The organism is Chitinimonas lacunae, from assembly GCF_042650885.1.
Classification (GTDB): domain Bacteria; phylum Pseudomonadota; class Gammaproteobacteria; order Burkholderiales; family Chitinimonadaceae; genus Chitinimonas_A; species Chitinimonas_A lacunae.
Window position 1 is genome coordinate 4,161,316 of record NZ_JBHSBU010000001.1, and the last position, 230,686, is coordinate 4,392,001.

Genomic DNA, 230,686 nt, shown 5'->3' on the forward strand with positions numbered 1-230,686 from the left:
CAGTATCGGTGAAAGCTATGGGATATGTCGTACAAGCGACATGATTTTATGACAACGGGAAACGGTTCGTCAGCCCGGCCTGCGAGCTTTGGGCTAGAATGCACCACTTTCGTGCCTCCTGCGGCGGCCGCTGGCCGTCGCCTCAAGGATTTCCTGTAATGCCATTGTTCCGAATTCCCGCCGTGTCGATGCGTGGCGGCACCAGCAAAGGGGTGTTTTTCCGTGGCGACGATCTGCCGCAGGATCCAGCCCTGGTCAACCGCCTGCTGGCCCGCGTCGTCGGCAGCCCCGATCCCTATGGCCGCCAGATCGATGGTCTGGGGACTGGCGTCTCGAGCACCAGCAAGGTGGTCATCGTTTCGCGCTCCGAGCAGCCCGATTGTGATGTCGATTACCTGTTTGGTCATGTCGATATCGCCAGCGGCACCATCGACTGGTCGGGCAACTGCGGCAATCTCTCGGCTGCGGTCGCGCCGTTTGCCGTGCTGTCGGGTCTGGTGCCCGCGCCTGAGGACGGCCCGCTGACACTGCGAATCTGGCAAGCCAATACCGAGAAGGCCATCGTAGCCCAGCTAGAGATCGAAGATGGCCTGCCGCGCCAGGATGGTGATTTCCGGCTCGATGGCGTGCCGTTCTCGGGTAGTCCGGTGCAACTGGATTTCCTCGATCCGGCAGGTGGGGTGGCCGGTAAACTGTTTCCCACGGGTCAGCCTGTCGACCGGCTCGAAGTGCCTGGTATCGGCGCACTCGAAGTCACCCTGATCGACGCGGGTAATCCGCTGGTGCTGGCCCGCGCCGCCGATCTGGGCCTCACTGGCCTGGAGACCCCCAACGAACTCAACCGCAACCCGACCTTGCTGGCCGGGCTCGAAGCGGTGCGCAGCTATGCCGCCGTGGCGATGGGACTGGCAGAAAGCCCGCTCGAAGCCAGCCTTGAGCGTCCCAGCGTGCCCAAGCTCGCCTGGGTCGCTCCGCCGCAGGACTACCGCGCCAGCGACGGCGAGATCGTCCCGGCCGCCGCGATCGACTGCGTGGCGCGTATCGTGTCGATGGGTAAGCTCCACCATGCCTTCACCGGTACCGGCACCATCGGCCTGGCCGCCGCCGCCGCCCTGCCGGGCACGATCGCCAGCGAAGTGCTGGGCGAGCCGATCACCGACCGGCCGCTGCGTTTCGGCCATCCGTCCGGGATCAACGATATCGAAGTCAGCATTCGGAAACGCGGCCGCCAGGTCAGCCTGCAAAGCGCCCGACTGGTGCGCAGCGCCCGGGTGCTGATGAATGGCGAGGTATGGGTGTCGCTTGATTGAAGCCGAAGCGGTGCTTCAGTGAGTAGAGTGGATTTTTAAAAAATCTGCATAATACTTGCAATTCAATGTGAGCGTTTTTCAAGGTTTATAAATTTTTCGGCAATTTCTGGACTTTATTCGGCTCCTGAGGCCGACGCTGAATAGGGCGCGATTTCTCCCTGCGGGTCGAGAATCGCGCCAAATTTTTGGCCAAATCGCGCCACAATCGCGCCATTCATCCGAAAAATCGCGCCATATTCAGGCTATCGGCTCTCGAAAATTGGTGTTGAGTCTCTATGTCCTCCCCTGAAGATCTGTTACATAGCCTTCGTCAGTTCCCCGCTGGTTTAAGCATCACCGAGCTACTGTCCATCCATCCCACCGTGGCGCGCAGAACGGCCCAGCGCTGGCTCAGCGGTTTGGTCGCGGAAGGACGAGCGAGCAAGGAGAGGGACGGGCGCGGCGCTATAGGGCTTTGGGGGTTCTTGAGGGAGCCAAGCCGCGCCAATGGGAAAGCTTCCCACGCTATATCCCCTTGTCTGCCGATAGCCGCGATATCCTGAGATATATCGATCAGCCGCTGTCGGCGCGCAAACCGGTGGGGTATCAACAGGAATTCCTGACGGCTTACCATCCCAACCAGACCTGGTATCTACCGGAACCGCTACGGCGCCAGCTTCACAAGATGGGCGACACCGGGCAGACCAGGTTGCCTGCCGGTACCTACGGCCGGACGATCTTTGATCGCTTGTTGATCGATTTATCGTGGGCACCGAGCCATCTGGAAGGCTTGCTGGACATTCAGCGCATGTTGTGGGGCTGATCCGACGGCCCAGTGTGCGCCACTAAGGTTGCTTTCCAGGCCGATTGGCCGGTTCGGCGCTGGCGTTTGCTGCTGACCTGGCCAGCTCCGGATATTTCCCCTGCAATTCCTCCCTGATTGCCGCGATCCGTCGCATCTTCTCCTCGGCCTGGGCGATTTCCCTGGGGTCGATGCCTTGTTGGCGGCCGCGCTCGATATCGCTTTGCAGCACGGGCAGGGCGCTGTCGGTGGCTTTGAGATAGGAAGCGGCCAGTCGCTGGTTCTGGCGGATTTCGTATTGCTGATAGGCCTTGGGGTCGGACAGCTCCCAAGGTGTCGGTGTCTCGCGCCAAGGCTGGCTGCGGACGACGCGCGGTGCCCGCTCGTCGCCGTCAAAGCCGGCAGCGGCGAGGCTGTCGCTGGCAGAGCGGCTCTGATCGATCGGCAACAGCGGGCTGTCGCGTACCGGGGCTTCGGCCGGCTCGGTTTGCGGAATCGCCCACTCGACCCCGTTGCTCTTGGCGTCCACGGTGGCGGGCTTGGGCGGGACGGCGCCGGACGCTGTCGGCGCCGGTGCCGTATGACTCCACCAGGCCAGCGCGGCGATGGTGGCACCCAGCGCCGAGCCGAGGACGAGCGGGCGCTTCATCGGCTTTTCTCCTGTTCCAGTTCCCGCCGGCCAAAGCCCAGCGTGGCGCGGTTGAGGGCAATATCGGCTTCACGGTACAGCTTTTCGCGCAGCCGCTTGAATTCGGCCAGTGCCTGCCGGCGGGCGATGGCCTGGCTTGCCTGATAGCGCACCGTCTCGCTGTCGAGCGGATGAAAACCCTCGACCTTCTCTTCGACCAGCACGATCTCCCAACGCGCCGCGCCGTCGGTCTGCGGCGTGCGTACTGGCCGCGACGGCTTGCCGGCCGGCAGGGCAAAGGCCAGCTGTTCGAGCCAGCCGTCGCTGCCGGTGGCGATCCAGCCCAGATTGCCGCCACGTTCGCGATCGGGGGCTTCCGACAGTGCTGCCGCCACTTTGGCAAACGGTTCGCCGGCCGCCAGCCTGGCGCTGGCAGTCTTGGCGCAGGCTTCGTCGGGACAGCGGATATGGCGGGCCCGCACCTTGTCGATGCGTTTGAACTCTTCGCGTTCGCGCTGGTAGTAGTCGCGGATTTCGGCGGGCGTCACCCGCTCGGCCAGCGCTTTGAGATAGGCGCTGTCGTAATGCATGTCGGCTTCGAGTCCCATCCATTGCAGCAGGGCGCCCCGGCGGCTGCGGTCGTCGATGGCCCGGCTAAGCTGGGTCAGATCGCTGTCGTCGAGGCCACCGTCGCGGCGTGCCCAGTCGAGTACGAAACGGTTGGCCAGGGTCTGCATCGCTTGCTGCATCGCATAAGCCGCATCGGCTTCAAACAGTTGGGCGCGGCCCTGCACATTCTGGCGCTGCCATACCTCGAACAGCGTCACGCGACCGTCGCCGCTGCCCGGCAGGCGATAGTCGAGCAGCGTGACCTGGCGTAGCGCCGCGAGCCGGTCGGGCGGAAGTTGGTAGTCAAGCGCCAGCGCGTCGCCGCGTCCCAGATGAGTCTTCAGCGCAGCCGCATCGAGCGGATGGCGACGGCGTACCAGTTGTTCCAGCCCGCCCAGCGCTTCGAGCCGACGGTTGAGCTGGCTTTCGAACGCACGGCGCAGGGTGGCGACCAGTTGATCTTCGGTCGCCACCTCGCGCCGGAAACCGACCCGGCTATTGGGAAACAGCTTGGCTTCGCCATATTGGGCCAGCGCATAGTCGCCCAGCAGCCGGTTATCGATGACCGAGGCGAGCACTCGGTCGAGCGCGATGTCGGCATCCTGGCGGGCAGCGACGCGGTGCAGCACCTGGAGCGCTTTGAGGCCGAAGGGATCGCCGTTGACCACGGCGGCGAGGCGGGCATCGTCGAGCGTGTCGCGCGTGGCGGCTGCCGTCCCGCAGGACAGCAGCACGGCCAGGCATAACGCCGATACCCGCCCGATACAAGTCGGGCGCAGCATCATGGTTTCCTTACAGCCGCTCGGCGGCGCGGTTGAGCAGATGGACCACCATGGCAATCGCGTGCGGTACCACCACCTTGGCCACACCAAGTCGGGTGGCATGGTCGGTCGAGGACAGCACGGCCCCGCCACGCGAATAGGAAATCGCCCCACCCTGGGTCAGCAGCGGACGAATATCGGTATCGGTCGGTTTGAGCGGGGTGTAGCTCTTGAGCGCGGCGGTGACGAGCGAGGACTCGTTGAGCTTTTCGCGGTCGTAATAGTCGTTGACCCAGCCTTCCCAGCCCGAATGGTTGAGGGCCGAGGTGGTCCAGGTATGGTGCGGTTGCAGCAGGTCGGTGGTGTGCATGACAAAGCCGAGCGATTGCAGCGTCGGCTTGGTCAGGAATTGCTGGAACCAGTACTGGCCGAGGTTATCGAGCGGCTGGAACGGCATCTTCTCGAAGTCGGCGTACATCTCGGGGCTTGAGTTGCCGCCAAGTCGATAGTTTTTCTCGGTCAGGCTGTAGGAGTTGTATTTGGAGCCATCGCCGAACCAGCCCTTCAATCCACCCGGGCCGTCGTCGAGGTAGTCACCGTAGAGCCAGCTTGCCGCCATATTGTCGATATCGCCCCAGACGGTCAGCTTGTTGTAGTTGTAGCCGCCGAAGTCGTTGCCGTGCTGGTCATGACCGGCACCATGGTTCTGGAAGTGCCAGTACGAGGTGTACTTGACGATGGCGGCACCCAGACCCCATACCGGCGCCATCTGGCAGTTGCCGGTGGTGGCGCCGCACAGATAGGTGTCTTCGAAATCGTCCACATCGTAGGCGCCCTGACCGAGCGCCTGGGCCAGCTGGTCGATGGTGAAGCCGGCCCGCTGGGCGCCGCTTTGCAGCTTCTTGAAATTGGTGGTGTCGGGGTTGGCCTTCATGTACTCGACGGCGTCGAGCACGATGCGGCGGTGGGTTTCCTGGGTGAAGGCGTGAGCGCTGGCGCCGAACAAAACGAGGCCCGCCGCACACAAAGTACGGATTTTCATTGTGTTTCTCCTCTGTGATCCGTCTAGGGACTGCGGATTCTGGTGTGCCGAGATGGCGTTTTCGTGACGCGCAGTATGAATAGAGCAAATACGTCAATCAAGCATTTGCTCTAGATTTGGCCGGTGCTGTGGCGCCGCTTACCCAGCCCTGGCAGGGCTGCAGGGTTTTATAAAAATTTCGGGAAACAATTGTGCAAGGTGGGATGCCTTATAAGAACAAAAATAAATATATAAGGCTGGCAACTGTCCAAATCCGCCCCAACTGCCTTCGTGTTCCCCCGTCCACCCCTCAACGCTCTCCACCCGCACAACGCGGCGCTTAAGCAACAGTCGTGGTTGCGTTTTGGCTGCGTCGATAGGCTGATCCTAAAAAATGGTGGAACTGCTGTTGACGGCTTGCAGCCTGATTTCCAGGCGGTCCGCTCTGACGCGGGGCGTTCTGTCAGGCCCGCTGGCAGACTCGTCTGGGTCTGTCACTTGCCTAGATAGGACAGGCCATGTCTTGGTCTGCCACAGACGGTCTTGGCCGTTCTGCTGCGCTTGTGCCGTTGGAAATGTAGTGAAACTACTGTGGCTGATAGCGGTGGAGAGGTCTGACGAAAGGCCGGAGATAGCAATAATCCTGATCTTGCTCACTATGTTGAACCAAGCATCTGTTGGATTAATACAGCTAATGGTCTGAAGCAGGCACGACTTGTCCGGGCGGACTGTAAATAATGGCCGCAGACGCTGGCCGCCTCGCATGGCAAGCTGGCTGCCATCTTTATGGCGATAAGCAGGAGCGGGAATCGATGCGTTATCTGATGGCTTTGTGTCTGGCCGGCCTGACTCAGGCGGCGCCGCCGACGATAGGCGGTTGTCCGGTATTGCCGGCCGATCATGTCTTCAATAGCCGAATCGATGACCTGCCGGTTCATCCGCGTTCGGCTGATTTTCTGACCCGCATCAACAGTGGCACCCGCCGCCTCCATCTCGACCTCGGCCGCAGCGAGGATATGCAGAGCAGCGAATACTGGGGCATTCCTTACAACGTGGTGTCGGGCGACAGCATCACCTGGCAGCGGGTCCATTACGACCAGGGCTGGCCTGGCGAGAGCGATTGTGCCGATGCCTCGCGCCAGGCGTTCTCGCCGTGTTCGGTGTCGGCGCCGGTGCTGCCGATTCCGCCGTCGCCCAAGGTGGAAGGTGGTATCGAGACCGATCCGAGCCGCGAGGGCGACCACCATATCCTGATGGTCGATCGCGACCGCTGCGTCTTATGGGAGAGCTACCACAGCTACCCGCGCCCTGGTGGCGGCTGGGATGTGCTGTCCACGGCCCGTTTCGATCTGCACAGCAACCGGCTGCGCCCGGCCGGCTGGACCTCGGCCGATGCGGCCGGTTTTCCGATCCTGCCGCTATTGCTGCGGGCCGATGAGGCCAGTCTTGGGGAAATCCGCCATGCGCTGCGTTTCACCATCCAGTCTTCCAAGATCCGCAACAGCTATGTCTGGCCGGCACGCCATCTGACCCGCAATGGCGACCTGAGCGAGACGCGGCCGCCGATGGGGCAGTTGTTCCGGCTCAAGGCCGACTATCCGATTCCGGCCAATTACACGGTGCAGGCCCGCGCCATTCTGACGGCACTCAAGCGCTACGGCATGTATCTGGCTGATGGCGGGTCGGATATGTATATCCAGGGCGAACCCAGCGCACGCTGGGAAGCGGCCACGATTTCCCAGGTCCAGTCGGTGCCGCATACGGCGTTTGAAGCGGTCGATCTGAGCTCGGTTGCCAGCCGACCGGGCTTTGACCCCGATTCGGCCGCGCTGCCACCGCCGGCTCAACACGAGCTGCTGGCCCGGGTGGTCAGCGCAGGCTCGGCCACACGGCTCGATCTCGGTCTGGTGCTCGACGCCGCCAGCCGCGATCAGGGCCGCAGTGGCCGTCTGTATATCGCCGCGCTGCTGCCGCGCAATGGCACCTTGCTCGCGCTGACCGCCAGCCAGGGCTGGCAACTGGTGCAGGGACTGGCCTTGCCGGCCTATGCCGACGTGACGCTGGGCCGGCATCAGGTGGAATTGATCCGAGGCGCCGATCTGAGCGCCTTCGGGCCGGTACAGGTCTATGCCGGTTACGGCGACTCGGCCGAGGAGATGCTCGCCCAGGGGCGTTACCGGCTGGTCTATGCCAGCGAATAAGGCATCTTCGGAAAGACTACAGGCTTCACTAAAGGATTCAGGCTTAAAGGAAATAATCAAGACAATGCCGTGCTAGGTACGGCGCAGCATAGATAAATTTTGGAAAGATATTGACGAACCGGCCTCACAAGGGCCGGTACGCCGGCCCGGGTCCGATGCTGCAATAGGGCGGCAGAAGCAGGGACGGCGTGCCATGTTGTAACGACGGGAAAGTCCAATATATCCAGGAGGTATCACACATGAAGCTACGCCCCTACGCCGGCTTGGCCGGCACCGCCCTGCTGCTGGCCGCCCTGAGCGCCCCAGCCATTGCGGCAGATCCGCCGCCTATCATGCGCGACGAGATTCGGCTCGACTCCCCCGAGGGTTTCAACTTCGGTCGGGTCGGAGTGGGCCAGGAATCGCGGCGCAGCGTACTGGTCACCTACGATCCGTTCGACAAGTCCGCTGCCAAAGTCACCCTCAATACGCCCGAGATTTCGGATGATGTGGTGGTCTGTACCGCGCTCAACTGTCCACAGCCCAACAGCAAGAGTTTCAAGGTGGTTGAGGATGGCTGTACCGGCAAGCAGCTTGGCACCGGTGAGTCATGCAAACTGACCCTGGCCTTTGCTCCGGTCGCACCGACCACCGCTACCGGCAACGATGTGACCTACACCGCCCGCTTGCGCGTCAGCGGCAGCCGGCCGTATCTCAACGATGTCAGCCACGTCGAAGCGCGTGCCGTGCTTACCGGGACCGTGGCCGGCAGTACCAATCCCGGCCATGACCATACCAATACCGACAAGGCTTACGACTATATCGAGAAGCTGATGCCGGGCATGTTCAAGCCGATTGCCACCGGTTCGTTCTATAGCCGCTGCTATGCCCGCAGCCTCTGTCTGGCCGAACAAAACGGCATGATCTACCTCTACCAAGGCGAGAGCATGACCCCGGTCATCAAGGTCGAGGATGTGCTGAAGCTGATCGGCTCGCAGCCGTAAGCTCGCTCACTCGCCTGTGACCGTCGCAGGCCGGCGGGGCCTTGGCTCCGCCGGCCTGTTGCACATGGCAAGGCCGCTCGACCTTGCTGTCCTCTCTGCCCACCCATCGACAGAATTGATGCCTCGACGGATTCTGTTTCAATATGGCGTCCAGCCATCGAGACTCACTCCCGAGTCAGAACCAAGGCCAAGCAACCATCACAGTGCTCATGCCTATTTTTCATGCGGGAAACAGCCACAATGTGTTGCATTGCTTTGGCGCCAGCGTGCTCTACGTTTTGGCAGATATTGACGCTGCTTTAAACGAGAAAATGACTTGGCTCCGTGCTTTGCGATGCGGGGAGAGGGAGGCAGGACAACAGGATGAGGCGAACCGTTTAGTGGGGGGAGGGAAGTTCGGGAGAGGCTGGCATTGCGGTGCTCTCCAGCGGCAGCCATAGCGTTGCAGCGAGCCCGCCTGTTGCCGGACGACTGAGTTGCAGATTGCCGCCATGCGAGCGGGCGATGCGCTCGACGATGGCCAGGCCCAGACCGGCTCCGCCATCGGCGCGGCGGGCGCTGTCGAGTCGGGTGAAAGGGCTGAGTGCCTCGGCCAGATGTTGGTCGGCGATGCCCAGGCCGTGGTCGCGGATTTCGATGGCAAGCTGGGTGCCTCGCTGCTCGGCCGTGAGCACAATGGGCGGGCGGCCATAGCGGCGCGCGTTGTCGATCAGATTGCTCAGTGCCCGGGTCAGCGCGAGCGGCCGGGCCAGCAGCGTCGGCAGGCCGGCGGCAAGTTGCAGTTGCAGCGTGCAGCCATCGCGCTGGTAGCGCTGTTCCAGCGCATGGGCGATGTCCTCGACCCGGCAGGGGCGGGCTTCCTCGCCGGCGTCGCCCCGGGCGAAGGCGATGAATTGGCTGAGGATGCGTTCGATATCCTCGACGTCTTCGATCATGCCGTCGCGCAGACTGTCGTCGCGCATCATTTCCACCCCGAGCCGCAGTCGTGCCAGGGGCGTGCGCAGATCGTGCGAGATGCCGGCCAGCATCACGCTGCGCTCGCGCTCGTTGGCGTCGAGATCGGCCAGCATCCGGTTGAAGCTGGCCGACAGCTCACGGACTTCGAGCGGGCCGGTTTCCGGCAACGGTGTCGGCCGCTCGCCCCGGCCCAGCCGGGCGGCGGCGAGCCGCAGTTCCCGCAGCGGCCGGTTGATGCGGCGGGCGAACAGGGCAGCGCCGCCCAGGGCCAGCGCGGCAAAGACCAGGGCGATGGCGGCAAGCGGCCAGGTCGGGTCGCTGCGCAGCCGTCCCATCGGGATCACCAACCAGTAAGGCTGGCCCAGCATATCGACCCGGGCCCACAGCTGGAGCTTGTCGCCGCGCCGCTCGCGCACTTCCCCCACATCAGCGTGACGGTGCAGTGCCGCAGCGATCAGCCGGCCCATATTGCCGCGCGGCTGGCTGCCGGCCGGTGGGGCGAACGGACTGTCGAGCGGGACCAGATGCGGCGCATAAGGCTGACGGTTGAGGGCAAGCCAGGACTGCTGCGCTTCGGGGCCCATGCCATCGAGCGCACTTTCGATATCGGCCAGGGCCTGGCCGGCATGTTCGGCGATCTGGTCGGCCACCAGCCGCTGGCGGTGGTAGCCGAACAAGGTGACGGTAAAGGCGACGCTGAGCAGCATCGCCAGCGCGGTCAGACCGGCGAGCCGCCAGAAGATGGTGCCAGGCAGCAGCCGCAGCCGCGCCGCCCAGCGTTTCACGAAGCGGTATCCGTAGCGCCAAGCTCGCGCCAGCGGCCGTCGATCAGCCCTTCGATCGGGCGGAAGAAGGTCTTGTACGACATCTTGCGGCATTCGGCGATCCAGTAGCCGAGATAGACGTAGGGCAGCTCCAGCCGGCGTGCCAGCTCGATCTGCCACAGGATGTTGTAGGTGCCGTAGCTGGCCCGCTCGTCGTCGGGCTCGAAGAAGGTATAGACCGAGGACAGGCCATCGCCGAGCCGGTCGATCAGGCTCACCATCTTGAGTTGGCCATCGAGACGGAATTCGGCCAGAAAGCTGTCCACATTGCTTTTGAGGATGAAGTTTTCGTACTGCTCGCGGTTGTCCTCGTCCATGCCACCGCCGCTATGACGCGACTCCTGATAGCGGCGGTAGAGCAGGTAATGCTCGTCGGCATAATCGAGCGGCAGCAGACGCACCACCAATCCACCATGGGCGCGACTGACCCGCCGCTGGGTGCGATTGGGGCTGAACGACGTGACCGGCAGCCGGACCGGCACGCAGGCGCGGCAGTGATCGCACCAGGGCCGGTAGGTGAACAGCCCGCTGCGGCGAAAGCCGTTGCGCACCAGTTGGGTGTAGACCTGACTGTCGATCAGCTCGGCCGGAATCGCCACCTGTGAGCGCGCCTGGCGGCCGTCGAGATAGCTGCACGGATAGGGTGCGGTGGCATAGAACTGGAGACGGATCACGCGGTGGTCGGTCGGATGGCTCATGATGGGATCGCGAGAGTGGCGGCAGCGCCGTGGTAGCGCCAGGGGCCCGGCTCGCCGGGCTGTTCGACCAGTTGTGTCAGGGTATGCAGGAAATCCGACCGCGCGATCTCGCGGCCGCCGAAACGGGTCAGATGCTCGGTGCGCATCTGGCAGTCGATCAGGCCAAAACCGTGGGCGTCGAGCCAGCGCACCAGATGGACAAAGGCGATCTTCGAGGCATCGGGTCGATGGGCAAACATCGATTCGCCATAGAACATCCGGCCGATGGCGATGCCGTAGACACCACCGGCCAGTTCGCCGTCGATCCAGCATTCGGCGCTGTGGGCATAACCTTGCTGATGCAGCTGCTCATAGGCAGCGATGATTTCCGGGCCGATCCAGGTGCCGTTCTGACCTGGCCGCGGGGTATTGGCGCAGGCGCGGATGACCCCACCGAAGGCGCTGTCGAAGCGGACCTCATAAGACTTGTGACGCAGGGTCTTGACCAGCGAACGGGCCACCTTGAGTTCGCTGGGGTAGAGCACCATGCGCGGGTTGGGACTCCACCACAGGATGGGTTCCCCGCGCGAATACCAGGGGAAGATGCCCTGGCGATAGGCAAGCAGCAAGCGCTCGGCTGAAAGGTCGCCGCCCACGGCCAGCAGGCCGTTGGGGTCGGCCAGGGCCTTTTCCACCGGCGGAAAGACCAGATCGCGGGTCAGCCAGGACAGCATGGCCACGTTATCTCGAACCGATGCGCGATTGCTGGCAGTCGTGACATAAGCCGTACAGATACATGGCGTGGTCCTGAATCTGGAACTGATGCTTTTTGGCGATCGCGTCCTGGCGCAGTTCAATTTCCGGGTCGAAGAATTCTTCGACCTTGCCGCATTTGACGCAGACCAGATGGTCATGATGACCACCCTGATTCAACTCGAATACCGCCTTGCCCGATTCGAAATGGTGCCGCACCAGCAGGCCCGCCTGTTCGAACTGGGTCAATACCCGGTAGACCGTCGCCAGCCCGATATCGGTATGTTCCTCGACCAGGATGCGGTAGACCTCTTCGGCGGTCAGGTGGCGTTGTTCGCTGGTCTCGAACAGATTGAGGATTTTGAGACGAGGGCCGGTGGCCTTGAGTCCCATTTCCTTAAGGTCGCTGGCTTTGCTCATTTTGGCTGTTCTCGCGAAGGATTCCGATTTGCGGCTATGATACGACCTTTCCCCGACCGGCGAAAAACCCGCGAACCCGGCCGCGTTTGGGCGGTCACAGCGGACGCCTACCACCCGACGATTTGCGATGCGGATACTCAAGCCTGCCCTGCTTCTCTGCGCCCTGCCGCTGCTTGGCGCCTGTAGCTATCTCACCCCCTACAAGCTCGACGTGCCGCAGGGCACGCCAATTACCGCCGACCAGGTGGCAAAACTCAAGGTCGGCATGACCCGGGCCCAGGTACGTTTTGTCCTGGGCTCACCGTTGCTGGCCGATACCTTCCACCGTAACCGCTGGGACTATATCTACTATGACAGTCGCGCGGGCGAAGTGAAGGATATCAAGCGCTACCATGTGCTGTTTGAAGAAGACCGCCTGATTTCCATGGGCGGCGACACCCTGCCCGAGCGGGCGCAGGTGTCGCGTCCCGATCCGCGTGCCGGCAAGGAGTCGCCATGAACCCCCAAGCGCTGCGCATTGCCATCGCCGGTAGCGGCGGTCGGATGGGCCAGGTACTGGTCGAGACGGTACTGGGCCTGCCCGACTGTCGCCTGACCGTGGCGCTCGACCGTCCGGGCAGCCCCAGCCTTGGTGCCGACCCGGGCCGGCCGTTCGGTCGCGAGACCGGTGTTGCCGTGCGGGCCGACTTCGCCGAGGCGCTCAAAGACGCCGATGTGCTGATCGATTTCACCCGGCCCGAAGGCACCCTGGCGCATCTGCAAGTCTGCCGGGAGCTGGGCGTTGCCATGGTGGTCGGCACCACCGGCTTCGATCCGACCGGCCGTGCCGCGCTCAAGGCTGCCGCTGCCGATATCGGCATCGTGTTTGCCGCCAATATGAGCGTCGGCGTCAACCTGACTTTCAAGTTGCTCGATATCGCCGCCAAGGTGCTGAGCCAAGGCTACGATATCGAGATCGTCGAAGCCCATCACCGCCATAAGGTCGATGCCCCGTCGGGTACGGCGCTGCGGATGGGTGAAGTGATCGCCGAAGCACTCGGCCGCGACCTCGCCAGTTGCGCCGTTTACGGTCGCGAAGGCGTCACGGGCGAGCGCGATCCGGCGACCATCGGCTTTGCCACCGTGCGCGGTGGCGATGTGGTGGGCGACCATACCGTGATGTTCCTGGGCGATGGCGAACGGGTCGAGATCAGCCATAAGGCTTCCTCGCGCGCCACCTTTGCCCGGGGCGCACTGCGGGCCGCCCGCTGGCTCGCCGGTCGCCCGGCCGGTCTGTACGATATGCAGGACGTGCTGGGTCTGCGCTAAGCACCCCCGACCCCGCTGCGGCGGGGTCGATGCTTTTTGGCGGCCAAAAATCTTTCCGGCTCTCCCGGCACCGCCCATGGCTGGTGCCCTTCGCGCCAATTGGGCGTCAGTGTGTCCGGCCCTCAAAGTGCAGGCATACAGCCCTCCATCAGGCTGGGCGGCGATGCTGATTTAGATGGAAATGCGCTGTCCACCCTGGCCGCCAGCCACCTCGCGTCCCGCCAGTCCTTCCCAACCCGTCTTCTTACGGAGAAGCCGCCATGCCGCGTTACCTGGTCATGACCTTGCGCACGCCGCAGTTCCAGACATCGGTGATCGAGCCGCACTACGTGTTTCTCGAGCATCTGCGCCAGCAAGGTCAGCTTGAGATGGCCGGGCCATTCAGCGACAGATCGGGCGGCGCCTATCTGCTGCGTGCCGACAGCCTGGTGCAGGCGCGCGACCTGGCGTTCAGCGATCCGCTTCATACCAGCGGTGCTTCGCTGGTGACGGTGTATGAGTGGAATGCCACATAGCAAGACGAGTGGAAGGTATTTATTGATTTTTTAATAAACTGATGAAAACAACTAACAGTCTTGCAAATACTTTGCAGATTATTTTATTTTCTGACTGTGACCGGCTGCCCCAGTCCTTTTGCCTGCGCCTGGATCGAATAGGGTTTGCAGCGCGGTGTTCGGGTACTCAAGCCGACCAGGCCGACCATACCGGCGACGATCAATAAGCCGCCCAGCAGTTCGAGCGTGCTGGGCGATTGCAGGGTCCAGTGCGCCATCGCCACCAGCAGGGTGCTCAGATAGCTGTAGGACAGCACGGTCGCCGGCGGAATGGTGCCGATGGCGAAATGGAGCAGGGCAAAGGTCACCAGGGTGGCGAACAGGGCCAGGTAGAGAATCCAGCACCAATCGAGCAGCCGCAGCCGCAGCAGGTCGCCGGCGCGGCCTTTGCTGAAGCAGAACAGGAACAGCAGGGCGGCGCCGGCGAGCATGTTCCACGCCGCCACCTCGGCCGGTTGCCGACCTTGCAGAGCGCCCTCGGCCAGCCGTTTGCTGAGCGGCGAATACAGCGCCATCGCCACACAACCCAGCAGGAAGACGCCGTGCGGGTAATCGAACAGTGCAGCGCCTGCCGTACCGCCCTGGCTGATGATCAGCATGGCGCCGAAGGCCGCGGGCAGCATGGCGATGAACCGCAGCAGACTCGACGGTGCGGGCAGCAGCAGCCTTTCCGCCCCCAGGGTAAACAGCGGCACCAGTGCGTAGAGCAGCGCGGTGTCGGTCGCGCTGGTGTATTTGAGCGCTTCGAACAGACAAGCGAAATAGATCGCCAACAGGCTGCCCAGCAGCAGATGGGCACCGGCTGCACGCGGACTGGGCAGGCCGCGCCGCAGCAGGAAGGGCAGGAACAACAGCGCAGACAGCAGCAGACGCAGCGCGGTGAGCACCACCGCATCGAGCGAGCGATCGACCTGGGCGGCGGCCGGGAAGGAGACGGCGATCAGCACGGCCCACAGCAGCATCGCCAGGTGGGCCGGAAAGAGGGGGTTCATGGGGCGGACCGATCAGTATGAAAAGTCGATGCCACAGTCTAGGGACCGGTCCTTGGACCCATGTCGCAAGTTGTCGATGGATGACGCTAAATTTTAAACCTCAGCCTGCCGCCGTCGCGCGCCGGGCGATTTCATGCAGACGGGCCACTTCGGCCTCGCTCAGCTCGATGGCAAAGCGCTCGCGCAGCAGCTGGCCGAGTCGGGCCGGACTGTCGATCCGCTCGATCAGGCGGCCGTCCATCAGACGGTTGTTGAACAGCACCAGCCGGCGGCCGTCGCGGTAATGGGTCAGCACCAGATTGGCACTGAACAGCGAAGTCGGCGCGCTGGCGCTGTAGTGGTTGGCCACCGCGACATCGGCAGGCCAGATTTCGGTGGCGTCGAAGCGGTAGAGCGACTGCCACTGGCCGCCTTCTTGCAGGGTCAGCAGCCAGTCTTGCGGCCCTTCCTGGCGGAGCTGGAACGCCAGCGTCTCCTGCTGCTGGACCGTATCGGCCACCAGCGCCAACGGCGCGATCGGGCCGGTGCCGAAACCGGCATCGCACAGCCATTCCCCCTCCTCGGTACGAAGCCGCAGGGCGGTATGGGTACGCGGCGGCTGCGGCTCAGGGTTGCGGTACAGCACCCGTGCCTGCACCAGCCGGGGCATAAGGCCGCGCTCGCGCAGCCGATGGGCCAGATGGAGGTTCAGCTCATGGCAGTAGCCGCCGCCATAGCGCTGCAGATTGGCGGCGATGGCGTCGGCATCGAGCGCCGGCGTGCCATTGAGCAGGTTGTTGAGATTGTTGAAGCTGTAGCGGCGACGCAGCGCCTGGTGTTCCTCGAACAGCAGGGCGGCGTCGGCAGAGCGGACCGGCGTGACCATGAGGCCCCCGCTAGATCAGCTTGGCATCGCGACAGGCCACCATCACCTGCTCGCGCAGCCAGCTATTGGCGATATCGTCGGCGACCTGACGGTGCCAGATCATATCGAGGGTGAAAGTGGGGAAACCGTTGGGCGGCTGCTGCGCCCGGGTGCGGGCGGCCGGGCCGAAGACATCGTAGATTCGGCGTGGCAGGGTCAGTAACAGCTCGGTGCCCGGGATCAATTGCAGCGCTGCAAAATAGCTGTTGGCCCGGGCGGCGATCACCCGGCTGCGGCCGTGCTTGTGCAGCCAGCCATCGACCATATTGCTGTCCGAGACCCAGGGGGTCGGATAGACATGCATGGCCTGGGCAAAGGCATCGATATCAATAGGCCCCGCTTCGACGGGCGGGCGCTCGTCGCGTACCACCACCAATTCATCGTGGAACAGCGGTTGCACGCTCAATCCGGGCCGGCGCCGGTAATAGCTCGGCCCGAAACACAGCGCCAGATCGATTTCACCGCGACTGATCTCATCGAACGGCACATCGCGTTCGAGTTTCCTGACCGTGATCGACGCCGCACTGCCGGCATCGAGCAAGGTCTTCATCAGGACCGGAAGAATCAGTACCTCGAAATATTCGGGAGCGCAGATGGTGAAACTGCGGCTGTCGCGCCGATGATCGAAGGTCTGTTCGCCCAGATAACACTTGTTGATATTGTCGATCATCGAATCGACATGACTACGGATATGCAGCGCCTTGGGCGTGGCCTGCATGCCGCCACGGCTGTTGATGAACAGCTCGTCGTTGAATCCTTCGCGCAGGCGTTTCAGACAGTAACTGACGGTGGATTGACTGACGCTGAGCCGATCGGCGACATCGGTGACGCTTTTGAGTTCGTAGATCAGTTTAAAAACCAGCAAATCCTGGATGTCGATTTTTCTTAATCTATTGCTGATCAGCATGCCGGTTTGCCATTTCTTCGCGTGATGAGCGTATCGGCCATTTTACCGTGAGGCGTCGGCGCGCGTCTTCCGTAGTGCGTCAAGCACCCCGATGTTGCCATCGGGGTGTCCTCCTCGACTTCCAGCTATTTCGGTTTTTACTTAAGTCTCCCGTTGTTTTTTGTACGGGTGTGACTGGAACAGAGGATAAGCGGAAATAGCCTGGGGTTGGCATGCGGAATTTAAATTATAGAATCTAAAATTTAAATTGCACGGCTGCAATGTTTTAAATGACATTATTCGATTATCTGCGGCGTAATCCAAGAGCAGAGAGGTTAATTTCAATGCAGATCAGTGTGATTCACGACGGCGAACTGTGGGATCGGGCCGTCACCCTGGTCAAGCAGAGATATCTGGATCGCCACGCCGCTGCCGTTGAACCGACGCCGCAATATTTTGTGGTGGTGCAAGACAAAGTCGGTCGTCTGCTTGCCTGCGCCGGTCTGACCTTTGCCGATACCGGCCCGCTGTTTTCCGAATGTTATCTCGACCTGCCGGTCGAGCAGGTGGCCCGTGCCCGGCTGGGAGTCGGCTATCGGCGCGAGCAGATCGTCGAAGTCGGCAACCTGGTGGCGTGCGACCCGATCGCCGCGCGGCTGGTGGTGCGGATGGTGCCGATCCTGGCCGGCAGCCTGGGCGCCCGCCTGTTGTTCTGTACCGTGACCGACCGGGTGCGCGGCCTGCTCAATGCGTGCCGGCTGCCCTTTGTTCCGGTCTGCGCCGCCGCGGCCGAGCGGGTCGGCGATCCGGCCCGCTGGGGCCGCTATTACGAGCGGGCGCCGCAGACCGGTTTTATCGATCTCGACGGCGTGGTCCCCGATCGCCGTGATTCCCCTCGTCGTGAAAGGCAGGCTGTATGAGTCTTACCCAACGTTTGTTCCAAGCCCTGGCCCACCAGCCCGAGCGCATCGTGGTGGTCGACCACCGCGACGATGGAACGACCGGAACCTGGCGTGCCGGCGATATCCGCCGCGCCGCCGTCGCCCTGGCCCGCCGATTGATGGCGCGGCGCGATCCGACCAGTCTGACCGTGGTGGGCATCGTGGCCGGCAATGGTGCTGCCACCTTGATTGCCGATCTGGCCTGCCTGCTGGCCGGGGTCGCCAGTCTGCCGCTGCCCCTGGCCTTCAGCCGCGCCCAGGCCGAGCATCTGGCCCAGCGCTGCCAACTGTTTCTGCTCGACGGCCGGGGCGCCTTGGTACTGGCCGAACGTTGGGGAATCGAGGTCGGGCAGGCAATCCGGCTCGACCATCCCGACTACGAAGGCGCCGATTTCCCGTTCGATGCCCCGCCGCCGCCCGAGCAGCGGGTGTGCAAGATCATCCATACCTCGGGCACCACCAGCCGCCCCAAAGGCGTGATGCTGTCCGAGCGCGGCATCGGGGCGGTGGTCGAGGCACTGGAGGCCCGGCTCAGCGCGCAGCTCCATACCCGCTATCTGTCGCTGGTGCCGTTCAGCCTGCTGCTGGAGCAGATCACGGGACTTTATCTGCCGCTGCTCAATGGCGGCACCCTGCACTGCCTGCCAGCGTCGGTGCCCTTGCTGGGCGAGTCCGGGGCCGAGCCCGATCGGCTGCTGCGCTGGCTGGTCCAGGTCGAACCGACCTTTGTGGCCGTGCCGCCCGTGATGATCACCCGATTGCAACACCATCTACAGCGCGGCGGCGAGCTGGCGATGGCGCTGTGGCGCTGGCTGCGCGGCGAATCGGCGCCTTATATCGCCTGCGGCGGTGCAGCGCTGGCGACCGATACGCTCGAATGGCTCGATCGCCATGGCATCTCGGTCTATCAGGGCTATGGCCTGAGCGAGAACGGTTCGGTGGTGAGCGTCAACGCGCCGGGCCGCAACCGGATCGGCAGTGTCGGCCAACCGCTTGACCACGCCCAGGTCAGGATCGGCGAGGGCGGAACGATCGAGGTATGGAGCGAATCGCTGTTTCTGGGCTATTCGGGCGAAGACCCGAGTGCTTGCGCCATGACGCCCGATGGTTGGCTCGATACAGGTGACCTGGGCGAGCTTGACCGCGATGGCTTTCTCTACGTCTATGGCCGCCGCAAGCATGTGATCTGTCTGGCCAATGGCCGCAATGTCTGCCCGGAGCGGGTTGAGCTGACGCTGCGCAGTTTTCCGGGCGTACACGACGCGGTGGTGTTCGACGACCCTGACCATGGCCTGGTTGCCCTGCTGGTCTACGAGCCCGCGCTCGATCGCGCTGCGCTGGCGGCCTGGTCGGCCGGGCAGTTCTCCGATATCGAACGGCCCAGCCGCTTCTGGCTGGTCGAAGCCGGGGCCGCCAGCCTGGCCGACTGCTACACCGTCACCGGCCGGCCGCGCCGGGCCGAGATTCGTACCGCCTACCGTCAACATATCGAGAACCGATCCCATGTCCACGACCTTATCGTCGCCGTCTGAGCTGCCCGTGATCACTTCGGTCGAGGGCTGGAGCCGCACCGATCTGCTCGGTGCCCTGGCCGAGCATGGCGTGCTGCTGCTGCGCGACTGCCTGCCTGACGCCGCTGCCTTCGCCGCCTTTGTGCGGCGCCATAGCTCGCGGCTCAGTCTCGACCCGGCCCGTAGCCTCGAAGGCGGGGTGGCGCAACTGGTGGATGCCGGCACCGCTGCCGTCGGTCTGCATTGCGAAAACGGCAATTCGCCGTTCTGGCCCGATCTGACCTGGTTCTTTTGCGAAATCCCGGCAAGCCAGGGTTCGCAGACCACGGTGTGCGACGGCGAACAGGTGCTGGCGCATCTGTCGGACGGCTGCCGCCGCTTTTTCGAGGAACAGCCGATCCGCTACGCCCGCCGCGTCCCGGCCGACAAATGGAAGCGGCTGGTCTGCCATTACCAGCCCGATCTGAGCGATCTGAGCCGGGTCCGTTTCGAACATCTGCAAGCCCTGGTCAATGACGATCCGCATACCGCGCTGAGTTTTGATCCGACCGATGAATCGATCGGCTATGCCTTTACCGTGTCAGCGATCCAGGTATCGAAGATCAGCCGCCGGCCGGCTTTCGCCAACAGCATGCTCGGGCCGTCCTACAACTACGAGGCGCCGCGCATCACCCGGGCCGATGGCAGCCCGATCCCGGCCGAGTTGCTGGCAGAGTTCGAGCGGATCAGCGCTGCCCTCACACACGAGATTCCCTGGCAGGCGCGCGATATGGTGATGCTGGACAATCGCCGCGTGATGCATGGCCGTCGTGCCATCCTCGATACCCGCCGTCGTATCTACAACGCCCTGAGCTATCTCTAGGAGACTCCATGTCGGCGCCTGACCGCCTGCCGCCGCCACCGCCTTTGCTGGTGCGCGGCGAGCATGAAACCCTGTACGACATCAGCGGCCACGCCTTGATCGATCTGGCCGGTGGCGGCCTTGGCTGCCGTCCTCCGTCGGTGGCGGCGGCTGTGCGCGCCCAGTCGGCGCGGATGGGCCTGTCGAACCGGGTATTGATCAGCGAACCGCTGATCGAGCTGTGCCATCGGCTGGCCACTTTGCTGCCGGCGCCCTTGACGACCAGCTATGTCTGCAATAGCGGCGACGAGGCGTTTGAAGGCGCGCTCAAGCAATGCAAGGGACTCGCCCCGCAACGCCGCCGCATCGCCTGTCTGACCGGCTGCGACTACGGCAGTCTGAGCTACGGCCGTCTGCTGACCTGGCCTGAGGAATACCGGGCGCTGGCGGATTTTCTCGGCATCGAGGTGCTGCGGCTCGATCAGTCGATTCCCGACCCGGCGATGCTGGCCGACTGTTATGCACTGTGTTACGCCCCGCTGCGCCGCGAGGCCGACGGTAGCTGGCGCCGTACTTCGCGCGAGCTGGTGGCCGCGCTGCAAGTCGTGGCGCGCCAGGCCGGCGTGCCGCTGATCTGCCATGCCAGCGACCATTGCCTGGGCCAGCTTGGCTCGCTGTTCGGCCTGGACAGCGACGATCCGATTCCCGACCTGCTGGTGCTGGGCGGCGCGCTCGGCGGCGGCATGGTGCCGATCGGCTGCTTTGTCGGCAGCGCCGAAGCGGCCTACCGCGTCTACGGGCGCAGCTCGCCCGCCAAGCATGGCAGCACCACGGCCGGCAATCCGCTGGCCTGCGTCGCCGCGCTGGCCGCGCTCGATCTGGCGGTCGGGCTCGACGCCCCGGCGCGCTGCCGCGAAGCCGGCCGCCTTCTGGCCGATGCGCTGAGCCCGCTGGTGGTCGCCGTCGAAGGCGCTGTGGTCGGCTTGCGTTGCCCGGACGGGGTGGACGCGGCGCTATGGGCCGACCGTCTGCGCGAAGAAGGCGTGCTGGTGCGGCGCGAGGCCGGGTCGGTGCTGACCCTGCGTGCGCCGGCGCTGGCACGACCCGAGGTATTGCGGCGTGCCGCCCTGGCCATCGAAAGGAGCCTGATCCATGTCGGCCAGCACTGAACGCGCCGTATTGCTCGACCGCTGCGAGCGCCACTGGAGCGCTGCGGCCGCCAAGTTGTACCGGATCGCCCACAGCGATGTGGAAACGGCAGCCGAAGGCGGAGTGGTGCATGGCCGCGATGGCCGTCGCTATATCGATTTCGCCTGTAGCTACGGCGTATTCATCGTCGGCCATCGCCATCCGCTGGTGGCCGAACGTATCCAGCAGGCGCTCGAACAACTGGCCTGGCTGCCGCCGGGCACCAGCCATCCGAGCCGCGCCGCACTGTCGGCCCGGCTGGCGGCGCTGGCGCCGGGCGACTGGGGCGAAGTCCACTATATGAACTCGGGCGCCGAGGCGATCGAGCAGACGCTGCGCTATGTGCTGGCCGTGCAGGCCCCGCGCCGGCGCATCCTGGCCATGGCCGACAGCTACCATGGCAAGACCTTGGCGGCGATGAGCGTCCTGGGGCAGAACCGTACCGATACGAGCTTCGGCCCTGTCACCAATGCGGTGGAATTCCTGCCCTATGGCGATATCGCGGCGCTGCGGGCCGCGATCGACGACACGGTGGCCGCGGTCTATATCGAGCCGATTCTGGGCGGTATGCATCTGACCGTCCCGCCGCCTGGCTATCTGGCCGAGCTGCGCCGTCTCTGCGACGCCGCGGGCGTCTTGCTGGTGGCCGATGAAATCCAGACCGCCTTTGGCCGCTGCGGCCGGATGTTCGCCTGCGAATACGACGCGGTGGTGCCCGATATGCTGGTGCTGTCAAAGGGCCTGACCGGCGGCTACGCCTCGATTGCCTGCGTGATGTATGGCGCGGCGCTGTCGGCACGCTGTCCGGTCGAGCAGGTCGATCGCTGGGGGAGCAGCCAGGGCGGCCATCCGTTTGCCTGCGAGGCGGCGCTGGCGGCGCTCGATGTGATCGAGTCCGAACAGCTGGTCGAGCGTGCCGCCCGGCAAGGCGAGCGGCTGTGTACGGGGCTGCGTGAACTGGCGCGGTGTTTCCCGCGCACGGTGATCGACGCGCCCGGCATCGGCCTGATGGCCGGTCTGCGGCTGCGCGGCGCGGCGTGCGAGTCGCTGCTCAGTATGGAATTGACCAAGCGCGGCGTGCATGTCGGCCACTCGATGAACGAGCGCGCCAAGGCGCCGGTGCTGCGTTTCTATCCGCCGCTGGCAGTCGAGCCCGAGACCATCGATCAGGTGCTGGCGCTGACCGCCGAGTCGCTGGCGCTGATCGAGCGCAAGCCCCGTCTGGCGCTGGCGCTGATGGAGCGTTTCGTGAACCGGATGTATGCCCTGCCCAATCGATTGCTACGCCGCTTGGGCTAGCGCATTGCCCTGTAGATCGACGTCGCGGCTAAGCCTGATGGCGCGCTGTAGGCCTGCGCTTTGAGGTCGGGACACGCTGATGCCCGATGATCTGGAAAGGCACTGAAGCCAGGGTGGCGCTTGCTGTAATGAGGTATGCGTTAATATCATATCGGAAAAAACATAATTCAAGATTGGAAGTGGCATTCAGGCAATAAGGCATGCGAAAAATGCATGGCTGCCACTTCTCCTGCGCCGTTTTCGCCTGGGCGAAGCGGCTTTTCTAGTCGATGCGCCCTGCCAGGGGCGCAAGAGGACGATGCCTTTTCCCATGTTCTGTATTGACGAACTCACGCTTCGCGAACTGGGCGCGCTGTTGCAGCGCGGCCGGCTGACCAGTGTCGAACTGGTAACCCACTACCTACAGCGACTCGACGCCCTCAACCCGACCTTGAATGCGGTGATCCAGCGACCCTCGACCGAATCGCTGCTGGAACAGGCCCGCCAGGCCGATGCCGAGCTGCGCAGCGAGCGGGTGCGCGGCCCTCTGCATGGGATTCCGCTGACCATCAAGGACGCCTGCCATGTCCGTGGCTTTCGCATGTCGCGCGGGGTGGCCGAGCTGCGCGGCGAACCGAGCGAGCACGACGCCACTGCCGTTGCCCGTCTGCGGGCGGCAGGGGCCATTGTGCTGGGGATCAGCAATGTCCCCGAATTCTGCATGGCGTTTGAAACCGACAATCTGCTCTATGGCGCCACCCGCAACCCGCACGATCTGCAACGTTCGCCCGGTGGCAGCAGCGGTGGCGAGGCCGCAGCGATTGCCGCAGGCTGCTCACCAGCTGGACTGGCGTCCGATGCCTGCGGCAGCATCCGTATTCCGGCGCATTTCTGCGGGGTGTGCGGACTCAAGCCCACCCAATGGCGCGTACCACTGACCGGTCAGTACCCCAATGAGCGTTCCGGGGTATTCCATATGATCTCGACCTTTGGCGCCCTGGGCCGCTATATCGACGATGTGGCGCTGCTGGGCCGTTTGATGGCCGGCGGCGATGGCATCGATCCCGATACGGTCGATGTGCCGTGGCCCGACTACCGTGAGCGCTCGATTGCCGGCATGCGGGTGGCGATCTGTCCGACCACGCCGCAGAGCATCCCGACGCCACCGGTGCGGCGGGCGCTGGAGAGCGTGGCGGCGCAATTGGTCGATCAGGTGGCCCTGGTCGATATGGCGATGCCGCCTTTGCTCGACCAGGCATTCCATACCCTGTGGCGTGCCTTTGTGATGGGCGGCGACGGCGGGCGTGGCTGGCGGCGGCTGTTCGACGCCATCGGCAAGCGTGATTTCTCGGCGCCGCTTGAAGAGTTGTTGGCGCACAGCGAAGGACTGGAGAGCAGCGTCGATATGCTGCGGGCCGATCTGAACCTGATGGATGACTTCCGCTACCAGCTGGCGGCGTTCTTCCGCGACTACGATGCGCTGATCTGTCCGGTCTACCCCGATGTGGCGTTTGCGCCGGGCGAGTCGCTCAATGACACCTCGGCCTATTCCTATGTGTTTCCGTTCAGTCTGTCCGGTTCGCCCGTGGTGGCGTTGCCGGTGGCGCGTCATGGCAATCTGCCGATCGCGCTACAGATCGTCGGCCGCCATTGGGACGAGGCGGGCATCCTGGCGCTGGCCGCCCATCTCGAACGCAGCCTGCCGCGTTGGGAGCCGGCTTCCTCGACGGTTTATCTGTATTGAGGCGATAAAAAGAAAAAGCGAGATGGGAGGCATCTCGCTGAACAGGAAGGTAAACCATCAGAATCGATATAACTACGCGGTATCCTAATCTATAAGAATAAAATTTCCTCACTCCTCAAATGCTATCGCCAAGACAGATCCTACAGCCAGTAGACGGGAGTGCTGCCAGGAAGGTGCTGGCTTTTCTCGGCCCTGTCTTCGTGTTTTCCTTGGAAAACAGTGAGGCCAGTGTATCGCCGACGCCGGTAGAAATAACTACTGCAATTGCAGGTATTCGACAGATTTTTTCGGGCTGCCTGAGCCGTATTTATCTGTTGTTGGCGATATTCGGATTTGCTTCTCTGTAAGCGCTGGCAATGAAAACAGCGTGTTTGATTGTCGGGCGGAAGCGGTAGAAGACGGGCAAAAAAAGAAAAAAGCGAGATGGAGTCATCTCGCCGGAAATAAAAAGGGGGAGGGTTCTGCGGTAGAGTATCGACAATTATCCAAAGTGATTTGCAGTGATTCGCGTCTATTTCAGTTTATTTCCCGGACATTCTCGCCAATAAACATCTCGCCCTGTTCAACGATGCGATGAAGGGCAGTGTAGCCAAGTCGGATCAGCAAATAACTACTGCAATTGCAGGTTTTGATCGGCGGGATTTTGTGTTATGGCGGCAATTATTGGATATATGTGCCGCAATCAATAATCCATTTCCACCTGCGGCTTATAGCGGACAGTACGACTGGCTTGAATGGCGCAAAAGTGCAACATCAGGCAGCCAAGGTTTCAGCGCGATGAAAAACATTTCCTCATCGGTGGTGATCAGGCTGTCATCGGCGATCAGATAATGGTCGTAATGCCATTGATCCACTTCCCAGCCGGCCTGCAATACGATGCGGCGGATGCGGTAATGCCAGTATTCCCACATCGAATGGCGCGAGTTGAGATAGCGCCGTTCTTCGCGGGCAATACCGGGGGCGGGAAGCGGCTCGATAGGGACGAAACAGCGCTGCCGTGGGGCCTGGACGGTTGCGCCGCCACCGGGCTGCCCTGGTTCAGATAGTCGCGGATACGGCGTTCGAGTTGGTTTTCCATCGGTTTCTCCGTGGGGGCGGCATGCTGGCGCCACTTGGCTTTACCTTGAGGCGGATCCTCGACTAGGCTGGGCCGGTTCCATCACTCACCCAGAGGAAACCTTTATGAATTTCCAGACCGCCGATATCAGCGACCATCATGGCGAACGGGTCCAGGTGGCCGAGCCGATCTTCCGCGCTTTTGGCCTGCGTGCCCAGTTTGCCGGTCCTATCCATACGCTCAAGGTCTTTGAAGACAACACCCTGGTGCGCGCCACCCTCGAAACCCCCGGCCATGGCCGGGTGCTGGTGATCGACGGCGGCGGCAGCCTGCGCTGTGCCCTGGTCGGCGGCCAACTGGGCCAGCTGGCGGTGAGCAACGGCTGGGCCGGCATCGTGGTATGGGGCTGTATCCGCGATAGCGTGGAAATCGACGGTCTGGACTTCGGCGTGCGCGCCCTGGCCACCCATCCGCGCAAAAGCCTGAAGAAAGGGGAGGGCAGCAGCGGCCAGATCGTGCGTTTCGCCGGCGTGAGCTTTACCCCGGGCCACTGGCTCTATGCCGATGAGGACGGTCTGGTGGTTGCACCCGAACCGGTACACTAGGCCGAAAAACGGGGGGACACTGGCTATCATGTAGAAAAACATCCGTCCACTCGTCCCCCACCATGTCCCTATCCGCCCTGATCGCCGATCCGTCCTCCTCCGTGCGCATGTCGCTGCGCACGATCCTTCAGGGGCTGGAAATCAACAAGGTCGATACCGCTTCGACGATCTCGGAAGCGCGCCGCAAGCTGCTTGAGCATCGCTTCGATATCGTGCTGTGCGAATTCGATTTCGGCGGCAACGAGGAAACCGGCCAGGATCTGCTCGAAGAGCTGCGCGCCAAGAAGGCGCTGCCGATGTCGACGATCTTTATCGTGGTGACGGCCGAGTCGAGCTATCCCAAGGTGGTCGGCGTCGCCGAGGAGACTCCTGACGAATATATGCTCAAGCCGGTGCAGGCCGGTGCCCTGAGCGAGCGGATCGAGCGCGCCTTTCTGCGCCGCGAGACCCTGATCGACATCTACGAGGCGCTGCACGCCAAGGACTACCACCAGGCCCTGCGGGTGGCGCAGCAGATGATGTCTTCCAAGACCCCGTATCTCAACGATGTGGTCAGGCTGGCGGCCCAGATCCTGTATCGGCTGGAGCGCTATGACGAGGCCGCCACGCTGTATCGCAAGATCTTGAGCGGCGGCCGCAATCTGGCCTGGGCCAAGTTCGGTCTGGCCCGGGTGGCGCTCAAGCAGGGCGACGGCGAAACGGCCGAGCAGGCGATGCGCGATATTCTGGCCGAGCATACCCGCTATCTGCCGGTCTACAACCAGTTGGGCGACCTGTTCCTGAGCCAGGAACGCTTTGCCGATCTGCTCGATGTGACCGAACAGGCGATCCGCATCTCCCCGCACAGTCTCAAGCGGCTGCAACAGGCCGGTCAGCTGGCGTATAGCCTGGGCGACCTCGATAAGGCGTCCGACTATCTGGGCCGTGCGGTACGCATCAATGGCAAGGCGATCGGACTCGATTTCCGTGCCGTCTTCAAGCTCGTCCTAATGCAGCTCAGCAAGGGGGTGACGCCCGACGGGCTGAGCCTGGTCAAGCAGATGCAGACCAAGCGCAAGCAGGAGCGTGGCGAGCAGGCCGGGATGCTGGGTGAGTGGTATTGCGAGCTGGCCCAGGCGGTCGAGTCGATCGCCCGACGCGAGCCGCTGTCGGCAATCGACCGGATGCGCAAACTGGCCGCCAACTGGGATTCGCCCGAAGTCGATCTCGAATTCACGCTCGACTATCTGTCGGTGGTCGAACGACTCTACGCCGACGATATCGTGCCGACCCTGGCCGAATGGATGCGGCCGCTGGTGCTGCGTTTTGCCGCGAGCCGGCAGATCGAGGAGCTGTTGGCCTATCGGGTGCTGAGCCGGGAGAAGCTGGCCCAGGTGGTCGAAGAGGGCTCGCTCTATATCACCCAGACCGCCAATGAAGCCGCCCAGGCAGTGGTGGACGGTGATCTGGTCAGCGCTGCCGATCAGCTGATCCAGGCCGGTCGCGAGACCCGCAATAACCGGCTGCTGTCGCTGGCCGCCAATACCGCTGCCAAATGCTTTCGCGCCACCGGCAACGACAGCTACCGCCTCGGCGCCGAGGAAAGCCTCAGTTTGATGCACCCGCCCGCCGATGCCGTCTTGCAGAAACGGGTGCGCGAGCTGCTGTCGCCTAGCAGCTCATCTGTGCCTGACAGGATGGCGGATGAATAGTGGGCTGAGGAGAATGGAAAATTTCAGGAAATATGAGTGCTAGATCAATGGTTGAATAGAAAAGAAAATTAATAGATAGATCCGGACTGTCCAAGATAACGGCTGTCATCGCCAAGCGCCGGTTTCCTCCATCAGCCGGCTCCCCTCTATTTCCCTCTCTTCCCTGTCCATCCCCTGTCTAATTCACCCGCCTCCCAGTACGCCCTTGGGTGCTGTCGGGGCGGCCCCGATGGTTGTTGTGGGCTTGGAGGCGGCAAGTGGTCCGGTGCTTCAGGCGTTCTGTCCTGCCACCCAACCCGACGACCAGGCCCATTGGAAGTTGTAGCCGCCGAGCCAGCCGGTGACATCGACCACTTCGCCGACAAAGAACAGCCCGGGCACCGATTTGGCGGCCATGGTCTTGGACGACAGCGCCGCCGTATCGACGCCACCGCGTGTCACCTCGGCTTTTTTGTAGCCGACCGTGCCGCTTGGGATCACCCGCCAGTCGTGCAGCCGGCTGGCGACCAGTTCGAGCTCGCGTGGCAGATACTGTTTCATCGGTCGGATATCGAGCTGCGCGGCACAGAATGCCTGGGCAAAGCGCTTGGGCAGCCATTCGGCCAGCAGATTGGGCAGCAGCACCTCGGAGCGGGCCGCTTCGGCAAACAGGGCGCGGGCGTCGCGGCCGGGCAGCAGGTCGAGCGAGAGGGCCTGGCCGGGCGACCAGTAGGACGAGATTTGCAGAATGGCCGGGCCGGACACGCCTTTATGGGTGAACAGCACGTTTTCGCGGAAGCTCGCATGGCCAAGGCTGACCTCGCAGTCGATCGAGACGCCGGAGAGGTCGGCGTACAGGTCCTTGGGCTCGAAGGTCAGCGGCACCAGGGCCGGGGCGGTCGGGACGATGGGAAGGCCGAATTGGCGCGCCAGGTCGTAGCCAAAGCCGGTGGCGCCGATCGGGGGGATCGACAGGCCGCCCGTGGCAATGATCAGGCTGCGGCAGTCCCAGACTTCATTGCCGGCAGCCAGCCGGAAGCCGTGTTCGACCTGTTCGATGGCGCCGACGGGGGTGGCCATCCGCCATACAACACCTGCCTTGTCGCATTCGGACTTGAGCAGATCGATGATCTGTTGCGAGCCCTCGTCGCAGAACAGCTGGCCGAGTTTTTTCTCGTGGTAGCCAATGCGATAGCTTTCGACCAGATCGAGGAAATCGCGCACCGTGTATTGGGCCAGTGCCGACTTGCAGAAATGCGGGTTGCGCGACAGATAGCACTCGGCGCGCGCTTGCAGATTGGTGAAATTGCAGCGGCCACCGCCTGAAATGCGGATTTTCTCGGCCAGCCGTTCGGCGTGGTCGATCAGCACCACACCACATCCGCGCTGGGCGGCCGAGGCGGCGGCCATCATGCCGGCCGCGCCGGCGCCGATCACCGCGACGTCGATGCTTCGGACCATGCGATTCTCCTGTTGTGCAAACCATACAAAAGCGCCCGCGTCCGGCAGCGGGCGAGCCGGACAGCGAGCGCTTGCTTGAGCGAGCGATGGCAGGGTGGGCGCGGTCCCGGGGCCAGTCATGCCGGCCAGCTGGGGGAGTCGCCGCTAGTGCAATCGCTCGGTAGTGTTTTATAGTGAAGCCGATTTTTCCCGCCCCAAGGCTGGATGCGGCTTGCAAGCTCATCTGACTGGGGCGGGCGCGCATTCTAACACCATTGATTCAGAACGACTTCCTCCTTCCTGATCCACCCGGAGACCTTCAATAATGATTACCCGCCGCCTCCGCATCACCGCGCTCGCCGCCGCCATTGCCGCCACCGCCGCCCCGGTGGCCCTGGCCGCGCCGTTCAGCAATGTGTATTTCTTCGGCGACAGCCTGACCGACTCCGGCGCGTTCGGCGGTCTGCCGACTTCTTACGGTGTCCTGCCGGCCGGCGCCCGTAACACCACCGACGACGCCAAGCTGTACGCCCACTATGTGGCTGGCCGCTATGGCTTTGCCGTCACCCCGGTCAACCCGATCAACCCGACCCTGGGCAAGGGCAACAACTACGCCCAGGGCGGCGCCCGCGCCAATGGCAACGCCAATACCACGGCCCTGAGCATCGGCAGTCAGGTCGGCAACTATGTGCGCGACCATGGCGGTCAGGTCGATGTCAACGCCCTTCATGTGGTGTGGGTCGGCGGCAACGATGTCGCCGATGCGCTCCGCGTCGGTGCCACCGGCACCGCTGCCGACGCCCAGCGCGTGGTCAGCGGCGCTGCACAGAGCACCCTGCAGCAGGTCGGTCAGCTCAAGGCGCTCGGCGCCAAATATGTGGTGGTGGTCAATGTGCCCGATCTGGCCCGCGTGCCGCGTCTGATGTTCGATACCTCGCGCGCCGCCGCCAGCACGGTGGTCAACGGTACCGCCACCGAAACCACCGCCCGCCAGCTGCTGGGTGGCATCAACCCGGCGCTGGCCGCCAATGCCCAGTTGGTGACGGCGACCCAATCGATTCTGCGCAACGCCGGCGCCACCCTCGGCGACGCCGCCGTCGCCGCTGCCCGCGCCAAGCTCAACGCCGGCGGTGCCACGCCCGCTGAACAGCAGGAAGCCATCAAGGCCGCTGGCACGGCGGCTGAACAGGCCATCGTCACCACCTATTCCAAGGCTGTCGGTCAACAGATCGCCGGTCTGCTGGTCCAGGCAGGCGTACTGCCGGCTGCCATGGCCGAGACCGCCGCAGCCGGCATCAGCGGCAATCTGGGCGCGGTGCTCAACCAGAACCTGACTGGCCAGATCAGCAAGAACTACGCAGTCGCCAGCGCCAGCGCCGGCCAGCTGGTCGACAGCCTGCTCCATCCGCTGCTCAACGCCGGCCTGACCGGCATGGGCAATGTGCTGCAACTGGACGTCAACCGGCTGATGAAGGAAGTGGTGGCCAACCCGACCGCCTACGGCTTCAACAACGCCACCGGCACCGCCTGCGGCCGCGAAGCCATCGTCTGTACCAGCAAGGACGCCAACTTCGACGCCAGCAAGTCGTTCTTCTTCTCCGACGAATTCCACCCGACCCCGCTGGCCCACGCCCTGATGGGCGACTATATGGTGTCGGTGCTCGACGCCCCGATGTTCGCCTCGCAACTGGTCAACAGCCAGAACGCCAGTGTGTCGATGGCCCGCCAGTCGCTCGAAGGCCGCCCGACCGGCGCACGGTCGGTCGGTCAGGTCGATGCCTTTGCCTCGGCCTCGCGCGAGACCCGTGATTTCGACGGTACCGCCGACAGCCTTGCCAACGACGGCACCAATCGCGCTGCCACCGTCGGCCTCGACTATCAAGCCACCAGCAACGCCTCGGTCGGGGTGGCGCTGACCGTGATGGACCACAAGACCCGCTTCGGCAACGACCGCGGCGGCTTCAATGCCGTGGATCGCCTGATGACCGCTTTCGGCCGCTACGATATGGGCGCCATCCGCCTGGGCGGTGAAGTGTTCTTCGGCCAGACCCGCTTCAACAAGATCGACCGCACTATCCGCCTGGGTCAGGCCGTGCGTGTCGAGCGCGGGGATGCCAGCGGTAATCAGAGCGGTATGCGTATCCATGCCGGCTATGAGCTGGCAATGGGCCAGTTCTCGGTCACGCCGCTTGCTTCGCTTGCCTACCGTTCGGCCAAGGTGTCGACCTACAACGAACAGGGCAACAGCAGCACGGCCATGCGCTTTGAACAGCAGCGTGTCGAGGAGCTGATCTTCGGCCTGGGCGCCCGCGCCGAAGCCAAGATGGGCGGCTTTGTGCCGTTCGGCTCGCTGATGTTCTACCACGACAGCAAGGACAACGACCGCACCGTGCGCGCCGGTCTGGTCAACCTCGGCTCCACCATGGAAATGCCGGTGTTCACCCCCGACCGCAGCTTCGGCACCGTCAACCTGGGCGCCCGCTTTGAAATGGCCAAGAACGTCGACGGCTACCTGAGCTACCAGCGCGACGTCGCCACCGACGACGAAAAGCGCGGCAACTGGACCTTCGGTCTCCAGGTCGGCTTCTAAACCTGACCGCCCGACAAGAAACCCGGCATCTGCCGGGTTTTTTGTCGGGGCTGGATTGCTCGAAGCGTGCCGCTTCCACTTCCGACGCTGAGCACTCCCGCCGACTTCCTCCCTTTGCCACCTGTCTCGGCGTGGCGCGGGTCGGAGAACACCATCGAGCGATAGACGAGGTGTCCGTCGCGGAGTCCAGAGTATGGCCAGCTATGTCAGATTGGAATATCAGATTTATTCAGTTTCTAGATATGGAGCGGCATTGGAGGAAAAAATCATGCGTATGACGCATAGCTACCTCCTAGAGCCTTCTCACCTTTTTTCTACCGTTCACTCTCCACTGTCCTGATATTTGCGCATCAGCCGGATGTAGTGCTGGGCCGAATAGGCAAAGTGGGCCAGTTCAGCTTCGGTCAGCGGGCGGACTTCCTTGACCGGGCGACCTAGATAGAGCCAGCCCGATTTGAGCACCTTGCCCGGCGGCACCAGGCTGCCTGCACCGATCATCACACGCGGTTCGAGCACGGCGCGGTCGAGCACGATGGTACCGATGCCGATCAGGCATTCGTCGTGGATGGTGCAGCCATGCAGCACCACCGAATGGCCGATGGTGACCCGCTCACCGATGATCAGCGGCGCACCCTCGGGGTCGCTGTCGCGCTTATGGGTGACGTGGAGGCAGGCCAGATCCTGGATATTGGTATCGCGGCCGATGCGGATGGCGTTGACGTCGCCGCGCACCACGGCGCCGGGCCAGATCGACACGTTCTCGGCCAGGGTCACGTCGCCGATGACCTGGGCCGACGGATCGACATAGGCATCGGGCGCAACGCTGGGGCGGATGCCGGCGAAGGGACGGATGGCCATGGAAAGCTCCAGAGAAGGGAAGGGCGGCAGTATACCGCTTCAGGCCCGATCAACCGGGCCGGCCACCGCCACCCGGGTGCCGCCGACCTGACGCGCACCGTGCAGCGCCTGTTCGGCCCGTTGCAGCAGCAGCGCCAGTTCGTCGCCGTGCTGGCCATAGGCCGCAACGCCGAGCGAGACATTGATTTCAGGCAGCAGGGCGCCATTGTGCTGCAAGCGATTACGTAAGATGGCCCGCCTCAGGGTTTCGGCGCGGCAGACCGTGTCGTCGAGCGGGGAGTCGGGCAGAAGGATGGCAAAGGCTTCATCGATGAAACGGCTGACGAGATCGCTTTGCCGCAACTGCTCGCGGATCAGCCGGGCGGTCTCGCGCAGCACCAGATCGCCTGCATCGTGGCCATAGCGGTCATTGAGCCGCTTGAACTGGTCGATATCGAGCCGCACCAGGGTCAGATGGGTATCGAGACCGTCCCGTCGTCGGCGCGCGGCACGCAGCAGCTCGTGTTCGGCCGCTTCCTCGAAATAGCGCCGGTTGTACAGATTGGTCAGCGGATCGCGGATCGCCTGCTCGCGCAGCCGGTTTTGCAGGCGCTGGGTCAGGATCGACAGTGCCACCAGCTCGGCCGCCAGCTCGGCGAGCCGTTGCTCGAAACGCTGGTCGTCGCCCTGCGGCGGGCCGATCAGATGGAGCAGGCCCAGGACTTCGCCGCGGCCGAGCAAAGGCAGACACAGATAATCACCCTCGTCAGCATGGCCACAGACCAGCCGGTCGGAGCCGTCGCCCGGTCGGTAAGGCTGAGCACGCCGCAGCGCCCAGCACTGATCGACTTCGACCAGAAGCGCCTGCTCGCCCTCGCCCCACTGCACCCGCCGCTCCAGCTGATCGTGCGAGCGGCCCGGCAGATAGAGGGCGCCGGCATCGAGCCGGAACAGTCGCGGCAGGAAATGACGCAGCAATTGGGCGGTTTCGTCGTGGCTGACGCAGGACTGGAGAAAGCGCGCCAATTCGGCCAGCGCGCCCAGGCTGCGGTTATGGCGGCCGACTTCGGCCAGCAACTGGCTCAGATCCTCGTTATGACGCTCGATCGTCTGGCGGTGGCGCAACTGCTGGCGTCGGGCTTCTGCCAGATGAAAGTGCAGCAGCAGCAATAACAGCAGCGCCAGCCCCAGCGCCACAGCGCCCGCCAGTGCCAGTTGGCGGCCGGCGGCGGCGAGCCGCAGTTCCTCCTGCTGGCGGCTGCGGGCCTGTTCGATCCGCAGCACTTCAAGTTGGGCCTGATGGGTAGCGTTGAGCGGCGTGGAGGGCGCCTGCATCAGTGGGCGCAGTCGCGCTTGCTGGGCCGGGGAGTCGGCCAGCAGCGCATCGAGCCGATGCAGCCGGGCGGCCAGGTCGGGGGCGGCCAGACGCCAGGCCTGGGGCAGCTCGTCGAGCTGCTGCGCCGCCAGTTGCGCCGTGCTGGTTCTGGCCTGCTGTGCGCCCAGTTGCGACCAGTCCCGCCATAGCCATAGCGCGACCAGTACCATCAGTAGTCCGGCACAGATGAACAGCGCCCGCAGACGTGCGGAACCGGTAACAGCCAGCATGGTCGATCCCCGAACGAGACCCCTTCTCAAGATAGCAGCGACAACCCGCGCCAGCCTGCTAAACTGCGCGCCAGCCCATCAGCCCAGGACGATACGCATGGCCACGCCTGATAATCCTTTGCTCGATTTTTCGACCCTTCCCCGTTTCGACCTGATCCGCCCCGAACATATCGGGCCGGCAATCGACACCCTGCTTGACGAGGCACGCGCGGCCGTTGCGCGGGCCGAAACCCTGACCGACCCCGACTGGGACAGCTTTGTCGCGCCGCTGGACGACGCCACCGAGCGACTCGGCCGCGCCTGGAACCAGGTCAACCATCTACAGGCCGTGGTCAATACCCCGGCACTGCGCGAAGCCTATAACCAGAATCTGCCCAAACTGAGCCAGTTCTCGACCGAAGTCGGCCAAAACCTGGCGCTGTTTGCCCAATACAAGAAGATCGCTGCCAGCCCGCAATACCAGGACCTGAGCCGGGCGCAGAAGAAGATCATCGAAAATGCCCTGCGCGACTTCCGCCTGAGCGGCGCCGAACTCGATGAAGCCGGCAAGCGCCGCTTTGCCGCGATCAGCGAAGAGCTGGCCAGCCTGAGCGCCAAATACGAACAGAATGTGCTCGATGCGACCGACGCCTTTGTCCACTACGTCGAGGATGAGGCCGAACTGGCCGGCGTGCCCGACGATGTCAAAGCCGCCTGCCGCGCGGCAGCGGAAGCCGAAGGTCGCAGCGGCTTCAAGCTGACGCTGCATATGCCGTGCTATCTGCCGCTGCTTCAGTACGGCGAGAACCGTGCCCTGCGCGAGCGGCTGTATCACGCCTATGTCACCCGGGCCTCCGAATTCGGCCCGGCCGAGCGCGATAACAGCAGCCTGATCGAACGGATACTGACGCTGCGCACCGAACTGGCCGGCCTGCTGGGCTATCCGGGCTATGGCGATTATTCGCTCGCCACCAAGATGGCCGAGAGCCCGGCCCAGGTGCTCGAGTTCCTGCGCGATCTGGGTCGCCGCGCCAAGCCGTTTGCGGCGCGCGACCGGGCCGAACTGGAAGCGTTCGCCCGCGAACAGCTCGGGCTGCACGATCTGTCGTCGTGGGATGTGCCGTTTGTGTCGGAAAAGCTCAAGGAAGCGCGTTACAGCTTCTCCGAGCAGGAAGTCAAAGCCCATTTCACTGAACCGGTGGTGCTGGCCGGTCTGTTTGGCGTGATCGAAAAGCTGTTCGGCGTGCGTGCCGAAGCCGACGAAGCGCCGTTGTGGCATCCCGATGCCCGTTTCTACCGGTTGACCGACCGTGAAGGCCGGCTGGTCGGCCAGTTCTATCTGGACCTCTACGCCCGCCCCAACAAGCGCGGCGGTGCCTGGATGGACGACTGCCGTAACCGGCGCCGCCGTGGCTCGGGCCAGCAGACCCCGCTGGTCTATCTGACCTGCAACTTCGGCCGCGGCAGCGAAAGCCGCCCGGCCACCTTCAGCCACGACGAGGTCATCACCCTGTTCCATGAGTTCGGCCATGGTTTGCATCAACTGCTGACCGAAGTCGATGAGCTGGGCGTGGCCGGCATCAACGGCGTCGAATGGGACGCGGTCGAGCTGCCGAGCCAGTTCATGGAGAACTTCTGCTGGGAGTGGGAAGTGGTGTCGGGCATGAGCGCCCATATCGACACCGGTGAGCCGCTGCCGCGTGAGCTGTTCGACCGGATGCTGGCGGCCAAGAACTTCCTGAGCGGTATGCAGACCGTGCGTCAGCTCGAATTCGGCCTGTTCGACATGGAGCTGCACAGCCGCTTCCTGCCCGGCCGCGACCGCGTGCTCGATCTGTTGCAGCGCGTGCGCGACGAGGTGGCGGTCAACCGGCCGCCTGCCTACGACCGCTTGCCTTGCGCCTTTACCCATATCTTCTCGGGTGGCTATGCCGCGGGCTATTTCAGCTACAAATGGGCCGAAGTGCTGTCGGCCGATGCCTATGGCGCGTTTGAAGAGCGTGGTGGCATCGACAGCGAGACGGGTGAGCGTTTCCGCCGAGAAATCCTGGCCGTCGGCGGCAGCCGGCCGGCGCTCGAATCGTTCCGGGCCTTCCGTGGGCGCGAACCGAGCCTGGAAGCCCTGCTGCGTCATAACGGCATGGTGGCCGAGCCGGCTTGATGGTGGCGCCTGGGCCGGTCGGTTTGATGCTCCCGGCATGAACCGACCGGCCTAAGCAGTTGTTTTCCCGCAGCAAAGCCGCAGGCGTTACAATCGGCGCGGTCTTTTTCGCCAAACCGTTTCCCGCCATGATGAAGTTTCTACCGGCGCCGCTGCGCGGCGTGATCGCTTCTTTGCTGCTGGGCGCCAATACCCTGCTGTGCGCGGCGGCTATCCTGCCCTCAGCCTTGCTTAAGCTGTTGATTCCCTTCAAGCCGGTACGCAAGCAGGTCGACCGCTGGCTCAACTGGCTGGCCGAGAGCTGGATCGTGCTCAACGGCGTCTGGATTCGCCTGATGCAGCAAGGCCAGCAGTGGCAGATCGACGGGCTGGAGCGGCTGCGCTATCAGGGCTGGTATCTGGTCAACAGCAATCACCAAAGTTGGGTCGATATCTTTGTGTTGCAAAAGGTCCTCAACCGGCGCATTCCGTTTCTGAAATTCTTCCTGAAGCGCGAGCTGATCTTCGTGCCGGTGATCGGGCTGGCCTGGTGGGCGCTCGATTTCCCGTTTATGCGGCGCTATTCCGAGTCCTATCTGAAAAAACACCCCGAGCGGCGCGGCCAGGATCAACGCACTACCCGGGCTGCCTGCGAGAAGTTCAAGCTGGTGCCGACTTCGGTGATCAACTTCCTCGAAGGCACCCGCTTCACTCCGATCAAGCATCGCGCCCAGCAGTCACCCTACCGTCATCTGCTGCGGCCCAAGGCCGGCGGCATTGCGCTCGCGCTCAATGCGATGGGCGAGCGGTTCCAGTCGCTGCTCGACGTCACCATCTTCTATCCCGACGGGGTGCCCAGCTTCTGGGAATTCCTCTGCGGCAAGGTGCGCCGGGTGGTGGTGCATATCCATGAGGCGCCGATTCCGCGCCATCTGATCAACGGCGATTACGGTGGCGACCCGGCATTCCGTGCCCAGGTGCAGAACTGGGTCCACGAGCTGTGGCTGGCCAAGGATCAGCGTCTTGAAGGCCTGCGCCGTCAGTTCGGTCTGCCTGCGGTCACGCAACCCGAGGCAGCCATGGCCTAAATTACTGTGCGCACGGCCGGCGCTGTCCGGCCGACGCCCTGTCAACACGTCAGGAGGAACAAGAAGATGAGTCTTACCAGTCTGCTCTGCGGTTGTTTCGGTCGGGGCAGTAATCAGAACCATGACGCCACCCTGGTGGCCGGAGTACAGGTGCCCGGTGCCAGCCTGGGCGCCCGCGAAATCTGCCACGATTTCGCCTATCGCTATATCGCCACCCGAAATGGTCTGCCGCTGGGCAATGAGGGTTTGGGTCAGCGGGCCTTGGCGGTGTTGTGGAACAACCAGCCGCGCGGCGGCCAGCCGGCCCGGGTAAATGGCGAGATCAGAACCCGCTCAGGCGATCTGATCTCATTCTGGGATGAGCGTGGTCAGCTGCAACACTCGCTGATTGCCGAAGGTCCGGATACCTGGTTCGGCGCCAACAATACCGGCTGCTTTGCTGTTCAGGGCGGTCGTACCCGGATCGACCGGGTCAGTGCCCGTATTCATGGGGAAGCTGGCCATGAGGACAACAATGTCTGCGGCTGGGTCGGCACCGGTAATCAGTGGCGGCATGCCATGTCGGGTGCAATCATGACCGTGACCTTCCGCTCCAGCGCCGAGGGCCTTTTCCTGTAAGCCTGGCTTGCAGAAAAAATTAAGCCCTTCTTCTGCTAGGTATAGTGCGCATATAGACGATTTATGCAATATATGCGCCTACTTCTCTTCCCAGGGCCGGACTGCTTCCGGCCCATCTCCATCTCCATCCGCTTTATCCCACCAGCCCGTGTGCAGTTTCCCTTGGTCTGTCCAAGCGATGATGACCGTTCAATGGCGCTTATTTAAGGTCGTGGACGGGCGGGAAGCCGTGCTTCGTCACGGTGTCCGCGATCGTTTCGAGTTCGACCTGGACATCGACTGAACCTTCAAGCGGACTCCCTGCAGGGCGAGCTACATCTGGCGAAACAGATGGGAAAAGGCCCGGCTGACCATCAACAGTTCCGGCCGCGCCTTGAGCTTGAGGCTGACCTTGCCGGAGAAGTCGCGCCGGGCCTCTTCGATGGCACTCACATTGACCACGGTGGCGCGGTGGACTTGCCAGAAACGTTGTGGATCGAGCTGTTCCAACAATTCCTTGAGCGGGGTGCGGATTAGGTATTCGCCGGTGCCGGTAACGACCGAAGTGTATTTGTCGGACGCCTGGAAATAGCACACATCGTCCACGGCGATCAGTTTGACGTCGTGGCCGTTGCCGGCGCGTATCCAGCTGAGCCGGGCCGGGGTGCCGGGGCGGTTGGGCGACAGGGCCTGGCGTAGCTGTTCGAGCAGATCGCCCGCCAAGGCCGGCTGGCCGCTGCCCAGCCGGTCCTTGAGCTTCTGGATCGTGCGGCTTAGCCGCTCATCGCTATAGGGCTTGAGCAGATAGTCGACCGCATCGCGCTCGAAGGCTGCCACGGCGTATTGATCGTAGGCGGTGACAAAGACGCAGTGGCAGTTCTGGGCGGCGCCGGCGACTTCGAGACCCGACAGGCCAGGCATCTTGATATCGAGAAAGGCGACGGTCGGCTCGTGTTCATGGAGCGCCGCCACGGCTTCGAGGCCGTTGCGGGCGACGGCGACGATCTGTAGCTCCGGCCATAGCGCTTGCAGACGTTGGCGCAGATATTCGGCCAGATGGGGTTCGTCGTCGGCGATCAGGGCGGTGAGAGCGGTCATGGGCGGAGCGGAATCTCAAGGGTAACGGTGACGCCGTCGCACGCTTCGAGGGTGAAGCGGGCGTCGTCGCCATAGAGGGTGAGCAGGCGGGCGCGCACATTGGCCAGCCCCACGCCGTCGCCGCTGCTGGCGCCCAGGCCCAGGCCATCGTCGCTGACCCGGATCGACAGCCGCTCGCCAGCGCGGCGGAACGCCACGCTTACCGTGCCGCCTTCGACTTTGGGCTCGAGGCCATGACGCACGGCGTTTTCGACCAGCGGCTGTAGCAGCATCGGGGCAAGTTCCAGTGTCTCCAGCTCGGGCGGACAGTCGATCGCAAAGCGCAGCCGTTCGCCCATGCGGATTTGCAGAATCGACAGATAGGCCGACAACAACTGCACTTCCTGCGCCACCGTGCCGTGGGCGTCGCGGCTGCGGGTCAGGGAGGCGCGCAGATAGTCGTTGAAATGGCCCAGCATCCGTTTGGCTTCGGGCGGCGACAGGTCGATCAGGCTTTGCACATTGGCCAGCGTATTGAACAGGAAATGCGGCTCGATCTGCGCTTGCAGCATCTTGAGCTGGGTTTCGACCAGCATCTTCTCCTGCTCGGCGTTTTTGGCCCGTTCGGCGTGATAGGCCATTTCCATCCGGCGGTTGCGGTCGCGGGCCAGAAACAGGGCGCTGACCACCCCAGCAATGATGACCAGCACGCCAAAGGTGCGCGCCACGATATCGGGATAGCGCCGCAACAGCGTGGCCAGTTCGCCTTCATGGGCTCGCAGCAGCAGATTGACCGCCACCCCGAGCACCGCTCCGATCAGGGCCGACAGGAAATACAGATAAGGCAGCAGCCGCGGCGAAGGATGGAGCCAGGCGGTGGCGGCACGGGTGACGGCCAATACCGATAGACCAGTGGTGGCAGTGGTCAGCAAGGTGCGGACAAACGAGGAGCCCGGCACCAGCAGGGTCAGAAACAGCGCCACCAGGCCGCAGACCGCCAGCACCAGCGCAGGCTGGTGCCACCAGTTGTGATCGGCAGCAGGAAGAGGACGCGGGGTCATGGCCTTAGGCTAGGCGAATTCGGGCCGCTCGGCATCGGGTCTTGGCGCCGGAGCGGGCGGCGGCGTGGGGGCCGGTTCGCTCTGGTTGACGGGTACGAGACGGGGGCCGGTCGGTCGTTGGCCCAGCAACATGGGAGTGAACATGGCGAAGGCTCCGTAAACGGCCGGCGGCGCCGGCTCGACGGGGGCCACGATAAAGAAGCCCGTCTGCGCCCGTCAGTCCGATGCGACGAAGCGTCAAGCACAATGAATAAAGCGTGCCGGATCGCGATGAACGGCAGACGCTCACATCCGCTTGGGGCGGAACTGGCCGGTATCGGCATAGAAGTCGGCATCCTGTTGGGGCCACCAGCCCGGGATGCCCAATAAGGGCAATGGTGGCAAGGCACCGGGCTGGGTCAGGGAATCATCGTCACAGCGCGCCGCCAGCGCTTGATCGACCCAGTCGAGCCGCTCGACGGTCGGGCGGCCGAAGTGGGTGGGTGAGACTTCCAGCAAGGCACATTTGCCGACAATGCCGCGAAACGGCGCCAGGGCCTTTTCGCTCAGGGCATGACCCAATACCCATACCTCGATCTGCCGGCCCCAATCGGCCCGCCGGCGCTGGAACAGCGTGGCCCACTGATGGTCGCGCAAGGCCGCCAGCAGCGTCGGGTCGCTTGCCACGACCGCCACGCCCGACTCATCGAACAGGGTCGCCGCATCGCGGGCCCGACTGCGCCGTCCTGGCGGGTCGTGCGCCAGATGACGCCAATGCAGCGCATTGAGCGCGGCCTTGCTGCGGGGAAATGCCAGCCAGGCCAGCGCATTGAAGGCGTCATGCCAATTGTCTGGCCGGGTCGCCACCCGGCCCGTGCGCCAGATCCGCTCCTCATACGCAAGGCCATCGTCGGGAGCCGGCGCAAAACACAGCGGCTGCGCGCTGACCGTGCAGTGTCCTGCACTGGCCGCCGCCCAGTCGGCGGCAGCCGGAAAACGCGACCAGCCCAGCCTGTCCAGTGTCGGTCGCAAGGCGGCAAACCACGGAGATTCGGCAAACAAGGACGAGGGCCAATCAGGCGGCACGGCAAGGCTCCGGGAAAAAGTGCGGCAATTTAGAACAAATGCACGTTTTTGAACAGGGTGGAGGGAATAAATAAGGCCCCAATATGTAGTCGAAAAAAGATTGGGTACAAATAACCGCCGCTATAGAATCGCTCCGCTCGGTGTCGATCTGCGACGCCGATAATATAAAACCAGCGAAAGGGGAAATTCGATGGCCAAGCGGTTCCATTATTTATTGCTGAGTGCTGTACTGGGGTTTGCCGCAGTCGCTCAAGCCGCCGATGAAGTCAAATTGCTGCGCGCCCGCAGCGTTATCAGCAGCAAATACGGCTTTGTTCACCAGAACGCCACTTTCGATGTGAAAGTGCGCAATCTCGGTTACGACAAGCAAGTGGTGCTGCATTATCGCGAACCCGATGGCGCCTGGCAGCAGACCAAGCTGCGCTATTCCCATCCGACCGGCCCCGATAGCGAGGTATGGCTGGGTCATGTGGCCCGGCTCGACCAGCGCAACGGCCAGCCGATGTCACCCGCTTCGCTGGAATTCTCGATTTCCTACCAGGTCAATGGCGTCGAATTCCGCGACGACAACCATAGTCGCAATTACCGGATCGACAGTAATGAAGGCGAATTATTGTTCGATCGGGTGGTTTATAACAGCGGCTATGGTCCGGTATTGACCAATTTCTACGGCAATACGCTTTACGGCAATGTGGTGCTGAAGAATATCGCGCCGGAAAAATCGGTTCAGGTGGTTTATTCGGTCGATAATTGGCAAACCGTCAAGCTGGCCAATGCCAATTATTCGCCGTATTTCTGGACCGGCTGGTATAGCTGGCTGCCCAATCCCTCTCCGGCCGGTTTTGAGGTGTGGAATTATGAACTCGATATCGGCGATGCCAATCGGGTCGATTATGCGATCCGCTATGGGGTGGCGGGGCAGGAGTATTGGGACAACAACGGCGGACGGAATTATCGGGTTGAGATCATGCGCTGAAATCAAGGTGGAGGCGGATAATTTACTTTTTTGTTTGTATCCGACTCTGTATCTGGCAGACGGTTTGCCTGATATTTGATTTTCCAATGAAAACGCCGCGCTACGGTTTACCGGGCGCGGCGTTTTTCTGGGTGGCCGTCGGGACGGCCAGCCACTTACTTCAGGGCAGCGAGGGCAGCCTCGTAATCGGGCTCTTCCTTGATTTCACTGACCAGCTGGCTGTGGATCACCTGGTTGTCGGCATCGAGCACCACCACGGCACGGGCGGCGACACCGGCGAGCGGGCCGCTCTTGATGGCCACGCCGTAGTCCTTGAGGAATTCACGGCCACGCATGGTGGACAGCATCGTCACCTTGTCGAGCCCTTCGGCGCCGCAGAAGCGTTTCTGGGCAAACGGCAGGTCGGCCGAGATGCACAGCACGGCGGTGTTGTCGAGCTTGCTGGCCTCGCTATTGAAACGGCGGGTCGAGGTGGCGCAGACCGGGGTGTCGACCGAGGGGAAGATATTGAGGATCTTGCGCTGGCCGGCAAAGCTGTCGAGCTTCACATCGGCGAGGTCGATACCGACCAGGGTAAACGCGGGGGCTTTGCTGCCGGCCTTGAGGAAATCGCCATCGATATCGACGGGGTTGCCGCCCAGGGTCACGGTGGTTGCCATCTGGTTGTTCTCTCTTTGGGATGTTGGAAAAATCCGCCGCCCATCAAGTCGGCGGCGGAAGCAGGACTTCGGCCATTCTGTCGTAGGCGGGCTCGCCGTTGACGTCCTGGACCAGCTCGGCGTAGAGCACCACATCGTTGGTGTCGAGGGCGATCAACGCGGTGGCCATCATGCCTGACAGCGGCACATCGGTGATCATTACGCCATAGTCTTTATGGAAATCGCGCCCGCGTAAGGTGGAGAGCATCCGCACATGGCGAAAGCCTTCCAACGTCATCACCCGGCCCAGCGCATAGGGGGTGTCAACGGAAATCACGAAGCACAGGGTATTGTCGAAGCTGCCGGCGATGCTTTCGAGGCGACGGGCGATTTTAAGACCGATTTCGGCGTCGACGCTCGGTACCACGGCCAGAATCTTGCGGCGGCCGACAAACTTGGACAGCGGCACGTCGGCGAGATGGGTATCGACCAGCATAAAACTATGAGCAATATCGCCGACGCGCGGGAAATGGCCGCCCACGCCGATCGGCTCGCCGTTCAGGAGCACGGTGGCCATGGCTGTTCATCCTCTGCTGTAAAAGACCGTTCCAGTATCGATGCCGACCCTGGTGAAAGCAAGCAAGCCTGCCGGACCCTCAGCGTGATTGCGGATAGAACCAGGTCAGCAGATAACCACTCGATTTCTGTTCGCCCACATCGAGCCGCAGAAACACCCGCAGTTCGCCATTGGCCGCCACGCCCGGCGGCAGCGGAGCGGGCGAGCCGTCGGCCAGCGGCGCCAGATAGTCGCGCGGGCTGAAGACTTTTCTCGACACGATCCGTTCCTGCTCATCGGTCAGGGTCAGCTCAAGCAGCGGCAGCGCCTGCTCGAACGGTGCCTGGTTGCGCAAGGTGGCGTTGAGTTGGATCAGTTCGGGGTGTTCGGGCAGGAAATTGAGTTCCGACCACTCGGTGCGCAGATACTGCGCCCGCGCCGGCTGCTCGACCACACAGTCGAGCTTGGCACAGAACTGCTCCAGCTGCGGCCGCAGGCCAGGCAGTTGCACCGCCAGTTCGACCCGGTAGTGATAGATAAGCTGTCCGGCCAGCCCCAGGCCCGCCAGGGCAATCGGGATCGACCACAGCCAGCGCCACGGCGAGCGCTGGACCGGACCACGGATCAGCACCTCGTCTTCCGCCGTCAGGATCGGGTGATAACCCTCATGCTCGGCCGTTTCACTCGCCGGAGCCGGCGGCCACGGATCATCGGAGGCCGGAGCGGCCTCGTCGGTCGGCTGATCCGGCTCCTTGGGCACATCGATCACGATCTCTTCGACCGCTTGCTCGTCGAGATCGAACGATGGCGGTGGCGGTGGTGGGGGTTCCGGCGGCGGCGATACCACATGGCCGGTGTCGATATTGAGTTCCAGCAGCGGCTCGCGCTTGATCTGGCGGCCTTCGCGCTTGGCGAGGGTCTCGGCCAGCTTTTGCAGGCTCTGCTGGGCCGGGGTGGGGTTGGTCGGGACGGTTTCGCTGGCAGCCGGGGCAGCAGCAACGGTCTCGGGTGCCGTTTCGGGTGCGGCTTCCGGGCGCGGCTTGCTACGGCGCTGGCTGGGTTCGGCCGCGATCACGGTCATCGGGCCATTGTCCAGGGTCTCGCCGACGAAGTGGTCGCGCGCATCGAACACAAAGGCGCAACGACCGCACCGTACCTTGCCGCCAAAGGCGCTCAGGTGCGAGTCGGTCAGACGGAAACTGGTGCGGCAGTTGGGACAGCGCGTCACATGGTACATAGGCCGCGATTGTAGAGCCTGTTCGGCCCGATTTCAGCAGTTTTCACCGGATTTGCACGAGTTATCAAGGACGCGGCGGCCAAGCGGCGTGTTGCAGCACGATGCGATAGCCGTCCGGGTCGAGATAGGTCAGCCCTTGTTGCGCCCAATACGGATTGTGCGGCGCCACCGGCTCACGCCCCGCTGCGGTCAATCGCGCCACAGCCTGTTGCCAGATGGCTTCTTCGGGCAGATAGAACACCAGCAGATGCTCAGGACTCGGCGCGCCACCGGCCGCAACACCATGCTGGCGGGTGAATTCGAAATGGTAGGGCAGGTCGGGGTGCCCCAGCATCACGCCATCAAAACCGGCATGGTCGAAGAATTCACCGATCAGTGCAAAGCCAAGCAGATCACGGTAAAAGGCCACCATCTGGTCGAGCCGGTCGGTGGGGCGGGCGATGCGGAGATGTGCGTACATGGGCAGGACTCCGGATAGCGGTTTGAAGTGGGAAACCAGGCTGCAACAAGCGAGCTTGGTCGAGAGGATAGCGACGCTCAGGTGAATCCTTGGTTAGGAGCTGACAGTGAGATCCCGCGGTCGTTCTCAAGGGACATCACAATAAAAAAACGGTCCAGCTTGAGGATTGGACCGTTTTTCACTGGCGAAGCAGTCAGCCTAGCGCCGCACACCTGCCAGACGCACCCACCCTTCACGGCTGCCCGAGACGGTCAGTTCGAACCATTGGGCATAGATGGCGATCACTTCATGGGCTTGTTCGGCCAGGATGCCCGACAGCACCAGCCGGCCGCCGCTGCGGCAGCGCGAGGCCAATAGCGGGGCCAGCATCTTGAGCGGATTGGTCAGGATATTGGCCACCACCACGTCGTACACCGCCTCAGGCGCGGCATCGGGCAGATAGAAGGCGGCTTCGACATGGTTCTGTTCAGCGTTCTGCGGACTGGCGATCATGGCCTGCGGATCGACATCGACGCCATCGACCCGACCGGCCCCCAGCAGTTTGGCAGCAATGGCCAGAATGCCCGAGCCACAGCCATAGTCGAGCACGCTTTCGCCGCCCTTGAGTTGTTCATCGAGCCATTGCAGGCACAGCCAGGTGGTCGGATGGCTGCCGGTGCCAAAGGCAAGCCCCGGGTCCAGGGCGATATTGATGGCGTCGGGCGTGGCTTCGTGCCAGGTCGGGGTGATCCACAGGCGTTCGGATACCTGGATCGGGTCGAATTGCGACTGGGTGGCACGTACCCAATCCTGCTCGGCCACGGTGTTGATGCGGTAGGACGGGGTGGCGATCTGCAAACGGCCGGCGGCGGCCGCGGCCATCAGGTCGGCATCGTGATCGGCTTCAAGCAGGGCCAGCACGACGCTGCGTTCCCATAGTTGTTCGACCGGCTCGCCCGGTTCGCCGAAGATGGGCCGTTCTTCCTCTGTACCGGCGGCGGCGTCTTCAATGCTGACGCTAAGCGCACCCAGCTCGAATAGCGCGTCGGACAGCGCTTCGGCATGGCGGGAATCGGTTTCGATGCGGAGTTCTTGCCAGGGCATGGTGAGACGGCTTCTGTGCGAAAACCGCCATTGTAAGCGACGGGAGGGAGAGGCTGGATATATAAATCCATTTGTAAAGAAATATGAATTTTAATTGCAAGATTGATGGCGAAAAATCTGAGTTTCTTATAAAAACAAGAAATAATTTCTAGCCGGGCGCAGCTGGTGTTCCCTCGACGCCACCGCCAATCTTCCGCTCCATCCTCCCCCCAGCAGACCAACCGTCCAACCGCTTGCCCGACCGGGCTGCCACATCGGTTTCCAGCCAGACGAGGCAGGCTATAAAGAGGGGTGACAAGTCAGCCGAGCTGGCAGCTTCGGCTGGTCCCGATCCACGATCCTTGCAGGAGCCACCAATGCGTAAAGCACTGTTTGCCTCGGTATTGCTAGCCATGACGGCGGCGCAGGCTACGGAAAATCTGCCGGCTTACAACGTCTATCAAGCCCCGCCGTTTGTGGTCGGTTCGGGGGGGCTGGTGGCAGATGTGGTGACTTACTTCAACGACAAGCTCAAGGGGCAGTATCAGTTCAAGCTGGAGACGATGCCGCGAGAGCGGCTGAATCAGACCGTGATCAACAATCCAGGCTTCAAGGGCGTGGTATTGCTGCTGAGCCCGCCGTTTGTGGGCGATCAGGAACGCAAGAAATACCTGTGGTCGGCCAGCGTTCTGGATGATGCCAATGCGGTGATTTCCAGCCCGGCCAAACCGATTGAATACACCGGGCCCGATTCGCTGAAAGGGCTATCGTTCGGCGGGGTGCTGGGCAATCGCTACATGGGGCTGGAGGAGCGCTTCGGCAAGGATATTCAGCGCTCGGATGTATCGAGCGAACTGGCCAATCTGGAGAAGGTGGCCAACGGGCGGATCGATGTCACATTGATGGCGCATTCAATCTATCGCTATCTGTCGCGCCAGCATAACCTGACCAGCAAATTGCATCTGTCATCCAAGCCCCATGCCAATTTCAGCCGCCATATATTCGCGGCCAAAGGTGAGGAAAAACTAATCGCTGTCTTGGACCAGGTGATTGCAGCCAGCAAGCAAGACCCGGCTTGGACGGCTTTGCTGGCTAAATATAATCTGGGGAATTGATGGGTGAGATATAAAGATTTGTGCAAACAATCTGCTAATTGTGGAGCACTCATAATTTAAAAATGCATGAAAAGCGTCTCCAAGACAGAAAAACGCAAAATGCCTTGGCCATCAAGCGGTGTGACACACCGTTTGCGGCCGGTCTCACTGCGGTTTCCAACGGACACACTGATGGATGACGAACGGCGGCCTTGAGTTGGCTGCTTGGTGATAGGGGCCATTTGGACGCAGGCTTGGACGTGAATGGCTCGATGGTAAATACCGTCAAAACAAAACGGCGCCCTGGGGCGCCGTTGCTGTTTGAGCTGAGCGGATCGTTCAGCCGTTTTTGCGCTGAGCCAGTCGTTTTTCCAGATAGTGGATCGACGTTCCACCCTTCACGAAAGCCGGGTCGGCAAATAGCTCCTGATGAAGCGGGATATTGGTCGAGATGCCTTCGATCACCATTTCGGACAGTGCCACCCGCATTCGCGCCAGGGCCTGGTCGCGCGTATCGCCATAAGCGATGACCTTGCCGATCATCGAGTCGTAATTGGGCGGCACGAAATAGCCCTGGTAGATATGCGAATCGACCCGGATGCCGGGGCCGCCGGGTGGATGGTAAGTGGCGATCCGGCCGGGGCTGGGGACGAATTTGAAGGGGTCTTCGGCATTGATCCGGCACTCGATGGCGTGCCCCTTGAGATGGATGTCCTTCTGACTGAAGCGCAGTTTTTCGCCCGAAGCGACGCGGATCTGTTCCTGCACGATATCGATGCCGGTGATCTGCTCGGTCACCGGGTGTTCGACCTGAACCCGGGTATTCATCTCGATAAAGTAGAACTCACCGTTTTCAAACAGGAATTCGAATGTCCCGGCGCCGCGATAGCCGATCTGGCGGCAGGCTTCGGCGCACGATTCGCCGACTTTCTTGCGCTGTTTTTCGGTAATGCCGGGAGCGGGGGCTTCTTCGATCACTTTCTGGTGGCGGCGCTGCATCGAGCAGTCGCGCTCGCCCAGATAGACCGCGTTGCCGTATTCGTCGGCCATGACCTGGATTTCGATATGGCGCGGGTTTTCGAGGAATTTCTCCATATAGACGGTCGGGTTGCCGAACGCCGTGCCGGCCTCGGCCCGGGTCATTTCGACCGATTTGAGCAGTTCCTCTTCCGAGCGCACTACCCGCATACCGCGACCGCCGCCGCCGCCGGCGGCCTTGATGATGACCGGATAGCCGACCTTGCGGCCGATCTTGAGGATTTCCTCGGGGTCTTCGGGCAGGGCGCCGTCGGAACCGGGCACGCAGGGCACGCCGGCGGCCTTCATGGCGTCCTTGGCGCTGACCTTGTCGCCCATCAGGCGGATCGAGGCCGGGCGCGGGCCGATAAAGACAAAGCCCGACTGCTCGACCCGTTCGGCGAAATCGGCGTTTTCGCTCAGAAAGCCATAGCCCGGATGGATCGCCTGGGCGTCGGTGACTTCAGCGGCCGAGATAATGGCCGGGATATTCAGATAAGACAGCGCCGACGGCGCCGGGCCGATACAGACCGACTCGTCGGCCAGCTTGACGTATTTGGCTTCGCGATCGACCTCGGAATGGACCACCACGGTCTTGATGCCCATCTCGCGGCAGGCGCGCTGGATGCGCAGAGCGATTTCGCCACGGTTGGCGATGAGGATTTTTTCAAACATACGCGGAACATCCCCTTAAGAGATAAAGGGGGAAGAGGGACGGGCGGGGCGCGGCGGGGCGGCGCGCCCCGGCTTCCCCCTGTGCCGCTTCCCGGTCGTCGTTCGGTCAAGCGATGACGAACAGCGGCTCGCCGTATTCGACCGGCGAGCCGTTGTCGACCAGGATGGCCTTGATCACGCCGGATTTCTCGGCTTCGATCTCGTTGAGCAGCTTCATCGCTTCGATGATGCACAGACGGTCGCCCACATTGACGCTCTGGCCGACTTCGACGAAGGGTTTGGCGCCCGGGCTCGGTGCGCGGTAGAAGGTGCCGACCATCGGCGATTTGATCACCTCGCCCTCGGGCAGACCGCTCGGCGCGCTGGCCGTGGCCGGTGCGGCGGCAGCCGGGGCCGCCTGGGGCAGCGAGACCTGCTGGAGCGGCGCCTGCGGCGCGTACATGATCGGCGCGTTCTGCGAGACCCGGGTGATGCGCACCCGTTCTTCGCCCTCGGTCACTTCGATCTCGGCAATGCCAGATTCCTCGACCAGGTCGATCAATTTCTTCAGCTTGCGCAAATCCATGCGTGTTCCCTTTGAGCGCCGCCACGCTGGGCGCGGCGGCTGGTAATCAGGTTATCCCGGATGGGATGCCTACCCCTGTGTGGCCAGATGTCGCAGCGCGTGTTCCAGCGCAAATTCATAGCCGCGCGCGCCCAGTCCGCAGATCACGCCGACGGCGAGATCGGAAAAGTAGGAGTGGTGGCGGAACGGTTCGCGGGCATGGACATTGGACAAGTGCACCTCGATAAAGGGCAGCTTGACCGCAGCCAGGGCGTCGCGCAGGGCGACGCTGGTATGGGTGAAGGCGGCCGGGTTGATGACGATGAAGCCGGTGCCGTCATCGAAGCTGGCGTGTATCCGCTCGATCAGTTCGGCTTCACTATTGCTTTGGAAGGTGGCGCAGCGGTAGCCGGCGGCGGCCGCCCGCTCGATCAGACGGTTGTCGATGGCGGCCAGGGTGTCTGCACCGTAGTATTGCGGTTCGCGCCGGCCCAGCATATTCAGGTTGGGACCGTGCAATACCAGAATACTGCGATGCTGTCCTGTTTGAGTTGGCGTGTCGGGCTGCGTCATAGGCGGCGAGTTTGCCGCAGATGGCGACAAATTGTCTAGAATTCAACGCAAATTCGGTCAAACGGCCGTTTGAAAGCGCTGGTGCCTCGGCAAGGAAGAACTAAGCCCTGCGGTGCGATCAGCCACTCCGCCGTTCGTCGCCGCAGCCGGGGAAGTCGATATAATCGGCGCCATTTTCCCCTTGTGCCTTGCCATGCGTCTGTCCGACTTCGACTATCACCTGCCTGAACACCTGATCGCCCAGTTTCCCCCCGCTGAGCGTGGTGGCAGCCGACTGCTCCATCTTCCTGCCGAGGGCGAACCGCTCGACCGGCACTTTGTCGATCTGCCGCAATTGCTGCGTCAGGGCGATCTGCTGGTTCTCAACGATACCCTGGTGCTCAAGGCGCGGCTGTTTGGCAGCAAGGCCAGCGGCGGCCAGGTCGAAGCGCTGATCGAGCGGGTGCTGTCGCAGCATGAGGCGCTGGCGATGCTGCGGACCAGTAAATCGCCCAAACCAGGGGGGCAGCTATGCTTTGGTGGGCGCTGGCAGGCCGAAGTGCTGGGGCGCGAAGGGGAATTTTTCCTGTTGCGCTTTGCCGATCCGGTGCTGGACGTGCTCGACGCCGCCGGCGAATTGCCCCTGCCGCCTTATATCACCCATCGGCCCGACGGTGAGGACGCCCGCCGCTACCAGACCGTCTATGCCCGTGAGGCCGGGGCGGTGGCGGCGCCGACTGCCGGGCTGCATTTCACCGAAGGGCTGTTGGCCCAGTTGGCCGCGCAGGGCGTGAATACTGCCCGGTTGACGCTCCATGTCGGGGCCGGCACTTTCCAGCCGGTACGGGTCGAAGCCTTAAGCGAGCATCGAATGCATCGCGAACGCTATCTGATTCCGCCCGAAACCATCGAAGCGATCCGCGCCACCCGCGCCGCTGGCGGTCGGGTAGTGGCGGTCGGGACGACCTCGATGCGGGCACTGGAGTCGGCTTGCCGGCATGGTGACTTTGCCGAGCCAAGCGGGGACACCGATATTTTCATTACGCCCGGTTTCACCTTCCGTGCGGTCGATGCCCTGATCACCAACTTCCATCTGCCGAAATCGACGTTATTGATGCTGGTATCCGCTTTTGCCGGCTACGAGCGCATCATGGCGGCCTATCAACATGCCATTGCGCACCAATACCGCTTCTTCAGCTATGGCGACGCGATGCTGTTGGAGCGTCCTGGCGCCTGACTCATCAGGCGCCGGCGGGTATAGCGTGGGACTTGCAATCACTGTAGAGGGGTAGATAATTCTTTCATGTCTTTGTCATCGTCTTCCTCTCTCCCCCGGGTCGCGTTCGTGCCGCACAACGAGCGCGGCCGCGACTTTATCGTCGGCGACCTCCATGGTTGCCGGCGCGATCTTGAAGTGTTGTTGCTGGCGGCAGGTTTCAATCCCACCAAGGGCGACCGCCTGTTTTCGACCGGCGACCTGATCGACCGCGGCCCCGATTCGCTGGGCTGTCTCAAGTTGCTCAAGCAGTCGTGGTTCTATGCCGTACTGGGCAATCACGAGCAGATGCTGATCAATGCCGTGGAAAGCGGCGACGACGAGGCCGTTGCGCTGTCGGTTGCCAACGGCGGTGGTTGGGCGCTTGGCATGCTGCTCAAGCAAGACCCGGAATTGCAGACCTACGCCCGGGTGCTCAAGCAACTCCCCCATGTGCTCGCGGTCGGGCCGGGTACGCCGCAGCGCTACAACATCGTCCACGCCGCCCTGTTGCGCTCGCCGGTGGGGCTGTCGCTCTATACCGATGCCGAGATCGACGCCAAACTGGTCGAAGCCGACGCCTATGCCGTCGAGCGCCTGATCTGGAGCCGCACCCTGGCCGAACAGGCCGGCCAGGCCGCTTTGCAGCGGCAGGGCCCGACCTGGCGGGCCGGCTTGTCGCTGACCTACTGCGGCCATAATCCCGTGCCGCATCCGGTGGTGTACGAATCGCACTGCCATATCGATACGGGTGCGGGCTACGAAGGCAATGTCGACGTCGGCCGCGAAGACAGCGGCGTGGCGATGCGACTGACCGTGGCAGAACACAATGGCGGCAATCCGGTGTTCTATACCCGTTGATTGCAAGCGGCAGCCAAGCAAGAAGCCATGCTTAAAACGCATGGCTTTTTTATTTGAAATCCAATCTGTATCTGGTATAGCTATCGAGTGCTATACGATCTGCGCATAGCTTTCTCCGCCACTTCCGCGGCTGTCTCACTGCGTTGTCCTGTTTCCCCCTCTTTCCTTTGTCCCCGCAACCAGACAACTGCTCGGTTAGTCCTTGTTCTGTAAGGAAAGACCGGCTCATTAGGTTTTTTGCTCGAAAAAATTGTCTGGTTTTTCCTAAACAATCGTACGACCAGTGCAGACCTATTCCTCGGTAAGGGGAGGCGTCCCATGTCGGGACGACCCCAGGGCGAAGTAGCGCCCTGATGAGACATACAATTTTTCGCGCAGAAAGTGGAATCCACATGGTTGCTGTCGTAACGGGTGAAGGTCTGGGATTGCTGGGAAGTTCCTTGAACACGCTGGGTTCGCGCGGTGTGGTCGGTTCGGCTAAGACAGGAACGAGCAGCAGCGGTCTGTATATCAACGGTGCGACCGGCAACCTGGTACTACAGCGGCAGGACGAATTTCTGGTTGGGCGGGGGCCTGATCTTGGTCTGTTGCGGACCTATAACAGCCAGGGCCGTTTCGATGGAGATAATAACGATGGCTGGCGGCTGGGCTTTTACCGGACCATCAAGCTCGAAGGCAGCAAGTTGGGTGAGTCGGGCAGCCTGTTGCGCCGCACGGCCGCCGACGGTGCCGAGCTGGTCTATCGCCTGCGCTCCGCGCAACCACCGTCTTATGTGCGGATCGATGACGGCGGCGACGATGTGCTGACGCTGGAGGCGGGTACAGGTCACCTGATCTGGACCGATGGCGCCACCCAACTGCGTGAAATTTACGAAGCCAATGGTGAGAATGGCTGGCGTATTCGCGAACTGCATGATCTGGACGGCAATGTCGTCCACTACGACTACGCCGATGGCCTGCTGAGTCAGGTCAAGAGCGCCAATGGCGAGGCGATCCGCTTTGCCTACAAGACCACCGATGGCAGCAAGTGCTTGCAATCGATCAGCCTGTCGCGCCATGGCAAGGACTACGAGACCACCCGATACGGCTATGACGAGAAGAATCGGCTGATCAAGGTATCGGTCGATCTGACGCCGGAAAACGCCAGCGACAACGACGACCGCAGCAAGCGCTATGAAATCGGGTACAGCTACGATGCCGAGGGTCGGCTCAAGACGGTGACGGAGCAGGACGGCACCGATCTGGTGTTTTCCTATGCTGCACGTTCGGCCGACGACGCCACCGTGGTGGTGGCGGCGGTCGAGGACCGGGTCAGCGGTCGCCGCACCGTGTTCGACTATGCCCAGGACGGCCGCAGCACCCGGGTGCGCGAGCTGGCAGGCAAGGTCGTGCTGTCCGATTCGGTCCTGCGCTACGGCAAGGGCCGGCTTGATTCGGTCGAGATGTTGGGCGGTATGGGCGGGCCGGTGCTGACCCAATATCAATACGACAGCAACGGCCGGGTCAGTGCGGTGATCGACGCCAGCGGCAACCAGGTCGATTACCAGTACGACGCTAGCGGTCATCTGATCCAGGAAAAGGACGGCTCGGGTGCCCGGGTCGAGCGCAGCTACGACCGGGGCCGGCTGCTGAACGAGACCCGCTATGCCGGCGACAACGGCAGCAATGCACTGCGCAGTCACTTTGTCTATGACGGCCACCGGCTGCGCTTTAGCGTCAGTGCCGAAGGCCGGGTGGTCGAGTACCGCTATAACAGCCAGGGACAGCGCGAGACCGAGCTGAGCTATAGCGGCGCGTCCTTCGATGGCAGCGAGATCAATCTCGACACGCTGAAAGCCTGGGCCAGCAAGCAGGAACGCGGGCAGCGGATCGACCATCAGTACGATCTGCTGGGCCAACTCAAGCAGAGCACCACCTACGACCAGACCCGGCGCGACGGCAACAGGGGGCTGGTGGGCGTGGCAGACAGTGCTGCCGTCACCAGCTTTGTCTACGACCATCAAGGTCGGCTGATCAGCAGCATCGATGCCCGCGAAAACGCCGCCGGCAAGGCGCAGAGCCGGATGGTCTACGATGGGCTGGGCCGGTTGATCGCCAGTATCGACAGCGAGGGCCTGCCGACTTATTACCTCTATTCGATCGACAAGAGCGGCAGCTCGGGCGTGGAGACCGTACTGACTGTCCAGGCGCCCGGCGGTCGTACCACCATCAAGCGCTTCGATGCCTTGGGCAATCTGATCAGCGCCCAGCAGGCAGCGGGCGCGCCCGCCAGCCGTTTCCACTACGACGCCCTGGGTCGGCTGCGCTATGCCGTCGATGCCGCTGGCGTGGGCACGGCCTATCTGTACGATGCGCTGGGCCGCAAGGTCGGCGAGCTCGACGGTTCGGGTGCCCTGACCGAATACAGCTATAACCGCTCCGGCCAACTGGCCATGACCCGCCGCTATGTCGAGCGGGTGTCGGCCGAGGTATTGAGCCGCTTTATGCGTGCGCCACAGGCGGCCGAGCTGGTGGTCGATGTGCGCAGCATTCGTCCGGCTGCCAACCTTGCCGACCGCTTCGAATATCGGCTGTACGATAAGGCTGGCCGGCTGGCCAAGCAGATCGATGCCGACGGCTATATGACGGTCTACCGCTACGATGCCGCCAGCCGGCTGCTTGGCACGGTGCGCTATGCCCAGGTCCAGTCCACGGCCTTCGATCTGCTCTCGCCCGATATGCCGCAGGACAAGGTCAAGCCGCCGCCCGCCAGCGAACAGGACCGGTACAGCCACCGTATTTACGACCGCGACGGCAAGCTGATCGCCGAACTCGACGGCGAGCGCTATCTGACCGAATACCACTACGACGGCGTCGGCCAATTGCTTGAGACCACGCGCTACGCCAAGCAGGTCGACGCGGCCCGGCTGGCCCAGGCGGGTGCCCAGGCGCTGGCCAGCTGGCGGCCGCTGACATCGGCCGACGACCAGATCAGCCAGCGCCGCTACAACGCCAGCGGCGAGCTGGTGCTGGAACGTGATGCCGAAGGCTATATCACCGAATACGAATACGACCGCAACGGCAACAAGACCCTGGCCCGAAGCTGGGGACAGCGCGGCAAGACGCTGCCGTTCGACGTGTCGGCCGAAGCGCTGAGCAAATGGCGCGGCGAGCATAAGCGCGAGGACAAGATCGAGGATCAGCTGGTCCGCTTCCAATACGACCGGCAGAACCGCCTGTGGTCGGAGACGATGGTGCTGGATCTGGACGGGGTCGAGACGGCCTATTTCGCCAAGCACTACAGCTACGACGAAGCCGGCCGGGTCAAGGAAGTGTGGCAGGGCGACCCGCGCACCACCCTGGAACAGCGCCGCTATGGCTACAACGACTACGACAGCCAAGGCCGGGTTGTGCGCGAATTGAACGGCGAGGGCGCCCGGCTATTGCGGCTGGCGCTCAGCAAGCCCAGCACCAGCAAGGCCGATATCGATGCCCTGTGGCAGCGTTATGCCGTCCGCTACAGCTATGACGGCGCGGGCCGCCGTACCGCCATGACCGATGCGCTGGGCCAGCGCACGGTGTTCTATCACGACGAGGCCGGGCGGCTTCAATACACCATCAATGCGCTCGGCGAAGTCAGCGAGCAGCGCTACAGCAGCACCGGCGAGATGGAGGCTACCCTTCATTACGGCGCCCGTCTGGCCGACCCGGGCAATGGTGGTGCAGCGGCATCGGTGCGTTCGGCCATCGAGGGGCTGCTGAAGCAGGACCCGCTGCCTTCGCTGGTCGAGCGGCGCTATGACCGGCGCGGTCTGCTGGAGAGCGAAACCATCTGGCAGAGCGAGACCGAGTTCCGCCGCCAGCGCTATGTCTATAACGCCTTCGGCGAACTGGAGCAGCGTTTCGAGCGCGTCGGCCCGCAGGGTCAGGAGGTGCTGAGCGAGCAGGTGTTCAAGCGCGATCATCGCGGTGCGGTGCTGGAAAAGCTCAGTGGCGGTATCTATAGCGAAGCCCGTTACGACGCCTTCGGGCGCGTGGTGCGCCAGGGAAGCGGTGCCAAGACCAGCGTGAACAACCAGCCGCGTCTGCTGCAGGAAGTGGAGCAGACCTACGACCATTTGGGACGGGTGATCGAAGTCCGCACGGGTGGCATCGAAGGTCTGTCGTCGCGTCAGACCACGTCGTTCGATGCCTTCGACCGCGTGTTGACCCAGACCCATCATCTGGCCAGCGGTCCGCTGACCACCCAATACCGCTACGACCTGAGCACCGGCACCAGCAGCGTGGTCTCGGCCGAAGGCGTGGTGACCTCGGTAACGCGCAATGCCTTTGGCGATACCGTGGTCAGCGTCGATGCGCTGGGCAACCGGACCGAATACCGCTACGACGGTGCCGGCCGTGTGATCGGGCTGACCCGGGCCGATGGCCTGACGGCGGAGAATCAGTACGACGCGGCCGGCAACCTCAAGGTCAGCGTCGATGAAGCCGGCCTCAAGACCGAATACCTATACGATGCGGCCAACCGACAGTTCCAGCGTATCGTCCACAACGGCAGCCAGGCACTCAAGACCACCTTCCATTTCGACGGCCAGGGCCGCAAGACGCTGGAAATCAGCCCCGACGGCCTGCATACCCTGACCCGCTACAGCCGCGACGGCCAGACCACCCGAGTGGTGGTCGACCCGAGCCATGCCGAGCTGGCCAAGTATTTCCCGCAGGTCAAACCGACCATTACCGACCAGCAGCCGGTCCATCTGGAAACCGTCTACCGCTACGACACGCGCGGCCAGCAGGTGGAAGTCGAGCGCCGCAACGAAGCACAGCATGTGCTGAGCCGGGTCGCCTATTTCTATGACGATGCCGGCCGCCGTTATCGCGAAGTGGTCGATCCGACCGGGCTGGCACTGGAGACGCTGTATTTCTTCGACAGCCTGGGCAAAGTGGCGGCGAGCCGCGATCCCAATGGCCATGTCACCACCTATTACCGCGATGCGCTGGGCCGGGTCGGGGTAACGGTCGATGGAATGGGCTCGGTCGAGGAGAGCCTGTTCGACGAAGCCGGTCGGGTCATCGAGAAGCGCCGTTATCAGGATGCCCGGCCTGAGCTGCGCTTTGATCCCACCAAGGCCCTGCTGAGCGAGCAGGTACCGACTGCCGAGGCGATCAGACGTGGGCTGACCGGCAGTGTATTGCGTACCCGGCTGGCCTATGACCGCGATGGCCGCCTGACCTGGCAGATGGATGGCTATGGCGCGCTGACGCAATCGATCTACGACGATCGTGGCAATCTGCTGCGCCAGATCCACTACGCCACTGCCGGCGATGCCTTGACGCCGTGGCCACCGACCGACGATCTGCCGGCCAGGCTCGCCTCGGTCAAGGATCGGGTGAGCGACTATGTCTACGATATGCTCAACCGGCCGGTCAGCCAGATCGAACTGGTGCGCGGCAGCAACGGCTTGCAGCCGCAGCGCGAGACACGCAGCCGCTACGATGCGGCCGGCCGGGTGGTGCAGACGCTGACGGTGTCGCTGACCGATCCGGCTGCCCAGCCGCTGGAGACTCGCTATCGCTACGACGCGGTAGGCCGGCGTACCCATGAAATCAATCAGGACGGCCGGGTGGTGTTCACCGACTATGACGCGGCCGGCCGGGTGCTCAGCGTTACCGAACGTGAAGGACGGCAAGCGCCGGCCGTGGCCTTTGGCGATAGCGGCTGGAAGCTGCAACGCACCGACAATGACGTGCTGGTGGCGATCGATCCGCAGGGACAACGTCGGCTGCTTGGCAGCGAGATGGATTTCAACGCCATCATCGAGGCCGCACCGGGACTGGCCGACTGGCTGGCCCGCCAGTATTCGCTGAATCGGGTACCGATCAGCGAGGCGGCTGCGCTGGAAGGGCTGGTCCAGGCCGGTCACGGTCCGGCCCTGGCCGGGCTGCGCCAGGCGATCAGCGCCTTCTGGGCGGCCGAGCCGCAGCAGGGCGGCCGCTATCAACCGATCAACGCCATGGGTGGCGTGTGGCAGCGGCTCGGGCTGGCGCAGGCCAGCTTTACCGCTGACGGCGTGACGGTGGAATTCAGCCGCGAGCAGACCGGCAATCTGTTCCAGCTGGCCGTGAGTCATCCGGCGCTCAAGCGCTGGCTGCTTGCGCAACTGCCGTTGCCTCCGGCGCTGGCGACCCGTTTTGTCAAGGATGCCCATTACCAGAAGGGCATGGCCGAGCTGCCCCTGCTGTGGCAGGACAAGACCACTTCGCCCAAAGACCGTACCACCCACTACCACTACGACCGTGCCGGACGACTCGACGTCCAGACCGATGCGGCGGGCTATACCGAGCGCTACAGCTACAACTCCCTGAGTCAGAAGGACAGCTACACCAATAAGCTCGGCGGCATCACCCACTACGAGTACGACAAGGCTGGCCGGCTGATCGAGGAGATCAGCCCGCCTACCGACAGCCTGACCGACCAGACCAGCAGCGACCCGCAGAACCTGCGCGTCGTCACCAAGATGGTGTACGACCCCAATGGCAATCTGATCGAGCGCTGGGAGGGGGGTTATCGCCTGGGCCATGATTCCACCACCCAGTGGCGCAATCCCCGCATCACCCGCTTCCGCTACGACGCGGCCGGCCGCCAGAGTGTGTTGGAACAGGCCAGCGGCAATGGCAGCGGGACAGAACCAGCATTCCGTAGTCAATGGGACAGCTTCTGGAACGGCATCGCCAAGGGCGAAACCTACACGTGGCCGATCGGCAGATTGTTGAGCAAGGACCCAGCCAAGGCAGACTTGGGGTTTGAGCTGACCTATCTGAGTGAGCACGAAGCCCAGTACGGCAGCGAGGCCCAGGGCAGCAAGGTGGTATTCCGGCGTGGCATGTCGACCGATGAACTGTTTGCCGCCTTGCAGGAAGTGGCCAGGAAAGAGCAATGGCTCGGTGAATTGCTGAAGCCCACGCTGGGTTACGAGACCACCTCGTCTATCGAAGGCCCGGGCGTCACGACACTCAAACGCAAATGGGCCGAGTTCTGGAGCCGCTCCCAGGCTGGCCAGACCCTCGACTGGGCGGGCGGCCAACTGATCCGTCAGGCCGACGGTACGGCACACTATCTGCCTTCGGGTCAGAAGCTGCCCGAAGGCAGGCAGGTGGTGCTGACCCCGACCATGTCGCTGGCCGAGGTGGCGCTCAGCCATCCCAATATCCTCGATGCACTGCGTAAGCTCGGGTACGACTTCAAGGAAACCCTGGTATTCGCCAGCCAAGACGACCAGGACAAGCTGGTCAAGGAATGGACCCGTTACTGGACCCATAGCGTCAAGGACGAATGGCTGAAGCTCGGCGAAGGCCGGCTGGTGCGTCAGGCCGATGGCAGCTCGATCTATGTCGACAAGTACAAGACCGAAGTCATCCTCAAGCAGGAAATGCTCGACCCGAGCAAAGGCTCGATCAACGAGCAGATCAGCGAACTGGGCCGCAAGCGGCCTGAGCTGCTCGACCTGTTCCGGCTGTTCAAATACGAGTTCGAACTGGCGCGCAACGACAAAGACCCGCGCCAACAGCAGCTAGATGCCTTGTGGCAGGCCTATTGGAATGGCCCGCTCTATGGCGAGACGGCCGCGCTTGGCAATCAGCGCACCCTGCGCCGTTATGGTCCTGATCTGGCTGCGCTGGAAATGGCCGATGGTCGGGTCTATACGCTGCGGCGCGATATGTCGCTCGAAACACTGGCCAGCCTTGGCCCCGATGTGCGGCAGTGGATGAGCGAGCTGGTGCCGGGGCTGAGCTTTGGCCAGGTCACGGTCGAGGTTACCCCGGGCAATAGCCTGAGCTTTGAGCCGTTCCGCCGTGATTTCTGGGAACGGGGACTGATCGGTGAAACTCTGGCCTGGGCCGGCGGTACGCTGCGGCGTGAAGGGCCGGGTCTGGCCAGCTATAGCGCACCTGACCCCAGCAAACCGGGTAGCCCGCTCAAAACGGTACGGATCAGCCAAGGCGACAGCATCGGTGTGCTGGTCAATCTGCACCCGGCGCTGCATCAATTCTTCCGGCAGCAAGGCGTCGAAATCGGCTCGGCCACGCTGGACATGAAACGCGGCGAGGCCGCCCTGGTCTGGCAGGAATTGTGGAGCCGGACCCTGCCCGGCACCGAGGTGCCGTTCCTCAACGGCATCCTGCGCCGACTGCCGGCACGCAAGGATGCCACGGGCAAGGAGATCGGTTACGCCGTCTATCTCCCCAACAGCGACCCGAGCAAGGAAGTCTTGCTGTACCAGGGGATGCGCATCGACGAGGTGGCGACCCGCTCGCCCGAGCTCAAGGATTTCTTCAGCAAGATGGGGGTGGTGTTCGACGGCGCCACCATCGTGGCGCCCGACGGCAATGTAGGCACCATGGCCACGCTGTGGCAGGGTTATTTCAGCGGCCTGGTGATCGGCGAGTCGCTGGACTGGGCCGGCGGTCGGCTCGAACGGACCGGTCCGGACAGCGCCAAGTATGTGGGCAAACATCCGCAGACCGGGCAGCCGATCGAGATCAGGCTGTCGCGCGATATGGAACCCGCCGACGCAGCCAAGCTCCACCCGGCCATTGCAACTGAGCTGGCCAAGGTCGAAGGCGTCAAGCTGGAGACCCTGGTGCCGGCCGCGGGCGATACCCGGGCCCGCGATGCCTGGCAGGCACTGTTCGACCGGCCACAGGTCGGTGCCACCTGGAAATGGGCCAAGGGCGTGCTGCGTCGCGAGGCCGACGGCCGAGTCACCTATGTGCGCGATGGCAAGGACGTATTCAGCTTCGACCGTTCCATGAGCCTGCAGGCTCTGGCCGAGCGTCATGCGGACTTTACCGAAGCCTTTGCCGAACTGGGCTTCCGGCTGGGCGAACGGGCCACCGAAAGCGGGCAGCTCGACGAGCTGCACAAGCATTGGCAGGTTTTTTTTAGTGAATCCATTCCCGGCGAAAGGCTTTCCTGGGCCGGTGGCGTACTGGCGCGTGGGGACCAGGGTAAAGCCGAATTCATCAGCGCCAATGGCGTAAAAGTTTCTATCTCCAAGGGTATGACGCTGGCTGAACTGGCTGCCAGCCACCCCGATCTGAAGGCCGAGTTCCTTAAGTACGGTTTCCGTACCGACGGCACTTCCGGGCCGCAACCCGGCGCCGGCAGCATCGATCAACTGCGCAATGACTGGCTGGCCCGTCTGGAGCAGATCACGCCGGGCGAAAAGCTCGCCTGGGGCAAGGGTTATCTGGTGCGCCAGGCTGACGGCTCGGCGCAGTATCTGGCCAGCGACGGCACCGGTGTCACGCTGCGTGCAGCAATGTCCTATGAGGCGATGGCGCGGCTCCATCCCGAGATCGCCCAGGCGCTCGAAGCCTTCGGTTTGGTGATGGGCAGCGAGTCGGCCATGCTGGCCGACTGGCGCAGTTATTTCGACCAGACGCAGCAAGGCGAGAGCCGCAGCTTCGGCAAGGGCCGGCTGGTGCGTAACCAGGATGGCAGCGTCAACTACCAAGGCAGCAACGGCGTCACGGTCACGCTGCCACGCAATGTGAGTCTGGACCAGGCGGCGCTGCTTCACCCTGAAATCGCCGAGGTGTTCGCCGGCCATGGCTTCCTGCTGGGCGAGCGCCCGACGCTGAAAGCGGGCGATCTGCAGGCGCTGACCTTGCAGTGGCAGTCCTATTTCGACCGCGCCCAGACGGGCGAAACCACTGAGTGGAGCGAAGGCACGCTGACCCGGCAGGCCGACGGGACGGTGCTGTACCGCAGTCATGTGTTCGGCGGCACGGCCGTCCTGCGCCGCAATATGAGCATCGAGGAAGTGGCGCGCGCCCATACCGGACTTGCGGTGGTGTTCTCGCGTCTGTATGGCTTCCGGCTGGAGAGCCGGGCCACCGTGCTGGTGGCTGGTGATCAGACGCGGATGGATGCCGAATGGAACGCCTATTTCGCCGGTCGCTTTGCCGGGGAAAGCCTTGACTGGGCCGGCGGCAAGCTGGTTCGACTCGGCAATGGCCGTTCGCTCTATCAAGCGCCCGGCGGCGGCTCGGTCGAGCTGTCGGCCGGTATGTCGCTGGCCGAGATCGCCCGCGCCCATCCTTCGCTCAACGCCTATTTCGAAAGCCAGGGCTTCAAGCTGGTCGGTGCGGTCGGGCAGCCCAAGGTGGTGGTGGGACGCGAAGCCGAGCTGATCCAGAACTGGAATAACTACTTCCACACCCCGGTCCTGAAAAAGACCGAGCCGATGTGGGGGGGCACCGTTACCCGGATCGACTACGCGACGGCCGAGTTCGTCTTTAACGGCAATCGCTACACCCTGACTCGTGGCATGACGCTACCGGCGCTGAGCGCCATGGCCCCCGAGATTTCCCGGCAGTATCTGCGTACCGAGCAGATCACGGTGAACGAGGTCAACCATCAGGCGCTGCAAGCTGACTGGGATATCTTCTGGGCACAGGGACAGGTTGGCTGGTCGGGTAGCTGGGGTGGCGGCCAGGTGACCCGTACCGGCACCGACACTGCCGTCTACCGTGGCAGCGATGGCACCAGCATGACCGTCCACCGCAATGCCAGCATCAATACCCTGCTGAACAATAGCTCGATCAGGGCGGCATTTACCCGCCAGCGCACCGAGACGCTGTCACGACTCGATGAGGCGGCCTTCCTGCGTGACTGGAACCATTATTGGGTCAGCACGGTGGCCGGCGAAGGGGTCGAGGTGTTCGGCGGCACGCTGACCCGGCAGGCCGATGGCAGCGCCCTGTTCAAGACCTCGCACGGCCAGGTGCATATCCCGCGCAATGGCGACTTCAAGACGCTCTATCTGGCCAATCCGCAGATCTTTGCGCAGTGGGCAGCCCACTTCGGCTATCGGATCGAAGTGGAGCAGCGCACGCAGGACAACGGTGGCGGGGCAAGCCTGCGCAGCATGCTCGACCGCTATTTCAGTGGACCGATGACCGGCGAAACCATTGCGATGTGGGGCGGCACCCTGACCCGTCAGGCCGACGGCAGCAGCCGCTATACCCATCCGGCCGGTTCGATCGATATGTGGGCGTCGCACCAAAAGGCGGGCTTGGCGGTGCAATCGGGCACGCTGGCCCGCGCCTGGGCCGAGCGCTTCGGCTTCAAGGCCGATATGGTGCTGCAGGTGATCGAACGCGGTCGTGAGGCCGAGTTGCGCAGCGCGCTCGACAACTACTGGAATGGCCGCATCCCGGGCGAGACGCTGGCGATCTACGGCGGCACGCTGTCGCGTCAGAACGATGGCACGGTGCGCTTCCAGAACGGTTCGGCTTCGATCGAGGTTCGGCGCGACAGCGATCTGCTTAAGCTGGCGGCGGAGAATCCGGGGCTGGCCCAGGCCTGGCGGCAGTCCTTCGGCATCGAGGTGGTCAAGAGCCGTGGGGTGGTGGCGCGAGGCAATGAAGCTGCGCTCAAGACCCTGCTCGACAACTATCTGGGCGGCCGTTTCGAAGGTGACAGCCTGAGCCACTGGGGCGGCACCCTGACCCGCAATGCCGACGGCAGCGCACTCTTCAAGAGCGCCAGCGGCAGCCTGCGCGTCACGCGTGATGCCGATCTGAGCACGCTGGCGCGCGCCAACCGTGAATTGGCCCAGGCGCTACAGAGCCAGTACGGTTTTGTGGCAGGCAGTGGCGTCGGTGCGATCAAGCCGGGCGATCAGGCGGCACTGAAGACCTTCTGGGACGGCTACTGGAGCGGCCGCCGCGCCGGCGAAAGCCAGAGCTGGCTGGGCGGTACGCTGATCCGGCAAGCCGACGGCAGCATGCTGTACCGCAATGCCCACGGCGAGCTGACCTTGCAGCGCAATACTGACTGGAGCCTGCTGGCACGCGGCAATCCGGCCTTTGCCGAGGCGGCGCAGGCGCAATACGGCTATCTGGGCCTGCCTGGCCAGACACCCCGTACAGTCGCCACCTTGCAGAAATTCTGGGATGACTACTGGAAAGGCCAGGTGGCCGGCGAGAGCTTCAAGGTGCTCGACGGTACCCTGGTGCGGACAGGCGATGGCACGGCCGAATACCGTGGCGCCCGGGGCGAAACGGTCCAGGTCGGCCGCAAGCCGGACTTTGCCAAATGGTCGCGCGAGAGCGAGACGCTCAAGGCGGCACTGGCACGCAACTATGGCTATCAGACCGTCTGGCGGCGCGATTGGGTCGGTGTCAGCGAACAGCAGATCGCCCAGCTCAATGTGCTGTGGCAGCGCTACTGGAACAGCCCGGTCGGCGAGGAATCGGTCGCAGCGTTCGGCGGCGTATTGACCAGCAACCACGACGGCTCGGCCCAGTTCCGCCTGGGCGGGCGCGAGTGGCGGGTGACGCGGCAGGAAGACCTGTCGCAACTGGCGGCCAAAGACACCTCGGGGGTGCTGCGCCGGCAGCTGCTCGAACAGTACGGTTATCTGGCACAGACCATCAGCTACGGCAGCCAGGAGGACAAGGCACGGCTGACGGCGTTATGGCGCGCCTATTTCGCCGCCCCGCTGGCCGGCGAGAAACTCAAGCTCGAATGGCAGGGAGAATGGTTCGGCTCGCTGGTCCGTCTGGCCGACGGCGGAGTGCGTTTCGAGCCCAACGGCAGCGGCGACAAGGTCGAGGTGAAACGCGGCGAGGGCTTCCATGTGCTGGCGCTTGCGAGCCCGCGCTTTGCTGCCTTCCTCAAGGCGGCTTTCCAGTCGTCCATCGTGCGCGGCAAGCTCGACGAGGTGCAGAAGCAGTTCAACGACTACTGGACCCACCCGGTCGAGGGCGAAACGCTGCCCATCACCGATCCGGTCAGCGGTCGCGCCATGTCGATCCGCTATCTGAGCGCCGATCTGGCCGAATTCATCGATCTTGACGGCAAGCCGACCCAACTGCGCCGGCAATTGCCCAAGCAGCCACCGCGTGCCGACGGTCAGGCCCATGAATACAGCGATCTGGACCTGTACCTGATCGATCTGGCCAGCCGCAACCGTGATTTCGCGCGCTGGTGGCAGTCGGTATCGGGCTTCTCGGCCGAGACCCGCAGTGCGGTCGATCCGAAACGGACCGATCCTTTGCTGACCCAGTATTGGCAAGGTCCGGTCGAGGGCGAGAGCGTCAAGCTGTTCGACGGGGTGGTCACTCGCCACCGTACGGGTGAGCGGTGGAGCGCCGTCTATAGCGGTCCCGATGGCCGCCAGGTGGTGTTCAACCAGCACAGCAGTCTGGCTGATCTGGCCCTGCAGCATTCGACCCTGGCGCAGGCGCTGCAGCGCGACCTCGGGCTGGTGGTCAAGCCGACGGTGCAGCTGAACGGCAACAGCGCCGAACAACGGACCACGGTAGCGACGGCCTTGCAGCAGTATCTCAGCCGCTCCCTGGTCGGTGAGACCTATGGCCATTCGGGCGGTACCTTCACCCGGGGCCTTGGCAACGAAGTGACCTTTACCGACTCAAGCGGCCGTACCATCAAGCTCAAGCATCGCCTCGGCGCCTCGCTTGACGAGATGCGCTGGGAAATGGCGCAGGCGGCAGCCGACAGCCCGGCGCTGGCCAGGTCGTGGAAGGAGCAGTTCGGCTTCGAAGGCTGGTACAAGGTGCGCGCCGGTAGCGACGGCCAGCGCGAGGCGATGCTGAAGAACTGGAATCAGTACTGGAATGGCCCGGTCCCGGGCGAGCGGCTCGACCTCGCGGGAATCGGCAGCTTCGAGCGTATCGGTCCTGACAAGTCGGTCTTTATCACCGAAGGTGAGCCGGCCCGTACGGTCGAGGTCAAACGGCCGGGCAAGCCCGGTGCAAGCGGGCTGCCTCAGGATTGGGTCGTCACGCCGGCCGAGGTGATCGCCGGGGCGGCCAAGCTGGCAGCCTTGGAACTGGCCGTCCGTCCGCTATGGCAGAACCTCTATAAGGCACGCCTGGAGCTGTCCCAGACCCTGGCACCTGCGGACGATCTGGCGCGACTGGTGCTCGACGCCTATTGGCATGCACCGGTGCCGGGTGAAGCCCTGCGCCTTCAGAGCGGCCTGCTGTGGCATGCCGACGGCGGCAAGCTGGTCTATCAGCGCGACGGTAGTCAGGAGACCCTGACCTTCGAGCGCGATACGCCGATGCACGAACTGGCAAAAAAGGCGCCGCAACTGGCAGCCGAGCTGGCAACGGCCCCCTACCAGACCAGAGAAGTGAAATCGTTGCAGGAGAAGACCGCTGCGACGCAAAACCCGCGTGCTGCGCTGCAGGCCAGCTTTGATGGGCTGTGGAGTGGCGACCGGGTCGGTGCCGCCTACAACTGGGCCGGTCACAATCGAAAAGTGGTGCGCAGTGCCGACGGCCAGATCCGGGTCTATGACCTGAGCAACAACGCACTCAAGGGCACGCTGGACCGCTACGCCACCTTGCAGCAGATCAACAGTGCCTTTGAGGCCAATCTGACGACGGCGTCGTGGATCAGCCTGAGTGCCAATGACTATGGCTTCACCCATGGCGTGTCGCAGGGCGAGGGTCGCACCACGCTGGTGGTGGGTAGCCAGACCTATCACGATGCGCTGGGCAATGCGGTGGCCTATCGCGATGTGGCCGGTAACTGGAGCTACAAGGCTTACCAAGGTACCCGCTTGCGCTTTGAAGTGGACGCCGAGGGCTATGTCAGCGAGCACGTCTATGACACCTTTGGCAATCGGACCCAACTGATCCGCTATGCCAACAGATTCTCGCCCAGCACGGCAGCCGAGAAAAAAGGGATAGCACTCGACACGCTGGAGACGCATTTCCGCAATCCGGCCAACCGCTTGAATAGCCGGGAGATTTCCTACGAATACGACAGCCATGGCCGGCTGATCAAGACCATCGAGCCGATGGCCGAGCACTTCGAGGTGCTGGGTGCCTCGGGTAGCACCCGACTGGTCAAGGCCGGCAAGGAAACCCATCAGGCTTACGACAGCTTCGGGCGGATAGTGAAGCAATGGGTCGACTATGCCGGCCGCCCGGCCGGTGAAGCGGTGCCCACCACCTATTTCTATTACGACTCGATGGGCCGCAAGATCGGCCAGCTCGATGCCGAGCGCTATCTGACCGAATGGATCTACGACCGCTTCGGCCAGGTGACGGAAGAGCGACAGTACGCCCGGCCGCTGCCGCCCTATCTTGACGAGCGTACCTCGTTCCAGACGGTACGCGAGCTGGCGGTGGACAATCTGTATCGCACGGAAGAGGATATCCGCCGCTATGTGGATGCCGACCTGGACACCCGGGTTAAGCGCTACAGCTACGATGCACGCGGCAATGTGCAGACCGAGTCGGACAAGGTCAAGGTCCTCCAGGGCATCACCTCGACCCAGTTCAACACCACCACCTACAGCTATGACGCTGCGGGCAACCGCGTCATGGTCGAGGATGTACGCGGCAACCGCTCGTATGAATTCTTCGATGCGATGGGCCGCAAGGTTGGGGTGGCCGAGGCCTCCGGACAAGATGGCTACCGCTTCAGCAAAACCACCTTCGATGTGCTGGGCAATGCGGTACGCACGCTGGCGATCAAGGGCATCGCCAGCGCTGGCTTGTCCCCCGAAGCGATCCGCGGCTCCTGGTCCTTGCAGACCGACGAGAAGCGGATGTGGCGGGTCGATATTGCCCAGCAGCAGGAAATCCGCCGCTTTGATATGGCCGGGCGCACCCTGTCGCTCAAAGTCAATGAGCTGACCCAGAAGAACGAACGCGAGCGCGAAAGCCGGCAACTGGCCCAGAGCGAGTGGCGCTATGACGTGTTCGGCCGGACCCTGCTCGAATGGCAGGCCAATCAGAAGCACTTCTTTGCCACCAGTGGAGGCATCGAGCTGAGCCAGTCGGCCAATAACGCCGTCAAGCTGTTCAGCTACGACAAAAACGGCAATCAGCTGTCGACCCGCGAGCGTATGGGCAAGGACCAGACCTCGGCTGCCATCGAAGTGAAGACTTCGGTCCGCTACAACGCGTTTGGCGAGATCGAGCAGCGCACGCTCAGCAGTTTTCGCGACAAGGACAACTCCACCCCCGAAACCGTCACGGCCCGTTATGGCTACGACGCAGCCGGCCGGGTGGTCTATCGCGAGGAAAATGGCGTGGCCTCGCGCCATGCCTACAACGTGATGGGTTGGGAAACCGCCCAGGTGACAAGTTCGACCCTCAAGCTGAGCGAGCATGCCACGCTGGCCGAATTGCTGGGCCAGGGGACGATCCCGCGAGCCTTCGACCCCAACTACCGCCGTCAATACGTGCTGCACGACAAGCTTGGTCGGGTGGTGAAGCAGTTCATGCCGCTGAGCGAGGGCCAGCAGGAAGTGTCCACCAAGGTGGAGTACGACCGCTGGGGCAACCGGCTCAAGCTGACCGATGCGCTGGACCACGTCTATTCGTGGGAATACGACTTCGGCAATCGTGTATTGCAGGAAAATCTGCCACAGACCACCGTCGTCACGGCTGCGGGCAAGGTGATGCTCAATACCCTGATCAATCGGCAGTACTGCTATAACCGCTTTGGCGATCTGGAATCGAAGACGGACGCCAACAAGAACACCCGCCAGTACGCGTATGACAAGTTCGGCCGCCAGCTGCGCGAGTGGATCGGCGCCGATACCGCAGTCAATCGCTTGAGTCAGACCGTCTACGACCAGTGGGGCCGGGTGCAATACCAGTACCAGGATGGGCGTGAGAACGATGCAACCAACGCGGGTGTCAGGGCACTCAGGCAAGCCCATTTTGCCTACGCCTACGACGGACTGGACCGGGTGGTCGAAGTGCGACGTGAAGGTCGCGAGCAGTTGGAAGAACTGATCGATGGGTGGATGAAGGTGCAAGAGCGCCAGGAAATCACCCGTTACACCTACGATTGGCTGGGCCGCAAGGTGGCTGAGGAACGTTCCACGGCCAATCGGCCCGAGTTGGGGAAGCAATGGATCACCAATGACGTGCGTCGTTTCGTCCAGGTGACCGAATACGACAGCATGGGTCGCGTCACTGGCTCGGAGTCGGGCGAAAGAACCGAAAACGGCACGGTCAGCAAGAGTCTGCGACGGGAAGACCAATACGACATCCGCGGCAATAAGACGGCCTCGCATACCTCGTGGATCACACGCAATGTCAGGGGCGAACTGGAGCGGGTGGGCGAGAGCCGTATGCCGACCTGGACCTACGATATCGCCACCAATCGTCTGTCCAGCCATATCGATCTGGGCGGTGGGCTCTACCGCTACGACTACAACGAGGCGGGCGAGCTGAAGCAGCAGACCTATAGCCGGGAAGGGATGGCGTATGCCAATGACCCGGCCCGTCTGGGTGGCGCTGCGGGGCCGATGATGGAGGCCGGTCTGCCGAGCCTGGTGCCGATGGAAGGCGGCGGCATGATCGAGCGCCAAGCTAATGGCACCTGGCGCGACGACCAGGGCAATGTCTGGACCATGGCTGCCGACGGCATGCTGGAGAATGGTCAGGGCCAACGTATCTCGCCGCGCCGGGAAACCGATCCGAAACCGGTCGATCCGCCGAAGGCCACCGAAAGCACGGTGTCGTCACGCAATGTGCTGCATGTCCGGACCTTCGAGTACGACGGTGCCGGTCGCCTGCAAACCCAGGTCGATACCGATCATTCACGCATTCTCGACGCCGATAAGAAGCCCCTGAGCGAAGAAGCCAGTCGCCAGGACGGCCGCTACGAAGGGATCACCACCCACCGCAAGGTCTACGACAAGCTGGGCAATCTGCTTGGCGAGACGGTGGAGCGCGATCTGTCGGCCGCCGGGCGCGGCAGGGAGTCGTGGCAGCAGACCAATACCTATGACGAGCTGGGGCGCTTGCAGTCGGCCAAGACACAAGGTCAGGGCCCGAGCACCAATCTGTCGCTCTATTACACCTACGACGCCAACGGCAACCGTCGGGCGGTGCTGGGGGCAGTGCAGAAGGGCGATGGCTGGGAAGGGTATATCAACTGGTACGACTACGATGCACTCGACCGGATGACGGTCAGCCGGGGCGTGCTCCAGGGTGGACAGATCACCATCGCCAATGACCACGAACTGGTGCAGCGCATGCAAGACACCAGCGTTCGGCTCAAACACCAGGAAGACTTGAATTTCTTCCATCGGATCGGGACAGGAGACAACCGCAACGTCGTCCGTAGTGCCGCCGATGGCGACGGCAAGCCGGTGATGGGTGGGGGTAGCCGGATCAGCTATGTAGGGAATACCCAGCTGCGTGCCACGGTGGAGACGAAGCGTCAGTTGTTCCAGCAGCCGCAGGAAGACTTTACCCAGTCCTTTGTCTACGACAGCTTTGGCCGGGTGGCCCGGATCTATCAGGCCGATTCGACCAAGAATCAGGATGACGGCATCGGTGAGAATGCCAAGGGCGTGATGTCGGTGATGCGTTCTTATGATTGGCTGGGCCGGGCGTCGAAGGAGGCGATCTGGACTGAAAGCTACGATAAGAACAAGCCGGCGGAAAAGGCTTCTGCCGTGCTGACTCAGGTTCGCCAAAATAGCTATGACATAGAGGGTCGTCTGCTGTTGCAGCAGACCTATAACTACGACCAGAAAAAGAAGGTGCTCGACGCTCAGGCCATCTCGGAGATGGTCTACCAGTACGACGGGGAAAAACTCGCTCGCAACAGTTTCAACTGGCTGGAGAAAGACAAGACATGGCGGGAGTCCTACGAGTACCAGTACACCGCCTTTGAAACCTGGAAGGAAACCTCGCAGCTGCGCGAAGTGACGGGCAGCCAGTCGCGCCGGGCCAAGAGCTATAGCGTGCTCGACGACTACGGCCAGGTGAAGGCGATCTGGCAGGCAATGCAGGAGAACGGCAAGCGCGGCAACGACACCTATGCGCCGGGCTATGAGCCGAGCCAGGTTCGTCGCTTCTTTACCGACAGCAATGGTCGGGTGCTGTGGCGCTCGAACGATGTCAAGCTGGACAAGTCGTCGCCCGGTCGAATCGAAGGGTCGGTCTGGCATGCACAGACCGACCATGGTGGTCGGGGCTATGTCTATGCGGGCAGCAGCGTGGTCGGCTCGTCGGGGATGAATCTCGAAGAGTCGGATTTCGACTTCAACTTCGTCGACCTCAGCGCCAACTCACTGCCGCAGACCAGCTACACCAGCTATACGACCAACGAAGGCGACACCCTCAAGCAGATCGCCCGCAATATGTGGGGCGATGCCAACCTGTGGTATCTGATCGCCCACGAAAACCAGGCGCTGAATCTGTCGAGCAACCGTGCCTCGGGTCCGGACGAGCCTTTGCGTGCCGGTCAGACGTTGAAGCTGCCGGCAGTCATTAGCGCTGCGAACAAGTCCGACACCTTCCGGCCGTATAACCCGACCAAGGTGCTGGGCAGCACGATGCCAGACCTGCCGGCCCCGCCGCCTCCGGCCAAGCCGGAAGGCTGTGGTGGCGTTGGCCAGATCATCATGATCGTGGTGATGGTGGTGGCGACGATCTTCACCGCCGGTGCGGCGGCGGCGGGCTTGGGGGCAGGCTTCCAGGCGATCATGGCGGCTGGTGCGCAGGCAATGGTCGGTTCGCTGGCGGCAGGGGCCAGCGTGATGGGGATGACGGGATTGGCGGGCGCGATGGCAGCCAGCACCATCGGCGCGGCCGTGGGCAGTATTGCCAGCCAGACCGTGGGTATTGCCATCGGTGCTCAGGAAGAGTTCAGCTGGAAGGCCGTAGGCCAGGCTGCACTGAGTGCCGGGGTCGGTTCGGCGCTCGGCGGCTCGGGCTTGGGCGATGCGATCAAAGGCTCCAAGCTGGTCAGCAGTTTCGGTTCTTATAGCAATGTCGCCGCGACTTCGTTGACGGCCATGGCCAGTTCGGCGATTCACCAGAGTGTGATGTCGTCTGCCGGCCTGGGTAGCTTCAGTTGGCGCAATGTGGCAGCGGCCGGGGTGGCTGCACCGATCTCTGCCGCGCTGAGCGTGGGAGGCAATAGCTTCGGCGTTAGACTCCTCAACAACTTGACCAGCGGTACGGTCAATCGGGTCGCACAGATTGCCATGCATGGCAAAGGCAAGCTGGATATGGGGCAGATCGCGACCAATGCCTTTGGGGACGCCCTGGGCAATACCATCGTCGATACCATCCGTTTTGCCCCCGATGCGCTGGATACGGCTCTGCGTGCCCGAAATCAGTCCAGCCGCGATCCTTCCAAAGGCTGGCGGAGCTTGTTTGCAAAAGAACAACAGACTGGAGCGGAGGAAGCTTATATCAATCGTTCTTATTTCCCTGTGTTCTCTGATCAACTTGACCAGTGGGCTGATGACTCTATCAAGTTGGCGCCTGACTATGAAGGGAGTGGATATGAAGATCGCTGGGAGGATGGACAAGCCAATGGGCGAGTCAGACATCGTCTAGTTACTCGCGAAGATGGAGTGGTTGAACCTGCCGGCGCGGCACAATCCCGACAGCGGGTCTTATCACCCCAAGATGCGATGCTGGCAGCAGATAAGCTCTCATTTGACCAAAGTATTACTCGCGAGAGAGCCGATACGGCAATAAGAACGCTCAGGGAGTCGAAGTCCTTTTATAAAGTCAAGGGTCACCAAGCTTTGCAAATGGATCTGTCGATAACTCGGGTATATGCCGCAGGGAATGTAGCAGGATTCTATAATCCTGATGGTATTCCTCGTGAAATGATCGATACGTCGATCACGCTACCTGATGAAGGATTGGCATATCTGAAGATGCCTACTTCTCTTGTGGCGAAGGCTAGTCCCAAAAAATATTACGGAGAAAAAATAGACCATTCATGGAATGTCGATTCGGAGATGGTCTTTAACCCAAGTGTCGGCAAACCACTGAGAAATTTCCCTGCTAGCTTGGTTAAGCAAATACAGCAGGAGAACAAGATTGACCCCAAAGATGCTCAGAGAATCTATGATGTGATGAGGAAGGCATCTCGTGGGGGCGAATTGGTCGAATATGTCAATGCCAGAATATTTAATGGGGTTGCGGGCTATAAAGATCTGCTCCTTCAAATAAAAAGGGAGAGTATGCATGATTCTGTTCTCCAAGCGATGGATACTGCTCAAAGTTTAAGGGAGAAAGGAGAGCGTAACTTGTTCTTTGAAAGAAAGTCAGCCAAGAACGAGCCTGAATATGATATTGATGTAGGTGCTTTGTCGAAGGATAATTCGATCAATATTGCCTACCAGTTAAAAACGGTGAAGGATAATACGAATATCCTGAGCAACGCACAAAGTGCGGCTCGCCAGCTTGTCGATGCCCCAGCTAAGCAAAAAATTGTCGAAATTAACGTCCAGAATGGCACGCTACGTGATTTTGCTTATTCTTCACGTGAGAAAACCTTGAGAAAGGCTTTTGCAGATAATTATCCGGGGATGCAAGTGAAGATTAATTTCTCTGAAGGGGGGAGTAAGACATGGCAGTTCTAAAGCCGGAAATTAATAGTTGGTGGTTCGAAGTCGATGAGTCGATTCCTTCTCTGTCAGAAGGCAATCCAGCTCAGGTGCTTGAGGGGTTTCTGATTTGCTTGTGGAATTGTTTGTCCATTTTTCGGGAGGGAAGAAGAGTCTTTTCGTCGGAACTGATATTCTCTCGCCGATGGATAAAGGTTTTTGGTGAAGACAGTAAGGGGTTTGATAAGGAGAGAGTCTGCGTTGAGCTGAGTGGACTCTTTCCGGCTGAGATTAAAGCAAGGATAATGGATATCCTCATATCTAACCAAGAGACTTCAGGGTACGTTATACCTGGTTCGATTGAGGTGAGAGGTCTTTTTAAACCTCTTGGAACGGATGTTCTGCCGGCAGAAATTGTTCTGGAATTCTGCTATGTGGGAATCCGAGTCATCAAGATTAGGGCTCATGGAGAGGAGTGGTTGCCATTTTCCCTTGATGGGAAAAAGGTAAACCAATTCCATAAGTTATATGCTGAATTTCTGAGTGATTGCTTGGAAGAGGTAGAACAAGAGTTAGGTGTTAAGCCCATTTATGATGATTACACCGACTTCTGCCAAGTGGTACATTATCGCCTAGAAAATCTGCGCGATGGTTGTGGTGATCTGCTTGGAGTGGATGAGAAAGGCAGGGCATTACCTGCTTCTGAATAATTGGCAAGCCCACTCTGGTCGTGTTAAAAGCTCGGTTCAAAGGGTAAGCCATGCAAAAATACAAGATACATGTTTTTAGGCCGACTAATCATCTAAAGAATTTGGTGCGGAAATTTAAGCATATTGAGGGGGTCGATGGTTTTGTCGAGGATTACGCCTTTACCGCCGAGTACAGTGATAGAGTATTGGCGACTGAGGTTACTGCCAGGGCTAAACAGGTCTTTCTTGCTGACATGGCAATCAATTATCCTGAGTTTTTCAGGGCGCTGGGCTTTCGTCGTCAATCTGCCACATCGATTGTCGATGAATTGTGGGAGTATCTGGAGTTCGAAAACTGCGGGGGCATGAGCGAGCTTTGGAAACTGAATGCTGAGAAGTTCAAAGAATCTGCGAGTGATTGGGATTTTATTGATCCGGATTCCTGGGAGATCGAGTCCGATGCCTGGAATCACTGAGCGGCCCGGGTCTTCCGCTTCAAAATAGACAGCCGCCGCCCCTACCTCAAAAAAATAGCCATGCAAAAATTGCATGGCTATTTTCCTTTTCTGTAAGCTGAGAAGCGGCATTGAAGCTGAAATCAATGAGAAAAACGCATCCCTCCTCTTCTCATCGCTCCAGCCGACTGCTTAGATCCCCTTGAGCAGCACGCCGCCGATGGCCAGCGGGGCGAACCAGCGGCAGCCCAGGCGGATTGCCGTCATGAACCAGGGCGATTCATGTGGCAGCTGGCGGGCCAGGATGGGCCAGGCGATCCAGCCCAGGCAGATGCTGACGGCGATACCGCCCAGCGGCAGCATCACGTTGGAGGTCAGATAATCGAGCAGGTCGAAAATGGTGCGGCCGAACGGCTTTACGTCCTGCCACAGGCCGAACGACAGCGACGGCGCGATGCCGGCGACGAACATCACCAGACACACCGCCAGCGTGATCTTGCGCCGCTCCATACCGTGCTCGTCGATAAAGTAGGAAGCCACTACCTCGATCAGACTGATCGACGAAGTCAGCGCCGCCACCAGCAGCAGGGCAAAGAACAAGGCGCCGAGCCATTGGCCGGCCGGCAGATGATCGAAGATTGCCGGCAGTGTGATAAAGCTGAGGCCGGGGCCGGCTGCCGGGTCGAAGCCGAAGGCGAATACCACCGGCAGGACCATCAGGCCAGCCAGCAGGGCACAGGCCACTTGCAGACCGATCACCCACAGCGCCGAACTCACCAGCTTGGCCTGGTCGTCGAGATAGGAGCCATAGGTGATCATCGCCCCCATCCCCAGCGACAGCGAGAAGAAGGCAAAACCGAGCGCTTCGACCACGGTGCTTATCGTCACCTTGCTGAAGTCGGGCAACAGGAAGAACGCCACCCCATCCATGGCGCCAGGCAACATCAGCGCCCGGATGATCAGGCCGATCATCAGGATGAATAGGCCCGGCATCAGGTATTTACAGATTGCCTCGATCCCGCTTTTCACCCCGCCCAGCACTACCGCCATATTGAGCAGCAGGAACAGGCCGTGATACCAGACCGGTTTCCAGGGGTCGGAAATAAAGCTCCCGAATACCTGATTGAGCCCTTCGCGCGATAATCCGGTCAGCTCACCCGATACCGCTTTGACCAGATAACCGAGCGTCCAGCCGCCGACCACGCTGTAGAACGTCATGATCAGAAAACCGGTCAACACGCCCATATAGCCAAACAGCGCCCACTTCGAGCCGACCAGTTTGCGGAAGGCGCCGACCGGGCCGAGCTTGGCGGCGCGGCCCAGGGCCAGTTCGGCCAGCATCACCGTCAGACCGATGGTCAAGGAAAAGAAAATATATAAAAGCAGAAAAGCCCCGCCACCGTTGTTGCCGGCGATATAGGGAAATTTCCAGATGGCGCCAAGTCCAATTGCCGATCCTGCTGCCGCGAGAATAAAACCAAGCCGCGAGCCCCATTGGGCGCGTGCTGCCGTCATGCCGATCCCTTCTATAAATTTGTTTTCGAGAACCTTACATGGTTAGCGATTTTTCGCTCCCCAGCCTATGGTGTTCATCCCCGATGGGATAAACCCTATGCTCTGCGCTAAAATGGCCGGTTTGCTTAAAAACAGTGCGCCGGGCTGTTTTCCCGGTAGCGAAAGGAAGCCCTATGCTGCAATTCACCCTGCGCGCCCAGGATGGCGCCGCCCGTCGTGCCTCGGTGACGCTCAACCACGGCGTGGTCGAAACCCCGGTATTCATGCCGGTTGGCACCTACGGCACCGTCAAGGCCATGTCGCCGCTCGAACTCGAAGAGATCGGTGCCAAGATCGTCCTGGGTAACACTTTCCACCTCTGGCTGCGTCCGGGGCTCGAAGTGATGGCCGCCCATGGCGGGCTGCATCGCTTTATGGGCTGGGACCGACCCATCCTGACCGACTCGGGTGGTTTTCAGGTATTCAGCCTGGGCGCGCTGCGCAAGATCAGTGAAGAAGGCGTCCGCTTCCAGTCGCCGCTCAATGGCGACCGGCTGTTCCTGACGCCGGAAGAGTCGATGAAAATCCAGGCGGTGCTGAATTCCGATATCGCGATGATCTTCGACGAATGCACCCCGTATCCCGCCGACGAGCGCGAGGCTGCCATCTCGATGCGGCTGAGCCTGCGCTGGGCCAAGCGCTCGCGTGACGAGTTCGACCGGCTGGAAAATCCCAATGCCCTGTTTGGCATCGTGCAGGGCGGTATGCATGAATTCCTGCGCGACGAGAGTCTCGATGGGCTTGAGCGGATCGGCTTTCATGGCTACGCCATCGGCGGCCTGTCGGTGGGCGAGCCCAAGGAGGATTTCGCCCGCATCCTCGCCCATACCGCGCCCAAGCTGCCGACCGACAAGCCACGCTACCTGATGGGCGTCGGAACGCCCGAGGACCTGGTCTACGGGGTGTCGCAAGGCATCGATATGTTCGACTGCGTGATGCCGACCCGCAATGCCCGCAACGGCTGGCTGTTCACCCGCTGGGGCGACGTCAAGGTCAAGAACGCCCGTTATCGCAACGATGTGCGGCCGCTCGATGAGCAGTGCGCCTGCTACACCTGCCGCAATTTCAGCCGCGCCTATCTGCACCATCTGTTCCGGGCCGGTGAAATCCTGGGCGCCCGGCTCAATACCATCCACAACCTCTACTACTACCAATGGCTGATGGCCGAAATGCGCACGGCCATCGAAGCCGGCAGCTTCGCGGCCTTCGTCTCGCGCTTCCATGCCGAGCGCGGCCAGGGCGTCGGCTGAGAACCGATTGCCCTCTGCCGGGTCCGAGCGCAAGCCGGACCTGGCGCCAGCGGGGCGCTTGTGGCGGCTGACCGGGAAACTGCTGTTTGGCCTGTCCACCCTTCCTGCCCATTCTTGCTTACTGTCTGCTCAAACTGGCCTGGCTCGCTGGGGTGCTGACGCTCGGCTTCTGGCTGACGGCGTCGAACTGGCTGTTCGACGTTCGCTATAGCCAGTTGCAGTCTGCCCAGGCGCAATTGCAGGGAGTGCGCGGCGAGATCGAGCAATTCCGGCGGGTCAAGCAGCGCTTGCCTGTCGATCTGGCAGAACTGCTCGCTTGGCGCTGCGGCCACCTCAGCAAAGCGCAGGCGCGGCACTGCGCACGTTTGCTACACCGCGATTCCTGGAATAAACCGGTCCATTACACCTTCCCGGGCAGGCACAGTCGGGAGGGCTTCGATCTATGGATCGTCGCGCCGGCCGAGCACAGCCATTCGTTGGAAATCGTCGGGAACTGGTGAGAGGAAGCAAGCGGAAGTGGCGGTGTACTCCAAGAAAAGGTATGCATTTATATCAATGCCAGAAAGGAGTACTTCAAGAATAATTGCCGCACCTGAGGAAGAATCTATGCAAGATAAGAATACCTATTGTCTTAACCATTCCATTTCATCTTCTGCTTTCCGTGTCTTGCAACTGTCCATCGCTCTGGCCCTGGCCATCACTGCCCAGGCCCAGGAGGCACCAGTACAATCCAGCGAAAAAGTACAGGTCGAAGGTAGCCCGGAGCAGGCCCGGCAAGCCTCGGTACAGTTGAAGCGGACTGTGCCGCGCAGCGAGCTGGAGCGTCATGGCGACACCAGCGTGCTCGATGTGCTGCGTCGCCAATCGGGTATCACGGTGACGGGCGCGTCCGGCTCGGGCAAGGGGGAAGTGCGGATGCGGGGGCTCGGCGGCAACTATGTGCAGATCCTGGTCAATGGCGAAGCGGCGCCGCCCGGTTTTGCGCTCGATACCCTGTCGCCTGCGCTGGTCGAGCGCATCGAGATCAGCCAGATGCCCAATGTGGCCCTGGGCACCCAGGCGGTCGCCGGGGTGATCAATATCATTCTGCGTCAGGCAGGCAGCCGGCCGCAGCGTCAGTTGACTCTTGGCCTCAACCATACCGACGGCTACCGCAATCCCACGGCATCTGCCAATTACAGCGACAAGCACGGCGCTCTGTCCTGGGTGGTGGCCGCGAACGCCCGCCATCTCAAGGGCGATGAACGTTATCTGTCCGAGATCGAAGGCGGCAAGGCGCCGCTGCAACGCACGCTTGAGCAGTTCAACCACGACCACGCCAAATCATGGAGTCTCGCGCCCCGGCTTCATTGGAAGCGGTCGGACGGCACCGCCCTCAACTGGCAGGTGTTTGCCAATGATCACCGCTACGACAGCGTGGGGCGCGACCAGACCGAATTTGTGGCCGGGCCGGTCACTGTCTGGGGCAACGATCTGTACGTCAGCCACGGCAGCAACCGTTCGCTTCGCAACCAGCTCAGCTGGAGCCAGCCGCTTGGCGAACACACCAAGCTGGAAATCAAAGTCGGTGCCAGCAACAGCCGGATCGGCCACGCCAGCGATATTCGCTATCTCGATGGCGCCGGACAGGTGGCGCATTTTCAGGCAACACGTAAGGACAGTGAGACCAGCGCGCTATCGTTGCTGAGCAGCCTGCGCTTTCACTATCTGGACGACCATGCCTTGCTGTTCGGCACCGAATTCAAGCGCGACCGGATGACGAGCCGGCAGAGCGATTGGCTCGATGGGGTATCGCAGCTCGCTGGCCTTGCCAGCCACACCGAGGTCGATATCGATCAACGCGCCGGTTTTATCCAGGATGAATGGGAGATCACACCGCGTCTGGCCGTCAATCTGGGGCTGCGGCACGATGTCCTGCGGCTGGTGAGCCGCGACGATCTGGGCCGCCGGACCACTTTCCGGCAGGGCGTGACCAGTCCGGTGGGGCAATTGGTCTGGAAGCTGCCCGGGTCGGAAAAGGATCAGCTCCGGCTCGGGCTGGCGCGGACCTGGCGGGTGCCCAGCCCCGACAGCTTCAGCGCCGGACGTCAGCTCTCCCAGGACAATACGGTGACCTCGCCCGACCGGGCCGGCAATCCGACACTCAAGCCGGAACTGGCCTGGGGTGTCGATCTTGCCTACGAACACTATCTGCCCGGCAACGGTGTCCTTAGCGCGACGGTGTTTAGCCGCCGTATCGAGGATGCCATGGTCACCGTGCGCCGATTGGAAGACGGCCGTTGGGTTTCCATGCTGGTCAATGCCGGACAGGCCAGCTCGCATGGGGTCGAACTGGAAGCCAAGGCCAAGCTGTCACAACTGATCGCCAACGCCCCGGCCATCAATCTGCGGGTCAATCTGTCCCGTTACTGGTCGTCGGTGGACGCCATTCCGGGGCCTGACAATCGCCTGAACAGCCAGACGCCGCTGTCCTTCCAGATCGGCGCCGATTACGCCTTCCCGGCCTTGCCGATTTCAGCCGGTGCGTCGTTTGGCTTTGTGAAGAACGGTACGGTCCGGCTGTCCGAGTACGAGAGCGAATTCAAGAGCAACCAGCGCACGCTCGATGCCTATGCGCTGTGGCGGATCGGACCGATGACCCAGCTGCGCCTGTCCGTCGCCAATCTGTTGCGCGACCCGGAACGCAAAAACAGCCGCTTTGTAACGGCCGATTCCTGGCAAACCAAGCACACCTCGCTCGATACCTTCCGCGTGTTCCGTCTGCTGTTGGAGGCGAAATTCTGAGAGGACGCCACAGCGTGTCCGGCGGTGTCAGCCCCGGACCGCTCAGGTGGACTGGACGCTTCGGTGTCCCAGGGCGCGGGACTGTCCGTCAGGCGGGACAGTGGACACAGCGGCCAAGGGCCGAGCTTGGGTAGGTATGCGTAGAGGTCATGCCTATTTAATCTAATTTCGAATGCTGGATTGGCATATATAAGATTATCTATGCATCTCATGCATACCTTAAGCCTCACACTTATTGCGTCCGACTGAACCGACTGCACAGGTCATGGCGGACGCAGTCGGTGCTTGCCTGAAGGCAGGCTCAGCCCCAGGCCTCTTGCCACAAATCCTTGCCGGCCAGCCAGTCCTTGAACCACTCATCCAGCGTCGCTTTATGGGCAATCAGATATTCGGCCACTTCCTCGTCCTCCCCGATCGCGGCGAGATCGATATAGGCGACCGGGTAGGGCGGTTCGCAATGAACCAGCGAATAGACCGTGCAGCCCCAGTAGCAGAACGGCAGCCAGCGTTCCGGCCAATGCCAGTCGGGTGCGTCGGGGTCTTTTTGGGCGAGGGTCTGGTAGAGCGAAACGGCGCTGCTGCCCTGATCGTCGGTAAAGCCGTCTTCAAGCCCCATCACGCCGTAACCCGGCCCGAAACCGCCATTGGCGACGTCGAGATAAAGCTGGCGCAATAAAGGCGGCAGCGCAAAGCCCAACTCGGCTTCGCTGCTGGCGACTTCGGCGGGTGAGGCGGGCGGGCAGGGTTCGAAGGGCTGGCCGGTGACGTCTTCGCTGACGGGGTTGGCGGCCAGACGGGCTTGCAGGGCGGTGACGATGGGGTGCATGGCGCGGACTCAGGGCAAAAGAGGACAGGCGTCGAGTGGCGGATCAGCTGGTATTGCGTCCACTCGACAGTGGCAGGGTGATCAGGAATTCCACCCCGCCCGGCATATTGCGGGCCTCGATCGAGCCGTCCATCTTGGCCATATAGCTGCGGGCAACGAAAAGTCCCTGGCCTTTGTTTTCCTCACCGGGCGGCTCAAGCGACACGCCGTACTCGAAAATGGTGTCGAGCTTGTCTTCGGGAATGGCCGGACCACGGTTGCGAATCGAAATCTCGGCGCCGCGCTCGGTGACTGCCAGCGCGATCGAGATTGGGCTGTCGGGCTCGCGGAAGCGGACGGCGTTATTGAGCACGTGCATGATCACATCCTCGATCCAGCCCTCGTCGGCCATGGCCCAGACGGCGCCTTTGGGGCCACGGTAATCGATATTGTCGATCCCGATCTCGGTGGCGTTTTGCAGAAACTCGACCAGATTGGTGCGGGTGAGCTGAGGCGAGGCGTTGACGAAGGCGGTTTCGGGCGAGGCGGCGCTATAGAGCAGTTCGACGGCGCGCAGCATCCGATCGACATAAGGCCGGCTGCGGTCTTCGCCGTCGCCGTGCAAGGCCACCAGATTCTGCAAGGGCGAACGGATTTCATGGCCGATCGCCTTGAGCATCTCCTTGCTTTGGGCGATCTGCCGCTGCTCGCGCACGATATCGGCCCGTACCCGCTCCAGCAGATCGCGCAGACCTGTGGCCAGCACGCCCAGCTCATCGCGCCCGACCAGCCCGGCGAAGCCGATATCGGGCAGGGGGCCGTTGACCTGGAGCTTCTTCGACAGTTCATGGGTGCGCCGGGTCAGCTTGGAAACCGGCCGCAGCACATAAATCTCGATCACTGCCCACGACACCAGCACCACAGCCAACAGCAGCAGCAGATAGGCCACGATGCGCTGCCCCAGCAGCACCCAGCCATCGCGGGCATTGGCCACATCGCCCAGCAGGGCGAGTTCGAAGCCATTGAGCCGACTCTGCGCCAGCGGCCGCACCGCAGCGGTGGTGCCATGGTCGGTAAAGGCGGTGACGATGATGCGGCGGGCGATATCTTCGAGCGCCGAGGCTTCCTTGGGTTGCGGGCGCGAGTTGATCACCAGCTCGCCGCGCTGGCCGGTCGGGGCCACGATACGCAATTCCTCGCCCGTGGCCAGTTCGTTGCGCAGGCTGTCGATCGAATAGAGCGGAATGGGCGCGGCCTGAGCCGTGCTGAACAGCACGGGCGAGCGGCCGTCGGCTTCCTTGGGACCGAGCAGTTCGAGCGAGACATCGAGCGCCTGCAAATCCTTGGGCGGCCATGGTTCGAAATGGTAGCGCCATGGATCGACCGGCAGGCGCAGCGCAAAGTGATAGACGCAGGGAAACGGCGCCTCGGGCGGCAGCGCTTCGCCGGCGCCCGGCAGGCAGCGGCCGGTCTTGAGCAGTCGGCCGCCGACTTCGCGGTCGTGGCGGCCGCCGACGACTTTCCAGTCGGTGCGGGCGCGGTAGCCGGTGATATTCCAGCGGGTGGCCGTGCGGGCCGACGCTGCGCTGCCGTCACGGGGCGGTGGCGGCGGCTGGAACGTGGCCAGCCAGCGGCCCTGATTGCCCTGGATCGCCACCTGTAGCTTGAGCCGATGCACCGCATCGAACGCCTTGGCACCCTGGGTATGGGTCTCGATGGCGTTATGGCGGAAGCTGCCTTGCAGAAACACAAAGGCGCCCTTGTCGCGGTCCTGGATCAGCCCGGCGCAGATGGCGCCGTCGTTGCCGACGGCGTAGGTGCAGGCCTTGGGCAGTTCCAGGTCGCGCTCGCTGCGCAGCCAGATATTGAGCGTATTGAGCGGCAGCGCAAACACCCGCACTGACGAGCCGCTGCGCTGCTGTGTCACCAGATTGGCCAGCAGGATCTGGCCGTCGAGCGAGGTCAGCTGGTTGCGGATGGCGCGCAGCCGGGTTTCCAGATTCTTGGTGTAGGTCTCGATCGCTTCCTGCCGGCCCCAGCGGATCGCGACGATGGCGCCGGCGATCAAGACACAGATCAGCAGCACAAAGGCGCCACGGATCAGAATCCGGGTACGCGAACCGAGCAGCCAGTTGCCGAGCCGGTCCAGGCTGCGTCTCAGTCTAGCCACTGAAAACCCTTCATCTTGACCGTGGCGATGCGGTCGAACGACGGGTCGATTTCCTCGAAGGCTTCGCGGATGGTGCGGATATGCTGGCGCAGATTGGTGGTATTGCGGCCCGAGGGCAGCAGGGCGAACAGTTCGTCGTAGGTGGCGACGCCACCTTTCTTGTCATGCAGCGCCTTGAGGATGCGCTGGGCGGTGATCGGCAGGTTGAGCCGCTTGCCGCGCCAGGTCGGCTGCGGCTGGCGCAGCGGGTCGATCACCAGATCGGCCGGATCGGCCGTGCCGCCATGGGCCGGGCGGGCGGTGCGCAGAATGCCGAACACGGCGCCGAGAAAATCCTGTTCGTTGACCGGCTTGCCCAGGTAATCCCAGATATCGAGTTCGCGCATGATCGAGCGGTAGATGCTGGCGTCGAGCCCGGACACCACCAGCACCGGGCTGCGATGGCTGGTATTGATCGCGTTGACGATGCCGATGCCGGCATTGCGGTCGGGCTTGAGTTCGATATCGAGCACCACCAGATCGTACGGGGCCGACGTCACCGCTTCGACGGCGCTGTCACGATCGTAGAAACGGTCGATCTGGATCGCCGGCTTGGCGTTGCCGATCCAGCGGTAAAGCTCGTCGCTGAACGGCACTTCGTCCTCAATAATGGCGATCCTGGTCATTGGTTAAGAGCGTGGAAAGGAAACAGGCTCGATTATCAGTGCCGCTTCGGTGAATGGTCCATCGATTGGCGTGAATGGATACTCACGTTAAGAGGCAGAAGCTCACGTTTGTGAGCAGATATACCAATTTCGTAGGTGAATGACGTCGGCTACAAGCGTTGAGACTTCACGGTTGCCGCTACTACGATAGCCCCATCGTCAAACCGCCAGACGGCGCGACGCTGGCGACCAAACGGTGAGATCACCGCAAGGCCGCAGCCGATGACAGTTCAGCAATTGGCAGTCAGAAGCGAGTAGTGTGTTTTCCACGGTAGAGGGTTTAAGTATCTAGCCGGCCACGGCCGCCATAGCGGCCGACACGGAACAACGATTTGGGGACGACCGACAACGTGTCGTGCCGGACGGGCAGGTCCAGCACATCACGCCGAAACCGAATCGCCGTTCCAGGTGCCTTCAGCGCTGCGTACCGGCTGCTGACGGCGCACCAGGGCAGGGTGCGCCGTTAGTTTTTTTCCGCCTTCCCACTGCTTCCCCTGATGGTCTGTCCCAGGCGACTTCACTCCCTGTCGCCCAGCTTCTCTTCCGCATCCCGTCCTTAATGTGTGCCTGGGTTTCGCTATGCTTAGTCTCAGCTGGGCAACGGAGCCCGACGTAGTGCGTCTGCGAACAAATAGAAAAATATAGGAAAACGACGTGCAAGACAAATTGCGATATATAAACAATTAAGAAATTTTCTTGCTATGGCACGTTCGTCGTGCCACACCCATCTTCCTTTTATAAGGTTGCGCTTGATGATCCATGGACTTCTCCGGCTGGCGCTGCTGTCGGCCTTGGGTTCCGCTGCGCTGGCCTCTGGGCCGGGATTTGCCCATCCACTCTTTGAATACAACTGGCCAAGCCAGACCGAATGGCCGCAGACCGCCGCCGGCGAATGGCAACTGCTGCCGGCCCAGGCCGAGCTGTCATTGCGCTTTGCCATTCACCGCCAACTGATCGGCCATCCCGAAACGGCACCGATGCTGCCCATCCCCGCAGAAGACCCGGCCATCAAGCGCTGGCTGACGCTGCGGGAGCGGCTGGGCGCCAGCGGTCCGGCCAGGCTCGGCAGTATCGAAGCGAGTGCTGCCAAGGCCGATCTGCTGTGGCAGGTCGATTGGAACCGCTACCGTTGCAGCAACCATGCTTTCCGGCTGGCCAGCGAAACGCTGGAGGCTCGGGCGGCCAGCCATCCTGAGCAGCGCTGGCTGCTTGAGTGGATTCGCGGCCAGGACACCGTGTTCGCCAGTTGCGAACGCGAGCGGCAGACCTTCCCGGCACTCCCCAAGGACGCCCCTGACTGGTTGCGCGATGACCGGGCTTATCAGGAGGCAGCGGCGTCTTTCTATAGCCAGCCCGACGAGGCGACCATCGCGGCCTTCACTGCCATTGCGGCCGATCGGGATTCGCCCTGGCGTGACTGGGCCGACTTTCTGATTGCCCGCACGCTGGCGCGCCAGATCGGTTTGCCGCGCGATCTGCGTGCCACGGTGGAACCTGCCGAGGATGCGGAGCACGAAGCGGCCATCCGGCAGAAGCTGGAAGCGCATCTGACCCGGCTGTTGGCCGATCCGGCGCGCAAATCGGTCCATGGCGCGGCGGACGAGCTGCTTGGCAATCTGCGCGGCAGGGCCGATCCGCTGGCCCGCGCCGAAGCCTTTGCCGCCTGGGCCGATCAGGCCGATCTGGGACCCAATCGGCGTCAGTGGCTGATCGATCTACAGATCCTGGCGTCACAGGTGGATCGGCCGCAGAGCCAGATGCCGTGGTGGCTCGGGGGATTACAGTCGGGCCGGCGCGATCCGCAGCATCCAGGCTGGCTGTTGCGTGATCTGAACGATGCGGTATATGGCTTCGAGCTGCGCGACAGGGTGGCGGAAATCAAGCGCTTGATGAATGAGGCCGAGTCTTCGCCGCCTTCCTACGATCCGTCGGCGAAGGACTATTCCGAATTGCTGCAAAGGGCCAGCAACGTTGCGGCCGATCATCCTCTGGCGCCGGCGATCACCTTTCAGCGCGCGCAACTGCTGCGCTTTCTGGACGACCGCAAAGGGGCCTGGGACGAGTCGGAGCAGCTATTGAAGCGTCAGGGTACGCGGCCCTGGTTCATTGCCAGCCGCAATCTGTTGGCACGGCTGCGCAGCGCCAGCTCGCCCGATCTGGTGTCCGCCTTGCCCGAGATGACGCGGCAGGCGGTGGGCGTGCGCTATGAAGACGACTCGGACAGATTGTTCTGGCACCGGCCCGAAGATCGTCCGGCCGAATATGCCCAGCAGCGTCTGTTGCCGCGCGATACGGTGCAGCTATTCAACTTCTATCTGCCACTCGACCAATGGCTTATGGCGTTGGAAAAAGGCCGCTGGGACGAGCTGGCGCGGCGCGAACTCACTGGTGTGCTGTGGCTGCGTGCCTGGCTGCTTGGGCGCGAGGATCTGGCTGGCAAGCTCGCGCCGGCCGTGCGGGCGGTCTACCCGGAAGCCGAGGCGCAGTGGAAGCGGGCTGAGGCGGCGAGCGAGCCCGCTGAGCGGCGACTGGCCGAGGCCGTGGCGATCCTGCGCTTGCCGGCGCTGTCGCCAGTTCTGCACGGCGGCTTTTTCCGCGACAGTCAGGCTGCTGACGAGATCGGCTCGATGTCGCGCTGGCGCTGGTGGTGGGCCAATGAGCCCGGCGGCTGGCGGCCAGACCTGGCTCCCACTGGCGAGCTGCCCTGCCCATCCGAGCCGCCAGGCGGATTGCCCATCTGGGTTGACAGCAGCCTGCGTGCAAGCGCCTGTGGCGAGCAACGCAAGCTGACCGCACTCGGCAATGGAACCGAGGTGCTGGGGCGGATAGTCATCGACTGGGTCCAAGCGCATCCGGATGACCCCGAAGCACCGCAGATGCTCCATCTGGTGGTGCGCGCCACGCGCTACGGCCCGAGTGCGCCCAAGGAATCGCAGCGCGCTTTCCGCCTGCTGCATAAGCGCTACCCCCAGAGCGAGTGGGCCAAGAAGACGCCGCATCATTATTGAGTAAGCGGCGATGGCCGGAGGCGAAAGCGAAGAGAGGGTGTTCGTCTCCAACAATTTTTCCTTTCTGTTTATATCCGCTAGTACATCTTGCATCAAATTTGCCGAAAACTTTCTATTTTGCCTCTCCCTTGTTTCCTCGCGCTTACGCTGCTGACCATGACGCTGACCGTATCGGCTGGCGGACCAGTTGCCGAGCCGACCCAGGTGGTGTGGGCCTGGAAGCGGGCAGAATCCTTGCCTTTTCTTCAAGCCGGTCGCCATGAGGTGGCCTGGTTTGCGGCGGAATTGCAGATCGACGGGACAAGTTTCCGGATGGGGCGACGGCGCAATCCGCTCCATGTGCCGGAAGGGGTGACGCGAACGCTGGTGGCCCATATCGATATTCTGCGGCGCCAGCCGCCGGTGCTGGACGAGCCGCTGCGCGAGGCGATGCTGGATGCCCTAGTGACGGTCGCAGCGCTCGATCCGGCGGCGACGCTGCAAATCGACTTCGAGCCGCGTCGCTCCGAGCGGGCTTTCTATGGCGAGCTGCTGCGTCAACTGCGGCTGCGGCTGCCGCAGCGGCGTTTATCGATCACTGCCTTGACTTCGTGGTGTTGGGGCGACCGCTGGCTTGCCGACTTGCCGGTCGATGAGGTGGTGCCGATGCTGTTCCGGATGGGGCGGGAAGGCTGGGCGATTCGCGAGCAACTGGCGGCCGGTCAATGGCCGCCCGAGCCTTTGTGCCGCCAGGCCGCCGGGGTGGCGCTCGATGAGTTGCCGCCGGGCTTGCCGCCCTTTGGCCGGCTCTATTGGTTTGCCCCACGTTCCTGGCGCGTGGCCGATTGGCAGACGGCCCAGCAAAGCCTGGAGCGCTGGCGCAGCGTCGATGCCTCTCAGAAACGGCAATAGCCGCCCAATTTTTCCATTGCAGGATCAAGCGAGCACGAACGCAGCGGAAATCGTGCGGCGTTGCTGCGGCCCAGGGCAGTCGTTCGGACACACAGTGTCTTGGGAATCCTCGGCGAGGACGCAAACGCCGATGCCTGACAGCCCCTTCCAGCGCGCGGAATTGGCCAGTATTTTCCAGGCGATGACAAGCAGATTAGTTGTTGATTGTTGAGGAATATTCTGGTCCGGCTAATGCCGTTTGTTTATAATCCGCGCCGCTTTCATGCCTGGCCGGTGAGGTCGGGTGAATACCCATTAGAGAGTCTCTGCCGGGACCCAGGTCCAGCCGGCAAGCTGGGTGGCCAAGGCTTGGGCGACCGGAGCGGCTGCGGCGATTTATAGACACATCAGAAAGAAATACTTAGTTATGAAGCTCAGTGCTGTTTCCATTGCCTTGTCTACCCTGATGCTGGGCGGTTTTTCGGCCTCTGTCCTGGCCGCCGATCTGCCGGTACTCAAACCCGTCAATACCTTTGCCGCACCGTTAAATATCAACCAGATGGTCTATGCCCCGGGCGCGCAACTGATGTTTGCCCGGCAGGGCGACAAGACCATCGTGGTGCTGGATACCTTTACCCAGGCCCAGATCAGCCAGAAAAAGATGGAGGAATCGGTGGTCGATCTGTCGCTGAGTCCGAGCGGGCGCTATCTGTTTGCTTCGGAATTCGGCGGGCAGAGCGTATATGGCAATCCGATCCGGCCGAGCCGTTTCCATCGCTTCGATGTCAGGAACCGTAGCTGGAGCACCAAGAATACGGCCCAGGTCGCCTACCGGGTCGAGGCGGTCGGAGATGACCGCTTCCTGGCGCTGGACCAGGACCAATGGGTGTCGCTGGCACTGATGCAGTGGAACGGCAACGAACCCACCGTCAAGTCAGTGAGCCGCACCGGCACCAGCCTCTATGCCGGCGATATCGGCTACAGCCACCAGACCGGCCTGATCGCCCACAGCAGCGCCGGCATGTCGCCGCCTGAACTCAATGTGTTCAAGCTCGAAGCCGACGGTGTGGTCAGTAAGGAAAAGAGTGAATTCCTCTACTACGTGTCGGGGACGCCCATCGTCTCGACCGATGGCAGTCAGGTCTATTTCTCGGGCACGCAGACCCATATCAACAATATCCGCACCAAGCTGCGCGAATTCCCCGAAGTCATCATCGCGGCCACCGCCAAGTATGCGATCAGCCGGCAGAAACTCTACAGCGCCGTCACCGGCGAGCCGGTTGCCACCTTGTCTGGCGCCGTGACTGCGCTGGCGATCAACCCGAACGGGTCGGATTTCTGGGTCTACAACGAAGGCGCTGCCACGCTGAGCCGTTATCTGCTGCCGTCGAGCGTGGCGTTCGATGTCTCGACCAATGAGCTGACCAAGGCTGGCGAAGTGGTGGTGAACTGGCTGGCCGAGGAAGGCGCCAGCTGCAGCGCCTCGGGCGCCAAGGATTGGGACGGCCCGGTCGGCCGGCTGGGGCGCAAGACCGTGTCGATTGCTGTCAGCTCTACCCTGAAGATCCAGTGCACGGTGGGTCAGCAGGTCCAGGAGAGCCAAGCCAGGATCGTGGTCCGCTCGCAGCCCGACTGTCTGCTTGACTGGGCGCAGACCACCTATCCGAAGCTGTTCCCCACGGCACCGGCCGGCACCGGCCACTACGCGCCGTACACCTTCCGCCACTACCCGGCCAACGACCAGTATCTGGGCGTCTCCTCGGCCGATAGTTCGGTCTACCTGGTGACGGCTGCGCCGGAGCGGCATTTCCTCAATGTCGGTCCGCTGCAAGACTGGCTCCGCACGGCAAGCTGCCCGCTGAACTGAGCGGTGTGCCGGTCCGCCGACCTGCGAGGCGGGCTGGCATGCCGCGTGGTGGATGACCGACTGGAGCTGCCGTCCGGCCGGTCTGCCGCCTGGAAAAAGCCCGCTCCCCCGAATCGGGGCGAGCGGGCTTTTTGTCGGGGGAAGGGTGGGACGCTGGTTGGGACATCATCAGCGTCCAATGTTAAGTTTTTATATAAAAATTAGGAGAGGCGCTATTTATATTGTGGTGCCTTGGCGGATAATTTTCTATTTGGCCTATCCCTTCCAAGTGAAGGGAAACATGAACTGCTTTTTGAAGCCATTGGGCACATAGTCGCCGAGTACGCCGTAATCGTTGGGCCATTCGCGGTCGGACTTCACCGCCGTGCCGAACAGATAGTCGAGAAAGGCAAAATGAGCCGCGTAGTTGCGGTCGAGCGCTTCCTGATCCTGTGAGTGGTGCCAGTGGTGAAAATTGGGCGTCACCAGCACATAGCGCAGCGGCCCGAGTCGCACGCTGACATTGCAGTGGTTGAATACCGCCTGGAAGCCGACGATCACGATATAGGCGTCGATCACTTCCTTGGAAAAACCCAGCACATAGATCGGTGCCAGCACCAGGGTGCGGGTCAGCAGCAGTTCGAGCAGATGCTGGCGCGAGCCGGCCAGCCAGTCCATATGCTTGACGCTGTGGTGCACCGCATGGAGCCGCCACAGCAGCGGCACCTCGTGGTAGGCGCGGTGGGTCCAGTACTGCACCAGATCGGCCACCAGAATGATCAGGAACAGCTCGACCACGAAGGGCAAATCCTTGACCCAGCTCTGCACCCCGTCCTTGACCGCCCAGCCGAACAGCTTGTGGACCAGCAGATTGGTGGCCAGCAGAATCAGCCCGACCACCAGATGGTTGACCGCGAAATGCTGTAGATCGGTCTGCCAGGCCGGGCGGAAGATCGGTTGATTGCGCCGCAGCGGAAACAGTTTTTCGATAAAGATAAACAGCAGGCTGGAGCCGAGCAGATCGAGGATCAGCCAATCGAGCCCAATATAGGGCGTATGGTCGGCGAAGTCGTTGACCGGCACCTTATGCCCGCCCAGCACGGCCGCGAGGGCGATCAGCAGAAACGCGATGCTCGACAGCCAGCGCACCCGGCCCAGCACGATATTGGCCAGCGAAATGCCGCCGGCCAATACCATCGACCAGAACAGCACCTGGCGCAGCGTGGCCACATCGTAGGAACGGCGCAGCTCAGGGGTGGTCAGGTAGGCCGGAAAGTGGAAGGCCAGCACGCCCAGCAGGCACAGTACCGCCAGGGTCAGGGCAAAAACGCCCGACACCAGGCCGACCCCACGGCGCATCTCGCCATGGGAAGACGACAGGCGCTTGAGGCGCTCGGTCAGATCGTCGTCGGGAGGAAGATCAACAGGGGAGGAGGACATGAGCAGGCTCGAGCACGCGATGACGGTTTCTAGCATAGCCGTACCGAATCGAGCCAGTTGCGCCTTGCGGCAATCTTGCCGAGGCAGCGGATAAACGGAAGGGAATGATGGTGGAAGGTGCGCTCGAACTGCTGTTCGACATGGACTGGATGTTTCTGGTGGGCACGGCGGCGTTCTCGCTGTCGGGCTATCTGCTCGGGGTGAAAAAGCAGTTCGATCTGCTGGGCATTCTGATCGTCTCGCTGCTGACGGCAATCGGCGGCGGGATTATCCGCGATGTGCTGCTCAACCGGATTCCCATCGTGTTCCACGACGCCAGCGCCTTATGGGTGATCGTGGCCACGCTGTTGATCGCCTGGGGCGCCAGTCTGCACAAGGTCTATAGCCCCGGCATGCACCGGCTGTTCATCGTGGCCGACTCGATCGGCCTGATCGCCTTCAGCCTTGCCGGCGCCCAGGTCGGCCTCCATTACGGATTGAATCTGTTCGGTGTGCTGTTTATCGGCTTTGTCAGCGCCGTGGGCGGCGGCATCGTGCGCGATATGATGGTCAATGATGTGCCGTTCATCCTGCATAAGGACTTCTACGGCACGGTTTCCATCCTGGTGGCCGCCCTGCTCTACGGCGCCACCGTCCTGCGCTGGGATGGGCCATGGCTGGTATGGGGCCTGTTCTGCCTCGGCCTCACCATCCGGCTGGTGGCGCATTACCGCGATTTCAAGCTGCCAAGGGTCTGAGGGGGCTGGAACACCCTGTTGAAGGCCGAGAAGCATGACGCCCTGGCGACCGGTAGGCCACCAGGGCGTCGATTCGTTGAAGCGTGTGCTCAAGGGAAGGTCAACACCACCCGTTCGGTGAACCCCAGCGTGCCGTTGCCCGACAGCACCACTTCGTTGATCAGATAAGTACCGTTGGCCGGGTCGCCGTTGGCGTCGAAGTCGAGCTGGCCGCCGACGCCGTGGTAGTCGATGTCCTCATTCCTGGCGATGGCTGCCAGCGCCTTGGCGAATTCGCCCACGCCGATTTCGGTCGGACGGGGGCTGTCGCCGCGGGAGATCGAGCGCAGGTTGGCCAGTACAGCCGCTCGGCTGTTGTGGCGAGCCTGGGCCAGCGCCAGCGCCAGCAGGTAGACGGCGTCGTAGCCGGTATGGGCGGTGGCTTCCGGTTCTTCACCGACTTCCCGCACGAAATTGGCGCGAAAGCGCTGATAGCCACCCGAGGCCCGTGGTGCCGTGGGCGACACGACCTGCACGCCCAGCCCGGCCGTGCCGACATTGTCGAGAAAGGCGGTGCCGAAATTACCGGCCCCGAACAGCCGGGGTATCCGGTCGCCCAGCCGCTCCCTGAGGGCGCGCACCAGATTGGCAGCATCGACGGCAAAGCCGACGATCAGGATGGCATCGGGCACGCCCGCCGCCGTCAGTTGCGCCGCTTCGCTTTCAAACCCCAGGGTCTTGCCCGACGGATAGGCCACCTGGGTCAGCAATTCGCCGCCGCGCGCCGTCAGCCGGTTACGCAGCGAATTAGCCAGACCTTGGCCAAACGCATCATCGACATTGGCCACCGCCACCCGACGCAAGCCCTCGGACAGCATGCGATCGGCCAGGGCCGCGCCTTGCAGCACATCGGACGCCACGGTACGCCAGACCGTGTCGCGGTCGTCGAGCGTGGTGATCAAGGGGGAGGAACCGCTGGTGATCAGCGCCATGCCGGCGTTGATGGTGACTTGCTGCGCGACCGGGATCGATACCCGGCTGGAGAAGCTGCCGATAATGCCGATCGCGTCGGTGGCCGCCAGCTCGCGCGCGCCCTGGACGCCGATATCGGCGTCGAGCTTGTCGTCGCGCACCAGCAATTCGACCTGCTGGCCGTTGACGCCGCCTGCGGCGTTGATTTCCTTGAGTGCCAGCCGGGCGGAGTATTCGACATGGCGGCCAAGCGAAGCGCCTGAGCCGGTCTTGCTGGTCAGCAGACCGATTTTCAGGGTGCTGGGAGCGGGCTGGACCGGGTTGTCATCGACCGAGCCGCCACCGTCGCAGGCGACCAGCGCCAGACACAGGGCAAGAGCAAGCGGCGGGAATACGCGCATCATGAATCCTCCTGGCCGCCTGGGCGGCACGACGATCAGTAAAAGCGGTAGCCGTAACTCAACATGGCACTGCGGCGCGGTGCCGGCAGATCGATGCCGCCGTAGCCCGGTTCGGCATAGCGGCGATCGGTCAGATTGGCCAGCCGCAGCGAGAGCGAGTGCGGCCCCTTCTCATGACGCCAGTTGGCGTCGAACACCGAGTAGGACGGCAATTGATAGGGCCGCAGCAGGTTTTCCTGGCTATTGACCTTGCTGGCCCGACGCGGCGAGACATGGCGGCCGGACAGGGCAAACGAGCCCCATTTCTGGTCGAAATAACGCCAGGCCAGGCCGACCGTCAGACGCGGATAGCTCGCCGTGGGCGCTTCCTGGCTGGCTTGCAGAATCGGTTGGGCAATATCGACGCTGCGCTGCCAGGCGAGTCGCAGATCGAAACGGTGCGCGCCCGGCGCCCAGGCCAGTTCGGTTTCCAGGCCACGTCCCTTTTGCTTGCCGCTGTTCTGCGGCCGCTGGTTCACCCCGCGCGGTAACAGCTCGACCTTGTCGTCCACCGTCATCACATAGGCATTGGCCGACCACCATAACTGCGACGAGATCCGGCCGCTCAGGGCCGCTTCGGTAATGCGGGCGTGTTCGGGTTCGAGCGCCGGATTGCCCAGCACTTCGCCGGCAAACAGCGGCTGGGCATAGAGCTGTAAGGCGGCCGGTGCCTTGTAGGAGCTGCCGTGCAGCAATTTGTAGGCGATATTGCCCACTTCGCCCACCATGGCCACCCGATGATTGACGGTGTCGCCGTAAACGTTATGGCGGTCCTTGCGCAGATTGACGGTCAAGCCCCACTCGGGCCAGGGACGCAGGCTGTATTGCAGATAGAGGCCGAGATTGCGCAGCCGCACCTCGCCGTCTTCACCTGAAATCAAGCTGCTCTGTCCGTTATTGCTGCGCACGCTGTAGACCCGCATCCGCTCTTCGTGGTCAACGCTGCGGTCTATTCCCATGGTCAGCACCTGGGTTTCACCGAGCGTGCGTTCGGCCTCGAATTGCAGGTCCAGTGCGCTGAAACCGAAGTCGCGCCTGGGATGGCTGGCCGTGCTGCCCAGATCGAGCCGTTCGCGGTTGTCGGGGCCGCCATGACTGAGCGCGGCGGCGCCACGCAGCGTCCAGCCGTGCCATTCGCGTCGTTCGTGGCGCAGCCGCAGCGTCTCCTGGCGCAGCGCCACGCGGTTACGCGGGCTCAGCACACCGAAATCGAGAAACTGGCCGTGGTTGTCGAGCCGGTAGACATGCAGCAGCACGCCGCTGTCGTGCCGGTCGCTGCGATGATCAACGCGCAGCAGCAGATTGCGCGGCCGCGACTGGTCGTCGGCTGAGCGTACATTGGCGCCGCCGAGCCGCGAATAGAACGGGGAGCTGGGCGGTAAAGGCTGGCCGCTGCGGTCGGTGTCGTCGAGTGACAGACCGGCTAGCCAGCTCCAATTGCCGTGGCGGCCTTCGCCATGGAGCGAGACGCCAAAGCCCTGTTCACCGCCGGCAAAACCGCGCACGGTGGCCTGCAGGCTGGAGGATTCCGGGCGGCGGGTGATGATATTGACCACGCCAAGAAAGGCATCGGCGCCATAGAGCGCCGAAGCCGGGCCGCGGACCACTTCGATGCGCTCGATCAGCGCCGGGTCGAGCAGTTCGGGGCCAAGGTAGTTGCTGGCATCGGCGCGAAACGCAATGGGCTGGCTGTCGATCATCACCTTGAGCAGCCGCGAATAGGCCCGCACGCCGGGATGAATGCCGCGCACCCCCACGTTGTGCGCCACCTGGTCGTAGACATCGTATAGCCCCGGTACCTGACTCAACGCTTCGGCGACCGAGCGATAGCCGAAATGGCGGATATCGTCGGCCGTCACCACCGAGATCACCGCCGGCGCCTCGCCCACGCGCTGCGGCCGTTTACTGGCGGTCAATACCTTGAGATCACGCAGTGCTTCGAGATTGAGATCGAACACCGTCAATTCGGTCTCGGCACCGACGACGGCTAAACAGGTAAAGCAGAGTGAGATATAGCGAAGGGCGCGGGCGGTGGGCATGGTGGTTTCCCTGACGCATTGGCTTGCCTCAGCGTAGTACAAACCCGGTCCGATGGAAGGGAGCGCCCCATCAGGTGGCGCTCCATTGGGCAGTTTGAGTGCCTTTCTGAAAAACTCGGCGTCAGTGGGGCCGGACCCGGCGCGTCAGGCCCAGGCCCGACCAGCACTGCTGGCGATGCCGCTCTGAAGGGAAACGCACTAATGCCGGGTCAGACTGCTGGCCTCGCCATAAAACTTCACGATCAACTGTTTCACCTGGGTCAGATCGAGCGCTTGGCCGTCCTGTCGAACGAAACGCAAGGTCCAGGTGGTAAACGGCGTCGGGGTGAAATAATCGTTCTCGTAGCGACGGGCGATATCGCCATCGAAGCGGATACGCCGCGTATCGGCCTGATAGACGAACTGCTTGCTGAGCGGCTCACCGACAAACTCCCGCAGTGTTCCGTCGAGTCGCCGATCGCGATAATGACCGGCGGTGCGGATCTGTACCGCTATCTCTCCCGGCTTGACCACTCCCTCAAGAAAAGCCCGTACCCGCTGTAGTCGCACCCGTCCGAAACCATGGAAGGCCGGATGATCACTCGGCAGCGTCCAGCTCACTTCTCCGCGTTCCTGTAGCGATGCCAGAAGCGCCGCATCATCGAGGACGATTTCCACCTCGTCCATCGTTTGTGGCGGCTTTGACAAGGTTTGGGCAAGCAGGAGCCGGCTCGACAAGCCGATGACTGCCGCTTCAAAGCGCTCCAAGGGGTCGGTGAGCCGTGGCAGTGGCGGCGTAGCCGACTCGTCGGCCAGGGTGAAGTACAGATAGGCGCGGCGATAGGCTTCCATGGCCAGATAGACCGCCCGTTTGGCATCGAGCACTTTGCTGAATGCCTGTTGCGCCAGCCGTTCCCGGCGAGCGCCGATTTGCTGATGACGGCTGACACTCTGCTGGGCGGCAGCCTGTGCCTGTTCGGCAGCCTGACGGCGCAGCTTCAGCTCGACCAGTTGCGCCGTGGCGCGGATCATCGCCAGACGCGCTTCGCTGAGCGATTTGCCGTAGGCAATCAGTTTGCGGAATTCCAGGCGATAGGCCGACCCGCCCGGCACACTCAACAGCACGCCGCCGCCCAGATTGTCGAAGGCGTCCTCGATGGTGTGCGACAGGATTTCCCAGGCTTGCGCACCCCCCGTCACCTGATCGAGTCCGCTCAGTTCGAAGTTCGACATCGATTGCTCGACCGAGCTATCGATATGACGGTAGAGCTGCTCGCTGGCGGCTTCCATCGCTTCGGCGTTGGCGATGATCCGGCTGATATTGAGGGCGGCATCGACGACCTTCTGGCCGCCCTCAAAGCCCGATTTCAGCCCTTCGATCAAGGCGTTCTGACGCTTCTCGCGCTCCTCCGGCGAGAGTCCGGTCGAGCCACCTGCGGGTGGGGTATTGATGACCAGACTGCCGGCAGCCGAGCCGGCGGCTTGGGCGGCTGAGAGAGCCGGCAGCAGCGGACCGGCTGACATCAGGGCGGGAATCTGGGCGAGCAGTTGGAAGGCGCCTGTGACCAGTCCAAAGATTTCCCGGCCGATCTGTTCTTCCTGCCAACGTTTGATGCCGAGCTGGAAGTCGATTTCGCGCAGCCGGATCTGCGCCTGCGTCTCGACCACCAACTGCGCAGCGAGCTGCCGTGCCGCCAGTGCCTGTTGTCGGGCTTCGCTGCTCTGTTTCTCCAGCTTTTTCGCCAGATCGAGCTGACTGTCCCGATCCCCCAGTGCTTCGAGCGCCGCCTGCGCCCAGCGTGCGTCATCGGTCTGCATGGCGCTGATCGCCTCCCAGTTGCGTTGACGCGAGCGCAGCAGATCGGTCAGCGTGCCGGCGGCCGAGCTGTAGAGCGCTTGGTCGAGCGGTGGCACCAGTACTGCCCCGTCCGGCACGGCACGGGCTGCCGATAGCTCGATGGCCATGGCGGCTGCCTGGGCAGCCAGCTCTCGGGTGTCAGGGCTGATCAGGCCAAGCGCGCTGATCCAGCGTAACTGGGCAAGGCTGAGTTCGGGCTGTTCGCTCGATAGCAGGGTGGCAATCTGGAATTGCGTGGTCAGCGCGCTGTAGAGCGGAGTATCCGGGCTCAGGTGGGCCGGGTCGATCGTGTTCAGCTCGATCCGCTCAAAAGCGCCTGCGGTCCATTTGCACCCTACGGCCGCAGCGGACGGCTCTGGCAGAAAGTCGCTGGTGCTCTCCACCGGCTCATCCGTCACCGTTTCGATCCGACATAGTCGCAAGGCGCGGGGCTGGCCATCCGCCCGGTTCACCACCTCCTGGGCAAACAGCGTCAGACCGCCTTCGGCTCCGCTGGTGCGGTCGAGTATCACCCGGGCGGCGTCGGACACCGTGATGCTGCGGGCAAACACCAGATAGGGCCGGTTCAGCACGATATCGGCGTCGAGGCTCAAGGCATCGCAGATCAGCACAAAAGGCGCATCGGGTTGCTGCTGATACTGCTGCGCTAGCTCATCCCAGGACAAGGCAAGCCGCCAATACTGGCTGCTGGTCGGATCCTCCGCAGCCGGCAGCGGCAGTTGCCAGGCTTGCAGGGTCGCCGGGCCATAGTGGTCCGCCAGGCGGACCGGTAATCGCTCAAGCCGGCTCATTTTACCTCCAGCGCCTGTTCGACCTGCTTGGCCAGGTCGGTCAGGGTGCTCTTCTGGTCGGAAATCTTGATATATGGCTCAGCCAGCAAGTCCTCGAGTGGCGGCACCAGACGGGTCCAGGCGGCTTCGGCGTTTCTGGCGTAGAGCTTGATCACGCTTTCTGCGGCCAGCACTTCTTCGCCGTCGCGCTGCTTGAGCATATAGCTGACCTTCTCGGCGATCAGGTCGATTTCCGATTCGATGCCGCGCCAACTGTTTTCCACCGTGACGGTATAGGCGATGGCCAGCTCGGTATTGGCCGCCACTTTGTCGAGGCTGTGCTTGGCGGTGTCCTGGACCTTGCGCACCTGAATCGCCAAGGACAACTCGGCATTGGCCTTGGCCAGCCGGGCTTCGTCCTCTTCGATCTTCCGCAACATCTTGGCGGCTTTGTCGCCGTAGATGCCGGCAATGATGATGGCCGACAATTGGCCCCATAGCGGAATCCAGGCATAGGTGACGGTGGTGCTGGCGATGATCACATCCTGTTTGTATTCCTCACGCTCGTTCTGTAGCTGCTTGCTCAATTGCTTGATCGAGCCGATGGCATCCTCGCCGCCGTTATATTTGTCGAGCACCGCCTGGTTGGTCTTGCTGTCCTTTTCCACTTGCTCATCGGCATTCTTGACCTTGCTGTTGGCTGCGGCGAGCTGGGTACGGAAAGAGGCGAGCCCGTTGCGGACAGCAGCGGCCTCGTCAGCGTTCTTGGTGGCGGTGCTGCGCAGATCGCGCAAGAGATCCAGCGCGCTGAAGCCGTCCTTTTTCTCGATCAGTTCGATCACTGCCGAGAACAGCCCGCCACCTTCCTTGCTGGCATCGTCGGCAAAGCGCTTAAGGCTGCTGCCAAGGTTGACGACCCGCGGAAACAGATCGCTCAGAAAGCTGAAACAGGCCTTATGCACCTGCGAATACCCCTCCAGCATGGTGCCGTAGAACAGATAGGACTCCGGTTGCTTGATATCGAGCGACATCTTCAGCTCGGCATCGCTGCTGGGCAGACGCACCCCCCAGTAGGCATAGAGTTGCAGGTAATGCCAGGCATACCACAGTGCGGATTTGCGGTTCTTCTCGGTGCTGGCGACAAGCTTTTCAAAGTTGGCAATCAACACTTCGGGCTGAATCGCTGCTTCAGCGACTGGGGCAATCAACTGATTCATCCTGTTTTCCTTTTGAGCAATAAAGAGAAGCCTGCTGCGCTGTCCTCTCGCAGGGCGCTAGCCAATATCAATATCTGTGCCAGGCAGAAAATCCCGAAAAATCGACTTATTTCTTCGTTTTTCAGGAAAAAGGGCGGTAAAAAGCCTCGATTTGACATGTAAAGCGACTGTCAAGGCTGTGGCATTCGAGAGAGTGCGGCGGGAGAAGATGGATGCTTGGGAGATGCCGAAAAAGCAGTTTTTCTTTTGCAGGCTATCCGGCGGCGGTGTGTGGAGGTTGAGTTGGAAAGGAGAGAAGCGTTGCGGAGGTGTCCGCTCGATAGGAGGGAGAGATGGAGGGAAGTTGAGAAGTAAAAAGTCAGAAAAGATTTTTTTATTTTTATGGATGTTTATATGCCTTGAACTATGTTTTCCTGAAATTTTCCTTTTTGCTGTGTCCGCGCCCTGGGACTAGCTCGATGTCTCCTCGAAATTCTCCAGGGTAAAAAAGAAGGTCGAGCCACAGCCAGGTTGGCTGTCGGCCCAGATACGACCGTTATGGCGCTGGATCACCCGCTGTACGGTTGCCAGCCCAATACCGGTACCGCTGAACTCCTCGGCCTTGTGCAGCCGCTGGAACGGCTGGAACAGCTTGTTGGAGTACGCCATATCGAAGCCTGCACCGTTGTCGCGGATAAAGTAGATCCGCTCGCCGTCATCGATCACGCCGAAGGTGATGCGGCTGGGTTCGCTGTAGGCGCTGTATTTCCAGGCGTTCTCCAGCAGATTGCGCAGCACGATCTGGATCAGCTGGCGGTCGGCCAGTGCTTTGACGTCGGGCGCGATCTCGAACTCAATGGGCCGCTGTGGTGATTCATTGCGCAGATCGTCACTGATCGAGCTGGCGATGGCGCTCAGATCGACCAGTTCGCGCTTCAGGCCGGCATTGGCCACCTTGGACAGCAGCAGCATGGCATCGATCAGATCGCTCATGCGCTGGGCGGCGCGACGCAGGCGGTTGATATAGTCGCGGCCCCGGTCGTCGAGCCGGTCGGCATAGTCCTCGGCCAGCATCAGGCTGAAGCCGTCGAGGGTTCGCAGCGGGGCACGCAGATCGTGCGAAACCGAATAGCTGAAGGCCTTGAGTTCGGTATTGGCGCTTTCCAGCTCGCGCGTGCGCGCCCGCACGGCCGCTTCGAGTTCATCACGGTAGCGGGCCTGCTTGGCTTCGTCGCGTTTGCGCTCGGTGATGTCGGTCGATACGCCGCAGATGCCCGAGACCTGGCCATCGGCCGTAGTCAGCGGGAATTTGACCGACAGATAGGTATGCTCGCCATCTTCCTGCAACGCGGTTTCTTCGAACTGCAAGGGTTCGCGGCTCTGCATGACTTCCTGGTCGTTGCGGCGGTATTCCTCGGCAAACTGTGCCGGAAACAGATCGCGGTCGGTTCGGCCGAGCACGCCTTGCCGGTTGGTATGGAACAGCGTCTCGAACTGGCGGTTGACCAGGATAAAGCGGCCATCGAGGTCTTTGACGTAGATGACGGCGGTGGTGTTGTCGATCACCGCCTGCAAGGTGGCATGGCTGGCGCGCAGTTCGGCGTCGCGCTGGCCGATCTTGTCGAGCATATGGTTGAGTGCCTCGGCCAGCCAGCCGATCTCGTCGCGCCGATCGACGGCAGCGCGGCGGCTGTAGTCATCGCTGGCCGAGACGGTGCGGGCCAAGGCGCCCAGTTCCATCAGCGGGTCGGAGATCAGCCGCCGCAACAAGCCTGCCAGCAATAGCGACAGCAAGCCCACCGCCAGCAGCACCAGCGCCAGCACCACGGCGTATTCGGCCAGCCGGCTGCCCAGCGACGGCAGGTCGTATTGGATTTGCAGATAACCCACCAACACCGGCCCGCTCAGAATCGGCCGGGTAAACCATAGCTGGTGTTCGGTGAAATGGAGTGGGGTGTGGGTCAACTCCGCATGCCAGTTGCAGGTGGCGTCGGGTCGGGGACTATAGCGGGCGAACAACTGGCCTTGCTTGGTGAAGACGCAGGCACCGCCGACTTCGGGCAGTGCTTGCAGGGTGGACAGTGTTTCGCGCGCCACTTCGGCATCGTTGAAGCTGAGGGCGGCATGCAGATTGAGACTGAGCAATTCGGCCTTGACCCCCAGCTCACGCGCCAGACGGGGCTGGAAGGTGGCCAGCTCATAAGCCAGGGTCAACAGACTCGCCAACAGCAGCGCAGCACTGCTGGCCAGCCACAGCGCGAGCAGCAGTTTGCGCCGCAGCGGCAGATCACGCAGAGGGCGCCTCATCTGGGCTCCTCGGCGCTACTGTTGTGTACGGCCTCGGCCAGGCTCAGCATCCGGGAACTGATTCGCAGCCCGGCACGCTGTGCGGCATCGAGATTGACTTCGAACCGGACGGTGCTCTTGACCAGCAACAGCCCGATCACGCCACCGTCGCGGATAAAGTGTTCCGACTCCCCGACAGTCAGAATCGGCTTGCCTTGCAGAGCCAGCAGCCACTGCGCCTGCCGTTTTTCCTCATCCTTGGCGATCAGCACGATATGGCAGTCAGCCGCCTCTTCGACCCGGCGCAGACGCCGCGCCGCCAGGGGCCGGCCCGGACTGGCGTTGACGGCCCGGTCAAGCGAGTCGCCAAACGGGTCTTCGCCGATGACGCATATCCGCATCGGTGCCCCGGGCGCCATACTGGCGGCGGGCCACTGCACATAGCGGGTGAAATTCAGCACATAGGCCATCTTGACGTCGTACTCGGCAGGGGCCGCCGCCTCAGGTTGCCCTGTCAGCACCCATGCCCCCAGCCAGACCAGCAAAGCCATGCGGCAGCGGGCCAGGGGGGAGCGGGGCAGGGTGGCTGGAGCGGGCAGTATCACCATCATCCGGGCGAGAAACGGAGCATGTTCCACTATAGGTTTCCGCGCGATGGACGGCCGGGTTTCCCGCGGTGCCGGAGCGGGACGAGGTCGGCAATTCAGCCGCTGAGCTGCCTTTAGCCACAATCGTCCACGCTATTTATCTTAGGACGCTGCCGCTTGCTGTCCGGTCCCATTCGCGTCCACCGGCCCTCATGGTCTGACCCGCAGCGAGTCGTCGCTGGGCGGGCAGGATAGACCGGTTGCGCCGGAGACTTTTTGCGTGCCGGGGAAGTGGCCGGGTTGGAGTGGGTCGTTGGTGACCGGGAAGGTGCCCGGGCTGGAGAAGGAGGAATTGGAAAATTTATTGCAAAACGATTGCTTTATCTAATATGACAAAAAGACAATAAAGAAAAACACCTGCCTAGGCAGGTGTTTCCCTTGTCAGCAAACCGACTGATTACTTCTTGAACTTGAGCGGATAAGCCTTGCCATCATTGCGATGGGTTTGCTTGATGTCCATGGCTTTGAGCACGGTCGGCAGAATATCGACGGTGCGGAAGGCGTAGGACGGGGTTTCCGAACGGATATTGGCAGCCCAGATATACATCGGCACGCGCTGTTCGTCTTCCTTGAAGCCGCCGTGGTCGCCGCTGACCGAGTAGTTGATGCCGCTGGCCAGCACGCCCACCACATCGGGGCTGGACGGGGCGGCCATGGTGTCGATCAGGCGCTGGGCATTGCGCTTCCACCAGCGATGTTCGCTCGCCGTCATCTTGGCGGCGGTATCGGTGGCGGTGTCGAGCTTGTAGCGCTTGCCGTCGAGGTAGTAGGTGGCGACCACACCCGGCAGCTTGCGCATGATCTTGGCCATTTCGCGCTTCTTGGCCAGCGAATCGTCCTTGAGCCAGGTATTGACGGTGGTGGATTGGTAGTTGAACTGGACGTTGCCGGTATCGATCAGCGGTTGGATGGCCGGCACCGGCTTGTCGAGACCGGTTGCGTTGACGGCTTCGCCCCAGTACCAGTTGTTGTCGCCACGATTGGCGGCATTGACGCCCTTGAAGTCGTGCCAGCCGTGCACCGCGCCATGGTCGGCCGTCACCACGATGAGGGTCTCGTCGAGCTGATTCAGGTCCTTGAGCTTTTGCAACACGCGGCCGAACTGCTCATCGGCGTATTTGGCGATAAACGGCAACTGGGTCTTGGCGGCCGGATCGTCGGCCGGTGCCTGGGCGGCGTCGTCCGGACCCCACATATGGCCGGCCTTGTCGATGCCACCGAAGGTCATCAGCATGCCGCTCCAGTTTTCCTTCTCCATCATGGCCATCGCCGCATCGGCCACCCAGGCGTCGCCGCCCAAATGTTCGGGGTCGTTGCCCGGCACGAAGCGGTTGCCGTCGAGCGGGTAGAGCCAGGTCGGCGGCGTTGCCAGCGTGCCGTAGTCGTTGCCCTTGTCGGAGTTGATGTAGAAGCGGCCGCACTTGGGCTCGGTCAGATAGCTCGGCACATTGACGCCATAGGGATAGCGCCACTGGCCTTGCAGATTGTCGCAACCGGTTTCCTTGCTGACGTCCTTCTGGCGGTCTGACATCCGCACGGCGATATCGCCCGTGGGCGCGGCGACCGATTCGACCGCATAGTCCTTTTCGCCCACCACGATGAATTTGCTGCCCGGTTGGGCGGTATGCAGGTAGTCGGCGAGTTTCGGATAGTTGGCGTCTTTGATCAGGGTGGCGAACTGCTCGCGGCTGAGCGAACCGGTGGTCCAGATCGCGTTCTTACCCTTGCCGAGCAGGTTGCGGCTGTCGCGGAAGGCTTCGTCGGTCCAGCCCATATTCTTGGGGAACTGGCCGCTGACCATCACGTTATGGCTGATCACCGTCTCGGAGGCCATATGGCCGAGGTGGCCGTCCTTGAAGTGCACACCTTCGTCGCGCAGCTTCTTCAGGTTGTCCATGCCAAAGCGCTCGATGTAGTCGGGCTTCATCTGGTCGAACACAGCGATCAGCACACGCTTTGGCTTGGCGGGTGCGGCAATCGCCTGACCGGTGACGCCGAGGGCGGTCAGCGCTGCAGCGCCGAGCAGGACGGAACGATAGGACATCGAATGACTCCTTCAATCTCTGTTGCGGTGGTCTTATTTGAGCGATACGAGGCGAACGGGTCGCCGTCCCGGTCGGCCACGCGGAAGGCCGACCCGGACCGAGCGCATACTTGCCCATTTTTGTTTCGGCGTAAATGCTGGAGTATCGATTTAAACGAGCGCTCGCTTGCTGGTATCGTACCGGCGGTGGCGTTACCATCGCGTTCTTTCGCCTGGGCCCAAGGCCGCCGATTCGCCGAGATTGCGCGATGATCACTGCAATTCGCCGCATATGGTTTTTCCCTGATGCGGATTGTCCTACTCATCGCGCCCCGCTTGTCCAGCTCGTCCGATAGGGGATTCCCATGTACAAACTGTATGGTTTCGCGCGCTCCAATTACTACAACAAGGTCAAGCTGGCCCTGCTGGAAAAGGCGCTGGCATTTGAAGAGATCGTGGCGATGCCGGGCAGTCCGGACTATCTGGCCCGCTGCCCGACCGGCAAGATTCCGTATTTCGAGACCGAAGAAGGCGGCTTTTGCGAGTCGCAGGCCATCGTCGAATATCTGGAGGAGTGCCACCCCGAACCGGCCTTGCTGCCCGCCTCGTTGCAGGAACGCGCCAAGGTGCGCGAGCTGTTGCTGGTGCTGGAGACCGGGATCGACCTGAGCGCGCGCCGGCTGTTGCCGCATCTGCTGCTGGGCCATCCACTGGCCGATGCGGTCAAGGAGGAAGCGCGCAGCCAGCTGAAGCGCGGGGTCGCCGCCTTTGCCCGCCTGGCGAAATTCTCCCCCTATGTGGCGGGCGCCGACTTCACGCTGGCCGATTGCGCGGCGGCGTTCCATCTGCCGCTGGCCAGCCGGATCAGCCGCCGGATCTACGACGAGGACCTGCTGGCTGAACTGCCGCTGGCGGCCTACCGCGAGACCTTGGCCGCGCGCCCGACCTATCAGCGTGCCATGGCCGACTTCGACGCCTCTCGGCCGCTATGGCGCTAGCCGTTTTCCGCCGCCTGCCGGGCGGCGTGCTTTTCAAGGAGTTCCGATGACATTCGCTATGGTATTTCCCGGCCAGGGTTCGCAATCGGTCGGCATGCTCGACGCCTTTGCCGATCTGGCCGTCGTGCGCGAGACGCTGACCGAGGCCAGCGAAGTGCTGGGGCAGGACGTGGTCCGCCTGATGGCCGAAGGGCCGGAAGAGGCACTCAACGCCACGGTCAATACCCAGCCGCTGATGCTGACGGCCGATGTGGCGATCTGGCGTGCCTGGCTGGCGGCCGGCGGCGCCCGGCCGACGCTGCTGGCCGGCCACAGCCTGGGCGAATACGCCGCCCTGGTGGCGGCAGGCGTGCTCGACTTCGCCCAGGCCCTGCCGCTGGTGCGGCTGCGCGCCGAGGCGATGCAGGAGGCCGTGCCGCTGGGCAGCGGCGCCATGGCCGCGGTGATCGGGGCCGAGGACGAACTGATCCGCAGCGCCTGTGCCGATGCCGCCCAGGGCGAAGTGGTCGAACCGGTCAATTTCAATGCGCCGGGCCAGGTGGTGATCGCCGGTGCCAAGGACGCCGTGGCGCGTGCCGTCGAGCTGCTCAAGGCGCGCGGGGTCAAGCGGGTGCTGCCGCTGCCGGTCTCGGTCCCGTCGCACTGCGCCCTGATGCGCCCGGCCGCCGAGCGGCTGGCTCAGGCGCTGGCCGAGCTGCCGCTGGCAGCGCCGGCGATTCCGGTGCTGCATAACGCCGATGTGGCAAGCCATGGCGACGCCGGAGCGATCCGCGCTGCGCTGGCCCGTCAGCTCTACCAGCCGGTGCGCTGGGTCGAGACGGTGCAGGCGCTGCGGGCTGCCGGCGTCGGGGTGATCGGCGAATGCGGCCCGGGCCGCGTGCTGGCCGGCCTCAACAAGCGGATCGACGCTGGCGCACAGACCGTTTCGCTGCTCGAACCGGCCCAGTTCGACGCGCTCAAGGCGCTGCTGGCCGCTTGATCGTTTCTGCCGTCCGGCGGGGGCCGGGCGGTCTACAGGAGTCACCATGTCCCTAGAAAACAAGGTTGCGCTGGTCACAGGCGCTTCGCGCGGCATCGGCCGCGCCATTGCCGAACTGCTGGCTGCCGAGGGTGCCCGGGTGGTCGGTACGGCCACTTCCGAATCGGGCGCCGCTGCCATCGCCGACTATCTACAGCCGCACGGCGGCCTGGGTCTGGCGCTCGATGTCAACGACCCGGCCGCGATCGATGTGGTGCTCGGCCGTATTGAGGCCGAGCTGGGTCCGGTGACGCTGCTGGTCAACAATGCCGGCATCACCCGCGACCAACTGCTGATGCGGATGAAGGAAGACGACTGGGAGGCCGTGCTCGATACCAATCTGCGCTCGGTATTCCGTCTGTCCAAGGCCGTGCTGCGTGGCATGATGAAGGCGCGCTGGGGGCGGATCATCAGCATCTCTTCGGTGGTCGGCAGCACCGGCACGCCGGGCCAGGCCAACTACGCGGCGGCCAAGGCCGGGATCGAGGGCTTTACCCGGGCACTGGCACGTGAAGTGGGCAGCCGACAGATCACCGTCAACAGCGTGGCGCCCGGCTTTATCGATACCGATATGACCGCCGCCCTCAGCGAGGACTATCGCGCCAAGCTGCTGGCCCAGATTCCGCTCGAGCGGCTCGGCAGTCCGCGCGATGTGGCCGAGGCCGTTGCCTTTCTCGCCAGCGAGCGCGCCGCCTATATCACCGGCACCACCTTGCATGTCAACGGTGGCATGTATATGAATTGAAAGCGTTTTTAGCTTGGGTTTACGCGCCTGCGCCATTTTTTGCTAGAATGCGGGCGCTTTTTGACTATCCATCCACCACGAAAGGCTTGGGTTCTAGAAATGGAAAATATCGAACAACGAGTGAAGAAAATCGTCGCCGAACAACTGGGCGTCAACGAAGCCGACATCAAGAACGAGTCGTCCTTCGTCGAAGACCTGGGCGCCGATTCGCTCGACACCGTTGAACTCGTGATGGCCCTCGAAGAAGAATTCGAGTGCGAAATTCCGGACGACGAAGCCGAAAAGATCACCACCGTGCAGCAGGCCATCGATTACGTTAACGGCCACCTGAACAAGTAAGCCTTTTCCGGCTTGCCAGATTTGAGACCTCTGCGGCAACGCGGCCCCCAAGCCGCCGCTGGCGCAGAGGTCTCGTCGTATCCAAGGTCCGATTCAATCGGTTGCTTGTTTGATCCCTAGCGTGGGCAACCGCGCCAAGATGGAGTAAGACTGTGTCCAAACGCAGAGTCGTCGTCACCGGCCTCGGGTTGATTTCCCCGATCGGCAACGATGTCGCCACCGGCTGGGCCAACCTGGTCGCCGGCACCTCGGGCGTGACCAAGATCACCCGTTTCGATACCTCCGACCTCGCCTGCCAGATCGCGGCCGAGGTCAAGGATTTCGACGTGACCCAATACATGACGCCGAAAGACGCCCGGCGCATGGATTACTTTATGCACTACGGCATCGCTGCCGCCTTCCAGGCAGCCGCCGACGCCGGCCTGGACGGCGCCGACATCGATCCGACCCGGATCGGCGTCAATATCGGCTCTGGCATCGGTGGTCTGCCGCTGATCGAGGAAACCGACGGCGTGCTGCGCGACGGCGGTCCGCGCAAGGTGACGCCGTTCTTCATTCCCGGCTCGATCATCAATATGGTGGCGGGCCAGGTGTCGATCATGAAGGGCTACAAGGGCCCGAGTTACGGCATCGTGTCGGCCTGCACCACCGGTGCCCACTGTATCGGTGACGCCGGCCGGATGATTGCCTATGGCGACGCCGATGTGATGCTGGCCGGTGGAGCCGAATGCGCGATTACCCGGCTCGGTATCGCCGGTTTTGCGGCGGCGCGGGCGCTGTCGACCCGCAACGACGATCCGGCCGGCGCCTCGCGGCCGTGGGACAGTGGCCGCGATGGCTTCGTGATGGGTGAGGGCGCCGGGGTACTGGTGCTCGAAGAATACGAACACGCCAAGCGGCGCGGCGCCACCATCTACGCCGAGCTGGTCGGCTTTGGCATGAGTTCGGACGCCTACCATATCACCGCCCCGGCCGAGGACGGCGACGGCCCGGCCCGTGGCATGGCCAATGCGCTGCGCGATGCCAGGCTCAATGCCGACGAGGTCCATTACATCAATGCCCATGGCACCTCGACTCCGCTCGGCGATCTGGCCGAAACCGTGGCGATCAAGCGCTGCTTTGGCGACCATGCCCGCAAGCTGGTGGTCAACTCGACCAAGTCGATGATCGGCCATCTGCTGGGTGGCGCCGGCGGTGTCGAAGCGGTCTATTCGGTGCTGGCCATCCATCACCAGCTCAGCCCGCCCACCATCAATCTGCATGACCCGGACCCGGCCTGCGATCTCGACTATGTGCCCAATGTGGCGCGTGAGATGAAGATCGATGTGGCCATCTCCAACTCGTTCGGCTTCGGCGGCACCAACGGGACCTTGGTGTTCAAACGACTGTCCTGACCCGGCAGGCCGCTCCTCGAGCGGCCTGTTTTCCTTGGGGCGGCGCGATTTTCCGGCCCGATGGACGCAGCGGCGCTGCGGCTTTTGAAATCATCCAATAATCAATTTTTATGCAAAATGTCTGCTATTATCTGTGCGGATTAGATAATAAAATGCATAAAAACAGTCTCCATCTAAGCCGGTCGCCACGTCCAGCCCGCAAGCCCCTCATCGTCCTGCCTGGCCGCCTATCCCGCAGCTAGATCGACTACTTCGACTTGTCCGCTTCACTTGCACCGACTTCAGGCGGCTTGAAATACGGCCGGCCGTTTTCCATCGGCAGTCGATAGCGCTGGGCCAGGGTTTCGTAGAAGTCACCGCGCAGAATCTGGCGCAGGGCGCGGTTGAAGCGGTCGCGCGCGGTCTGGTCGCGGAAGGCCAGCCGGTACAGCGTCGGGGGGAAGAGCGAGTGGAAGCAGAGCGGCTGGCGGGTATCGAGCCGGGGGTCGAGCTGGGCGGTGAAGTGCTGGAAGATATTGATGTCCGAGATCGCCACATCGACCCGGCCGCTGTAGAGCAGCCGGTTGAGAATGATCTGCGGCGAGCGCTCGATATAGTCGGGGTTGCGTGCCGCCATGGCGGCGAACTCGGGACCGAGGTAGCGCTGGGCGTTATGGAACGAGGCCACGCGGTAGCGGTCGAGTTCGGGCACCTTATGGATGCGCAGCTTGTTCCGACACAGACTGATGGCGGCGTTCTTGTAGGCGATATAGGGGTCGGACAGGAAGCCGCCGCTATTGCTGATCACTGCATCGGCCTGACCGGCGGCAAGCTGCAACTGGGCCTGCTTATTGGGCGCGAAACTGACCAGCGGCCGGTAGCCGGCGCTGTCGAGCGCGGCGGTCAGCAGGTCGTATTCGATGCCGCGCCGCTCGGCGGCGAGCACATAGGGCGGTTTGGTTTCGCCGATCACCAGCCGCAAGGGCGGCAACTCGGGCGTCGTGGCAGCACCGAGGACCGTGGTGGAGAGCAGCAGGGTCAGCAGGCCGTGTCGGTATCCCATGAGGTAATCTTAGTCTGGTCGAGTTGGCGCGCCGGGGTCGGTGGAAACCGTCAAGCGGCTGACTTGGCGGCTTGCCGCGCCACGCGTTGGAGCTGCTGCGCGAGCCGTTTGCTCGGGCTGTAGTCGAGCACGGTATAGCCATCATCGTCGGTCAGATCGAGCCGGGTGCCGCGCTCGACCAGCAGGGCGGCAGTGGCCTCCATGTCGAGCTTGGCGCGTTTGACTTCTTCGCGATCCCAATGATGTCTCTCGTAGCCGAGCAGATAGCTCAGCGCCAACAGACCGCGCCGGTTGGGCTGGTTGGGATCGACGCCACGGTCGAGCAGCAGCCGGACCAGCTCGAACAGACCTGCCTGGCAGGCTTGATGGAGCGCCGGGTTGCCGTGCTGATTGCAGCGGGTCGGATCGGCGCCGAGGATCAGCAGATGGCGGGCCGATTCGACCCAGCCGATATCGAAGGCGTGATGGAGCGGCGTATTGCCCCAGGCATCGACGGTATCGAGGTCGGCGCCGTAGCGGTACAGCGTGTCGAGCCGCTCGGCGGCATTTTCGTAGCGCACGGCATCGAACATGGCCTGATGGTGCCGTCCATGCCGACCGCCCCGGGCGCGCAGCAGTTCGATCATCGGGCCATGGCGGGCCATATCGAGGGCGGTGCTGCCTTTGCCGTTCTCCAGATTGGGGTCGGCACCCTGGTCGAGCAGCCACTGGGCCATCTGCACCAGCGTGGCCACGTCTTCTGGCTGGTCGTATTCGGTGCTGGCCACTAGCAGCAGCAGATGAAGCGGGGTGTCGGCCCTGTCGCGGGTCCGGGCATTGGGGTCGGCGCCCTTTTCCAGCAGCAACTTGACCAGCCTGGCGTACCGGCTCAACGGCGGACGCTCATCGTCCGAATACTTGCGCTGGGCCGAGTGGATCAGTTGATGCAGCACCGTGCGCCCCGGGTCGCCCGGCTCGTCGCTCAGTGAGCGCACCGCCTGTTCGCTCGCTTCCTCGATCTTCTGTCCCAGTTGGTAGAGCTGGGCCTCGCTGGTGCATTCGTCGGACAGCAGACGTAATTGCTGGCCTTCCAGATAGTCCGCCTGCTCATCTGGCGAGCCATCGCCGCCATGGCGGCGTCGGATGGTGGCGGCGATCAGCACCGAGGCCGCTTTGCATTTCGACCATTGCAACGGGGGATTGCCGCTCCAGTCTGTCGCCTCGGGGTCAATGCCGTGGCGTAGCAGCGCTTCGATGGCAGCCAGCCGGCGCTTGCCGGCTTCGGTGTCAAGCTCCTTGTCTTCCAGCCAGCGCACCTGGTGATGCAGGGCGTTCTGGTGGAGGCTGTCTGTCGCGTTGACATCGGCACCAGCCGCGACCAGCAGATCGACCATCTCACCGCTGGCGGCATTGTCGAGTGGCGAGACGCTGTAACGGTCTTTTCCCTTCGCGGCCACCCCATTGGGGCTGGCACCCTGCCTCAGCAGCTCGCGCGCCAGCGGCAGGGCATCGCGTCTGGCGGCTTCGCACAGCGCGGTCTGGTGCAGGCTGCCGTTGACGGCATCGAGGTCGGCGCCAGCCTGGATCAGGCTCAATGCCACCAGATCATGGCCCTTGCGGATGGCCTGATACAGCGGCGTCTCGGAGTGCTGGGTCTTGACGTTGACCTTGGCGCCCGCTGCCAGCAGCTTCTGGACAATCTCCAGATGGCCATAACCCGCTGCCCAGTGCAGCGGCCGATAGCCGTAATGGTTGCGGGCATTGGGGTCGGCGCCGCGCTCGAGCAGCAACGCTAAGGTGTCCGAATTGGCCGAGGTGACGGCATAGTGCAGCGGGCTATTGTCATTGAGGCCCGCTAGCTTGATCGAGGCGCCGTGGTCGAGCAGCCAGGCGACGACCTCGGTCACGCCGTACTGGCAGAAGACGTGCAGCGAATGGTTGCCATCGGCAAAGGTCGTTTGCAGCGCGTCGTCGCCCATCTTGGCGGCAAGATGGCGGAACATCGTCAGATCGCGACTGTATTCAAGTGGCCGCCAGCCTTTCTGGGTGGTCTCGAACGGTGTCAGCCGGCTCAGTGCCAGAACCCGCTCGACCATCTCAGTCCGGCCCGAGCTGGCCGCCCAATGGAGCGGCGTCAAACCGGCGCCGTTGCAGTAATCCAGTACCGGGTCATATTCAAGCAACAGATCGATCAGACTGTTCACGCCGCCGGCAAACGCCAGATCGACGGCGCGCGTGCCGCGCCGGCTGACGGCATAGGGATCGGCACCCTGTTCGAGCAGCAGGCGCGCCATCGCCTCATTGCCTTCGCGCAGTGCCCGATGCAGCCCGGTGACTTCCTGGGCATCCCGACTGTCGATCGGTATCCCCAGACTCAACAACCAGCTCACCAGCACGGTATCACCCTGTTCCACCGCCTCCAGAAATGGGACGGGCTGATCGTCCTCACACTGCGTCATCGCCTCCACAAATGCCCCGACCTGTCCGTCGGCCAACGCTTGCAAGGCAGACAGAGGGTCGTCATTGACCAGGGCATCAAGCAAAAGCTGGCGGGAGAGATGAGGCATAAGACACCTGTACAGATGGGAATTTGAAGTGATGGCGATCTGGCGCGGCACGCAGTGTATGCCTGAGCCGATGGCTCAACCATGGTCGGATTTACGCCGGAGCGGCCAAGCCCAGGGGGCTCGAGGCTGTGACTTCGGAAGTCCTCGTCCCCGACACGCCCATCACATCCAGTATCCGCTTTCAATATGGCGTCCAAACCTGCCGACGGCGTAGGGTGGAGCACGACACCGTCCAGTACCCACCATTGAGTCCATCACCAGCCAAACAGCAGGATCAGTGCAATGCAGCGTTGCTGTTGCCTGGTAGCTGACTTCCGTCTGTTGTCGCTGAGCTTGGACGCCGCTTGCAAAGAAAAATCAAAAGCGGGTCGGGAAACGCTTCAGCCGCCATTACGTGGATGCCGCGCTGCCCGGCTTTCATTGCCACGCCTGAAGTTGCCTGTGATCCGGGCCATCAGCAACTGGGTGTTTGCCTTGTCTTCATCAACCCGCTCAAGAAAACGCCGGGCCGCCTCGCCGCGCAAGATGGCGGCCGGACGGCCATGGTGGCTGATATGCACTTCGCCAGCGCGAGTGGTCCGGTAGCAATAGCCGAGATCGAGGAGGTCAGACATGACAGAAGCTCCAGGGCAGGTGCCAAGTGGCGCGCAGCGATTGTAGAAGATAAGGCGGCGTTGCTGGTGCGAGGATGGGGGCGCGTTCGGGAGAGAGAGCGGGAGGCTGGGGTGATTGCTGGGTCTTAGGGGCGCCGGTCACAGGAAGGATCATATAGATAAATTTCTGCAATTCTGGTCGCAAGTCTGTATGCGACTTTCAGAAAGAAATAAATCTATCCTTGATATGACCGGCGCAGCAGTAAATATCGAGGGATATTTTATTGCTGACTTGCGGAAACCTTGGCGTGTGGCGATTTGGCGTCGCGCAGTTTCAGTCGGTCGGTCAGCACGGTGAACTGGTCAGGGCAGGCGACATCGACCGTTTCCCCATCGAGCGTACCCAGCGTCACGCTGGCGCCTTGCTGCTGACAGGCAGCACGCAGCTTGGTGTAAGCGGTCAGCGGATCCTGCAACAGCTTGACGCCGGCCACCCGGTCGATTTTCAGACTGCGCTTGAGGGTGGTGCAGTGCGGCATGGCGTCGGTCCTGAAATGGTCGTGATGGGTCCAGAAAGCCACGCTGCCTCGGCAGTCCTTGCTCTGGAGTGCACCGATGAGCTGACCCGAGACAACAGGAAATTCGGGGGCTTCGACCGGCACGCTCTCGACTTCGACGCCGCGGGCACGCAACAGGGCAGGCAGGGCAGCGGCAAAAGGTGTTACCCCCTGGACCGTTTCCTTGAGATCGGCGCCGTTACCGCTGGCGAAATAGGCGATCCAGCGGGCGTCGTCATAGGCCGGGAAACGCCGGAAAAAGCCTGCGACGGCGGTAAGCGGGGTCAGATCGGGCTGTCGTTGCCGCAGCGACAGATAGCCGAGCCAGTACAAGCTGATGCCGCAATGGTAGGCCACCTTGCCATTGGCGCCATTGCCGTCGCCCTTGAACGGTTCATTGCCGATCTCGCTGCGGCAGCGATTGAGCTGGTCGGCCAACAGGCGCTGGTATTCCTCTTCGCTGATCCGGTTCGACTGGCGCAGCCAGGCGTAGGTGATCCAGTCGGCGCCGCCTTCATGGAGCCAGGGTTGGCTGCCGTTCTGGGTGGAATAGGCTTGGCCGCTGTTCCAGAGATGGGACAGTTCATGCGCGACCAGACTGTCGAGCTTGTTGAGGAAGGCCGCCGACGGTTCGGCCGGGACGGCAAGGGACAGCTGGATCATGCTGTTGCGCGTCACGTCGCCACGCTGGTAGTCCGCGTTGTTGCCAGTCGGCGGCAGATATTTGATAAACAGCGCACGCGGATGGGAATTGGGGCCGAAGGCGCGGGCGTAGTCGCGCATCGCCTCGTTATGGGTGGTGCTGAGCCGGGTTTCGATCGCGGGCGGCAGCGCCTTGCTCATGACGACCAGCGTACCGCCCCAGCGCTGCACACGGTCCGGTTTGCCGAAATAGACCAGGGCGTCGTTATAGCGGCGGCTTAGCCGCTCGCTGCGATCCTGTTCGGTGCTGGTGCTGCGTACCGTGACCGGACGCGCCAAGGCGCGGCCGTCGTTGATCACGATTTCACCCTTGGCCGGCCGAAAGCGCCACCGCACCTGCGGGGCGTCCACCGCGAAATGGTCGGTATGGGTCATCACATCGTGGTCGTCACTGATGCTTTCGGCCAGTTGATAGGTACGGCTCAGATGCAGCGTGCCCTTGATGATGTCGAAGCGGACCTTGCGGCAACGCTCGGACTGATGGCGGCGCAGGCCGCCGTCGATCAGTACGGCGCAATCGCTCAAGGCCTTCCAGCGTTCGCGGCGAATCGAGTCGAAGCGGTTGTTCTCGAATTTGATAAAGGTCCGGTCGGCCGGAAATTGGTATTCGACGTAGAGATCGCCGTCTTTGGCGCCGAGTTCGACGGTCACAGGCGCGGCGGCCGTCGCGCAGACGGGCAGCGCCAGCGCCAGCAGGGCGGTAAGTTTCATCGGGAGATTTTTCCTTAGTCGGATCAAAGCGAAATAAGCCTCAGGACAGCCGAGCCGGCTCGACACCGAGTTTTTGCGCCATCAGCTCGCGCGGATAGCCGTTGTCGATCAGGGTATCGGCGACATGGCGATAGAAAGATTTCAGACCGTCGCAATAAACACTGGGATTGTCGAAGCCGCTTTCGCGGCTGTAGCGGTTTTCCAGACTGCCGCCGTGACAGGGTTTCTTCCACACGCAATCGCTACAGCCCTGCGGCAGGGTATGGCGCGCCTGGGCGATCTCGGCAAAGCCCGGCAGCGAGAAGAAGTCGCGCATGCTGGTCTGCGAGATATGGGGCGAGGGAAATTTATGGCGCCATTCGAGCGTCGGAATCAGGGAGTCATCGACCGAAATCGTGCCGTCGCTCTGGATCACCAGGATCTGATTGCGCACCGAGTCCGGTTCGGGCGGGCGCGGCATATCCTCGTTGCGGCGCAGTTGCAGAAAATCGAGCAGATCATTGAGTTCGCGCACCCGTACGTCCTGGCGCAGCAGCCAGGCGTCGAACAGCTCCTTGAGAAATTCGCCGTAAGCGAGCGCGCTGTCGCCGTTGTCGAACGGGGTATCCCAGGAGCGGTCGGGCAGCAGGAAACCCAGCGCCGACAGGCCCATCTCGTCGGTCAGATAGTCAAAGATCCGCCGCGCGGAAAAAGCGCTGTTGACCACCGAAATACAGCCCACCGAAGGCAGCTCGCCCTGCTGGCGCGCGGCCTGAAGCCGCCGCAGATTGGCTTCGACCTGGGCATGTGAGCCGCGACCTTTGCGGTCGAGCCGGAAGCGGTCGTGGTACTCGGCCGGGCCATCGAGGCTGATGCCGACCCCCACGCCATAGCGGCGCAGGCAATCGAGCCACTCATCGGACAGATGCACGGCATTGGTCTGCATCCCGAGCGACACCGGGCAAACCGGGTCGATCCTTTCACGGATCAGGTCGCACAGATAGGCAAAATCGCGAGGCTTTTGCAGGGTGGGTTCGCCGCCGTGGAAGATGATGTCCATTTCTTCGAGCCCCAGGTCACGGGCGCCGGTGGCAATGAAATCGACAATGGCGGGAAACAGTTCGCGGCTGACTACGGCCGGGCGGCCATTGGCCGAGTCGTCGCCATGGAAGTAGTAATAACAGTAGGTACAGGCCAGATTGCAGCGTTCAACCGTCTTGAAGATCACCTGAACCTTGCGGATTTTCGGCGGCGTCGGCTTTTTCAGGGCCGACAGGGGAATCGTATGCATCATCAACTCGTGGACGTCACCCCAAGGCAAGCCGGGCCAACACCCGGGCCACCCACCTTCCGTCGGGAAGGCGGTGCGGTTCGGGGGGTGATGGCACCGGTAACGCCTGAGGGTGATTTACTGTTACGTAAAATTATAGGTAACTAGCTATCAAGCCAGAACTGTCAGATGTGTCAGGGACAGCGGAGATACCGGACTGCCCGGCGGGGCAGTCCGGCAGTCCTTAGGCGAAGCGGTTGCCGTCGCCCGGGTCGGTCTTGGGTTCGTCGGGTTGCTTGATCTGGCGGGTGTACTTGGTGCCAGGGCTTTGCTTGTGCTCGGCATAGCTGGCGCCACCACCGACCTGTTCAAGTTCCTCGGGGGTCAGCAGGCGATTGACCAGCCGGTGGATACCGGCTGTCAGCAGGTCTGAAGTCATGGAAGATTCCTTATTCAAGAGATGGCAAGCGATCGGTACTGGCCGAGCCTGTCGTCGGCTCCGGAGTGCAGATGTTCTGCGTGTAGTGATCGCTGACGCTCTGCTCGTACTGGCAATAGGTCGAGTTACCGCCACCGATGTGATCTAGCTCGGCAGAGGTCAACAGGCGGGCCACCAGTTGCTCGGTTCTGAGGCGGGAAAGGGAAGACATTTTCATCGATAAAAAAGTAATTGGCGCCTGCTATGGAATTAAGTATTCGTGCATCAATGCTGATGGCTATGGTGCAGCTTATCTCTGTCAATGCACAAAATACTTCTTCATAAGAAAGTCATTCTCATCGTCCCGAAAGATCGGGCCGGAAATGGTATTTCCTGAACATCAATAACAGGCACCAGGTCGATCAAAGTGCGATGGCAGGGTTATCCGCCACTCGCGAAACAGGCTGGCAATCCCTGTTTACTTGCCCTTGTCCTTGTCGCCGTCATCAAGGCAATTCTGTTTATAAGGCTCATTGGTCTGATGATATTGGCAGTGGTCGGGCGAAGTGTTGCCGCCGCCAATGGTTTCGGTTTCCGCTGGCGTAAGCAGGCGGCTGACCAGATGATCGATATTTTTCTGGACGAGTGAGTGAGTTTTCATTGAATCAAGATCCACATCAATTTGAATGAGTCTGCAAAGTCTATTTCGGGCAGACTTGCCGGAAGACTTCCTTGCTTTGGGTATGCTCGCAATATTTGTCGCCAGCACCGGATACCGACTCAAGTTCGGCTGGCGTCAGCAGCCGGCTGACCAGTTGCCCGGCCTGCGAGGTCTGAGTGGGGGGGGATGGGTATTTCATCAGGTTTTCCTCCAGAAACGATGTTTGATCTGCCGGTCAATATGGAACGACTGTTCCGATACATACTTAACCGACAAGCAAATTATATTTAATCGATAGTTAAGTTATCACTGTCAGCGCTATCAGGTCGGCGGGCTTGCCGCGATTTGCACAGGGTTTCCTTAATTGCCTGGCGGCGCTCGCGTTACACTGCCGATTTTTCTGGTGGGAGCTGCTATCGTGCGTTGGACCTTACGCGCCAAGCTCGCCGTGGCGCTGGGTGGATTCGGGCTGATCCTGGTCGGCGTGATGTATCTGCTGGCGACGCTGGGTTTTGAAGCAGGTCTGCGCGCCCATCTTGACGGTGTGCAGTCGCAGATGATCGAGACCCTGCGTAACCGTCTGGTACGTGACTACCCCGACCGCGAGGCTTGGCGCCATCTGGCCGACAATCCGCGCAGTTTCGAGCGGGCGCTGGAAGGGGTGTTCCCCCGCAGTGAACCGGCGCGCGGCGACGCTTCGCTGGAGCGTGATCAGGCTGCACGTCAATATCCCTTCCCGCCGCCCCGACCCTTCGAGGCCGAAGGCCCGCCTGCTGAACCACGCCCCGGACGTGGCCCTGGCATGCGGCGGCCGCCACCTTTCCCCATCGTTCTGCTCGACGCCGAGCGCCGTCTGCTGCGCGGTCCATCGCTGCCTTCCGAACAGCTCCATCTGACCGAGATCCGTGGCCGCGATGGCGAATTGCTCGGCTATCTGGGCCGGCCGCGACTGGCACAGAGACTTAGTAGCGAAAATGACCTGTTTTTTGCCAATCAGCAAAGAAGAATCATGTTGTGGGGCAGTCTTGCGGCAGCTTTGTTGGCATTAACGCTGTCCTGGCCGCTTGCCTCGCTGTTGCTGCGGCCGGTACGACGGATTGCGGCTGCGCTCGATCGCCTGGCGGCGCGTGACTACAGCGTGCGGCTCGGTGGACAAGGCAATGATGAGCTGGGCCAGCTTGCCGCCGATATCAACCGGCTGGCCGTGGCGCTTGACGAGCACGGCACCAGCCAGCGCCAGTGGATGGCCGATCTGGCCCATGAGCTGCGCACGCCGCTTTGCGTGCTGCAAGGCGAACTCGAAGCGCTACAGGATGGTGTACGCCACTACGACGAAGCCACGGCGCGCGAACTGATGCTCCAGGTGACACGGCTGAGCCGTCTGGTCGATGAAATCAAGGAACTGCAACTGACCGACCGCGCTGCCTTGCGCTACCGCTTCGAGCGGCTCGACCTGTCGGAGCTGGTGCAGGACGAACTCGATGCCCTGGCCGGTCGTTTCCGACGGGCCGATCTCGATCTCCTGCTGTTTCGTCGGCTCGACCATGCGCCTTGCGTGGGTGATGCCCAGCGCCTGGGCCAACTGCTGCTCAACCTGGCCGAGAACAGCCTGCGTTACACCGATCCGGGCGGGCAAGTGCGGGTGACCTTGAGTGGCGATGCCCAGCGCCTGACGCTGGTCTGGGAAGACAGTGCCCCGGGCGTGCCCGACAACGCCTTGCCGCATCTGTTCGAGCGGTTCTACCGGGTCGATGCCAGCCGCCAGCGCGCGACTGGCGGCTCGGGGCTCGGTCTGGCCATCGTGGCCAATATCGTCGCCGCCCACGATGGCACGGTACGGGCCGAACATAGTCTCTTGGGCGGTCTGGCCCTGGTATTTGAATTTCCGAGGGAGCGTGGTGGATGAACGGAGCAACCATATTGATCGTCGAGGACGAGGAGAAGCTGGCCAGCCTGTTGGCCGATTTCCTGCATCAGGCCGGTTTCCAGACCGCTTGGCTCGATGATGGGCGCAAGGTGACCGACTATGTGCGGGCCACGCCCCCGGCAGCCGTTCTGCTCGATCTGATGCTGCCGGGACTCGATGGGCTCGAAGTGTGCCGGGCGCTGCGGGCGTTCAGCGAGGTGCCGATCCTGATGACCACCGCCCGGGTCGATGAGATCGACCGTCTGCTCGGGCTGGAACTCGGCGCCGACGACTATATCTGCAAGCCCTACAGCCCGCGTGAAGTGGTGGCCCGCGTCCGCGCCGTCCTGCGCCGCCGCCTGCCGGACCGTCCCGAACTGCCGCTGCGTTTCGAGGACGATAAATTACGCGCCAGTCTCCATAGCGTCCCGCTCGAACTGACCGCCATCGAATATCAATTGCTGCGCCTGATGGCTGCCGAACCGGGCCGGATCTTTTCGCGCGATGCGCTGATGCAGCGTATCTATCCCGACCGACGGGTAGTGGCCGATCGCACCATCGACAGCCATGTAAAGAAGCTGCGGCGCAAACTGGAGATGGCGGAGCCGGAGCGTGAGTATGTGCATTCGGTCTATGGGGTGGGATATAAGTTCGAGACCTGAAGAATCGAATCTCGGCCATTTCTGCTTCGTCATCCCGATGATCGATCAGTCCATCGAAGCGAAGGGGGAGTTTGATCGGCGAGGTTTCAGGGCTTGACGGTTTTATTGCTGCAAGGCTCGATGGAAGTTGAAGTGTCATCCTCAGTGGAGTGCTCCCTCTCTCCCTGGGGAAAGTAAATAGCCAATATCTGCTTGCGGTGGCGTGAGCGTTATTTTTCTTCCCCCAAAAATCAAACCCCTTGTTGTGCAAAGGGGTTTCGTTTTTTGTGGCGTTGACATCTATTTCTTCTTGCTCGTATCTGTCTTCAACTGCTCGGGTTGTTAGCGCATTTCCACTCGAATCGGATTCGCAGCAAGTCTGGTTGAGTGCCGGACATCCTGACGCCGAATTGACTGGAACTGCGCCTATCTTTGTCTGGCAATCGTCGTATTTCCTCTGGCTTGGTTAATTCGATCGGAGGTTTTTTGGGGGGACAGATTGTTGATGGGATAAACAGCAGTCGAGGGCGGTGGATACATTAAAAATTCAGGAAAAATGTCTGCTAGAACCATCGGAGGTTACATACAAAAAACAAAAAAGCCAGCCTGGGGCTGGCTTTCTTGCTTAGGGCTAGGAGGTCACAGCGCCCGACCTTCGATCAACCGCAAGATACTGGAAAAATCGAGCCGCCCCGCGCCTTGCCGGCTATGGAGAGCGTAGAGGTTGCGGGCCACGCTGCCCATCGGGGTGCTGGCGCGGGTTTCCAGCGAGGCTTCCATCGCCAGACCCAGGTCTTTCAGCATCAGATCGACCCCGAAGCCGCCATCATAGTTGCGGCCCGCTGGCACATTTTCCATCACGCCAGGCCAGGGGTTATAGACCTCAAGGCTCCAGTTGCGGCCCGAGCTTTTGGCCATGATTTCCGACAGGACCTTGGGGTCGAGTCCATGAGCGGCGCCCAGGCTCAGTGCCTCGGCCGTGCCGATCATATGGATGGCCAGCAGCATGTTATTGCAGATCTTGGCGACCTGCCCCGCACCGCTGTCGCCGGCGTGGAAGATGTTCTTGCCCATCTTTTCCAGCAGTGGCCGCGCCCGTTCCAGATGCTCGGTACTGCCGCCCACGATAAAGGTCAGCGTGCCGGCTGCGGCGCCTGCGGTGCCGCCCGATACCGGGGCGTCGATCATCGCGATATCGCGTGCCCGGGCGGCACGGGCCACGCGGCGGGCGCTGTCGGGCGAGATGGTGGAGCAATCGATCACCAGACTGCCCGGCGCAATGCGCTCGAGCAGGGCGGTTTCTTCGAGATAGAGCGATTCGACATGGGCACTGGCGGGCAACATGCTGATGACCACCTGAGCGTCGATGACCGCGGCCGCTGCACTGTCGGCCGCTTTGGCACCCAGGGTGACGGCTGCCTCGACTGCGCTGCTGACCAGATCGAATACCGTCAGGGCATAACCGGCCCGCAGCAAATTGGCGGCCATCGGGCCGCCCATATGGCCAAGGCCGATAAAGGCGATGCGTGGTGCTTGGGACATGCTTGTCTACTCCAGATTGTTGTTGTCGGTTCCGACCGCCGGTCAGCACGCTGACCGGCGGCCGCAGGGGCCGGCGTGGGGCGCCGACCCGTGATCCAGCTTAGCGCAGACTGATTGTGGTGTTGACTTGACCGCTGGTCACGGCGTCGTCGAACCAGCGGGCCGTGACGGTCTTGGTATGGGTGTAGAAGCGCACCACTTCCTTGCCGTAGGGACCAAGATCGCCCAGGCGCGAACCACGCGAACCGGTGAAGCTGAAGAACGGTACCGGCACCGGAATCGGCACATTGATGCCGACCTGACCGACATCGACCTCATTCTGGAACTTGCGGGCGGCCGCGCCCGACTGGGTGAAGATGGCCGTGCCATTGCCGTAGGGATTGGCGTTGATAAAAGCAATCGCCTGATCGAGCGTATCGACTTCGACCAGACATAGCACCGGTCCGAAGATTTCCTCGCGGTAGATGTTCATTTCCGGTTTGACGCCCGAGAAGATGGTCGGGCCGACGAAATTGCCGCGCTCGTAGCCGGGCACCTGGTAATTGCGGCCGTCGAGTTCGAGCCGGGCACCTTCGGCCACCCCGCGCTCGATCAGTTGCTGTACCCGCTGCTTGGCATGCGGGGTGATCAGCGGGCCGATATCGGCTTCGGCCTCATGGCCAGCGTTGACGCGCAGCGTCTTGGCGCGGGCAACGATCTCGGGCACCCATTCGCGGGCCTGACCCACCAGCACCGCCACCGTCAGTGCCATGCAGCGCTGGCCGGCTGCGCCAAAGGCCGCGCCGACCAGGGCGTTGAGCGATTGTTCACGTTGGGCATCGGGCAGGAAGACGGCGTGGTTCTTGGCACCCAGCATCGCCTGGACCCGCTTGCCGTTCTGGGTGCCGCGCTGCCAGACATGGGTGCCGACATGGACCGAGCCGACAAACGAGATGGCCTTGATATCGGGATGGTCACAGATGGCGTTGACCGCCTCCGGTCCGCCGTGCACCACATTGAGCACCCCGGGCGGCAGGCCGGCGCGTTGCGCCAGTTCGGCCAGTTTCATCGGGGTCAGCGGGTCTTGTTCGGATGGTTTTAGGACAAATGTATTGCCGAGCACGCAGGCCATGGGGAACATCCATAACGGGATCATGGCCGGAAAATTGAAGGGAGTAATACCAGCGCATACGCCAAGTGGTTGACGGATTGCATAGGTATCGACCCCACCCGCCACGTTCTCGGCGAACTCGCCCATTTGCAGCGTACCGACCGCTGCGGCGTGTTCGACCACTTCCAGGCCCCGGAACACATCGCCCCGTGCATCGGCCAGGGTCTTGCCCTGTTCGCGCGTCAGGGTACTGGCCAGGTCTTCCATATGCTCGCGGATCAGCGCCTGTAGGCGCAGAAACACGCGGGCACGTTCACTGATCGCGGTATTGCGCCAGGCCGGGAAAGCGGCACGGGCGGCGGCCACGGCGCGGCCGACTTCCTCGGCGCTGCACATCGGTACCCGGGCCAGAACGGTCTGGGTGGCCGGGTCGATCACATCGCGCCATTCACTGGTGGTCGATTCGACGAATTCACCGTCAATCAGCAACTTAACGGTCGGGATCATTGTCATTGTCTGTCTCTCTCCATAGGGCTGCCGTCTGGTGGACGGCGGGGTGCGGCAGGGGTCGGCCGCGTCAGACGGCCGCGTCGGTTGACGTGAACGTCAATGCGTAATCGTGCCACATTGTCCGTGTGTTGGGGTATGGCCTGGTCGGACGGTCATTTCGGGACAAATTTGACGGAAATTGGTACTTAAATGCTGAAAAAGCAAAAAACCGGTACTTCTGTCTCGATTGCTCAACAGTGCAATTTTCACGCTGGGTTTCCCGTTGAGCCTGTTCCCTCAGAGGACTAGCAATGGAAGGCGTCGCACCGCCCTTGGTGGGACGTTTATTCCAAGTAGATATCCTGAGGAGAAACCCATGTTTGCAAAGCATTTGATCGCCGTTGCCATTTCCGCCTTCGCTGTTGCGCCGGCTTTTGCCGAGACGCTGAAGGCCGAAGTGACAAGCTCCCCCTACTACGGTCGCACCGACGGGGTACGGGTCACCTTGACCCTGACCAACACCGGTGAGCGGCCACTGGTGCTGCCGCGCTGGTTCGTGCCGGATGGAGTGGTGGAAGAGGACCTGTTCGAGGTACTGCGTGATGGCCAGCCGGTTGAGTATCTCGGCCCTGAATTCAAGCGTGCGCCCCTGAGCTTGAACGATCTGGTCTCGCTGGCGCCGGGAGCGTCCTTGTCGCGCACGGTCGATCTGACTGAGCTGTACGACCTGTCGGAGAGCGGTCAGTACAGCATTCGTTATCGAGTGAGCAACCGCCGGATGCTCAGCCTGTCTACTGTGGCGAGCAGCGCCGAGGCCGAGTCCAGGACCGAATCCAAGGTACTCTCGGCCTGGATCGAAGGCAGGATGACGCCCTCACTCATCCGCGCCCAGGATGCCCGCCGTCTGAGTGCGTGGCTGGCCAATATCATGGCGCCCAGTGTGAGCTTCGAGCAGTGCACCACGACCCAGCAAAATGCGATCCTGTCGGCGGTCAATGCCTCGGCCACCATGGCTGGCGTTTCCTACCGCTACCTCAGCATGACTACCCCTGGACCGACCACACGCTATGTCACCTGGTTCGGCAAATATTCGCTGACCAACTGGAATGTGGCACGCGAGCATTTCAAGAAGATCCAGGAAGCAGTCAACTACAAACCGCTGGTATTCAATTGCGGTTGCACGTCGAGCGCCTATGCGTATGTCTATCCCAATCAGCCTTACAAGATTTATCTGTGCAAGGCCTTCTGGTCGGCGCCTAACACCGGGACCGATTCCCGAGGCGGCACCATCATCCACGAGCTGTCGCATTTCACCGTGGTGGCGGATACCGACGATCATGCCTATGGTCAATCGGCTGCCAAGCAATTGGCCATCAGCAGCCCGACCAAGGCGCTCAACAATGCCGACAACCATGAATACTTTGCGGAGAACACTCCCTCACTGCCATGACCGCTGCTAAATCCTATCGCTTATCTCAACTGGTCCGGCCGCTCTGTGCGGCCGGTTTTTTCCTGGCGGGCGTGAGTGTCTGCCATGCCGCCCCGGCCCCACGCTTCGATTGTCGGCTTGAGGTCAAGGCCAGCCAGGCTGGCCAGCCGGTCGAGCTGCACTGGCGGCTGCACAATCCCGGCCAGCAGCGCTGGCGGGTACTGGTGTGGAATACCCCGCTCGAAGGGCTGCTCAATCGCTATCTGCGCGTGAGCCGGGAAGGGGTCGAAGTCGAGTTCGACGGACCGATGCTGAAACGCGGCGCGCCGACCGCCGAGGAGTATCGTCTGCTGCGGCCTCGGTCCAGTCTGGATGGCCGGGTCGATCTGAAACTTGCCTATGACCTCAGCAAACCCGGCCGCTACCGGCTCGAATGGACCGGCCACCTGCACGATGTGGCCGGTGCCGGTGAGACGGTGCCCCGCGCCAACGGCGCAATGCGGGCGGTGGAATTGCACTGCCCGGCGGTGGAATTCAGCTTACGTTGATGAGCTTGGAGTGCGCGGGTGGCTTCGATAAACTGGGATTCCCTTTTCGTCCGGAGTTTGCCGTGAACGATCATATTTCTGAATTCAAGCAGCAGAACGATTCGCAGACCTATGCGGTATTGCTGTGGGTGGGCACTGCCCTGTTGAGTCTGGCGCCGCTGTTTGTCTTCGTGCCTGCCCTGGTGCTGTTCCTGACCAAAAAGGACGACGACTTCCTGCTGCACCATTCGCGTGAAGCCCTGAACTGGTCGATCACCTTTTTACTGATCGAGGCGGCCTGTCTGGTCTTTACCGTGGTGACACTGGGACTGGGCGGTTTCGTATTTCTGCTGGCGGGCATTCTGCATGTGGTGTTCTGCGTGATGGCAGCGGTCAATACCAGCAAAGGTGTTCGCTACTATCTGCCGTTCAATCTGCGACTGATCAAGTAAGGTCGGTCAACCATTACCCCGTCCGTTCTCTGAGAACGGCGGGGTATTGTTTTTTGCTACGGTCGTAGCGGTATTTTCGATACTCCCGGCCTCGGGAACGGAGCTTGCCGGAACTTTCTCCTGATGACTGGCCTCGAACCGCCGCCTGCGGCGGCTGCCGAAATAGAGCGCGGCGCCAGCTTTCATTAAGTTTTCATTCAGCTTGGGCTGACTAGCATGCGGCCACTTCGATCAGCCGAAACCGGCCGATCGGATGCCCAAAAAACAACCAAGACCCAAGCAAATGATGAAACGACTCTTCCCTGTTGTGGCGCTTGCCGCCGCGTTGTCCACGCCGGCCCTGGCGGGCGATTTCTATGTCGGCGCCGACCTCGGCGCCAGCCAATACGAGATGGACAAGCTGAAGCTGGCCATCCCGCCCGGTTCGACCATCGACAAGCGTGATCTGAGCTGGTCGATGTTCGGCGGCTATAGCTTCAATCCCTATGTGGCGGTCGAAGCGGGCTATCGCAATTTCGGCGAAGGCAGCTTCAAGTATCAACAGATGACCGGCTCGGTGAAGAGCTATTCCCTGAGCACCGCCGTGCGCGGTTCGCTGCCGATCAACGATCAGGTGGCGCTGACCGGCCATCTGGGTCTGAGCCATACCGTGAGCAAGCTGCGTGTCCGCGTGCCGGAGCTGGTCGATCAGCGGGCCAAGCACGATCGGGTCGAAGGTTTCTACGGTGTTGGCGCCCGTTTTGCCATCGATAAGCAACTGGCGGTGCGCACCGATTACAGTCACTACGCCAAGAGCCGGCTGAACAATCTGTCGGCCGGTCTGGAATATCGCTTCTAAGCGGCACGGCCGGCGGTGCCTGCGCCGCCGGCCGCAATGCTGACTGTACTTGTCACAATTGAAGACATATTTTTTACAAATATTTTGTAAAGAATTCAATTTCTATATTTTAGATTGCACATTATTTTCTTGCTGGCTAAGATGATCCGTCCTCCCCGCTAGGGGCAACCAGTCTACGGAGTGCAGGAATATGAAAAATCTCAGCCTGATCGTCGCCCTGACTGCCTTGGGCAGTGTGTCCGTCTATGCTGCCGAGCCGGGTTTCTATCTGGGTGGCGATATCGCCCAGACCCGTGTATCGGAAGACGGTTTCAAAGCCCGCGACAACGGTTGGTCGGCCTTTGCCGGCTATACCTTCAACGAAACCTTCTCCGCCGAAGTGCTGTACCGCGATATGGCCGACAAGACCGTCAATGTCGATGTCGGCCCCTATGACGTCTCGACCCGACTGCGTGCCCATCACGCCGGTGTCGCGCTGCTCGCCGGCTTCCCGGCTTCCGATACGGTCAGCCTGTACGGCCGTCTGGGCGTGGGCCGCACCCGCGTCAAGGCCCGGGCCGAATACCTGGGTTTCAGTGCCGACGCGAGCAAGCATAAAACCGAGGCCGTGGTCGGCCTGGGTGCCCGCTTCGCTTTCAACCGCCAGCTTGGCATGCGTGCCGAGTACACCCGCCACGACAAGGCCGAAGCCAATGTCTTTGCGCTGGGTCTCGATTACCGCTTCTGACCGGTTTCCCGCCAATGCCTGAGGGCGGCCCGGGGATTTCTGCCACCCCCAGGAAGTCTGCCTGCCACCCTCGGCATCGGTGTGGAGACGGCGATGTCCGCATCGCCGTACCCCCCAAGACAAACGGCCCCATCAGGGGCCGTTTGTCTTTGCACGCTTGTTGTGCGGGAGAGAGGAATATTCAATTTCTGTGCAAAATATCTGCTAGAAACTGGGCGGACAATATCAATAAATAAACCAAATATCCTTCAGCTTCTTATCGGTTTCCTCTCTGTCCACTCCTAGCCGCTTCCTTGCCTCAAGCCTGAGTCGCCAGGAAACGTCGCTCCCACGGCGTGACTTCGAGCTGGAAGCTGTCGAGCTCGACCTGCTTGGCCGCCACAAAGGCCGCGACGAACTCGTCGCCGAACAGCTGCCGCGCCAGCTTGCCGTGGGCCATGGCATCGAGCGCCACTTCGAGCGAGCAGGGCAGGGTGGAGCAGACATTGTCCTGATAGAACACATTGTCGTGAGCCTCTTCACCGGGCTCGATGGCGTTCTCGATCCCATGCAGACCGGCGGCCAGGCTCGCGGCCAGCGCCAGATACGGGTTGGCGTCGCAGCCCGGGATGCGGTTCTCGACCCGCCGTGCTGCCGGCCCCGATAGCGGAATGCGCAGGCCGACCGAGCGGTTGTCGTAGCCCCAGCTCAGATTGACCGGCGCCGCCATATGCTTGGCAAAGCGGCGGTAGGAATTGATATGCGGGCACAGCAGCGGCATCAGTTCGGGCAGGCAGTGTTGCAGACCGCCGATGAAATGGCGGAAGGCGGCACTGGGGCTGCCGTCGGCTTCGCTGAAGACATTGGCGCCGGCACGGTCAACCACGCTCTGGTGCAGATGCATCGAGCTGCCCGGCTTGCCGCCCATCGGCTTGGCCATGAACACGACGTAGAGGCCATGGCGGAAACCGATTTCACGCAGGGTGTATTTAAATAGGAAGGTCAGATCGGCGAGCTTGAGCGCATCGCCATGGACCAGATTGATCTCGAACTGGCTCGGCCCCAGTTCATGGACAAAGGTGTCACCCGGAATGCCCAACTGGGCCAGCGCCCGGTGCACATCGTCGAAGAAACCGTGGAATTCATTGAGCGCACCGAAACTGAAACCGGCCTGACCGTATTCCGGCCGGCCCGAGCGGCCGATCGGCGGGGTCAGCGGCTGGTTGGGGTCGGGGTTTTGCGCCAGCAGGTAGAACTCGAGTTCGGGGGCAACCACCGGACTCCAGCCGCGCTCGGTATAACGGGCGAGGACGCTTTTCAGGATGTTTCGGCTGGAAATCGCCGTGGGCTTGCCATCTAGATCGACACAATCGTTGATGACGAGCGCGCGTGGCTCGGTGGCCCAGGGCACCAGTTTCAGCGTCTCGTAATCGGGCACCAGCCGCATATCGGGGTCGCGCTCGCCATAGAAGCGGTAATCGGGGAATTCCCCGGTCACGGTATGGATGGCCACGGCCCGCGCCATGCGCAGTTCCTGGCCGGCGGCAAAGGCGGCGGCGGGCAGGGCCTTGCCGCGGGGATAGGCGTTGAGATCAGGAATCAGGCATTCGACCTCGCGCACGCCGTGCTGTTGCAGGAACTCGGCCAGTTGCGGGGGAGGATGCTTATCGTGGGCGCTCATGGTGCTTCCTTGCTTTGAGTCTGGCGCCGGCCGCCGTGCGGGTCCGGTCGCTGGGAAATACTTGTCTCGTCTCCGCGCACCGCTCGGGCGGCGCGTCGCCTCGATGGTCCACACCAGCCGCCAAACCCACCAACCTGTAGGGTGCGTTCTCAGTGCAGTGCGTGACGGCCTGCGGCCTGAGGCACCCTGCGGGGACGGGCTGGGACGCTTGGTTCGGGTGTAACCAAAGATTGGTCCGTTTTTGATGTTTTCTATATTAATAAAGCCATGTATCTAGCATGGCTTTGTCTTAAATATTGATTTTTGCTCAGCGTCTATCGCTGCGCCGCAAAATCTCCTCGCTGTGCTGACCAAGCAGCGGCGGGGCGTTGCGGTATTCGATCGGGGTAGCCGACAGCTTGATCGGATTGGCCACCAGTTTGACCGAGCCGGCCGGGTGCGGCACCTCGACCACCATCTGGCGCGCCACGGCCTGGGCTTCGGCCAGCGCTTCAGGGATGGTGTTGATCGGGCCGCCGGGAATGCCCGAGGCTTCCATCGCCTCGATCCAGTGGCGGCGCGGTTGCTTGAGCAGGGCGGTTTCGATCTGCGGAATCAGCTCGGCACGGTGGACGACCCGGGCGCGGTTGGTGGCAAAACGTGGGTCCTCTGCCCATTCGGCATGGCCGCACAGTTCGGCAAAACGGGCGAACTGGCTGTCGTTGCCGACCGCGACGATCACATGGCCATCGCTGGCGGCGAAAGCCTGATAGGGCACGATATTGGCGTGGGCGTTGCCATAGCGCGGTGGCTCGACGCCGCCCACCAGATGGTTCGAGGCCACATTGGCCAACATGGCCAGCTGGCAGTCGAACAGGGCCAGATCGATATGCTGGCCGACCCCGCTGCGGTCGCGATGGGCCAGGGCCGCCAGAATGGCCACGGTGGCGTACATGCCGGTAAACAGATCGGTCACCGCGACCCCGACCTTCATCGGCTCGCCGCCGGGCTGGCCGGTGATGCTCATCAAGCCGCCCAGGCCCTGGATCATGAAGTCGTAGCCAGCCTGATCGCGGCGTGGGCCGTTCTGGCCGAAACCGGTGATCGAGCAGTAGACCAGATCGGGCTTGATCGCCTTGAGGCTGGGGTAGTCGAGGCCGTATTTCTTGAGGCCGCCGACCTTGAAGTTCTCCACCACCACATCGCAGTCGCGCACCAGCTCGCGCAGCTGCGCCTGGCCTTCGGGGCTGGCCATATCGATGGCGACCGATTTCTTGCCACGATTGGTGCAGAGGTAATAGGCCGATTCGCGCGTCGGCTGGCCGTCGCGGTCGCTCAGGAAAGGCGGGCCCCAGCCACGGGTATCGTCGCCGCCGTCGGGTTTTTCGATCTTGATGACTTCAGCGCCGAGATCGGCGAGTTGCTGGGTGGCCCAGGGTCCGGCCAGCACGCGGGACAGGTCGAGGATGCGCAGATGGGACAGGGCGGACATGGCAAAGACTCGCAAGCGAAACGGGCGGCCGGACCGGATGGGTCCGGCGCCCGTCGAGGCGCTCCGCCGGGTGGGCGGAACGCAAAACCGTGCGCCGGACCAGCCGGCGCGTCACTCAGGCGGAGAAGGCCGCGATACCGGTCTGGGCGCGGCCCAGAATCAGCGCGTGCACATCGTGGGTGCCTTCGTAGGTATTGACCGCTTCGAGATTCATCACATGGCGGATCACATGGAACTCGTCGCTGATGCCGTTGCCGCCGTGCATATCGCGGGCGATCCGCGCAATGTCGAGCGCCTTGCCGCAGTTGTTGCGCTTGATCAGCGAGATCATTTCCGGCGCGCCGCGCTCTTCGTCGAGCAGGCGACCGACCCGCAGGGCGGCTTGCAGGCCCAGGGTGATCTCGGTCTGCATATTGGCGAGCTTGAGCTGGATCAGCTGGTTGGCGGCCAGCGGCCGGCCGAACTGTTGGCGGTCGAGCGTGTACTGCCGAGCCGCGTGCCAGCAGAACTCGGCCGCGCCCATCGCGCCCCAGGCGATGCCGTAACGGGCCTTGTTGAGGCAGCCGAACGGACCTTTGAGGCCGCGTACATTGGGCAGCAGATTGGCTTCGGGCACCAGCACCTCATCCATCACGATTTCGCCAGTGATCGAGGCACGCAGGCTGAATTTGCCTTCGATCTTGGGGGCCGACAGGCCCTTCATGCCCTTTTCGAGGACAAAGCCGCGGATTTCGCCGGCATCGTCCTTGGCCCACACCACAAACACATCGGCGATGGGCGAGTTGGTGATCCACATCTTGGCGCCGGTCAGCAGATAGCCGCCGTCGACCTTCTTGGCGCGGGTCAGCATGCCGCCCGGGTCGGAGCCGTGGTTGGGTTCGGTCAGGCCAAAGCAGCCGACCCATTCGCCGCTGGCGAGCTTGGGCAGGTATTTCTGCTTCTGTTCTTCGCTGCCGTAGGCCCAGATCGGGTACATCACCAGCGAGCTTTGCACGCTCATGGCCGAACGATAGCCCGAATCGACCCGCTCGACTTCGCGGGCGATCAGGCCGTAGGCGACATGGCTGACACCAGCGCAGCCATAACCTTGCAGGGTCGAGCCCAGAAAGCCCAGTTCGCCCATCTCATTGAGGATTTCGCGGTCGAAACGCTCATGGCGGTTGGCTTCGAGCACCCGCGGCATCAGCCGCTCCTGGCAATAGGCGTGGGCTGCGTCGCGGATCATCCGTTCGTCGTCGTTGAGCTGCTCGTTGAGCAGCAGCGCGTCGTCCCACTGGAAGCTAGGGCGTGCCATGTCGTTGTCTCCTGATCAAGCTCGTTCCGCAATGCGGAACCGTATTTCACGATGCGAAATAGCATAACTGTCCGCCCTGGCGAAGTAAAGCGTGCCCGGCTCGCCGCTGGTCGGTTTGGCGCGGGCGACGGCGTGGCCAGCGGCTACAACCAAACTACGGATGACCTGGGACGGGCCACGGAGGCAAGCGGTGGGGTTGCGGTTACGGACGATTCTGGTGGCTTTGCTGGTAGGTACGACGCTGGCGGGTGTGGCCCTGTCCTTTACCTTATCGTGGCGCAGCGGCGAGGCGGCCGTGGCCGAGCTGGGACGTCGTCTGCAAGACAGCGCCGAGGCCCGGATCGCCGACCATATCCGTCAGCATCTGGCCCAGGCCGAAAGGGCGGTCGAGCAGGCCAGCACCACGGTGCTCGATATCGAGCATCCCGACGACTTGCAGCGGCAGTTCTGGTATCAGATTTCCGGTAGTGGCGGCTTGTCGGCGGTGTTCATGGCCACGGCCGAGCGCGAGTTCGTCGGGGTGGAGCGGCGGCCTGACGGCATTCGTTACCTGACCCGCAGCGGGGCGATCACCGATTATGCCTTTACCACCTATCTGGCCGATCGCGACGGTCGTGCCCAGGCCGTGGCGATGCGCCAGCCCGATTACGACCCGCGCGCGCGGCCGTGGTATCGCCAGGTGAGCAAGGCCGGGCGCACGGCCTGGAGCGGGGTTTATGTCTTTTCCCTCCATCGCACCCTCTATCTGTCGCTGGGCAAGCCACTCCCCGACCGTCATGGCCGCCGGGGCACCGTGGTGGCGGCCGCCTTCAATCTGCAACAGATCACCGAATTCCTCCGTCTGCTCAACCCGGTCGAAGGCGCCGTGACCTTTATCGTCGAGCCCGACGGTCAACTGATCGCCACCTCGTCCGACGCCGAAGTGGTGATCGAGCGGCCAAGCGGCCCGTCGCGGGCCTCACCGGCCGATCTGAATGATTCGGTCCTGCGCAGCGCCTTGCTGCAAGGCGAGTCGGTGCGAACGCAGCTGGCCGCGGGTGAGCGGATCCATCGTCAGTTCGACTGGCGCGGCCGGCGCTATCAGCTGTTGCTGTCGCCATTCACCGATCGCTGGGGGCTGCGCTGGGTGGTCGGGGTCACCTTGCCGGAGCAGGCGCTGTATGGGCCGATCCACAGCGAGCGCGAACGTACCCTGTGGTTCAGTGCCGGGGCGGTGTTGCTGTCGATGCTGGTCGGGGTGGCGGTCGCGGCCTGGCTGGGCCGGCGCGTTGATCGGCTGGTGCAGAGCGCTGCCAGAATGGCCGATGGCGAACTCGACCGCCGGGTACAGATCGGCAATCCGGTCGAGCTGGCTCAGCTTGGCGACAACTTCAATATCATGGCCGAGCGCTTGAGCCGCAGCATGGCCGAGCTGCGTGAGCTCAACACCGACCTCGAGCGCACGGTGGCCGAGCGCACCCAGGCGTTGGAAAACGAAGTGCTGGAGCGCCGACTGGCCGAACAGGAAGCCCGCCGCGAGCGCGATTTCTCGCATTATCTGATCGATGCGCTGCCGGGCATCTTCCTGCTGGTCGGCGAAGACGGCCGCTTGCTGTTCTGGAATGCCCAGCTCGAACGGGTGACCGGACTCGACAACGCCATGCTGCGCCGCCTGCCGGCCGTTGAATGTTTTGCGCTCGGGGCACGCGAAGTGCTGGCTGGCGAATTCCTGCGTGCTTTCGTTGCGGGGCACGCCTCGGTCGAAGCTGATCTGGCAGGTCCCAATGGTGGACTGCCTTGTCAGATCTCGATCCAGCGCCTGCCAGTCGAGCGGGGAATGCGGCTGATCGCCGTCGGGATCGACGTGAGCGAGCGGCGGGCGCTCGAGCTGGAACTGGAACGGCAGGCGCAGTGCGATGCGCTGACCGGGCTGCATAATCGCGGCCATTTTCTGCAGCTGGCCGAGCGCGAGCTGCTGCGGGCCCGGCGCTATGGCCAGGGGATGGCGCTGTTGATGATCGATGTGGACTGGTTCAAATCGATCAATGACCGCTTCGGTCATCATATCGGCGACCGGGCCTTGCGCACCTTGGCCGACCTGTGCCGCCAGACCCTGCGCGAAGTCGATGCCGTGGGCCGACTCGGCGGCGAGGAATTCGCCGCCCTGCTGCCCAACGCCGACATCAACGCCGCCCAGGCCGCCGCCGAGCGACTGCGTGCCTCGGTCGAGGCGGGCTTGCTGGTGCTCGACGACGGTCATGAAATCGGCTTTACGATTTCGATCGGCGTAGCCCAGCTCAGCGAGATCGACAGCCTCGACAGCCTGCTCGAACGCGCCGACCGCGGCCTCTACCAGGCCAAGCGCAGCGGCCGTAACCGGGTGTGCTGCGTTTGAGTCCGTGGCTCATCGTGTGCAGGAAGCTGTCGTGCTGACGGGTTTCCGCGATAATCGCCGCTTCCTGCCCCGACCGATACCGCACCATGACCGATCCCCTGGCCGACCAGGCCGCTTCCGACCGTCTGTTCGTCACCGCGCTGGCGCGTGGGCTCGATGTGTTGCGGGCCTTCCAGGCCGGCGAGCGCTCGCTGGGCAATCAGGAACTGGCACAGCGCACCCGCCTGCCCAAATCCACCGTTTCGCGGCTGACCCATACCCTGTGCAAACTTGGCTATCTGGTGCAGGACGTCCACAGCGGCCGCTACCAGCTCGGCGCCGCCGTGCTGACGCTGGGTTATGCGGCTCTGGCCAATCTCGATATCCGTGACCGCGCCCAGCCGCTGATGCGCGCGCTGTCGGACGCCACCGGCCTGTCCGTCACGCTGGGGGCGCTCCATGGCACCCGTATCGTCTATGTCGAAGCCTGCCGGGCGCCGACCCGGGTCGGGATCCGGCTCGACGTCGGCTCAAGCGTGCCGCTGGCCATCACGGCAATCGGCCGCGCCGCCTACAGCGCCCTGGACGAAGCGGCGCGCGAACGGCTGGAGCGTCAGTTGGCACTTGAACACGGCGCCCATTGGCCAAGATTGCGCGAAGGACTGGCCCTGGCGCGGCAGCAATGGCTGCGGGAAGGTTTCTGTCGATCGTTCGGGGAATTTGAAGCCGATATCTACGCCGTCGCCGTCCCCTTGGCCGCCCGACCGGGCGAGACGCCGCTGGCGCTCAATTGCAGTGGTCCGGCTTACCGGCTGAGCGAGGCGCAGTGGGCCGAGGAGATCGCGCCCAAGCTGATTGCGCTGGCGCAGACGCTGTCGGCCTCGCGCTGAGTGGCTTCGGCGCTCGATCGTTCATTGCCGCCTCCAGCCAGCGCGTCGTATGCCAGACAGGACGGCAGGATTGCCGGGAGGCGTCGCGGACAGGCTGAGGCAGGGGGCGGCTGTCGTGGCAAGCGCAGGAGACGGCAGCCGGTCCGGATGCCCGGTGGGGCAGGGGTCAGTCGGACGAGTCGTCGTCCTCGGGCTGCGCTGGCTTGTCGTCGTCTTGCAGAATGCGATGGGCCGGGCCTTCGAGGTCATCGAATTGGCCCGAGCGGGTGGACCACCAGAACAGCAGGCCACCGCAGACCGCGACCAGCACCGACAGGGGAATCAACAGATACAGGCTTTCCATGGGGCGCGAGCTTAGGCGCTTCAAGCGTCTGTCGCAATGCAGCGACGGTCTGATCGGAATTGGAAAATTATCTGCAAATGATGTGCTAGCACAGATAACGTAATTAAAGAATTTTGAATGTTTTGTTGATTTGGAAGGTCGGCCGTCCAACAGCATGACGGCCGACTTCCTATTGGTATCAACGCCTCAACGTTGGCCGTGGATCGCTGGCAGAGGCGATCGTTCGGCGAGGTCGGGCGTTTCCTGCCACAGCTCGAGGTAGTGCCTGCCCCGACGACACCGCCAGATGGGCCGATAGCCCAAGGATCGATAGTAGGCGTCGACGTCGGCGACGCGACGGAGATCACCGGGTGTCAGCAACTGGATCAGCATGGTCTGGCTCCTGCAACGGTAGCGCCTGGGTAAGTCCGCTATCGGTCCGAGGTGTGCGAACTTGAGCCGATCGATGCAGTTGACACGCAGCTGTCACCAAGCGCCCTTATCCTGCCTGCACTGACGCCGTCATGGTGGCGAAGGTGGCTCTGGCCCGGTCGAGCCGAACGCACCGGGCACCAGTTTTCCCCCTAAGTCTTTCGCCTCACGGCCGCCTGCGAGCGGCCGTCGTTTTTTCCTGGCCCGGCGTGGCTGCCGATCTGAACTAGCATGGTGGAGTGCAGGCCAACAGGCGAGGTGGCGCAAGTGGCGACAGGCGACAATGGGGCCGATCCGTGGACGATCGAGGCGATCTGCCGTGGCGAACACGGCGATCCGTTTTCGTGGCTGGGAATGCATCGCAGCGGCGATGACCTGCTGCTGCGCGTCTGGCTGCCCGATGCGAGCGCCATTACCGTGCTCGACGGCGAAGGTCGTGCGCTGGGCGAACTCGAGCTGCTCGACGGGCGTGGCCTGTTCGCCGGCCGGCTGCCGCGCCGGCGCCAGCCTTTTCCCTACCGGCTCCGGGTTGCCTGGCCCGGTACGGTGCTTGAGCTGGACGACCCTTACCGTTTCCCGCCGCTATTGGGCGAGCATGACGCCTGGCTGATCGGTGAGGGCAATCACCGCGAAGCCTATCGGGTGCTCGGCGCCCATCCGGTCGAGCTCGATGGCGTCAGCGGGGTCGGCTTTGCCGTCTGGGCACCCAATGCCAAGCGCGTCTCGGTGATCGGCGACTTCAATTTCTGGGATGCGCGCCGCCATCCGATGCGTCTGCGCCATGAATGCGGCGTATGGGAGCTGTTTCTGCCAGGCGTCGCGCCCGGCGCCCGCTACAAGTTCGACCTGCTGCACTGGGACGGCCAACGCAGCCAGCGCGCCGACCCCTATGCCCTGGCCGCCGAGCTGCGGCCCGCCACGGCCTCGATCGTGAGCCGCCTGCCGCCGCCGCAGGCACCGGCCCCGATCGATCAGCGTCCCAACCGACCGATCAGCATCTACGAAGTCCATCTCGGTTCGTGGCGCCGTCATCGCGATGGCCGCTGGCTCGGCTATCGCGAGCTGGCCGCTACCCTGCTGCCCTATGTAGTCGAGATGGGCTTTACCCATCTGGAACTGCTGCCGGTATCGGAACACCCGTTCGACGGCTCCTGGGGCTACCAGCCGACCGGCCTCTACGCCCCGACGGCCCGCCACGGCACGCCCGAGGATTTCCTCCATCTGGTCGAGCAGGCCCATGGTCTGGGGCTTGGCGTGATACTCGATTGGGTACCTGGACATTTTCCCTCCGACCCGCATGGATTGGCGCAATTCGATGGCAGTTTCCTTTATGAACACGCCGATCCGCGCGAGGGCCGTCATCCTGACTGGGATACCCTGGTCTACAACTACGGCCGGCGCGAAGTCGCCAACTATCTGGCTGCCAATGCGCTGTTCTGGCTCCAGCGCTACGGTGTGGACGGACTGCGCGTCGATGCCGTCGCCTCGATGCTGTACCGCGACTACAGCCGCCGCGACGGCGAATGGCTGCCCAATGTCCACGGTGGCCGCGACAACCTCGAAGCCATCGATTTTCTGCGCCGGGTCAACCAGTGGCTGGCCAGTGCCCGCCACGACGCGATCTGTGTGGCCGAGGAATCGACCGCCTTTGCTGCGATCACCCGACCGGTGGAGCAGGGTGGCCTGGGCTTTCACTACAAGTGGAATATGGGCTGGATGCACGACACGCTGCGCTATATGGCGCGCGAGCCCGTTCACCGGCGCTTTCATCACGACGAGCTGACCTTCGGCCTCAGCTATGCCTTCTCCGAACACTATGTGCTGCCGCTGTCGCACGACGAGGTGGTCCACGGCAAGGGGTCGCTGCTGGCGCGCATGCCCGGGGATCCCTGGCAGCGCTTTGCCAATCTGCGCGTCTATTTCGGCTTGATGTGGACCCATCCGGGCAAGAAGCTGCTGTTCATGGGCGGCGAGTTCGCCCAATGGCGCGAATGGGACCACGACGGTGCGCTCGATTGGCAGTTGCTCGACGAACCGGCCCATCTCGGGATGCAGCGCTGGGTGCGCGATCTCAACCGACTCTATCGCAGCGAACCGGCGCTCCATGCGCTCGATGCCGATCCGGCCGGGTTCGAGTGGATGGCCTGGGACGACCATCACAATTCGGTGCTGAGCTTTGTGCGCCACGACGGCCACGGCCGCATGGCGCTGGTGCTGTGCAATTTCACCCCCGAAGTGCGGCGCGACTATCGGGTCGGCGTGCCGGCAGCCGGTTACTGGCGCGAAGTGCTCAATAGCGATGCCGTCTGTTACGGCGGCAGCGGCCTTGGTCATGGTGACGCCATCGCCGAGCCGGTCGGCTGGCACGGCAAGCTGCAATCGCTGCGGCTGACGCTGGGGCCGCTCGCGGCCCAGATCTTCGTATGGGAGAAACGATGACGCTGGCGCTGGGGCTGGAGTCGGGCGACCCGTTTCATCTGGGCGGCCGCTACGACGGGCGCGGAGTGAACTTCGCCGTCTATGCGCTCAATGCCGAGTCGGTCGAACTGTGCCTGTTCGACCGCAACGGCCAGCGCGAGCTGGCACGTCTGCCGCTGCCGGGCTGGCATGCCGGGGTCTGGCATGGCTATCTGCCTGGTGCGCAGCCGGGCCTGATCTACGGTTACCGCGTCCATGGACCGTGGTGGCCCGAACGCGGTCTTCGCTACAACGCCGCCAAGCTGTTGTGCGACCCCTACGCGCGGCGGCTGTGGGGACGCTATCAGGGCCAGTCGGACTACTGCGACCATCTGCCTGATGACCCGCGCCGGCCCGATCCGCGCGATAACGCTGTCCAGGCGGTCAAGTCGGTGGTCACGACCGATGGCTTTGACTGGGGCGATGATGCGCCACCCCGGGTGCCATGGGCCGATACGCTGATCTACGAACTCCATGTCAAGGGCTTCAGCCGGCTCCACCCCGATCTGCCGCCCGCCCTGCGCGGCACCTATGCCGGCCTTGCTCGACCGGTCTGTCTGGACTGGCTGCGCTGGCTTGGCGTCACCACGCTGGAGCTGCTGCCGGTGGCCGCCATCGGCGACGAGGGCCGCCTGCTGGGGCTGGGGCTGAGCAATTATTGGGGCTACAACCCGCTGGCCATGATGACGGTCGAGCCACGTTACGCCGCCGGGTCCGATCCGCTGAGCGAATTCAAGTCGCTGGTGCGCGCCTGTCATGCGGCGGGGCTGGAAGTCATTCTCGACGTGGTCTGCAACCACACGGCCGAAGGCGGCATCGGCGGTCCGAGCTTTCATCTGCGCGGCCTCGATCAGCCGTCCTACTACCGGCTGCGGCCCGACGGCCAGTGCGAGAACTGGAGCGGCACCGGCAACACGCTCGATCTGTCGCAGCCGCGCTGCCTGCAACTGGTGCTCGATACCCTGCGCTTCTGGGCCGGGCAGTGCCGGGTAGACGGTTTCCGCTTCGATCTGGCGCCAGTGCTGGGACGGGGAACCGATGGGGCGTTCGATCCGAGGTCGGGCTTATTGGCGGCGATTCAGGCCGATCCTTTATTGGGGCGGCTCAAGTTGATCGCCGAGCCGTGGGATCTGGGGCCGGACGGTTATCGGGTCGGTGGCTTTCCGCCCGGCTGGGCCGAGTGGAACGACCGTTACCGTGACGGCATGCGCCGCTTCTGGCTGCGCCGGGAGGTCAGCCGGGGCGAATTCGCCCGCCGCCTGTGTGCCTCGAGTGAACTGTTCGAGCGCCGTGGCCGCTGTCCCTGGGCCACGGTCAACTTGCTGACCGCCCACGACGGCTTTACGCTGCGCGACCTGACCAGCTATCGCCATAAGCACAACGAGGCCAACGGCGAGGACAACCGCGACGGCCACAGCGAAAACTTCAGCGACAACTGCGGGGTCGAGGGCAGCAGCGATGAGGCGGCGGTCAATGCTCGGCGCGGACGGCTCCAGCGGGCGCTATTGACCACCTTGCTGTGCAGTCAGGGCACGCCGATGCTGCTCGCGGGCGACGAGATCGGCCACAGCCAGCGCGGCAACAACAACGCCTACTGCCAGGACAACCGCACCAGTTGGCTCGACTGGGACCGGGCCGACCAGCAGCTGGCGGCCTTCGTGGCCCGGCTGGCAGCACTGCGGCGGCGTTACCGGGCGCTGCGTTTCGACGACTGGTTCAGTGCCGGTTCGCACGGTGGCTACGAGCGGCCCGATGTCGAGTGGCGCGACGCCGAGGGCCGCTTGATGACCCCGGCCGAATGGGATCATCCGCAGCGCTTCGTGCTGGAAGTGGAACTGGCCCCCGAAGGCGAGCAGGATGTCTGCTTGCTATTGGTCAACGCCGAGCCGCAGCCCGCCTTGTTCACCCTGCGCCCCGGCCGCTGGCTGCGCCTGCTCGACAGTGCCGACCCCGAAGCGGGTGAGGCGCTGTTCCAGCATCAGGCCGAAGTCGAGGCGCAGACCGTGTGGCTGCTGGTGTTGGAGATGGGGGGAAGGGTGACCTGGTGAATCGAGGCCAAAGCGGCAAAAGTGCGTGCCAATGAGCGGCACATTCGTCAAAGTAAAATAATCGGTAAAATTACTGCTAGATACAGTGCAGTAAATTCAAATAATTTATCAAAATATGCGATTTTGATAACACTCCTTGATGAATTTCCCCCTCCCCCTCGGGTTACGACGCCTTAAGAAAAAGCGATTTAAACAACCTTGTTGATCCGAAAAGCGAGTAGCCCAGCATGGCCCTGATTACCCATTCCACCGTCCCGATTCCCAACCAGTTGCCCGGCACTTCGGGGCTGCGCAAGAAGGTGGCGGTATTCCAGCAGCCGCATTATCTGGAGAACTTCGTCCAGGCGATTTTCGACGCCGTGCCGGCATTGCGTGGTGCCACGCTGGTGCTGGGCGGCGATGGCCGTTTCCATAATGCGCAGGCGGTCCAGACCATCATCAAGATGGCTGCCGCCAACGGCGTGGCCCGGCTGGTCGTCGGCCAGGATGGTCTGCTGTCCACACCGGCCCTGTCCCATCTGGTCCGCAGCGAGCAAGCCGCCGGCGGCATCGTGCTGTCGGCTTCGCATAATCCGGGCGGGCCTGAGGGCGACTTCGGCATCAAGTTCAATGCGGCCAACGGTGGCCCGGCACCGGAAAGGCTCACGGCGGCGATCCATGCCAAAACCCTGGAAATCCGTGAATACCGTCTGAGCGACGCGGCCGATGTCGATCTGTCGCGGCTGGGCGGGACGGCACTCGATGGCATGCAGATCGAGGTGGTTGACCCGGTGGCCGACTATGCCGGGCTGATGCAGCGCCTGATCGATTTCGATGCCATCGCCTACTGGCTCAAGGCGGGCCACCGGCTGCGGATCGATGCGCTGCATGCGATCGGCGGCCCCTACGCCAGTCATCTGTTCGAGAACCTGCTCGGCGCCGCGCCCGGCAGCGTGGTCAATGCCCGGCCGCTGGCGGATTTCGGTGGCTGGCATCCCGATCCCAACCCGGTCTATGCCGCCCATCTGGTCGATCTGATGGCGGCGGCCGATGCCCCCGACTTTGCGGCGGCCTTCGATGGCGATGCCGACCGCAACATGATTCTTGGCCGCGCCGTGACGGTCACGCCGTCCGACAGTCTGGCGGTGCTGGCGGCCAATGCCCGCCTGCTTCCGCAGTTCCGCGACGGTCTTCCGGGCGTGGCGCGCTCGATGCCGACTTCGCGCGCGGTCGATGTGGTGGCGGCGGCGCAGGGTTTCGACTGTTTCGAGACGCCGACCGGTTGGAAATTCTTCGGCAATCTGCTCGACGCCGGCCGCATCGGCCTGTGCGGCGAGGAAAGCTACGGTACGGGCGCCAGTCATGTGCGCGAGAAGGACGGCGTATGGGCGGCGCTTGCCTGGCTCAATCTGATCGCGGTGCGCCGCTCGTCGGTGGCCGAAGTCCTGGCGCAGCACTGGGCCACGTTCGGGCGCCATTTCTACTCGCGCCACGACTACGAAGGATTGGCCCAGAGCGCCGGCGACGCCGTGATGGCCCGCTTGCGCGATCGTCTGGCCGGATTGCCGGGCACGGCGGTGCAGGCTATGACGGTAAAACAGGCCGATGATTTCGCCTACACCGATCCGGTCGATGGGGCGGTGGCGCAGCGCCAAGGAGTGCGGATCGAATTCGATGGCGGGGCGCGGGCGGTGTTTCGTCTGTCGGGTACCGGCACCGAAGGGGCGACCTTGCGGATCTATCTGGAGCGCTACGCGACCGACCCCGCCCAATACGGCCTGCCGACCCAGCCGGCGCTGGCGCGGGTGATCGCGGCGGCGGCCGAACTGGCCGATCTGCCGACGCTGACGGGCCGCAGTGCTGCCGATGTGGTGACCTGATCCGCCTCAGGCAGGCAGTTTGCTGGAGACGGAAAGGCGCCGTCGGCACCGGAATCCGCGTCTGTAACCGGTAGGCGCGCCCGGTCCGGCGGTCCCGAACGCCGGCCGCGTCCTGCGGCCGGTCTCGCTGTTGGCGCCGCGCAGCGGCAGACCGAGGAGGCGTCGTGGATGAACTGATCCTGGCCCGTCAATTGCCGCGCAAAAGCCTGGCGCTGGTACTGGCCGGCGGGCGCGGTTCGCGGCTCAAGCAGCTGACCGACCGTCGTGCCAAGCCGGCCGTCTACTTCGGCGGCAAATTCCGCATCATCGATTTCGCGCTGTCCAACTGCCTCAATTCGGGCATCCGCCGCATCGGCGTCGTCACCCAGTACAAGTCACATTCGCTGCTGCGCCATCTGCAACGCGGCTGGGCGATGTTCCGCTCGGAAATGGGGGAGTTCATCGATCTGCTGCCGGCCCAGCAGCGGGTGGACGAGGAGTCGTGGTATCGCGGCACCGCCGACGCCGTCTATCAGAATCTCGACATTATCCGCGGCTACCGGCCTGAATACGTGGTGATCCTGGCGGGTGACCATATCTACCGGATGGACTACGCCCGCATGCTGCTCGATCACGTCAAGCGCTGCGAGGTGCAGGGGATCAAGGGCGGCGTCAGCGTCGCCTGCATCGAAGTGCCGCTTGAGCAAGCCAGCGCTTTTGGCGTGATGGGAGTCGATACCGAACGGCGCATCGTGTCCTTTGTCGAGAAACCGGCCGATCCACCGGCCTTGCCCGATCGCCCCGACCTGGCACTGGCCAGCATGGGCATCTATGTCTTCGATGCCGACTACCTCTACCGCCTGCTCAACGAAGACCTGAACGACCCGGCCTCCGAACACGACTTCGGCAAGAACCTGATCCCCCAGGCCGTGGCCGAAGGCTGTGCCGTGGCGCATCCATTCTCCCTGTCCTCAGTATCGAGCTACCCGCATGCCAGACCCTACTGGCGCGATGTCGGCACGATCGACGCCTATTGGGCCGCCAACCTCGACCTCGCCTCGATCACGCCCGAACTCGACCTGTACGACCGCAACTGGCCGATCTGGACCTATCAGGAACAACTGCCGCCCGCCAAATTCGTGCAGGACGCCGGCGGCGAACACCGCGTCTACAACACGCTGCTGGCGGGTGGCACGATCATCTCGGTGGCCCAGGTCAGCAATTCGGTGCTGTTTAGCAAGGTGCGGGTCTATCCGCATGCGGTGATCGACCAGTCGGTGATCCTGCCCGAGGTGGAAATCGGCGAGAACGCCCGGCTGCAAAAGGTGGTGGTCGATCGGGGCTGCAAGATTCCGGCCGGGTGCATGATCGGTTTTGATCCGCAGGAAGACGCCGCCCGTTTCCATCGCAGCGAGGGTGGGGTGGTGCTGGTGACACGCGAGATGCTGAGCCGCCTGTAGCAGATCGACTGATATCAAGGAGAGAATGGGGGGATTCATTCCATTTTGTATGTGGTGTCGAGTACGTCTTGCAGGAATCTGGCCGGATCATTTCTATCTTCAAGGGAGTCAACCGATGGCCGTCGCTGTTCTGCATGTCGCCGCCGAGTGTTATCCCTTGCTGAAGACGGGCGGGCTGGCCGATGTGGTCGGTGCCCTGCCGGCGGCACAGCGGGCCCTGGGCGCCGATGTACGTTTGTTGCTGCCAGGCTTCCCGACCATTCTGGACGGCCTGGTCGATCGTCAACCCTTGGCCGAACTGCCGGCCTGTCACGGTGCCCGCACGGTGCGGCTGTGGTTTGGCCATACGCCCGATAGCGCGATGCCGGCCTATGCCCTCGAAGCGCCGGGCCTGTATGACCGGTCGGGCAATCCTTATCAGGGCTATGACCAGCGGCCGTATGACGACAACCACCGCCGTTTTGCGCTGCTGGGTCAGGCGGCGGCACGTCTGGCGAACGAGGGAATCGACGGTTGGCGGCCCACGCTGCTGCATGGCCACGACTGGCATGCAGGGCTGATGCCGGCTTATCTGCGCGCCACTGCCCGGCAAAGCGGCCGGCCCGCGGCGGCCAGCGTGTTCACGGTCCACAATCTGGCCTATCAGGGCCTGTTTCCGGCGCAGAAATACGGCGAATTGGGCTTGCCCGACGATTTCTTTGCCATCGAGGGGCTGGAGTTCTACGGCCAGTTTTCCTTTCTCAAAGCCGGGCTGTTCTACAGCGACCGGATTGCCACGGTCAGTCCGAGCTACGCCCGCGAAATCCAGACCCCCGAATTCGGCTGCGGACTCGATGGGCTGCTGCGTTGGCGTGCGACGGATCTGTGCGGGATTCTCAACGGCGTGGACCAGACCTTATGGAACCCCGCTGCCGATACGGCGCTGCCCACCAACTTCGACGCCGAGCGGCGTGAGGGCAAGCGGCGCTGCAAGGCGCTGCTGCAACAGGAGCTGGGACTGGAAGTGGTGGCGGACGCACCACTGTTTGCAGTGGTCAGCCGCCTGACCGAGCAAAAAGGGCTGCATCGCGTGCTGGGCGGCGCCGTGCCGCTGCTGGCGCAGGGCGGTCAACTGTGTCTGCTGGGCAGCGGTGAGCCGGCCATCGAGGCCGCTTTCAAGGCACTGGCCCAGGCGCATCCGGGACGGGTGGCCGTTCGTCTGGGCTTTGACGAGGCGCTTTCACACCGGCTGTTCGGTGGCGCCGATGTGGTGCTGGTGCCGTCCCGCTTCGAGCCGTGCGGACTGACCCAACTCTATGCCCTGCGCTACGGTGCGCTGCCGCTGGTGCGTCGCACCGGTGGGTTGGCCGATACGGTGCGCGATGCCAGCCTGGAGAATCTGGCCGACGACAGCGCCACGGGCTTTGTGTTCGAGCGCTGCGAGCAGGATGACTACGACGCAGCGGTCCGCCGAGCCTTCACCTTGTACCGCCAACCGGCGGCCTGGGATCAGGTCCAGCGACGGGCCATGTGCTGCCGCTTTGGCTGGGATGGGCCGGCGGAGGCTTATCTGGCCTTGTATCGGACGCTCAGGGAATAGCTGGGAAGGGACCGGATCGGCGGCGCATTGCGCGAGCGCATTTCTGTTTGAATCGGCGTCGCTGCCAAGCCTGCTTGAAGGCAACGGTCTGCGTCGTGAGGTCCGGACCCACTGGCTCCGAACTGTCTGGAAAGGCGCGATCCCTCTTATTTCTCCACCGCCACCCCATCCCCATCAATCGGCTCGGCCGCTTCGACCCGATTGCGGCCACGGGCCTTGGCGCGGTAGACGGCGCGGTCGGCGGCCTGGAGGACGGCTTGCATATCTGCGCCGCTTTCGGGATAGGCGGCGATGCCGATCGAGACGGTGATGGCGATTTCCTGGCCGTGGACTTCGATCCGCAGTCCGGCCACCGCCTGGCGGAACTGCTCGGCGCGGATGCGGGTGGTGGCGAGCGGGGCGCCGTTGAGCAGGACGGTGAATTCCTCGCCGCCGTAACGGCAGGCCACGTCGCCCGGCCGTAACTGGTGGCGCAGGCGGCTGGCGAAGGCGCGCAGCACGGCGTCGCCGGCGTCGTGGCCGAAGCGGTCGTTGATCTGCTTGAAATGGTCGAGGTCGAGCATCATCAGCCCAAGCGGCCGGCCCTGGCGGCGGGCGCGCTGTTCGGCTTCGAGCAGGGCGGCATCGAGATGACGGCGGTTGTAGAGGCCGGTGAGCGGGTCGTGGGTGGCTTCGTTGAACAGTGCTTCGCGTGTCTTGAGACTGACCAGCGCCAGCGCCGCCCGCTTGGCCACACCTTCGAGAAAAGCCGGGCCATGCTGGCCGACGCCGGGTTGCTGGAGATGGAGCACCCCCAGGGTTTCGCCGCTGCCGATGAGCGGCACGCACAGATGGGGATAGTCACCTTCGACATGCACGCAGCGCAGCCCGCTCTGCAATTCATCGGCCGGATGCAGTTGACCGCGTCGCAAGGCCCAGCACTGGGTCGGCGGAAAACTGCGCACCAGCATGGCCGACGTGCCCCAGCTCGCGTGGGCTTCCGCCAGATTCTGTTCGTGATTGATCAGATAAAGCGCCCCGGCCGGGGCTTCGAGATAGCCGGCCGAGAAATTCGCCAGCAACTGCGCCAGTTCCTCGACCGCCACACAGCTCTGCATCAGATCGCCCAATTTATTGAGCTGCTCGATTTCGGTTGACCGGGTGGCCTGCTGGCGCAATGCCTCTTCGAGCTTGCGATTGACCACCTGTAACTCGGCCTGGGCCAACTGCCGGTCGCTGATCTCGCGTTGCAGCCGGGCGTTGGCCTCTTCCAGCAGGGCGGTGCGCTCGGCCACCTTGTGCTCCAGGCTTTCCGACAGCTCGCGGTAGCGCTCTTCGCTTGCCAGCAGCTCGTTTTCCTTTTCGCGCCGGGTGGCGACTTCATCGGACAGCCGCCGATTGGCCTCGCGCAGCTCGTCCGGGCGCGGGATCGCCAGGGCAATCGGCAGGATGCGCCAGAGCACGATGGCGGTGACGATCGAGACGGCCGCGGTCAGCACACGCATCCAGCCATCGATCCAATAGATCGGATACCAGATGCTGATCACATCGAGAAAATGGGTGGTGCCGCAGGCAAAGATAAAGGTGACGAACAGCAGGGCGGTGCGATGGAACTGTAGATCGGGCCGGCGCCGGACCAGGGTGAACAGCACCAGCGGAATCGCGTAGTAGGCAATGCCGATCCCGGCATTGGCCACCACATGCATGGCGACCAGGGTGGAAGTCCAGTTGAAACAGTACCCGTGCGGAATCAGCCCCTGGCCGATCAGGTAAGCATTGAGCGCGTCGAGCATGAACTCCCCTCCATGGGCCGCCGCTTGCGGTCGGTGTTCCTAGAATAGACGGCCAGGCTTGGTTTGCTGACTGAGGGCTTGCTGTGGCTGAGATGGGGATTGGATTAAAAGGAAATATTCAGGACATATAGGTACAAGGTGGGGTGCGGATAAAATAGTATTTATAAAAATCTTTATGTCTGACAGCCGCCATTCCCATTCTCGATCAATTCGCGTTGCCCATCGTGCGCGCTCCAGCCGCGCCGCGTCAGCGCCGTCAACACATGGTCGCGCCAGACCCCATCGATCAACAGATAGTCGCGCGCAAGGCCTTCGCGCTCGAAACCGAGGCGTTCGAGCAGGCGGGCGCTGCGTTGGTTGTCGGGCAGATAGTTGGCCATCACCCGGTGCAGATTGAAATGCTCGAACACGAAGTCGAGTGCCAGCGTCAGCGCCTGATGCATCCGGCCACGACCCCAGTGGGCCGGGTCGAGGCTGTAGCCCAGCGTGGCGGCGTAGAAAGGGTAGGGCACCAGATTGCTGAAATTGATCTCGCCGATCACGCTGCGGTTATCGGGTTCGAACACGGATAGCCGGCAACTGCGTGCCTGCTCGAAATGGCTGTGGCTCAGCGCGATCTGGAGCTGCCAGTACTCGGCACTGTAGAACTGCTCGCTGCGCCGGGGCGAAAAGGGCGCCAGCGCGGCGCGGTTGCTGAGATGGTAATGGAGCAGCGCCGGAATATCGCTGGTTTCGGCCAGACGAACGATCAGGCTGCCGTCTTGCAGGTAAGGTCGTGACATGGGGCCATCAGCATGTAAAAAGGGCCGCAAGCGGCCCCGGACAGGGTGGGAAGTGCAGCTCAGGGCCGCGATACCAGACGGCTGGGCTGCGAGGCGAACCAGGCGGAGACATTGTCGATGTCGGTCCGGCTGAGCGCCTGGGCATATGGCAGCATCACCCCGTTGTTGCGGCTGCCGTTGCGGTAGTCGTGCAGGGCGCGGCGCAGATAGTCGGCATGCTGGCCGGCCAGCACGGGATATTGGGGATTGTCGCTGTTACCGTCAATCTTGTGGCAGGCGGCACAGACCTGTTCGGCCTTGGCCCGGCCGGCGGCGAGATCGGCAGCCGCGACCTGGGCGGCAAGCAGGGTAAGGCAGACGGCGGAAAGATGGCGCATGGTGGTCATCCTCAGGGAGTCGGTTTCTGGACGGCGTAGTAGGCAGCGAGGTCGAGGATGTCCTGATCGGACAATTGCGACGCCACCGCCCGCATGGTCGGATGCTTGCGCGCCCCGCTGCGGTAGGCAGTCAGCGCGGCCGCCAGATAGTCGGCGTGTTGGCCGCCGATGCGCGGGACGTGGTACACCACGGGATAGGCCGCCTTATAGTCCGGAATGCCGTGACAGCCGACGCACATCGAATTCTTGCGTGCCCCGGCCTGCGGATTGCCGGCGGCCTGGGCTGCCAGGGGCAGCACCATCATGGCCATCAGCGCCAGAAGTTTGCCTTGCATAGTCTCTCTACCTCCCTTGTTGGAATTGTGTGGGTCAGGCAGGAACGCCAGACTGCGGCGTCGGGAAGCGCCTGAAAAGTCCCGGGCATTGTATGAGCCGCCCGTCCGCTTGCCAATCGCCCGCACAGGCCGCCCGGGGCCGGGCCAAACGAACGCCCGCCGGCGATACGGCCGATCGCTCAATGAGCCATCGATCACCATTGCTTGATTGGCCGGGTAGAAGCAGCAAGCGGTGGGCTGATGGGTTCCGCTCTGTCTTGCTGTGGCGTCCGGATCGGACGAGGCGACAGGAATTGGGCGAGGCGGCCCGAGGGCGCCTCATGGTGACTCGCTCAGCTCAAGCGAGTGCTCCGGGGTCAGGGGGTAGGCTTATGCGGCGCTTCGCTGTCGGGGTGGGCCTGGTAGTCGAGTGCGCCGACCACTGCCTGCGGCCGGGCCACCGGGGTGGTGGATTTCTTCCAGGCCGGCGCGATCAGCCGCATGCCGCGCACCCGTTTGACGGCTTCGAGGCAGTAGAGCGCGCCGCCCACGGGCCACCAGCGATCGCCGGCGAACTCCAGGAATTCGAATTGCTCGACCCAGGCACTGCGCGAGAAGGGAGGCGCGTAGCAGTGGATACGGCTGCTACAGGGTTCGAGCCCCAGAAGCGCCAGCCAGTCCTTGACCCGGGGCAGGGTGAGGAAATTGCCGGCCCAGGGCATGCCGCGCCGTCGATGGAGGGTGCGGGTCAGGCCCCACAGGCTCCAGGGATTGAAACCGGTCAGCACCAAGCGGCCTTCGGGCATCAGCACCCGTTCGGCTTCGCGCAGCACTTCATGTGGGTCGGGGTGGAAATCGAGGGTATGAGGCAGGATCAGCAGATCGATGCTGGCGGTAGGCAGCGGCAACTGGGCCGGATCGCAGCGCAGCTGGGCGCCTTCGCAGCGACCGGCGATCAGGCGGGTCGGCATCCGGTTGGCGCGCAGGAAATCGTATTCGGGCAACTCGATCTGTACCGCGTAATAGCCGAACAGGTCGGCCACGGTATGATCGAAGAAACTTTGTTCGCGCTGTGCGATATAGCGCCCGAGCGGGGTGGACAGCCAGATGCTGAAATCGTGGTGCGCCGTCTCGGGCGGAGAAAAGGAGGGCATATGGAGATCGTTCCGGTTCCGATACTCAGGGACAATTATATCTGGCTAGGGCGGGCGGGGTCGCTCGCGTTCGTCGTCGACCCGGGCGAGGCGGCCCCGTTGGAAGACTATCTGACCCGCCATCGGCTGAAGCTATCCGCGATTCTGCTGACCCACCATCATGGCGACCATATCGGCGGCGTTGCGGCATTGCGGCAAGACGGTGCGGTGCCGGTCTATGGGCCGGCCAGTCTCTCGCTGGTCGATCATCCAGTCGGCGATGGCGACAGCGTGCACCTGACCGACTTCGGACTCAAGCTGCAAGTGCTGGCCGTACCGGGTCATACGCTTGATCATCTGGCCTACTGGGGCGATGGCGTCCTGTTCTGTGGTGACACCCTGTTTGCCTGCGGCTGCGGCCGACTGTTCGAGGGCAGCCCCGCCCAGATGCAGTCCTCGCTGGCCCGGCTGGCGGCCTTGCCGGCCGATACCCGGGTCTATTGCACCCACGAATATACCGAGTCCAACGAGCGCTTTGCCCGGGTGGTCGAACCCGATAATCGGGAACTTCAGCGCCGCTCGCTGGTCGATAGCGCGTCGCGTGCCGAGGGCCGTCCCACCTTGCCCAGCACGCTGGCCCTGGAACGTGCGACCAATCCTTTTCTGCGCTGGGACGCCCCGGCGGTCGTGGCCGCCGCCCGTTGCCACGGTGCTGCCAGTGACGATCCGGTCGAGGTATTTGCGGCCCTGCGTCGCTGGAAAGACGGCTTCTAGCGCCGGTTTTGGCCACACTCTGTCGGTCTCGTTTTGCTTGCATGTGCTTCATTTGACGAGGCTTTTTGATTGACACCGGCCCTGGCGCCTCGCTACCATCGCGGCTCAACAGACCACGGGGCCGACCTGCGCCCGAACTTCAAGAATACGATGCAGCGTACCGAATCCCGACTCGTCCCGCTTGTCGTCCTGCTTGCCGGCGCCCTGCTGCTGCCAGCCCAGGCTGGGACGCCCAACCCCCCCGCCGTCGCGCCGCTCGTCACCGAGCAGGCCGCTCCCGCCGACGGGGCACCCCTGCCGGCCCTGGCGCCGATCGACACCCTGGGCTCCCAGCCCGCCGTGATCAACAACCCCGATCTTGCCACCCCCGCTCCGATGCCCACCTTGCAGCCGGCCGCTGCGCCGACTGACGATCTGTGGGAACGGATACGACTGGGTTTCCGGCTCGACGACCTCAATAACCCGCTGGTGCAGCAGCACGAGCGGATGTATACCCGCCATCCCGAATACTTGCAGCGCGTGATCGAGCGCAGCCGGCGCTATCTGTACTTTATCGTCAGCGAAGTCGAGCGCCGCGGCATGCCGACCGAAGTCGCGCTGCTGCCCATCGTCGAGAGCGCTTTTGACCCCAAGGCCGAATCGTTCGCCCGGGCCTCGGGCATGTGGCAGTTCATTCCCTCGACCGGCCAGCGCTACGGACTCGAGCGCACCTGGTGGTACGACGGCCGCCGCGATGTGATGGCTGCCACCTACGCCGCGCTCGACTATCTGCAAGATCTCTACAATCTGTTCGGCGACTGGCATCTGGCCCTGGCCGCCTACAACTGGGGCGAGGGCGGCGTGGGCCGGGCCGTTGCCAAGTCTCGCGCCAAGGGCCTCGAAGGCGACTTCGACAGCATCAAGAAGCCGCGCGAGACCGAAAACTATGTGCCGAAGCTGATCGCGATCCGCAATATCATCGCCAACCCGTCGGCCTACGGCGTGACGGTGCCGGCCGTGCCCAACCGTCCCTACTTCCAGCCTGTCAGCACCGGCCGCCATATCGATGTCCGTCTGGCCGCCAAACTGGCCGAGACCACGGTCGAGGAAGTGCTGAAGCTCAATCCCGGTCTGATCCGGCCGGTATTTGCCCATAAAGACGATCGCAAACTGCTGCTGCCGGTCGAGAAGGTGCAGACCTTCGAGCAGAACCTACAGCAGTACGACAAGCCGCTGTTGTCGTGGCAGCCCTATGTGACCAAGCGGGGCGAATCCTTGCAGTCGATCGCCGAGCGCTTCGAGATTGCGCTGGCTGAACTGCGCGAGATCAACAAGCTCGGCAAGGACCAGACCGCCCGCGGCCAGACCATCCTGGTGCCGATCCTGCCCGATGTCGATCCGACCCCACGGCAGGACCTGGCCACCTTGATGGCGGCAAGCCAGCAGGCGCGTCAGCAGGAAGTTGACGCCGAAGCGCCGCGTGAGCCGGCCCAGCGCCCGAACAAGGCTGCCGTCTATCGGGTGGCGCGGGGCGACAGCATCTTCTCGATTGCCCGCCGCCACGATATTTCGGTGGCAGAACTCAAGCGCCAGAACGGCCTGTCTTCCAACCGGCTCAAGCAAGGCCAGGAACTGCGCATCGTCAGCGCCGACGCGCGAGGCGAGAGCGCCAGCCGCGCCAAGCCTGCGCGGGCGGTCAAGACCTATGTGGTCCGCCGGGGCGACAGCCTCGATATCATCGCCCGCCGCCACGACGTCAGCGTGGCCGACCTCAAGCGCTGGAACCAGGGCGCCGGTCGGGTGCTCAAGGTCGGGCTGAAGCTGGAAATCCGCAACGACAGCTGATCCGGTTTTAGCTGCCGATCGTGTCAAGGGCCGGGCAGTCGTGGGCTGCGTCAGCCGCCAGGCGGCGTTTCCGGCTTCTGACGACCGCAGCGGTGGTGGATGAATCGGCAAGTCTGTTTTTCCGACTCGTCCGCTGGCGGTTCCGGGTTCGACTCGGACGTACAGTGAGCACCCTCGACTGATGCTGTGGAGCGCCGGTTGGCAGGCAGATCGGCGAGAGTCCGGCCCGGCCGATGTTCGGCTAGTAATGGCCCTAGCTGATTGAGTAGTTGTTTAATTTCTAATTGATTCCGGCGACTTGTCTAGCAGACTATTGGCCGGTTTTTTTGATTTATTCGGGTAAGCCTGATTTTCGACCAAGGTTCCGTTGGGGCTAGTGCAAGCCCCGGAGCGGATCGGCTAGACTGGTAGCACTGCTGTTCGACAGCTTGGCGCAAGGAGGCGCGCAATGCTTCGGGCCTGCCTCGTCCTATTTGCCTATTTTTGTAGCGTCGCCGCCTGGGCGGCGCCTGCCATGCCCGATCGGCTGGTCTTCGCGCTACGGCCGCTGCCCCCCTATATGATGGTTGAAGGCGGCCGTTTTACCGGTTCGCATGTCGAAATCATCGGTCGCCTGGCCACTGCGCTCGGGGTACGGCTCGAGATCGTCGAATGTCCGCTGGCCCGCTGTCTCAAGCTGCTGGAAGACGGCAGTGCCGATGTGTCGATGGGGCTGGTGGCCTCGCCCGAGCGCGAGGTGTATGCCGCCTTCCTGCTGCCACCTTATGCCCATGCGGTCCCGACCTATTTCTTCCAGCGCACCAACGATCTGCGCGAGGTACGTGAGTACAACGATCTGCGCAATCTGCGCATCGGGGTAGTCAACGGGCTGCGTTATTTCGACGAGTTCGACAAGGACCAGACGCTGCAAAAAGACTTCGCCCCCAATACCGAAACCAATTTCCGCAAACTGCTGGCCGGTCGGCTCGATGTGGTACCGGCTGGAGCCAATGTCGGGACGCGGTTTGAATCCGACCCCGAATTCGCCGGCAAGTTGAAGCGCGCTTCCTATGTGCGGCAGAACAGCACGCTGCGCCAGATTTCCCTGTCGCGCCGTTCCCCCTGGTTCGGCCACCGCGCGCTGATGGAGCGCAAGTTGGCGCAATTGGTCGATAGCGGTGAGATCGCCAATATCCTCAAATATTACGAGACCGCTTATCTCAGCGCGTGTCGCAAGTCCCAGCGATGCTGACGCCCGTCGGCCCCATTTGGCCGGTTCGCCGGCCGGTCGCACAATCCCTGAATCGACAGCCATAGGATCACCCCTCCGATCCGTGCCGGGTTTCGGACCACACTATGCTCGGACGCCTACTCTCCACCCTTCATGACGACGCGCCGCTCAAAGCGGCGCGCGGCGTGCTTGAACGGCTGCCCAGACTGTCACCGATGGTGGCGCTGGACGAGCTGTACGGCTGCCTGCGCAAGGGTTTGGGCGATTCGCCGGGCACCGAGGGCGCGCGCCGGCTGCTTGAGCTGGTGGAGCCGGCCGCCACCGCCCTGGCCGAGCAGGTCGAGCATGAGATGGCGGTGGCCTATGCCCATCCGGTACGACGTCAATTGCTGGGCAAACCACTGGTCCTGCTGGCCGATCAACTGGGCAATGCCTATTACCTCGAAGCGCTGCGCGAGGCTGCTGCCATCAAGAAAGAAGACGGCAACCGCGAAGTGCTGATTCAACTGGTGTCGTCCTGCTATCACTGGCTGGGCATCAGCCAGCTGGCTCGGGTGCTCCATGAGGCCGTGCCGACGCCGTTCCCCTGGGATAGCGTGGTGGTGCTGTACCGCGCGCTGATCCATCTGGCGGGTCTGTACGGCAAGGATGCCGTCCCGGCCGACCGCGAACCGGCCCGCTCGCTGGCCGCACTCCTGCTTGCCGCCGATGCCTATGCCGCGGCCGGCAGCGCGGCCGAGCGGATAGTCGGGGCGCGGGTGGCTCGCGCCATGGCAGGTGAAGTGCTCCACGGTACCTCGTTCCGCCGCCAGACACCGCTGTGGTTCAACGAGGAAGCCGGCGCGGCGGTGCGTCTGGTGGGCTGGGAACAGGTCGAGCGCGACGGCGACGCCCTGTTCTATGGCACCGATGCCGCCGCCCGCGCCACCCTCGATCTGGCGCGCCGCATGATGTCGGGCAACGGTCCCGATTGGTTGCGCAAGGAAGAGGCCTGGCGCGGCGTGCGCACCGACTGGCTACGCCGGCTCGCCCAGTGCTGGACCCGCCTGCCCGGCCGGGCCCGGCGCAGCGACTGTTCCCGTCTGGGTGAGGCCCGGGCGGCGTTCGATTTTCTGCGGATTCGCGGTCTGATGGCGCAGAAGTCGGCCCGGTTGCCGGCCAACGATCCGCTGATCTGGCCCGCCGTGCTCGACGACGCCGATCAGGGCGGCATCGGCCTGACCCTGCCCGGTGCGGCTGCGGGCGCGGCTGGACGGCTGCTGGCGCTCTACTGGGGTGCCCAGGGTGGCTGGTGGCTGGCCCTGGTCTCACGCGCCCATAGCGAGGACGATGGCCGACTCTACCTGTCGGCCCGCTGGCTGGGCCGTGAGGCCGAAGCGGTGCGTCTGGCGCCGGACGACCCGGTCGATCCGGTGCGCCCGCAAGTGCTCTACCTGCCGCCCGATGCGCTCAACGGCCATCGCGCCACCTTGCTGCTCGACCGCAACTATCTCAACGTCGGCTGCCGCTACTTCGGCCAGCTCGGCGGGGTGGACGCTCAACTGATCCCCGGCCCGCTCGAAGCGCTCGGTCCCAATCTGTGGCGCTGTCAGTGCGAAGTCAAATTACTGTCCTGACCCGCCAGACCGCCGTATCCCTTGCGGCCAGCCACTAAGCATTTCCCTCTAAATCGGCGTCGCTGCTAAACCTGGTGGGGCGCTGTACGCCTGCGCTTTGAGGTCCGGACACGCTGAGGCCGAATTGGCTGGAAATGCGCTAGCTCACGCGCCATCGACCTCTCCAGTGCATCCGCCGCCAGCTCACCGTCAAGCCAGCAATCGCCGTGGTCGATTGTCAGCCTGAGGCTGACTCGATGATCGTCCTGGCCTACAAAGGGAACAGGACATCGAGAAGGAGCACTGCGCATGGTGCGCGCCCTCCCTTTTGTGCTGGTCAGTTTGCTGGCGAGCGCCGCCCTGGCGGCCGAGGAGCGTGAAATGCTGATCGCCACGCTCGAATGGCCGCCCTATGTCGGCGCTGCCCTGCCACAGCAAGGGCTGTCGGCGCGGATCGTCAGCGAGGCCGCCAAGGCTGCCGGTTATCGGGTGCGTTATCGCTACTATCCCTGGAACCGCGCCGTCTATCTGGGCCAGCACGACCCCAGCCATGTCGGCTATTTCCCTGCCTATTACACCGAGGAACGGGCGAAAACCTGCCATTTCACCGCCAGCATCGGTCCGAGCCCGGTCGGTTTCGTCGAACGGCGCGATGCCCCGGTGGCCTGGACCACCCTGGCCGATCTGCGGGCAATCCCGATCGGGGTGGTGGATGGTTACGCCAACGGCCAAGAATTCGATCAGATGGTGGCGCAACGCCAGCTGATGGTCGATCCCGGCGTCAGCGACCAGATGAATATCCAAAAAGTCGGCAATGGCCGCCTGCGGCTGGCAGTAATCGATACTTACGTGCTCGACTACCTGCTTGCCACCTCGGCCGAGGCCAAGCCGCTGGCCAAGCGGGTACAGCGCAATGTCCGTCTGCTGAGCGAGTTGAGTCTGCATATCTGCTTCAAGAAAAACGATGCGGGCAGAATGCTCCGTGATGCTGTCGATCAGGGCTTGCGGCAGCTCGATCTGGCACGGTTGACCAGTGAATACTTCAAGCAATTGAAATAGGGGAGGAATGGGGGAGAGGTTGGTGTATAGATAGGGGTGTCTGGATGATTTTTTAAAAAATAGATATATGGAAATTTGAGTCTTGCAAACAGTTTGCAGAATTCATTTACTTTCCATTGCCGTTTGCCGACAGCCCGAAAAACCGTCTGACCCGTTCGCGTAATTCCGCATATTGCGGCAAAGGCGCTGCCTGGATCACCTGGGGCGCCGAGTGCGCGTTCTGCGCCAGTCGCCGCTCCAGCACCCGCGAGATCAGATCGGCCAATTCAGGCCGGGCAGTCATGATGGCCTCGAAGCCCGCCCGGTCGAGCCGATAGCATTCGACATAGCTGCTGGCCACCACCGTCGCTGAGCGCGGGGCGCCGGTCATCAGCCCCATCTCGCCAAAGAAGTCGCCGGCGCTCAGATGGCCCAATAGCGTGGGCTGCGCGCTGTCATAGTCGCGCCAGATGTCCACTTCGCCCTGGGTCAGGATATACAGCCAGTGCGCCACCGCTCCCTGCCGACTGATCACATCGCCGCGCTCGAACGGGGCAAAGCGCAGTTGCAGTGCCAACTGACGCTTTTCCTCGTCGGTAAAGCCGGAAAACAGCTCGACCTCGGCCAGCGCTTCGAGCCGGCGGTTCAGATCCTGTGCCTGCTTGATCTGGGCGGTTTTGTCGTTGTCCTTGGTGACCACCACATTGTGGGTGTCGCTGGCAAGTGCAATATCGGCCCGGGCCAAGGCGGTCAGCAGATGGGCGCGTACCTGCGAGTCGGTCGGATCGTCGAGGGCAAAATCGGTCAGCCAGTAACGCAGCGCATAACGCGCCATGCCGTCGCGGGCCTCCATCAGCACGGCATTGGGCAGCGGCTCGCTGGCGACATTGCTGATCCGTGCGCTGTGGATGGCCTGCTCGACGCAATGGATCACCTGCGATGGCGGATGGCTCCAGTCAACCGAGAACCATACCCAGCGCCGCCACTGCAAACGGTCGTCGAACGGGCGGCCGATCACCTGAAAGCTGTTTTTCATCAACCAGGCATTGGGCACCACCACCGTTTCGCCGTTGCGGGTCTGAATCAGCGTGGAGCGCCAGCCGATCTGCAATACCCGGCCCGAGGCGTCGCCGACCTTGACCCATTGGCCCAGCTCAAGCGACTCGTCGAGCTGGATGGCGATGCCCGACAGGATATTGCCAAGCGTATCCTGCATCGAGAACGCGACCACCGCCGTCAGAATGGCCGAGGTGGCGACCAACTGGGTCAGGTCGACCCCGGCATAGCGCAGCCGCACCAGGCCCCAGATCACATAGGCGACCATCACCACCACGTCTTCCAGGATCCGGGGCAGCACGATATTGAACGAGGGCAGGATCAGCCGGAAAAAGATCAGCCCCCACAGCCGAATCATGATCATCCCCAGCAGCATCGTGAACAGGCCGGCCAGCATCGCGCCACCCTTGATGCCCAGATGCGCCGCCAGCTCGCCCAGCGCAAAGCCGAGGCTGCCCAGCCCCAGAAAGATCGTGGTCAGCCAGACATTGCGCCGTTCGGCGGGTCGGGCACGAAATAGCCAGACCAGCAAAGCAGCGTTGAAAACCAGTAAATACGGCCATTCCTGACGGAAAAGCATCTCAAGCATGTTGGGCATGGCGACAGCGACTCAGCAGCGGTTTGCTACGATGAAGCATAGTTTCCGCACAACGACCATGCCGCCTGCTGACCGTCAGTTCTTCCTGGGACGCCAACCAATCGTTGACCGCCGTCACGAATTGGTCGGCTATGAGCTGCTGTTTCGTCAGGGCGAGGTCGACCATGCGGAAGTGTCCGATGATGTGGTGGCCAGTGCAGCGGTGATCCAGCACACCTTTGCCGAACTGGGCCTGCGTTCAGTGCTGGGCGACAAGCTCGGCTTTATCAATCTGTCCGAAGAACTGCTGATGAGCGATCTGGTCGAGGTGCTGCCGCGCGAGCAGGTGGTGCTGGAAATCCTCGAAACCGTACCGCTTACCCCCATCGTGGTGCAGCGCTGCCGCCAGCTGCGCGCGGCCGGCTATCGACTGGCGCTTGATGATGTGATCCGCTTCGACGACCTGCAGAGGCCGCTGCTGCCGTTGCTGGAGGTGGTCAAGCTCGATGTGGTCAATATGACGCCGACGGCCATCGCCGAGCTGGTGCGGCAGCTCAAGCCCTACCGGGTACAGGTGCTGGCCGAGAAAATCGATACCGCCTCACAGCGCGATTTCTGTCTGCAACTGGGCTGTGATCTGTTCCAGGGCTATTACTTCGCCCGCCCCACGATCTTGTGTGGCCGACCGGTACAGCCGGCGACCCTGCTGCTGCTGCGTCTGCTCGCCCAGGTGACGGCCGACGCCGACAACGATGAGCTCGAAGACACGCTGAAACAGGCGCCCGACCTGACCGTTCATCTGCTCAAGCTGGTCAATTCGGTGGCAGTCGGCCAGGGCCGCAAGATTTCCAGCGTAGGCGCCGCGCTGACCTTGCTGGGTCGTGCCCAACTGCAACGCTGGGTGCAGATCATGGTGTTTGCCCGTCAGGCTGGCGGCGATGCCGGGTCCGACCCCTTGGTCCAGACCGCCGCCGTGCGCGGCCGCATGATGGAAAATCTGGCGGCGCTGCACGCCCCGGGCAACGAGTCGTTCCATGACCGCGCGTTTATGGTCGGCATGCTGAGCCTGATCGATGCCCTCTTTGGCCTGCCGATGACGGAACTGCTGCCGCCGCTGAACCTCGACGACAGCGTTCAGGCCGCGCTATTGCTCGAAAGCGGCTCGCTCGGCCATCTGCTGCGACTGGTGCGTGCAAGCGAAGCCGAAGACCAGGCGCAGATAATCGACATCCTGTCGCGCTCTGAGCGTTGGTCGCTCGATACCCTCAACCAGATCCAACTCGAAGCGCTTGCCTGGGCCAGCCGGCTCAGTGCGGCGCAATAAGCCAGGCAGACAGCGCATCCCAAGTACGTCAAGTCATAGGATGCCTGGTCAGGCAGGGGGCGAGCCGGCGATCATACTTTTTCAGCGCATCCGACGATGATTGCGAGGTTGGCTCGGACACTCGGTGAGCGCTATGCAGTTCATAGACTGCATCCGCTGCAAGTCAGGTTGTCTTTACTGTCGTTTTGGAGGGCGGGTGGTATTTTTGTGGAACTATCCCAGAATGTAGAAATGTGAAAAACTGAGAAGTATTTTTTCTCGCTACTTTTTTGCTTGCGTCATTACCCCCGGCATGCGGCGACGGCGTGCTCATGACAAGCTGGCGCGGCCGTGCTAAAAACGTCGGGCCGGGCGGTCCCGGCATACCGAGGAGTTCCCGATGGTCAAGCCCGCGATACGCCGCGACACCCCGGCGTGGATTATGCAAACCTGGCTGTCTTTCGTTGCGGCCCTGCTGCTGGCCTGTTTCGGCATCTACTATCTTCCGGTCGACCCGTGGCAGCGCGGTTTCGTCATCATGGCGCTGTTCTTCTCTCTGGGCTCGACCTTTTCCCTCGCCAAATCCATCCGTGACAACCGCGACCGCCAGGTCGATACGCCGGCCTGGATCTTTCAGGTCTGGAGCGCCTTTATCATCTCGGTCGGTTTCAGCGGCTTTGGCATCTACCATCTGCCGGTCGAAACCTGGGTCAAAGGCTATGCGGCGATTGCCCTGCTGTTTGCCCTGACCACGGCTTTTACGCTGGCCAAAACCATTCGCGACAATCAGGAAGCCGTTGATTTCAATGCCGCTGACCTCAATGGCGATGGCAGCGTGTCGCGTGAAGAGGCGGCCCGCCACCCCAAGCTGGCCAAGCGCTTTGAAGCGCTCGACCGCAACGGCGATGGCAAGCTCTCGGCCGAGGAATTTCGTCAGCGCACCGAGAAGACGGGAAGCTGATGGAGCTGCGCGGCGTCGATTTCACCAGCCGACCCGGCCAGCGCAAACCGATCACCCTGGCGCGCGGCGTCCTGCTCGCGCCGGGGCGGGTGCGGCTCGACAAGGTCGAGGCCCTGACTGACTTTGCCGCCTACGAGGCCATGCTGGCCGAGCCCGGGCCGTGGATCGCCGGTTTCGATTTCCCCTTCAGCTTTGCGCGCGAATTGATCGAAGGGCAGGGCTGGCCAACTGAATGGCCGGCCTTGATGCGCCATATGGCCGGGCTGCCGCGCCAGGAGATGGCGGAACGCTTTCGCCGCTGGTGCCAGGGCCGGCCGAGCGGCAACAAGCTATCGTGTCGGGCGACCGAACGGGCGGCCGGGTCGAATTCGTCGATGCAATGGTTTATCCCACCGGTGGCCTATATGCTGCGCGAAGGAGCGCCGCGACTGCTGGCGGCCGGGGTCGATGTGCCGGGGCTCCATCGCGGCGACCCGAGCCGGGTGGCGCTTGAAGCCTATCCGGCCATCCTCGCCCGTGCTGTGCTGGGGCGCGGCAAGGCGGGCAGCTATAAGCACGATCTTCCTGCCAAGCAGACGGCCGAGCACCGCGCCGGCCGCGAACGCATCGTGGCTGCACTGAGCGAGGGGCGGCATAACCTTGGCATCGGACTCGAACTGAGCGCCAGCCAGGCCGCTGAACTGATCGACGACGCCAGCGGCGACCGGCTCGATGCCGTGCTGTGCATGGTCCAGGCCGCCTGGGCCGAAGCGCGGCGCGAACAGGGGTTTGGATTGCCGCAGGGCTTTGATCCGCTCGAAGGCTGGATCATCACGGCCTGAGCCTGAAGACGCGGTGCGGAGATAGGGAACTGTCCGAGCGGCGCAGCTTAGCGCTTGGCCGCTGCGCGAGCGGGACGCCACGCTGGCGCATTTCCAGCCACTTCGGCGTGCCCGGACCTCAAAGCGCAGGTGTACAGCGCTCCCTCAGGCTTAGCGGTGACGCCGATTTAAATGGAAATGCGCCAAGCTTCCCAGGCTTGTCATGCTGCCGCGCGCAGCGGCGTCGTCAGCGCGGCGCGGGCGCGGAACACATCGCCCAGCAGCAGGATCGCCGGTCCGCTCAGTGCCAGTTGCGCCGCGTCGGGCAAGGTGGCCAGCGTGAAGGAGAATTCGCGGCAATCGGGACGCGAGGCCGATTCGACCAGCCGTACCGGCGTCGAAGCCGCCAGCCCCGCCGCCGTCAGCGCGGCGGCAATCTCCGCTGCCTGACGCACGCCCATATAGAGCACGGCCGTATCGGCTGCCGCGACGGCGCTGACCCAGTCGCTTCCCGTTTCGCCTTCGCCGACCCGGGCAGTAGCGAATACCACATTGCGCGCCACGCCACGCTCGGTCAGCGATACCCCCAGCTCGGCCGCAGCGGCCAGCGCGGCGGTGACGCCCGGGACGATTTCGGCCTTGATGCCGTGGGCCGCCAAGGCGTCGATTTCCTCCTGGGCGCGACCAAACAGACTCGGATCGCCACCTTTGAGCCGCACCACGGTGCCGAAGCGGGCGGCGCAATCGAGCAGGGTCTTGTTGATGAAACGCTGGGCGGTGGCAGCACCGGCGCAGCGTTTGCCGACCGCGATCAGTTGGGCCTGCGGGCAGTATTCGAGCATTTCCGGCTCGACCAGCGCGTCGTACAGCACCACATCGGCCCGCGCCAGCAGACGCATGCCGCGTACCGTGATCAGATCGGCAGCGCCTGGACCGGCACCTACCAGATAAACCTTGCCCATTCGAAATTCCTCAACAAGCCATATTCAACGCCAGAGTTTGCTTGTGGCGGTTTTTTGCTTACGGGATAAGCAATTTTTCCAAAAACATTCGGAATAAATGAAGCCTCAGACGACCCCGGTACGACGCCGGAACAGAGGCTGTACCGGCTCGACCGCCCCCTGGTAGAACTCGGTGAAGTCGTCGAGTCCTGCCAAAGCCTCATGGGGATCGCGGTCGGCCCGGATCTCAAAGGCATCGAAGCCACAACGGCGCAGATAGCACAGCGTGTCCTTGAAGACATCGCCAAAGGCCCGCAACTCGCCGCTGAAGCCATAACGCTCGCGCAGCAGGCGGCCGATGCTGAAACCACGGCCATCGGTAAAGCTCGGGAATTCCACGGCGATCAGCGGCAAGTCCGCGGCAGCCGTGCCGAGCGCTTCAGGTTCGTCGTCAGGCTTGAACCAGACGCCGATATCGTCGCGCCCGATCAGCTCGTCGCGCCGCTCAAGCCAGCTGGCAAGCGGAATGATGCAGTGGCCCGGAATGGGGTCATCGCAGGGTTCGAGCACCAGGGTCCAATGGTTGGCGCTGACAGAGCGGGCACCGCTGTGGCGGTCCAGTTTGATCAGATGCGGCTTAACCATGGGCGCGTTCCTTGGCATAGACCCGGCTCTTGAACGGCTCGATGCCGAGCCGGTCCACCAGCTCGACAAAGCGCTCGCCCGGCTGGCGCTGTTCGACATAGACCGAGATGATCTGGCTGATCACTTCAGGCATATCGTCCTGGGCAAACGAGGGGCCGATCACCTTGCCAAGGCTTGCCTGATGACCCTGGCGGCCACCCAGCGACACCTGATACCACTCGGAGCCGTTCTTATCGACGCCGAGGATGCCGATATGGCCGACGTGATGATGGCCGCAGGAATTCATGCAGCCCGAGATATTGAGGTCGATCTCGCCGAGGTCGAACAGATAGTCGAGATCGTCGAAACGCTGCTGGATCGCTTCGGCGATCGGAATCGACTTGGCATTGGCGAGCGAGCAGAAATCACCGCCGGGGCAGCAGACGATATCGGTCAGCAGGCCGATATTCGGGGTGGCGAAACCATGCTGCTTGGCCGCCTCCCACAAAGCCGGCAGATCGCGCTGCCGCACATCGGCCAGGATCAGGTTCTGTTCGTGGCTGACCCGCAGCTCGCCAAAGCTGTAGCGCTCGGCGAGCTCGGCGGCGGCGTCGAGTTGCTCGGCCTGGGCGTCCCCGGGTGCCCGGCCGGTGGCCTTGAGCGATAAGGTGACCGCCGCGTAGCCCGGCCGCTTGTGGCGAAAGACATTGCGTTCGGCCCAGCGCGAGAAAGATTTATTTTCTCTTAAGAGATTCGAATATTCTGGCGATGAGTCAGGCAGATTTTCATATATTGGATCAGTGAAGGCCACTGCCACCCGGGCGATTTCCGCCTCGGTCAGCGTGGCCGGGCCATCGCGCAGATGGTCCCACTCGGCTTCGACCTTGGCAGCAAAAGCGGCTGGGGTCATGGCCTTGACCAGGATCTTGATGCGCGCCTTGTATTTGTTGTCGCGCCGGCCGTAGCGGTTATAGACCCGCAGGATGGCGTCGAGATAACTGAGCAGATGCTGGCGCGGCAGGAAATCGCGGATAACGGCGCCGACCATCGGGGTGCGGCCCAGCCCGCCGCCCACCAGGATGCGGAAACCCACTTCGCCTGCTGCGTCGCGCACCATATGGATGCCGATATCGTGTACCAGGGTCGCGGCACGATCCTCGACCGAGCCGGAGACGGCGATCTTGAATTTACGCGGCAGAAAGGCGAATTCGGGATGGAAGGTGGACCACTGCCGGATCAGCTCGCACCAGGGGCGCGGATCGAGCAGTTCGTCGTGGGCGACGCCGGCAAACTGGTCGGTGGTGGTATTGCGGATGCAGTTGCCCGAGGTCTGGATCGCATGCATCTGCACCTTGGCCAGTTCCGCCAGGATATCGGGCACTTTCTCGAGCGCCGGCCAGTTGAACTGGACATTCTGCCGGGTGGTGAAATGGGCGTAGCCACGGTCGTAGTCGCGGGCAATCCGGGCCAGGGTGCGCAACTGGTCGGCGCGCAGATGGCCGTAGGGAATGGCGACCCGCAGCATCGGGGCATGGCGCTGGATATATAGCCCGTTCTGCAATCGCAGCGGCCGGAATTCATCGTCGCTGAGCTGACCCGCCAGATAACGGCGGGTCTGATCGCGAAACTGGGCCACGCGCTGGTCGACGATGGCCTGGTCGTAGTCGTCGTAAACGTACATCGGTCGGGGAGCGGGAACGGTGGGGATCGGCCTTGCACTGTAGCAACCGCCGCTTGCACGCCCGAACGAATATTTTCTTCTATTGAAATGCCGTGCCCTGGCCCATGGAAAAAGGGGAACCCATCGGGTTCCCCTTCATTGACTGCACGACAGCTGAGGCTTAGAAGAAGGTGTACTTGGCACCCAGCTTCACGAAGCGACCCTTGATGCTGTGCATCTCGTTGGCGGTGGTGCCATCGCGGACCCAGGCATCGTAGTCGATCGGCGTGTCGCGATCGAACAGGTTACGCACCGACAGCGACAGCTCCAGGTTCTTCACGCCGGTGTAGCTCAGCGAGCCATCGACCGTGGTGAACGAAGCGATGCGGCAATCACTGTCGCTACCGCCACGCGACTTGCAGCTGTTGTACGAGCTGGTGTACGCCTTCATATCGTCGACGAAGTTCAGGCGCAGGCCGGTGTTCCAGTTGCGATAGTCCCAATCGGTCTTGAGCACGGCACGCAGACGCGGATAGCCCGTGATGCCGACATACTTGGCGACTTCCGGATCACCCGGGGTCGAACGGTCGTAGCTGAGCAGGTAGCTGGCTTCCAGACCGAAGTTCAGACGACCCATGGTCTCGGTACGCAGACGGTACTTGGCATCGATATCGATACCGGAAGTCTTGGTCTTGGCGTAGTTGATCCAGCCCTTGCGCAGTGCCGAGATCTGACCCACGGTGAAGCCGTCGGCGATGTCCTGGGTGGTCAGCGGATCACGCAGCACCGAACCCGGGTTCTTGTCTTCGTTGTCGAGGATGTCGCTGTTGCTCAGCGTGTCGATCTCGTTGCGACGGGTAATCTTGTACCAGTCGAAGGTCATGCTGAACGACGGCGTCGGCTCGAACACGAAGCCCACGGTATGGCTCTTCGATTTTTCCGGCTGCAGGTCCTTGTTCGGGACGATCAGCGTACCGATGCTGGCCGAGCAGTTGTCTTCAAGCAGACGGTTGGCGCGGACCGGGTCGGTGTTCTTGAGCTGTTCGTACAGCGCGTTGGCACGGTCGCAACGCTTCGGATCTTCCACGTTCGGGGCAAAGGCCGAAGTGAAGCCATCGACGGTCTCAGGCAGGTTCGGGGCGCGGAAGCCTTCGGTATAGGTGCCACGCAGCACGAACTTCGGGTTGACCTGGAAGCGCAGACCGACCTTCGGCGTGACCGAATGGCCGTAGTTGCTGTACTTGTCGCCACGCAGCGCCAGTTGGGCTTCGAGGGCCTGGGTTACCGGCACGATCAGCTCACCGAAGGCCGAGTACTGGTTACGCGAGCCGTTCACGTTGCTGGTACCGTAGTTGACGATATCGGCGCGGTTGTAACGGTCGTCGTTGACCCGCTTGTAGGTCTCGTGGCGGCCGTCGATACCGATGGCCATATGCAGCGGACCGGCCGGCAGTTCGGCGATCTCGCGGCTGCCCTTGATATCGAAGAAGCTGGCGGTCGATTTACCCGTGTTCTTGAGGCTCGGGAAGATCTTGGCCAGCACGGCAGCATCGTTCTGCTGGCCGAACTTGTACTCGCCCTTGGCGAAGGCATCGAGCCAGCCGCTCAGGCTCATGCCGCCACGGCGCAGCTGTTCGACTTCGCTCGAGGCGTAGCCGATGGCGCCTTGCAGATCCCAGTCGGCGAAGTTGCCCGACAGACCGGCCAGCACGCGCATCTGGTCGCCGGTCACCTTGTTGGTGCCGTTGCCCATATCGGCGAAGCGGTAGCGGAAGCCGACTTGCTGGCCCGTGGTGTTGTACGGATGGTTGGCCGGCAGCTTGGCGCCCGGCAGGGTCATCACGTCGCCGGTCTGGGCGTTGTACCAGGTGCTGTCCAGGTCATCCAGATAGGTGGCCGGGCTGTTGTACATCGTTTCCTGACGGGAGTAACTCGCTTCGGCAAAGCCCGACAGGTTTTCGTTGAAGTTGACGTTGAAGCGGCCGAACACGGTGTGGCGCTCGGAGTTCGGCACGATTTCGTACAGCGACCATTGGTCGTAACGGCAGGCACCGCTTTCGACCAGTTGGGGCGGGCAGTTGCCCACGGCTTGCAGACGGCCGTTGACGATATAGTTGCCCGGATAGGAGTAGGTGGAGCGCAGGCCGATGGTCGGCACCAGGCGCTTGAGCGTCGGATTGATCTCGTCCATGCGCTCGCGCATGAACAGATTTTCGCGCTTGAAGTATTCGTAGTTGACGAAGGCGTTGTACTTGTTCTGCGCCAGATCACCGAAACCGGCGGTGATGGTGGCGTTATATTCGTCGTAGTCGTTATGGGTGGTGGACTTGCCGCCCGAGGCCGAAGCGATCAGGCCTTTGAAGTCCTTGCGGGTGATCACGTTGATCACGCCGGCGATGGCGTCGGAACCGTAGATGGCCGAAGCGCCGTCTTTGAGCACGTCGACACGCTCGATGACTTCGAGCGGCAGGGCGTCGAGGTTGGCGAAGGTGACCTGGGCGCCATCGGCGAAACCGTAGTTGGCGAGGCGGCGGCCATTGAGCAGCAGCAGGGTGGCTTGGGAGCCAAGGCTGCGCAGCGAGGCGGCCGAGGCACCACCAGCGAACGAGGAACCACCGCCCAGTTCGTTGAGGCCGTTGGTACCGCTGGAGGTCAGGTTCTGGATCACTTCCGTCACGGTCTGGGCGCCGGAACGTTTGATCTCGTCACGGGTCATCACCAGAACCGGGGAGGCGGTTTCCTTGTTGATGCGCTTGATGTTGGTGCCGGTGACTTCGATCTTTTCGACCTTTTGCGTGGTCTCGGCGGCCATGACCTGAGCCGGCAGCAGCACGCCGATGGCGGCTACCGCTTGGGCGATAGTTTTGATTTTCACTGAGTGTTCCCCTAAGTTTTCGAACGCGGCCTAGCTGTGAACGGAAATCGACGGGCGGTGCGGGAAAGCGCCAAGGCTGGTCCGGTATCCCACAGGGCGCCGGGAGTCGATTGCAACAGAACAAACGTCTTGATTTATTGCAATGTCATGCTGCCGTCCAAATAGACTCCCCGGAATGTACTGAGGCAGGCGCTGGCTAGGCAAGTCTGCCGCTCGCCCCAAGCAGCTACTGTCGGATTTTTGCATCCCCGTCATGTTGCGCTGCGAGCTGTGTTGGCCCTGGCGACAGGAGTACAATCCGGCCCTTCACACCTGGTATGGCTTAACTGCGACAGGACTGGATCGGCCGCTGCGGCGGCGTCTTTTCGCATCCTTCCGCCACCGGTTCATCTGCCTGGCGGCCGGGTGGTTATCAAAAAATACGGGACCATTGACTACATGAAACTCGACGCCGCGACGCCGCAACCGATTTATCTCAAGGATTACACCCCGCCCGCTTTCCTGATCGATCAGGTCGATCTGACCTTCGAACTCGACGAGGAAGCGACCCGCGTCACCTCGCGGCTGGTGCTGCACCGCAATCCTGCCCATCCGGACCGGGGCGCGGCGCTGCGGCTCGATGGTCGCGAGATGACGCTCGAATCATTGCGCCTCGACGGCGTGGCTCTCGAAGCGGATGCCTACCAGCTCGACGAAGAAAGCCTGACCATCGCCGCCGTGCCGGATACCGCCATCCTCGAAGTGGTGACGTTGATCCATCCTGAGCTCAACACCAGCCTGATGGGTCTCTACAAGTCCAACGGCAACTTCTTTACCCAATGCGAGGCCGAGGGCTTTCGCAAGATCACCTACTATCTCGACCGACCCGATGTGATGGCGCGCTTTACCACTACCATCGTGGCCGACCGGGCCAAATATCCGGTGCTGTTGTCCAACGGCAACCGGGTGGGCGACGGCCAGTTCGACCGCAACCGCCATTGGGTCAAGTGGGTGGACCCGTTCCGTAAGCCGGCCTATCTGTTTGCCCTGGTGGCCGGCCGGCTGGGCAAGGTGGAAGACAGCTTTGTCACGGCATCAGGCCGTGCCGTGGCGCTGGAGATCTATGTCGAGCCGCACGATCTCGACAAATGCGCCCACGCCATGAATTCGGTCAAGAAATCGATGCAGTGGGACGAACAGGTGTTCGGCCTCGAATACGACCTCGACAGCTATATGATCGTGGCCGTCAGCGACTTCAATATGGGGGCGATGGAGAACAAGGGCCTCAATATCTTCAATACCGCCTATGTGCTGGCCCGGCCCGACACTGCGACCGACACCGATTTCGACGGCATCGAAGCGGTGATCGCCCACGAATACTTCCACAACTGGACCGGCAACCGCGTCACCTGCCGCGACTGGTTCCAGCTCAGCCTCAAGGAAGGGCTGACGGTATTCCGCGATCAGGAATTCTCGGCCGATATGGGCAGCCGCGCCGTCAAGCGCATCGAGGACGTGCGTACCCTGCGCACCCACCAGTTTGCCGAGGATGCCGGACCGATGGCCCATCCGGTACGGCCCGACAGCTATATCGAAATCAATAACTTCTATACCGTCACCATCTACGAGAAGGGCGCCGAGGTGGTGCGGATGTATCACACGCTGCTTGGCCGCGAAGGCTTCCGCCGTGGAATGGATCTGTATTTCAAGCGTCACGATGGCCAGGCTGTCACCTGTGACGACTTCCGGGCCGCAATGGCCGATGCCAACGGCGTCGATCTGACCCAGTTCGCCCGCTGGTACTCGCAAGCCGGCACGCCGGTGCTGCGTGTGCGCGGCCACTACGATGCCGCCGCGCGTACCTATACCCTCGATGTGGCCCAGTCCTGCCCGGCCACGCCGGGTCAGCCGACCAAGCTGCCGTTCCATATCCCGCTGGTGCTGGGCCTGGTCGGGCCCGATGGCGTCGATCTGCCGCTGCGGCTCGAAGGCGAGCCCGCTGCCGCCGCTGGCAGCCGGGTGCTTGACGTTACCGAAGCCGAGCAGCGCTTTGTCTTTGTCGACGTGGCGGTCGAGCCGGTGCCTTCGCTGCTGCGCGGCTTCTCGGCCCCGGTCAAGCTCGACTATCCGTACAGCCGCGCCCAACTGGTCCATCTGATGGCCCATGACAGCGATCCGTTCTGCCGTTGGGAAGCTGCCCAGACGCTGCTGTTGCAGGACCTGAACGGCCTGATCGACGCTGCCCGTGCCGGCCGGCCGCTGCAACTGGCCGACGATGTGGTGGCGGCCTTCCGCAGCATGCTGGCCGACACCTCGCTCGATCCAGCGCTGACGGCGCTGATGCTGACGTTGCCGGCCGAGAGCTACCTGGCCGACCAGCAGCAGGAGATCGACCCCGATGCCATCCGCACCGCACTGAACTTCGTGCGTCTGGGTCTGGCGCGCGGTCTGCGCAACGAGCTGAAGCAGACCTACAGCCGCCTGAACGACGGTGCTGCCTATCGTTTCACTGCCGCCGACGTGGCGCGTCGTTCGCTCAAGAATGTCTGTCTGGCCTATCTGGTCGAGCTCGACGAACCGGCCCTGGTCGAGCTGGCGCAGAAGCAGTACCGCGACGCCAGCAATATGACCGACGCCTACGCCGCGCTGGCCTGCCTGGTCGAGCGGGAAGCCGGTGACGAGGCACTGGCCCAGTTCGCCAGCAAATGGGCCGATGAGGCGCTGGTCATGGACAAGTGGTTTGCCCTGCAGGCCTCGTCGCGTCGTCGCGGCACGGTCGAGCATGTGCGGGCCTTGCTCGAACACCCGAGCTTCCAGCTGACCAACCCGAACAAGGTCCGTGCGCTGATCGGTGGTCTGCTGGCGCGCAATCTGGCCGGCTTCCACCGCGCCGATGGCAGTGGCTACGAGTTCGCCGCCGAGATGATCCTGGCGCTCGACAAGCTCAACCCGCAGATCGCGGCCCGTCAGGTGGCTTCCTTCAATCGCTGGCGCAAGCTCGAACCGAACCGTCGTGCCGCGATGAAGGCAGCGCTGGAGCGGATTGCCGCCGAAAGCGGGCTGTCGCGCGACGTGTACGAGATTGTGGCCAAGAACCTCCAGTAAACCAGCCGCCGGCCGGCAAGCGGTTTTCGCTTGCCGCGCCGGTATTTACTGCAATAATGCAGTTTAAGTTCTGGCTAATTCGGTGCCGTCGCGCCGTCACAAGGAGTAGTTCGATGCAAGCCGCGATCCTTCTGGTGGAAGACAACCCCGACGATGAGGCGTTGACGGTCCGTGCTTTTAGCAAGAACAGCATCCAGAACCCGATCGTGGTAGCCCACGATGGCCAGGAAGCCCTGGACTATCTCTATGGCACCGGCCGCTACGCCGGGCGCGATCTCTCCAGCCGGCCGGTCCTTATCCTGCTCGACATCAAGTTGCCCAAACTCAACGGCATCGAGGTGCTGCGCCAGATCCGCGGTCACGAGGCTACCCGGCTGATCCCGGTGGTAGTGCTGACCACATCGAAAGAAGAAGACGATCTGGTCAAGAGCTACAGCCTCGGTGCCAACAGCTATATCCGCAAGCCAGTCGATTTCCAGCAATTTATGGAGGTGGTACGGCAGGTCGGTATCTACTGGTTGATGCTGAACGAGCCCGTCCACGCCTGATCCCTGCCTAAGCGGATGGACCAAGCCCAGACTCCCGCCCTGTTGCGAGTGCTCGTTGTCGATGACTCCGAAGACGACGCCCTGCTCGACGTACTGGCCCTGCGGCGTCAGGGTTACGACGTGCAATACATCCGGGTCGATACCCCGGAGGCCATGGCCGAGGCGCTGCAACGCAATTCCTGGGACCTGGTGCTGTCCGACTACTCAATGCCGCAGTTCTCCGCCATGGATGCGCTGCGCTGCTTTCGCGAATCCGGCCTGATCATTCCCTTTATCGTCGTCACCGGCACCATCGGCGAAGAGTCGGCGGTGGCCATGATGAAGGCTGGCGTCAACGATTTCGTCCTGAAAACCCATTTGAAACGTCTGCCGGGCGTGGTCGAGCGCGAGCTGCGCGAGGCCGACAACCGCCGCGCCAAGCTGGCTGCCGAGGCGGCCCTGCGTGAAAGCCAGGAGCGCTACGAACTGGCCATCCGCGGTGCCAACGACGGTCTGTGGGACTGGAATATCGCCGAGCGCACCATCTATTTCTCGCCGCGCTGGAAAGCCATGCTTGGCTACGACGAAGAGGAACTGATCGGGGTCGAACCGGAAAGCTGGCTGCGCTTTGCCCATCCCGACGAGATCGACAATCTGCGCCAGCGCCTGATCCAGCACCTCAAAGGCGAGACGCCGCATTTCGAGGCCGAACATCGGGTGCGCCATAAGGACGGCAGTTGGCGCTGGGTGCTGACCCGCGGCATGGCCCTGATCGATCCCAATACCCGGCTGGCGTACCGGATGGCCGGTTCGCTGACCGATATCACCGAGCGTAAGCGGACTGAAGAGCAACTGCTGTACGACGCGCTGCACGACAGCCTCACCGGCCTTGCCAACCGCGCGCTGTTCACCGATTTCCTGGGCTTTGCCCTGGGGCATGCGCTGCGTGATAACGGCTATCTGTGTGCCGTGCTGTGCCTGAATCTCGAACGTTTCCGCTATATCAACGACAGCTTTGGCCACCGGGTAGGCGACCGTATTCTGCGTATCACGGCCGAGCGTCTGTCGGCGGTGCGGCGGCCCGGCGACGTGGTGGCACGCTTTGGCGGTGATGAATTCGCCATCTTGCTCGACGCGATCGCAAGCCCGGCCGAGGCCATGGCCTTTACCGAGAATATGCTGCGCGAGCTGGCACAGCCGGTTGATATCGAGGGGCACGAAGTCTATCCGGGCGCCCGGGTCGGTATCTCGCTGTCGTCGGGCGGCTATACCCACCCCGAGGAAATGATCCGCGACGCCGACACCGCCATGCATCGGGCCAAATCGCATGGCAAGGTCAAATACGAGCTGTTCAATCGGGAGATGCACGGCACCATGCTGCGTGCACTCAAGATGGAACAGGAGATGCGCCGTGCCCTCGAGGCACGCGAATTCGTGCCGTTCTACCAGCCCATCGTCGATCTGCGCAGCGGCCGCATCGCCGCCTTTGAAGCCCTGGTGCGCTGGCGGCAGAGCGATGGCAGTTTGGTCAGTCCGGCTGAATTCATTCCGCTGTCGGAAGAGTTGGGCCTGATCAACGCGATCGGCCGCCAGATGCTCGAACTCGCCTCCTTGCAGATCGCTGAATGGCGGCAGCGCTTTCCTTCTGAGGTGCTGCGGGTCAGCGTCAATCTATCGGGCAAGCAGTTCAACCAGGACGATCTGGTCCAGCAGATCGACGGCGCCATCGAAGCCGCCCAGATCGAGCCCGATCTGCTTGAACTCGAAATCACCGAAACCATCCTGATGGAGAACACCGACGCCATCGTCTCGATGCTGGAAACCCTGCGCGATCGCGGCATCCAGATACTGATGGACGATTTCGGCACCGGCTATTCTTCGCTGTCCTATCTGCACCGCTTCCCCAGCAACGCCCTCAAGATCGACGGCTCCTTCGTGCGTCGTATCACCGACGACCGCGGCAGCGCCGAGATCGTCCGCACCATCGTGCTGCTTGGCCACAACCTTGGCATGAAAGTGATCGCCGAGGGAGTCGAGACCAAGGAGCAGCTTGCCACGCTGCGCGGCATGGCGTGCGACTATGCCCAGGGCTATCTGTTTGCCCGGCCGCTGCCGGCGGCCGATGCGACCGAACTGGTGGCCAGCAAGACTCGTTGGTGATTAATCTGCCAAACGAGCGCTAGAGCTAGTCTGATTTTCTTTCGAAAATTAAATTTATATGGTGATATGGCTTGATGGGTGCAACAGACGCATCCGAGCCTGCCTCAGACCTGCCCGAGGAACCAGTTCACGATATAGAAATGGTCTTCGAACAGTTGCTCTTCCATCCGGTTGAACTCGAACAGCGGCAGCCACTTGGCCTTATCGGCGTCATCGCCGCCACGCACCTTGGGCAGTCCCTCCTGGGTGGGGGCGAGTTCGATCAGAAAAGCATGGGTGATGGTGCGGCCGCGCAAGGATCGGTGCGGATGATCGAATACCCGCGAGCCGCGCACCGAGCCTGCCAGCACGGCGGCTGGCACCTTGAGCCGGCTCTCTTCCTTGAGTTCGCGGATCACCGCATCGCGAATCCGTTCATGCGGCTGGACAAAGCCGCCGGGCAGCGACCACAGCCCCTTGCCCGGCTGGGAGCGGCGCCGCACCAGCAGGACATGGCCTGAGTGGATCACCACGGCATCGACAGTGACGAAGGTCGGCGGATAGGGCGCTGCGGCCCAGCTTTGGCGGTAGCGCTTGATGAACAGGTATTCGCTTTGCAGATGGGCAAAGATTTCGCTGTGGCGGAAGGCGAGCAGCCAGTCGAACACCGGAGCGGGCAACAAGGCGCGACAGGCGCTGAAGTCATCGGCGCGCTCGGGGTCGAAGAAGGCCTGACGGATGCGTGAGGCCTGGACTTCGGGAATTTCGGGCGCCTCGACCCGGGTCCATTGCGGAAACAGATCGAGATAATCGCCGCTGCCGCCGCGCGGCGGGCCGACGATGCCGATGCGGAACTGCGCCTGCCGGCTGCCAAGGTCGGTGGTATCGACGGCGATCACCCGATCGACCAGGTTTTGTACCTCGGTCAGCCATTGCTGGTCGTTGTACATGCGGTCGGACACGCCGACCACGAACACCCGTTCGCCTTCCTCCTGGCTCAGCGAAGCGCGGATAAGCTGTTCGCGCTCATCGACGGTCCAGGGATTGCGGGTGGTACGGGCCTGCCGGGCTGAACCGCACAGGACGATCACTTTGTCGGCGAGTCGCAGCGCGTGTTGCAGCGTCCATAGATGCCCGTTATGGAAGGGAAAGAAGCGGCCGATGAAGATCAGATAATCGAATTCATGCATCGGCCGCAGTTCTCCTTAGGCTGGCACGGCGACGGGGGTCGCTTGCGCGGCAGCCATTCTGGCTTTGCTGAAGGCCAGCATCCGCTCGATAGGCAGACGGGCGGCATCCATCTGGGCCGGGGTCAGATAGTCGATCCGCACTCCTTCACCGTTTTGGGCGCGCCGCACGGCTTCGATGGTGTTCATCTTCATATAGGGACACTGGTTGCACTGGCAGCCGGCATAGATCGGGGCCTGGCTGATCTTCAGATCGGGCCGGGCCAGGCCCATGTTGTAGAGGATGCCGTCTTCGGTCGCCACAAAGATCGTGGCATCGGGCTCGCGATCAAAGCGGCGCACCCAGTCGAGCATCCCGGAGGTCGAACCGACATAGTCGGCGCGCTTGAGCACCGGCAGCGGGCTTTCCGGGTGGGCGATCAGATATTTGGGACCATCGACGGCCGCCATGCCCTCGAGCAGCGAATTTTCGTTGAAGCGGTCGTGCACTTCGCACACGGCGCTCCACAGCGGCATATCGTAGCCGTACTGATAGTTGAGATAGGCGCCCATATTGCGGTCGGGCGAGAAGATCACGCGTTCGCCCTGGGCGTATAGGTGGGCGATGATATCGTCGACATTGCGACTGGTGACGATCCAGTCGGCAAGCGCCTTATGTTCGGCGCTGGAGTTGATATAGGCGACGTGGACATGATCGGCGTATTTCTGCCGCCAGGCTGCCAGTCGCTTTACATCGGTTTGGGTCACCAGGCTACAGGTGGAGCCTGCATCGGGCAGGATGACTTCGGCCTGGGGATTGAGAATCTTGGCGGTCTCGGCCATAAAACGCACGCCGGCGAAGACGATGGTGTCGGCCTGGCATTCTTTGGCGTAGAGCGAGAGTTCGAGGCTGTCGCCGACTTTGTCGGCCATTTGCTGAATTGCCGGCGCCGTATAGTAATGCGCCAGCGTGACCACACGCTTGGACATGGGAGTTTCTCCACATAAAACGTCCGCCTTTTGCCGGCGAACCAACTGGGCCCGGCGAGCCGGGCGGTTTTTTACTGTCGCAGGCGGGTTCCCCGCCGTCGATACGCGACTTGGCTAACGTAACAAAAAAACCTGTCGGCGCATAGCCTTAGGCAATTGTCCCGGCTGAATCAGTAAAAAAGTCGCAGAAAACGCTTGACTCCTGCCGGGAAGCCACTAAAATGGCCGCTCTTCGCAACACACGACGCGAAACGCAGTGTGAGACGAAGCGGGAATAGCTCAGTTGGTAGAGCGCAACCTTGCCAAGGTTGAGGTCGCGAGTTCGAGCCTCGTTTCCCGCTCCAAGCTCTCTGTAATGGCAAGCGTCGTAACGTTTCAGAAATGCGGGAATAGCTCAGTTGGTAGAGCGCAACCTTGCCAAGGTTGAGGTCGCGAGTTCGAGCCTCGTTTCCCGCTCCAAAAATTCTGATTCGTAATGTCGCGATACGCGGGAATAGCTCAGTTGGTAGAGCGCAACCTTGCCAAGGTTGAGGTCGCGAGTTCGAGCCTCGTTTCCCGCTCCAGAATTCCTGTTGGGACAAAGTAGCATCGTTCCATGTCGCACCAGTAAGGTTTGGCGGGGTGGCAGAGTGGTCATGCAGCGGCCTGCAAAGCCGTCTACGCCGGTTCGATTCCGACCCCCGCCTCCAATTCTTGCTCAGACATCCGCCCGGATGGTGAAACTGGTAGACACAACGGACTTAAAATCCGTCGGGCCGAAACGCCCGTGCCGGTTCGATTCCGGCTCCGGGCACCAGATCGCGATAGACACGAAGGCTTGCAAAATGTTTGCAGGCCTTTTTTGTTTTGTTGGCGCAGGGGCTTATCTACATGCTCGGTTGCCGTTCCCCAAACACCCGCCTGACATCCTGTCTTGCGGGTGTTGTCATTTTCAGCCATCCGAATATCGGCCCGGCGCTGGCAATCCACCATCTCGCCGGATAAGCCAAGTTGCGCGACACTCCTCCAACTTTCTCCTCGAGACACCCAGCCATGCCCATCATCACTCTCTTCACTCCCGCCGACTACCAGACCATGCCCTGGAAAAACGGTGGTGGCAGCACGCTTGAATTGTTGCGGCAGCCTTATCCGGGCGATCCGGCGCGTTTTCTGTACCGCGTATCGATCGCGACGGTGGCGGCTGATGGGCCGTTTTCGCATTTTCCCGGGGTGGAGCGTTGGTTGATGCTGCTCGAAGGTGCGGGGATGGAACTTGCGCTGAGCGATGGGCGGACCTTGGAGTTGGATAGGCCCTTGCATCCGCTGCGCTTTGCTGGCGAGCTCGAGGTGGTGGGCGAGCTGTTCAAAGGGCCGATTCGTGATTTCAATCTGATGGTCGACCGCAACGGCTGCGCCGCTGAACTAGAAGTGGTCCGGCTCGGTGCTAGCGAGTCGCAGTACGAGGTGGTCGATGACTGTCTGCTGCTTTATCTGCTCGAAGGCGGTCTGACATTGCGCCAGGCCGGGCAGGAACACGATCTGGCGCCGCAGCAGTTACTGAGGATCGAAGGCGCGGGCGCCTGGAAACTGCTGGCGGCCGGGCAGGGTGCTGTGGCCGTGGTGATGCGTCTGCACGATCGGACGGCTGACTAGAAATATTACAATTGTGCCATTTGTAGACAAAAGTCCGAAAAAGTGTTGTTTCTGAGCAAAAACTCTATCGAGTAAATAATCTAAATTTTTGTCGCGACGGGATGGGCTGGGCTAGGATGCGCTGCCCGGTTCGAGCAATTGCTCGATTCAAAACACGGGCCTCGATAAACAGGAGACAACCCGATGCTATCCCGTCTGTGTTTCAGCCTCGCCGCCGCCTTCTGCCTGACCGGCGCCCTGGCTTCGGCTCAGGAAACCGCCGTTGTATTCGTCAACGGCATGAACAACAGCTTTGACGACGCCATCGCCAATACCCAGGTGCTGAAACAGCGCGTTGGCCAGAACGGCAGCGGCCGTGGTTTCCTCTACGGCAATGCCTACAACGCCAGCAACGGCTTCTTCCAGGACCTGTGGCAGGTGTTCAAGCAAAAAGGGCAGGAAGGCGATGCATCGGGGTTCTGGCGCCTGCTCGACGGCGGTCAGGTCCAGCCCGGTTGGATGACCGAAGCGCTGCGCGACCGCTATGTGGCCGAACTGACCAAGGCCGTCGCGCCGGAGCTGCCCGAGCATCTCAAATACTATCGCCAGCATCTGAGCGCCCAGCGCAAGCTGGTGCTGGTGGCCCACTCCCAGGGCAATCTCTACGCCAATATCTCGCACAATATCCTGATCGGCGAATCCAAAACCGCCGCTGCCCAGGTCTCGACCGTCGGTGTCGCGTCGCCTGCGTCGCGGCTGATTCCCGGGGCCACCTATGTGACTTCCTCGGCCGATACGGTGGTCGGCGCCCTGCGGCTGGTCCAGCCGGTATTGCCGTCCAATAGCGATGTGGGTTTCCACCCGTTCAAGGACTTCCTCGGCCACTCGTTCGCCAAGATCTATATGGATAACGGCCTGGCCGCCGTGCGGCCGATCGTGCGCGAAATCGACCGTCGTTCGGCCCAGCCGGCCCTGCGCTGAGCCGATGAAGCGGTGGATCTTTCTGCTGGCGGGGCTGGGCATGCTTGGCGCTGTCGGCTGGTGGTGGTGGCCGGCGCCGGTGGCCGCTGCCGCGCCGCCGGCTCCTGCGCCGGGCGCGGCAAGCATGGCCAGCATGCCGTCGTCGCTTCCTGCTCATCCGATGCTGAGCGCCCAGCAACTCGACCCGCGCGACCGCGATGAGGATGGCAATGGTCTGCCTGATCATCTCGATCAATATATCGCCCGCGAATACGCAGCCACTCCGATCGCCCGTCGTACCGCCCAGCGTCTGGCCCGCTCGTGGCTCGAAGCTGCTGCCGAGGTGCGCGATCCGGAAGCGGCCCGTCGCGTCGGTCAGCAGATTGCGCGCGGGATCGCCTGCATGTTGAGCCCCGCGGTCACCGCAGAAGCCGGGGTCGATGTGCTGGAGATGCGGCGCCGGATGCTCGATACCCGGGCCGAGGCGTTGGCCACACCCGAGCGGACCGAGGGTTATCTGCGTTTTCAGCACTACGCCAATGGGCTGTATTTCGACGATCCCGGCGAAGGCGCCTGTGAGGCGGAAAGCGCTGGCACCGCCTGAGTGGAACAGGAAGGAAGGCATGCAGAAAATGCATGCCAAATTGAATAGAGGCAAGACCTAGTCTTGCCTCTATATTTTTTTGCCATGCAAAAAATGCATGGCAGCTGGAGTGGACTCAGCGCATCAGGCGACCTTCGCCATCCATCACGGTGATTTCCACATAGCGCGAGCCGGCACGGTTGTCAGGCGAGAAATTGAGCTTGAAGCCGCCCAGATCGAAATCCTGCATGGTTTCGAGCGCCTGCATCAGCTTCTCGCCGGTTGGCTGGGGACCGGCCCGCTTCAGACCTTCGGCCAGGACCCGGCAGTTCAGGTAGGTTTCCATGCCCAGATAGTTGAAAGGCAGCTCGGGAGCGAATTTCTTGACCGTGGCCTGGTAGTCCTTGACCAGCGGGCTGCGGGCCGAATAGGGGTAGGGCATGGTCTGGGCGATGCCGGTACCGCGGGCGGCGGAGCCGGCAATCTCGTACAGCCGCTTGGCGTCGACCACCGACACGGCATACATCTGGGCCGGACTGCCCGCGGCACGCAGCGCCTTGACCAGCTTGCCGCCGGCTTCCTCGAGGCCGCCCAGGAAGACTGCGTGCGGAGAGGCATCGATGATCTTGCGGGCCGCCTCGCTGACATCATTGGTGCGCGGGTCGTAGCCGGCTTCGGCGACGATCTCCAGCTCATTGCGCCGGGCCAGTTGCTTGACCACGAACAGCCCGGCTTTGCCGTCGGCATCGTTCTGGTACAGGATCGCCACGCGCTGGCCGCCCAGCGATTTGATCTGCTCGATGATCTTGCGGATTTCGTCGGTCCAGCTGGCCCGGGTGTGGAACACATAGGGATTGACCGGGTTACGCAGTTGCTCGGCACCAATGATCGGGCCGATCAGCGGCACCTTGGCGTCGTTGAGCACGTTCTGGCGGATCAGGGTCAGCGGGCCGACAATGCCGGCGGCGCCCAGCAGGGCCACCACCTTGTCCTTCTCAATCAGCTCACGCGCTGCTGCGGCGTGCTTATTGCCGTCGAAGGCATCGTCGCGCACCACATGGACCAGCTTGTGGCCGTTGATGCCGCCGCGCGCATTGATCGAGTCGATGCAGGCACGCAGCGTACCCCGGGCAACCCGGGCGTCATCGGCCATCGTCGGGTAGGAAGAGGGCACGATCTGACCGACGCGGATGTCTTCCAGCGCCGGTGCCGCCAGCGAGGCGACTGCGGTGCCGGCCAGGATCAGCGAGCGGAGGGCGGTGGGAAACTTGGGCATGATATAGGCTCCTTCGATGCCTGCTTCGAGCCTCCGCCCGGGGTCGCGACTACGGTCGACCAGGATAGCGATCGGGGGGACTCTTATTATGTTTAGATGTTTAGCCGGTTTTACCAAACCAGCGGGACATGATTGGGCGCCCAGGCGCACAACGGCCCGCAAACAGCGGGCCGGCGACGAGTATAGGCCGGTCGGACCGGCAGGGCGATTCCCGCTGATCCGTCTTGATAAGAATACAACAGTACAATAATCTGGTCAGTTGCCTTGGCAGCGTGGCGCGCTTGCCACGCTGTGCTGGCCTGAGCGGGGCGGCTACAATACGGGGATGTTGATCCTGCCCAGCGACTCCAGCGAGGCACGCGACTGGCTCGCGCGCCGACTCGACAGCCACCGCCAGCCTGGCGGCGGCGACTTGTCCACCGAAGGCGAGACCTCTCCTGCGGCAGTATTGCTCCCCATCGTATTGCGCCCCGGTGCTCCCACGCTGCTGCTGACCAGACGCAATGACCGCCTGAGCCACCACGCTGGCCAGATCAGCTTTCCGGGCGGTCGGATCGAATTCGAAGAAACCCCCGAACAGGCCGCGCTGCGCGAAACCTGGGAAGAAGTCGGCATCGCCGCCGAACATATTATTCCCGTCGGTCGCCTGTCCCCCTACGTCACCATTTCGCGCTTTCGCATCACCCCGGTGGTCGGGCTGGTGGCGCCGTCGTTCACGCTGAACCTGGCACCTGACGAGGTGGCCGAGGCGTTCGAAGTGCCGCTGTCCTTTGTGCTCGAGCGTGCCAACTACCGCGAACACGGCGTCGATCTGCCCGGCCGTCGGGTTGTCAGCCATGCACTCGACTGGCAAGGCCGCCTGATCTGGGGTGCCACGGCCGGTATGCTGATGATGTTTCTGCGCACCGTGCGCGAAGAAAGCACCGAGTGAGCGGTAGGTTCAGCCTTATTAAATATTTCTGTAAAACATCTACTAGATCCATAGCGATGTTTACTAGAAATAGAAAAAATTTCCCCCAAACCCTCCTGCGGCGGAACGCTTTTTCCGTTGCCGCCTCGCCGCGCCTTCCGCGAGCGGGCGCAGACTGGTGAGCCACGCCGCCGCTGAAGCCGTGCTGCTTTCGCCACGGCTGCGGCTTGAACCGTTGCGGCGTGCTCATGCGGTCCTGTTGTTTGGCGGTTTTGCCGAGCCCGCCCTATACGATTTTCTGCCACAACATCCACCCGGTTCCGTGACCGAGCTGGCGGAACGCTATGCCGGGCTGGAAAGCCGTCGCTCGCCGACCGACGACGAGTGGTGGCTCAACTGGGTGGTGCGTGAACAGGACAGTCAGGACTGCGTCGGCCTGATCGAGGCCGGGGTCGCAAACGACGGCCGGGCGCGGCTGGGCTATTTCATCTTTGTGGCGCATCAGCGTCGTGGCTTTGCCACCGAAGCCTGTTGCGCGGTGCTCGATCACCTGCATCGATGCTTCGCCGCCCATCAGGTCGAGCTGACGCTGGACAGCCGTAACCGCGCCTCGCGTCAACTGGCCGAACGGCTCGGTTTCGTCCAGACCGCACTGCGGCCCAATGCCGATTTCTTCAAGGGTCGCCCAAGCGATCAATACCACTATCGATATCAATGGACATCACAATGAGCGATCTGGTCGAGGTCTACACCGATGGCGCTTGCAAAGGCAATCCCGGCCCGGGTGGCTGGGGCGCGCTGCTGGTCTACAAGGGCCAGGAAAAGGAACTGTTCGGCGGCGAGGCCGACACCACCAACAACCGGATGGAACTGATGGCCGTGATTGCCGCGCTCGAAGCGCTCAAGCGGCCGTGTCAGGTGCGGGTCTATCTCGACTCGCAATATGTGCAGAACGGGATATCGAGCTGGATCCACGGCTGGAAACGCAACGGCTGGCGCACCGCCGACAAGAAGCCGGTCAAGAATGTCGATCTGTGGCAGCGGCTCGACAGCGCCGTGGAACGCCATCAGATCGAGTGGCAATGGGTCAAGGGCCATGCCGGCCACGCCGGCAACGAGCGCGCCGATGCGCTGGCCAACAAGGGTGTCGCCTTGGGCTAGCCACGATGCGCGCCGCCCTGTTTATCGGCTTGCCCGGCTGCGGCAAGTCCACCTTGTTCCGCCAACGTTTTGTCGATACCCATCTGCGGCTCAATCTCGATATGCTGCGCACCCGCCATCGCGAGGCCATCCTGTTCGAGGCGATGATCCGGGCCAAGCAGCCGCTGGTGCTCGACAATACCCACCTCACCCGCAGCGAACGCGCCCGTTATCTGCCGGCCCTGCTGGCGGCGCATTTCGAGGTGGAAGCCTATTACTTTCTGCCCGATGTGGACGGCTGCCTCGCCCGCAACGCCCAGCGCGAAGGCCGGGCCTGTGTGCCCCCGGTCGCCATCCTGAGTGGAATGAAGCGCCTGGAGCCGCCCAGCCTGGCCGAGGGGTTTGCCCGTATCTGGGCCGTCGAGCTGAGAGGGGAGGGCTTTGTGATGCAGCCGTATTCTTCGGACTCGCTGCCCGGGTCAGCCGCTTGGCCGCCTTCTCTGCACGACTGTTCGCTATTGCCCGGCGCCATTGGCGCGCCGCCGGGGCAGGCGCAAACACTTTCCGTCCCCATCAGCGCATCCGCTGCCGTGGAGAGCACGGCAGCACGAGCCGAGGGAGAAAGCTCAGTGGCAGCCTCCCACGAAGCGGCGGATATTCAGCCCCCGAGAGCCGACAATGCGATTTGATCAACTCGATGCCCGGATGCGGGCGTTTGAAGCCGCGGCTGACCGGCAGGTACAGCCCGATATGCATATCGTGGTCCGGCTCGACGGGCGCGGTTTTACCCGGCTGACCAAGGAGCGGCACGATTTCGAGCGGCCGTTCGATGTACGTTTTCACGACATGATGGTCGAGACGGTGCGACATCTGATGCAGTGCGGCTTCCGCTGCCTGTATGGCTATAGCCAGAGCGATGAGATTTCCTTGCTGCTCCATCGCGACGAGGACGCTTTTGCCCGCTCCGAACCCAAGCTGTTGAGTCTGTTGGCGGCCGAGGCCAGTGCCCGTTTCAGTCTGTTGCTGGGCGATATGGCAGTGTTCGATGCTCGTCTGAGCCTGCTGCCCGGGGTGAGCCAAGTGGTCGATTATTTCCGCTGGCGCCAGGAAGACGCAGCGCGCAACACGCGCAATGCTCACTGCTACTGGCTGTGCCGCGCGCAGGGCCTGTCGCCGGCCCTCACCGCAGCGCGGCTTGCCAGTATGGCGCTCGAGGCCAAGCATGAGCTGCTGTTTGCCCACGGCATCAATTTCAACGAGCTGCCCGACTGGCAAAAGCGTGGCTGGGCCTTCTACTGGCATGACGAGCCCCATGGCGGGGTCGATCCGCGCAGCGGTGAATCGCGTCAGGGATCGCGCCGTCGTCTGCGGGTCGAGAAGCGGCTGCCTCGGGGCGAGGACTATGGCCGTCTGTTGGCGACCATCGCGGCCGACGGCGGGTAATTTTGCTTGATGGAAAGTTTTCTGTAAGAAGACTGCCAGATAGGGAGCGTCCAGGAAGAAAAATGAAATACTTTCTGCTGGGTGACTGGCATGGTAGGGTAACGATCACCTGCTGATCGGAAAGCCGCGTGCGGCCGAACTCGGATAGAATGCCGCGGTCCGACCGGGGAGCCGGCGGCGGGGCTGTCGCCCGGCCGGGTTTTCCCGCTCCACTGACCGAAACCGACCGTCATGCGCCAAATCATTCTCGATACCGAAACCACCGGTCTGCGCGTCGAAGACGGCAACCGCATTCTCGAAATCGCCGCCGTGGAGATGATCAGCCGCAAGCTGTCACCGCCCGAAAATCATTTTCACCGCTATATCAATCCGGAACGCGACAGCGAGGAAGGCGCCCTGCGCATCCACGGCCTGACCACCGAATTCCTGTCGGCCTATCCGGTGTTCGCCGACATCGTCGATGAATTTCTCGAATTCATCCGTGGCGCTGAGCTGATCATCCACAACGCCCCCTTCGATGTGGGCTTTCTCAATGCCGAATTGCGCCGGCTCGGCCGTGGCACCATCCACGACTATGTGGCAGGAATTATCGACACCCTGGCCGAAGCCAAGGAGCTGTTCCCCGGCAAGCGCAACAACCTCGACGCCCTGTGCGACCGCTACGAGATCGACCGCTCCAACCGGGTGCTGCACGGCGCCCTGATCGACTGTGAGCTGCTGTCCGAAGTCTATCTGGCGATGACCCGGGGCCAGGACAGTCTGGCCATCGACCTTGGCCTGAGCGACGAGGACGAGGCGGGTGGCCCGGGGGCCCATGGCCGGCGTCACCAAGGCTCACTCCGGGTGATCGCGCCAAGCACCGAGGAATTAGCCGAACACGTGGCCTACCTCGATCAGCTCGACCGGGCGCTCAAGGGCACTTGCCTATGGCGCCAGCTCGAACCGGCCAACGAGAGCGCCGCATGAGCGCCCGTCTGGCCCTGGTTCCAGCCGCAGGTAGCGGCTCGCGCATGGGAAGCGACATTCCTAAGCAATATCTGACGTTATTGGGCAAGCCTCTGCTTGCCATCACGTTGGAAAGCCTGCTTTCTGCCGATTCCATCGACTTGGTATATTTATTGCTGTCGCCGGACGATTCCTGGTTTCGCGACCAGGTGGCGCTGGAACATCCCAAGCTGCGGGTGCTGTACTGCGGCGGTGCCAGCCGGGCTGAAACCGTGCGTAATGGTCTTCTGGCAGCGTCCGGGGCCGCCGACGACTGGATTCTGGTGCATGATGCTGCGCGTCCATGCCTGACGCCTGCTGAAATCGACCGGCTGGTGGCGACCTTGCAGGATGACCCGGTCGGCGGCCTGTTCGCCCTGCCGGTCGCCGATACGGTCAAGCGCGCTGATGCCGCCGGTCGGGTGGCGGCCACCGTGCCACGTGACGATCTGTGGCGGGCGCAGACTCCGCAGATGTTCCGCCGTGACTTGCTGAGTCGGGCGCTGGCGGCGGGCGCGAGTGCTGCCGTCACCGACGAATCGTCGGCCGTCGAAGCGCTGGGATTGGCGCCACGGTTGGTGGTCGGGCCAGTGGGCAATATCAAGGTCACATATCCCGCCGATCTGGCCCAGGCCGAACTACTATTGACAATGCAAGCGGAGTAAAGCGCCGATGTTTCGCATAGGACAGGGTTGGGACGTACATCGTCTGGTCGAAGGGCGCGAGCTGGTGCTGGGCGGAGTGCATATTCCCTTTGCCCGCGGGCTGCTTGGCCACTCCGACGCCGATGCCCTGCTGCATGCCATTACCGATGCCCTGTTGGGTGCGGCAGGTCTGGGCGATATCGGCCGTCACTTCCCCGATACCGATCCGCGCTTTGCCGGCGCCGACAGCCGGGTGCTGTTGCGGGAAGCCGCGGCCCGCGTGCGCGAGGCCGGTTTCCGGATCGGCAATATCGACGCCACCATCCTCGCGCAGGCGCCCAAGATGGCGCCGCATATTCCGGCCATGACGGCCCATATCGCCGCCGATCTGGGCCTGGCGCCCGAGCGGGTCAATATCAAAGCCAAGACTTACGAAAAACTGGGTCCGGTCGGCCAGGGCGAGTCGATCGAAGCGCAGGCGGTTTGCCTGCTGCTGGAAAACGCCTAAAACGGGAGAGATAGGAATGAGTGTGACGCGACGCTACGGTGGAGCCCTGGTGCTGGCAGCACTGCTTGCCGGTTGCGCCACGACGCCACCGCCGCCGCCTGCGCCGGTAAAACCGCCGCCCAAGGAAGTCCGGACTGCCGACTATCAGTCAGCAGCCTCATTGGAGGCCAGTTGGCGTTATAACGGTTGGCAGCCCGTCTTGAACCAACGCGAAACCCAGGATGCCGACGGCAATCGGACCCTCAGTCTCGATTCCCTGGTGCTGGGTCTGAGTGATCCCTTGGGGAACTACCAAGGGGCTATCGAAGCGATGGCAGCGCTGGCAGCGCGCGGTGAAAAGCCGATGAAGCTGGTGATTAGCGTGCGCAGCCGCTCACAGCAGCAATTGATTTCGGGTTGGATCAAACAGGCGGCACTGGCCAGCGGTGGTCGTAATTCGGTGGTGCTCGACAACCGTATCGGTCCGAATAATCCATTGCAACTGACGGTTCAATATCAACGCTGATCTGATCGCCATGGCTACTGCGAAAATCGCCCATCCGTCCTCGCCCAATACCGAGTCGCGGTTCCGCTCGCCGGACACCATGACCCGGGAAAACTGGGAAGCGATGCGCAACAATCTGCCGCACAAGATCGACGAGGTGATGGCCTCGTTCCGCGACGACAAGCTCGAAGTCAGTCCCCGTCCTTATCGGGCGAAGCCTGCTGCCAAGGCTGAGCCGCTGCCGCCACCAAGCCGGGCAAGCTGGCCCTGGTTTGCGGCCGGTGCCCTGTTTGCCCTGATCGCGGTGGCGGTGCTGGCCTACTGGTTCACCCGGCCCAGCGCCGAACCGACCCTCAGCACTCCGCCCGGCAAGGCCCCGGTGGGCACGCTGGCTCCGCCACCCGATGTCCTGGCCCCACGTCCGGCACCCGCCACCCCACGTGCGGCCACGCCGCCGACGGCCCCGTCACCAGTGGCACCTCAGCTCACGACGCCTGCGCCAACGGCCGAGACGCCGGCTGCATCGGCCGAGGCCAAGCCCAAGCCCAAGCCAGTCCGCAAGGCAGCACCGAAGCCGGTAGCGGAAGAAGAACACTTCACCGAAGACCTGACGCCGCTGCTGCGCGGCCAACCGAGCCAATGAACCCATTGATCACAGCCGCTGACCTGGCGGCGCACCAGGGCGAGATCGTGGTGGTGGACTGCCGCCACGAACTCGCCGATCCCGAAGCCGGCCGTCTCGCCTACGCTGCCGGCCATCTGCCCGGGGCTTTCTTCCTCCATCTCGATCAGGACCTGTCCGGTCCCAAGACCGGCCGCAACGGTCGCCACCCGCTGCCCGAGCCGGCTGTGCTGGCCCAACGGTTCGGTGCCATCGGCATCACGGCGGGGCGGCGGGTGGTCGGCTACGACGCCAGCGGCGGCATCTTCGCTGCCCGGCTGTGGTGGCTGCTGCGCTGGCTTGGCCATGATCAGGTCCAGGTGCTCGACGGCGGCTGGCAAGCGTGGCTCGAAGCCGGCTTGCCCACCAACACCGAGCTGCCGGACCCGAGGCCCGGCTCATTTACCGCGCATCCGCAACGGGACTGGATCGTCAGTGCCGAGGAACTGCTCGCGGGACTTGACCAGGAGCGCCATCTGGTGGTCGACGCCCGCAGTCCGACCCGCTTTGCCGGCCAGGACGAAACGCTGGACCCGGTCGGCGGCCATATCCCGGGCGCGCGCAATCGCTTCTTCCAACACAATCTCGAACCGGGTGGCCGGTTCAAATCGGCAGCGCAACTGCGCCAGGAATGGCTGGCCCTGTTCGCTGGCTGGCCGGTCGAGCGCACGGTGCAGCAATGCGGCTCGGGCGTGACGGCCTGCCATAATCTGCTGGCGCTGGAGATCGCCGGCCTGAGCGGCGCCCGGCTCTACCCCGGCTCCTGGAGCGAATGGTGCAGCGACCCGGCCCGGCCGGTTGCCACGGGCGCGGCCTGAGTTGCGCGGTGGTACGGCGATGAGTGTCGCCTCGGGCATTGCCAGTGGTGCGGTGGCCACGCCCCGGCTGGCGGCCGAGGCGGTTGAACGCGCCCTGTCGCGCGCCGGCCTTGACCGGGCCCAGGCCGTGCTGCTGTTCCTGTCGGCCGATTTCGCCGATGACCCGCGTCCGGCGCTGGTCGCTGCCGCCCGCGCCGCTCAGACGCTGGCGCTGACCGGCTGCACCGCGCTGGGCATCCTGACCGAAGAAGACTGGATACTCGATGCCCCGTCGGCCGCCGCCCTGGTGCTGGGCGGCGAACGCGGCTTTGTCCGTCCTGGGGCCGATCAGGCGGTCCTGACTCTCGCTGCGCCCAATACCCTCGATCTGGCCTGGCTGGCGGCCGGCGTGCCGCGCTATGGCGGTATTGCCGGCGATGCGACAGGTCTTGGTCCCTATAAGGTCTGGCAGCAGGGCCAGTTGCGACCCGATGGCCGCTGCGAACAGGCGCTGAGCGGCCCGCCGCCTGCCATTCATGTCTCGCGCGGCATGCTGCCGCTGGGCGAGCCGCTGCGTATCGACGAACTCGACGGCTTTGATCTGCTGCGACTGTCGGGCCAGCCTGCCGCCACCACGCTGCGTCGGGTGGCCACGACCCTCGCGCTGCACGAACTCGCCCTGGCCGGTCTCGATGAACATGGCCGCATCGTGCATTGTTGGCCGCTGGTCGGTATCGACGAGGGCGGTGCGGTGACGGTGGCAGCCCATCTGCGGACGGGCGGCCGGGTCGTGTGGATGCGCCGTTCGGCCGAAGCGGCCCGGGTCGAGCTGGAAACGGCACTGCAAGACGGCCCAGCGAGTTTCGGTCTGCTGTTTTCCTGCGGCAGCCGCGGGGCGGCGTTCCACGGCGGTATCGAAGGCGACTGGCGGGCGATCCGCCAGGCGCGGCCTGGACTGCCTTTGGTGGGTTTTTACGGCAACGGTCAGATTGCGCCGGTCGGCGGTGAGAACCGACTGCTGCACCATAGCGTAGTGGTATCCTTATTCGCTTGAGAATCTTTCCGTTTCGCCGACGATGTTCACCCCCTCTCGCGACCAAGCGCGCAATTTTCTGTTCGATACCTGGGCCAAGCATCAGGCCGGTCATCCGCTGACCGATCTGGAAAAGCTGGTCTTCAGCGTGATTGCCCGCCACCCCGAATACCATTCGATACTCGAAGACCGCGAGCGCTACGCCGAGCGCGACTATCCGCCCGAATTGGGCGAGACCAACCCTTTTTTACATCTGTCCATGCATCTGGCCATCGAGGAGCAACTGTCGATCGACCACCCGCATGGCGTTCGTGCGCTCTATGAGACGCTGTGTCAGCGGCTGGGCGATGAGCATGCCGCCCAGCATGAAACCATGGATTGTCTGGCCGAGATGATCTGGCAGTCGCAGCGCAACCGGCTGCCTTTCGACAGCGGCCGTTATCTCGACTGCCTGCGCGGCAAGGCTGGCCTGGCCGACTGAAGCCAGCAGGCGCGCCATATGCTCCACCTTGGTTGACGGGGGAGGAAACCAGGCCAGGGTAAGAAGCAGAATACAAATATCTTGCAAAACATTCGCAAGATAGATGGCCATATATAGACAAAAAGGAAAATATATGTCCAGACACACCTTTCCCTCTTTGCCCAATATGCGACCGCTGCCGACTGCTGGCCAGCCTGGTTTGCGCTGGGCAATGCCTGTGGTGGCAGTGCGATGGAACAGGTCCGTTCCGCCGCGTCGGTGATCGTCCGGCGCAGCGCTGCCTGGCCGGTAGGCGGCGGCGAGGCGGGCGCCCTGATCCGTGAGCGCGACTGGCGCCACAGCCCGCTTGGTCCGGTCGAGGACTGGCCGCAGAGCCTGCGCACCTCGCTTGACCTGCTGCTGCCGGCCGAAGCCCAGATCGTGCTGTTCTGGGGGCCGGAATTCATCGCCTTCTACAACGACAGCTATGCCCCCACGATCGGCGCCAAGCATCCGAGAGCCTTCGGCCTGCCGGCTGCGCTGTCATGGCACGAGCTGTGGGCCGATCTGGAGCCGCTGCTCGATGGAGTCAGACGCAGCGGCCAGACCTTTTCGGCGCGCGACCGGCCGTTTCGGATCGATCGCTACGGTTTTCTGGAAACGGTCTATTTCGATGTGTCCTATTCCGCCGTGCGCAACGAGTCAGGCGAGGTCGCTGGCGTACTGTGCATCGTCAACGAGACCACCAAGCGGGTACGCGATGCCCAGGCGCTGGTGACCAGCGAGGCCCGTCTGCGGGCCGAGCAGGACTTCACCCGCCGCGTGCTCGATTCGACCACCGAAGGCTTCTATTCGCTGGACCGCGACGGCTGCGCCACCTTCTGCAATGCCAGCTTTGTGCGCATGTTGGGCTACCAGTGGGCCGAGGAAGTGATCGGTCGCCGGCTCCACAGCGAAATCCGCCATTCCCGTGCCGACGGCACGCCCTACAGCGAGGCCGATTCGCCGATCTGTCAGGTGGCGCGCAGCGGCTATCCGGTCCATTGCAGCGGGGAATACTTCTTCCGCCGCGATGGCTCGTGCTTCCCGGTCGATTACCGTGCCGAGCCGATCTACCGTGACGGCGAGTTGCAGGGCGTGGTGTGCACCTTTACCGATATCTCCGACCGCCTGGCGCGCGAGCAGGCGCTGCGTGAAGCCGAACAGGCGCGCAAGCAGGCGGCCGAGCGGATCGAGCTGGCGCTCAATACCGGGGCGGTGCTGGGCACCTGGGTGTGGGAAGTGCCGCATGACCGCTTTATCAGCGACGAGCGCTTCGCCCGCACTTTTTCGCTCGATGCCGCGGCGCTGGCGCGCGGGCTGCCGATTGGCGAGGTGCGTCAGGCCATCCATCCCGAGGATCGGCTGCGAGTCGACCGGCTGGTGACCGAGGCGCTGCGGCGCGGCGGCAGTTACCGTGCCGAGTATCGGGTGCGCCAGGAGGATGGCGCCTGGCTATGGATCGAGGCCAACGGCCATGTCGAACTCGATGAGCAGGGCCGGCCGCTGCGCTTTCCCGGGGTATTGATCGACATCCACGAGCGTAAGCAGGCCGAAGCCGCCCGCCAGATCGATCTGAGCGCCCGGCTCAAGGCGGAACTGGCACTGCGCGAGATGCACGATCAGCTGCGGATGGCGCAGATGGCCGGTGGCATCGGGGTGTTTCTGCTCGATATTGCGACCAATTGGCTGACCGTATCGCCCGAGTTCTGCCGTATTTTCGGCCTGCCGGTGTGCGAGAGTCTGGCGACTGAAGCTGTCGAGTCCCTGAGCATCGAGGAGGATCGCTCCTACGTTTCCAACCCGATCAGCCGACGGCAGGGAACGGCCGAGTTACAGGTGGAATACCGTATCCGGCGCCACGATGATGGGGCGCTGCGCTGGATTTCACGGCGGGCCGAATTCGTCCGCGACGCCAGCGGCCGGCCGCTACAGATGCGCGGGGTGGTGCAGGACATCACCGAGCGCAAGGCGGTCGAGGCAACGTTGCGGCAGAGCGAGGCGCGCTTCCGGGTGCTGGCCCAGGCGATGCCCAACCAGGTCTGGACCACTGCGCCCGATGGTCAGCTCGATTGGGCCAATGACCAGTTCTGCGATTACACCGGCCTTGGACTCGCTGAACTGGCCGGGGAGGGCTGGCATGCGATCGTTCATCCCGACGATCTGCCAGGCGTATTGGCAAGCTGGCAGCAGGCAGTCGCCAGTGGCGAGCGCTACGACAGCGAGCTGCGGGTGCGGCGGCGCGATGGCAGCTACCGCTGGCATATCGCCCGCGCGCTGCCGATCGAGGGGGGCGACCGGCTGTTGCGCTGGATCGGCACCCATACCGATATCGATGACCAGAAAGCCGCCCAGGCCGAGCTGGCGCGGCGCAATGCCTCGCTGGCACAGCGGGTCGAGGCCCGCACGCGCGACCGTGATCGGCTGTGGTGCCTGTCTACCGATCTGATGGTGGTGGCCCGCTTCGATGGGGCCATCGTGGCGGTCAATCCGGCCTGGCATGGGGTATTGGGCTGGGACGGCGAGTCGCTGCTCGATAGCAGCCTGCTTGCGCTGGTCCACGAGGACGACCAGGCGCTGACGGCGGCCGCCATGCGTCAACTGGCCCAGGGCGGCGCGACGCTGCGTTTCGAGAACCGCTACCGGCATCGTGACGGCCATTTCCTGATGATTTCGTGGACGGCCGTGCCCGATGCCAACCGTATCCACGCCGTCGGCCGCGATATCACGGCCGAGCGCGCCCATGCCAAGGCGCTGGGCGAGGCGGAAGCGCGTCTGCGCCAGAGCCAGAAGATGGAAGCGCTGGGCCAGTTGACCGGCGGTATCGCCCACGATTTCAACAATCTCCTGCAAGGCATCACCGGTGCCTTGTCGCTGCTGCGGCGCCGCGTCAGCCATGGCCGGCTTGACGATGCCGAGCGCTTTATCGAGATGGCGGCCGGCTCAGCCCGGCGGGCGGCGGCGCTCACCCATCGCCTGCTGGCGTTTGCCCGCCGTCAGCCGCTCGATAGCAAGCCCGTCGATGTCAATCGGCTGGTCGGCTCGATGGAGGACCTGCTCCATCGCACCCTGGGCGAACATATCGCCTTGCTGGTGGTGCTGGGCGACGCGGTGGGGCCGGTGCTGAGCGACGAGAGTCAGCTGGAGAATGCGCTGCTCAATCTGGCCATCAACGCGCGCGATGCAATGCCCGACGGCGGCAAGCTGACCATCGAGACGGCCAATGTGACGCTGCCACCCGAGAGCGAACATGACGGGCTGCGGCCAGGCAGCTACACCGTGATCAGCGTCAGCGACACCGGCATCGGCATGACGCCCGAAGTGCTCGGACGCGCCTTCGAGCCCTTCTTCACCACCAAACCGATCGGCCAGGGCACCGGGCTTGGGCTGTCGATGATCTACGGCTTCGTCAAACAGTCAGGCGGTCATGTGCGGATCGCCAGCACGCCGCGCTGTGGCACCACCATCCGCCTTTATCTGCCGCACAACCTGGGTGCCACCGCATTGCCCGCCCCGGTCGAGTCGGCGCAGGCGCCGCGTGGCGGCGGCGAGACGGTGCTGGTGGTCGAGGATGACGAAGCGGTGCGAATGCTGGTGGTCGAGGTGCTGCACGAACTGGGCTATAGCGCCATCGAGGTCAGCGACGGCAACGCGGCAGTGCCGGTGCTGCTGTCGGATCAGCCGATCGAGCTGCTGATTTCCGATGTGGGGCTGCCGGGCCTCAATGGCCGCCAAGTGGCCGAGATCGCCCGTCGGCATCGGCCGGCACTGCCTATCCTGTTCATGACCGGCTATGCCCAGCATGCGGCGGTGCGCTCGGAATTCCTCGGGCCCGGCATGGAAATGGTGATGAAGCCTTTTGCGATGGATGCGCTGGCGGTAAGGATCCGCGACATCCTGGCGGCGAAACGGGCTTAGTGGGAGGACGTGACGTGGCGTTGGAGGTGGCGAGGGATTGCCGGGAAAGGAAAAGGGAAGCGTAGCGCGCTTCCCTGGTTCAGGCGGTTCAGGCGGTGGCCGAAATCCGCAGGTATTTCTGTTGCAGCTCTTCCTGGGTCTCTTTGCGTTCGGGGTCGAGCGGAATGCAGTCTACCGGGCAGACCTGCTGACATTGCGGCTCGTTATAGTGACCAACACATTCGGTGCAAAGGCTCGGGTCGATCACATAAATCTCCGGACCTTGCGAAATCGCCCCGTTGGGGCATTCCGGCTCGCACACGTCGCAGTTGATGCATTCGTCGGTGATCATCAGCGCCATGATGGGAATTCCTTAGTAAAACAGTAGGTTATTTTGGGCGGAATTGTCTCACCAGGGCATCTGTCCTGCAAGCTGGTGCATGACCGCCGTGCCAGAGCTGACGGGTGGCGCAGGCCGATCGGACGCGCGGGAGAGCAGGGACGGTCAAGCCTGGGTCCGGCCGCTGCGGGCCTGACCAGCATTGGTCATCAAATCGCCGGAAGGATCGCTTATGCTGACGCTAGGTCAGGCGTTGACGCCCAAGGCCGCCATTTTTCGGAGGAATCGGCATGGAATTTTCTTTTGTGCTCACCGCACGTCATAAGCAACGCGAGCGGCTTGGCCAATTGCTTGAACTGTTCCCCGAGGAGATTGGCCAGGGCGGCTTGGATGAAGCAGGTCTGGCGGCCTTTCTCGACCGCTGCGCTGCGATCAATCCGACAGACGGTCGTGCAGCGGGCGAAGAGTTTATCCGCACCATCGACGAGGACTGGGGACGCGGCGTCAGTCGGCAGGGCAGCCCGCTGTACATCCCCGAAGAAATGCTGGTCGAAGTGGCTTTCCTGACCGGCTCAAGCGGCGATGAGCTGTTTGTCGAGTTCGTTGACTTCCTCTATTGCCTCGACCCTAGCCTCGAGATCGAAGCCGTCGGTGATTACGGTGACGAGCCTTATGGCTATCGTTGCTGGATCGAAAACGGCGAGGCTTGCGTCGAGGAAGGCATCTTTGCCTCGCCCCCGACCGAGGAAGAAGCGCAGGAGCGGGTGCCTAATTATCGTTAGAAAATATTCTGCATGACGTTTGCAAGAAAATAGGCATCGTTAATAAGAAAATAAAAATATCCTGCTTAAAAGCCACAGCAGGCTGACCAGCCTGCAAGCTGAAGCTGTCCTCTCCAACCGACCGTCCCAGCCTCTACGGTCCAATCACCTCCACCTTCGGACAGGCAAATGATCGGCGCTCAACATGGCGTCCAACTGAACCGGTGTCAGGGAGCCAAAAAACCGTCACGTCCCAGCGTGTCGGGTCCACTGATAACTCCCAAGAACACAGCGGGCCCGAAGCCGTGATGCTCACGCAAGCAGCTTCCCGGTCCGGATCTCAAATGAAAACGACGCCCGCAGGCGTCGTTTCGGCGGTGAACGACCGCATTTCCGTTTGAATCGGCGTCATCGCCAAGTCTGGTTGAGCGCTATGCTGCACGCCGAGGGCCGGACAGGCTGACGCCGGATTGGCCGGAAAGGCGCTGCCGTTCAGATCCTCTCATACAGAGGCAGGGTCAGAAATTCGGCGAAGCTGTCGCTGGTCGACATCTCGGCAAAGATCTGGGCGGCTTCTGTATAGGGAATGGCGGTGAAGGTGGCGTCGCCATGTTCGGCGCGGATGACGTCGAGTTCCTGCGGCACCAGCTCGCGCACCAGATCGGCCGTCACCTTGCGACCATCTTCGAGCACGCCTTTATGCGAGCGTATCCACTGCCACACCTGAGCGCGGCTGATTTCGGCGGTGGCGGCGTCTTCCATCAGATGATGGATGGGCACGCAGCCATTGCCGGCGAGCCAACTGCCCAGGTACTGGATGCCGACGTTGATGTTCATCCGCAGGCCAGCTTCGCTGATCGGTGCCTCAGGGCGGAAGTTCAAGAGATCGGCTGCCGTAAACACCTCGTCGCGCTGTCGGCCGATCTGGTTGGGCTGCTCGCCCAGCACCTTGACGAATTCCTCCATTGCCACCGACACCAGCCCCGGATGGGCCACCCAGCCGCCGTCGAAGCCGTCGTTGGCATCACGGGTCTTGTCGGCGCGGATGCCGGCCATGGCCTGTTCGTTCTTGACCGGGTCGTTCTTGATCGGAATCAGCGCACTCATCCCGCCGATGGCCGGCGCGCCGCGCCGGTGGCAGGTCTTGACCAGGCTCAGGGCGTAGGCACGCATGAACGGCACGGTCATGGTGATGTGCTTGCGATCGGCCAGGCAGAAGCCGGTATTGCTGCGGAATTTCTTGATGCAGCTGAAGATGTAGTCCCAACGTCCGGCATTGAGACCGGCCGAGTGCTCGCGCAGCTCGTAGAGGATTTCGTCCATCTCGAAGGCAGCCAGGATGGTCTCGATCAGCACCGTGGCCTTGATCGTGCCGCGCGGCAGGTCGAGCAGCTCCTGCGCCTTGACGAAGATATCGTTCCACAGTCGTGCTTCGAGATGGCTTTCGAGCTTGGGCAGATAGAAGAACGGACCGGCGCCGCGTGCCAGTTGTTCGCGTGCGTTATGGAACAGGAACAGACCGAAGTCGAAAATCCCGCCCGACACGCGCTGGCCGTCGACGGTGACGTGCTTTTCATCGAGATGCCAGCCGCGCGGCCGCACCTGGAGCACAGCGATCTGCTCGTTGAGCCGGTAGGACTTGCCGTTGTCGGCCGTGAAGTCGATCTGGCGGCGGATGGCATCGTAGAGGTTGATCTGACCCTGGATCTGGTTGGACCAGTTGGGGCAGTTCGAATCCTCGAAATCGGTCATATAGCTGTCAGCGCCCGAGTTGAAGGCGTTGATGATCATCTTGCGCTCGACCGGGCCGGTGATTTCGACCCGGCGCCGCCGCAGCGCCGGCGGCAGTTCGGCGATGGTCCAGTTGGCCTCGCGTACCGTGGCAGTTTCCGGCAGAAAATCGGGCAGCTTGCCGGCGTCGAGTTCTGCCTGGCGCAGGGCGCGCCGGCCCAGCAGTTCCTGGCGGCGGCCTTCGAAGGTGCGATGCAGGGTGGCGACGAAGGCCAGTGCCTCGGGGGTCAGGATACGGGCGAATTCCGGGGTGACGTCGGCGTGGATGACGATGCCGGGGGCGTATTGCATGGGGAATCCTTTCGCGGCGGAACAGGCTCCGCCGGTTCGGCCGTGTGGCCGCAAGCGGTTCAGACAAAAACGCCGCCCGGGCTCGGGTGAGCGGGGCGGCGCTGGTGCGGCGTAAAGACGCTTAGTGGAACTGCTCTTCTTCGGTCGAGCCGGTCAGCGCGGTCACGCTCGAGGCGCCACCCTGGATCACGGTGGTCACATCGTCGAAGTAGCCGGTGCCGACTTCCTGCTGGTGGCTGACGAAGGTGTAGCCACGATCGCGGGCGGCGAATTCGGGTTCCTGCACCTTCTCGACATAGGCCGACATGCCGCGTGCCACATAGTCCTGGGCCAGATCGAACATGTTGTACCACATCGAGTGGATGCCAGCCAAAGTGATGAACTGATACTTGTAGCCCATGGCACCCAGTTCGCGCTGGAACTTGGCGATGGTGGCGTCGTCGAGGTTCTTCTTCCAGTTGAACGACGGCGAGCAGTTGTAAGCGAGCAGCTTGCCCGGATGCTTGGAATGCACCGCCTCGGCGAACTGACGGGCGAATTCGAGGTCGGGCGTACCGGTTTCGCACCAGACCAGGTCAGCGTAGTCGGCGTAGGCCACGGCGCGGCTGATTGCCTGCTCGATGCCCTTCTTGGTCTTGTAGAAGCCTTCGGCGGTGCGCTCGCCGGTGCAGAACGGCTTGTCGTTCTCGTCCACATCCGACGTCAGCAGATCGGCGGCTTCGGCGTCGGTACGGGCGATCACCAGGGTCGGCACACCGTAGACGTCGGCAGCCAGACGGGCGGCGATCAGCTTTTGCACGGCTTCCTGGGTCGGCACCAGGACCTTGCCGCCCATATGGCCGCATTTCTTGACCGAGGCGAGCTGATCTTCCCAATGCACGCCGGCGGCGCCGGCGCGGATCATCGACTTCATCAGCTCGAAGGCGTTGAGCACGCCGCCAAAGCCGGCTTCGGCGTCGGCCACGATCGGGGCGAAGTAGTCGGTAAAGCCCTTGCTGCCGGGCTCGATGCCCTTGCTATGCTGGATTTCGTCGGCGCGGGTAAAGGCGTTGTTGATCCGTTCGACCACGGCCGGCACCGAATTGACCGGGTAGAGCGACTGGTCGGGATACATCGCCATATAGCTATTGTTGTCGGCGGCCACTTGCCAGCCCGACAGATAGATGGCTTTGACGCCGGCCTTGACTTGCTGCATGGCCTGGCCGCCGGTCAGCGCGCCCAGGCAGTTGATATAGGGTTCGTTGTGGAGCAGGTCCCACAACTTTTCGGCGCCGCGACGCGCCAGGGTGTGTTCTACCAGGACCGAACCGCGCAGCCGTTCGACATCGGCAGCGCTGTAGCCGCGCTTGATGCCCTTCCAGCGCGGATTGGTGTCCCAGTCCTTTTGCAGGGCGGCGATGCGTTCTTCACGAGTAGACATAAGCGTTTACCTCTTAATGCGTGTAGCGAGCCAGCAGCAAGGCACGGCAGCGCTTGCGTTGGAAAGAATGAAGATGCGTTGCAATGCACGGGGAGGCCCCGGAGATGGTGTTCCGGCTGACCAGGCCCGCCCTGGCTGGATCCTGCTTTGGGCGTGAACACGCGGCGCTGGGGGATGGTGGCGTCGCGGTTGGTTCCGTGGCGTTAATTCGTAGTCGATTATAGGCAGTTTTCTGTGCAACGCAGCAAGAATTTCAAACAAGCGACTGCTTTGTATATCCAATGCACCAGAAAGCAACAGCGGCGTTGTAGTGTCGCAACCGGTCACTACACGCCGCCTCTGCCCTTGAATAAACCCGATGGCGGCCCCATCTGCCCGCTATCTTCAACGGAGGTTGCCATGCAAAACGACAGCCCAAATCAGGAAGCCATGCAGGATCAAGAACTTGGAAATACCGGCGAGGCCGCTGACGGCGCTGTGAGCGCCGAAAGCCTCGAAGCCCAGGTGGCCGCGCTCGAAGTGCGAGTGGCTGAATTGCAGAGCGCACTGCTCTATACCAAGGCCGAGACCGAAAACGTGCGTCGCCGTGCCCAGGACGATATCGCCGCAGCGCACAAATACGCAGTCAGCAAGTTCGCCACCGAATTGCTGCCGGTCAAAGACACGCTGGAAATGGCGCTCAAGGACAACAGCTCGATCGAGAACATCAAGATGGGCGTCGAGATGACGCTCAGAAACCTGAGCAGCGCCTTCGAGAAGGTCAATCTCAAGGAGATCGACCCAGTCGGCGACAAGCTCGACCCCAACCGCCACCAGGCCATGGGCATGGTCGAGTCCGACGCCGAGCCCAATACGGTGGTCAGCGTGATGCAGAAAGGCTATGTGCTCGCCGATCGCGTACTGCGTCCGGCCATGGTGGTGGTGGCAAAGCCCAAGTCGGCTGCCGAATAAACAGGAAAAATAACCGCCAAAGCTCTGCTAGATGGCATGCGCATCAGATTGATTTTGGAAAAACAGCTTCCATTTTCAGTGCTGATATGGGCCCGGCCGACAGTGATGGTGCCGGCAGCGCAACAGGGGACTTGAAACCGTTTACGGCATCCCCACTTAGCGGACAAGGTTATTCAGTCAGTGCCGGACCCGCGCCGGCTCAGAGAGAGGATTCAGAACATGGGCAAAATCATCGGTATCGACCTGGGTACGACCAACTCCTGCGTCGCAGTGCTCGAAGGCGGTCAGGTCAAGGTTATCGAGAACAGCGAAGGCGCACGTACCACGCCGTCGATCATTGGCTACACCGACGACGAGATCCTGGTCGGCGCGCCGGCCAAGCGTCAGGCGGTGACCAACCCGCGCAATACGCTGTATGCCGTCAAGCGCCTGATCGGTCGTAAGTTCGAAGAGAAGGAAGTGCAGAAGGACATCGCCCTGATGCCCTACACCATCAGCCGCGCCGACAACGGCGACGCCTGGGTCGAGGTCAAGGGCAAAAAGATGGCCCCGCCGCAGATCTCGGCTGAAGTGCTGCGCAAGATGAAGAAGACCGCCGAAGACTATCTCGGCGAGGAAATCACCGAAGCCGTGATCACCGTGCCGGCCTACTTCAACGACAGCCAGCGTCAGGCCACCAAGGACGCCGGTCGTATCGCCGGCCTCGAAGTCAAGCGCATCATCAACGAGCCGACCGCAGCGGCACTCGCCTTCGGTCTCGACAAGAACGAGAAGGGCGATCGCAAGATCGCCGTCTATGACCTGGGTGGCGGTACCTTCGATATCTCGATCATCGAAATCGCCGACGTGGACGGCGACAAGCAGTTCGAAGTGCTCGCCACCAACGGCGATACCTTCCTGGGCGGCGAAGACTTCGACCAGCGTCTGATCGACTACATCGTCACCGAATTCAAGAAGGAACAGGGCATCGATCTCAAGAACGATGTGATGGCCCTGCAACGGCTCAAGGAAGCCGCCGAAAAGGCCAAGATCGAACTGAGCTCGAGCCAGCAGACCGAGATCAACCTGCCCTACGTCACCATGGACGCCACCGGTCCGAAGCACCTGGCGATGAAGATCACCCGCGCCAAGTTCGAAAGCCTGGTCGATGATCTGGTCGAGCGCACCATCGAGCCGTGCCGTATCGCCATCCGCGACGCCGGTCTCAAGGTCAGCGACATCCATGATGTGATCCTGGTCGGCGGCCAGACCCGGATGCCCAAGGTGATCGAGAAGGTCAAGGAATTCTTCGGCAAGGACCCGCGCCGCGACGTCAACCCCGATGAGGCGGTGGCCGTGGGCGCTGCGATCCAGGGTTCGGTGCTGTCGGGCGACCGCAAGGACGTGCTGCTGCTCGACGTGACCCCGCTGAGCCTCGGTATCGAGACGCTGGGTGGCGTGATGACCAAGCTGATCCAGAAGAACACCACCATTCCGACCAAGGCAAGTCAGGTGTTCTCGACTGCCGACGACAACCAGTCGGCCGTGACCATCCATGTGCTGCAAGGCGAGCGTGAGCGCGCGGCCGACAACAAGTCGCTGGGCCAGTTCAATCTCGAAGGCATCCCGGGCGCGCCGCGTGGCGTGCCGCAGATCGAGGTGATCTTCGATATCGACGCCAACGGCATCTTGCATGTGTCGGCCAAGGACAAGGCCACCGGCAAGGAGAACAAGGTCACGATCAAGGCCAACTCGGGTCTGGCGGAAGAAGAAATCCAGCGCATGGTCAAGGACGCCGAAGCCCATGCCGACGAAGACAAGAAGTTTGTCGAGCTGGTGCAGGCGCGTAACCAGGCCGATGCCCGTATCCACGCGGTGCAGAAGTCGCTGAGCGAGTTCGGCGACAAGATCGCCGCCGACGAGAAGGGTGCCATCGAAGCCGCCATCAAGGATCTCGAAGCCGTGCTCAAGTCCGACGACAAGGCAGCGATCGAGGCCAAGACCCAGGCGCTGGAGCAGGCTTCCCACAAACTGGCCGAGAAGATGTACGCGGCCCAGGAAGGCGCCCAGGCTTCCGGCGCGGCTGAACCGGCCGCGGCCAAGGACGATGGCAATGTGGTCGATGCGGAATTCACCGAGGTGAAGGACAACAAGCAAGCGTAGTAAGCTGTGCACCGCCCGGATCGTTCCGGGCGGTCTTGCGTCTGACGGGCCGGTTGCGTCGGTCGGCATGGCCGAACGCCGTCGCCGGCCCGCAGTGCGATCGAGGCCGGCAGGCATCACTGTCCTGGAGGGACCATGCCGATAAGCAGTCCGCAGCGCTTGCAGTTTCCGCCCCGCAGTCTGTTCTTCACCACCCTGAAGCAGCGGGTCGATGCCTACCTCAGCGAGCCGGGTCGCCGTCCTACCGGTAACTGGCGTCTGTTTGCCAAGGCGATGCTGGCGCTGGCCATGATGTTCGGTGGCTATGCCTGGCTGGTATGGGGCGCGAGCGGTTGGTTCGAGGGGGCCCTGGCTGCTTTTGTTACGGTGCAGGGCATGGTGATGGTGGCGTTTGGCGTGATGCACGATGGCGCCCACGGCAGCATGTCGCGGCGGCGCTGGGTCAACTGGCTGGGCGGTGCCACCATGGATATCCTCGGCAGCAGCAGCATGCTATGGCGGCAGAAGCACAATATGCTGCACCACACCTATACCAATGTGGACGGACGCGACGACGATATCGCCCTGGGCAGCCTGATGCGCCTGTCGCCCAGTCAGCCGTGCCGGCCCTGGCACCGTTTGCAGCACTGGTATGCCCCGCTGCTCTACAGCCTGCTGTCGCTGTACCTGTTCGTCTTCAGCGATTTCCAGAAGGTGTTCAGCGGCAAGATCGGCGAGACGCCCTTGCAGCCGCGCCAGTGGTGGGAACTGCCGTATTTCTTCGGCGCCAAGCTGCTCTATATCGCCTATGCCCTGGTGCTGCCGATGTGGTTTCATCCGCCCTGGCTGGTGCTGGTCTACTTTATCGCGATGCACCTGCTGTTCGGTTTCACCCTGTCGCTGGTATTCCAGCTGGCGCATACGGTCGAGGGGGCGAGCTTTCCGCAGCCCGACCAGGACGGCAAGATGCCCTACGAATGGGCTGAACATCAACTGCTGACCACGGCCAATTTCGCGCCGGGCAGCCGTCTGGTGAATTTCTATACCGGCGGGCTCAACCATCAGGTCGAGCACCACTTGTTCCACAAAGTCAGCCACGTCCATTACCCGGCGATCAGCCGTATCGTGCGCGACACCTGCCGCGAATTCGGCGTCGCCTACCAGTCTTTCGGCTCGGTCGGGGCTGCCGTGGCGGCACATTTCCGCTTCCTGCGCACCATGGGCCTGCCCCAGCCGGCGCAGCAAGGTAACTGATCATGGCAAAACGCGATTTTTACGAAATTCTGGGCGTCAACCGCGACGCGAGCGAAGAAGACATCAAGAAGTCCTATCGCAAGCTGGCGATGAAGTACCACCCCGACCGCAACCCCGACAGCAAGGAAGCGGAAGAAAAGTTCAAGGAGGCCAAAGAGGCCTACGAGGTGCTCACCGACAGCCAGAAACGGGCCGCCTATGACCAATACGGCCATGCCGGGGTCGATCCGCAGGCCGGGATGGGCGGTGGCGCCGGCTTTGGCGGCTTTGCCGACGCCTTCGGCGATATCTTCGGCGATATCTTCGGTGGCGGCGGACGCGGGGGCCGCTCCAATGTCTATCGCGGCTCGGACCTGCGCTACAACCTCGAAATCTCGCTCGAGGAGGCGGCACGCGGCACCAATACCAAGATCAAGATCCCCACCCATACCGAGTGCGAGACCTGCCACGGCAGCGGCGCCAAGCCCGGCACCGAGCCCAAGACCTGCGGCACCTGCCATGGTCATGGTCAGGTCCGCATCCAGCAGGGCTTCTTCTCGCTGCAACAGACCTGCCCGACCTGTCATGGCGCCGGCAAGGTGGTGCCCGATCCGTGCCGTGACTGCCACGGCGCCGGCCGGGTCAAGACCCACAAGACGCTCGAAGTGAAGATTCCGGCCGGGGTCGATGAGAACGACCGCATCCGCCTGAGCGGCGAGGGTGAGCCGGGCGTCAACGGCGGGCCGGCGGGCGATCTGTATGTGGTGGTCCATATCAAGCCGCATCCGGTGTTTCAGCGTGATGCGTCCGATCTGCATTGCGAGATGCCGATCAGCTTCGCCACCGCGGCCCTCGGTGGCGAGATCGAGATTCCCACTCTCGACGGCGTCGCCAAGATCAAGGTCCCGGCCGAAACCCAGACCGGTCAGGTGTTCCGTCTGCGCGGCAAGGGCATCAAGGGACTGCGCAGCGCGATCAGCGGCGATCTGATGTGCCATGTGGTGATCGAGACCCCGATCAACCTGACCGACCGTCAGAAGGAGCTGCTGCGCGAATTCGAGAACATCAGCCTCGAAGACGATGCCAAGCATAATCCCAAGGCCAAGTCGTGGATGGAGAAGGTCAAGGACTTCTTTAATTAAAGAAAATTTTCTGCAAGGCAATCGCAAGCGATAGAGGGGTTTTTAAACAAAAAGCAAATTTTTCTGCAAGATTGCCACTGTGCCGGGGGCGTGCTGCGATCGATTCGTGGCGCGCCCCCGGCCTTTTCTGGCCGAGGTACCGACCGCCGGTCATATGGCCCCGGGCTATAAACAATCGGTAAATACATAACAATTGGCAATTGGAAAAGGACCTGAAAAAGCGATAGGCGTTTCTTTGCTGTGTAGTGACACTAAAATTAATATCCGATTAAATCGTCTTGATCGCCGTTTATTTGTTACAGAGTAAATGCACTATTCTTTTTCGATCTATCCGTCATTTTTTAAATTTTAAATCGAAACCTGTCAGATTTAGCAGTGGACTTTCTATTTCCAATCCCTAGAATGCCGGGGCGCTTGAGCAAGCCACTCAAGCGGTTGGCGGGCGGCCCTACCGGGACGCACGTTTCCGGTCGCCGTGCCTTATCCGGCACGGCCGGTCCGCGAGGTGGGTAAGGCCTTGCGGTTATTTTTGGAGTGAAGTGGAAAATGAAAGTCATGAAGTCGCTGATTCCCGCTCTGGTTGCCGGCGCCGCTTTATTGGGCCAGGCCGTGGCGGGCGATGGTCCCAATTCCGGTATTCCGGGCCATCTGCCGAAACCGGCCGGTAAGCCGAGCTGGTTCGATTCCAAAACCGGTAAAACCGTTGAAGTCAAGCTGGACGAATATTTCCAGGTTCGTGACGGCGAGCAGACCGATTGTCTGCGCCTGCTGGTCGATACCGGCGCCGGTCGTTTCGTGCTGGAACAACGTACGGCCCAGTCGCGTACTTTCGATAGCGAAAGCCGCACCCATATCGAGCCGGGCCGCTGGAATGTCTACGGCGAAGGCAAGTTGCTGTGCAAGGACTGCGAAGCCGTGCGCTACGGCCAAACCCAGTACAGCCTGCAAGGACCGCGTCTTTACAAGCATGTGCTGCAAATCGGCGGTAAGGATGGCAAAGGCCAACAGCGTTACTGGGAAGTAAGCTGGCCCTACACCGTGCCGACCCAGCCGATGGCGGCTTGCACCGCCCAGGCGGTGTAAGGCGGTCGACCAGCCGCCGCCCGTTCCTCGCGGGCAACAGAAGCCGGTCTTTCCCCGGATCGGACCCTCTGACGATTTCCTGGTCATTGCGTCCCGGCGTTATCCCCTGACGCCGGGGCGTTTCTGGCTTCAATCCTCTCGGTTTTCCTCCCTACTGTCAGTCACGGCCCGGTTTGCTATCCTGGCCCGGTTTTCCCTGGCACAAAGGAAGTCCATGACCATGCTGGAGCAGTGGCACGCCCTATGGCGCAGCCTGGGTGCCGAGGCGGGCGATGAGGCCGAATACCGGCGGCTGCTCACGGCCTATGCCGAGCCGCAGCGCCACTACCATACCCGCCAGCATCTCGACGAGTGTCTGCACCATCTGGCCGAAACCCGATCGCTGGCCCTGCACCCGGCCGAGGTCGAGCTGGCCCTGTGGTACCACGATGCAGTCTATCAGCCGCGTCAGCCCGATAACGAGGCGCGCAGCGCCGACTGGGCGGTTCAGGCACTCCAGGCGCAAGGCATCGATCAGGATGTCGCCGGACGGGTCCGGGCCCTGATCATGGCCACCTGCCATCAGGCGCTGCCGCAGGAGCCCGATGCGATGCTGCTGGTCGATATCGATCTGGCCATCCTCGCCGCGCCTGCCGAGCGCTTTGCCGAGTACCAGACCCAGGTGCGCGCCGAATACCGCTGGGTGCCCGGTTTCCTGTTCCGCCGCAAACGGGCGGAGATTCTGCGTGCCTTTCTGGCGCGGCCAAGGCTGTTTCAGACCGACTGGTTCTTCAGCCATTACGAGGCGCAGGCCCGGGCCAATCTGGCGCAGGAGCTGGCGGTGCTGACCGGCTGACGCGGCAGGGAAGGCGCGGCAGTTTTGCCGGGCGCGATTTCCTCCGGAACCAATCTCAGGCGGCAGCGGTCTTTTCTGGACGTATCGGCGAATTGATTCGTTGTTCCAGTCTGCCGGACAGGGGGGGCGCCCCCTAGCGAGTCAATTCCCCTCTACGGTTTTCTCCGTTGTTCAATTTGTAGCCCGGTCAGTTGCCGGGCTTTTCTTTTTGTCTTTCCGGCAGTGAGCTGCATCAGCTTATTAATTTATTCGTTCTATCGATTTTTGGGTGGAGATCACCCTCATGCCGCCAATTCCAGCCTTACTCGATTTTTTTGGCGGAAAAATTGATTTATGGTTTGAAATCGCGCCAATAGACAAAGCAAGTGGTCAGAGAGACTGAAATTCTTGTTGCTGGGCTATGCCAATGGTATAGTATGGCCCGCTGCTTGCAGCGCCAGGGCGCGGCATTTGGGCCGTGTTTGGAGGTCCGATAAAAAGAACCATCATCAAAGCCATCCCCCGATGGCTTTTGTTTTGACGAAGCTGGCGATGGCTGGAATATTGCGTATTCCAATAAAATTGTACGGCATGACAGAATTCGATAGAAAAACGCTATTTGATCATCTTTGTTTGGCAAGGCTTTGTTGGATAGTTAAGACCGGTAGGACCACCGTATTGGGAGACAGCGATGAATGTGGCTGAACTCGATGAATTACCCATGTATTTCTGCTGTGAAAACCTCGATGACCGCGACTGGCGCGGTGCCGTATTGCGTGGTGCGGTATTCGAAGGCGTGTCGATGTGCGACACCCGTCTGGCCCACGCCGATCTGAGCGGTGCCGAATTCTATCTGTGCATGGGCGCCGGCGAAGTCTTCAGAAACGCCACCCTGTGCGATGCCCGCTTTCTGGGCGGCCGCTTTGAAGGCGTCAGCTTTGCCGGGGCCGATCTGCGTAATGCCGCCTTCTGTAAGGACGAGCTTGATAATTACGTCATCCTGTGTGGCGCGGATTTTACCGATGCCCTGCTCGACGGCGCCGTATTCGACGGCGCGGTCTATAACGCTGCCACGCGCTTTCCGCCGGGTTTTGAGCCTGAATTGCGCGGGTTTGTCCGGATGAGTCTGTTATAAAGCGCACTGCACCAGCAATACCCGGCATGATTTTCCAGCAGGGACAATGGAAAATATAAGCTGCCGGCCGCATCGAGCTTTTTATTGAGCCGCTTGTTGAAAGCGGCTTTTGATTTTCTAAGGCAGGCGGATTGACGGCGATTCCAGGTGGGGCTTGGATCGTTGTTGCGGCGGAGAGAGAAATGGGTGCAGCCGGCTCAATTAAAAAATCCGGGCTGATGGCAGCCCGGATTTTTTATTCCCCAGCATCAGGGAGTAATCATGCATTGCAGGCTCCGCGTCTCCAGCTTGCCCTTGCCGAGCCGGAAGCGGATCTGTGCCGAGGCCACGCTCTCGCCGGCCGAATGCTTGATCTGCACTTCGCACTGATCGGCCTTGCACAGGCCAGCGACGGTATTGTCACCGCGATACAGATAGCCCAATTGCATCGCCAGCAGATCCTTGACCTTGGCCGGACCTTTCTGCCCGTACAGCCCTTCGCAACCCGACTTGGCCGGCACCGTCTCGTTGGCGGCCGCAAGCAGGTGGCGCAGGGCCTCGACGCTCTTGTCGGGGTCCGGCGGATCGGCCTCGACGGCGAAGGCTGGCGTCAGCAACAGCGTGCCGATCAGCAGGACCTGGCGTAGCCCGTTCATGCCACGACTCCGTAATAGAGCGAAATATCGTTGCCGGCGTAAGCGTGCTTGAACTTGTTGTGGAAGGCTTCCACGGTCGGGTCGCACACGACTTTGTCCTGCGAATTGGAATAGTGATAGACCTTGCCGCCGAAATGGATGCCGACGTGTTTCTGCGGCACGCTGCCCATCACATTGCCGACCACATTGCGAGCCGACAGCACGAAGATCAGCAGGCCGTCGGCAGCAGTGGGACGGTCGGCCCAGGGGCCGCGGCTGTTGAGGCTGTTGTAGAGCTCGTTACAACGGATCGAGGCGCCGGTGCGTCGAGTGCTGTATTGCATATCGCCGCACAGCGTGCCATGGGCCAGATTGAGCACATGGCTGACGAAATGGGCGCAATGGTTGGCATCAGCGGGGGCGTAGTTGTTACCGCAGATATCGCCAATCGTCTGGTCGACATATCCCTGCAAAGTGGCTTGAGTAATAGGCATGATTTCTCCGATGCGTTTGGGAATATAAGAAGTAGAGAAATCGACCGAAGTCGAATGGAACAGCCGGGAAACTACGGCGCTGAAACTAGTCCATAGTCCGAGAATGTGTCAATCGGTGAATATTTACCCAAAAAGCGAATTAAAAAATAATTTTTCTTGAATATTCAACCTTTTCAGACTGGCAGCCATTTTCATGGCTCATCAACAAGTTGGCGGCCAGGCGCTATTCCTGAAAGCAAGCGATATTTTCCCACTGGCCCCGTCCTGCTGGACGACCAGGCATGGTCCTGGCTGGGGAAATACCCCATCTATTGCCAATGGAAAATAATAGGAAAAACCGCTGCAAGAACTGTAGCGGTTAATAGAGGAAGGGGAAAAATTACTGCTTGGCTATTTAGCCAAGCCCAGCGAGCAGTTGCGCCAGCTCGACTGCCGAGCGCACTTCCATTTTGGTAAAGACATTGGCGCGGTGGACTTCGACGGTCCGCACCGTGATCTGCAATTCATCGGCGATCTGCTTATTGAGCTTGCCGGCCAGCACCTGCTGCATCACTTCGCGCTCGCGTGGCGATAGCCGGGCCAGTCGGGCTTGCAGCGCTGCCGTGCCCTGGCGGACTTGCCGGCGCTGGGCGATCTGCGCCAGCGCCTGGTCGAGTTTGTGCAGCAGCTCCTCTTCGCGGCAGGGCTTTTCCAGGAAATCGAAAGCGCCTTGCTTGACCGCCTGCACGGCCATCGGAATATCGCCGTGGCCAGACAGGAACAGCACGCTGAGTTCGCTGCCGCGCTGGCACAGCCGGTCGAAGACATCAAGTCCGCTCAGGCCGTCCATGCGCACGTCGAGAATGACGCAGCCGCTGCTTTGCGCCTCGAGCGCGGCGAGAAATGCCTCGCCCGAGGCGAAGGCGCGGACCGGGTGGCCGTGGGCTTGCAACAGCAGCGCCAGGGCATCGCGCACGGCGGCGTCGTCATCGACCACATAAACGGTATCGGGGCGGTGGGAAGTGGTCATTTCGGTAAGGTGAAGTGGAAAAGTGTGCCGCCTTCGGGCGGCGACTCGAACCAGAGCCGGCCATGGTGGTTCTCGATGATCGAGCGGCAGATATTGAGCCCCATGCCCATCCCGAGCGGCTTGGTGGTGTAGAACGCCTCGAACAGATGCTCGGCGGCGTCGCGGCTGATACCGCTGCCATGGTCACGCACGCTGACGCGCACGCCCTGTTCCTCCAGCATGGTCGATACCTCGACCACCCGCTGCTCGCTGGCGACATTATCGCTGGCGTCGAGCGCGTTGCGGATCAGGTTTAACAGCACTTGTTCCAACAAGATCCGATCGGCCGATAGCGTCAGCCCCTCCGCGCCGAGCCGGGCGACGATCCGTGCGCCGCGACTGCGGGCGTCGCCGTCAGCCAAGCCAATCGCATCTTCCACCACCTCGTCGAGCTGGCAAGGCTCGTGATGCGGGGTGCGGCGGCGGACGAACTCGCGGATGCGCCGCACGATCTGCGCTGCCCGCTGTGCCTGTCCGGCGATCTTCTCCAGGATCGGCCGCACCTGCTCGACATCGCCCTGAACCGTCAACTGCCGTGCGGCGCTGGCATAGCTCGACATGGCCATCAGCGGCTGGTTGATCTCATGCGCCAGCGTCGAGGCCATCTCGCCCATGCTGACCAGTCGGGCGGTCTGTTGCAGTTTCTCTTCCTGCTGGCGGGCAAACGCTTCGGCCCGTTTCTGTTCGGTGATATCAACCACCGAACTGAGCCAGCCCGTATGGCGCCCCTCGGCATCGATCAAGGGCGCCGTATAGATCATGGTATGCACCACCCGGCCGTCATGATGGCGGAAGCGGGCCTCCTGGCCGGCGACCGGGGCCACATGCGGTTGCAGGGTCTCGGGGCTGTCCGGTTCCCAGTAAGGGTAGGGCGGCAGACAGCCGATCAGCGCCTCGGCCGGGTAGCCGACCATTTTGCACAGCGCCGGATTGACATAGACGATGCGCCCATCGAGATCGCGCGCCCGCATGCCGACCGAGAGCGAATCCTCCATCGCCTTGCGAAACGCGTATTCAGCCTGGAGTGCCGCCTCGGCCTGGAGTCGCCGTTGCAGATGGCGCCGCAGCCGCCACCAGCTGTACAGCACCACGGCGGCCAGCCCGATCACCGCAGCGAGCAGCAGATTGCGCAATAGGCCCGTGCTGGCCGGATAGGCACTGACTTTGAGCAGCAGCCCCTTGCCCGGTGGTTCGAGCGCCAATTGATAGGTCAGCGGCGTGGCGCCGGTTTCGATATTGGATTTGCTGGCCAGTACCCGGTTATCGCGGTCGAGCAGTTGCAACCGGTATTTGACGGTAAACCACCACGGCACCTGGGTGGCGATCAGCTTGGGCAGCGAGATCAGGCCGACGCCGAATTCGTCCTGCTCGGGCACCACCAGGGCCAGCATGGCTTCCTGGCCGTCCCAGAACACCTCGCTATAGACGGGCCGGCCGGTGGCGGCCGCCAGTTTCAAGGCATCATCGAGCGGCAGCTCGGGTTGCGGACCGAGGCTGAAGCGGCGCCGATGCGCCGTATCAAACAGCTGCACCCCGGTGACGCCGGGGCTGCCCGCCAGCAGCAGGGTGGCGCGGTCGCGAAAACCGGCTTCGTCGACCTTGCCTTCATGGTCGGCGCGCGCGAGCGCCTGGAGGCGTTCCTGCGCCTGGTCGAACTGGAAATGGAGATTCTGCTCCATCCACAGCACATCGGTAATCAGGACCGAGCGCTGCTCTTCGAGCGCGTCGCGCTGCGAGTACCACAGCAGTCCGGCGACGGCCAGCACGAACAGGGCCAGGGCGATGCGCGGCCAGAGCCAGAGGAAGCGATTGGTCGGGGGAACAAGCGAAGAAAGCGGCAACGGATTCATGGCGCTATCCTAGTGGATCGCCCGGAGCGACCGATTGTGGCTAACCACAATTCGCCTTCCCACAATTGAAGGCGCGCGGCCGGGCGGCGAACAATCAATATCAGAATTCCCCAAACGAGGAGACTCACCATGAAACGCCGTACCCTGCTTGCCGCTGCTGTGGCGCTGGCCTGTTCCAGCGCCGCGTTTGCCGCGGGTCCCATCGTGATCAAATTCAGCCATGTGGTGGCCGTCGATACGCCCAAGGGCCGTGCCGCGCTGCATTTCAAGAAACTGGCCGAGGAACGCACCCAGGGCCGGGTCAAGGTCGAGGTCTATCCGAACAGTCAGCTCTACAAGGACAAGGAAGAACTCGAAGCGCTGCAACTGGGCGCCGTGCAGATGCTGGCGCCGTCGCTGGCCAAGTTCGGTCCGCTCGGGGTCAAGGAATTCGAGGTGTTCGATCTTCCTTATATTTTCGACAACTATCAGGAACTGCACAAAGTCACCGAAGGCCCGATCGGCCAGGGCCTGCTGAAGAAGCTCGACAGCAAGGGCATTACCGGTCTTGCTTTCTGGGATAACGGTTTCAAGCAGTTCAGCGCCAACAAGCCGCTCAAGGCGCCGGCCGACTTCCGTGGCGTCAAGCTGCGTATCCAGTCGTCCAAGGTGCTCGATGCCCAGATGCGGGCGCTGGGTGCGCTGCCGCAGCAGATGGCGTTCTCCGAGGTCTATCAGGCCTTGCAGACCGGCGTGGTGGACGGCACCGAAAACCCGCCCTCCAATTTCTACACCCAGAAAATGCATGAGGTGCAGAAATTCCTGACCATGAGCGACCACGGTTATCTGGGCTATGCCGTGATCGTCAACAAGCGCTTCTGGGACGGCCTGCCGCCCGATATCCGCACCGCACTCGACGGGGCGATGAAGGAAGCGACCAAGTACGGCAACGATCTGGCCAAGACCACCAACGAGTCCGATCTGGCTGCCGTGCGCAAATCGGGCAAGACCCAGATCCTCACCCTGGCTCCGGCCGAGAAGCAGGCGTTGCGAAAGGCGCTGATTCCGGTGCACCGGCAGATGGAGGACCGGATTGGCCGTGAGCTGATCCAGGCCATCTACAAGGAAACCGGTTTCAACCCCAACGAGTGACCCTGTCACCGCCGGTCCACGTCGGTGGGCCGGCGCCGGAGCCTGTAATGAAATTCCTCGACCATATCGAGGAGTGGCTGATTGCGGCCCTGATGGGCGCAGCCACCCTCCTGATCTTTGTGGCGGTGGTGCACCGCTATGCCTCGGGCTGGGCCATTCCCGGCGTGCAGGACTGGTTGCTGCAACAGAACCTGGCCTGGGCGCAGGAGCTGTGCATCTATATGTTCGTCTGGATGGCCAAGTTCGGTGCCGCCTACGGGGTGCGCACCGGCATCCACGTCGGCGTCGATGTGCTGATCAACCGGCTCGAGCCGCGCTGGCACAAGCTGTTCATCCTGATTGGTCTGTTTGCCGGCGCCCTGTTCACTGCCATCGTCGGCACGCTGGGCGCGACCTTTGTCTGGGAGATCGCCCATACCGAGCAGACTTCGCCCGATCTCGAAATGCCGATGTGGCTGGTCTATCTGGCCGTGCCGTGCGGTTCCTTCCTGATGTGCTTCCGTTTCCTCCAGGTGGCCTGGGGCTTCTGGCGGCGTAACGAGCTGCCGCGTCATGACCACGGTCATGTCGAAGGGCTGGACGAAGAACTCGAAAAAGGAGCACGCGCATGAGCTCGCTGATGCAACCGGCCAATGCCCGGCCGATCTCGATCAAGGTGCCGCTGGTACTGCTGGCCATTCTGGCCGTCACGGCCGTGGCAGGCGGCAATAAGGCGCTGATCTTCTGTCTGCTGGTCGGTCTGATGCTGACCGGGATGCCGATCTCGATTGCGCTGGGCCTCACTGTCCTGACCTTCCTGTTCACCATGACCGAGGTGCCGATCGAGTCGGTGGCACTCAAGCTGTTCACCGGGATCGAGAAGTTCGAGATCATGGCCATTCCGTTCTTTATCCTGGCCGGGAATTTCCTGACCCACGGCGGGGTGGCGCGGCGGATGATCAATTTCGCCACCAGCATGGTCGGCCACTGGCACGGTGGGCTGGGATTGGCCGGCGTGATGGCCTGTGCCCTGTTTGCGGCGGTGTCGGGGTCAAGCCCCGCCACGGTGGTGGCCATCGGCGCGATCATGTTGCCGGCGATGGTGAAACAGGGTTTCCCGCCGCGTTTCGGCGCCGGGGTGATCACCACGTCGGGTGCACTGGGCATTCTGATTCCGCCCAGCATCGTGATGGTGATGTACTCGGTGGCGACCAATACCTCGGTGGGGGCGCTGTTTATGGCCGGGGTGATTCCGGGCCTGATGCTGGCCACCTTGCTGGGCGTCACCACCTGGTGGCGTGCCCGCAAGAACAACTATCCGCGTATGCCCCGCGCCAGCTGGGGCGAGCGTTTCAAGGCGCTGCGCGAGTCGTTCTGGGGCTTGCTGCTGATCGTGGTGGTGATGGGCGGGATCTACAAAGGCCTCTTCACCCCGACCGAAGCGGCGGCGATGAGTGCGGTCTATGCCTTTGTGGTGGCGGTGTTCGTCTACCGCGACCTGCCGCTCAAGCGGCTGCCCAAGGTGCTGCTCGACTCGGCCAGCATGAGCGCCATGCTGCTGTATATCATCACCAATGCGGTGCTGTTCTCGTTCCTGATGACCCACGAGAATATTCCGCAGGAGATGGCGGACTGGCTGCTGTCGATGGGTCTGGGGCCGATTGCCTTCCTGCTGGCGGTCAATGCCTTGCTGCTGCTGGCGGGCAATGTGATGGAGCCGTCGAGCATCGTGCTGATCATGGCGCCCATCCTGTTCCCGGTGGCGATGAAGCTCGGGATCGATCCGGTCCATTTCGGCATCGTGATGACGGTCAATATGGAAATCGGCATGTGCCACCCGCCGGTGGGCTTGAACCTCTATGTGGCGAGTGGCGTGACCAAGATGGGGATCACCGAGCTGACCATTGCGGTCTGGCCATGGTTGCTGACCATGGTGGTGTTCCTGGTGCTGGTGACCTATGTGCCGCAGATCTCGCTGTGGCTGCCACGGACGCTTGGCATGCTGTAAGCGGGACGACCGGTCTGGTCAAGGTGCATGGTGGCTTAAGCCACCATGCACTTTTTTGTTTTTTGGTTTTTGTTCAGCAATAGATCTTGCGAGGATTTTGCGGAATTTTTTATTTTTATCCGTTCGTCCGCCTACTGCATAAACCAGCCATGGCTGACCACAAACGACTGGCCGGTCAGGGCATTGCCTGGAAAGCTCGCCAGGAAGGTAACGACCTCGGCCACTTCGTCGATGGTGGTGAACTGGCCGTCGACGGTATCTTTGAGCATCACCTGGCGGATGACTTCCTCTTCGCTCAGCCCAAGCGTCTTGGCCTGTTCCGGAATCTGCTTATCGACAAGCGGGGTGCGCACAAAGCCCGGGCAGACCACATAGGCGCGTACGCCGCGCTGGGCGCCTTCCTTGGCAACCGTGCGGGCCAGTCCCAACAGGCCGTGTTTGGCGGCGACATAGGCGGATTTGAGTTTGGAGGCCAGGTGGGAGTGGACCGAGCCGGTATAGATGATGGCGCCGCCGCGACCGCTGCTGTACATATGGCGGATGGCGGCCTGAGTGGTCAGGAAGGCACCGTCGAGGTGGATCGACTGGACGCGCCGCCATTCGTTGAAGGTGAATTCCTCGATCGGGTGGACGATCTGGATGCCGGCGTTGGACACCAGGATATCGATGCTGCCGAACACATCGACGGTGTGCTGGATGCCGGCGTTGACGGCGTCCTCGTTGGCCACGTCCATGGCGACGCCCAGTGCGCGTCCGCCCTCGGCGGCGATCGAGGCGGCGACTTGTTGGGCGCCGGCGAGGTTGAGGTCGGCGATGCCGACGGCCGCACCGGCCTGCGCCAGCCAGCGGGCACAGCCCTCGCCGATGCCGCTGGCGGCACCGGTCACCAGGGCCACTTTGCCTTCCAAGTTGTAACGGGACATGGGGTGTTCACTCCTTGGGATTGTTATTGAAGGGAACTCGACGGGCAGAGACACCCGCGGGGCGCGCCGTCAGGCAGTGGCGTTTTCTTTTCATATGTATACCAATCCCGCAGGAAAGCCGCCGCTAGGCAGTTTATAGATAAAAGCCGGGGACGGATAAGCGAGCTGGCGACCAGCGGTCAGTAAAAAGGTGGGAGGTGGCTTGGCAGCCGGTGGGCAGGAAAAGATAGGCCATCAATACGTCGGTCTTTTTCAAGCAAAAACCTGACAATGTCTGTGGTTTATTGTGTCTTGATGGCGCTTATCTTTAGTTGAAGCCGAGTAATCAGGCATTCATTCGTTCGGATAGTGTGGTTTTTTGGCTGGAAACAGCTGACAGAATTCAGAATTTTCCCCAGGGCCGGGTCTTGCCCTGGTGATCGATGGCCAGTACGGCCACGCTGCCCGGCGTATAGGCGCCCATCCCGGGACTATGAGCCGGCATGCCGGGCACACTCAAGGCTCGCACCGAAGCTGGTTTTTCCCGCAGCAGGCGCTCGATGGCCGCTGCCGGCACATGGCCTTCGATGGCATAGCCGGCCATCAGCAAGGTATGGCAGGACGGCGCTACGGCCGTGCCGTAACGCTGCTTGATCTCTGCCAATTCCTGCGTCGCCACTTCCCGGATCACCCAGCCCTGTTCGCGCAGATGAACAGCATGGGCTGCACAGCAGCCACAGGTGGGACTCTTGTAGAGCGTGCCTTCCCGGGGGGCGGCCTGGGTGGCTGTGGCCAGCAAGGCCAAGGCGATCAGCGACAGTCTGGACATGGTGTGGCTCCACAGAAACGATCCAGCCCAGCATAGGCAAGTCCTGCCGTCATGAAGCTGACCGGCTGATTACATTTCTGTCATGTTGGCCGGTGGTGGGGCCAAGGTACAGGGGAGATGGGGAGAGGAGGCGGAAATCGGGCTTTTTCAGGGCGTCCGAGGTTCGTCTGTCCGGCTCGGAGCCAATGAAGCGCCATGGCCCCCGCAGCCGGGTAGGGAGCGCGGTCACTGGTCTGTCCTGACCGTGGCGGCAAAACGCAGCCGGAAGGTAATGCGGTCGCCGTCGCTCTCCACTTCGACCGTGCCCTGGTGCAGCCGCATGATCGAATCGACCAGTGCCAGGCCGAGACCGACGCCGTCGGTATCGCGGCTGCGGGCGTTGTCGCCGCGGGTGAAACGGGCGAATAGCTGGTGCAGCTCCTCCGCCCGGATCGCCGCGCCCGGGTTGCTGACCGACAGAAAGGGGCCCTGGCTGTCGTGGCCAAGCCGGACTTCGATTTCCGCGCCGGCCGGGGCATAGCGCACGGCATTGGACAGCAGATTGGTCAGCGCACGGCGCAGCATCAGCCGGTCGCCCGGCACGGCAAGCTGGCCGGCGACCGTCAGGGTCTGCGCCTTTTCCGAAGCGCCCAGCTCGAAGAATTCCACCACGCTGTCGCTCTCGGCGCGCAGATCGACCGGCTGCTGATCGAGTGTCAACATGCCGCGATCGGCACGGGCCAGGAACAGCATATCGGACACCATGCGCTGCATCCGCTCCAGCTCTTCCATATTCGACAGCAAGGCTTCGCGGTAGACCTCGACCTCGCGTGGCCGGCTCAGGGTCACCTGGGTTTGCAGCAGCAGATTGTTGAGCGGGGTGCGCAGCTCATGGGCGATATCGGCCGAGAACTGCTCAAGGCTGCGAAAGCTGTCGTGAAGCCGGGCCAGCATGCGGTTGAGGCTCTCGACCAGCCCGCGCACTTCACCAGGCGCATGTTCGACATCGAGCGGCGCGCCCAGCCGGTCGGCGGTCAGCCGCTCGGCCTTGGTGGCCAGTTCCTGCAAGGGCGCCAGCCCGCGCCATGCCACGAAATAGGCCCGCAGGCCGCTCAATAGCGTGCCGAGCAGACCGACCAGCACGGCAATCAGCCGATGGTTGTGCAGGATGCGTTGCGAATCGGTGACGTCGACGGCGACATAGACGTCGATCTCGGCCGCGACCGGGCCGTGCCAGGTGTGGGGAATCCGCCGTACCCACCAGCGCGCCTCGCGGCCTTGCAAGGGCACGATTTGCAGCGCCGGCAGCGGCGGGCGGGAACGGATGGCCTGGGCCAGTTCCGGCAAGGGCCGCAGCAGCCAGACCGGGCCGCTGCGCACACCGATGCTCAGATGCGGATGGCCCACGGTAATTTCGCGGAATTGGCCGATATGGTCGATCAATCGTTGTGGAACGGCGACCCCGGCCAATTGATGGCGGACGACTTCGGTCTTGCCGTTGATCTCGGCCAGATTCTGTCCGTCGAGCTGCATGCCTAGCGCGTGGTAGAGCGTGTAGCCCACGCCTGCCATGATCAGCGCCGATCCGGCCCAGAACGACAGCACCAGCCGCAGGGCAAGGCTGGAGCGGGCTGAGCGCGGCTTCACTCGCGTTCTTCCATCACATAGCCAAAGCCGCGCACCGTATGGATCAGCGGCTTGGCAAACGGCTCATCGACCTTGGCACGCAGCCGGCGGATCGCCACTTCGACCACATTGGTATCGCTGTCGAAATTGATGTCCCATACCTGCTCGGCGATCACGGTACGCGACAGCACTTCGCCCTGGCGCCGCATGAACAGCAGCAGCAGGGCGTATTCCTTGGCGGTCAGATCGATCCGCCGCCCGGCCCGCTCGACCCGGCGCCGCAACAGGTGGACCTCCAGATCGGCCAGCGTCAGCACATCGCTTTCCTGTTGCTTGCCGCGCCGCAGCAGCACCCGCACCCGGGCCAGCAGTTCGGAAAAGGCAAATGGCTTGACCAGATAGTCGTCCGCCCCCAGTTCCAGCCCACGCACCCGATCCTCGATCCGGTCACGCGCGGTCAGGAACAGCACCGGCATCGCATGGTTGCGTCGGATACGCTTGATCAGCTCCCAGCCATCGATTTCCGGTAAGCCCACATCGAGGATCAGCAGGTCGTAATCGACGCAATCGACCTGATGCAGCGCATCGGGGCCGGTTCTGACCCAGTCCACCATCAGGCCGTTCTCGCTCAGGCCCTTCACCAGATATTCGCCCGCATGGGCTTCGTCTTCTGCCAGTAACAAGCGCATTGGGTTCTCCTCCGGGCCACATGCTAAACCGGTCAGCTTGAAGCGGCGCCAACATTACAAATTTGTAATCGCTTCATCAGCTCGATGACCGGTGCTGCCCGCTAAAGTGACACGACATTCCAGGAGGAGCCGCCCGATGTCCCCCCTTTGCCGCGCCAGCGTGTTGGCCTTGCTACTGACCACTTTTACCGTAGCGGCCGAACCGGCGGTCTACCGCTCGACTTTCGATAGTTATCTGCGCTGGCCGGCCGAACCGACCCCGCCGGCCTGGCGCACTGCCAACGACGAAATGGGCCGCTTGGGCGGTCATGCCGGCCACCTGAAGCATGCGGCTGGCGAGCAGCCGGCCAGGCAGTCGGCTCAGCCGGACCATAAGGGCCATCACCCTGGGAGCCGACCATGAGCCGGGCTGTGGCGGCATTGCTGGGGCTGGTGCTGACCGGCTGTGCCAGCGTCTCTGCCGAGCGCAGCATCGACGAAGTACGCAAGCTGGCAGGCCCCGATGCAGCTGCGCTCAAAGCCGTCACCGACGCAAGTGGCGAAACCGAGCGCGCCCAGGCGGTCGAGGCGCTGCTCGCCAAGCCGCTCGGGATGGATGAGGCCATCCGGCTTGCCATGCTCAACAACCGTTCGGCCCAGGCAGGGCTTGCCGAATTGGGCGTTGCCGAGGCCGAGTTGGCCCAGGCCGGACGGATCGAGAATCCCACCCTCAGCTTTGCCAAGCTGCGCAGCGAAGGCGAGGTCGAGTACGAACGGGCGTTCAAGCTCGATCTGCTGGGCGTGCTGTTCATCCCGTGGCGGATGCGGATCGAAACGCAGCGGCTGGAACAGGAAAAGCTGCGCGTCGCCGCCGATATCGCCCGGCTGGCGCTTGAGACCCGTAAAGCCTGGGTCAATGCCGTGGCGGCAGCGCAGAGCGCCCGTTATCGGGCCGATGTGAACGAGGCGGCCGAAGCCGGCGCGACGCTGGCCAGACGGATGGCCGATGTCGGTAATTTCAGCCGGCTCGACCAGGCGCGCGAACAGGCCTATTACGCCGAGACCACCGCCGAGCTGGCCCGGGCGCGGCAGGAGGCGGTGGAAGCGCGCGAACGGTTGATCCGGCTGCTTGGGTTGGGCGGGAGCGAGGTGACGAAGTTGACGCTGCCGGAACGCCTGCCCGATCTGCCGGCCACGCCACGCGCCTTCGAGCAGACGGCCCAGGTTGCCGCGCAGCAACGGCTCGATCTGCAACGTGCCCGCCACGAGGTCGAAGGCCTGGCCCGTTCATTGGGCCTGGGCCGCGCCACCCGCTGGGTCAACGCGCTGGAGACTTCCTATCTGCACAATTCCAGCAATGAAGGCCATCGGGCCCGTGGTTATGAGCTGGAATTCCAACTGCCCTTGTTCGACTGGGGCGATGCCAGACTGGCGCGCAATGAAGCGAGCTACCGAGCGGCGTTCAACCGGGCAGCCGAGATCGGCCTGAATGCCGAGTCGGAACTGCGCGCCCGTTATCTGGGCTATCGCACTGCCTACGACCTGGCCCGCCACTACCGCGACGAGATCGTGCCGCTGCGCCGGACCATCGCCGATGAAAGTCTGCTGCGCTACAACGGCATGCTGATCGGGGTGTTCGAGCTGCTGGCCGAGGCGCGGCAGCAGGTGGTGGCGGTCGACGCCTATCTGGACGCCCTGCGCGCCTTCTGGGTGGCCGATGCCGATCTGGCGCTCGCTGCCAGCGCAGGCGGTGGCGAGACCGGTAGCGGGCCGCGCCGCGCTGCCGGCAACCAGGCGGGTGCGCCTGCCGGACATTGATCCTTATCCGAGACAAGCCATGAGCAACCGTAGACGATTTCTCCAGGCCGCCGCCGGTCTGGTCGGTGCAAGCACCGTATCGCGGCTGGGCGCCGCCGGCCTGCCCGAGGCGCCGATCCAGACCAGCGCAGCGACCCAACCGCCCCTGTCGCCACGCGACGGCCGACCTTATCAGCCGGTGGTGACCTTGAATGGCTGGACGCTGCCCTGGCGGATGAAGAACGGGGTCAAGGAATTCCACCTCGTGGCCGAGCCGGTGGTGCGTGAACTGGCGCCGGGAATGAAAGCCCATCTGTGGGGCTACAACGGCCAGAGTCCCGGCCCGACCATCGAATGCGTCGAGGGCGACCGGGTGCGGATCTTCGTCACCAACCGTCTGCCCGAACACACCACCATCCATTGGCACGGCGTGCTGCTGCCCAATGGCATGGATGGGGTGGGCGGGCTCAACCAGCCGCAGATCAAGCCGGGCAAGACCTTTGTCTACGAGTTCGACATGATCAAGTCGGGCACGTTTATGTATCACCCGCATGCCGACGAGATGACCCAGATGGCCATGGGCATGATGGGTTTTCTGGTGGTGCACCCGAAGAACCCCGACTTTATGCGGGTGGACCGCGATTTCGTGTTTCTGCTCAGTGCCTACGATATCGAGCCGGGCAGCTATACGCCGCGCGTCAATACCATGCTCGATTTCAATCTCTGGACCTGGAACAGCCGCGTCTTCCCCGGCATCGATCCGCTGGTGGCCCGTACCAACGATCGGGTGCGGATCCGTATCGGCAATCTGACCATGACCAACCATCCCATCCATCTGCATGGGGTCGATTTTGAAGTGACCTGCACCGATGGCGGCTGGGTGCCCAAGTCGGCGCGCTGGCCCGAAGTGACCACCGATGTGGCGGTGGGCCAGATGCGCGCCATCGAGTTTGTGGCGGCGCGGCCGGGCGATTGGGCTTTCCACTGCCATAAATCGCACCACACCATGAACGCCATGGGCCATTCGGTGCCGACCATGATCGGGGTCGACCATCGCGGCCTGGTCGAGAAAATCAATAAGCTGGTGCCCGACTATATGGTGATGGGCGAGCGCGGCATGGCCGATATGGGCGAGATGGAAATGCCGCTGCCCGACAACACCCTGCCGATGATGACGGGCCAGGGCCAGTTCGGCCCGATCGAGATGGGCGGGATGTTTACCGTCTTCAAGGTCCGCGACGACATCCGGCCGGGCGACTATCGCGATCCGGGCCATTACCGCTATCCCAAGGGTTCGGTGGCCTATGAATGGACCGGCGAGCTGGCACCGCCGGTACGCGCCAAGGCCCCTGAAGCCGATGCACAGACCCTCAAGGTGGTCAAACCCAAGGGCCATCACTGATTGGCCGCAGCTGGAGCTGTTCCCATGAAATTCCCCTGTTACCTTTCCCTGCTGGCAGCCTTGCTGGCCGCGCCCGTCTGGCCGCACGGCAGCACGGCGGACAAGCCGTCCAAGCCCCACCATCCACAAGCGGCCGAGCAGGAACTGTTCGGCCGGGAAGGCGATCGGGCCAAAGTCAGCCGGACCATCGAAGTCACCATGTCCGACCAGATGCGCTACCAGCCCGACCGGATCACCGTCCGCCAGGGCGAAACCATCCGGCTGGTGATCATCAATAGCGGCCGCATCATGCACGAGCTGGTGCTGGGTTCGGAGGCCGAACTCAAGGCCCATGCCGAGGTGATGCGCAAGTTCCCCAATATGGAGCACGAGGCGCCGCATATGGCCCATGTGGCCCCGAGCCAACGCCAGGAAATCGTGTGGGAGTTCAACCGCCCGGGCGAATTCCTGTTCGGCTGCCTGATTCCCGGCCATTTCGAGGCCGGCATGGTCGGCCGCATCAGCGTGATGCCCAGTCGCTCCTGATCCCGATAGCGGAGATTACCGATGCTGAAATCCATTTTTCGTACTGCACTGTTGACCCTGGCGGTCGCCGCCCTCGCCAACCCCGCGCCGCAAAGCGAAGGCGAAGTCCGCAAGGTCGATCGCGAGCAGAACAAGATCACCATCCGCCACGGCGAGATCGCCAACTTGGGCATGCCGCCGATGACCATGGTCTTCCGCGTCAAAGACCCGGCACTGCTCGGGACGCTCAAAGCCGGCGACAAGATCCGCTTCCAGGCCGAAAAGCTGGAACAGGGCTATACCGTCACGGCAATCGAGCCGCAGCCCTGATTGGTTTGTGATTGATTGGGGTGCAGAAACCGGTCCGGACACTGATTGAGAGCCGCCTCAACAACGGCGGATGCGCCGGCGGCTGTTGGCGCATTTCCCGCTGATTCGGAGTCTGCGTGTCCGCGCCGGCCCACAATCCTCAGTCAGACTCAGTGGCGACGCCGATTGAAACGGACATGCTGTAGCAGCAAAGTGGCGTGATCTGCCGCTGTCTGGGACACCTGGTGTCCGTGGAGCATGGGTGGAGGCCGGAATCATGGTTCGGCCTTCTACAGGCCCGGGGAAAGAAAGTCGGATGCTTGGTCGTCAAAGCCGCAACGATGCCAACGCCCGGGTTCAAGCCGGCGCCAGCCGCAGCAGCTCATCCACCCGATCGAACACCATATCCGGGGCACAGGCCTTGAGCGATTCGAGTTCGCCGTAGCCCCAGGCCACCGCGCCGCAGGCGATCCGGGCGCGACGGGCGCTTTCGAGGTCGGTGATCTGGTCGCCGATATAGATCGCCCCGGCTGCTTCGGCACGGCAGACCTTGAGGGTGGTGCGCAACTTAGCGGTCTTGCTGAAGATCGACGTGCCGCATTCGAAATGGCTGATCAGGCTGGCGATATCGGGTCCGAGCACTTGCCGGATGGTGTCGTGCCGGTTGGCGCTGACGATCGCAAGGCGCACGCCGCGCGCCGACAGCTCACGCAATAATTCGGCGATGCCGTCGAACAGGGCGATGGCGTTGAGGCGCCGTTTCATCTCGGCGCGAAAGCGGTAGGCCAGCAGGGGGACGCGCCAGCGTGAAATCCCGAAGTGCTTGATCAATTCGCGCGCACCGTGGCGGCGCAGCTCGGGAATCTCCTCCGCCACGACCGGCCGGTAGCGATAGACCTGGGCCAGCTCGTTAAAGACTTCGACAAATACCGCCATCGAATCGGCCAAGGTGCCGTCGAAATCGAAAATCGCCAGTTGATAGGACATGGGGTCTTGAGCTGAAGTTGAATAAGCTTGCGTCGAAAAAGACTATTTTCGTTTCTATTCGTCTGCCAGTCTTGCAGACGTTTTTCCTGAAATTTTACTTTTGTCCCGTGTCATTTGTGGCGATGACCGGCTTTCCTCCGGCCAGCCGCAGTGCGTTGCCGACGACCAGAAGCGAGCTGAGCGCCATGCCCAGGCTGGCAAGCCAGGGCGTCACCAGGCCAAGCCAGGCAAACGGCAGAGCGATCAGGTTATAGCCTAGTGCCCAGATTAGGTTCTGCACCACCACCCCTTGGCTGCGCCGCGCGGTGATCAGTCCTTCGGCGACTGCTGTCAGCGAACCGACCAGCACGGCATCACCGGCCGACTGCGCCGCTTCGGCGCCGCCGCCCACCGCGATGGATACATCGGCCGCTGCCAGGACGGGGGCATCGTTGACGCCATCGCCGACCATTGCAACACGCCGTCCCTGGGCTTGCAGCGCCTGCACATAGGCCAGCTTGTCAGCAGGCGTCGCCTGGGCGCGGACCTGCTCGATGCCAAGTGTGGTCGCCACGGCCTGACAGGCCGACGGAGCGTCGCCGCTCAGGATATGGACCTCGCAGCCGGCGGCCCGTAGTGCCGCGACGGTAGCGGCTGCCTCGGGGCGGATCGCGTCGCCCAGGGCAAAGGCGGCGAGCCAGCGTGAGCCGTCAGCGAGTGCCACCACGGTGTGGCCGTTGCGCCAGCCGGTCAGGGTGGCGGGCGCAGGTTCCTGGCAGAACGTCGCCACAAAGGCCGGATGACCGATCCGACAGCGCACGCCTGCCACCTCGGCCTCGACGCCGCCGCCTGGGTAGTTGCTGAAATTCTGTGCGGCAGGCGCGTTGTCGACCCCGTCGCGCAGGGCTTGGGCGAGGGGATGTTCGGACGCCGTTTCGAGTGCGGCGGCAAGGCGATGGGCATGGTGGGCATCGAGCGCCAGGGGGAGGGTATCGACCAGCACAGGCCGGCCCAGCGTCAGCGTGCCGGTCTTGTCGAAGATTACGGTATCGGCCCGGGCCAGCGTTTCGAGCGCCCGGCCGCGGGTGATCAGGAGACCGGCGCGGGCGAGCCGGCCGGTCGCGGTTGCCAGTGCAGCCGGCGTCGCCAGCGACAGAGCGCAGGGGCAGGAAATCACCAGTACCGCCACGGTAATCGGCAGTGCATGCGCCGGGTCGCGTCCCTGCCAGTACCACCAGGCGGCCGCAGCCGTCAGCAGCAGGGCCGCGACAAACCAGCCCGCCACCTGATCGGCCAATTGGGCCAGCCGGGGCTTGTCGGCCAGCGCCTTGTCGAGCAGGCGCACGATGCCGGCCAGTTGGGTCGATTCGCCGATCCGCTCGATCCGCACCACCAGGGGCGCGTCGACGTTGATGGCACCACCGACCACCGGGTCGCCGGGCTGTTTGGAGATGGGGCGCGATTCCCCGGTCAGCAGCGACTCATTGGCATGGCCCGCGCCTTCGAGCACCCGGCCATCGGCCGGATAGCTCTCGCCGGGTTTGACCAGCACCGTGTCGCCGACCGCCAGCCGCGCCACGGCCACCGCATGGGGTTCGCGCCCGGCCGGATAAGCCGGCAGATGGTGGGCGAAAGCCGGAATCAGCTTGACCAGACTCTCGGCCGCCGCCCCGGTTTTGCGTCGCGCCGCCGCTTCGAGATAGCGGCCGCCCAACAGCAGAAAGACGAACATCGACACCGAGTCGTAATAGACCTCGCCGTGGCCGACCCAGGTCGCGTGGACTGAACCGGCGAAGGCGGTGACGACGCCCAGCGTGACCGGCAGGTCCATCCCGACCCGGCCTCGCTGCAAGTCGCGCCAGACACCACGATAGAACGGCAGACAGGAATAGAGCAGCACCGGCAGCGTCAGCACCAGGCTGGCGTATTGCATCAGCCGTTCCATCTCGGCGGTGACGGTGCCCGGATCGGCCATATAGACCGGTACGGCATACATCATCACCTGCATCATCGACAGGCCGGCGATCCACAGGCGGTTGAGCGCCTGTTTACGTTCCTTTTCGTGGAGTGCCTGCTGGCGGCCCGGGTCATAGGGGTGGGCGCGATAGCCGATTGCGGCGACGGCTTCAAGCAGGTCGGACAGATGGATGCGCGAGTCATCCCAGATCACCCGGGCACGCCGCGTGGTGTAGTTGACGCTGGCCTCGATCACTCCGGGCAGCCGTTGCAGATGCCGTTCATTGAGCCAGATACAGGCGCTGCAACTGATCCCTTCGAGCAGCAGCGCCGCTTCCCGGATCGATCCTTCGCCGCTGCGCACAAAGCTCTGCTGCACTTCGGGCAGGTCGTAGAGTTTGAGCTGTTCGGCCAGCTCGCTTGGCAGGGGCTCGGCCCGGTCGGCCGGGCGGTCGCGCTGGTCGTAATAGCTGTCGAGGCCGCTATGGATGATCGTATCGGCCACCGCCTGACAGCCGGTGCAGCAGGCAGCATGTTCGACATTGCGGTAACGGATCGGATAACGGACGGGGGCAAGATCGGCCTCGGCGACAGGCAGGCCGCAGTGGAAGCAGTTGGCGTTCATAGGACAGAATTGTAAGGCTTAAGCCAAGACGGGGTGGGCAGGATCGGCAGCCCTGGGCGGTGGGAATGGTAGTGTTTGCCTATCCGTCTCGTCCGGTCGCGGTGATAAAGCCCGCCGATGACCACTGTGGATATTCTTCATGACCATTTCCCGCCATCTCGGTTTCTCTACACTGTTGATCAGCGCCGTCCTGGCCCAGGCAGCGCCGCAGGAAACGACGGTGCCGCTCCCACCGCCTCCGCCACCGACCATCCCACCCCCGCCCGCTGTGCTACCCGAGATACCGCCTGTTCCGGCCGGCGACCATTACCTGGTCAAAGGGGCGATCCGGGGTTATCCGCATCGGGTGTTGACGCTGGCAGAGGCCAACGGCGGCAAGACCGAGTGTTTTATCCATGCGGGAAGCTATGTCTGTGCAATGGCCGGACTGCAGGGCAGGACGATGACGCCGCTCGACTTCAAGCTGACGGTCGAGCCACCGCTGAAATATTCGCCCACAACGCTGACTTTCGATTGTGGGCCGCAGAATCGTTGTGCTTCGGGCTCGATGATCACCGGGCCGACCCTCAGGGCGACAGGCCGCGCCAGCCGCTTTATCCATACCGCCTGGATGATGCTCGAATGTGCCGAGCGCCTGCTACCCGAATTGCGCCCTTTTGCCCTCACTCACGACGACATACAGAACGGCACGGTGATGATGGGGCGTTCGTATCCAAACGGCTGGTCTGTGGGCGTGGCCGGCCCCAACAACTGGCCCGTCGAGACAGCCGGCCCTGCACCCGGCCACGTCTATCTCTCTTTGCCGGATACGCCGGGTTGGATACTTCTCGGTGAAATCCAGACGATCAATCGCGAGTATTGTCACGATTGGTAGGAGAGGGCTTATCTAAACCAGTCATCGGCAGAGGCTGATCCTGGCTCTTGTCTTTAAGGCGCTTCAAATATCGAGAGGACGTTTCCACTCGATGTTTTCTTCTTTCAGCCCAAGAAATTTCATTACAGCTGTCTGTGCGTCCTGCACATTGCACCGCGCAGCCATGAGATAGATGGCTGCTCTGCCTGGAATGTTGTCGTATCTGATGGCTACGACATTTCCTACTGACTCTACTTTGAAATCTACAGCGTTGAACCAGTCGAGATCATCTTTTTCCCGAACTAAAGGGATGAGCAATGACTCCGCCAATGCCAAAGGATCAGGGAACTGAGTGGTTAGAATTTTAGTGCATTTCCATTTAAATCGAAGTCATCGATAAGCCTGGCGGAGCGCTGCACGCTTGTGTTGTGCGGTGTAGAGACGCTGACTCCGAATTGGCTGGAAATGCGTTAATTCGTTAATTGTTTCGTGGAGGCTGGAATAAGATTCTTTGTTGATGGTATCAACACAAAAGGCCGAGCTAACCCGGCCTTTCAATTTATCGTGCTATCGCTCTTACAACCCATGCGAGCGGAAGAACACCTTCACGCTGTTTCCTTGACTTTCATCGTCGCGTTCGAGCGAAGCCGGTCTTTCGTTTGAGACAAAGCTGACTTCGAGCGAGGACAGAGACTCGATCAGATCGCTCTGGGCGCTATAGCTAAGTCTGTCATCGATAGATTGGCAACTGCCACGGTCTTCGAAGAAGTCGGTGTAGGGGTCGGAATCTTCGATCAGAAAATCCTCGTAATGAATCATGCCTTCGGTCCAGGAAGGATTGCCGTCCTTGCATGGCGTGGCAGTGCCAAAGCGCCATAGCCAGGGGGTGCCGGCGCTGGCGTATTCGCCGCTGGCACTGCCGCTGACCATAAACACCACATCGCGCCCGAGTGCCTTGAGCCGTTTGGCACCCGTGGCGCTGGGCCATTCAGGCTTTTCCTGGAGCCAGCGGGTAGCGGATTGCAGTCGTTGTGGTGGCAGCAGTTCGACGATGGTGTGGGTCGCATTGCCAAAGCGCCAGGCGCCACGGCTCTGCACCACGGCTTTGTAGAAGGCGGGCAGGGTGACACCGAGCCGTTTTTCCGCAGCGGCGATGACAGCAGCCGAGGCTGGTGGGCTGGTGTGGACCTTGTAGCCCGTGAACGGCTCCGATTGGGGAAGCTGAGCAAAGAGCGCGGTCAGCCGGTCCGGTAGTTGGCGCAGGGCATCGGGACCGCTGAGGCGGCTGTGCACCGCCTGGTTGAGTACCAGTACCCCACCACCTTGCAGTGACTGGCGCTGGCCTTTGAGCGGCTGGCTCAATCCTTTGACGCTGTAGCGCCAGAACAGGCGATTGGGTTCGACCGGCAGCTTGATCTGGGCTTCGGGCAGCGAGGTGGCACGGCCCACATCGAGCCGACCGGCCGGCTTGCCGTCGATGCTGAGGCTGAGCCGCTCGTAGCGCTGGTCGTCGCCGATCTGGTTCAACAACTGGACGTCGGCCGCTTGCGCCAGCGACCCCGCCAGCAACAGGGTGAAAGGGAAGGAAAGGTGGAAGTTCATGGGTAGTCCGGACGAAGAGACAAAGCTGGCGACTGTAGTCGGGCTGGCGACGGTCGGCAATCGGGAATCCTGCCTATCCGGTACTGTTGCCTATCTTTCCTCCGGACGTGACTCCCCATCGCTGAAACGATCCAATATTAAATATTTATGCAAAATACCTGCTAGGTATGTAGCAATTTATTTAAATAAATAAATGAAATAGGATTTCCTTGCTGCACTGGCCGACATCGATCATCCGGCCGGGTGCAAAGCCGCTTCTCGTCAAGCCGACTTATCCACTCTGCGCAGACTGTGCCGGACGGACTCAACAAGCCTGCTCTCCGGTTCGTCAGCTAGAGCATCGAGAGTCGCTGCGAAACCTGGTGGGCGCTGGCCACCTGCGCTTTGGTGCGCGGACAAGATAACGTCGAATTGGCTGGAAATGCGCTAGCCTGCCGCGCCGCGCAACTGGCGCACCAGTGCATCGGCAAAGGCTTCGAGCGCCAGCACCTCGTCGGCGGCGCCGAGCTTGATGGCTTCCTGCGGCATGCCGAAGACCACCGAGCTGTCCTTGTCCTGGGCGGCGGTATAGGCGCCGGCCTGTTTCATTTCCAGCAGGCCACGGGCGCCATCCGAGCCCATGCCGGTCAGCAGCAGGCCCAAGGCACGGCGGCCGATCAGCTTGGCGACCGAGCCGAATAACACGTCGACGGCGGGACGATGGCCATTGACGGGAGGGTGGTCGTTGAGGCTGATCCGTAACTGGCCGATATGGCCGATCACGGTCATGTGCTTGCCGCCCGGCGCGATATAGACCGTACCCGACTCGACCGGCTCGCCATGGCTGGCCTCGCGTACCGTCAGGGCGCAGAGCGTGTCGAGCCGGCGGGCGAAAGGGCCGGTAAAAGTGGCCGGCATATGCTGCACCACCATGATGGGCGGCATATTGGCAGGCAGATCGGCCAGGATATGCTGGATCGCCTGGGTACCGCCGGTCGACGCACCGATGGCGATCAGGCGGCCATGGCCGTTGACCGGGCCGCTGGGCTTGGGCGCCTGGCTGGCCGGACGCAGCAGGGCGCTGACGGGCGCGGCAGCCGCTGCACGCAGCTTGGCGATCAGTTCGCTGCCCACCTGGCCCAGACTGTCCATCCGTGGCTTGCCCACGCAATCGAAGGCGCCAAGTTCCAACGCCCGCAACGCGGCCTGTGAGCCTTCCTCGGTCAGCGAGGACACCATCAGTACCGGCATCGGCTTGAGCCGCATCAGCTTTTCCAGGAAATCGAGGCCGTTCATCTTGGGCATCTCGATATCGAGGGTGACGACATCGGGGTTCAGGGTGCGGATCAGCTCGCGCGCCGTGAGCGGCTCGGGCGCGGTGGCAATGACTTCCATATCCGGTTCGGCATTGATCAGATTGACCAGGCATTTGCGCATCAGCGCCGAGTCGTCGATCACGATCACCCGAATCAACCGTTTCATCGCACAGCCTCTTTTTCCAGATCCGTGGAGAACAAGGTCACGCCGCCATCCATCTGGCGGTTGTAGAGATGGGCACGGTATTCCAGCTCGCGCTGCACGATGGTGTCGTTATTGACCCGACTGATCCGCTTGACCCATACCTTGCCGCTATCGCTGAAGAAGTAGACCTTGCGCGCCATATTGCCCAGCGTGTCGTTGGCATGCAGCGGAATGGCCTCGGCATCGAGATAGCGGCGGATAAACTCGACATTGCGCCGGCCGATATTGATCCGCGACAGGCTGTGCAGGATATCGCCGCCGCCGAACACCTTGGCGCCCAGATAGCGCCGCTCGGCGCCGAGTTTGATCATGTCGTTGATCAGGGCTTCCATGGCATGGGTGCCGTAGCGGGTCGGCATGGCGATGACCGGCGGCGAGTTGTCTTCGCCTTCGGGCAGCATGAAATGGTTGATCCCGACCACGCCATTGACCGGATCGCGCAGGCAGGCAGTGACGCACGACCCTACCACCGTCACCAATAACTGATCGCGCCGGGTGGCGTAGTACTCACCCGGCAGGATCTTGACCGCTTCACGGTCGAACTGTTTGTCGAAATAGCGGTTGGGTTCGCGCTGTTGACCGAAATAGACACTCATAAGTTACCGATGGACAAGCTGGGCTCAGAACTCGGCCCAGTCCTCCTCTTCCTGCTGTTTATTGGCAGCGGGCTTGCCAGGACGGTTGCTCGGGCGGTTTTGCGCCACGGCCCGGCTGCCTTTGCCTAATCGGGTATGGGATCGCAGGGGTTTGGTCGTGGCAGGGGGTGCACTGGTGGCCGCTGCCGTAGGTAAGGGCTGGCTGCCGCTATGTGGCGTGATCTTGAAGCGATCGACTGCCTGCAACAGCATATTGGCCTGTTCCTGCAAGGACGAAGCGGCCGCAGCCGCCTGCTCGACCAGGGCCGCGTTCTGCTGGGTCACGTCGTCCATCTGGGCAATGGCGGTATTGACCTGTTCGATCCCCACGCTCTGTTCGTTCGACGCCTGCGAAATCTGGGTCATGATGGTCGTGACCTGGCGCACGCTGTTGACCACTTCGCCCATGGTGCTGCCGGCCCGATCGACCAGGGCGGTGCCTGAATTGACCTTCTCGACCGAGTCGCCGATCAGTACCTTGATTTCCTTAGCCGCTGCCGCCGAGCGCTGTGCCAGGCTGCGGACTTCGCCGGCGACCACCGCAAAGCCGCGTCCCTGTTCACCGGCCCGCGCCGCCTCGACCGCGGCATTGAGCGCCAGGATATTGGTCTGGAAGGCGATACCGTCGATCACGCCGATGATATCGACCACCTTCTTCGAGCTTTCGTTGATGGCCGACATGGTATTGACCACCTGATTGACCACTTCACCGCCTTCGGCTGCGATCCCGCTGGCCCCTTCGGCCAGTCCGCTGGCTTCGCGGGCATTGCCGGCGTTCTGCTTCACCGTGGTGGTCAGCTCTTCCATGCTGGCTGCCGTCTCTTCAAGGCTGGCGGCCTGTTCCTCGGTACGTTGCGACAGGTCGATATTGCCGGCGGCGATCTCTTGGGCCGCGATATTGATCGATTCGACGCTCTGACGGATATGGCCGACGATGTCGTGCAGGCTGTTGTTCATCTTGGCCAGCGCCTTCATCAACATACCGGTCTCGTCGTTGCGGTCGGTTTCGATCCGGGCGGTCAGATCGCCATTGGCAACGTTTTCAGCGAGGCCGACGGCGACACGGATCGGCTGCACTACCGATTGAGTAATCAGCCAGGCTGCCACCCCGCCTATCACCAGCGCCAGGACACCCAGCACCAACATCATGGTCTGGGCTGCGTCATAGGCAGCACGCGCTTCGGCGGCCCGCCCGTCGATGCGCTCCTCCTGAAATTTCAAAAAGCCGTTGGCATCGTCGAGCAGCTTGAGCTGGGCCGTTCTGACCTGGGTGTTCAGCATGGTCAGCGCTTCGCTGTCGCGGCCGGATTTGCTGAGTGCCACCACCTGATCGATCAGGGCCGGCATGGCTGCTTCGTTCTGCTTGAGTTCGGCGACCCGGCGCCGTCCTTCCTCGAGAATGGTCAATTGCTCGACTTTTCTGAGCGCCTCGACGGTTTTTTCGTTGATGGCCTTGATATCGCGCTCGGGAGCCGCTTTATCCGCGGCCGACGCAAGCAGCACATCACGGATCGCCACCCGCCGCATACTGACCAGATTGGCGAAATCGGCGGCATATTTGTACTGGGCGACGTTGCGCTCGACGATCTGGGTCAATTCGTCGTTGATAATGGCCATCCGCGACAGGCTCAGCCCCACCATCGCCGTCATCAGCAGCAGCACCAGACCGAAGCCGAGGCCAAGCCGCATGCCGATCTTCATATTCTTCATCTTCCTTCCCCTTCGGTAAGACAATGAGTCAGGTCCGGCCTTCAGGCGGACAGCATGTCGAGCGCGTCAGCCGTCAGTTCCATCTCGCGGCTGGTCAGCAGTTTCTCGATATCGACCAGGATCAGCATCCGCTCGTCGAGCGGGGCGAGGCCGGTGATATAGGCGGTGTCGACGCTGGTGCCGAATTCGGGGGGCGGCCGGACCAGATCGTTGTTGAGCGCAATCACATCGGACACACCATCGACCACGATGCCGACGATCCGGGCCGCGACATTGAGGATGATGACCACGGTAAAAGCGTGGTACTGCGGTTCACCCACGCCGAATTTCACCCGCAGATCGACGATCGGGGCGATGGCGCCGCGCAGATTGACCACCCCGAGAATGAACGGCGGTGCCTGGGCGATCCGGGTCGGGGGTTCATAGCCACGGATTTCCTGCACCTTGAGGATATCGATGGCGTATTCCTCATGACCCAGGGTGAACACCAGATATTCGCGGATGCTGCGTTCGCTGGCCGTTGTCATGACTTGTCTCCCATCAGGCGGCCACCACCTGGGCGATCGGCTCGCTGAGCGTGGCACTGCGCAGCCGGCCCAGCGCTGCCACATCGATGATCAGGGCGACGCGGCCGTCGCCCAGAATGGTGGCACCCGACAGGCCCACCACGCGGCGGTAATTGGCTTCGAGATTCTTGACCACCACCTGCTGTTGCCCCAGCAATTCATCGACCCACAGTGCCAGCCGCTGCCCGGCCGCTTCGATAATCACCACGATGCCGGTGGTCGGGTCGCTGCTGCGCGCCGTGGTGCCAACGACTTCGGCCAGCGACAGCAAGGGCAGATATTCGGCCCGCACCTGCACCACCCGCCCGCGCCCGGCCACGCTGCGGGTCTGGCTGGTGTTGGGCTGGAGCGATTCGAGAATCGAATTGAGCGGCAGGATGTAGGTTTCGCCGCCGACGGCCACCAACATGCCGTCGAGAATGGCCAGCGTCAGCGGCAGCTGGATCTGCATGGTGGTGCCGATGCCCTGGTGCGAAGCGATGCCGACATCGCCGCCCATTGCCTGGATATTGCGCCGGACCACATCCATTCCCACGCCCCGTCCCGATATGTCGGTCACCGTCTCGGCGGTGGAAAATCCCGGCTCGAAGATCAGTTGCCAGACTTCCTGGTCAGGCAGGGTGTCGCTGACCGGCAGGCCATTGGCACGCGCCTTGGCCAGAATCCGTTCACGGCTGAGGCCGGCGCCGTCATCGCGTACCTCGATCACCACATTGCCGCCACGATGAAAGGCACACAGCGTCAGCAAGCCCTGTTCGGGCTTGCCTTGGGCCCGTCGCTGCATCGGTGACTCGATACCGTGGTCAAGACTGTTGCGCACCAGATGGGTCAGCGGATCGACCAGCTTCTCGACAAAGCTCTTGTCGAGTTCGGTCTGCTCGCCCAGCATGCGCAGCTCGACCTGCTTGCCGAGCTTGGCCGCCAGATCGCGCACCACGCGCGGAAAGCGGTTGAAGACCGAGGAGATCGGAATCATGCGGATCGCCATCACCGCTTCCTGCAGTTCGCGGGTATTGCGCT

182 protein-coding genes and 5 tRNA genes (1 of these 187 cut by a window edge) are annotated in these 230,686 nt (G+C 62.6%); 102 read left to right on the top strand and 85 right to left on the bottom strand.

Annotated features, from left to right (window positions below):
- Window positions 1-158: 158 nt before the first annotated feature.
- Window positions 159-1,310: a 2-methylaconitate cis-trans isomerase PrpF family protein gene (locus ACFOW7_RS17895; RefSeq protein WP_378166898.1), complete on the top strand. Its 1,152-nt coding sequence runs from the start codon at window positions 159-161 to the stop codon at window positions 1,308-1,310.
- Between the two features lie 514 nt (window positions 1,311-1,824).
- Entirely contained in the window at window positions 1,825-2,112 is a 288-nt protein-coding gene (locus ACFOW7_RS17900; protein WP_378166900.1) for a hypothetical protein, read from the top strand.
- 22 nt (window positions 2,113-2,134) lie between these two features.
- Here the strand turns inward: ACFOW7_RS17900 and ACFOW7_RS17905 are convergent, their stop codons facing one another.
- The 3 genes from ACFOW7_RS17905 to ACFOW7_RS17915 are packed head-to-tail and all read right to left on the bottom strand — an operon-like array spanning window position 2,135 to window position 5,131.
- Entirely contained in the window at window positions 2,135-2,740 is a 606-nt protein-coding gene (locus ACFOW7_RS17905) for a hypothetical protein (RefSeq protein WP_378166902.1), read from the bottom strand.
- Window positions 2,737-4,110: a peptidylprolyl isomerase gene (locus ACFOW7_RS17910; RefSeq protein ID WP_378166904.1), complete on the bottom strand. Its 1,374-nt coding sequence runs from the start codon at window positions 4,108-4,110 to the stop codon at window positions 2,737-2,739. Before ACFOW7_RS17910 ends, ACFOW7_RS17905 begins: the two co-directional genes overlap by 4 nt.
- Window positions 4,111-4,120: 10 nt before the next feature.
- On the bottom strand, window positions 4,121-5,131 hold the full coding sequence (locus ACFOW7_RS17915) for a hypothetical protein (protein ID WP_378166906.1): 1,011 nt from the start codon (window positions 5,129-5,131) through the stop codon (window positions 4,121-4,123).
- A gap of 791 nt (window positions 5,132-5,922) precedes the next feature.
- Here ACFOW7_RS17915 and ACFOW7_RS17920 point away from each other — a divergent pair.
- Both ACFOW7_RS17920 and ACFOW7_RS17925 read left to right on the top strand, forming a co-directional pair.
- Entirely contained in the window at window positions 5,923-7,311 is a 1,389-nt protein-coding gene (locus tag ACFOW7_RS17920; RefSeq protein ID WP_378166908.1) for a hypothetical protein, read from the top strand.
- A 239-nt stretch (window positions 7,312-7,550) separates the two neighbouring features.
- Window positions 7,551-8,294 (top strand): hypothetical protein, encoded by a 744-nt coding sequence (locus tag ACFOW7_RS17925; protein WP_378166910.1) that lies wholly within the window; start codon window positions 7,551-7,553, stop codon window positions 8,292-8,294.
- Window positions 8,295-8,671: 377 nt separating this feature from the next.
- On the opposite strand, the gene ACFOW7_RS17930 is transcribed toward ACFOW7_RS17925, so the two are convergent.
- Genes ACFOW7_RS17930 through fur form a run of 4 tightly spaced genes read right to left on the bottom strand, consistent with a single transcriptional unit; the run spans window position 8,672 to window position 11,925 of the window.
- A complete protein-coding gene (locus ACFOW7_RS17930) occupies window positions 8,672-10,036 on the bottom strand; it encodes an ATP-binding protein (RefSeq protein ID WP_378166912.1) in 1,365 nt (454 codons plus the stop codon).
- Window positions 10,033-10,773: an arginyltransferase gene (locus ACFOW7_RS17935; RefSeq protein ID WP_378166914.1), complete on the bottom strand. Its 741-nt coding sequence runs from the start codon at window positions 10,771-10,773 to the stop codon at window positions 10,033-10,035. Before ACFOW7_RS17935 ends, ACFOW7_RS17930 begins: the two co-directional genes overlap by 4 nt.
- Window positions 10,770-11,486: a leucyl/phenylalanyl-tRNA--protein transferase gene (aat, locus tag ACFOW7_RS17940; RefSeq protein ID WP_378166916.1), complete on the bottom strand. Its 717-nt coding sequence runs from the start codon at window positions 11,484-11,486 to the stop codon at window positions 10,770-10,772. Before aat ends, ACFOW7_RS17935 begins: the two co-directional genes overlap by 4 nt.
- Window positions 11,487-11,493: 7 nt before the next feature.
- Complete coding sequence (gene fur / locus ACFOW7_RS17945) at window positions 11,494-11,925, bottom strand: ferric iron uptake transcriptional regulator (protein ID WP_378166918.1); 432 nt, start codon at window positions 11,923-11,925, stop codon at window positions 11,494-11,496.
- Between the two features lie 127 nt (window positions 11,926-12,052).
- On the opposite strand from fur, the gene ACFOW7_RS17950 reads away from it, so the two are divergent.
- From ACFOW7_RS17950 to ACFOW7_RS17960, 3 genes are all read left to right on the top strand, one after another.
- The gene (locus ACFOW7_RS17950; RefSeq protein ID WP_378166920.1) at window positions 12,053-12,424 is read left to right on the top strand and encodes an outer membrane protein assembly factor BamE; all 372 of its coding nucleotides are present in this window, start codon (window positions 12,053-12,055) and stop codon (window positions 12,422-12,424) included.
- Window positions 12,421-13,233, top strand: a complete 813-nt coding sequence (gene dapB / locus ACFOW7_RS17955; protein WP_378166922.1) for a 4-hydroxy-tetrahydrodipicolinate reductase — start codon at window positions 12,421-12,423, stop codon at window positions 13,231-13,233. The genes ACFOW7_RS17950 and dapB overlap by 4 nt, the downstream gene beginning before the upstream one ends.
- 260 nt (window positions 13,234-13,493) lie before the next feature.
- A complete protein-coding gene (locus ACFOW7_RS17960) occupies window positions 13,494-13,748 on the top strand; it encodes a YciI family protein (protein WP_378166924.1) in 255 nt (84 codons plus the stop codon).
- A gap of 83 nt (window positions 13,749-13,831) precedes the next feature.
- Here ACFOW7_RS17960 and ACFOW7_RS17965 read toward each other — a convergent pair whose 3' ends face one another.
- The 3 genes from ACFOW7_RS17965 to ACFOW7_RS17975 all read right to left on the bottom strand — a co-directional run bounded on the left by ACFOW7_RS17965 (window position 13,832) and on the right by ACFOW7_RS17975 (window position 16,590).
- The gene (locus tag ACFOW7_RS17965) at window positions 13,832-14,779 is read right to left on the bottom strand and encodes a DMT family transporter (RefSeq protein ID WP_378166926.1); all 948 of its coding nucleotides are present in this window, start codon (window positions 14,777-14,779) and stop codon (window positions 13,832-13,834) included.
- 100 nt (window positions 14,780-14,879) lie between these two features.
- Window positions 14,880-15,644, bottom strand: coding sequence for an arylamine N-acetyltransferase family protein (locus ACFOW7_RS17970; RefSeq protein ID WP_378166928.1), 765 nt, complete (start codon window positions 15,642-15,644; stop codon window positions 14,880-14,882).
- A 10-nt stretch (window positions 15,645-15,654) separates the two neighbouring features.
- Window positions 15,655-16,590, bottom strand: a complete 936-nt coding sequence (locus tag ACFOW7_RS17975) for a LysR substrate-binding domain-containing protein (RefSeq protein ID WP_378166930.1) — start codon at window positions 16,588-16,590, stop codon at window positions 15,655-15,657.
- 323 nt (window positions 16,591-16,913) lie between these two features.
- Here ACFOW7_RS17975 and ACFOW7_RS17980 point away from each other — a divergent pair, with 323 nt between their 5' ends.
- The 6 genes from ACFOW7_RS17980 (at window position 16,914) to ACFOW7_RS18005 (ending at window position 24,072) form a co-directional block, all read left to right on the top strand.
- A complete protein-coding gene (locus ACFOW7_RS17980; RefSeq protein WP_378166932.1) occupies window positions 16,914-17,489 on the top strand; it encodes a thermostable hemolysin in 576 nt (191 codons plus the stop codon).
- Window positions 17,486-19,042 carry an AMP-binding protein gene (locus ACFOW7_RS17985; RefSeq protein WP_378166934.1) on the top strand — a complete coding sequence of 519 codons (1,557 nt, stop codon included), beginning with the start codon at window positions 17,486-17,488 and terminating at the stop codon, window positions 19,040-19,042. Before ACFOW7_RS17980 ends, ACFOW7_RS17985 begins: the two co-directional genes overlap by 4 nt.
- Window positions 19,014-19,883 carry a TauD/TfdA family dioxygenase gene (locus ACFOW7_RS17990; protein ID WP_378166936.1) on the top strand — a complete coding sequence of 290 codons (870 nt, stop codon included), beginning with the start codon at window positions 19,014-19,016 and terminating at the stop codon, window positions 19,881-19,883. Before ACFOW7_RS17985 ends, ACFOW7_RS17990 begins: the two co-directional genes overlap by 29 nt.
- Window positions 19,884-19,891: 8 nt before the next feature.
- On the top strand, window positions 19,892-21,031 hold the full coding sequence (locus tag ACFOW7_RS17995) for an aminotransferase class III-fold pyridoxal phosphate-dependent enzyme (RefSeq protein WP_378166938.1): 1,140 nt from the start codon (window positions 19,892-19,894) through the stop codon (window positions 21,029-21,031).
- On the top strand, window positions 21,015-22,349 hold the full coding sequence (locus ACFOW7_RS18000) for an aspartate aminotransferase family protein (protein WP_378166941.1): 1,335 nt from the start codon (window positions 21,015-21,017) through the stop codon (window positions 22,347-22,349). Before ACFOW7_RS17995 ends, ACFOW7_RS18000 begins: the two co-directional genes overlap by 17 nt.
- Before the next feature lie 310 nt (window positions 22,350-22,659).
- Window positions 22,660-24,072, top strand: a complete 1,413-nt coding sequence (locus ACFOW7_RS18005) for an amidase (protein ID WP_378166943.1) — start codon at window positions 22,660-22,662, stop codon at window positions 24,070-24,072.
- A 707-nt stretch (window positions 24,073-24,779) separates the two neighbouring features.
- On the opposite strand, the gene ACFOW7_RS18010 is transcribed toward ACFOW7_RS18005, so the two are convergent.
- The gene (locus ACFOW7_RS18010; protein ID WP_378166945.1) at window positions 24,780-25,184 is read right to left on the bottom strand and encodes a hypothetical protein; all 405 of its coding nucleotides are present in this window, start codon (window positions 25,182-25,184) and stop codon (window positions 24,780-24,782) included.
- 70 nt (window positions 25,185-25,254) lie between these two features.
- Here ACFOW7_RS18010 and rraA point away from each other — a divergent pair, with 70 nt between their 5' ends.
- Window positions 25,255-25,734, top strand: coding sequence for a ribonuclease E activity regulator RraA (gene rraA / locus ACFOW7_RS18015; RefSeq protein WP_378166947.1), 480 nt, complete (start codon window positions 25,255-25,257; stop codon window positions 25,732-25,734).
- 62 nt (window positions 25,735-25,796) lie between these two features.
- A complete protein-coding gene (locus ACFOW7_RS18020) occupies window positions 25,797-27,425 on the top strand; it encodes a response regulator (protein ID WP_378166949.1) in 1,629 nt (542 codons plus the stop codon).
- A 270-nt stretch (window positions 27,426-27,695) separates the two neighbouring features.
- On the opposite strand, the gene ACFOW7_RS18025 is transcribed toward ACFOW7_RS18020, so the two are convergent.
- A complete protein-coding gene (locus ACFOW7_RS18025; protein WP_378166951.1) occupies window positions 27,696-28,865 on the bottom strand; it encodes a BaiN/RdsA family NAD(P)/FAD-dependent oxidoreductase in 1,170 nt (389 codons plus the stop codon).
- 304 nt (window positions 28,866-29,169) lie between these two features.
- Here ACFOW7_RS18025 and ACFOW7_RS18030 point away from each other — a divergent pair, with 304 nt between their 5' ends.
- Window positions 29,170-31,434 (top strand): autotransporter domain-containing protein, encoded by a 2,265-nt coding sequence (locus tag ACFOW7_RS18030; RefSeq protein WP_378166953.1) that lies wholly within the window; start codon window positions 29,170-29,172, stop codon window positions 31,432-31,434.
- Window positions 31,435-31,755: 321 nt separating this feature from the next.
- Here the strand turns inward: ACFOW7_RS18030 and ACFOW7_RS18035 are convergent, their stop codons facing one another.
- Window positions 31,756-32,292: a gamma carbonic anhydrase family protein gene (locus ACFOW7_RS18035; RefSeq protein WP_378166956.1), complete on the bottom strand. Its 537-nt coding sequence runs from the start codon at window positions 32,290-32,292 to the stop codon at window positions 31,756-31,758.
- 39 nt (window positions 32,293-32,331) lie between these two features.
- The gene (locus ACFOW7_RS18040; RefSeq protein ID WP_378166959.1) at window positions 32,332-33,876 is read right to left on the bottom strand and encodes a sensor domain-containing diguanylate cyclase; all 1,545 of its coding nucleotides are present in this window, start codon (window positions 33,874-33,876) and stop codon (window positions 32,332-32,334) included.
- A gap of 97 nt (window positions 33,877-33,973) precedes the next feature.
- Between ACFOW7_RS18040 and ACFOW7_RS18045 the strand changes: the two genes are divergently transcribed.
- The 3 genes from ACFOW7_RS18045 (at window position 33,974) to ACFOW7_RS18055 (ending at window position 37,701) form a co-directional block, all read left to right on the top strand.
- A complete protein-coding gene (locus ACFOW7_RS18045; RefSeq protein WP_378166961.1) occupies window positions 33,974-36,016 on the top strand; it encodes a M3 family metallopeptidase in 2,043 nt (680 codons plus the stop codon).
- Window positions 36,017-36,144: 128 nt separating this feature from the next.
- Complete coding sequence (locus ACFOW7_RS18050) at window positions 36,145-37,083, top strand: acyltransferase (protein ID WP_378166965.1); 939 nt, start codon at window positions 36,145-36,147, stop codon at window positions 37,081-37,083.
- Window positions 37,084-37,149: 66 nt separating this feature from the next.
- The gene (locus ACFOW7_RS18055) at window positions 37,150-37,701 is read left to right on the top strand and encodes a hypothetical protein (protein ID WP_378166967.1); all 552 of its coding nucleotides are present in this window, start codon (window positions 37,150-37,152) and stop codon (window positions 37,699-37,701) included.
- Window positions 37,702-38,013: 312 nt separating this feature from the next.
- Here ACFOW7_RS18055 and ACFOW7_RS18060 read toward each other — a convergent pair whose 3' ends face one another.
- From ACFOW7_RS18060 to ACFOW7_RS18075, 4 genes are all read right to left on the bottom strand, one after another.
- Window positions 38,014-38,778: a LytR/AlgR family response regulator transcription factor gene (locus ACFOW7_RS18060; RefSeq protein WP_378166969.1), complete on the bottom strand. Its 765-nt coding sequence runs from the start codon at window positions 38,776-38,778 to the stop codon at window positions 38,014-38,016.
- The gene (locus ACFOW7_RS18065) at window positions 38,775-39,818 is read right to left on the bottom strand and encodes a sensor histidine kinase (RefSeq protein ID WP_378166971.1); all 1,044 of its coding nucleotides are present in this window, start codon (window positions 39,816-39,818) and stop codon (window positions 38,775-38,777) included. Before ACFOW7_RS18065 ends, ACFOW7_RS18060 begins: the two co-directional genes overlap by 4 nt.
- A gap of 9 nt (window positions 39,819-39,827) precedes the next feature.
- Window positions 39,828-39,962: a hypothetical protein gene (locus ACFOW7_RS18070; protein ID WP_378166973.1), complete on the bottom strand. Its 135-nt coding sequence runs from the start codon at window positions 39,960-39,962 to the stop codon at window positions 39,828-39,830.
- Window positions 39,963-40,103: 141 nt separating this feature from the next.
- Entirely contained in the window at window positions 40,104-40,883 is a 780-nt protein-coding gene (locus ACFOW7_RS18075; protein WP_378166975.1) for a DUF3025 domain-containing protein, read from the bottom strand.
- Between the two features lie 190 nt (window positions 40,884-41,073).
- Here ACFOW7_RS18075 and ACFOW7_RS18080 point away from each other — a divergent pair, with 190 nt between their 5' ends.
- Window positions 41,074-41,859, top strand: coding sequence for a hypothetical protein (locus ACFOW7_RS18080; RefSeq protein WP_378166977.1), 786 nt, complete (start codon window positions 41,074-41,076; stop codon window positions 41,857-41,859).
- A gap of 155 nt (window positions 41,860-42,014) precedes the next feature.
- On the opposite strand, the gene tpx (ACFOW7_RS18085) is transcribed toward ACFOW7_RS18080, so the two are convergent.
- The 5 genes from tpx (ACFOW7_RS18085) to prmA form a co-directional block, all read right to left on the bottom strand.
- Window positions 42,015-42,518 (bottom strand): thiol peroxidase, encoded by a 504-nt coding sequence (gene tpx / locus ACFOW7_RS18085; protein WP_378166979.1) that lies wholly within the window; start codon window positions 42,516-42,518, stop codon window positions 42,015-42,017.
- A 43-nt stretch (window positions 42,519-42,561) separates the two neighbouring features.
- A complete protein-coding gene (gene tpx / locus ACFOW7_RS18090; RefSeq protein ID WP_378166981.1) occupies window positions 42,562-43,074 on the bottom strand; it encodes a thiol peroxidase in 513 nt (170 codons plus the stop codon).
- 79 nt (window positions 43,075-43,153) lie between these two features.
- Complete coding sequence (locus tag ACFOW7_RS18095; protein WP_378166983.1) at window positions 43,154-44,290, bottom strand: DUF3426 domain-containing protein; 1,137 nt, start codon at window positions 44,288-44,290, stop codon at window positions 43,154-43,156.
- 64 nt (window positions 44,291-44,354) lie between these two features.
- A complete protein-coding gene (locus ACFOW7_RS18100; protein ID WP_378166985.1) occupies window positions 44,355-44,750 on the bottom strand; it encodes a VOC family protein in 396 nt (131 codons plus the stop codon).
- A gap of 198 nt (window positions 44,751-44,948) precedes the next feature.
- The gene (gene prmA / locus ACFOW7_RS18105) at window positions 44,949-45,833 is read right to left on the bottom strand and encodes a 50S ribosomal protein L11 methyltransferase (protein ID WP_378166987.1); all 885 of its coding nucleotides are present in this window, start codon (window positions 45,831-45,833) and stop codon (window positions 44,949-44,951) included.
- 356 nt (window positions 45,834-46,189) lie between these two features.
- On the opposite strand from prmA, the gene ACFOW7_RS18110 reads away from it, so the two are divergent.
- Window positions 46,190-46,927, top strand: a complete 738-nt coding sequence (locus tag ACFOW7_RS18110) for a substrate-binding periplasmic protein (RefSeq protein WP_378166989.1) — start codon at window positions 46,190-46,192, stop codon at window positions 46,925-46,927.
- Between the two features lie 318 nt (window positions 46,928-47,245).
- Here the strand turns inward: ACFOW7_RS18110 and accC are convergent, their stop codons facing one another.
- The 3 genes from accC to aroQ form a co-directional block, all read right to left on the bottom strand.
- Window positions 47,246-48,598, bottom strand: coding sequence for an acetyl-CoA carboxylase biotin carboxylase subunit (gene accC / locus ACFOW7_RS18115; protein ID WP_378166991.1), 1,353 nt, complete (start codon window positions 48,596-48,598; stop codon window positions 47,246-47,248).
- Window positions 48,599-48,704: 106 nt separating this feature from the next.
- Complete coding sequence (gene accB / locus ACFOW7_RS18120) at window positions 48,705-49,163, bottom strand: acetyl-CoA carboxylase biotin carboxyl carrier protein (protein ID WP_378166993.1); 459 nt, start codon at window positions 49,161-49,163, stop codon at window positions 48,705-48,707.
- Window positions 49,164-49,232: 69 nt separating this feature from the next.
- Window positions 49,233-49,715 (bottom strand): type II 3-dehydroquinate dehydratase, encoded by a 483-nt coding sequence (gene aroQ / locus ACFOW7_RS18125; RefSeq protein WP_378166995.1) that lies wholly within the window; start codon window positions 49,713-49,715, stop codon window positions 49,233-49,235.
- 193 nt (window positions 49,716-49,908) lie between these two features.
- On the opposite strand from aroQ, the gene queA reads away from it, so the two are divergent.
- The 5 genes from queA to ACFOW7_RS18150 all read left to right on the top strand — a co-directional run bounded on the left by queA (window position 49,909) and on the right by ACFOW7_RS18150 (window position 74,325).
- Complete coding sequence (queA, locus tag ACFOW7_RS18130; protein ID WP_378166998.1) at window positions 49,909-50,931, top strand: tRNA preQ1(34) S-adenosylmethionine ribosyltransferase-isomerase QueA; 1,023 nt, start codon at window positions 49,909-49,911, stop codon at window positions 50,929-50,931.
- A gap of 66 nt (window positions 50,932-50,997) precedes the next feature.
- Complete coding sequence (locus tag ACFOW7_RS18135; protein WP_378167000.1) at window positions 50,998-51,810, top strand: metallophosphoesterase; 813 nt, start codon at window positions 50,998-51,000, stop codon at window positions 51,808-51,810.
- A gap of 392 nt (window positions 51,811-52,202) precedes the next feature.
- Window positions 52,203-73,196, top strand: coding sequence for a hypothetical protein (locus ACFOW7_RS18140; RefSeq protein ID WP_378167002.1), 20,994 nt, complete (start codon window positions 52,203-52,205; stop codon window positions 73,194-73,196).
- Window positions 73,184-73,870 carry a hypothetical protein gene (locus ACFOW7_RS18145; protein WP_378167004.1) on the top strand — a complete coding sequence of 229 codons (687 nt, stop codon included), beginning with the start codon at window positions 73,184-73,186 and terminating at the stop codon, window positions 73,868-73,870. Before ACFOW7_RS18140 ends, ACFOW7_RS18145 begins: the two co-directional genes overlap by 13 nt.
- 50 nt (window positions 73,871-73,920) lie before the next feature.
- Complete coding sequence (locus ACFOW7_RS18150) at window positions 73,921-74,325, top strand: hypothetical protein (RefSeq protein ID WP_378167006.1); 405 nt, start codon at window positions 73,921-73,923, stop codon at window positions 74,323-74,325.
- Window positions 74,326-74,496: 171 nt separating this feature from the next.
- Here ACFOW7_RS18150 and ACFOW7_RS18155 read toward each other — a convergent pair whose 3' ends face one another.
- Window positions 74,497-75,819, bottom strand: coding sequence for a sodium-dependent transporter (locus ACFOW7_RS18155; RefSeq protein WP_378167008.1), 1,323 nt, complete (start codon window positions 75,817-75,819; stop codon window positions 74,497-74,499).
- A gap of 173 nt (window positions 75,820-75,992) precedes the next feature.
- On the opposite strand from ACFOW7_RS18155, the gene tgt reads away from it, so the two are divergent.
- The 3 genes from tgt (at window position 75,993) to ACFOW7_RS18170 (ending at window position 79,892) form a co-directional block, all read left to right on the top strand.
- Complete coding sequence (gene tgt / locus ACFOW7_RS18160) at window positions 75,993-77,108, top strand: tRNA guanosine(34) transglycosylase Tgt (protein WP_378167010.1); 1,116 nt, start codon at window positions 75,993-75,995, stop codon at window positions 77,106-77,108.
- A gap of 86 nt (window positions 77,109-77,194) precedes the next feature.
- Complete coding sequence (locus ACFOW7_RS18165) at window positions 77,195-77,608, top strand: type II secretion system protein GspG (protein WP_378167012.1); 414 nt, start codon at window positions 77,195-77,197, stop codon at window positions 77,606-77,608.
- A gap of 166 nt (window positions 77,609-77,774) precedes the next feature.
- Window positions 77,775-79,892 (top strand): TonB-dependent receptor plug domain-containing protein, encoded by a 2,118-nt coding sequence (locus ACFOW7_RS18170; protein WP_378167014.1) that lies wholly within the window; start codon window positions 77,775-77,777, stop codon window positions 79,890-79,892.
- A 301-nt stretch (window positions 79,893-80,193) separates the two neighbouring features.
- Here ACFOW7_RS18170 and ACFOW7_RS18175 read toward each other — a convergent pair whose 3' ends face one another.
- The 3 genes from ACFOW7_RS18175 to ACFOW7_RS18185 are packed head-to-tail and all read right to left on the bottom strand — an operon-like array spanning window position 80,194 to window position 83,532.
- A complete protein-coding gene (locus ACFOW7_RS18175; RefSeq protein ID WP_378167016.1) occupies window positions 80,194-80,718 on the bottom strand; it encodes an SMI1/KNR4 family protein in 525 nt (174 codons plus the stop codon).
- Between the two features lie 43 nt (window positions 80,719-80,761).
- Complete coding sequence (locus tag ACFOW7_RS18180; RefSeq protein ID WP_378167018.1) at window positions 80,762-82,867, bottom strand: sensor histidine kinase; 2,106 nt, start codon at window positions 82,865-82,867, stop codon at window positions 80,762-80,764.
- Window positions 82,855-83,532: a response regulator transcription factor gene (locus ACFOW7_RS18185; RefSeq protein WP_378167020.1), complete on the bottom strand. Its 678-nt coding sequence runs from the start codon at window positions 83,530-83,532 to the stop codon at window positions 82,855-82,857. Before ACFOW7_RS18185 ends, ACFOW7_RS18180 begins: the two co-directional genes overlap by 13 nt.
- Before the next feature lie 791 nt (window positions 83,533-84,323).
- Between ACFOW7_RS18185 and ACFOW7_RS18190 the strand changes: the two genes are divergently transcribed.
- From ACFOW7_RS18190 to ACFOW7_RS18200, 3 genes are all read left to right on the top strand, one after another.
- Window positions 84,324-86,579: a hypothetical protein gene (locus ACFOW7_RS18190; protein WP_378167021.1), complete on the top strand. Its 2,256-nt coding sequence runs from the start codon at window positions 84,324-84,326 to the stop codon at window positions 86,577-86,579.
- 156 nt (window positions 86,580-86,735) lie between these two features.
- On the top strand, window positions 86,736-87,470 hold the full coding sequence (locus tag ACFOW7_RS18195; protein ID WP_378167022.1) for a hypothetical protein: 735 nt from the start codon (window positions 86,736-86,738) through the stop codon (window positions 87,468-87,470).
- Between the two features lie 406 nt (window positions 87,471-87,876).
- Window positions 87,877-89,316, top strand: a complete 1,440-nt coding sequence (locus ACFOW7_RS18200; protein ID WP_378167024.1) for a hypothetical protein — start codon at window positions 87,877-87,879, stop codon at window positions 89,314-89,316.
- Between the two features lie 255 nt (window positions 89,317-89,571).
- Here the strand turns inward: ACFOW7_RS18200 and ACFOW7_RS18205 are convergent, their stop codons facing one another.
- The gene (locus tag ACFOW7_RS18205) at window positions 89,572-90,735 is read right to left on the bottom strand and encodes a sterol desaturase family protein (protein ID WP_378167026.1); all 1,164 of its coding nucleotides are present in this window, start codon (window positions 90,733-90,735) and stop codon (window positions 89,572-89,574) included.
- Between the two features lie 104 nt (window positions 90,736-90,839).
- Between ACFOW7_RS18205 and ACFOW7_RS18210 the strand changes: the two genes are divergently transcribed.
- Window positions 90,840-91,472, top strand: a complete 633-nt coding sequence (locus tag ACFOW7_RS18210) for a trimeric intracellular cation channel family protein (RefSeq protein WP_378167028.1) — start codon at window positions 90,840-90,842, stop codon at window positions 91,470-91,472.
- A gap of 89 nt (window positions 91,473-91,561) precedes the next feature.
- On the opposite strand, the gene ACFOW7_RS18215 is transcribed toward ACFOW7_RS18210, so the two are convergent.
- The 7 genes from ACFOW7_RS18215 to ACFOW7_RS18245 all read right to left on the bottom strand — a co-directional run bounded on the left by ACFOW7_RS18215 (window position 91,562) and on the right by ACFOW7_RS18245 (window position 103,682).
- On the bottom strand, window positions 91,562-92,827 hold the full coding sequence (locus ACFOW7_RS18215) for an ABC transporter substrate-binding protein (protein WP_378167031.1): 1,266 nt from the start codon (window positions 92,825-92,827) through the stop codon (window positions 91,562-91,564).
- A gap of 32 nt (window positions 92,828-92,859) precedes the next feature.
- Window positions 92,860-94,902, bottom strand: a complete 2,043-nt coding sequence (locus tag ACFOW7_RS18220) for a TonB-dependent receptor plug domain-containing protein (RefSeq protein WP_378167033.1) — start codon at window positions 94,900-94,902, stop codon at window positions 92,860-92,862.
- A 198-nt stretch (window positions 94,903-95,100) separates the two neighbouring features.
- Entirely contained in the window at window positions 95,101-97,530 is a 2,430-nt protein-coding gene (locus ACFOW7_RS18225) for a hypothetical protein (RefSeq protein WP_378167035.1), read from the bottom strand.
- Window positions 97,527-98,726, bottom strand: a complete 1,200-nt coding sequence (locus tag ACFOW7_RS18230) for a hypothetical protein (protein WP_378167037.1) — start codon at window positions 98,724-98,726, stop codon at window positions 97,527-97,529. Before ACFOW7_RS18230 ends, ACFOW7_RS18225 begins: the two co-directional genes overlap by 4 nt.
- 450 nt (window positions 98,727-99,176) lie before the next feature.
- Window positions 99,177-101,012: a PAS domain-containing protein gene (locus tag ACFOW7_RS18235; protein ID WP_378167039.1), complete on the bottom strand. Its 1,836-nt coding sequence runs from the start codon at window positions 101,010-101,012 to the stop codon at window positions 99,177-99,179.
- On the bottom strand, window positions 101,009-101,629 hold the full coding sequence (locus ACFOW7_RS18240; RefSeq protein WP_378167041.1) for a YfiR family protein: 621 nt from the start codon (window positions 101,627-101,629) through the stop codon (window positions 101,009-101,011). Before ACFOW7_RS18240 ends, ACFOW7_RS18235 begins: the two co-directional genes overlap by 4 nt.
- 406 nt (window positions 101,630-102,035) lie before the next feature.
- On the bottom strand, window positions 102,036-103,682 hold the full coding sequence (locus tag ACFOW7_RS18245) for an alkaline phosphatase family protein (protein ID WP_378167043.1): 1,647 nt from the start codon (window positions 103,680-103,682) through the stop codon (window positions 102,036-102,038).
- A 344-nt stretch (window positions 103,683-104,026) separates the two neighbouring features.
- Between ACFOW7_RS18245 and ACFOW7_RS18250 the strand changes: the two genes are divergently transcribed.
- The 5 genes from ACFOW7_RS18250 (at window position 104,027) to fabF (ending at window position 108,155) form a co-directional block, all read left to right on the top strand.
- Entirely contained in the window at window positions 104,027-104,659 is a 633-nt protein-coding gene (locus ACFOW7_RS18250; protein WP_378167045.1) for a glutathione S-transferase family protein, read from the top strand.
- Between the two features lie 46 nt (window positions 104,660-104,705).
- On the top strand, window positions 104,706-105,638 hold the full coding sequence (gene fabD, locus ACFOW7_RS18255; RefSeq protein ID WP_378167048.1) for an ACP S-malonyltransferase: 933 nt from the start codon (window positions 104,706-104,708) through the stop codon (window positions 105,636-105,638).
- Between the two features lie 46 nt (window positions 105,639-105,684).
- The gene (fabG, locus tag ACFOW7_RS18260) at window positions 105,685-106,422 is read left to right on the top strand and encodes a 3-oxoacyl-ACP reductase FabG (protein WP_378167050.1); all 738 of its coding nucleotides are present in this window, start codon (window positions 105,685-105,687) and stop codon (window positions 106,420-106,422) included.
- A 99-nt stretch (window positions 106,423-106,521) separates the two neighbouring features.
- Entirely contained in the window at window positions 106,522-106,761 is a 240-nt protein-coding gene (gene acpP, locus ACFOW7_RS18265) for an acyl carrier protein (protein WP_378167052.1), read from the top strand.
- Window positions 106,762-106,913: 152 nt separating this feature from the next.
- Window positions 106,914-108,155 carry a beta-ketoacyl-ACP synthase II gene (gene fabF, locus ACFOW7_RS18270; RefSeq protein WP_378167054.1) on the top strand — a complete coding sequence of 414 codons (1,242 nt, stop codon included), beginning with the start codon at window positions 106,914-106,916 and terminating at the stop codon, window positions 108,153-108,155.
- A gap of 247 nt (window positions 108,156-108,402) precedes the next feature.
- On the opposite strand, the gene ACFOW7_RS18275 is transcribed toward fabF, so the two are convergent.
- The 7 genes from ACFOW7_RS18275 to ACFOW7_RS18305 all read right to left on the bottom strand — a co-directional run bounded on the left by ACFOW7_RS18275 (window position 108,403) and on the right by ACFOW7_RS18305 (window position 116,757).
- Window positions 108,403-109,197, bottom strand: coding sequence for a substrate-binding periplasmic protein (locus ACFOW7_RS18275; protein WP_378167058.1), 795 nt, complete (start codon window positions 109,195-109,197; stop codon window positions 108,403-108,405).
- A 50-nt stretch (window positions 109,198-109,247) separates the two neighbouring features.
- Window positions 109,248-111,743: an ankyrin repeat domain-containing protein gene (locus tag ACFOW7_RS18280; RefSeq protein WP_378167061.1), complete on the bottom strand. Its 2,496-nt coding sequence runs from the start codon at window positions 111,741-111,743 to the stop codon at window positions 109,248-109,250.
- 380 nt (window positions 111,744-112,123) lie between these two features.
- Window positions 112,124-112,357 carry a hypothetical protein gene (locus tag ACFOW7_RS18285; RefSeq protein ID WP_378167063.1) on the bottom strand — a complete coding sequence of 78 codons (234 nt, stop codon included), beginning with the start codon at window positions 112,355-112,357 and terminating at the stop codon, window positions 112,124-112,126.
- Between the two features lie 260 nt (window positions 112,358-112,617).
- A complete protein-coding gene (locus ACFOW7_RS18290; RefSeq protein WP_378167065.1) occupies window positions 112,618-114,306 on the bottom strand; it encodes a hypothetical protein in 1,689 nt (562 codons plus the stop codon).
- A gap of 40 nt (window positions 114,307-114,346) precedes the next feature.
- Window positions 114,347-115,576 carry a radical SAM protein gene (locus ACFOW7_RS18295; RefSeq protein ID WP_378167068.1) on the bottom strand — a complete coding sequence of 410 codons (1,230 nt, stop codon included), beginning with the start codon at window positions 115,574-115,576 and terminating at the stop codon, window positions 114,347-114,349.
- Window positions 115,577-115,799: 223 nt separating this feature from the next.
- Window positions 115,800-115,994 (bottom strand): hypothetical protein, encoded by a 195-nt coding sequence (locus ACFOW7_RS18300; protein ID WP_378167070.1) that lies wholly within the window; start codon window positions 115,992-115,994, stop codon window positions 115,800-115,802.
- A 457-nt stretch (window positions 115,995-116,451) separates the two neighbouring features.
- Entirely contained in the window at window positions 116,452-116,757 is a 306-nt protein-coding gene (locus tag ACFOW7_RS18305) for a hypothetical protein (protein ID WP_378167072.1), read from the bottom strand.
- A gap of 295 nt (window positions 116,758-117,052) precedes the next feature.
- Here ACFOW7_RS18305 and ACFOW7_RS18310 point away from each other — a divergent pair, with 295 nt between their 5' ends.
- Both ACFOW7_RS18310 and ACFOW7_RS18315 read left to right on the top strand, forming a co-directional pair.
- Window positions 117,053-118,540, top strand: a complete 1,488-nt coding sequence (locus tag ACFOW7_RS18310; protein ID WP_378167074.1) for an ATP-binding protein — start codon at window positions 117,053-117,055, stop codon at window positions 118,538-118,540.
- The gene (locus ACFOW7_RS18315; protein ID WP_378167076.1) at window positions 118,537-119,202 is read left to right on the top strand and encodes a response regulator; all 666 of its coding nucleotides are present in this window, start codon (window positions 118,537-118,539) and stop codon (window positions 119,200-119,202) included. Before ACFOW7_RS18310 ends, ACFOW7_RS18315 begins: the two co-directional genes overlap by 4 nt.
- A gap of 618 nt (window positions 119,203-119,820) precedes the next feature.
- Here the strand turns inward: ACFOW7_RS18315 and mmsB are convergent.
- Together mmsB and ACFOW7_RS18325 are read right to left on the bottom strand one after the other, a co-directional pair.
- The gene (mmsB, locus tag ACFOW7_RS18320) at window positions 119,821-120,723 is read right to left on the bottom strand and encodes a 3-hydroxyisobutyrate dehydrogenase (RefSeq protein ID WP_378167078.1); all 903 of its coding nucleotides are present in this window, start codon (window positions 120,721-120,723) and stop codon (window positions 119,821-119,823) included.
- Window positions 120,724-120,823: 100 nt separating this feature from the next.
- Window positions 120,824-122,326 (bottom strand): CoA-acylating methylmalonate-semialdehyde dehydrogenase, encoded by a 1,503-nt coding sequence (locus tag ACFOW7_RS18325; RefSeq protein ID WP_378167081.1) that lies wholly within the window; start codon window positions 122,324-122,326, stop codon window positions 120,824-120,826.
- Between the two features lie 352 nt (window positions 122,327-122,678).
- Between ACFOW7_RS18325 and ACFOW7_RS18330 the strand changes: the two genes are divergently transcribed.
- From ACFOW7_RS18330 to ACFOW7_RS18350, 5 genes are all read left to right on the top strand, one after another.
- A complete protein-coding gene (locus tag ACFOW7_RS18330; RefSeq protein WP_378167083.1) occupies window positions 122,679-123,752 on the top strand; it encodes a M35 family metallo-endopeptidase in 1,074 nt (357 codons plus the stop codon).
- Entirely contained in the window at window positions 123,749-124,279 is a 531-nt protein-coding gene (locus ACFOW7_RS18335; RefSeq protein WP_378167085.1) for a hypothetical protein, read from the top strand. The genes ACFOW7_RS18330 and ACFOW7_RS18335 overlap by 4 nt, the downstream gene beginning before the upstream one ends.
- Window positions 124,280-124,341: 62 nt before the next feature.
- Window positions 124,342-124,710: a DUF4870 domain-containing protein gene (locus ACFOW7_RS18340; protein ID WP_378167087.1), complete on the top strand. Its 369-nt coding sequence runs from the start codon at window positions 124,342-124,344 to the stop codon at window positions 124,708-124,710.
- Window positions 124,711-124,993: 283 nt separating this feature from the next.
- Window positions 124,994-125,548, top strand: a complete 555-nt coding sequence (locus tag ACFOW7_RS18345) for an outer membrane beta-barrel protein (protein WP_378167089.1) — start codon at window positions 124,994-124,996, stop codon at window positions 125,546-125,548.
- A 190-nt stretch (window positions 125,549-125,738) separates the two neighbouring features.
- The gene (locus ACFOW7_RS18350; RefSeq protein ID WP_378167091.1) at window positions 125,739-126,275 is read left to right on the top strand and encodes a porin family protein; all 537 of its coding nucleotides are present in this window, start codon (window positions 125,739-125,741) and stop codon (window positions 126,273-126,275) included.
- A 298-nt stretch (window positions 126,276-126,573) separates the two neighbouring features.
- Here ACFOW7_RS18350 and ACFOW7_RS18355 read toward each other — a convergent pair whose 3' ends face one another.
- From ACFOW7_RS18355 to ACFOW7_RS18365, 3 genes are all read right to left on the bottom strand, one after another.
- The gene (locus ACFOW7_RS18355; protein WP_378167093.1) at window positions 126,574-127,935 is read right to left on the bottom strand and encodes a glutamine synthetase family protein; all 1,362 of its coding nucleotides are present in this window, start codon (window positions 127,933-127,935) and stop codon (window positions 126,574-126,576) included.
- Between the two features lie 307 nt (window positions 127,936-128,242).
- A complete protein-coding gene (locus ACFOW7_RS18360) occupies window positions 128,243-129,406 on the bottom strand; it encodes a CaiB/BaiF CoA transferase family protein (RefSeq protein ID WP_378167095.1) in 1,164 nt (387 codons plus the stop codon).
- A 115-nt stretch (window positions 129,407-129,521) separates the two neighbouring features.
- Window positions 129,522-130,700 carry an acyl-CoA dehydrogenase gene (locus tag ACFOW7_RS18365; protein WP_378167097.1) on the bottom strand — a complete coding sequence of 393 codons (1,179 nt, stop codon included), beginning with the start codon at window positions 130,698-130,700 and terminating at the stop codon, window positions 129,522-129,524.
- 217 nt (window positions 130,701-130,917) lie between these two features.
- On the opposite strand from ACFOW7_RS18365, the gene ACFOW7_RS18370 reads away from it, so the two are divergent.
- Window positions 130,918-133,074 (top strand): sensor domain-containing diguanylate cyclase, encoded by a 2,157-nt coding sequence (locus tag ACFOW7_RS18370; RefSeq protein ID WP_378167099.1) that lies wholly within the window; start codon window positions 130,918-130,920, stop codon window positions 133,072-133,074.
- An 86-nt stretch (window positions 133,075-133,160) separates the two neighbouring features.
- A complete protein-coding gene (locus tag ACFOW7_RS18375; protein WP_378167102.1) occupies window positions 133,161-133,943 on the top strand; it encodes an IclR family transcriptional regulator in 783 nt (260 codons plus the stop codon).
- 166 nt (window positions 133,944-134,109) lie between these two features.
- On the opposite strand, the gene ccoS is transcribed toward ACFOW7_RS18375, so the two are convergent.
- Window positions 134,110-134,286: a cbb3-type cytochrome oxidase assembly protein CcoS gene (gene ccoS, locus ACFOW7_RS18380; RefSeq protein WP_378167104.1), complete on the bottom strand. Its 177-nt coding sequence runs from the start codon at window positions 134,284-134,286 to the stop codon at window positions 134,110-134,112.
- A gap of 186 nt (window positions 134,287-134,472) precedes the next feature.
- Window positions 134,473-134,658: a hypothetical protein gene (locus ACFOW7_RS18385; RefSeq protein WP_378167106.1), complete on the bottom strand. Its 186-nt coding sequence runs from the start codon at window positions 134,656-134,658 to the stop codon at window positions 134,473-134,475.
- A 306-nt stretch (window positions 134,659-134,964) separates the two neighbouring features.
- Here ACFOW7_RS18385 and glgB point away from each other — a divergent pair, with 306 nt between their 5' ends.
- The 5 genes from glgB (at window position 134,965) to glgA (ending at window position 144,079) form a co-directional block, all read left to right on the top strand.
- Window positions 134,965-137,136 (top strand): 1,4-alpha-glucan branching protein GlgB, encoded by a 2,172-nt coding sequence (glgB, locus tag ACFOW7_RS18390; RefSeq protein ID WP_378167108.1) that lies wholly within the window; start codon window positions 134,965-134,967, stop codon window positions 137,134-137,136.
- Window positions 137,133-139,202 (top strand): glycogen debranching protein GlgX, encoded by a 2,070-nt coding sequence (gene glgX / locus ACFOW7_RS18395; RefSeq protein WP_378167110.1) that lies wholly within the window; start codon window positions 137,133-137,135, stop codon window positions 139,200-139,202. Before glgB ends, glgX begins: the two co-directional genes overlap by 4 nt.
- A 227-nt stretch (window positions 139,203-139,429) precedes the next feature.
- Window positions 139,430-141,061 carry an alpha-D-glucose phosphate-specific phosphoglucomutase gene (locus ACFOW7_RS18400; RefSeq protein WP_378167112.1) on the top strand — a complete coding sequence of 544 codons (1,632 nt, stop codon included), beginning with the start codon at window positions 139,430-139,432 and terminating at the stop codon, window positions 141,059-141,061.
- Between the two features lie 164 nt (window positions 141,062-141,225).
- The gene (gene glgC, locus ACFOW7_RS18405) at window positions 141,226-142,500 is read left to right on the top strand and encodes a glucose-1-phosphate adenylyltransferase (RefSeq protein WP_378167114.1); all 1,275 of its coding nucleotides are present in this window, start codon (window positions 141,226-141,228) and stop codon (window positions 142,498-142,500) included.
- Between the two features lie 115 nt (window positions 142,501-142,615).
- Complete coding sequence (gene glgA, locus ACFOW7_RS18410) at window positions 142,616-144,079, top strand: glycogen synthase GlgA (protein ID WP_378167117.1); 1,464 nt, start codon at window positions 142,616-142,618, stop codon at window positions 144,077-144,079.
- Between the two features lie 146 nt (window positions 144,080-144,225).
- On the opposite strand, the gene ACFOW7_RS18415 is transcribed toward glgA, so the two are convergent.
- The 5 genes from ACFOW7_RS18415 to ACFOW7_RS18435 form a co-directional block, all read right to left on the bottom strand.
- The gene (locus ACFOW7_RS18415; RefSeq protein WP_378167119.1) at window positions 144,226-145,851 is read right to left on the bottom strand and encodes a GGDEF domain-containing protein; all 1,626 of its coding nucleotides are present in this window, start codon (window positions 145,849-145,851) and stop codon (window positions 144,226-144,228) included.
- Between the two features lie 173 nt (window positions 145,852-146,024).
- A complete protein-coding gene (locus tag ACFOW7_RS18420; protein ID WP_378167121.1) occupies window positions 146,025-146,633 on the bottom strand; it encodes a GNAT family N-acetyltransferase in 609 nt (202 codons plus the stop codon).
- Window positions 146,634-146,692: 59 nt separating this feature from the next.
- Window positions 146,693-147,010: a c-type cytochrome gene (locus ACFOW7_RS18425; protein ID WP_378167123.1), complete on the bottom strand. Its 318-nt coding sequence runs from the start codon at window positions 147,008-147,010 to the stop codon at window positions 146,693-146,695.
- Between the two features lie 11 nt (window positions 147,011-147,021).
- Window positions 147,022-147,345, bottom strand: a complete 324-nt coding sequence (locus ACFOW7_RS18430; protein ID WP_378167126.1) for a c-type cytochrome — start codon at window positions 147,343-147,345, stop codon at window positions 147,022-147,024.
- A gap of 356 nt (window positions 147,346-147,701) precedes the next feature.
- Window positions 147,702-148,478 (bottom strand): class I SAM-dependent methyltransferase, encoded by a 777-nt coding sequence (locus ACFOW7_RS18435; RefSeq protein WP_378167128.1) that lies wholly within the window; start codon window positions 148,476-148,478, stop codon window positions 147,702-147,704.
- Between ACFOW7_RS18435 and gloB the strand changes: the two genes are divergently transcribed.
- The 5 genes from gloB to ACFOW7_RS18460 all read left to right on the top strand — a co-directional run bounded on the left by gloB (window position 148,479) and on the right by ACFOW7_RS18460 (window position 154,919).
- Window positions 148,479-149,231, top strand: a complete 753-nt coding sequence (gloB, locus tag ACFOW7_RS18440; protein WP_378167130.1) for a hydroxyacylglutathione hydrolase — start codon at window positions 148,479-148,481, stop codon at window positions 149,229-149,231.
- A 150-nt stretch (window positions 149,232-149,381) separates the two neighbouring features.
- A complete protein-coding gene (locus ACFOW7_RS18445; RefSeq protein WP_378167132.1) occupies window positions 149,382-151,055 on the top strand; it encodes a LysM peptidoglycan-binding domain-containing protein in 1,674 nt (557 codons plus the stop codon).
- Window positions 151,056-151,569: 514 nt separating this feature from the next.
- A complete protein-coding gene (locus tag ACFOW7_RS18450; protein ID WP_378167135.1) occupies window positions 151,570-152,286 on the top strand; it encodes a substrate-binding periplasmic protein in 717 nt (238 codons plus the stop codon).
- A 104-nt stretch (window positions 152,287-152,390) separates the two neighbouring features.
- Window positions 152,391-153,881: a hypothetical protein gene (locus ACFOW7_RS18455; RefSeq protein ID WP_378167137.1), complete on the top strand. Its 1,491-nt coding sequence runs from the start codon at window positions 152,391-152,393 to the stop codon at window positions 153,879-153,881.
- Between the two features lie 288 nt (window positions 153,882-154,169).
- Window positions 154,170-154,919: a substrate-binding periplasmic protein gene (locus tag ACFOW7_RS18460; RefSeq protein WP_378167140.1), complete on the top strand. Its 750-nt coding sequence runs from the start codon at window positions 154,170-154,172 to the stop codon at window positions 154,917-154,919.
- Between the two features lie 106 nt (window positions 154,920-155,025).
- Here the strand turns inward: ACFOW7_RS18460 and ACFOW7_RS18465 are convergent, their stop codons facing one another.
- Window positions 155,026-156,543, bottom strand: a complete 1,518-nt coding sequence (locus tag ACFOW7_RS18465; protein ID WP_378167142.1) for a cyclic nucleotide-binding domain-containing protein — start codon at window positions 156,541-156,543, stop codon at window positions 155,026-155,028.
- Window positions 156,544-156,583: 40 nt separating this feature from the next.
- Here ACFOW7_RS18465 and ACFOW7_RS18470 point away from each other — a divergent pair, with 40 nt between their 5' ends.
- The 3 genes from ACFOW7_RS18470 (at window position 156,584) to ACFOW7_RS18480 (ending at window position 159,616) form a co-directional block, all read left to right on the top strand.
- Window positions 156,584-157,855, top strand: a complete 1,272-nt coding sequence (locus ACFOW7_RS18470; protein WP_378167144.1) for an EAL and HDOD domain-containing protein — start codon at window positions 156,584-156,586, stop codon at window positions 157,853-157,855.
- Window positions 157,856-158,234: 379 nt separating this feature from the next.
- Window positions 158,235-158,795, top strand: a complete 561-nt coding sequence (locus tag ACFOW7_RS18475) for a YiaA/YiaB family inner membrane protein (protein ID WP_378167147.1) — start codon at window positions 158,235-158,237, stop codon at window positions 158,793-158,795.
- A complete protein-coding gene (locus ACFOW7_RS18480) occupies window positions 158,795-159,616 on the top strand; it encodes a DUF429 domain-containing protein (RefSeq protein WP_378167149.1) in 822 nt (273 codons plus the stop codon). Before ACFOW7_RS18475 ends, ACFOW7_RS18480 begins: the two co-directional genes overlap by 1 nt.
- Window positions 159,617-159,816: 200 nt before the next feature.
- Here ACFOW7_RS18480 and cobA read toward each other — a convergent pair whose 3' ends face one another.
- From cobA to ACFOW7_RS18500, 4 genes are all read right to left on the bottom strand, one after another.
- The gene (gene cobA, locus ACFOW7_RS18485) at window positions 159,817-160,557 is read right to left on the bottom strand and encodes a uroporphyrinogen-III C-methyltransferase (RefSeq protein ID WP_378167151.1); all 741 of its coding nucleotides are present in this window, start codon (window positions 160,555-160,557) and stop codon (window positions 159,817-159,819) included.
- 105 nt (window positions 160,558-160,662) lie between these two features.
- Window positions 160,663-161,181: a DUF934 domain-containing protein gene (locus ACFOW7_RS18490; RefSeq protein ID WP_378167153.1), complete on the bottom strand. Its 519-nt coding sequence runs from the start codon at window positions 161,179-161,181 to the stop codon at window positions 160,663-160,665.
- Window positions 161,174-162,841 carry a nitrite/sulfite reductase gene (locus ACFOW7_RS18495; protein WP_378167155.1) on the bottom strand — a complete coding sequence of 556 codons (1,668 nt, stop codon included), beginning with the start codon at window positions 162,839-162,841 and terminating at the stop codon, window positions 161,174-161,176. Before ACFOW7_RS18495 ends, ACFOW7_RS18490 begins: the two co-directional genes overlap by 8 nt.
- Before the next feature lie 160 nt (window positions 162,842-163,001).
- Entirely contained in the window at window positions 163,002-165,695 is a 2,694-nt protein-coding gene (locus ACFOW7_RS18500; RefSeq protein WP_378167157.1) for a TonB-dependent receptor, read from the bottom strand.
- Window positions 165,696-166,133: 438 nt separating this feature from the next.
- Between ACFOW7_RS18500 and pepN the strand changes: the two genes are divergently transcribed.
- From pepN to ACFOW7_RS18515, 3 genes are all read left to right on the top strand, one after another.
- Window positions 166,134-168,779, top strand: coding sequence for an aminopeptidase N (gene pepN, locus ACFOW7_RS18505; RefSeq protein WP_378167159.1), 2,646 nt, complete (start codon window positions 166,134-166,136; stop codon window positions 168,777-168,779).
- Between the two features lie 113 nt (window positions 168,780-168,892).
- The gene (locus tag ACFOW7_RS18510; protein WP_378167161.1) at window positions 168,893-169,327 is read left to right on the top strand and encodes a response regulator; all 435 of its coding nucleotides are present in this window, start codon (window positions 168,893-168,895) and stop codon (window positions 169,325-169,327) included.
- Window positions 169,328-169,342: 15 nt separating this feature from the next.
- Window positions 169,343-171,466, top strand: a complete 2,124-nt coding sequence (locus ACFOW7_RS18515; protein WP_378167163.1) for a putative bifunctional diguanylate cyclase/phosphodiesterase — start codon at window positions 169,343-169,345, stop codon at window positions 171,464-171,466.
- Window positions 171,467-171,570: 104 nt separating this feature from the next.
- Here the strand turns inward: ACFOW7_RS18515 and ACFOW7_RS18520 are convergent, their stop codons facing one another.
- Window positions 171,571-172,635, bottom strand: a complete 1,065-nt coding sequence (locus tag ACFOW7_RS18520) for a bifunctional nicotinamide-nucleotide adenylyltransferase/Nudix hydroxylase (RefSeq protein WP_378167165.1) — start codon at window positions 172,633-172,635, stop codon at window positions 171,571-171,573.
- A 15-nt stretch (window positions 172,636-172,650) separates the two neighbouring features.
- Entirely contained in the window at window positions 172,651-173,601 is a 951-nt protein-coding gene (nadA, locus tag ACFOW7_RS18525) for a quinolinate synthase NadA (RefSeq protein WP_378167167.1), read from the bottom strand.
- A 268-nt stretch (window positions 173,602-173,869) separates the two neighbouring features.
- Between nadA and ACFOW7_RS18530 the strand changes: the two genes are divergently transcribed.
- The 8 genes from ACFOW7_RS18530 to ACFOW7_RS18565 all read left to right on the top strand — a co-directional run bounded on the left by ACFOW7_RS18530 (window position 173,870) and on the right by ACFOW7_RS18565 (window position 176,776).
- Window positions 173,870-173,945: transfer RNA gene (locus ACFOW7_RS18530), tRNA-Gly, on the top strand.
- A gap of 39 nt (window positions 173,946-173,984) precedes the next feature.
- Window positions 173,985-174,060, top strand: a tRNA-Gly gene (locus ACFOW7_RS18535).
- A gap of 28 nt (window positions 174,061-174,088) precedes the next feature.
- Window positions 174,089-174,164: transfer RNA gene (locus ACFOW7_RS18540), tRNA-Gly, on the top strand.
- A gap of 52 nt (window positions 174,165-174,216) precedes the next feature.
- A tRNA-Cys gene (locus tag ACFOW7_RS18545) sits at window positions 174,217-174,290 on the top strand.
- An 18-nt stretch (window positions 174,291-174,308) separates the two neighbouring features.
- Window positions 174,309-174,397: transfer RNA gene (locus ACFOW7_RS18550), tRNA-Leu, on the top strand.
- A gap of 236 nt (window positions 174,398-174,633) precedes the next feature.
- A complete protein-coding gene (locus ACFOW7_RS18555) occupies window positions 174,634-175,233 on the top strand; it encodes a HutD/Ves family protein (protein ID WP_378167169.1) in 600 nt (199 codons plus the stop codon).
- A 183-nt stretch (window positions 175,234-175,416) separates the two neighbouring features.
- Complete coding sequence (locus ACFOW7_RS18560; RefSeq protein WP_378167171.1) at window positions 175,417-176,193, top strand: hypothetical protein; 777 nt, start codon at window positions 175,417-175,419, stop codon at window positions 176,191-176,193.
- Window positions 176,194-176,197: 4 nt separating this feature from the next.
- Window positions 176,198-176,776 (top strand): hypothetical protein, encoded by a 579-nt coding sequence (locus tag ACFOW7_RS18565; RefSeq protein WP_378167173.1) that lies wholly within the window; start codon window positions 176,198-176,200, stop codon window positions 176,774-176,776.
- Between the two features lie 115 nt (window positions 176,777-176,891).
- Here ACFOW7_RS18565 and ACFOW7_RS18570 read toward each other — a convergent pair whose 3' ends face one another.
- The gene (locus tag ACFOW7_RS18570; RefSeq protein ID WP_378167175.1) at window positions 176,892-178,031 is read right to left on the bottom strand and encodes an ABC transporter substrate-binding protein; all 1,140 of its coding nucleotides are present in this window, start codon (window positions 178,029-178,031) and stop codon (window positions 176,892-176,894) included.
- A 325-nt stretch (window positions 178,032-178,356) separates the two neighbouring features.
- On the opposite strand from ACFOW7_RS18570, the gene ACFOW7_RS18575 reads away from it, so the two are divergent.
- The 14 genes from ACFOW7_RS18575 to ACFOW7_RS18640 all read left to right on the top strand — a co-directional run bounded on the left by ACFOW7_RS18575 (window position 178,357) and on the right by ACFOW7_RS18640 (window position 191,052).
- Complete coding sequence (locus tag ACFOW7_RS18575; RefSeq protein WP_378167177.1) at window positions 178,357-178,962, top strand: NUDIX hydrolase; 606 nt, start codon at window positions 178,357-178,359, stop codon at window positions 178,960-178,962.
- A 157-nt stretch (window positions 178,963-179,119) separates the two neighbouring features.
- Window positions 179,120-179,671, top strand: coding sequence for a GNAT family N-acetyltransferase (locus ACFOW7_RS18580; RefSeq protein WP_378167179.1), 552 nt, complete (start codon window positions 179,120-179,122; stop codon window positions 179,669-179,671).
- Window positions 179,668-180,102: a ribonuclease HI gene (rnhA, locus tag ACFOW7_RS18585; RefSeq protein WP_378167181.1), complete on the top strand. Its 435-nt coding sequence runs from the start codon at window positions 179,668-179,670 to the stop codon at window positions 180,100-180,102. Before ACFOW7_RS18580 ends, rnhA begins: the two co-directional genes overlap by 4 nt.
- A 5-nt stretch (window positions 180,103-180,107) precedes the next feature.
- Window positions 180,108-180,770, top strand: coding sequence for an AAA family ATPase (locus tag ACFOW7_RS18590; protein ID WP_378167183.1), 663 nt, complete (start codon window positions 180,108-180,110; stop codon window positions 180,768-180,770).
- The gene (locus ACFOW7_RS18595; RefSeq protein WP_378167185.1) at window positions 180,760-181,524 is read left to right on the top strand and encodes a tRNA(His) guanylyltransferase Thg1 family protein; all 765 of its coding nucleotides are present in this window, start codon (window positions 180,760-180,762) and stop codon (window positions 181,522-181,524) included. The genes ACFOW7_RS18590 and ACFOW7_RS18595 overlap by 11 nt, the downstream gene beginning before the upstream one ends.
- A 231-nt stretch (window positions 181,525-181,755) precedes the next feature.
- Window positions 181,756-182,490, top strand: a complete 735-nt coding sequence (dnaQ, locus tag ACFOW7_RS18600) for a DNA polymerase III subunit epsilon (RefSeq protein WP_378167188.1) — start codon at window positions 181,756-181,758, stop codon at window positions 182,488-182,490.
- A complete protein-coding gene (gene ispD / locus ACFOW7_RS18605; RefSeq protein WP_378167190.1) occupies window positions 182,487-183,173 on the top strand; it encodes a 2-C-methyl-D-erythritol 4-phosphate cytidylyltransferase in 687 nt (228 codons plus the stop codon). The genes dnaQ and ispD overlap by 4 nt, the downstream gene beginning before the upstream one ends.
- Before the next feature lie 7 nt (window positions 183,174-183,180).
- Window positions 183,181-183,660: a 2-C-methyl-D-erythritol 2,4-cyclodiphosphate synthase gene (gene ispF / locus ACFOW7_RS18610; RefSeq protein ID WP_378167192.1), complete on the top strand. Its 480-nt coding sequence runs from the start codon at window positions 183,181-183,183 to the stop codon at window positions 183,658-183,660.
- A 16-nt stretch (window positions 183,661-183,676) separates the two neighbouring features.
- A complete protein-coding gene (locus ACFOW7_RS18615) occupies window positions 183,677-184,165 on the top strand; it encodes a hypothetical protein (protein WP_378167194.1) in 489 nt (162 codons plus the stop codon).
- A gap of 10 nt (window positions 184,166-184,175) precedes the next feature.
- Window positions 184,176-184,787 (top strand): hypothetical protein, encoded by a 612-nt coding sequence (locus tag ACFOW7_RS18620; RefSeq protein WP_378167196.1) that lies wholly within the window; start codon window positions 184,176-184,178, stop codon window positions 184,785-184,787.
- Window positions 184,784-185,623 (top strand): sulfurtransferase, encoded by an 840-nt coding sequence (locus ACFOW7_RS18625; protein ID WP_378167198.1) that lies wholly within the window; start codon window positions 184,784-184,786, stop codon window positions 185,621-185,623. The genes ACFOW7_RS18620 and ACFOW7_RS18625 overlap by 4 nt, the downstream gene beginning before the upstream one ends.
- Window positions 185,624-185,642: 19 nt before the next feature.
- Window positions 185,643-186,656, top strand: a complete 1,014-nt coding sequence (locus ACFOW7_RS18630; RefSeq protein ID WP_378167200.1) for an FIST C-terminal domain-containing protein — start codon at window positions 185,643-185,645, stop codon at window positions 186,654-186,656.
- A gap of 22 nt (window positions 186,657-186,678) precedes the next feature.
- Window positions 186,679-187,116: a DUF1841 family protein gene (locus ACFOW7_RS18635; protein ID WP_378167201.1), complete on the top strand. Its 438-nt coding sequence runs from the start codon at window positions 186,679-186,681 to the stop codon at window positions 187,114-187,116.
- A 231-nt stretch (window positions 187,117-187,347) separates the two neighbouring features.
- The gene (locus tag ACFOW7_RS18640) at window positions 187,348-191,052 is read left to right on the top strand and encodes a PAS domain S-box protein (protein ID WP_378167204.1); all 3,705 of its coding nucleotides are present in this window, start codon (window positions 187,348-187,350) and stop codon (window positions 191,050-191,052) included.
- Between the two features lie 88 nt (window positions 191,053-191,140).
- On the opposite strand, the gene ACFOW7_RS18645 is transcribed toward ACFOW7_RS18640, so the two are convergent.
- Window positions 191,141-191,392, bottom strand: coding sequence for a YfhL family 4Fe-4S dicluster ferredoxin (locus tag ACFOW7_RS18645; RefSeq protein WP_378167206.1), 252 nt, complete (start codon window positions 191,390-191,392; stop codon window positions 191,141-191,143).
- A 269-nt stretch (window positions 191,393-191,661) separates the two neighbouring features.
- Here ACFOW7_RS18645 and ACFOW7_RS18650 point away from each other — a divergent pair, with 269 nt between their 5' ends.
- A complete protein-coding gene (locus ACFOW7_RS18650; RefSeq protein ID WP_378167208.1) occupies window positions 191,662-192,153 on the top strand; it encodes a hypothetical protein in 492 nt (163 codons plus the stop codon).
- 471 nt (window positions 192,154-192,624) lie between these two features.
- Here ACFOW7_RS18650 and aceB read toward each other — a convergent pair whose 3' ends face one another.
- The gene (gene aceB, locus ACFOW7_RS18655) at window positions 192,625-194,214 is read right to left on the bottom strand and encodes a malate synthase A (RefSeq protein WP_378167210.1); all 1,590 of its coding nucleotides are present in this window, start codon (window positions 194,212-194,214) and stop codon (window positions 192,625-192,627) included.
- A 121-nt stretch (window positions 194,215-194,335) separates the two neighbouring features.
- Window positions 194,336-195,634: an isocitrate lyase gene (gene aceA / locus ACFOW7_RS18660; protein ID WP_378167212.1), complete on the bottom strand. Its 1,299-nt coding sequence runs from the start codon at window positions 195,632-195,634 to the stop codon at window positions 194,336-194,338.
- Between the two features lie 399 nt (window positions 195,635-196,033).
- Here aceA and grpE point away from each other — a divergent pair, with 399 nt between their 5' ends.
- The 7 genes from grpE (at window position 196,034) to ACFOW7_RS18695 (ending at window position 204,113) form a co-directional block, all read left to right on the top strand.
- Entirely contained in the window at window positions 196,034-196,585 is a 552-nt protein-coding gene (grpE, locus tag ACFOW7_RS18665) for a nucleotide exchange factor GrpE (RefSeq protein ID WP_378167215.1), read from the top strand.
- Between the two features lie 219 nt (window positions 196,586-196,804).
- Window positions 196,805-198,727, top strand: a complete 1,923-nt coding sequence (dnaK, locus tag ACFOW7_RS18670) for a molecular chaperone DnaK (protein ID WP_378167217.1) — start codon at window positions 196,805-196,807, stop codon at window positions 198,725-198,727.
- 135 nt (window positions 198,728-198,862) lie between these two features.
- The gene (locus tag ACFOW7_RS18675; protein WP_378167219.1) at window positions 198,863-199,960 is read left to right on the top strand and encodes a fatty acid desaturase family protein; all 1,098 of its coding nucleotides are present in this window, start codon (window positions 198,863-198,865) and stop codon (window positions 199,958-199,960) included.
- Window positions 199,961-199,962: 2 nt separating this feature from the next.
- Window positions 199,963-201,081, top strand: coding sequence for a molecular chaperone DnaJ (gene dnaJ, locus ACFOW7_RS18680; RefSeq protein WP_378167221.1), 1,119 nt, complete (start codon window positions 199,963-199,965; stop codon window positions 201,079-201,081).
- A gap of 555 nt (window positions 201,082-201,636) precedes the next feature.
- The gene (locus ACFOW7_RS18685; RefSeq protein ID WP_378167223.1) at window positions 201,637-202,164 is read left to right on the top strand and encodes a hypothetical protein; all 528 of its coding nucleotides are present in this window, start codon (window positions 201,637-201,639) and stop codon (window positions 202,162-202,164) included.
- A gap of 214 nt (window positions 202,165-202,378) precedes the next feature.
- Complete coding sequence (locus ACFOW7_RS18690) at window positions 202,379-202,999, top strand: HD domain-containing protein (RefSeq protein WP_378167225.1); 621 nt, start codon at window positions 202,379-202,381, stop codon at window positions 202,997-202,999.
- Between the two features lie 670 nt (window positions 203,000-203,669).
- Window positions 203,670-204,113, top strand: a complete 444-nt coding sequence (locus ACFOW7_RS18695; RefSeq protein WP_378167227.1) for a pentapeptide repeat-containing protein — start codon at window positions 203,670-203,672, stop codon at window positions 204,111-204,113.
- A gap of 248 nt (window positions 204,114-204,361) precedes the next feature.
- Here the strand turns inward: ACFOW7_RS18695 and ACFOW7_RS18700 are convergent, their stop codons facing one another.
- From ACFOW7_RS18700 to ACFOW7_RS18715, 4 genes are all read right to left on the bottom strand, one after another.
- Window positions 204,362-204,748, bottom strand: a complete 387-nt coding sequence (locus ACFOW7_RS18700; protein ID WP_378167229.1) for a hypothetical protein — start codon at window positions 204,746-204,748, stop codon at window positions 204,362-204,364.
- Window positions 204,745-205,221: a hypothetical protein gene (locus ACFOW7_RS18705; RefSeq protein ID WP_378167231.1), complete on the bottom strand. Its 477-nt coding sequence runs from the start codon at window positions 205,219-205,221 to the stop codon at window positions 204,745-204,747. Before ACFOW7_RS18705 ends, ACFOW7_RS18700 begins: the two co-directional genes overlap by 4 nt.
- Before the next feature lie 394 nt (window positions 205,222-205,615).
- A complete protein-coding gene (locus ACFOW7_RS18710) occupies window positions 205,616-206,230 on the bottom strand; it encodes a response regulator transcription factor (protein ID WP_378167235.1) in 615 nt (204 codons plus the stop codon).
- Window positions 206,227-208,119: a PAS domain-containing sensor histidine kinase gene (locus ACFOW7_RS18715; protein WP_378167237.1), complete on the bottom strand. Its 1,893-nt coding sequence runs from the start codon at window positions 208,117-208,119 to the stop codon at window positions 206,227-206,229. The genes ACFOW7_RS18710 and ACFOW7_RS18715 overlap by 4 nt, the downstream gene beginning before the upstream one ends.
- 129 nt (window positions 208,120-208,248) lie before the next feature.
- On the opposite strand from ACFOW7_RS18715, the gene ACFOW7_RS18720 reads away from it, so the two are divergent.
- The 3 genes from ACFOW7_RS18720 to ACFOW7_RS18730 are packed head-to-tail and all read left to right on the top strand — an operon-like array spanning window position 208,249 to window position 211,237.
- Window positions 208,249-209,250 (top strand): TRAP transporter substrate-binding protein, encoded by a 1,002-nt coding sequence (locus tag ACFOW7_RS18720; RefSeq protein ID WP_378167239.1) that lies wholly within the window; start codon window positions 208,249-208,251, stop codon window positions 209,248-209,250.
- A gap of 47 nt (window positions 209,251-209,297) precedes the next feature.
- Window positions 209,298-209,861 (top strand): TRAP transporter small permease, encoded by a 564-nt coding sequence (locus tag ACFOW7_RS18725; RefSeq protein ID WP_378167241.1) that lies wholly within the window; start codon window positions 209,298-209,300, stop codon window positions 209,859-209,861.
- On the top strand, window positions 209,858-211,237 hold the full coding sequence (locus tag ACFOW7_RS18730) for a TRAP transporter large permease (protein ID WP_378167243.1): 1,380 nt from the start codon (window positions 209,858-209,860) through the stop codon (window positions 211,235-211,237). The genes ACFOW7_RS18725 and ACFOW7_RS18730 overlap by 4 nt, the downstream gene beginning before the upstream one ends.
- A gap of 131 nt (window positions 211,238-211,368) precedes the next feature.
- Here ACFOW7_RS18730 and ACFOW7_RS18735 read toward each other — a convergent pair whose 3' ends face one another.
- From ACFOW7_RS18735 to ACFOW7_RS18750, 4 genes are all read right to left on the bottom strand, one after another.
- Window positions 211,369-212,160, bottom strand: coding sequence for a 3-hydroxybutyrate dehydrogenase (locus ACFOW7_RS18735; RefSeq protein ID WP_378167247.1), 792 nt, complete (start codon window positions 212,158-212,160; stop codon window positions 211,369-211,371).
- Window positions 212,161-212,542: 382 nt separating this feature from the next.
- Window positions 212,543-212,968 carry a DUF411 domain-containing protein gene (locus ACFOW7_RS18740; protein WP_378167250.1) on the bottom strand — a complete coding sequence of 142 codons (426 nt, stop codon included), beginning with the start codon at window positions 212,966-212,968 and terminating at the stop codon, window positions 212,543-212,545.
- A gap of 225 nt (window positions 212,969-213,193) precedes the next feature.
- Window positions 213,194-214,594, bottom strand: coding sequence for a heavy metal sensor histidine kinase (locus tag ACFOW7_RS18745; RefSeq protein ID WP_378167252.1), 1,401 nt, complete (start codon window positions 214,592-214,594; stop codon window positions 213,194-213,196).
- Complete coding sequence (locus tag ACFOW7_RS18750; protein ID WP_378167254.1) at window positions 214,591-215,262, bottom strand: heavy metal response regulator transcription factor; 672 nt, start codon at window positions 215,260-215,262, stop codon at window positions 214,591-214,593. Before ACFOW7_RS18750 ends, ACFOW7_RS18745 begins: the two co-directional genes overlap by 4 nt.
- A 136-nt stretch (window positions 215,263-215,398) precedes the next feature.
- Here ACFOW7_RS18750 and ACFOW7_RS18755 point away from each other — a divergent pair, with 136 nt between their 5' ends.
- From ACFOW7_RS18755 to ACFOW7_RS18775, 5 genes are read left to right on the top strand one after another with little or no spacing between them, the layout of a single operon-like run.
- Window positions 215,399-215,665 carry a hypothetical protein gene (locus ACFOW7_RS18755; RefSeq protein WP_378167256.1) on the top strand — a complete coding sequence of 89 codons (267 nt, stop codon included), beginning with the start codon at window positions 215,399-215,401 and terminating at the stop codon, window positions 215,663-215,665.
- Window positions 215,662-217,059, top strand: a complete 1,398-nt coding sequence (locus ACFOW7_RS18760) for a TolC family protein (protein WP_378167258.1) — start codon at window positions 215,662-215,664, stop codon at window positions 217,057-217,059. Before ACFOW7_RS18755 ends, ACFOW7_RS18760 begins: the two co-directional genes overlap by 4 nt.
- 19 nt (window positions 217,060-217,078) lie before the next feature.
- The gene (locus ACFOW7_RS18765) at window positions 217,079-218,440 is read left to right on the top strand and encodes a multicopper oxidase family protein (RefSeq protein ID WP_378167260.1); all 1,362 of its coding nucleotides are present in this window, start codon (window positions 217,079-217,081) and stop codon (window positions 218,438-218,440) included.
- Window positions 218,441-218,464: 24 nt separating this feature from the next.
- Window positions 218,465-218,965 (top strand): cupredoxin domain-containing protein, encoded by a 501-nt coding sequence (locus tag ACFOW7_RS18770; RefSeq protein WP_378167262.1) that lies wholly within the window; start codon window positions 218,465-218,467, stop codon window positions 218,963-218,965.
- Window positions 218,966-218,986: 21 nt separating this feature from the next.
- Window positions 218,987-219,274 (top strand): copper-binding protein, encoded by a 288-nt coding sequence (locus ACFOW7_RS18775; RefSeq protein ID WP_378167264.1) that lies wholly within the window; start codon window positions 218,987-218,989, stop codon window positions 219,272-219,274.
- A gap of 336 nt (window positions 219,275-219,610) precedes the next feature.
- Here the strand turns inward: ACFOW7_RS18775 and ACFOW7_RS18780 are convergent, their stop codons facing one another.
- Both ACFOW7_RS18780 and ACFOW7_RS18785 read right to left on the bottom strand, forming a co-directional pair.
- Complete coding sequence (locus ACFOW7_RS18780; RefSeq protein ID WP_378167266.1) at window positions 219,611-220,240, bottom strand: HAD hydrolase-like protein; 630 nt, start codon at window positions 220,238-220,240, stop codon at window positions 219,611-219,613.
- A 94-nt stretch (window positions 220,241-220,334) separates the two neighbouring features.
- Window positions 220,335-222,800 (bottom strand): heavy metal translocating P-type ATPase, encoded by a 2,466-nt coding sequence (locus ACFOW7_RS18785; RefSeq protein ID WP_378167268.1) that lies wholly within the window; start codon window positions 222,798-222,800, stop codon window positions 220,335-220,337.
- Window positions 222,801-222,939: 139 nt separating this feature from the next.
- On the opposite strand from ACFOW7_RS18785, the gene ACFOW7_RS18790 reads away from it, so the two are divergent.
- The gene (locus tag ACFOW7_RS18790; protein WP_378167270.1) at window positions 222,940-223,674 is read left to right on the top strand and encodes a hypothetical protein; all 735 of its coding nucleotides are present in this window, start codon (window positions 222,940-222,942) and stop codon (window positions 223,672-223,674) included.
- A gap of 63 nt (window positions 223,675-223,737) precedes the next feature.
- Here the strand turns inward: ACFOW7_RS18790 and ACFOW7_RS18795 are convergent, their stop codons facing one another.
- From ACFOW7_RS18795 to ACFOW7_RS18825, 7 genes are all read right to left on the bottom strand, one after another.
- Window positions 223,738-223,971: a hypothetical protein gene (locus ACFOW7_RS18795; protein WP_378167272.1), complete on the bottom strand. Its 234-nt coding sequence runs from the start codon at window positions 223,969-223,971 to the stop codon at window positions 223,738-223,740.
- A 258-nt stretch (window positions 223,972-224,229) separates the two neighbouring features.
- A complete protein-coding gene (locus ACFOW7_RS18800) occupies window positions 224,230-225,255 on the bottom strand; it encodes a hypothetical protein (protein WP_378167274.1) in 1,026 nt (341 codons plus the stop codon).
- 426 nt (window positions 225,256-225,681) lie between these two features.
- Window positions 225,682-226,716, bottom strand: a complete 1,035-nt coding sequence (locus ACFOW7_RS18805) for a protein-glutamate methylesterase/protein-glutamine glutaminase (protein ID WP_378167276.1) — start codon at window positions 226,714-226,716, stop codon at window positions 225,682-225,684.
- Entirely contained in the window at window positions 226,713-227,351 is a 639-nt protein-coding gene (cheD, locus tag ACFOW7_RS18810; protein ID WP_378167278.1) for a chemoreceptor glutamine deamidase CheD, read from the bottom strand. The genes ACFOW7_RS18805 and cheD overlap by 4 nt, the downstream gene beginning before the upstream one ends.
- Before the next feature lie 24 nt (window positions 227,352-227,375).
- Window positions 227,376-229,100 carry a methyl-accepting chemotaxis protein gene (locus ACFOW7_RS18815; RefSeq protein WP_378167280.1) on the bottom strand — a complete coding sequence of 575 codons (1,725 nt, stop codon included), beginning with the start codon at window positions 229,098-229,100 and terminating at the stop codon, window positions 227,376-227,378.
- Window positions 229,101-229,141: 41 nt separating this feature from the next.
- Window positions 229,142-229,627, bottom strand: a complete 486-nt coding sequence (locus tag ACFOW7_RS18820; protein WP_378167283.1) for a chemotaxis protein CheW — start codon at window positions 229,625-229,627, stop codon at window positions 229,142-229,144.
- Window positions 229,628-229,640: 13 nt separating this feature from the next.
- Window positions 229,641-230,686 carry the 3' portion of a chemotaxis protein CheW gene (locus ACFOW7_RS18825; protein WP_378167285.1) on the bottom strand. Its footprint extends 1,024 nt past the window's final position, so only the last 1,046 of its 2,070 coding nucleotides appear in the window; its start codon lies beyond the right edge, outside the window; its stop codon occupies window positions 229,641-229,643.

What these genes read in the sequence shown, in the direction of transcription:
- ACFOW7_RS17895 (WP_378166898.1), top strand. Translation starts at nt 159, where the DNA reads ATGCCATTGTTCCGAATTCCCGCCGTGTCGATGCGTGGCGGCACCAGC.
- ACFOW7_RS17905 (WP_378166902.1), bottom strand. Translation starts at nt 2,740, where the DNA reads ATGAAGCGCCCGCTCGTCCTCGGCTCGGCGCTGGGTGCCACCATCGCC.
- ACFOW7_RS17910 (WP_378166904.1), bottom strand. Translation starts at nt 4,110, where the DNA reads ATGCTGCGCCCGACTTGTATCGGGCGGGTATCGGCGTTATGCCTGGCC.
- ACFOW7_RS17915 (WP_378166906.1), bottom strand. Translation starts at nt 5,131, where the DNA reads ATGAAAATCCGTACTTTGTGTGCGGCGGGCCTCGTTTTGTTCGGCGCC.
- ACFOW7_RS17920 (WP_378166908.1), top strand. Translation starts at nt 5,923, where the DNA reads ATGCGTTATCTGATGGCTTTGTGTCTGGCCGGCCTGACTCAGGCGGCG.
- ACFOW7_RS17925 (WP_378166910.1), top strand. Translation starts at nt 7,551, where the DNA reads ATGAAGCTACGCCCCTACGCCGGCTTGGCCGGCACCGCCCTGCTGCTG.
- ACFOW7_RS17935 (WP_378166914.1), bottom strand. Translation starts at nt 10,773, where the DNA reads ATGAGCCATCCGACCGACCACCGCGTGATCCGTCTCCAGTTCTATGCC.
- aat (WP_378166916.1), bottom strand. Translation starts at nt 11,486, where the DNA reads ATGCTGTCCTGGCTGACCCGCGATCTGGTCTTTCCGCCGGTGGAAAAG.
- fur (WP_378166918.1), bottom strand. Translation starts at nt 11,925, where the DNA reads ATGAGCAAAGCCAGCGACCTTAAGGAAATGGGACTCAAGGCCACCGGC.
- ACFOW7_RS17950 (WP_378166920.1), top strand. Translation starts at nt 12,053, where the DNA reads ATGCGGATACTCAAGCCTGCCCTGCTTCTCTGCGCCCTGCCGCTGCTT.
- dapB (WP_378166922.1), top strand. Translation starts at nt 12,421, where the DNA reads ATGAACCCCCAAGCGCTGCGCATTGCCATCGCCGGTAGCGGCGGTCGG.
- ACFOW7_RS17960 (WP_378166924.1), top strand. Translation starts at nt 13,494, where the DNA reads ATGCCGCGTTACCTGGTCATGACCTTGCGCACGCCGCAGTTCCAGACA.
- ACFOW7_RS17965 (WP_378166926.1), bottom strand. Translation starts at nt 14,779, where the DNA reads ATGAACCCCCTCTTTCCGGCCCACCTGGCGATGCTGCTGTGGGCCGTG.
- ACFOW7_RS17970 (WP_378166928.1), bottom strand. Translation starts at nt 15,644, where the DNA reads ATGGTCACGCCGGTCCGCTCTGCCGACGCCGCCCTGCTGTTCGAGGAA.
- ACFOW7_RS17975 (WP_378166930.1), bottom strand. Translation starts at nt 16,590, where the DNA reads ATGCTGATCAGCAATAGATTAAGAAAAATCGACATCCAGGATTTGCTG.
- ACFOW7_RS17980 (WP_378166932.1), top strand. Translation starts at nt 16,914, where the DNA reads ATGCAGATCAGTGTGATTCACGACGGCGAACTGTGGGATCGGGCCGTC.
- ACFOW7_RS17985 (WP_378166934.1), top strand. Translation starts at nt 17,486, where the DNA reads ATGAGTCTTACCCAACGTTTGTTCCAAGCCCTGGCCCACCAGCCCGAG.
- ACFOW7_RS17990 (WP_378166936.1), top strand. Translation starts at nt 19,014, where the DNA reads ATGTCCACGACCTTATCGTCGCCGTCTGAGCTGCCCGTGATCACTTCG.
- ACFOW7_RS17995 (WP_378166938.1), top strand. Translation starts at nt 19,892, where the DNA reads ATGTCGGCGCCTGACCGCCTGCCGCCGCCACCGCCTTTGCTGGTGCGC.
- ACFOW7_RS18000 (WP_378166941.1), top strand. Translation starts at nt 21,015, where the DNA reads ATGTCGGCCAGCACTGAACGCGCCGTATTGCTCGACCGCTGCGAGCGC.
- ACFOW7_RS18005 (WP_378166943.1), top strand. Translation starts at nt 22,660, where the DNA reads ATGTTCTGTATTGACGAACTCACGCTTCGCGAACTGGGCGCGCTGTTG.
- rraA (WP_378166947.1), top strand. Translation starts at nt 25,255, where the DNA reads ATGAATTTCCAGACCGCCGATATCAGCGACCATCATGGCGAACGGGTC.
- ACFOW7_RS18020 (WP_378166949.1), top strand. Translation starts at nt 25,797, where the DNA reads ATGTCCCTATCCGCCCTGATCGCCGATCCGTCCTCCTCCGTGCGCATG.
- ACFOW7_RS18025 (WP_378166951.1), bottom strand. Translation starts at nt 28,865, where the DNA reads ATGGTCCGAAGCATCGACGTCGCGGTGATCGGCGCCGGCGCGGCCGGC.
- ACFOW7_RS18030 (WP_378166953.1), top strand. Translation starts at nt 29,170, where the DNA reads ATGATTACCCGCCGCCTCCGCATCACCGCGCTCGCCGCCGCCATTGCC.
- ACFOW7_RS18035 (WP_378166956.1), bottom strand. Translation starts at nt 32,292, where the DNA reads ATGGCCATCCGTCCCTTCGCCGGCATCCGCCCCAGCGTTGCGCCCGAT.
- ACFOW7_RS18040 (WP_378166959.1), bottom strand. Translation starts at nt 33,876, where the DNA reads ATGCTGGCTGTTACCGGTTCCGCACGTCTGCGGGCGCTGTTCATCTGT.
- ACFOW7_RS18045 (WP_378166961.1), top strand. Translation starts at nt 33,974, where the DNA reads ATGGCCACGCCTGATAATCCTTTGCTCGATTTTTCGACCCTTCCCCGT.
- ACFOW7_RS18050 (WP_378166965.1), top strand. Translation starts at nt 36,145, where the DNA reads ATGATGAAGTTTCTACCGGCGCCGCTGCGCGGCGTGATCGCTTCTTTG.
- ACFOW7_RS18055 (WP_378166967.1), top strand. Translation starts at nt 37,150, where the DNA reads ATGAGTCTTACCAGTCTGCTCTGCGGTTGTTTCGGTCGGGGCAGTAAT.
- ACFOW7_RS18060 (WP_378166969.1), bottom strand. Translation starts at nt 38,778, where the DNA reads ATGACCGCTCTCACCGCCCTGATCGCCGACGACGAACCCCATCTGGCC.
- ACFOW7_RS18065 (WP_378166971.1), bottom strand. Translation starts at nt 39,818, where the DNA reads ATGACCCCGCGTCCTCTTCCTGCTGCCGATCACAACTGGTGGCACCAG.
- ACFOW7_RS18070 (WP_378166973.1), bottom strand. Translation starts at nt 39,962, where the DNA reads ATGTTCACTCCCATGTTGCTGGGCCAACGACCGACCGGCCCCCGTCTC.
- ACFOW7_RS18080 (WP_378166977.1), top strand. Translation starts at nt 41,074, where the DNA reads ATGGCCAAGCGGTTCCATTATTTATTGCTGAGTGCTGTACTGGGGTTT.
- tpx (WP_378166979.1), bottom strand. Translation starts at nt 42,518, where the DNA reads ATGGCAACCACCGTGACCCTGGGCGGCAACCCCGTCGATATCGATGGC.
- tpx (WP_378166981.1), bottom strand. Translation starts at nt 43,074, where the DNA reads ATGGCCACCGTGCTCCTGAACGGCGAGCCGATCGGCGTGGGCGGCCAT.
- ACFOW7_RS18095 (WP_378166983.1), bottom strand. Translation starts at nt 44,290, where the DNA reads ATGTACCATGTGACGCGCTGTCCCAACTGCCGCACCAGTTTCCGTCTG.
- ACFOW7_RS18100 (WP_378166985.1), bottom strand. Translation starts at nt 44,750, where the DNA reads ATGTACGCACATCTCCGCATCGCCCGCCCCACCGACCGGCTCGACCAG.
- prmA (WP_378166987.1), bottom strand. Translation starts at nt 45,833, where the DNA reads ATGCCCTGGCAAGAACTCCGCATCGAAACCGATTCCCGCCATGCCGAA.
- ACFOW7_RS18110 (WP_378166989.1), top strand. Translation starts at nt 46,190, where the DNA reads ATGCGTAAAGCACTGTTTGCCTCGGTATTGCTAGCCATGACGGCGGCG.
- accC (WP_378166991.1), bottom strand. Translation starts at nt 48,598, where the DNA reads ATGTTTGAAAAAATCCTCATCGCCAACCGTGGCGAAATCGCTCTGCGC.
- accB (WP_378166993.1), bottom strand. Translation starts at nt 49,163, where the DNA reads ATGGATTTGCGCAAGCTGAAGAAATTGATCGACCTGGTCGAGGAATCT.
- aroQ (WP_378166995.1), bottom strand. Translation starts at nt 49,715, where the DNA reads ATGACGCAGCCCGACACGCCAACTCAAACAGGACAGCATCGCAGTATT.
- queA (WP_378166998.1), top strand. Translation starts at nt 49,909, where the DNA reads ATGCGTCTGTCCGACTTCGACTATCACCTGCCTGAACACCTGATCGCC.
- ACFOW7_RS18135 (WP_378167000.1), top strand. Translation starts at nt 50,998, where the DNA reads ATGTCTTTGTCATCGTCTTCCTCTCTCCCCCGGGTCGCGTTCGTGCCG.
- ACFOW7_RS18140 (WP_378167002.1), top strand. Translation starts at nt 52,203, where the DNA reads ATGGTTGCTGTCGTAACGGGTGAAGGTCTGGGATTGCTGGGAAGTTCC.
- ACFOW7_RS18145 (WP_378167004.1), top strand. Translation starts at nt 73,184, where the DNA reads ATGGCAGTTCTAAAGCCGGAAATTAATAGTTGGTGGTTCGAAGTCGAT.
- ACFOW7_RS18150 (WP_378167006.1), top strand. Translation starts at nt 73,921, where the DNA reads ATGCAAAAATACAAGATACATGTTTTTAGGCCGACTAATCATCTAAAG.
- ACFOW7_RS18155 (WP_378167008.1), bottom strand. Translation starts at nt 75,819, where the DNA reads ATGACGGCAGCACGCGCCCAATGGGGCTCGCGGCTTGGTTTTATTCTC.
- tgt (WP_378167010.1), top strand. Translation starts at nt 75,993, where the DNA reads ATGCTGCAATTCACCCTGCGCGCCCAGGATGGCGCCGCCCGTCGTGCC.
- ACFOW7_RS18175 (WP_378167016.1), bottom strand. Translation starts at nt 80,718, where the DNA reads ATGCACCCCATCGTCACCGCCCTGCAAGCCCGTCTGGCCGCCAACCCC.
- ACFOW7_RS18185 (WP_378167020.1), bottom strand. Translation starts at nt 83,532, where the DNA reads ATGACCAGGATCGCCATTATTGAGGACGAAGTGCCGTTCAGCGACGAG.
- ACFOW7_RS18190 (WP_378167021.1), top strand. Translation starts at nt 84,324, where the DNA reads ATGATCCATGGACTTCTCCGGCTGGCGCTGCTGTCGGCCTTGGGTTCC.
- ACFOW7_RS18195 (WP_378167022.1), top strand. Translation starts at nt 86,736, where the DNA reads ATGACGCTGACCGTATCGGCTGGCGGACCAGTTGCCGAGCCGACCCAG.
- ACFOW7_RS18200 (WP_378167024.1), top strand. Translation starts at nt 87,877, where the DNA reads ATGAAGCTCAGTGCTGTTTCCATTGCCTTGTCTACCCTGATGCTGGGC.
- ACFOW7_RS18205 (WP_378167026.1), bottom strand. Translation starts at nt 90,735, where the DNA reads ATGTCCTCCTCCCCTGTTGATCTTCCTCCCGACGACGATCTGACCGAG.
- ACFOW7_RS18210 (WP_378167028.1), top strand. Translation starts at nt 90,840, where the DNA reads ATGATGGTGGAAGGTGCGCTCGAACTGCTGTTCGACATGGACTGGATG.
- ACFOW7_RS18215 (WP_378167031.1), bottom strand. Translation starts at nt 92,827, where the DNA reads ATGATGCGCGTATTCCCGCCGCTTGCTCTTGCCCTGTGTCTGGCGCTG.
- ACFOW7_RS18220 (WP_378167033.1), bottom strand. Translation starts at nt 94,902, where the DNA reads ATGCCCACCGCCCGCGCCCTTCGCTATATCTCACTCTGCTTTACCTGT.
- ACFOW7_RS18225 (WP_378167035.1), bottom strand. Translation starts at nt 97,530, where the DNA reads ATGAGCCGGCTTGAGCGATTACCGGTCCGCCTGGCGGACCACTATGGC.
- ACFOW7_RS18230 (WP_378167037.1), bottom strand. Translation starts at nt 98,726, where the DNA reads ATGAATCAGTTGATTGCCCCAGTCGCTGAAGCAGCGATTCAGCCCGAA.
- ACFOW7_RS18235 (WP_378167039.1), bottom strand. Translation starts at nt 101,012, where the DNA reads ATGAGGCGCCCTCTGCGTGATCTGCCGCTGCGGCGCAAACTGCTGCTC.
- ACFOW7_RS18245 (WP_378167043.1), bottom strand. Translation starts at nt 103,682, where the DNA reads ATGTCCTATCGTTCCGTCCTGCTCGGCGCTGCAGCGCTGACCGCCCTC.
- ACFOW7_RS18250 (WP_378167045.1), top strand. Translation starts at nt 104,027, where the DNA reads ATGTACAAACTGTATGGTTTCGCGCGCTCCAATTACTACAACAAGGTC.
- fabD (WP_378167048.1), top strand. Translation starts at nt 104,706, where the DNA reads ATGACATTCGCTATGGTATTTCCCGGCCAGGGTTCGCAATCGGTCGGC.
- fabG (WP_378167050.1), top strand. Translation starts at nt 105,685, where the DNA reads ATGTCCCTAGAAAACAAGGTTGCGCTGGTCACAGGCGCTTCGCGCGGC.
- acpP (WP_378167052.1), top strand. Translation starts at nt 106,522, where the DNA reads ATGGAAAATATCGAACAACGAGTGAAGAAAATCGTCGCCGAACAACTG.
- ACFOW7_RS18275 (WP_378167058.1), bottom strand. Translation starts at nt 109,197, where the DNA reads ATGGGATACCGACACGGCCTGCTGACCCTGCTGCTCTCCACCACGGTC.
- ACFOW7_RS18280 (WP_378167061.1), bottom strand. Translation starts at nt 111,743, where the DNA reads ATGCCTCATCTCTCCCGCCAGCTTTTGCTTGATGCCCTGGTCAATGAC.
- ACFOW7_RS18285 (WP_378167063.1), bottom strand. Translation starts at nt 112,357, where the DNA reads ATGTCTGACCTCCTCGATCTCGGCTATTGCTACCGGACCACTCGCGCT.
- ACFOW7_RS18290 (WP_378167065.1), bottom strand. Translation starts at nt 114,306, where the DNA reads ATGAAACTTACCGCCCTGCTGGCGCTGGCGCTGCCCGTCTGCGCGACG.
- ACFOW7_RS18295 (WP_378167068.1), bottom strand. Translation starts at nt 115,576, where the DNA reads ATGCATACGATTCCCCTGTCGGCCCTGAAAAAGCCGACGCCGCCGAAA.
- ACFOW7_RS18300 (WP_378167070.1), bottom strand. Translation starts at nt 115,994, where the DNA reads ATGACTTCAGACCTGCTGACAGCCGGTATCCACCGGCTGGTCAATCGC.
- ACFOW7_RS18315 (WP_378167076.1), top strand. Translation starts at nt 118,537, where the DNA reads ATGAACGGAGCAACCATATTGATCGTCGAGGACGAGGAGAAGCTGGCC.
- mmsB (WP_378167078.1), bottom strand. Translation starts at nt 120,723, where the DNA reads ATGTCCCAAGCACCACGCATCGCCTTTATCGGCCTTGGCCATATGGGC.
- ACFOW7_RS18325 (WP_378167081.1), bottom strand. Translation starts at nt 122,326, where the DNA reads ATGACAATGATCCCGACCGTTAAGTTGCTGATTGACGGTGAATTCGTC.
- ACFOW7_RS18330 (WP_378167083.1), top strand. Translation starts at nt 122,679, where the DNA reads ATGTTTGCAAAGCATTTGATCGCCGTTGCCATTTCCGCCTTCGCTGTT.
- ACFOW7_RS18335 (WP_378167085.1), top strand. Translation starts at nt 123,749, where the DNA reads ATGACCGCTGCTAAATCCTATCGCTTATCTCAACTGGTCCGGCCGCTC.
- ACFOW7_RS18345 (WP_378167089.1), top strand. Translation starts at nt 124,994, where the DNA reads ATGATGAAACGACTCTTCCCTGTTGTGGCGCTTGCCGCCGCGTTGTCC.
- ACFOW7_RS18350 (WP_378167091.1), top strand. Translation starts at nt 125,739, where the DNA reads ATGAAAAATCTCAGCCTGATCGTCGCCCTGACTGCCTTGGGCAGTGTG.
- ACFOW7_RS18355 (WP_378167093.1), bottom strand. Translation starts at nt 127,935, where the DNA reads ATGAGCGCCCACGATAAGCATCCTCCCCCGCAACTGGCCGAGTTCCTG.
- ACFOW7_RS18360 (WP_378167095.1), bottom strand. Translation starts at nt 129,406, where the DNA reads ATGTCCGCCCTGTCCCATCTGCGCATCCTCGACCTGTCCCGCGTGCTG.
- ACFOW7_RS18365 (WP_378167097.1), bottom strand. Translation starts at nt 130,700, where the DNA reads ATGGCACGCCCTAGCTTCCAGTGGGACGACGCGCTGCTGCTCAACGAG.
- ACFOW7_RS18375 (WP_378167102.1), top strand. Translation starts at nt 133,161, where the DNA reads ATGACCGATCCCCTGGCCGACCAGGCCGCTTCCGACCGTCTGTTCGTC.
- ccoS (WP_378167104.1), bottom strand. Translation starts at nt 134,286, where the DNA reads ATGGAAAGCCTGTATCTGTTGATTCCCCTGTCGGTGCTGGTCGCGGTC.
- ACFOW7_RS18385 (WP_378167106.1), bottom strand. Translation starts at nt 134,658, where the DNA reads ATGCTGATCCAGTTGCTGACACCCGGTGATCTCCGTCGCGTCGCCGAC.
- glgX (WP_378167110.1), top strand. Translation starts at nt 137,133, where the DNA reads ATGACGCTGGCGCTGGGGCTGGAGTCGGGCGACCCGTTTCATCTGGGC.
- ACFOW7_RS18400 (WP_378167112.1), top strand. Translation starts at nt 139,430, where the DNA reads ATGGCCCTGATTACCCATTCCACCGTCCCGATTCCCAACCAGTTGCCC.
- glgA (WP_378167117.1), top strand. Translation starts at nt 142,616, where the DNA reads ATGGCCGTCGCTGTTCTGCATGTCGCCGCCGAGTGTTATCCCTTGCTG.
- ACFOW7_RS18415 (WP_378167119.1), bottom strand. Translation starts at nt 145,851, where the DNA reads ATGCTCGACGCGCTCAATGCTTACCTGATCGGCCAGGGGCTGATTCCG.
- ACFOW7_RS18420 (WP_378167121.1), bottom strand. Translation starts at nt 146,633, where the DNA reads ATGTCACGACCTTACCTGCAAGACGGCAGCCTGATCGTTCGTCTGGCC.
- ACFOW7_RS18425 (WP_378167123.1), bottom strand. Translation starts at nt 147,010, where the DNA reads ATGCGCCATCTTTCCGCCGTCTGCCTTACCCTGCTTGCCGCCCAGGTC.
- ACFOW7_RS18430 (WP_378167126.1), bottom strand. Translation starts at nt 147,345, where the DNA reads ATGCAAGGCAAACTTCTGGCGCTGATGGCCATGATGGTGCTGCCCCTG.
- ACFOW7_RS18435 (WP_378167128.1), bottom strand. Translation starts at nt 148,478, where the DNA reads ATGCCCTCCTTTTCTCCGCCCGAGACGGCGCACCACGATTTCAGCATC.
- gloB (WP_378167130.1), top strand. Translation starts at nt 148,479, where the DNA reads ATGGAGATCGTTCCGGTTCCGATACTCAGGGACAATTATATCTGGCTA.
- ACFOW7_RS18445 (WP_378167132.1), top strand. Translation starts at nt 149,382, where the DNA reads ATGCAGCGTACCGAATCCCGACTCGTCCCGCTTGTCGTCCTGCTTGCC.
- ACFOW7_RS18450 (WP_378167135.1), top strand. Translation starts at nt 151,570, where the DNA reads ATGCCCGATCGGCTGGTCTTCGCGCTACGGCCGCTGCCCCCCTATATG.
- ACFOW7_RS18455 (WP_378167137.1), top strand. Translation starts at nt 152,391, where the DNA reads ATGCTCGGACGCCTACTCTCCACCCTTCATGACGACGCGCCGCTCAAA.
- ACFOW7_RS18460 (WP_378167140.1), top strand. Translation starts at nt 154,170, where the DNA reads ATGGTGCGCGCCCTCCCTTTTGTGCTGGTCAGTTTGCTGGCGAGCGCC.
- ACFOW7_RS18465 (WP_378167142.1), bottom strand. Translation starts at nt 156,543, where the DNA reads ATGCTTGAGATGCTTTTCCGTCAGGAATGGCCGTATTTACTGGTTTTC.
- ACFOW7_RS18470 (WP_378167144.1), top strand. Translation starts at nt 156,584, where the DNA reads ATGAAGCATAGTTTCCGCACAACGACCATGCCGCCTGCTGACCGTCAG.
- ACFOW7_RS18475 (WP_378167147.1), top strand. Translation starts at nt 158,235, where the DNA reads ATGGTCAAGCCCGCGATACGCCGCGACACCCCGGCGTGGATTATGCAA.
- ACFOW7_RS18480 (WP_378167149.1), top strand. Translation starts at nt 158,795, where the DNA reads ATGGAGCTGCGCGGCGTCGATTTCACCAGCCGACCCGGCCAGCGCAAA.
- cobA (WP_378167151.1), bottom strand. Translation starts at nt 160,557, where the DNA reads ATGGGCAAGGTTTATCTGGTAGGTGCCGGTCCAGGCGCTGCCGATCTG.
- ACFOW7_RS18490 (WP_378167153.1), bottom strand. Translation starts at nt 161,181, where the DNA reads ATGGTTAAGCCGCATCTGATCAAACTGGACCGCCACAGCGGTGCCCGC.
- ACFOW7_RS18495 (WP_378167155.1), bottom strand. Translation starts at nt 162,841, where the DNA reads ATGTACGTTTACGACGACTACGACCAGGCCATCGTCGACCAGCGCGTG.
- pepN (WP_378167159.1), top strand. Translation starts at nt 166,134, where the DNA reads ATGAAACTCGACGCCGCGACGCCGCAACCGATTTATCTCAAGGATTAC.
- ACFOW7_RS18510 (WP_378167161.1), top strand. Translation starts at nt 168,893, where the DNA reads ATGCAAGCCGCGATCCTTCTGGTGGAAGACAACCCCGACGATGAGGCG.
- ACFOW7_RS18515 (WP_378167163.1), top strand. Translation starts at nt 169,343, where the DNA reads ATGGACCAAGCCCAGACTCCCGCCCTGTTGCGAGTGCTCGTTGTCGAT.
- ACFOW7_RS18520 (WP_378167165.1), bottom strand. Translation starts at nt 172,635, where the DNA reads ATGCATGAATTCGATTATCTGATCTTCATCGGCCGCTTCTTTCCCTTC.
- nadA (WP_378167167.1), bottom strand. Translation starts at nt 173,601, where the DNA reads ATGTCCAAGCGTGTGGTCACGCTGGCGCATTACTATACGGCGCCGGCA.
- ACFOW7_RS18555 (WP_378167169.1), top strand. Translation starts at nt 174,634, where the DNA reads ATGCCCATCATCACTCTCTTCACTCCCGCCGACTACCAGACCATGCCC.
- ACFOW7_RS18560 (WP_378167171.1), top strand. Translation starts at nt 175,417, where the DNA reads ATGCTATCCCGTCTGTGTTTCAGCCTCGCCGCCGCCTTCTGCCTGACC.
- ACFOW7_RS18565 (WP_378167173.1), top strand. Translation starts at nt 176,198, where the DNA reads ATGAAGCGGTGGATCTTTCTGCTGGCGGGGCTGGGCATGCTTGGCGCT.
- ACFOW7_RS18570 (WP_378167175.1), bottom strand. Translation starts at nt 178,031, where the DNA reads ATGCCCAAGTTTCCCACCGCCCTCCGCTCGCTGATCCTGGCCGGCACC.
- ACFOW7_RS18575 (WP_378167177.1), top strand. Translation starts at nt 178,357, where the DNA reads ATGTTGATCCTGCCCAGCGACTCCAGCGAGGCACGCGACTGGCTCGCG.
- rnhA (WP_378167181.1), top strand. Translation starts at nt 179,668, where the DNA reads ATGAGCGATCTGGTCGAGGTCTACACCGATGGCGCTTGCAAAGGCAAT.
- ACFOW7_RS18590 (WP_378167183.1), top strand. Translation starts at nt 180,108, where the DNA reads ATGCGCGCCGCCCTGTTTATCGGCTTGCCCGGCTGCGGCAAGTCCACC.
- ACFOW7_RS18595 (WP_378167185.1), top strand. Translation starts at nt 180,760, where the DNA reads ATGCGATTTGATCAACTCGATGCCCGGATGCGGGCGTTTGAAGCCGCG.
- dnaQ (WP_378167188.1), top strand. Translation starts at nt 181,756, where the DNA reads ATGCGCCAAATCATTCTCGATACCGAAACCACCGGTCTGCGCGTCGAA.
- ispD (WP_378167190.1), top strand. Translation starts at nt 182,487, where the DNA reads ATGAGCGCCCGTCTGGCCCTGGTTCCAGCCGCAGGTAGCGGCTCGCGC.
- ispF (WP_378167192.1), top strand. Translation starts at nt 183,181, where the DNA reads ATGTTTCGCATAGGACAGGGTTGGGACGTACATCGTCTGGTCGAAGGG.
- ACFOW7_RS18615 (WP_378167194.1), top strand. Translation starts at nt 183,677, where the DNA reads ATGAGTGTGACGCGACGCTACGGTGGAGCCCTGGTGCTGGCAGCACTG.
- ACFOW7_RS18620 (WP_378167196.1), top strand. Translation starts at nt 184,176, where the DNA reads ATGGCTACTGCGAAAATCGCCCATCCGTCCTCGCCCAATACCGAGTCG.
- ACFOW7_RS18625 (WP_378167198.1), top strand. Translation starts at nt 184,784, where the DNA reads ATGAACCCATTGATCACAGCCGCTGACCTGGCGGCGCACCAGGGCGAG.
- ACFOW7_RS18630 (WP_378167200.1), top strand. Translation starts at nt 185,643, where the DNA reads ATGAGTGTCGCCTCGGGCATTGCCAGTGGTGCGGTGGCCACGCCCCGG.
- ACFOW7_RS18635 (WP_378167201.1), top strand. Translation starts at nt 186,679, where the DNA reads ATGTTCACCCCCTCTCGCGACCAAGCGCGCAATTTTCTGTTCGATACC.
- ACFOW7_RS18640 (WP_378167204.1), top strand. Translation starts at nt 187,348, where the DNA reads ATGGAACAGGTCCGTTCCGCCGCGTCGGTGATCGTCCGGCGCAGCGCT.
- ACFOW7_RS18645 (WP_378167206.1), bottom strand. Translation starts at nt 191,392, where the DNA reads ATGGCGCTGATGATCACCGACGAATGCATCAACTGCGACGTGTGCGAG.
- ACFOW7_RS18650 (WP_378167208.1), top strand. Translation starts at nt 191,662, where the DNA reads ATGGAATTTTCTTTTGTGCTCACCGCACGTCATAAGCAACGCGAGCGG.
- aceB (WP_378167210.1), bottom strand. Translation starts at nt 194,214, where the DNA reads ATGCAATACGCCCCCGGCATCGTCATCCACGCCGACGTCACCCCGGAA.
- aceA (WP_378167212.1), bottom strand. Translation starts at nt 195,634, where the DNA reads ATGTCTACTCGTGAAGAACGCATCGCCGCCCTGCAAAAGGACTGGGAC.
- grpE (WP_378167215.1), top strand. Translation starts at nt 196,034, where the DNA reads ATGCAAAACGACAGCCCAAATCAGGAAGCCATGCAGGATCAAGAACTT.
- dnaK (WP_378167217.1), top strand. Translation starts at nt 196,805, where the DNA reads ATGGGCAAAATCATCGGTATCGACCTGGGTACGACCAACTCCTGCGTC.
- ACFOW7_RS18675 (WP_378167219.1), top strand. Translation starts at nt 198,863, where the DNA reads ATGCCGATAAGCAGTCCGCAGCGCTTGCAGTTTCCGCCCCGCAGTCTG.
- dnaJ (WP_378167221.1), top strand. Translation starts at nt 199,963, where the DNA reads ATGGCAAAACGCGATTTTTACGAAATTCTGGGCGTCAACCGCGACGCG.
- ACFOW7_RS18685 (WP_378167223.1), top strand. Translation starts at nt 201,637, where the DNA reads ATGAAGTCGCTGATTCCCGCTCTGGTTGCCGGCGCCGCTTTATTGGGC.
- ACFOW7_RS18690 (WP_378167225.1), top strand. Translation starts at nt 202,379, where the DNA reads ATGACCATGCTGGAGCAGTGGCACGCCCTATGGCGCAGCCTGGGTGCC.
- ACFOW7_RS18695 (WP_378167227.1), top strand. Translation starts at nt 203,670, where the DNA reads ATGAATGTGGCTGAACTCGATGAATTACCCATGTATTTCTGCTGTGAA.
- ACFOW7_RS18700 (WP_378167229.1), bottom strand. Translation starts at nt 204,748, where the DNA reads ATGAACGGGCTACGCCAGGTCCTGCTGATCGGCACGCTGTTGCTGACG.
- ACFOW7_RS18705 (WP_378167231.1), bottom strand. Translation starts at nt 205,221, where the DNA reads ATGCCTATTACTCAAGCCACTTTGCAGGGATATGTCGACCAGACGATT.
- ACFOW7_RS18710 (WP_378167235.1), bottom strand. Translation starts at nt 206,230, where the DNA reads ATGACCACTTCCCACCGCCCCGATACCGTTTATGTGGTCGATGACGAC.
- ACFOW7_RS18715 (WP_378167237.1), bottom strand. Translation starts at nt 208,119, where the DNA reads ATGAATCCGTTGCCGCTTTCTTCGCTTGTTCCCCCGACCAATCGCTTC.
- ACFOW7_RS18720 (WP_378167239.1), top strand. Translation starts at nt 208,249, where the DNA reads ATGAAACGCCGTACCCTGCTTGCCGCTGCTGTGGCGCTGGCCTGTTCC.
- ACFOW7_RS18725 (WP_378167241.1), top strand. Translation starts at nt 209,298, where the DNA reads ATGAAATTCCTCGACCATATCGAGGAGTGGCTGATTGCGGCCCTGATG.
- ACFOW7_RS18730 (WP_378167243.1), top strand. Translation starts at nt 209,858, where the DNA reads ATGAGCTCGCTGATGCAACCGGCCAATGCCCGGCCGATCTCGATCAAG.
- ACFOW7_RS18735 (WP_378167247.1), bottom strand. Translation starts at nt 212,160, where the DNA reads ATGTCCCGTTACAACTTGGAAGGCAAAGTGGCCCTGGTGACCGGTGCC.
- ACFOW7_RS18740 (WP_378167250.1), bottom strand. Translation starts at nt 212,968, where the DNA reads ATGTCCAGACTGTCGCTGATCGCCTTGGCCTTGCTGGCCACAGCCACC.
- ACFOW7_RS18750 (WP_378167254.1), bottom strand. Translation starts at nt 215,262, where the DNA reads ATGCGCTTGTTACTGGCAGAAGACGAAGCCCATGCGGGCGAATATCTG.
- ACFOW7_RS18755 (WP_378167256.1), top strand. Translation starts at nt 215,399, where the DNA reads ATGTCCCCCCTTTGCCGCGCCAGCGTGTTGGCCTTGCTACTGACCACT.
- ACFOW7_RS18760 (WP_378167258.1), top strand. Translation starts at nt 215,662, where the DNA reads ATGAGCCGGGCTGTGGCGGCATTGCTGGGGCTGGTGCTGACCGGCTGT.
- ACFOW7_RS18765 (WP_378167260.1), top strand. Translation starts at nt 217,079, where the DNA reads ATGAGCAACCGTAGACGATTTCTCCAGGCCGCCGCCGGTCTGGTCGGT.
- ACFOW7_RS18770 (WP_378167262.1), top strand. Translation starts at nt 218,465, where the DNA reads ATGAAATTCCCCTGTTACCTTTCCCTGCTGGCAGCCTTGCTGGCCGCG.
- ACFOW7_RS18775 (WP_378167264.1), top strand. Translation starts at nt 218,987, where the DNA reads ATGCTGAAATCCATTTTTCGTACTGCACTGTTGACCCTGGCGGTCGCC.
- ACFOW7_RS18780 (WP_378167266.1), bottom strand. Translation starts at nt 220,240, where the DNA reads ATGTCCTATCAACTGGCGATTTTCGATTTCGACGGCACCTTGGCCGAT.
- ACFOW7_RS18785 (WP_378167268.1), bottom strand. Translation starts at nt 222,800, where the DNA reads ATGAACGCCAACTGCTTCCACTGCGGCCTGCCTGTCGCCGAGGCCGAT.
- ACFOW7_RS18790 (WP_378167270.1), top strand. Translation starts at nt 222,940, where the DNA reads ATGACCATTTCCCGCCATCTCGGTTTCTCTACACTGTTGATCAGCGCC.
- ACFOW7_RS18800 (WP_378167274.1), bottom strand. Translation starts at nt 225,255, where the DNA reads ATGAACTTCCACCTTTCCTTCCCTTTCACCCTGTTGCTGGCGGGGTCG.
- ACFOW7_RS18805 (WP_378167276.1), bottom strand. Translation starts at nt 226,716, where the DNA reads ATGAAACGGTTGATTCGGGTGATCGTGATCGACGACTCGGCGCTGATG.
- cheD (WP_378167278.1), bottom strand. Translation starts at nt 227,351, where the DNA reads ATGAGTGTCTATTTCGGTCAACAGCGCGAACCCAACCGCTATTTCGAC.
- ACFOW7_RS18815 (WP_378167280.1), bottom strand. Translation starts at nt 229,100, where the DNA reads ATGAAGAATATGAAGATCGGCATGCGGCTTGGCCTCGGCTTCGGTCTG.
- ACFOW7_RS18820 (WP_378167283.1), bottom strand. Translation starts at nt 229,627, where the DNA reads ATGACAACGGCCAGCGAACGCAGCATCCGCGAATATCTGGTGTTCACC.